Here is a 230,686-nt window from a genome sequence, read left to right on the forward strand (position 1 = left end):
AGCGCGATTCATTCAGGCAAACTATTTCCATCTCGCCGGTGATAGCCAGTGAAGATAACAAACTTTCAGTCGATTGATGGGCTAGGAGTAAGCGCGGTCTGGCGTCCTCGCACATTTTGGCGAGCCGCTCCATCGGGTAATCCAGATCAAGCGGCATGTAAGCTGCTCCACTGGCCAGAGTCCCCAAGATGGCGACCAGCGAATCCACAGTTCGCGGAATACCAATCGCGACCACATCATCAGCCTGAATTCCTCTGGCGATCAATGCTCGCCCTAGTTGGGCCACACGGTCAGAAAGCTGGCGATAAGTCAGACTTTGCTTGCCACAGCTCACCGCAATAGCATCCGGTTGCGCACTCACTTGCTGCTGGAAAATATCCAACACCGACACCACTCCGGCTGGCAGACTTAATTGCGGGCCTTTGGCCCAACTATCAATGCGTTGCAGCTCCTGCTGTGGCGTCAATATGAGGTCGCCTACCGTGATTTCGGCTTGGGTCGCCAATTGCTGCAACAAGAATTGTATCCGCTCACCATGCTGATGTAAGCAGGCGAGGTCATAGCGCTGCGCATTTGCCAGCATTTCCAAGGTCAACTGGCCGTTATCAAGGTAGAGATCAAACTCGACATCATCGACCGGGCCGGAGGCCAAGGTGTGGGTAACGCCGGTTATTTCCCCCAAATTCAGGGCGAAATCGAACATTTTAAAATTCAGTACCGGGCCATATAGCGCCCGCTGGGAGCCGACCATCCCCAAATCACGCCGTAATTGTTCCGCTTCATAGCGCTGATGTTGACGCACCGTTTTCAGCTCGCACGCCACTGCGCGCGCCACATCAACAATCTGCATTTCGCGCCGTAACGTTATCTGCAATGGCAACACATTCACCACTGGCCCGGTGGCGGTCAAGGCGGCTGATCCCATGCGGCGCATAAACGGGCACCCTACCGACAAGCGCATTTCGCCGCTTATACGGGCGAAATAAATCAGCAACAGCGCCATTGCCATATCGGCAGCGCTCAGGCGCTGTGCTGCGCCCCCTGCCAGTAAACGGCCAAACGAGTCAGAGTCGATATTAATCCGCTGACGCAATACGCGATTATCCGTTTGCTCTGCCCGGGCGGGCGAGTTCAGGGGGGAGAGTGTGTGTGCGGCGGGTAAATCCGCAGTATGTTGTTGCCAAAATTGCTTATCGCGCAGCTCGGTTTCTGACCCCGCATACGCCAAATATTCACTGACCACATCGCTAAACGGGGTAAAAGGGGATTCCCCAATAGATTTCCCTTGCAATAATGCAGTGTAAATATCGGCAATACGGCGGGTAATTGCGGTGAAACTGAAGCCATCAAGCAACAAATGATGATAACGCTGATACCAAAGCCATAGCGGCTTGCCATTTTCATCAGGAACACGAATAACCCAGTGTCGATACAGTGGCTCCTCGCCATCTAACTGTATCGGAGCCTCAGTATCCTCCCACATCAATGTCAGTGCGGCCTGTCGCCCATCGGCGCGAGCACTGAAATCCAACCACTCCAGCTTAGGCATGTCAGCCGCCTGGCGCTGTATGGGAATGCGCTGCATCGGGCCATCGTCGCCATCAACAAAACGCGCATGAAGCGTATCGGCCTCCGCCAACCCTTGGCTAACGGCACGGCTAAAGAGTTCCCTCTCCAGCGGCCCCGCCAGTTCAATATAATGGGCCACGGTAAACATGTTCTTTTGCTGACTTAACTGATCAGCAAACCAGATTCCGGGCAGGGCCGCCACCAAGGGCAGCTCGACAGCAGCAACAAGGGAGATTGAATCCTCTGACACGATGGGTATTCCTTTTTTTGGCAACACAGGATTTATTGCAGCAGGTGGAGCCGCGATAATCCGATAATTCCTTTAGCCCACGGCCCGCGTTATTGCAGGCCAGCCTCTGCACGAATCAAACTGGCCGGGCGCATGTCGGCCCAATTAACCTCAAGATATTTCACACAATCTGCCCGGCTTTGCGGCCCATGAACAATTTCCCATCCTGCCGGAATCGCCGTAATTTGGGGCCACAAGCTGTATTGCTGCTGCTCATTTATCAGCACAAAAAAAGGCAGATCTTCGTTATCAAACGGGTTGGTGGGTGTTTCTGTTTCATTGTTCATGGCGTAAATGTTCATGGCGTAAATATCCTTATTTTGAATCTGAGGAACCTAATAAAAAGTGCAATCCATCAATCAAGCCGCCACGCCAGCACAAGGAATCGTGGCCCCCTGAATAAACTCGGTAATGCAGCCGATGCCCAGCCTGCCGCAGTGCTTCACTCATGGCCTCATTAACTTGATAAATCACATCTTCGCGACGGCCCGCTTCCATAAAAATATCCAATGGATGGTCAGCGCCCACACCTTGATAAACCTGCTCTGTCAGCCAGCCCTGCCGCTCGGCAGTTCCGGCGGTTAGTGCTTTGAAATTGTCGACATCTGGCCACCAAAAGGAACCTGACTGACTCAGCACACAACCAAAACGCTGCGGCCAATGTAACCCGGCATACAGCGAAGCTAGCCCGCCAAAACTCTGTCCGGCGACTAGAGTGCGAGAGGCTTTGTCAGTGAAAGGTTGCAACAAGGCCACTTGTGGCAGTAACTCCGTTTGCAGCGCTTGCCAGAAATCCTGATTGCAGGGCAATTCCACTGCGCGATGAGGTTGGTCGATAATGTCGATCAAGATATACACACTGGCAGGTAGGCGTCCGGCTTCAGTTTCTCTGTCCAGCACACCAAAAATCGATTGCCCATGCGCCCAATATTGACCATCGAGTAAAATAGCCAGCGGCCGCTCAGCTTTATCTTCGGCACCGAGTGTGTGGTAAATCCACACATTACGGCTATTACCGAGCAACTTGCTATTCCAGCTAATCAGTTGCAGCCGTTTTGGGTCTGTTGGGAGTTTTTGGCCCGCATCAATGGGCTGCCAGGCCGTCTGGGGCAAAGCATCGGCTAAATGCACCGCCGAAAGTGGTTTCCCGCGATAGCTGTAATGGGGAGCGGTAGGGTTAAACGGATCGTTTTCAGCGAGATCCATCAATGAGAGCCACCAATTGCGCTGCGCTTGACGGCGCTCTTGTGGTGTCCCCTCCGGTAAATTCAAACAGTGTTCTTCAACAACAGGAATAAAGCTGTAGCTGCCCCGGAAGTCAGATTCCACTTCAGCCTGCCAATACCAAACATTGCTCTGGCCCAGGCGCTGTAGCGTTTCAGGATTGGGACTGTGGTGATCAGTCACGCCGTTAACATCAATATAGACACGGCTATAAACAGCGCTCCCCGCCTTGGCGGGCGGCTCCCGCCAGAGGAATGTCAATTTCACCTTGCCAGCAGTAACCGGCTCCACCAGCGGTGTTCCCCGCAGTGCAATCTGCTGCCACCATGACTCACTGCCAGCCAGAGGGTCTGCTAACAAACTCTGGCTATCAATCTGTTCATTTGTCGTGCTCACACCCAATCCTTTTGATTTCATTGCCCAAGTTTCTATTCACTACACATCAAGACACCACACATCAAGCCAATGTATGTCCACAAGCAACCAAATTAAATATATTTGTGTTTATTGTGTTAATACAAATAATATTGAGAACCATTAGTATTTGCAATACCATATGCATGTTCATTCTTGAGTGCCCCTTTATTCCCGCAATATGAGTAAGGGCGTTCTGCGGTGCCGAGAAGGAATTGAATGGGCAGAAAGTTTTCTTATCGCCATACCGGTTAATAAATAAACCCAATAGATTTCAAGATGTAGGAAGGCGGTAAAGGAGATAATCCCAATGAGCTTACACAAGTAAGTGATTCGGGTTATTGAGTGCAACCAACACCTGCAGTTTGCAAGATGAAAGGTATAAGGCCGGATGGGCTCCAGCACGTTTTATTATTGTGTTTCTAGGTAGGGATAAATCATGTTTGATATTTCAGGCAAGAAGATGCCAGGGAAATTGCTATTCCGGGCAAGCTACGCATCAAAAACCTTATTAACCTCTGCACTTATATTAATACCGGCTCTACAGGCTTTCGCGGCAACCACCGCGAAAGAAGCAACGGCGACAAAAGAAGATAAATTAGTGGTGGTTGCCAAAGCAGGTAGCGGGCAACAAGATGATGGTTTCGTTGCTAAAAATAGTTCAACCGGCACTAAAACCGATACCCCGCTTATCCGTACTCCACAATCCATTTCCGTGATTACCAGCCAGCAAATGCAGGAGCAAGGTGCAACTTCCGTGGCACAAGCATTGCGTTATACCGCCGGTGTCGTACCGGAATATCGCGGTGGTTCCAATATGAATGATGAAGTTATCATTCGTGGCTTCGGCTACGCACCGCGTTTTCTGGATGGATTAAGCTACAACTCTCTGGGTGGCGCACGGCGCGGCGGCCAGATTGACCCATGGTTATTGGAGCGAGTTGAAGTGGTTCGTGGCCCGGCCTCAGTGCTGTATGGCCAAGTCAACCCAGGCGGCCTGATCAATATGGTCAGCAAACGCCCGACAGCCGAAAGTATTCATAAAGTGCAGGTCGGGGCTGGTAATAATAGCCGGGCAGAAGCCGCCTTTGATTTTGGCGGTGTGTTAGATGATGAGGGTAAAGTTCTCTATCGCCTTAATGGGATTGGCAGGACACAGGATGATGCAGTTAATACCTATAAGCAGGAGCGTTTTGCTATCGCCCCAGCAATAACTTTCATCCCGAACGAAGACACCACTTTTACCTTGCTGACCAGCTATCAGAAAGAACCTAAGGCCGGCTCGCGTAACTTCTTACCGGCAATTGGCACGGTGTTTGGTACCCCCTACGGCAAAATACCTTACGATTTTAACGTCAGTGACCCGTCATTTGATCAATCTGAACGCGAGCAAACTTCCGTCGGATATGCCCTTGAACATTACATCAATGACACCTTTAAATTCCGCCAAAATCTGCGTTACAGCTACAACAAGCAAGATTACAAATATCTGGTCTTTATGGATTTACTGGCTGATAAGCGCACCATGACCCGCCGTCCGCAAATCGAACGGCAGAACACCGGTGAGTTTTCGGTCGACAACCAGTTACAAGCCGATTTCTGGACGGGACAGTTAAATCACACGGTGCTGACGGGGTTAGATTATAAACGCACCCGTATTGATAGCCGGTTCTATATGGGTAAAGTGCTGCCAGCATACAATTTGGATTGGGTATCACCAGCTTATGGCCTGAATATTAAGGACAGTGACCTGTCGCTCAATAGCAGTGATTTAACCAAACTTGATCAGGTCGGGATCTATTTACAAGACCAAATTGAGTTAGATAAGTGGAATTTCCTGCTGTCGGGGCGCTATGACTGGTCACAGTTAAAAACCATGAACCGTAAAAGCGTCACGCAAGATCAACAAGACGATAAAGCATTTACTGGCCGTGGCGGTGTGTTGTATGCCTTTGATTCGGGTATCTCGCCCTATATCAGCTACAGCACCTCATTTGAACCTAGCACTGCCAAAGGCGCTCCTGGTACGGGTGCACTAGACCCCGTAACAGCACGTCAGGTCGAGTTAGGCATTAAATACCAGCCTCCGGGCAGTAGTACCCTACTGACCACCGCACTGTATGATTTACGTCAGAAAAATATCAGCCAATACGACTCAGTGCTGGCCTACAGTGTTCCCATTGGTGAAGTTCAGTCTCAGGGGATAGAAACACAATTAAACAGTGAAATTAACGACAATATCAACCTGATCGCCGCTTATACCTACACGAAAGGCAAAGTGCGTGAAACCAAAAATGCCGCTGAACTAGGCAAAATGCCATCACGAACACCTAATCATTCGGCCTCATTATGGGGAATGTATAGCTTTGATAAAGGTGTGGTGGACGGCTTGTCTACTGGCGTCGGTGTGCGGTATATCGGCACCAGTTGGGGCGATGGAAAAAACAGCTTTAAAGTCCCGGCGGTAACACTATATGACTGGATGATGCGCTATGAACTGGGGCAAGCAATGCCCGCGATGAAAGGCACCAGTTTGCAGGTTAACGTCAACAACATATTCAACAAAGAATATGTGGCCAGTTGCGCACAAATGGCGGCCTGTTTCTATGGCAGTGGTCGTGTCGCTACCGCAACCGTCAGTTATTCTTGGTAAGTTTTTATTTTCAACCGCGCCGGTGGCCCATACTGGCGCGTTTTTTTATCCTAATGCGGTTTTTTTATCCTAATGGGATAAGAATTGCTTAAAGAAAAGTAAATTTTCGCCCTCTTCCTGCTGTAATTTTAACAATAAATTGAACAAATTCAGCCGAATAACATTTCAGAAACTTTTTATTTTATTCCGTGTAACCGGCCAAAACCATTCTAAAAACAGTGAGATAATCCTATACTTGCGAGCAAGCATCACCCCATCACACCACTGACTCAAGGTAAAAATGCCAGCATTTAAGGGAATATCACAGCTTATGCACCGAACGCGCGCCTGTAAAAAGCGCCTGTGCGGTATGCTGCTGGTAACCTGCTGGTTTTTCCTGAATACCCAACTGGCAATCGCGGGCCATCAGTGTGATATCGCCCCTGCCGACTCTCCGGTTTTTAGTCAGCATCAAGGGCATTTGCAATCAGACCCGATGCAACAAATGTTGTCGGCGATGGAAATGTCCCATGGTCCGGCGCAAAATTCCCTGTGTGAAAAACACTGTCTCCCCGATTCAGTTCAGTCTGACAGCGGGATGCTGGTGTTGGCAGCATTGCCAACTCACACTGAGTTAGTGCTGGCGGATATCCAACAAGCCCCCGGTGTGCGTCGCCTCGACTGGCATATGCCACCCATTGTCGGGCCACCCACCGAAATTGTTTTCTGCCGATTTAGAGAATAGACCCAGACAGAGTTAACCACATCTTTCAGGCCGCTTTCCCGCGGTGTGTTGTGCTAATTCTATTTTGGAGTTATTCCATGAGTTCCTTATTCAACGCTGTATCTGCCACTATTAGTGCATTATTTTTTGCTGTTACTCTATTCTCTGCGCCCCTGTTTGCCGCCACTCCGTCGATGGCCGACAACATGCCGATGTCCCATAATCATGGGGCCATGATGGCTGAAAACACCGCCACAGACACCAATAGCTACCACTCTAGCGGGCAAATAAAAACCTGGAATGCCAATAGTGTTTCCATCGCCCACAGTGCCATTCCGGCCCTAAACTGGCCGCCGATGACCATGACATTCGATCTGCCGAATAACTTGGTTGCCGCCCCGCTCCCGGTCGGCACGCAAGTCGCATTCAGCTTCCACCAGACTGAACAGGGCTATCAGCTCACCGCCATTTCAGCGCAACAACCGTAAGGCGGGAGCCATCATGAATCACTCTAATCACCCTCGACAGGGGCGGCCCACCGCTGCCTTGCGGATAGGATTGACCCGCTTGTTGCTCGCCGCCGCATTCGGTTTACCTGCCATGGGCTATGCGGCAGACATCACTCTGGAACAAGCGCTGGTTTCTGCTGAGCACTACTCAGCCGAGCTATCGGCCAATCAACATCAGGTTAATGCACTAGAAAACATGGCCAGTTCCGCCACCCAACTGCCTGATCCCAAATTGAAATTCGGCATTGAAAACCTGCCGGTGGGGGGCAACAATGGCCGCCGCTTTACCCGCGAGGGCATGACCATGCAGCGGATTGGTATCATGCAGGATTATGTCAGCAGCGATAAACGACAAAGAAAGGCCGATACTCTCAGCGCCGAAGCCCGTAAAACCGCGGCGGGCAGCGAAACCATTCTCACTCGGTTACAAAGGGAAACCGCACAAGCCTGGCTGGATTTGGCACTCACTGAGCAAGCGGTGACGGATGCCAGGATTTTAGTGCAGGAGAGTGAAAAACAGATAGCGCTGCAACGGGCGGGAGTCGCCAGTGGTGGCGCGTTACCCAGCAGTGTGTTGGATGCGCGCCTAACCCTATCCGCCATGCAAGACAGATTAACCACCGCACAGCGCGATGTGGCTTTGGCGCAAACCCAGCTCACCCAATTGACCGGTATTGAGGTTCAGCACGTCAGTGGCACATTGCCCAAATTCTCCCGCCTGCCAGCGGATATCACCGTATTGCGCGATGCTATCCAGCAGCATCCAGAAATATTGCTCGCCAGCCGCGAAGCGGAAGTCGCCAAAGCGCGTTCAGCACAATCCGCCATTGCGGCCACTCCCGATGTCGGTATTGAAGTTTATTACGCCAAACGCGCCGAAGAATATGAGGATATGGCGGGTGTCATGGTCACTGTCGATTTGCCGCTGTTCCGCTCACAACGTCAGGATAAAGACTATGCCGCCGACGTCTCGCGATCCATGGAAGCTAACGACCAACTCACATTGTTGACCCGTGACCATCGGGCGCAACTCGACACTTTATTAGCGCAATATCGAGCTACCCAAGAGTTATGGCAGCGGCAAACTGACGAGGTTTTACCGCTGCAAAAACAGCGAGTTAACTTGATAATGGCGCAGTATCAGGCCAATAAAAGCGATTTAAGCAGCGTGTTGGAGGCCCGCCGCGCCTTACTCGACAGCCAGCTCAATGCCAGCAATGCCGCCAGAGAATTAGCCCGCACCTGGGCCGCCATCCGTTATCTGACCCCGCAGGAGAGCGCACGATGAAAAAGCTATTTAGCCTGACTTTAGTGGCCGTCGCCGTCATCAGCGGCCTCGGCGGTTATCTGCTCGGAAAACCGGCATCAGATTCTACGCCAACCGCCGCCGCACACTCTGACGTCACTGCCGAAAGCAGCCGCAAAGTGCTTTATTGGTATGACCCAATGTCCCCCGGACAACGCTTCGACAAACCGGGAAAATCACCCTTTATGGATATGGAACTGGTGCCGCGCTATGCCGGTGAAACCGTAGAAGATGGCGGCGTGACAATCAGCGCCCGCCAACAGCAAAATCTGGGGGTGCGCACCGCGGCGGCAGAAATGCGCGCACTCAACCATCGCCTTACTGGCTACGGCACCGTGGCGACAGACGAACGCAGTGTGCAAGTCATTGCGGCGCGGGCCAATGGCATCATCGAGCAATTATATGTGCGCGCCAATCAGCAGCCGGTCACGAAAAATCAACCATTGGCACAGTTATGGATCCCCGATTGGAGTGCCGCCCAGCAAGAGTATCTGGCTATTCGCCAATTGGGTGACAGCGCATTGACCGCCGCCGCCCGTCAGCGGTTACAACTGCAATTCATGCCAGAAGAGGTCATTCGCAGTGTAGAAAAAAGTGGCCAGCCACAAACCCGGGTGACGCTGCGATCCCCGGCCAATGGCTATGTTAATAAACTGGATATCCGCGCCGGTTCGCAAGTGGCGGCGACCCAATCACTGTTCGAATTAGCCAGCCTCGATCAGGTGTGGATCCTGGTGGATTACCCGCAATCACAAGCCAGTTTAGTCACGATCGGTAGTGAAATTGCCGCTACCACTGCCAGTTGGCCGGGTGAAACCTTCCACGGCAAAGTCAGCGAGTTATTGCCCAATATGGATCTCGCGACCCGCACCTTAAAAGCACGCATCACCGTGGAAAACCCGCAACAAAAGCTCAAACCGGGGATGTATCTGAATGTGCAATCGGCACAAACCGCCGCGCTTGAGCCGGTGCTGGCTATTCCACAAGAAGCTTTACTGATGACGGGCAACCGCAACACCGTGTTGCTGGCGCAAGGAAATGGCCACTTTAAACCGGTTGAAGTCAGTGCCGGGCACACTCAGGACGGTTGGGTAGAAATCAAATCCGGGCTGAGCAATGGCCAGCAAGTCGTGACGTCGGGCCAATTCCTAATTGATTCAGAAGCCAGCTTGCAAAGTGCCCTGCCGCAGATGGCTGATATCCCAGAAACGCAAGCGCCCGCGGTGGAAAACACCGCGCAAGCGCCAGCCGATATCTACTCAGTTCGGGGGGAAGTTAACGCCATTAATGGCGCAACAATCACCTTATCTCACGGCCCGATAGCCGCCTTGAAATGGGGCGCGATGACCATGGATTTCCTGCTGCCACCGGGCAAGTTATCACCGGATATCCGCGTCGGCAGTGAAGTCAATTTCACCTTTACGCTGAATGAACAAGGCGCGCAGATCCGCCAGATCCAGCCGGCAAAGGCTAATAATTCCAATAAAAACATGGATATCCATGGGAGCCACTTATGATTGCCGCCATTATCCGTTGGTCGTTGCGTAATCGGCTGTTGGTGCTGCTAGGCGCGGTGATGATGGCGGCCTGGGGAGTTTGGTCACTGCAACAAACCCCGCTGGACGCACTACCGGATCTGTCGGACACGCAAGTGATCATTCGTGTCAGTTACCCCGGCAAAGCCCCGCAAGTGGTGGAGGATCAAGTCACTTACCCGCTCACCACCACCATGCTGTCGGTGCCCGGCGCTAAAACTGTGCGCGGCTTTTCTATGTTTGGCGATGCTTACGTTTATGTATTGTTTGATGACGGCACCGATCCTTACTGGGCGCGCTCAAGGGTGCTGGAGTACCTCAGCCAGGTGCAATCCACCCTACCAGCCGAGGCCAAAGCGGCACTGGGGCCGGATGCCACCGGCGTCGGCTGGATTTATGAATATGCATTAATTGATAGAACCGGCAAACACAGTCTGGCCGATTTGCGTGCTTTACAGGATTGGACACTGAAGTTTGAACTGAAAACCGTGCCCAATGTTTCGGAAGTCGCCAGTGTCGGCGGTATGGTGCGCCAATATCAAGTGGTTCTTGACCCGGAAAAAATGCGGGCGCTGAATCTCTCTCATCAACAAATTGCCAGCGCCATTGCCGACAGTAATCAGGAGGGCGGCGGTTCCGTGCTGGAAATGGGGGCCGCGGAATATATGGTGCGCGCCAGCGGTTACCTGAAAACGCTGGATGATTTCAGGAATATCGTGATAACCGTCCGTGAGGGTATTCCGATTTTACTGTCCGATGTTGCCACCGTGCGCATTGGGCCAGAAATGCGGCGCGGTGTAGCTGAACTGAACGGCGAAGGCGAAGTCGCTGGCGGCATCATCGTGATGCGCTACGGCAAAAATGCGCTGGAAACCATCAATGGCGTGAAAGAGAAGCTCCAACAGATTCAGCGCAGTTTGCCCGCTGGAGTAGAAATTGTGCCGGTTTATGACCGCTCGCACCTGATTACTCAGGCCATCGACAGCTTGTCATTTAAGTTGCTGGAAGAGTTTCTAGTGGTCGCGGTTATCTGCTCGCTGTTTCTATTCCACTTCCGCTCGGCACTGGTGGCTATTATCACCCTGCCGCTGGGGATCCTCGGTGCATTTATTGTTATGCACTATCAAGGGGTTAATGCCAATATCATGTCATTGGGCGGCATCGCCATCGCCATTGGTGCCATGGTGGATGCGGCGATCGTCATGATCGAAAATATGCACAAAGTATTGGAACAATGGCGGCGGGATCACCCCGGCCAAACGCCGGTTAGTCAGGATTACTGGCGTATTTCAGAACAAGCGGCCATTGAAGTCGGCCCAGCGCTATTTTGCAGCTTATTAATTATCACTTTGTCATTTATTCCAGTATTTACCTTACAGGCGCAAGAGGGCCGGATGTTTTCCCCTCTGGCCTTTACCAAAACCTATGCCATGGCGGTTTCTGCTGGCTTAGCCATCACTTTAGTGCCGGTATTAATGGGCTATTTTATTCGCGGAAAAATTCCTGACGAAAATGCCAACCCCATTAACCGCTGGCTAATAGCCCTTTATCATCCAGTATTAACCGCCGTCCTGGCGCGGCCAAAAACCACATTGGCCATTGCGGGCATGCTCTTGCTGGCAACGCTATATCCACTCAGCCGCTTAGGCAGCGAGTTTATGCCCGCGTTGGATGAGGGCGATTTACTGTATATGCCTTCGACCCTGCCGGGGATTTCGGTGCGCGAAGCCAGCCATTTACTGCAACAAACGGATCGCCTGATCAAAACGGTGCCAGAAGTGGATACCGTCTTTGGTAAAGCTGGGCGGGCAGAAACAGCCACCGATCCCGCGCCGCTCACCATGATCGAAACCACCATTCGCTTTAAACCCAAAGAAGAATGGCGGCCCGGCATGACCATGGACAAATTAATCGAGGAGCTGGACGCCACTGTTAACGTCCCCGGCATTGCTAATCTGTGGGTGCCGCCGATCCGCAATCGGCTGGACATGCTGTCTACCGGGATCAAAAGCCCGGTGGGGATCAAAGTAAACGGTAAGAATGTGCAACAAATTGAGCAAGTTGCACAGCAAATTGAGCAGGTAGTGCGCAAAGTGCCGGGCGTAACCTCGGCGTTGTCCGAACGGCTGGCCGGTGGCCGCTATGTGGATATCGATATCGACCGCAAGCGGGCAGCCCGCTATGGTGTTTCAGTCAAAGAACTGCAATCGCTGGTAGAAACCGTGATCGGCGGGCAAAACATTGGCGAAACTATTGAAGGCCGTGAACGCTATCCAATCAATCTGCGTTATCCACGGGAAATCCGCGATTCGCTGCAAAAATTGCGTGATTTACCGGTCGTCACTGCCAGCGGTGGGCAAGTGGCATTATCCGAACTGGCGGATATCAAAGTGACAGAAGGCCCGCCGATGCTGAAAAGTGAAAATGCGCGCTTATCCGACTGGGTTTATGTCGATTTACGTGGGCGAGATTTGAAATCAGCGGTCACGGATATGCAACAGGCCGTCGCTGAGCAAGTCAAACTGCCGGAGGGGGTCTCTCTCAGTTGGTCGGGGCAATTTGAATATCTGGAGCGGGCAACCGCGAAACTGAAAATTGTTCTGCCAGTCACTCTCATGATCATTTTCGTGCTGCTGTATGTCACTTTCAGCAGTGTCAGGGATGCCGCCTTAATTATGGCAACGCTGCCTTTCGCACTGATTGGCGGGGTCTGGTTGCTCTATGGGCTGGGCTATAACTTTTCCGTTGCCGCCGCCGTCGGCTTTATCGCGCTGGCGGGCGTTGCTGCCGAGTTCGGCGTGATCATGGTTTTGTATCTGAATCAGGCGGTGAAAAAACATCAACGACCCGGTATTGCCATGACGGTCAGTGAGATGAGTGCGGCCATTCACGAAGGTGCAGTATTGCGAGTACGGCCAAAGGCGATGACGGTTGCGACCATTATGGCCGGTTTGCTGCCCATTATGTGGGGAGGTGGCACCGGTTCGGAAGTTATGCAGCGAATTGCCGCCCCGATGATCGGTGGGATGGTGAGTGCGCCATTACTTTCGATGCTAGTTATTCCGGCGGTGTATATGCTGCTACATAAAAAAGAGAGCAAACAGCAGTAAACCTTAACAAGTATCATCATCGCCCTCAGTTCTGTCTTGCGGGACTGAGGGTTTTCTTATTGATACCTCATAACTTCTCAGAGCGCCCAGTACACCGGAAGGTCAAATTAATCCGATATGCCCCTACACTGGGAGAAAACCCAGCTTTAACTGGCAATACACCGTGATAATTCAAACGAGATGGCCCGCCCCACACCACCACATCACCTTCGCTCAATAAGACTTTCTGGCATTTAGCTTCACGGGATGCTCCACCAAATAGGAATATGGCGGGCAACCCCAGTGATACTGAAACAATCGGCTGGCGTAAATCCAACTCATCTTTATCTTGATGCAAAGATAATTTGGCTCCCACATCATAGCGGTTTATCAAGCAAGCATTTGGTTGAAAATGCAGAAAACCGGCTTGCCGTGCAGCAGCAACCGCCAGCGCCATAAAACTTTCGGGCATCGCGGGCCAGCGTATTTCTGTTAGCGGGTCAACTGGGCTGTAGCGATAACCTCGAGTATCACTGACCCACCCCACTGAACCGCAATTACTCATAGCCACTGACATCCGGTAACCGCCTGGGGTAATCAAATGCCGCAAGGGAGCAACAGTGGTAATGGCGGCAACTTCTGCTAATAATGACGGGGCCTGTTCTGATACAAAATGATGCAGAACCAACGCGCCAGGGGCTAATTCTTCAACCCAAGGCTCATTGGGTAATTGAGAAAATAGATCCATAGTCATAAGAGCCTCACTTTACCTCAGCCGATGACATAACTAAGAGCAATACAGTTTACTCCAACTCCAGCTCAATTTATCACTGTTTCAGTTTTATCGACATCCTCTCCCTATATGACGGGAAAATATTATATTTAATATATTAAAATTAAAAAACATGAAAATAATCAAAAAACAGAAGAATAGTATAAGTTCATAACAAAGATAAAATAATAAACGAATAAGAAATGATGATAAGTAATAATAGCAAATGACATACTCAGGCTAAATACCTGCTTGTTAAGCTCAATTGCATCGTGCAAGAATACGCCGCGTAGTTATTTAAAGAAGTTTGAGGATTAAAATAAGCACAGGAAAACAGCGGATTTATAACTCTGACAATCGCTATTACATGCGTAACTACACTTTCAATGCATACAACATCAAAGAGAAATACTCACTTAGCGTAAGTCTGAGTTACCCAAGACCTTAAAATACTCAAAAAATAAATATACATCTTACACAGGATAGGTAGCCGCCAATATGGAGACAAATGAGATTGTGTTTAAATTAGAAGGAACAGTGCTATTTTCTCCCGCACAACGCTGTTTAAATGGCCCTGGTGGTTCAGTGGTAATGCTAACTGAAAATAATTTAAGATTTTTGCATCTGTTACTTAACGGAGTCACTGAAAAAGAACAGATTATCAACCAAGTATGGAAAGAACAGCGCGGGGCTGTCAGTGAAAGCAGTTATTACGGACAACTCTATATGCTGCGTAAGGCATTTCTTCAGGTAGGGCTGAAAGAATCTCTTATTCATACTATTCCCCGAAAAGGCGTCCGTTATACTGGCTCAGTAAGCCAAGTGACAGTTGGCAAATATTCTGACGAACAGCAACATAATGACGATCTTCAGCAGATAACAGCACCCCCTGATACTTCCCTGGTAGCCGCTATCTCTTTACCGGCAGAGAGTATCGCACCACAGATTCCTCTAGCACAGGGCAAACAAAGTTTTTTGCAAAGCAATGGCTGGAAAAAATTGATATCTTTACTCGCTTTTTTCTCTTTCTGCTGGCTTTCATTTCTCTCAGTCTTAATCCTTATTATCTTATTCAGTGGGGATAAGCCAAATCCTTAATTATCATACTAAAATGAATATAATTTAAAGAGACAAAATAAGGCTAAAAAAAGGATTCCTCCTCCAGAAAGGCATTTAATAGCAACCACTACGAACGAGGCGAAAATAACAATATCGATTCGGGTAGTAGCGAGATACCTACTCTGTACTTAATTGAAATATCGGGAAGAATCCCAATATATTTAACAAGGAAACTAGATTATGATGAACTTAATCACTAAAGGTTATGTAACAACACAGATTAATGCCCAGCAGTTTATGAAGGACAATCGCGGCTCTATTATTGAATACGTTATGATCATTGCATTGGCTGGTATCCTTATTACCGCAGCTAAAGGCCCATTAACTGTTCTGGTTACTGATTTGGTGGCATCAGCCAAAGCTACTGTGACTGCAGCAGCACCCAAAGGCTAAGTGATTTAGACTCTATTAACATTAAGATGGAAACTTTAAGTTGCCATCTTAATGACATTATCCTCAAAGGAGGATTGGATATATTACAAATACCATTAGTCACATTGTTAGCATTACAATTATTGCTAATCTGCTATAGCGATATTCGTCATCGCACGATTAGCAACAAGCTTGTAATTACTGTGGCAATTAACTCACTGGCTTTGAGTTATATCTCATACAATAGGGTAGATTTTATCATACCTTTATTAACATTATTTATAGGCTATATAATTTTTCATTTTAAACTTATCGGTGGCGGCGATGTAAAATTAATAACTGTATTACTGTTTTCGCTGAATACAGAACAATCTATCAATTTCATTCTCTACACTGCGATTATGGGCGGAGTCGTCATGATAATAGGTATGTTAGTCAATCGTACTGATATTCAACAGAGAGGTGTACCTTACGCTGTTGCAATTTCTAGTGGCTTCTTATTATCTTTTCTATCCTGAATAGTGAACTAGTCATTTATATAATAATATAGGATTATTATGAACCGTAAGTTTCTTTTGTTAATTTCTATTCTTATTATTGCTATAGGTATTACTGGCTTATTTATAAGCTCTGAGAATGATGAAAAAATAACGAGTAGCCTACTCACGCCAAAAAATGAAAAGGAAGTCACTATTATATTGGCACAAGCCACTAGTGATTTGCCATCAGGAACTCTATTGACTCACAGCGAGTACGCCATAAAAAAAATAGCCGTCCCCGAGTCAAGTGAATTAATAAAAAATGACATCTCTGAAACCCCTAACATTAACAGCTATTTATTAAAAACGAACACTCTCAATGGTTCCTACATTACTAAAGACATGTTAGTCACACCCAATAGTGATGAGTTTAACCATCTAAGCTTACAGAAAGGCTACATTGTCTATAAATTCACAACTAAAAAACAAGATGATTACTTACTGAATACATTGAGTGTAGGTGATGAGATATCTTACCAATTGAGAGTTCTTGAGACAGACAATAAGAAAGGGATGGAACATGGCACTATTATTAATACAAAAAATATGAGTGATAGGAAAAAACAGAGCTACTCCCTCAATAAAATCATCCCTAACATGAAAGTAGTAAGAATAAAAAAGTACTCCGCTGACGAATTATCAGAAAAAAACAGCAAGAATCAAAAGACTGAAGATATGTTAACAGGTTATATTGCCGTCACAATAAAAATAGAAGAGCTTGATCTGATACATATAGTGGAAAAAACAGGTGATACTTTTCTAACTCCTAACTATAAAAATGATGATAGCAAGAGAATATCAACAAATTTATATGACATTATTCCCAAACTGCGCACAGCAAGAGAGTTAAGAGGATGAGAATACTTCGGAGAAGCTACGTCATTAGGAATATATTACTTTTCTTATTTGTCATTACGGCTATCCAAACTGCAGTCAATAGAGCAAATGCTAAATCAGTTTATTTATCTACTGGTGAGTCATATATTATTAATACGCAAGATGAGATAGACACTGTTTTTGTTTCTGCAGCAGCCATAGCTGACTATGAGATAGTGGGTAAAAAAAGCGTTATTGTCTATACAAAAAAAGAAGGAATGGCGGAGTTTATATTATTCAATAGTAGCAACAAGCCTATGATAAAATCTGTCGTTTTTGTCAACAATGTCATTGCTGCTGCATATAAAAGAATACAGCTTGAGTATCCAGAAAGTCATGTGGAAATTAACAAAATAGGTGATGGTTATATCCTGACAGGAACCGCAGGATCAGAGGAAGCCAAAGACACTATCGGTACAATTATAGGTGAGGCTGTTGGTAGTAAAAGAATAATAAATAGCAACTCTCTTATTAATACTACTGATTATTTAGGTATTATCAACAAAATAAAATTACCACAATCTAATCAGGTGAATGTCAAACTCACCATTGCCGAAGTTACAAAAGATTTCACTGAAAATGTTGGAATTAATTGGAGTACCATCGGCGATTCTGTGGGTTCTTTCCAATTTTTTAGATTTAATGCCAAAGGGATAAGTACATTAGTTCATGCTATTAACGATGATACCATTGCTCGAGTTTTAGCCGAACCCAATCTCTCCGTACTATCAGGTGAAAGTGCATCTTTTCTGGTTGGTGGCGAAATACCAATAGTAAGTACGACACAAAATAGTAGAGAAATAACTTATAAAGAATTTGGTATTAAATTAAACATTGGTGCAAAAGTTAATGATAAAAAACGTATTCGCATTACTTTAAATGAAGAAGTTAGCAGTATAGGTAAAACATTTAATATGAGGGGTGGAGATTCCTACCCTACATTAAGAACACGTAGGGCAGCAACAACATTAGAACTGGGAGATGGAGAGAGTTTCATTTTAGGGGGATTAATCAGTAACACGGAGAGAGAATCATTAAGTAAAATTCCACTAATTGGTGATATCCCTCTATTAGGAGCATTTTTCCGTAATGCACAGACAGAACAGAGCCAAACTGAATTAGTGGTGATCGCAACCGTAAACTTGGTGAATCCAGTCTCCGAAAAAGAAGTGGAGTTGCCTGATTTTATGCATACTTCAACGCTCGAACGATTTTTTAACTTTAGTTCCATTATGGAAACAAAAAGAGAAAAGATGGCCAGAGAATTTCTGCGTAAAGGAGGATTTATTAAATGAGATTACTCATAATAGGTACCATTATATTATTTACCAAAGTGGGCTATGCAGAGCTGACGATTAAACCTATTGATAGTGACCGATCATTTTGTCTTATGAGAGATAATCAATCCAAAATAAATATCATTATCACATCTAAAAATGACAGCGTTAACATTAAAAATAGAGCCTGTAACTATAGTATTAATGATTATCGTCGTGTTAAAAATCATGAAGTTGGATGCGCAGTTAATATTAACAGGAAAAAATCCAGTATTAGTGGTGACATATGCAATTAATCCTAAACAAGGATTTAATCAATAAAAAAACCAGCAAAGTAAAAGATACTATTGCAATTATTTCCACAAGAAAGTGGCTAATAGAGAAAATATCTGAAAAAATACGACTGGCCGATATTAACAACATTAAAGGAATAGAGGACAATATTTTCACTGCATCATTAGTTAATTTACCAGACCAAACTATTGGTATAATTATTGATATTGGTAATGATCAAGAAATAGAGAAAATATTAGATTTAATAAAAAATCATACACCGCGTGATTGCTGGTGTGTGCTCGTCGGAGATATTGATTCAATCAGTATTGCACAGCAGTTTACTGACAGGGGAATTTTATATTTAAATATACAGTCACAATCTGCTGAACTGACACAGTTATTGCTTAAAGGTATTCAGATAGAATCCGAAAGAAAGGCTTTTTTTATCAGTGTACTGGGTTGTAAAGGTGGAATAGGGACGACTCTACTCAGTTACCATTTAGCATATGAAATTACTCAAATAAAGAAATCCCCAACATTATTATTACAGGGTAATCAAGGATCGCAAGATCTTGACCTCGTAACAGAGAAAAAAATTAATACCGCTATCACTGAATATCATAAACACTTAGATCTTATGCTATGTAACGAAAAAAAATTAAGTGAGGTAGATAATCAAACAAATAAAAAACATAATTTTATTATTTTCGACCAACCTATTCATAATTCATCAAAGGAAAGAATAACAGACTATATTGAGCAATCTAATTGCATCATTATATTGTTAGATAATAGTATGATGTCAGTTAGAATCGCCAAAGAATTTATTAGCCTATATGAGCGTTTTAAAAGAGATAATAGAAAAGCAACCAGACTAATACTCTGCTTAAACGAAAGCAGGCCTGTAACCAAAGATATGTTAGATACTGCCGACATACAATCATTATTGAATCGAACTATTGACATACATATACCTTATATAAAAAACACAAAGTCTTCATTAAATGATCCTACTTATTTTGGTAGAAAAAAAATAAAAATAAACACATTAGCTAAAAACACATTAGGTATAAAGATAGACTCATCAAGCGATATGAATACATTGACAAAAAAAATAATAGCAACACTAAAAAATATAAGGTAAACAATGAAAGTATCATTAACTATACAAGAATTAATTCGCGAAAAAATGCTGGCTAATATTGATATAGATAAAGTTGAAAATCTTGTTGATGATTACAGTAAACTCAGTGGATTATTATCTCAAACATTTCATGATTTATATAATGATAATGAATATAAATTAACAACTCAGGATCAGAAAAAAATAATTTCAATGATTGCTGATGAAATCACTGGTTTTGGGCCATTAAGAGAGCTGATGGAGGATGACTCAATTAGTGACATTATGGTTAATGGACCTAATAAGATATTTGTTGAACGCTATGGCCTGATCACTTTAACTGATCTGCGATTTATTAATAATAATCAACTGACAGATATTACCAAACGTTTAATGCAAAGGGTAAATCGTCGTATTGATGAAGGCCGCCCCTTAGCAGATGCACGTTTAATTGACGGCAGCCGTATCAATGTAGCAATGAGCCCCATAGCCCTAGATGGCACTGTACTTTCTATCCGAAAGTTTAGTAATAACAACCGAAAACTAGAAGACTTAGTTGATATGGGTGCGATGAGTAGCAATATGGCTAACTTTCTGATTATTGCGGCCAGTTGTAGGGTCAATATCGTTGTCTCTGGTGGTACTGGTTCGGGAAAAACAACGCTACTTAATGCTTTATCGAAGTATATTTCTAAGAGTGAGAGAGTTATTACTTTAGAAGATGCAGCAGAGTTGAATCTTGAGCAACCTCATGTTGTGAGAATGGAAACCCGGTTAGCGGGTCTGGAGAATACAGGACAAATCACTATGCGAGACTTAGTAATTAACTCGCTACGAATGCGCCCCGATAGAATAATTATCGGCGAATGTCGAGGCGAGGAAACCTTTGAGATGCTTCAAGCAATGAATACAGGCCACAATGGTTCGATGTCAACATTGCACGCTAACTCACCCCGTGATGCTATTGCCCGTCTGGAAAGTATGATAATGATGGGCCCGGTTAATATGCCTCTCTTTACTATCCGACGGAATATAGCATCTGCAATCAATATTATTGTACAAGTTTCTCGAATGAGTGATGGTACAAGAAAAGTACGTTATATTAGCGAAATTATGGGAATGGAAGGTGATAATGTCATACTACAGAATATATTTTCATTTGAACCAGAAAAATTACGGGATGAACAAGGTAAGATTCAAGGAGAATTTATCAATCATGGATTATTTAGCCGTTCCTCTGTTAGAATAAATGCCGACATATATAACTTATCTGATGAATTAAATAGTATTTTTTCTATGGTGGAAAAGTGATTTACTACATAATACTGTCGTCCGGTATATTATTGCTATTATTGAGCAATTTTAAATGGATGAAAATCAAAAAATCAATCGTCAATGATAATAGAAAGAAATCTGTAAGTGATAATTTATTTATTTTATTTTATAAAAAAATAATTTCAGAATGGTTACAGTATTTGCATGGAATTATTAATGATAAAAACAAATTGCATATTGCGATGCCAATAATTTATTCAATATGTGTTTTTTTCATTAATACTTTATGGTTTCATTTTAATATAGTTCTCATTTTAATTTTTATGTTTATAAGTATTGTGTTTTTTCAAGTAAAATTATCCCGAAAAATACATCATTCTTTTTTTAAACAAAACTTTCCAGAAGTTCTCTTGATGATAAACATGGCGGTGAGCAGTGGAGCCAGTATTAATCAAGTACTAGAACGCTGTGGGAAAGAAATAAATGGGCCACTAGGACATGAAATGAGCCTTATTTGTCGTCGACTAAATCTGGGAGAATCACCTGAAATTGTTTTTTATGATGCCTATAAAAGATTCCATTACCCTGAATTCTATTTTCTAATTACAATAATTTTGCTTAATCTTCAACAAGGGGGGCAATTAAAAGAATTGACTAGCCGGCTATCACAGGTGATAACAAAAAATAAAAATTCTGAGCAGAAGAAAGCCGTAATGACTGCTCAGACACGAATGTCTGTCAATATTATTTGTTTTATGCCGATCGCCTTTTCTCTTTTACTTTATTTTATTGATTCTACCAGCATAGAATCAATATGGAATCATCCTGTAGGGGAAATTATATTTTATTATATTATAACCAGTGAAATCATTGGGATTTACTTAATAAGAAAAATGCTCAGGAAGGCCTTATGAATATATTTTTAATTTTATTGTTATCATTAGGGTTAATCCTTCTGTTAAAAACAAAATCAAGAGTAAAAAGAGTTTATATATATAATAAAATAAATGAAAATGATAAACACCAAGATAAAAAAGAAGTCAACAATCAGGATAAAACCCTGTCTAACTACATCTCTATTCCTTTTCTTCTGGAAGAGGTCATTTATTTCAAAATTATTATTATCGTTGCACTCTTGACGGTAATATTCATATTATTGTCAATTGATATAATAACAATTAGCTTTAGAAGTTCACTGATTATTGGATTAACAATTCTGATAACCACTCTATACCTCCCTAAAATAGTTATAAAAAACGTTATTACCAGAAGAACTGATTCTGTGCTTAAATCACTACCCTTCTTTATTGATATCACCGCCGCGTGTGTTCAATCCGGCATGACAATAGATAACTCTCTCAGTTACACGGCAAAAAAATTTACATTAATAAACTCAGATTTAAGCCGAATGATCCTTAAAATAACCAAACATGCAGAGATAAATGGATTAGAATCAGCTATTAAAGAGTTTCATCAGTGCTCTTCTGCCACAGAAATAAGAATGTTTTGCAGTGCGCTTCAATACAGTATTAGTTTTGGTTCAAGTGTATATGAACAACTGATTAAATTGTCTCAAGATATAAGAGAGATGCAATTATTAGTAACAGAGGAAAAAATAAGTAAATTATCAGCAAAATTAACATTCCCGCTATTTCTCTTTATTCTTATTCCATTTATCGTATTAGTTATATCACCCAGCATATTGGAGATACTTACCTATGTATAAAAAACCTAGAAAAATCATTATGTTTTCAATTCTTGCTTTTATGATCAATGGTTGTTCCTGGAATAATGGCATGAGTAAAAAAGAATTTTCTTATCGAGAAAGTATTTTAACCAAAGCAAAAAACTATAATGGACTAATTACTCTATACCGTAATGAATTAAAAACAAAAGAAGATGATGATATTAGATTAAAATTAGCCAATACATATTACCTTGCTGGTGATACTAAATCATCATTATACTACTTGAGCCCAATAGCACATAAACCCAATGAGTCTATTTATTTATTACAGGCCAAAAACCTTATTAACAATAATGATGATACGGCAGCCAAGGTTGTTATTGATAAATTATTGGTTATTTCGCCAAAAAATGCAGAAGCGCACAATATAAAAGGTATTATTTTTGCCAATAATGGCGAAATAAATAACGCTAAAAACGCTATTGAACAATCCAGAAATTTGTTTATTTCTGATGAAACAGCAATGAATAACCTCGCAGTGATCGCCATACTTGATGAGCGTTATTCTGATGCAGTCAGAATATTACTTCCTGACTATCTGGCAGGAAAAAAAGATAGTTTAATATTACATAATTTGGTTTTCTCATTAGTTAAGCTCAATGATCATCAATATGCAAAAAAGATAATTTCAGCTGAAAAAATGGCTAAAAATCCTGATGAATTAATATTAGCCCTCAGTCAAGTGAGTAATCCATATCAAGATAAATTTTCTGGCAAGGTTGACTAATGAGAAAAATGAACTTTACTTTTTTGTACGAAAACAAAGGTTCTATCACTATCGAGTTTTCAATCGTCTTTATTTTATTTTTACTCATGCTCCTGTTTAGTGCTGAGATTGCTCGTTTACTTTATATTTCAGCCAATTTAGATTTGGCAGTTTCCGAAGCAGCGAAGTCAGCCAAGAATAAAGAACGGCATGACGATATTAGCTATACCTCAATGCTACGGCAGAAATTAGTTTCACATCAAGGAGTTTTAGGTTCATTTATCACTGAGGACAATGCGTTAAACGCAAATGTTATTTTTAGTGAAAACATTTCGGATATGATTAACCATAACACATCAGATAATAATAAACTTCCGCTAGCTAAATATAGTGTCAGTTATTTATATCGCCCAGTTTTTTTTCCTATTTTATCTTCTTGGCCTACTATTTTACTCTCACGAGAGGTTATTCTTGTACAAGAAAAATAATCAAATAAACATAATTAAAAATACACATGGCGCAATCATTGTTGAGTTTGTTTTTGTTATTTTCATCATGACTATTTTTATAAAAACATTAATATCAGTCTCGAATTATTACTCAAACGTTGGAAAGTTAGATCGCATTTCATATTCATTAGCTGGAATAGTGCGCGAAAGAACAAGGCTATACAACAATGATAGAATATTAACACAAGAACAGGTTAATCAAATAAAACAGTTAGCGGACAATATGTTGTTAAATTCAGGCAATCCTGTTCATAACCTTGCAATAAATATAGAAACACTGCATTTCAATCAAACCGAGTCATCCGCAGTCACAAGTAAGAGTATTGATAATACGAAAAGTTTGTCTTTCAATGTTGGGACTTGTGAGCCGAACAGACCACTCAATGAGTTAGCTCAGTTATCAACATTCAGTAATGCCGGGAGATGGATACCTCTTTATCAAGTGACATTATGTTTATCGTCAGCTCCTGGGTCTGGAACCCTATTTGCACCAATAAAATCATCCTCTATTACGATCGAACGTTAATATCTAAATATATGAATACAACACTCATACAGTAAAGGTTATTTATGTTGGAAAAAAACATTACTTTTATAAATATACAGAGGCTTATAAAGAATGAAAGCGGTGCAATATTATTGCCATTTATTATTTTATTGCCTTTTTTTATTGGGCTGATTTTTGTGTCTTTTGAAATCTCTCTTTTTATACAAAAAAAAGCCAAACTCTCTGATGCTATAGAGCAAGCTGCATTAGCATTAACAGTTGAAAATAATGACAATCCTGATGCTATCCAAGAACAAAAGAATAATGCCCTTGTCTCTTCTTATGCCAGGGCATACTTACCATTAGAAGAGTTTTCAACACCAAGAATAGTGATAGATAAGAGCACAAATCATCTCCAATATAATGTAGCTATTACTATGAATTACCCTGCATTATTTTTAAATAAAACAGCTCTTACTAGCACGAATAGTAATATAAATATTACTGATAGTGGTGCGGCTAAAAAATATATCTCCAATCACTCTGAACCCACAGACGTTGTCTTTGTTGCTGACTATTCTGGTTCAATGAATGAGTCGTTTGAACATTCTGAGAAAACTGAAAGTAAAATAGAGTCATTAAGAAAAATATTAAAAAAGCTGAATGATAAAATAGACAATAATGATGTCATTAATGTTATTGGATTTGCGCCATTTTCATGGGGAAGTAAAAAGATTATAAAAAATGAAATGTTTTGTCACTACCCATTTGTACCTAAAAAATACAGGTCAAAAGGCAATTATCTGAGTCGTTACACTGCGTCTGGATTAAAAAAATTTAACGGATTAGAACAATTGGGCGATATTTTAAACACTGAGTATGGGAAGTTAAATCAAGACACAGACAAGGTTACATTCGTTAAAGATAAAATTGAAAGAATCATGATTGATGACAAAAACAAGTCAAAAGCTGTTTCTTTTTTTAGATATGCTACTTTTATTGATTATGCAGTAATTATATGGACAATTATTGCAGACAACATTGACTACGAACAGACAATTGACTCAATTTCTCATAAAACCGAAGAGAGAAATATTAACATACCTATATCTGATGTTCTTAATAATGAGTTTTGCTTAAAAAATCTAGACACTCATATTATTGAAAAAAGTAATATGACTGATTCAGTATTATCTAATGTTGTAAATTTTGATGTGGGTGGTGCAACGTTAATAAGCTCAGGAATTCTAGTTGGAAATAATATTTTTAAAGAAACAAATAATAATCACAAAAAACTAATGATTATTCTTTCTGACGGTGATGATAGTAATCATATTAACGCTAACCTTCCTGAAGATTATAAAGATAAAAACTACTTTAATATTACTAAAACACTTATTGAGAAAGGGATGTGTGAAAAAATAAAAAAAAATAACATTAGAATGGTATTTATTGGTATTGGATATGTTCCAAGAGAGGATATTGACTGGAAAAAGTGTGTTGGGGAGAATAATTTCTATCTGGCTCAGAATGCTCATGAATTGGAGCAAGACCTGGAGCAAGCACTCTTAGCAAATGATGAAGTTGGCCGTAATATACCTAAAAACTGAGATCAGGCGCGGTAATATCACCGCGCCTGTTATTGACTATTTTGCGCCACCCGCTTCCATGCCGACTAACCCCACCTTGAGATAACCCGATTTACGCAATGCATCCATCACGCTCATCAGCGTTTCATAATCCACCACTTTATCCGCCTGGAAGAAAATGGTGGTTTCTTTGTTAGATTGGGTCACTTTATCCAGCGCCGCCGCCAGTGTATCGCGGTCGACCTGCTGATCGCCGACATACAGCTGATTATCAGCTTTCACTGTCAAAAAAACCGGCTTCTCTGGGCGCGGCTGTGGCACCGCTGAAGATGCCGGTAAGTCCACTTTGATATCAACCGTTGCCAATGGTGCTGCCACCATAAAGATAATCAGCAATACCAGCATGACATCGATGAAAGGTGTCACGTTAATTTCGTGCAGTTCACCACTTTCATCGAGGTTATCGTTCATCCGCATGGCCATAAATCACCCCGCACGCAATTGGTGAGGCTGCTTAGGTGACTTTGCTTCAGCGCTGCTGCTCAAATCAAGATCACGGCTCAGCAATAATAATACCTGTGCAGCAACATCCCCTACCTGAGCGCGGTAAGAACCAATCAGGCGAGCGAAAATGTTATAGATAACCACCGCAGGAATTGCGGCAACCAAGCCAAGTGCTGTTGCCAGCAAAGCTTCGGCAATACCCGGAGCAACAACAGCCAGATTAGTCGTCTGTGAGTGGGCAATACCGATAAAGCTGTTCATGATGCCCCAAACAGTACCAAACAAACCGACAAACGGAGAAATGGCACCGATTGTCGCCAGGAAGCCATTACCTTTGCCCATTTGGCGGCTAATGGCAGCAACACGGCGCTCCAGACGAAAAGCAGTACGTTCTTTAATGCCGTTGTTATCGTTTGATTCTGCCGATAATAGGCGCTCGTTTTGCGCTTCACGCAGTAATAGACCGCTGATGCTCTCTGGAGAGAAAACCTCTGCTCGCTCAGACGCGGTATCAAGATCAGTAACCGCGCCGATAGCCTCGTGTTCTTGCCGTAAACGGCGGCGTGCTCGGAATAATTCAGTCCCTTTGGAAAACAGAATGGTCCAGGTCACGATTGATGCCAATACCAAGCCAATCATTACGCCTTTCACCACCACATCAGCATGTTGATACATGCCCCAAACGGAGAGATCCATCGCCAAGCCTTGTGGGGCAGGAGCCGTTAATGGCTGAACTGACGGTACCGATATTGTGGGTACTACAGCTTCTGCATTAGCAGGGGCTGCTACAGATGTAATTTCCGGTGCAGGTAACGGCGTTGATGTTGCTGTCGTCGTTGGTGTCGTAACTGATGCAGCGACTGCGCTACTGTTGCCCGGTGCGGCGAATGCATGACCGGTTAAACCTGCCACCAGCAATAATGCCATCGCGCCTTTCATCATTCGGCCTTGCACGAATGATTTGTCTTTAATCTTTTTGTCAGCTGTTTTCACGCTGCGCCTCCACCCAATATGCATATCAATTTAAGGACGAAATCAGCTGCCGATCATATCAAACAAACCGGGGATTGATAGTAATTATCATTAGTATTTACGCCTATTTTTTGAGAAAAAATAAGAATCCCCCTGATATCAGGGACTACGCGGCAGGATCAACGGATAAACATTCTGAGCTGTACAGATTGAGTGACACTTTATGTAAAAATAAAAAAGGATTTATTGCAGAGAGCGCTTTTGCATGAATTAAGCCCTCTCCTAACGGCCTCCCCTTAATAAATTTCCTATTTCGTCACTTACACAGCATTTTTCCATTACAAATCTGCGGAAAACAGCGAGTCACCCTCTTTAGTTTTTTTCATGGTGAAAGCTACCCTCTCATTACAATCATCATGCTAACGTAAGGAATAAATACATCCCAATAATGAATGCTGACCATGGAATAATGGGCATGCTGATGAGAAGGTGGCAAAGCGATTATGTCTGCAAATAAACCCACGATAGAAAAATTGGAAACAATCTTAGTTAGCGCTGGCAGAAGTCAGAAATTCACCCAAGGCTCGGTCAATACCGTCATTCAGCGCGCATCTTCTTTGGTTTTTGAGTCAGTAAAAGCCAAAAAGCACGCCACAATTAATCGCGGAAATGGGGCGCTATTTTATGGCCGCAGAGGCACGCTAACCCATTTTTCTTTGCAAGAAGCGATGACAGAACTGGAAGGCGGCGCGGGTTGTGTGCTTTATCCTTGCGGTGCCGCCGCGATTAGTAATGCCATTTTGTCATTTGTTTCCACCGGCGATCATGTGTTGATGACTGGCTCGGCTTATGAACCGGCACAAAGTTTTTGCGATAAAATCTTATCGCGTATGAATATCATCACCACTTATTTTGATCCCATGATAGGGGCCGAAATAGCCTCGTTGATCACACCGCAAACTAAAGTGGTTTTTCTTGAGTCGCCCGGTTCCATCACGATGGAAGTACAAGATATTCCCGCGATAGTCAAAGCTATTCGCGCGGTTTCTCCAGAGATGATTATCATCATGGACAATACGTGGGCGGCCGGCGTGCTGTTTAAAGCCTTGGATTTTGATATTGATATCTCCATCCAATCAGGAACTAAATATATTATTGGTCATTCCGATGCCATGCTGGGGATTGCGGTCGCCAACACCCGTTGTTGGGAGCAACTACGCGAAGATTCTTATCTAATGGGGCAAATGGTGGATGCTGATACCGCCTATCTTGCCAGCCGGGGCTTACGCACGCTGAGTGTGCGTTTAAAGCAGCATGAAAAAAACAGTATCGAAATCGCAAACTGGCTGGTTCAGCGCCCGGAAGTTGCGGCGGTCTATCACCCTGCCCTGCCCGGCTGCAAAGGTCATGAATTCTACAAACGAGATTTCACCGGCTGCAATGGTTTGTTTTCTTTTGAGTTAAAAGAAGAGTTAACCCAGCAGCAGTTAGAGGCTTATCTCGACCACTTTACCCATTTCAGTATGGCTTTCTCGTGGGGCGGGTTTGAGTCTTTGATTCTGGGGTATCAACCCAAGGATATCCGGGCAATCCGCAAATATGAGGGTGAGGAAATCAAAGGCACATTGTTCCGTTTGCACATTGGGCTGGAAAATGTACAAGATTTGCAGGACGATTTAACCGCTGGGTTTGAGCGCATCAAAGCTTCGCAGTAACATTTATGAGCGCTATGGTTTGTGAATGTGCGGTCAAAGTCTCCGCACATTCATCCTCTCTTACACAAATAGTGTCAACGGCACGTATATATGCCCTTAAAAATTCGGTTATTGAGGATAAGATCAATGTGGATTAGCGCCATTACCGATACACTAGATAAAACCTTATAACAATATTCTCACACGATAGGCAAACAGGAACAGAAATGGATGTATTACGCGAAATCCTTCATGCCTTATGGCAGCAGGATTTTAGTAAACTTGCCGACCCGAATGTGATTTGGGTTATTTACGGTATACTTTTTACCACCCTTTTTTTAGAAAATGGTTTGCTGCCAGCCTCTTTCCTCCCCGGTGATAGCTTGTTGCTATTGGCGGGTGCACTGATTGCCAAAGGTGTCATGGCATTCTGGCCCACCATGATAATTTTGACCGCTGCGGCCAGCTTGGGTTGTTGGCTGAGTTACCTGCAAGGGTTATGGTTGGGAGATACCAAAGTGGTAAAAAGGTGGCTGTTGCAGTTGCCTACTCATTATCGACAACGCGCCCATAACCTGTTTGTTCGCCACGGTCTGGCAGCCCTGATTATTGGCCGTTTTCTGGCTTTTGTCCGGACTTTATTACCCACTTTAGCCGGTATTTCAGGTCTAAATAGCACGCGTTTTCAGTTCTTTAACTGGCTCAGTGGGCTGCTATGGGTTGGTAGTGTCGTGGGGCTGGGCTTTGCACTTAGCCATATTCCCCTGGTTAAGCATTATGAAAATCAAGTCATGACCGCGCTGATGATTTTGCCGATTGTTTTGTTATTGGTCGGGTTGGTTGGCACACTGGTCTTGGTCTGGTGTAAACGCAAAAGTGTGACCGAGTAAGCTTCTCCGCTCGAACAACTAAACGGCGCTTAGTGCGCCGTTTTGTATCGATATCACCTCAGTTAGTGCGTAACTTGGCGACTTCTTCACTCGGTGTAACGCCGAAATAGCGTTTAAACTCGCGGCTAAATTGTGAAGCACTCTCATACCCTACCTTATTCGCTGCGGTACTGGCCTTTAGCCCATCGTGTAGCATCATCATTCGCGCACGATGTAGCCGGTAAGATTTCAAATATTGTAGTGGCGAAGTGTTAGTCACCGCTTTGAAATTATGATGAAACGCGGAGACGCTCATGTTTACATCCGCGGCTAATTGTTCAACATTCAGGTTATCTGCAAACTGATTTTCAATACGCCGCAATGTCTTGGTAATTTGATTGAAGTGCCCATGGCGATTAACCAAAGCCTGTAATGCCCCACCGCACTGTCCACATAACACGTAGTAGATGATTTCTCTCACAATTTGTGGGCCAAGCACTCTGGCATCACGAGGATTAGCCATCACATCCAGCAACCGCTCGGTGGCGCATAGCATCTCTTCAGTCAATACAGATGAATTGACACCAGAGGTATTACCGAAAGGTTTATCGAGTTCGTCATCACCAATATCTATAATTAGATCCTGTAGCATCTGGCTGTCTATATGAATCGAAATCCCGGCCAGCGGCACTTCCGAGCTGGCAAAAGTTTCACATTCAAACGGTAATGGCACTGTCAGAATCAGGTAGTTTTTCGGATCATACTGAAATACTTTGCTACCCAGATAACCCACTTTATGCCCCTGAAATATAATAACTACACTCGGGGTATACATGACGGGTGTACGCGGTTGGTGTACGGTGGAATAGAGAATTTTCACCTTTGGTACAGCGCTAGGGGTTAAGCCATTGCCTTGAGCCAGACGAGCAATCATCCCAGCCATCTGTACCTGAATATCCGTAACCTCAACCATTGCGCCCTCACCTGCTTCTGTTATCTGGAACGATCCGACATAAATTGTGCAGTATTTTGCGAGTTTTCTACAGTGATTTAGAGAAATAGGCAAGAGCAAGGCAGAAATGTGCATTGAGGTATAACGCCAGGTTACCGACAATGGCTACCACTGATATGGCGGCAAACAATTATTTATCCGCAAGCTATTGCGCCACAAACTAATCTCTTAATTCTTATTGTTCCTTACCCTAAGCTGGAAGACAAATCATGCAAAATTTTACCCTTCATACCCCGACTAAAGTGCTGTTCGGTACTGGTCAAATAGCGCAACTGAATAAAGAAATTCCTGCTGATGCACGTATTTTAATTACCTATGGTGGCGGCAGCATCAAACAAAATGGTGTACTCGACCAAGTTCACCAAGCACTGCAAGGCTTTGATTACCTAGAGTTTGGTGGCATTGAGCCAAACCCTACTTATGAAACCTTAATGAAAGCCGTTGAGGTTTGCCGAGCAGAAAAAATCACTTTCCTGCTAGCCGTGGGTGGCGGTTCAGTATTGGATGGCACTAAATTCATCGCGGCGGCCGTCAATTATCCACAAGACCCATGGCATATTCTGGAAACCACCGGCAGCGATATCAAAGAAGCACTGCCTATGGGTTCAGTGCTGACCTTACCTGCTACTGGCTCTGAAGCTAACAGTGGCGCAGTTATCAGCCGCCGCAGCACCGGTGATAAGCAACATTTCTTCTCGCCGTATGTGCAGCCGCTCTTTGCTGTGCTGGATCCAGTGGTGACTTATACCTTACCACCGCGCCAGGTGGCTAACGGTGTAGTTGATGCTTTTGTACATACCATTGAGCAATACCTGACTTATCCGGTGGACGCCAAAGTTCAAGATCGTTTTGCTGAAGGTTTGTTATTAACTCTGATTGAAGAAGGCCCGAAAGCCTTAACTGATCCTGAGAATTACAATGTACGCGCCAACATTATGTGGAGCGCCACCATGGCATTAAATGGCCTGATTGGTGCCGGTGTCCCGCAAGACTGGGCGACTCATATGCTGGGCCACGAACTGACAGCGCGTCACGGGCTGGATCATGCACAAACATTGGCGGTGATATTGCCCGCTCTGTTAGTGGCGAAGAAACAGCAAAAACGCGCGAAATTATTGCAATATGCGGAACGTGTCTGGGATCTCCGTGAAGGCACTGAAGACCAACGCATTGATGCGGCTATTGAAGCGACCCGTCAATTCTTTGAAGACATGGGTGTCGCGACTCGCTTATCTGATTACAAACTGGATGGCAGCACCATTCCTGATTTAATCAAAAAATTAGAAGAGCACGGTATGACCGCACTTGGCGAGCACAGTGATATCACTTTGGCAGATAGCAAACGTATCTACGAAGCTGCGGTCTAATAATATAGTTTAGCGAAATACAATGTGATTTTAGCTGAGGAGATCAATATGGTGACGCAACCCATTATCAAATTGCACGATGGAAATCTGATGCCACAACTCGGTCTTGGCGTTTGGCAAGCAAGCATTGAAGAAACACAGCTTGCTGTCACCAAAGCACTGGAGATCGGCTATCGTTCAATCGATACAGCGGCTATTTATAAAAATGAAGAGGGTGTTGGTCAGGCGCTGCAAACGGCCAATGTCGCCCGTGATGAGCTATTTATTACCACTAAGCTGTGGAATAGTAACCAAAATAATCCTCAGCAAGCACTGGAAGAGAGTCTGAAAAAACTTCAGCTCGATTATGTGGATCTCTATCTAATTCACTGGCCTGACCCAGCACAAGACCGCTATGTCGGTGCCTGGCGTGAATTGATCGCCTTGAAAGAGCAAGGTTTGATTCGCAGTATCGGCGTTTGTAACTTCCATATCCCTCACTTACAGCGGTTGATTGATGAAACCGGCGTTGCCCCGACTGTCAATCAGATTGAGCTTCACCCGCTGCTCCAGCAGCGGCAGCTCCATGCATGGAATGCCACACATCATATTGCGACAGAATCCTGGAGCCCGCTGGCTCAAGGCGGCGATGGCGTTTTCGATCAAGCCATCATTCGTGAATTGGCGCAAAAATATGGTAAGACTCCAGCACAGATAGTCATCCGTTGGCATCTGGATAGCGGGCTGATTGTTATTCCTAAATCAGTGACACCGGCGCGCATCAGGGAAAACTTTGAAGTATTTGATTTTAAACTACACAAAGATGAACTGACGGCAATTTCGAAGTTAGATAGCGGTAAACGACTGGGGCCAGACCCAGATGCTCCCAGGGCCTGACCGCTGATTTATCAGCTTATTAATGATGCTTAGCTTTCCCTCTGGCGACACCAGCGGGTTTATTCACCGGCGCTCTGTTTGCGCCGGTTTTGCTACCTGCGGTCTTGGGCGAGGAATTGCCCGTAGTGGCCTGCACGGTTTTACCCAAAGGGGCTTTACCTGTTGAGGCTGCATTCGTGCGGTTACCCGGTTGACGCTGACGAGTGATAGCAGTGTGCTTGGTCAGCGCCGGTGTATGATGACGAAACGCCCGGCGTGCTTCACGTTGTTCTTCCAGAGTCGGTGCCGGAACCAAACATTCACGGCGGCTACCGATCAAGTTTTGCAGCCCCATTTCCTCTAATGCCGTGCGAATCATCGGCCAGTTAGCGGGATCATGATAACGCAACAATGCTTTATGCAACCGCCGCTGACGATCTCCTTTCGGAACAACAACATCCTCACTCTTGTAATCCACTTTGCTCAGCGGGTTCTTGCCGGTGTAATACATGGTGGTGGAGTTAGCCAGCGGTGATGGATAGAAGTTTTGCACCTGATCCAAACGGAAACGGTTTTTCTTCAGCCAAAGAGCCAAATTCACCATATCTTTATCTTCTGTCCCCGGATGGGCGGAGATAAAATACGGAATCAAATATTGCTCTTTACCGGCCTGCTTGGAATAGGTATCAAACAGCTCTTTAAAGCGCTGATAGCTGCCCATTCCCGGTTTCATCATTTTTGAAAGTGGCCCTTCTTCAGTATGTTCCGGGGCTATTTTCAAGTAGCCGCCCACATGATGGCTGGCTAATTCTTTGATATAACGTGGATCTTCTACTGCCAGATCATAACGAACACCAGACGCAATCAGGATCTTTTTAATCCCTTTCAAATCACGCGCTCGCCGATAGAGCGAAATGGTCGGCTCATGGTTAGTGTCCATGTGCTGGCAGATTTCAGGGTAAACGCAGGATGCACGGCGGCAAGTTTGCTCGGCTCGTGGCGACTGGCAGCGCAGCATGTACATGTTTGCCGTTGGGCCACCCAGATCAGAGATGATGCCGGTAAAACCAGGAACTTTATCGCGAATTTCTTCTATCTCACGAATGATAGAATCTTCAGAGCGGCTCTGAATAATGCGCCCTTCATGCTCGGTAATCGAACAGAACGAACAGCCACCATAGCAACCGCGCATGATATTGATCGAGAAACGAATCATATCGTAAGCTGGAATAGGTGATTTCCCATAAGACGGGTGCGGCACACGCTGATAAGGCAGGGCAAAAACGCTGTCCATTTCTTCCGTACTGAGCGGGATAGCCGGTGGATTAATCCAAATATAGCGGTCGCCGTGTTTTTGCATCAAAGCCCGTGCACAACCGGGGTTGGTTTCATGATGTAAAATCCGCGAAGTGTGGGCATACAATACTTTGTCTGCTTTCACTTTGTCATAGGATGGCAGCAAGACATAGGTCTTCTCCCATGGTTTGGGTTTGGCGGCCCGTACGGTTATAGGTTTGGCTTCCGGCTCGGGAACACTGTCTGTCGCGCACGGCAAATCTTCACCATAAGGATTCGGAATAGCTTCAATACGGCCCGGTTTATCCAACCGAGTAGAATCCACGCCACTCCAACCCGGTAATGGGGTTTTGCGCATCACAACGGTGTTACGCACATCCTGAATATCAGCAATTTTCTCACCCGCAGCCAGACGGTGTGCCACTTCAACCAGTGGCCGCTCGCCATTGCCGTACACCAGCATATCGGCTTTGGCATCGACAATGACTGAGCGGCGCACAGTATCAGACCAATAATCATAATGGGCAATACGGCGTAAGCTGGCTTCAATTCCGCCAAGCAATACCGGCACATGGCTATATGCCTCTTTGCAGCGCTGGCTATACACCAAAGTGGCGCGGTCTGGCCGCTTACCGCTTTGATTATCCGGCGTATAAGCATCGTCATGGCGCAATTTGCGATCAGCGGTATAGCGGTTAATCATCGAGTCCATATTGCCCGCGGTGACGCCGAAGAACAGGTTCGGCTCACCCAAGCGCATAAAATCATTTTTATTTGTCCAATCTGGCTGAGCAATGATCCCCACACGGAAGCCCTGAGCCTCCAGCATGCGGCCAATGATAGCCATGCCAAAACTGGGGTGGTCAACATACGCATCACCGGTGATGACAATAATATCGCAGCTATCCCAGCCCAATATGTCCATTTCTTCGCGAGACATCGGTAAAAATGGCGCAGTGCCATAGCATTCAGCCCAATAAGGCTGATAAGAAAACAGGTCACGCTCTGGCTGAATCAGGCTGGCACTCATGGCAATACTCTTTGAATTGGGGGAAATTGGGGTGGTTCGGGTTAAGAAATCATCACCGGGCGGCGATTATACGCATTTATCCATGGAAAGAGGAGGGATAAATCTGTTGATAACATGATTCGCGCCATCAATTAGAACAGGATCACTGGACGATTATTCATCGAGACAATTATTCGTCGAAGCAATAATCTATCGAAACAATAATCTATCGAAACAATGACCCCATTAATCTTAACCGAGTGTCGGCGCGGCCTGTGTTACCAATTGTCCTGCTGACCCACGATCCGCCATCTCAAGGCTCTGGCTGTAGAACAAGAACGGGAAATGCTCGGAAGATACTTGATTGAAATACACCAGTAACTCTACATCGCCATCAACCCAAACTGTATCCTTCCAACCCCTATCTTCGGCCATCGCTGGCGCACCATTTACACTTTTCACCAGGAACGAAACACCCTGAATATGGAATGCTTGCGGCATGTCCGCATGAATTGTCCAACGTTCCCAAGTACCTTGCTGTGCCTGAGCATCAGCCCGATTCATATCCCAGATAACGCCATTGATTCCCGGCAAATCATCTCCCAAACGGAAGTCGCGAGAACGCACCGCATTGCCATCCAAAATCTGATCAGAGAGCAAACGTATTGGCAGATTATCAGTGACTAATGGCAACAAACCGGTCGGTTTTAATGTCAGCACCAAGCTGGAAATCAGAATACTTGATGGTTCAAATAGCCCGCGCAACCTGTCCATAATCCCGGCAGACTCACCCGCCGTAATCGACACTTCGCTCCCCTGCGACATATCGATAACCACCTCACGTCGTTCACCCGGCGCTAACGAGAGTTGCTGTACCATCACCGGCGCAGGCAGGAACCCCTGGTCACTGGCAACCACATGCAATGGGCGGCCGTCACTCAGTTGCAATATATAGCGGCGGGCATTGGACGCATTCAATAAACGTAAACGCACCCAACCACGAGAAACTTCAACAAATGGGCTTTGTGCGCCGTTAACCAACAACGTATCCCCCATAAAGCCCCCATTTGCTGGCGGGTCATATTGCGGAACGCCAAAGTTATCCAGCCGTTTATCCTGAATAATAATCGGGAAATCATCAACACCATAATGGCTTGGTAGTGGCATCGCTTTGCTGACTTCATCTTCCACCAGCCACATACCGGCTAACCCATTGTAAACATGGGGAGCCATGCGGTTGGGCGTATTGGCGTGATACCAGCAAGTTGCCGCAGGTTGCCGTACAGGCAATACCGGTGACCAATCAACACCGGGGGTAATCATACGTGCAGCGCCGCCCATCAATGTGCCCGGAACTTGCAACCCACTGATAGTCATAGACACCGGCTCAGCCAAACGGTTGCTGTAAATGAGCTTAACATCATCACCGCTGTAAACCCGAACAGTCGGCCCTAGATACATACCGTTGATACCCCACACAGCGGCTTTCTGCTTGCCACTGAATGCCCAATGCGCCCGCTGTAAAGTCAAAAACAGCGGTTGCCCACGGCGAGATTCAAGTAAAGGTGGGACAGGCAACGAGGGTTGCTGGGTACTATTAGCCTGTGCCCTCAATGGCAACGAACCCGCGCCTAGCGCTAAGCCCGTAGCCTGAATGAACTGGCGACGACTGAGTGACATATCTTCTCCGGGAAAACCACCATCAAACCTACTGCAAAATTTTGCCTGACTGCGAATAACGCTGAAGGACGGCAAAACGCTCACGACCAGAGTCGTTTAAATAAAACCCGTCATACTTCAAGCTGCACGTGCGTTAGCTGCACTCAATCACCCGAATCACTTACTTATGTAAGCTCATCGGGATTCATTTGTTTGCCGCCTTCCTGCAACTCGAATTATTTAGGGTATTCTTTATATAGATTATTTTTCAGTTGCTGCCTGCTGGGCAATTTCTGCATCAAGCTGCTCAATTTTAGCCAACATCAGATTGCGACAATGCTCCGCTAACTCACGAACGCGATCTTTACCGTAACCGGTGGTATCAACTGGCGGCATAATTTCTACAATAACTTTGCCATTTGACCAACGGTTTAACTTGATATTGTTAGTGCTGGACACACAAATTGGCACGATTGGCACACCCGCGGCAATAGCCGCATGGAAGGCACCTGTCTTGAACGGCAGTAAACCACGCCCACGGCTACGAGTTCCTTCTGGGAACATCCAGATGGAAACATTCTTTTGTTTAACTTGTTCAACTACTTGGGCGATAGTGCCATGCGCTTTGGCGCGGTTATCACGATCAATAAGCAGATTACCTGTTAACCAATATAATGGGCCAAATAAAGGAACCCACAACAAGCTCTTTTTGCCCACAGTGACGGTGCCGGATTGAACGACATTCGACATCGTGACCATATCGTAATTATTTTGATGGTTAGCGATATAAATACAGGTACCGTAGTTAGCCGCTTCCTTAGGAATACGCTGCTCAACCGTAATCCCAAATAATACTGACATCCGGCCAAAAAGATGAGCAAACGTCGCGAGATTACGTGGATTTCGGGGGCGAAATAGGCAATAAATCGAACCAAACACACACACTAGAAAACAATATAAAACTGCCAATACCGTGCGCAAAATTAATAGCATAACAACCTCTTAAATACTTATTTTTATTAAACACTTACTTCTATTAAACACACACTCTTAAATTCGCAATCGGCGCTAGTATAGCGGTTTCCAGACAAAACACCGCGCTGATTCCTTACCCTAATTATGTTACGCGACAGCGCGCGCAAATTGCGCGCGCTCCCTGTTACATTTACTGGTTACTACTCTTCATTATCTGCTGGTATTACACGCTCTGGCGCATCAACATCAACGCGATCAATACGTTGTAGCCCACGAGGCAGTGGTGAACCTTTCCGACCACGTTCGGCTCGGAATTTCTGTAAATCTTCTGGCCGTAAGGTTAACTTACGTTTGCCAAAGTGCAGGGTAATTGATGTTTGAGGAGGTAAGACAAACAACCATACCAGGCGATCTTTACCTGCTGCCGCATCCGCCGCTGGGATAGAGACTATTTTATTGCCCTTACCTTTTGATAATTCAGGTAAATCTGCCACTGGGAACATCAACATGCGGCCAGCGGCAGTAATGGATAACAGCATGTCATCCGGCCCATAGATTTCCAATGGCGGCAGTGCTTTGGCATTTTCCGGCAGAGTAATCATGGTCTTGCCAGCGCGATTTTTGGCGACCAAATCATTGAAAGTACAGACAAAACCATAGCCCGCATCTGATGCCATTAACAATTTCTGGTCATCCGGTGCCATCAATACCTGTTCAATAGTTGCTCCCGGTGGCGGAGTCAGCTTACCGGTCAGCGGTTCCCCTTGCCCACGCGCAGAGGGCAATGTCAGCGGATCTAACGCGTAGCTACGGCCGGTTGAGTCAATAAACACCACGGGTTGGTTGCTCTTGCCACGTGCCGCAGCACGGAAGCTATCACCTGCTTTATAACTTAGCCCGCTCGGGTCAATATCGTGGCCTTTAGCACTGCGCACCCATCCCATCTCAGACAACACGATAGTCACCGGCTCAGAAGGCACAATATCATGCTCACTCATGGCTTTGGCTTCGCCACGTTCAGTCAGCGGCGAACGGCGATCATCGCCATAAGCGGCTGCATCGGCCTGAATTTCTTTTTTAATCAGGGTATTAAGCTTACGTTCTGATGCGAGTAATGCCTGTAATTGATCGCGTTCTTTAGCCAACTCATCCTGCTCACCACGGATCTTCACTTCTTCAAGTTTGGCTAAATGACGGAGCTTCAGCTCAAGGATAGCTTCAGCCTGAGTCTCAGAGATCGCGAAATGCTGCATCAACAGCGGTTTGGGTTCATCTTCAGTGCGGATGATATGAATAACTTCATCGATATTCAGGAAGGCAATCAATAAACCTTCTAAAATATGCAGCCGCTTCAATACCTTTTCCAGACGATAATTCAGCCGGTTACGCACGGTTTGGCGGCGGAATACCAACCACTCGGTCAGGATCTCCACCAGCCCTTTCACTGTTGGGCGATGATCCAAACCGATCATATTCATGTTGATGCGATAACTTCTTTCCAGATCCGTAGTAGCGAACAGATGGTTCATCACTTGGTCCAGATCAACACGGTTGGTACGCGGAACAATAACCAGCCGAGTAGGATTTTCATGGTCAGATTCATCGCGCAAATCTTCAACCATCGGCAGTTTCTTAGCACGCATCTGGCTGGCAATCTGTTCCAGCACTTTGGCACCCGAAACCTGATGCGGTAGGGCGGTAATCACCGCGCTGCCATCTTCTTTCTTCCATAAGGCCCGCATCCGTACCGAACCACGGCCATTCTGGTAAATTTTACGAATTTCATCACGCGGAGTGATGATTTCTGCTTCCGTCGGGAAATCAGGCCCTTGCACAAACTCCAGCAACTCTTCCAGCGAAGACGTTGGCTTATCAATCAGTGCCAGCACCGCCTGCGCAATTTCGCGCACATTATGGGGGGGAATATCTGTTGCCATGCCCACCGCAATGCCGGTGGTACCATTGAGTAAAATGTTCGGCAGGCGCGCAGGTAGCATTTTCGGCTCCTGCATGGTGCCGTCAAAATTCGGCACCCAATCAACGGTTCCCTGCCCCAATTCACCCAGCAACACTTCCGCATATTTGGATAAGCGAGATTCAGTGTAACGCATTGCTGCAAAGGATTTAGGGTCGTCCGGCGCACCCCAGTTCCCTTGCCCATCAACCAATGGATAGCGGTAAGAAAATGGCTGTGCCATCAACACCATAGCTTCATAACACGCGCTGTCGCCATGCGGGTGATATTTACCCAGCACGTCACCCACGGTACGAGCAGATTTTTTGAATTTTGCGCTATTGTTCAGCCCCAGTTCGGACATTGCATAGACAATGCGCCGCTGTACCGGCTTCAAACCATCGCCGATAAACGGCAACGCCCGATCCATGATGACGTACATGGAATAGTTCAGATAGGCGTTTTCAGTAAAGGTGTGCAGCGGTAAGCGTTCTGCACCGTCATGAGTCAAATCACTCATTACTCAATTATCCTCAGACTCTGGAGGCGATCACTGTCAGTCAGCAGATCGGCACCGCAAGTTCATTGTCAATTTCTGCCCGCGATAGTACCTCATCTGCGGGGTGACTGTCACAACCCACAGATAATCTCAATCTTTCAGTCCTGCAACATTGGCCGTACCTACTATCAAGCGGCGGGTTCACGGCCAGCTCGATGTGTGTTGGCAGCAGTAGCGGAGCCAATCACGAGGTTTTGTTGCTTCTTAAGCAATAGTGTTATGCATCATTGTGTATTTCTCTCTGGTAGCAAAACCATTAGCATACTCAGTATTCTGGGCTGGGCAGTATCTGGCCCACCGCTTTAATAGGATTATGCTAATGAGTAACATACTAATTATTAACGCAATGAAAGAATTTGCGCACTCCAAAGGGGCGCTCAATCTGACTCTCACTAATGTAGCTGCCGATTTTCTACCAGAAAATGGCCATCAGGTTAAAATCACCACTGTTGACCAAGGCTATGATATTGAAAGTGAAATTGAAAATTATCTCTGGGCTGACACCGTCATTTATCAAATGCCAGGTTGGTGGATGGGCGAACCCTGGATTTTGAAAAAATACATTGATGAAGTCTTTACCTATGGCCATGGCCGCCTGTACCAAAGTGATGGTCGCACGCGCTCCGATGCCACTAAGGGCTATGGTTCTGGTGGTTTGATTCAGGGTAAAACCTATATGCTTTCAGTGACCTGGAACGCACCACTTGAAGCCTTTACCGATCCAAATCAGTTCTTTGAAGGGGTCGGAGTTGATGGCGTTTACCTGCATTTCCATAAAGCAAACCAGTTCCTTGGCATGAAGCCATTGCCGACATTTATATGTAACGATGTGATTAAACAACCCGATATTGAAGGTGACATTAGCCGTTACCGTCAGCATTTGGCCGAAAACTTTAAGCATCAAGCCGTTTGATATCACATATAAATTGGGGTTGCTATGATTACTGTTTTTGCAGAAATAAAGGTTAAACCGGGGCGTCGCCAAGCAGTGCTGGGCGCAATCGAGCAGCTAATACCGGCGGTGCTGGCAGAAGAAGGTTGTGGTGGCTATGTGCCAATGATTGACGTGCCGACTCAGCTTGATTGGCAAAAGAACTCGCCAGACTCTATTTTCATGCTGGAAAAATGGCAAAGTGTTCATCATCTGGAGTTACATTTGCAGATGGAACATATGCATCAGCATCGTGAAGTGATTAAAGATGATGTACTGGATGTCAGCATCCACATTTTGGATAACGCTTAATCAACTTATCCCCAAAGTAATTGAAGTTGCAGGTAGGCGGCAAGCAAACGCATCCCGATGAGCTTACTCAAGTAAGTGATTCGGGTAAGTGAGAGTGGCCAACACCCCTGCGGCTTTAAGAACGAAGGGGATCTTTTAGCCAATGGCTGCCCTGCAACTGAATCTGCTCACTGACATAATCCAGAAAACAGGTAATGCGCGCGGCAAGCTGAGTATTACGATAATAAACCGCGTTAATCGGCTGCCAGGTTTCCAGAGTTTGCTCAGCCATCACTTCAACTAAGCGCCCCGCCAATTGATCCTCTCGAGTCATAAAATCAGAGAGTTCGACGATCCCTTCGCCCTGTAAAGCCAATAAACGCAGTGTTTCACCACTGGATGCAACCAGATTAGGAATGATCGACGCCCGCCCGCCCGGCAAATGAGGCAGCGACCACTGATTAAGAAACTCTGGCTGAGTAAAACCAAGCAAACTGTGATTTGCCAAGTCGTCAATCGTATGGGGAGTGCCGTGGCGTTGCAGATAATCTGGGCTAGCGAGGATGCGCACTCGGCTGGCACCCAACAGGCGCGCATGGATAGTTGAGTCGCGCAGCGCGCCAATGCGGATCGCGATATCAGTGCGTTGTTGCAGCAAATCGATATTCAGGTCGTCAGTATTCAGCTCAAGAATGATTTGCGGATATAGCGCTCGAAAACCGGTGATCATCGGCACAATCACATGCTGCATAAAAGGCGCTGCCGCATTCACCCGCAGTCGCCCAGCCGGTTTCAGTCGCCGTAAAGCAATTTGCTCTTCAGCATCATCGACCGCACCGAGGATCTGCCGCGCATGATTGAGGAACAATTCGCCCTCTTCCGTCAGCTCCAACCGCCGAGTGGTACGGCGCAGTAAAGTGGTCGCCAGTTTCTGTTCCAGCCGGCTCAATGCCCGACTGATACCGGATGTGGTCTGGCTGCGTTGCTCCGCAGCCGCCGTGATTGAGCCGCAGTCGACGACTGAGATAAACGCCTGCAACTCTTCTAACGTCACTTTCATCGATCAAATCCCGTCATCGATCAGACCTCGATCTCGGCGGTATCCCCTTTCTCTTGTAGCCAATTGCGGCGATCTTCAGAGCGTTTCTTCGCCAGCAACATATCCATCATGGCCATTGTTTTATCAATATCGTCGTCACCGATAGTCAATTGCACTAAACGACGAGTATTAGGATCGAGGGTCGTTTCACGTAACTGTAACGGGTTCATTTCACCCAGCCCTTTAAAGCGCTGCACATTCGGCTTTCCGCGTTTACGTTTCAGTTGCTCCAGGACACCGGCTTTTTCTTCTTCGTCCAGTGCATAAAACACTTCTTTACCTAAATCAATGCGATACAAAGGTGGCATCGCCACATACACGTGGCCATTGCGAACCAGTGCGCGGAAGTGGCGAACAAACAGCGCACACAGCAAGGTAGCAATATGCAAACCATCGGAGTCCGCATCCGCAAGGATACAAACTTTACCGTAGCGCAATTGGCTTAGGTCTTCGCTGTCTGGATCAATACCAATCGCAACTGAGATATCATGGACTTCCTGCGAAGCAAGAACCTCATCGGAAGAGACTTCCCAAGTGTTCAAGATCTTGCCTTTCAGCGGCATGATCGCCTGATATTCGCGGTCACGCGCTTGCTTGGCAGAACCGCCCGCAGAATCCCCTTCTACCAGAAACAGTTCAGTCATGCTCAAATCTTGCGAAGTACAATCGGCCAGTTTGCCGGGCAATGCTGGGCCGCTGGTCAGTTTTTTGCGCACCACTTTCTTCGCCGCGCGCATACGGCGCTGGGCGCTGGAAATAGCTAACTCAGCCAACTGTTCAGCCGCTTGTACGTTCTGATTCAGCCATAGGCTAAAAGCATCTTTTACTACGCCGGAGACAAAGGCCGCGCACTGACGTGAGGAAAGTCGCTCTTTCGTCTGGCCGGCAAATTGTGGGTCCTGCATTTTGACTGACAGCACGTAAGCACAGCGCTCCCAGATATCATCCGCCGAGAGTTTGATGCCCCGTGGCAGAATATTGCGATACTCACAAAATTCGCGCATTGCATCCAGTAAACCCTGACGTAAGCCGTTGACGTGAGTGCCGCCCTGCATGGTCGGAATCAGGTTGACGTAGCTTTCAGTCAGCAGCTCGCCACCTTCTGGTAACCATAACAGCGCCCAGTCAATAGCTTCAGTATCACCGGAAAAAGAGCCGACAAACGGCACTTCTGGCAAGGTAATCAAGCCGTTAACTGCTTCCATCAGGTAGTCAGTCAGACCATCGGCATAACACCAGCGCTGCTCAGTATTATTGACCTGATCTTTAAAGACGATTTCAACACCTGGGCACAGTACTGCTTTCGCTTTCAGCAAATGTGACAAGCGGGACACAGAGAAACGTGGGCTGTCGAAGAAAGAAACATCCGGCCAGAAATGTACGCTAGTCCCAGTATTGCGCTTACCGCACGTGCCGATAACCTGTAAATCCTGCACTTTATCGCCATTTTCGAAGGCGATGCTGTAGATTTGGCTATCACGGCGCACCGTCACTTCTACCCGCTTGGATAAGGCGTTAACAACCGAAATACCCACACCGTGCAAACCACCAGAAAACTGATAGTTTTTATTAGAGAATTTGCCGCCTGCATGTAAACGACACATAATCAGTTCAACCGCAGGAACACCCTCTTCTGGATGGATATCAACCGGCATCCCACGGCCATCATCAATAACTTCCAGTGATTGATCGGCGTGCAGGATGACGTCAATGCGGCGGGCATGGCCTGCCAGTGCTTCATCGACGCTATTATCAATCACCTCTTGACCAAGGTGGTTTGGCCGCGTGGTGTCCGTGTACATTCCCGGACGACGACGCACTGGTTCTAAACCGCTGAGTACTTCAATGGCATCAGCGTTATAGCTGGATTCAGTCATGGTTTGATTAATATTCGGCTAATGGTTGGAAGGCTAGCGGTGACATGCCCGGCAGGCCATCACGACCTGCGGTTCAATACCCACTGCAGTAATAAAACCTACGGTATCGGGTGATGCTTAAACCGCCATATTAAGCGGTCGCTAGCCCTAAAAAAGTTACAATCGGGGAGAAATAATGATCAAAGCCGACAAAGGCATGATTCCCACCTGATTCTACTGTTTGCCGACAAGGGGTGTAATAAGCAACCGCTTGACGGTAATCGAGGATTTCATCCCCGGTTTGTTGCAATAACCAGAGTAAATCCGGTGATCCCAACTTTTCAATCTGCATGGCTTTCAGATCATAAATATGTCGAGACTCTAACACATATTGTTGCCCAGTGTAGGGGTTCTCATTTTCCCCCAGATAATCGCTGAGCAGCTCAAATGGCCGCACTGCTGGGTTAACCACCACGGCGGGAATACTGAAACGCTGGGAAAGCCAGGTAGCAAAATAACCGCCGAGGGAAGAACCTACAATGCCGATGGATTGCCCGGCTTTATCCATTACGATGCTTTCCAGCATTTCTGCGGCCTCCGCCGGATAAGGCGGTAATTGCGGTATCAGCATCTCAATATGAGGATGGTGTTGCTGCAACCAACTTTTGAATGTGGTTGCTTTGGCTGAGCTGGGTGAGCTATTAAAGCCGTGAATATATAGAAGCGTACTCATTCAATAACCATCCGAGTCCATGTCCGGGCAGAACTCATCACTGGCTAACCGACGAACCTCAGTTTCAAGTTTTCCATCAGGCAGCAAGTCGAGGTAGCGCCATCCCGGTGCCACAGTATCCAGTGTAAAATTAGTACAGTGCGGTTTGAACTGCACACAGGTAGAAGGGCTGGCCAGCAGGCGCTTACCATACCAATCGAGATCCAGATCCTGATGAATATGGCCGCACAACAAGGTGGTCACACGCGGATAGCGAGTCAGCACAGCCGCCAGCATATGCGCGTTGCGTAGGCTATGTTGATCAAGCCAAGTGCAACCCGAGGGTATCGGGTGATGGTGCAATAATATCAATGTGTAGCGTTCTGGATACGCGATCAGACAGCGTTCCATCCACTCCAATTGATAGTCACTTAGTTCACCGTAAGGGACACCAAAAACTTGGCTGTCTAATAACAGTATTTGCCAATTATCACCGACCAGAACCTGCTTTGACGGTGCGATATCGGCATTCGCTAGAGCATCCACCATCGCGGGCTGGAAATCATGATTGCCGGGCAGCCAGACACAAGGTGCTGGCAAACGGGAGATACCCTCAGCAAAATTCTGATATGCAGCAACGGAATGATCCTGAGCCAAATCACCGGTCGCAACAATAAGATCAAAGGGGTGTTGCTCAGCAATAATCGCATCTAACACAGCGCGATAACTGCGAGAAGTATTTACACCCAGCAAGGTCTCATGTTCCCCCGCAAAGAGGTGGGTATCTGTTATTTGTAAAATTCTAACCCTGGCCCCACTCGCCATAGGCAGTTTAAACAGGCTTTCCAAATGGTGTCCTTGTTTTTGCACCTTTCCCAACCAGATTCATCACGTCTCTGTATCTCAGTTGGTCAGGCTATAAGTCTGTCTAACAAACTGGAACTGCCACCGCTCCATGCGCCAAACAATAGCGCAACCAGTCAGCAAGAAACTGGTTAATTTGATGCTTTTCGTCCCGCTGATGCAACTTTTTATTCGGATAATCATAACTTGCTTTGAAGCGGGAGATCTGCTGACTGGCACACACTTCCGCGACCTGCGCATCATGATAAAGCCGTACGACCATAGATGGCAGGCTCCAATGACTGCTAGCTGGCTCAGTTTGCACAATCTCGACAACAGAAGTGTAGCGGGTTGATTCAATAATTGTCAGTTGATAACTGGCGCTATTGACCTGATAAGCCACGCTTTCACCCACTTCATCGACACGCGGTATCAAACGACGCAATTGCGCGAAGTTAGTTTCGCATATCCGCATCATTTCAGGAAAATCAGGTGTGTAGCGCTTACCCATTATTTTCTCTCTTTCTTATGACTGCCACTCTGCTCTTAGCGATTGATGGTGCAACGCCAACCATTGTAGTGCAATGACTGAGGCTGCATTATCAATAACACCCTCTTCAACCCAACGATAAGCTTGTTCACGGCTGACAACATGCACCCGGATATCTTCATTTTCATCGGCCAGCCCATGAACCCCACTCGCGGTCGTCGCATCGACTTCCCCAACCATGATAGATAAGCGCTCACTGGTACCTCCGGGACTGGCTAAATAACTGAGCACCGGTTTGCAGCGGCCAACATGAATTCCCGCTTCTTCTTCAGCTTCGCGACGTACCACTTCCTCGACGGTTTCGCCCTCTTCAATCATCCCTGCCACCATTTCTAATAACCAAGGCGACCGGCTGCTGTCAATGGCGGCAATCCGTATTTGTTCAACCAGCACCACTTCATCGCGCACGGGGTCGTAAGGTAATAGCACGGCAGCATGGCCGCGCTCAAAAATTTCGCGTTTAACTTCTCCACTCATTTCGCCATTAAACAAACGATGACGAAACCGGTACACATCCAGTAAAAAAAAACCCCTGTACCGTGTTTCACGTGCAATAATTTCCACATCCTTCGTGCCGAAGGTCACCGGTGAGGGTTGTTTTGATGTCATAGCTTATTTCCTTACTTGAGTATCTAGCCTGAATAGTGACTTTTAATGACAGCATGAATGAATGCCAGTCAGGCTAATAGAGGTTGGCAATTTTATAAAGACGGTTTTATAAAGATTATTTGACAAAAATAGTGTGATACAAGTTAGTTGTCTGAATAGTCATTTAGCTTTGTGATAGATTTAAGTAAATTTAGGCGAGATGGCACAATCAGCCACCTTATCCCATTGGCAGACTCTGATAGAATCGGCAACAATTCGTCTATCGACAACTACCATAGTAATATTGCCGCACAACTGCTGCACAACAAGGACTGCAAATGAAGAAACTGCTCCCCCTTCTTATCGGGCTGAGTCTGGCTGGTTTCAGTAGCATGAGCCAGGCAGAGAACTTGCTGCAAGTTTATAAGCAAGCCAGGGATAGTAACCCGGATTTACGCAAATCTGCGGCTGACCGCGATGCTGCATACGAAAAAATTAATGAAGCTCGCAGCCCGCTGTTACCACAGCTTGGTTTAGGTGCCGGTTACACCCATACTAATGGTTTCCGCGATGCCTCTGACAGCCCGGATAGCAATGCAACATCAGGCTCTCTACAACTGACTCAGACCATTTTCGACATGTCTAAATGGCGCGCTCTGACTTTACAAGAGAAAGCCGCCGGTATTCAGGACGTGACGTTCCAGACCAATGAACAAGCTTTGATCTTGAACACGGCAACTGCCTATTTTAATGTTCTCAGAGCCATTGATAGCCTGTCTTATACTGAAGCGCAGAAACAATCTGTGTATCGCCAGTTAGACCAAACGACTCAGCGTTTTAATGTCGGTTTAGTGGCTATTACTGATGTGCAAAACGCCCGTGCTAGCTACGATACCGTGTTAGCAGCGGAAGTGACGGCTCGTAATAACCTGGATAACGCGCTGGAAAATCTGCGTCAAATTACCGGTGTTTATTACCCTGAACTGGCGTCGCTGAATGTATCTCGCTTGAAGACAGAACGCCCACAAGCGGTAAATAATCTGTTGAAAGAAGCTGAAAAACGTAACCTTTCTTTGCTTTCTGCTCGTTTGAGCCAAGATTTGGCTCGTGAGCAGATTAAGTCGGCAGAAACAGGCTACATGCCAACTATCGATTTAACGGCATCAACTTCAGTCACCAATACTCGCTACAGCGGCGGCACTCCAAGCACCCAGCAAGCAAACATGGATGCTGGTCAGAACAAAATTGGCGTGCAACTGAGCTTACCGCTGTACAGCGGTGGGGCGACTAATTCCTCAGTGAAACAGGCGCAATACAATTTCGTCGGGGCGAGTGAGCAGTTGGAAAGCGCACACCGTAGTGTGGTGCAAACTGTACGCTCCTCATTTAATAATATTTCAGCCTCCATCAGCAGCATTAAGGCTTATGAGCAAGTGGTTATTTCTAACCAAAGCTCATTAGATGCAATGGAAGCAGGTTATCAAGTAGGAACGCGTACCATTCTGGATGTGTTGACTGCGACGACTAACTTGTATCAATCCAAACAGCAATTGGCCGACGCGCGTTATAACTACCTGATAAACCAATTAAATATCCAGTCAGCACTGGGTACATTGAACATGAACGATCTGATGGCCCTGAATGGTGTACTGGATAAACCCGTCCCAACATCAGCCACCAGCTTGGCACCGGATGATGCTAACCAGAATGCTTATGCCGATGGCACCAGCACTCGAGCTACACCGCGTGCGACAACTGTTAGCCAGCCGGCCAGCGCCGCTGCTGGTAACAGCAACCCATTCCGTAACTGATTTTTACGAATGTGAACTCACCGGGTACGGCATCAAGCTGTGCCCGGTTTTTTATTTCCCTCCTTGACTCCCCAGCATCTTTCGTCAATGAAAAAAGCGAAGCGACTCGCAGCATTTCGTATAGCTTTGTAAAGTCTGCACCTCATCGTCCCTCAAGCTTTAATTTCATACACATTTCCCCTATTCTTAGGACACTTACTGGGAAAGGGCATTGAACGCCCGGAAATGAGACAAATAATGATGAAACGGACTCAAAACATCAATCAAGAGACTTTCCGTAAATCCTGGCGCAGCTACCGCCTCGCGCCAGTAGCTTTAGCTGTCAGTGCTGTATTTATGCTGGCTGGCTGCGAAAAAACCGATGAAACCGTCTCTTTGTATCAAAATGCTGATGATTGCTCTGCAGCAAATCCGTCCAAGAGCGCGGAATGTACCACGGCTTACAACACTGCGTTGCAGGAAGCGGCTAAAACTGCACCGAAATACTCAACCCGTGAAGATTGCGTGGCTGAATTTGGTGAATCACAGTGTACCCAAGCACCAGCACAAGCCGGTATGGTACCAACGTCTTCATCATCTACTGAAACAACAGCAGCAGCGCCGCAGCAAAGCGGCAGCATGTGGATGCCACTGATGGCCGGTTATATGATGGGCCGCATGATGGGCGGTGGTGCAAGTCAGCCATTGTTTACCTCTAAAGCACCAAATAGCCCGGCGAGTGGCAAGTTTGTTGACGCAACGGGTAAAAACTTTGGTTCAGCCACCACGGGCCGCACCATGACAGTGCCAAGAACTGCAATGGCACCGAAACCTGCGGTGACCAATACCATCACTCGTGGCGGTTTTGGTGAGTCAGTAGCTAAACAATCTTCTATGCAACGTAGTGCCGCGACATCATCCAAAACCAGCACGCGCAGCATGGGTGGCTAAGGTCTGATTAATGAAACGTTTAGCGATTAGCGAACGCCCGGACTGGCGCGAAAAAGCCACCGAATTTGGTTTCCGTTTCCACACCATGTATGGCGAGCCGTACTGGTGTGAAGATGCTTATTACGAATTCACACTGGCACAAATTGAAGAGTTGGAAGACACCACCGCAGAGTTGCATCAGATGTGTCTGCAAGTGGTTGAAAAAGTAGTCAATAGCGATCAAATGATGGCAAAATTCCGCATTCCGAAACATTGCTGGGATTTTGTTCGTAGCTCTTGGAAGTCTAATCAACCTTCTCTCTATTCGCGTCTTGATCTGGCCTATGACGGTGTAAATCCGGCTAAGCTGCTGGAAAATAACGCAGATACACCAACCTCACTATATGAAGCCGCTTTTTTCCAATGGCTATGGTTGGAAGACCAGATCAATGCAGGCAATTTGAGTCAGGATTCTGACCAGTTCAACAGCATGCAAGAGAAGCTGATTGAGCGTTTTGTTGATTTGCGCGACAACCATGGTTTTAGTTTGCTGCATCTGGCTTGCTGCCAAGACAGTGAAGAAGATCGTGGTACTGTGCAATATCTGCAAGATTGCGCACTGGAAGCTGGCCTGCCAACTGAATTCATGTTTATGGAAGAAATTGGCTTAGGCGAAAAAGGGCAATTTACCGACTTGGATAATCAAGTTATCAGTAATTTGTTCAAGCTCTATCCGTGGGAATTTATGTTCCGCGAAATGTTCTCCACTAAATTGGAAGATGCTGGCGTACGCTGGCTGGAACCGGCCTGGAAGAGCATTATTTCCAATAAAGCCCTGCTGCCGTTACTGTGGGAAATGTTCCCAAATCACCCTAATCTGTTGCCTGCTTACTTTGCTGAAGATGATCATCCAGTTATGGATCATTATGTCACCAAGCCGCTATTCTCGCGGGAAGGTGCCAATATTCAGATAGTGGAAAACGGTAAAGAAGTGGCGCGAGTTGATGGGCCATATGGTGAAGAGGGTATGATTGTTCAGCAATTCCACCCATTACCTAAGTTCGGTGACAGCTATACCCTAATTGGTAGTTGGCTGGTGAATGATCAGCCTTGTGGTATTGGTTTGCGCGAAGATCGTGAATTGATCACCCAAGATCTGTCACGTTTTTACCCGCACATCATTTTGGGCTAAGACTACACAACATACCGTGAGCCAAGGGTTTACCGCACCTATGGGCGCTCCGACGGCTCACGCACTGGTATTTGAAACTAAAAGTGGCCCCAACGGCACGTTCCCCCTGGTTCAATTTTATCAGTAAATACCCAAAGTCATTGGCGTTACAGCCAGGCAGCAAGTGAATGACAACTTGGTTGTAAACCATGTTGAACAGCGCTTGCGCTGGCCCATAGGGTGAGCTTCATAGAGGCTCATAATCCCGATGAGCTGACTCAGGTCAGTGATTCGGGTGAAAGAACGCAGCTAACAACGCTGTAGCCGTCAAGGGCGAAGGGTATTAGCCTAGCTTAACCGACAGCATACTCAGCGACCCCATCTCAATCCCATCGGTTGGAATCGAAATCGGCTCTTTACCATCCCAACCCCCCAATACATACAGTAATGGCAGATAATGCTCGGGCGACGGGTTGGACAATTCAGCCCCTTCATGCTGCATAAAATTGATCAATGGGTGATTATCACCTTGATAATTCAGGTTATCCCTCACAAATTGGTTGAAAGACTCCGCCCATGGGTAAGGGTTGCTTTCGCCCTGCCATCTCACCATACGCAAGTTATGCACCACATTACCACTGGCGACAATCATGACCCTCTGCTCACGCAGCACCGCCAACTTACGCCCTAATTCATAGTGATACGCCGCCGGTTGGGTGCCATCAATACTCAATTGCACCACAGGAATATCCGCGTCAGGGTACATTTTGATCAACACCCCCCAACTGCCGTGGTCTAGCCCCCATTCACTGGTATCCGCTCGCACGGCGATAGGCGCCAACAATTGCTGAATCTGGGCTGCCAGCTCTGGAGAGCCTGGGGCCGGATATTCAGTATCAAACAACGCCTGCGGGAAGCCACCAAAATCATGGATAGTCCGAGGTTTTTCCATAGCGGTTACCGCTGTACCACGGGTATACCAGTGAGCAGAAATGGCCAAAATCGCCTTAGGGCGAGGTAACGTCTCACCCAACGCACGCCATGCCTGAGTGTGGCTGTTTTCTTCCAACACGTTCATCGGGCTACCGTGGCCGAGAAACAGTGCAGGCATACGAGAGGTGTTCATAGATAATCCTTACTGTTAAGAAAAAGTGTGGCGCTTAAATCATAAGAAGTACATTACGCGCTTTTTTTTCATTACACAGCCGGATAACGATGATGAAGATATTCAATAAATTTGAAGAGGAAAGTAGCGAGAAAATACCAAAGATCGGGGGGGTGAAAGTCAAAAATAACCGGGCGGCGATCTATTCGATAGAATGATAGCAACCCGGTGGGTAAACCAAATTATCCAGAGACAATATCAGCAGATATTGCCATCAGAAATCAGCTGGCTTTTTTTTCTTGAGACTGGAGGTACTCAGCCAAATCATCAATAGTCACGACTGGCATATCATGTAATTTAGCGAACTCAATCACTTCTGGTGCATGTGCCATGCTACCGTCGTCATTGGTCAGTTCACACAATACGCCCGCAGGTTTGTAGCCTGCCAGTGTCGCCAGATCGATAGAAGCTTCAGTATGACCACGGCGGGATAATACGCCGCCTGGCTGTCCGCGCAGCGGGAATACATGACCAGGGCGATTAAGGTCAGCAGGTTTCGCGTTATCAGCAATTGCCGCGCGGATAGTGGTCAGACGGTCAGCAGCAGAAACGCCAGTCGTCACGCCTTTAGCCGCTTCAATGGTCACGGTAAATGCCGTTTGGAACTGGCTGGAGTTGTTGCTCACCATCATCGGTAAATCAAGCTGTTGACGCCGTTCGTCAGTGATACACAGGCACACAATGCCACTGCCGTGGCGGATAGTCAGTGCCATTTGCTCAACAGTCATTGTTTCAGCAGCAAAAACCATATCGCCTTCGTTTTCACGACTTTCGTCATCCAACACCATAACACCACGGCCATTACGCAGCGCATCAATAGCACGTTCCACACGCTCAACAGCCGTGCCAAAATCTGATAGAAGGGTCTGATTCATGGTAAAAAACCTCATTAAAATTATGGATTACCAGAATCAGGGCGGTCTTGAGGAGTAAAGGGCCATTCTTCATCTAACAATAGAAATAGCCGAAATAACGCAAGCGGGCTATAAGCCCGGCAGATACCGTTACTCTCTCCCATCCGGACTATAACCGTCGGCCCCGGAATTACACCGGGTCTGCTGACCTCTACCCTGCTCTCTTTGATAAGAGAAACAACGTGAGCGCTCGCGGGCTTTTGCACCACGACACGAAATGCCGCAACACAATTTACCGCCGGTGGGGACTTGCACCCCGCCCTGAGAATAAGCCCTGTGACTATAACGCTATTGATTCGTCGGAGCAATTACCAAAATGGTGATGTGCGGAGGTTTATACATTCGGCAGCAAGTATTACACTAGTAAGAGTAACTTCACATCTAATTAGGGAAATACCATGATTGACCCGAAAAAAATTGAACAAATCGCCCGCCAGGTGCATGAGTCTATGCCAAAAGGTATTCGCGAATTCGGGGACGACGTCGAAAAAAAAATTCGGCTAGTGCTGCAATCGCAGTTAACCCGCCTGGATTTGGTTAATCGTGAAGAGTTCGACGTCCAAACTCAAGTATTGCTACGCACCAGAGAAAAACTGGCGTTGTTGGAACAACGCATGGGCGAACTGGAAGCCAAATTCAACAGTGCTCCGGCCGCCGTTGATACAACAGCCGCGATTGATGATAAGACGGGCGAGTAAGGTATAAATTAGTCGCCAGTTATCATTAGGGCGCCGTATGGCGCCCTTTTTATAGCGGTATGACTGACTCTCGCCGTCTGGACATCAGCATCCACAACAGTGCAAACATCAGTAAGGCGTATAAGCTTTTCCAACCAATCATCACCAGCAATACACAACACAGAATACTGCCAATCACCGACATCACCCGCGAGCGCCCACTTAATAAGCGAATACCCGCCAGCATGCACAATAAATAAATCAGCACAAAAATGCCGTTGGCGTAAACAATCAGTAAATCCAATGGCAGAGACAGCCAGTAAGTCAGCAGAGTAAAGAGCAGGCAACTGCCGACCACCGCAGTCAGTGCATTGACCGGTGTTTGCCCAGCAGACAGCTGCGCCAGCTTACTTTGTGGGCGCACCTGCGCTTGTGACCACACCATGCGGGCAAAACTTTGAGTATAGATATTCACACTGGCAAAACAGGCCAAATAACCAATAATGCAGGCAATCCACAGCGCATGTTCACCAAACAATTGCACCACAATTCCCGGCAATGAAGCCGCGGCCGCTTGCTGCTCACCATAAGCATGGAAATGCAGTACCACCACAGTGCATCCCCAGTAGACCGCCCCGGCGACCAACAATCCGACCATCAGCGCGCGCGGAAAATCACGTTTTGGATGACGGAATTCTGTCGCCAGGTGCGCGAAAGCTTCCAGCCCGACAAAGCACCAGAACATCACGGCCAGCGCGCTAAACATATTTGAGGGGGAAATATCTTGCGGTGCGGGCCAAGGTATCTGTGATAGCTGAATATCGCCCTGCCACCAAATAGCCACCACTAGCGCGATAACCAGCAAGGCAATCAATGTCTGCACATTAGCACTAGAACCCGCGCTGCGAGTCCCCAGCAGCCAAATAACCAGTAAGGTCGCCAATTGCACCATCAATAACCCGGTATCACTCCAGCCAAAAGTGGCTTGCCAGAAACCTGCAGCTATTTGTAACGCAGCAGGTAAACCGACTGGAATGACGGACAAAAAGAGCCAACCGGTGACTTTCCCGAGCTTCGGCCCGAATGCCATGGTAACGAAATGGGCTGCGCCACCAGCACTGGGAAAATGACGGCCTAAAGCAGCAAAGGCGATAGCAATCGGGAAAACCAGCACTATCAATAGCGGCCAGGCCCATAAACTATCCGCCCCCGCCAGCATTGCCGCCAGTGCTGGCACGGCAAAGACACCGGTTCCCAGCAATGAGGTGGACAACAACCCGACTCCCTGTGCCAGACTCAACTCCTGTTTTAGTCCACTCACACGCTTCGCCTTTTCTATATTTATAACTGACCCATATCCAAATTAATTTGGGCATAACACGACTAAACTAGAGCAGACTCAACCTCGGCCATTCTTGATGGACTGAATAATATTAGTGGTCGAAACACCATCTTCAAAATTCAGCACTTTCACTTCCCCACCAGCGGCCCACACTTCTGCGCTACCGGCAATTTCATCCGGTTTATAATCGCCACCTTTCACCAGTAAATCCGGCAAAATATCAGCAACTAAGCGCTGCGGGGTATCTTCTTCAAATGGCACCACCCAATCCACGGCTTCCAGTGCGCCCAAGACAATCATGCGCTGATCCAATGGATTTACGGGGCGTTTTTCACCTTTCAATCGTTTGGTGGAAGCATCGCTGTTCACCGCCACAATCAGGCGGTCACCCAGCTTGCGAGCATTGGCTAAGTAAGAAACATGACCGGCATGGAGAATGTCAAAGATGCCGTTGGTCATCACGACTTTTTCGCCGCGCTGGCGGGCTTGCGCCACCGCTTTTTTCAGTTGTTGCTCATCCATCACGCCGAAACCTGTTTCAGCACGGCCACGGATAGCATTTTCCAGCTCAATTGGAGAAACTGTCGACGTCCCCAATTTACCGACCACCACGCCAGCAGCGGCATTCGCCAGGAAGCAAGATTCTTCAAGTGTATTTCCCGCCGCCAATGCAGCAGCCAACACCCCAATAACCGTGTCACCGGCACCGGTCACATCAAATACTTCTTGTGCTTGAGTCGGTAAATGTAATGGCGGTTTGCCCGGCTGTAGCAAGGTCATCCCTTGCTCTGAGCGGGTGACCAGCAAAGCTGAAAGCTCAAAATCGGCTACCAGCTTCATACCACGGCTCACCAATTCTTCTTCATTTTTGCAATGACCGACCACCGCTTCAAACTCGGACAAATTAGGTGTCAGCAGGGTTGCGCCGCGATAACGTTCAAAATCGCTGCCTTTAGGATCGATAAGCACCGGAACTTTGGCTTTTCGCGCCAGTTGGATCATCGCCTGCACACTGTTCAGTGCGCCTTTGGCATAGTCGGACAGCACCAGAGCACCAATCTGTGGTAGCGCTTGTTGAATGCGCTCAAAGATAGGTTGAGGGTCAACACCATCAAAACCTTCTTCGAAATCCAGGCGAATGAGCTGCTGATTACGGGAAAGTACCCGTAGCTTGGTGATAGTCGGGTGAGTGGGCACCGAAACAAAATCACAACGCACCTGCACTTCATTGAGCTTGCTGGTCAGTGCGCGCGCGGCATCATCAATCCCAGTCAATCCCACTAATCGGGAGATAGCGCCAAGGGAAGCGATGTTCATTGCGACGTTCGCGGCACCACCAGGGCGTTCTTCGATGGTATCAACTTTGACCACCGGCACCGGTGCTTCGGGTGAAATCCGGCTGGTTGGGCCATACCAATAACGGTCTAACATGACATCACCAACGACTAAAACACCGGCGCGGCGAAAATCAGGCAGCGTGACTTTCATACGTTAGCCCCCCAAAGTGAGCTGTTATTAACCCCGAAAACACACATCTCTTCGCTCCCATTTTGTGTTTGTTATACTCTAAATAATTCGAGTTGCAGGAAGGCGGCAAGCGAGTAAATCCCGATGAGTCGACGCTAGTCAATGACTCGGGTGATTGAGCGCGGCCAACACACATGCAGCTTGAAGTATGACGAATATATATGGTGCCGGATAATATCACAGACACCTTGCATACTATTAATAACTGGAATCTACGCTAATAACTGGAATCTATGCGCCGGTCGGCGCTGCAACCAACCATTTATGCCAACTGGCGGCTACCTGTGCTCTTTCTGCGGCAAAACAATCAGCAGAGACCTTGCTAGATTGCTCCTGCAAGGCCAGATGATGAATCTCATCACGCATGGTGACATAAGCGCGAGTCAATGCCGCCGCTTCTGCCTCCGGCATAATGTCGTAATTGGCCATTAACTCGAAAATTCGCACATTATCAGACCAGCGGGTCAAACGCGGCTCACTGGCGGCATAGCGCAACACTAAATATTGCGCGATAAACTCAATATCAGTGATCCCGCCCTCATCGGCTTTGATATCAAAGATATCGCGCTGTTTACTGCCCAAATGATTGCGCATCTTCTCGCGCATTTCGCGGACCTCTTGCTGTAATTGCGGGTCTTCGCGATGACGGCAAAGGATATGTTGGCGAATGGCATCAAACTCTTGATGCAACTCAGGGTCACCATAGACAATGCGGGCGCGCACCAGCGCTTGATGCTCCCACGTCCAAGCTTCATTTTGTTGGTAATCAGCAAAAGCCTCGACGGTGCTCACCAACATACCCGCTTCCCCGGATGGCCTTAGCCGCGCATCAACTTCATACAGAATCCCTGACGAGGTGCGAGTGCTGAACAAATGCATTACGCGCTGGGCTAAACGCAAATAGAATTGGCGGCCATCAATGCTCCGCTCGCCGTCTGTCATCACATCCAGCGGGCAATCGAGCAGGAATACCAGATCCAAATCTGAGCTGTAACCCAACTCCCAGCCCCCCAATTTGCCATAACCAATCACCGCGAAACCACGGCCCTCGCGCTGCTGCAAATGGCTGGGCTGACCATAACGCGCCACCATCTGCCCCCAGGCTTGCTGGATAACCGCATCAATAATGGCCTCCGCCAGGTAGGTTAAGTGATCGCTCACTTTCATTACCGGCAGCGCCTCGGTGATATCTCCGGCGGCAATACGCAATTGTTGAGCCTGTTTAAACTGGCGCAATGCTTCCAGTTGTTGCTCTTCATCATCGGGTGGCACCCGCAACAAATATTGACGTAATTCATCACGATAAGCGCTGGGTTCCAACGGCTGATAGAGAGATTGAGGATCGAGCAGTTCATCCAATAACAGGGGGTAGCGGGCTAACTGGCTGGCGACCATCGGAGAGGCAGAACATAAGCGAATAACATGTTTTAGTGCCGCGTGGTATTCGACCAGCAATTCCAGATAGGTGGTGCGGGTCACGATACTCAGCAGCAATTGAATCAGGCGGCTGAGGGCAACATTAGCATCGGGCCGTGGGCAAACCTCAGCAAACAGACGCGGCATCAGTTGGTCCAGTACCTCACGACCACGCGGGCCAATAGTGCGTTTATCAACATCATGGCGAAAATGATGAATAGTGGTCAACAACTGGCGGCGCGCTGCTTCGTCTAAATGCGGAGTCAGAGGGGCTAAATCACTCTCTTCCAATGCATCCTGCCACAAGCTTTTATACAAACCATGGCAAGGATCTTCGCCAATATCGGGGGTATCGTCGCCAATTAGGTCATCAAAGACTAAGCGCACAGCTTGCATATTATGCTCTAACGCGGCACTCAGAGCAGCCCAATCTGCATAGCCCATACCGCAAGCTAATCGGGCCTGATTTAGCGCGTCACTGGGTAATGTTTGTGTTTGCTCATCGCCAATAGCTTGCAACAGATTCTCTAAACGGCGCAAAAACAGATAGCTACCACTGAGCGCGGCCACCTGTTGTTCCGGCAATAATCCTAGCTCTGCCACAGCCTGTAAGGTCGGCAGCAAAGCGCGCTGTTGCAGACGCGGTTCGCGGCCCCCTCGAATCAACTGAAATACCTGGGTGATAAACTCGATTTCACGAATTCCACCCGCCCCCAGTTTGATATTGTCTTTCAGACCGCGCCGGCGCACTTCACGGGCAATCATCCCTTTCATGTTACGCAATGACTGAATCACACTGAAATCAATATAACGGCGGAAAACAAAGGGCCGTAGGGTTTGGCGCAGTTCCTTGCTGTAATGGTCTTCCGCACCGCCCATCAGGCGAGCTTTCACCATAGCGTAGCGCTCCCAATCGCGCCCTTGTTCTTGGTAATAATCTTCCAGTGCGGCAAAACTCAGCACCAGTGGGCCGCTATCGCCAAATGGGCGCAAACGCATGTCCACACGATAGACAAAACCGTCGATAGTTTGCTGGTCTAACGCCTTAATCAGCCGTTGGCCCAAGCGGGTAAAAAACTGAGCATTATCCAACTGACGCCGCCCGCCCTGAGTCTGACCATTTTCCGGGTAAGCAAAAATCAAGTCGATATCCGACGAGAAATTCAGTTCACCGCCGCCTAATTTCCCCATGCCCAAAATCAGCAAGGGCTGCGGCACATTATCCGCATTACAGGGCGTGCCAAACTCACGACAACAAGCCTGATATAGCCAATCGCGCGCAGCAACAATCATGCTTTCAGCCAACCAACTGAGCTGTTGCAAAGTCTCTGTCGTGGTGCTGGTCTCTCGCGCCTGAGACCAGGCAATGCGCACCATAATCCGACGACGAAATAGCCGCAGCGCCGCTAATAGCGCGGCTTCGTCTTGCACCTCGGCCAGTGCTTGACTAAGCCATTGTGGATAAAATTGCCACTCCTGCGGTTGTGGCGGCTGCTGATGCAGCTCATCCAGCCAATCAGGATGAATCAGTAACATGTCACTGACAAAATCACTCAACGCCAATACTGCAATATCTTCTTCACGCAAGCTCGGCGGAGCCGGTAACTCATTAAAGCGCTGCTGTATATTCTGCGCCTGAATCTGTAATTCCGAAGGGAGTGGCAACATAAAGCATTCCTCAAGCGGCTATCTATTAACTAGCTGCACCATTCAGCCAAAACGCTGGCTGAGCTAAAGCTTCCTTACGAGCGGTATCACGCCAGTGGCCCTGCCGTTCCATAATCGCCAGTTGTAGACCAAACCAGCCATCAATGTATGGATGCCATTCATTTTGTGGATAGAAACCAGAGAGTAATTGGAACGCCATAATCTGCCGGTTTAAACGCGGGAGTTGTGCCAAATAGCCATCATCATCCAGATGATGACCAAAGGCCTCTTTCAGATCAGCGGCACTGCGGCTGAGCATGATGTCGCAGAAGCGTTTAAATGAGCCATTAAATTTAGCCAGCGCTTTGTCATCCATAAATGGCCGCCAGCCAGCAGTCACCAGCCACGATGTGAGCGCTAACTTACATTTCAGATAATCGGCGCTATAGCAGATGACCTCGGCATTGGCATTTTTCGGCTCTAACTGGGGTTCTAGCGCTAACAATAAAGCGCGTAATTCGGTGCTGGCTTTACGTGGCACCAATCCGCCGAAAATAGCCAAGGTTTGGCGAACCATACCTAAAGCTTCAATAATCATAGCCTTAGCTGCTGGTTCACCGCGCAACCATAGCTCTTCGTGGTATTGCCAGTGATCCAACGCCATTTCTAGCCCCGCAATCATTCCCTGTTCGACGGTAGATTTCGGCGCGGGCTGCAAGACCAACAATGGGCGCAATTCACGCGGGGGATTACCTTGTGCCAAATGATAACCGCGAGCCGCTTTACTCAAATTCCCCTGACGCAAACCGCCGATTTGTGCCAGCTCAGCCGCCAGTGCCAGTAAATCTGCCTGATTACCTTTTTTAAGCTCCAACTCAATCTCGCTCAGTGGCTCTGACAGCTCATTGCTGCCATCCGCAGCTTTAGATGAGATTGTACCTTGGTCAAGGGCAAGCTCTATCTCGCTCTCACCGTAAGTGATTACCCACTTCTCACGAGTAAAATCGGTACGGAATAACGGCTGCAATTCGTCTTGTAGCGCATCAACCACCCAACCTTCCGGCCAAATATCGGCAGGGAAACGCGCTAAATCTAACTTCTCGCTATCAAGATCAACGTTATATTCAGGCCGTTGATGTAAACCGCCGACGACTTTACCGCCAGTTTTAACCGTCATTTCATAGCGGCCGTCATAACCACGAATTCGTAAACCAATATCATGTTGGCGTAGACGGTTATCCGCCGTTTCAAAATAGATATTCGTCAGAGTTTGCGGCGCAAAATGCTGGCTTTGCCAAGAGGTGATTCGCTCCGGTAAAGCGGCAATGGCCGCAGGAGTAGCAATAAATTTTAATTCTATTTCAACGGTCATAATTTCATTCACACCGGTATGTTGCGAGATTACGGGCATTATGCCTCTTTCGCCGTGATTTGCCTGTTTTACACTAATTTCTCTGCTTTAAAACAAAAAACACGCACGCGGCAGCCCTGAGTCAAACTCTATTTTAACCTGTTTTCACAAGTCTATCCTAAGGCTTCATAAGACAAATTTTCAGTGCGGTTAAAAATAAACAAAAAAATGGCCCAAGCCGCACTGCCTATGAGAGTAAGATAGTTCTCATTCCGGTTTATGCGTTGCGTCGGCAAACTGAACACACTACTATCGTCCCATAAATTCACTCATAAATGACTCTCTAATGCAGAAATTACGCCTAATTTGCCTCGCAGTGCTCAGTCTCAGTATTTCCCTGGGCGCTTACGCTGAAGAAAAACGCTACATCTCTGATGAGCTGGATACCTACGTTCATAGCGGCCCCGGTAACCAATACCGTATTGTTGGCACGCTAAAAGGTGGGGATGAAGTTACCTTGATAAGCGTTAATGACAGCACAAATTACGGCCAAATCCGCGACAGCAAAGGTAAAACCACCTGGATCCCACTGGATCAATTGAGCGAAACCCCCAGCTTGCGCGTCCGGGTTCCTGACCTTGAACAACAGGTCAAAACACTGACAGATAAACTGGCTAATATTGATAATAGCTGGAATCAGCGCACCGCAGAAATGCAACAAAAAGTGGCTGCCAGCGACAGTGTGATTTCCGAATTACAAAAAGAAAATGAGTCACTGAAAAACCAGTTAATCGTTGCTCAGAAGAAAGTCAGCGCCGTGAATCTGCAATTGGATGACAAGCAGCGCACTATTATTCTGCAATGGTTTATGTACGGTGGCGGTGTAGCCGGTATCGGCCTGCTGATTGGTTTAGTGCTGCCACATCTGATACCCAGCCGTAAAAAGAATAATCGCTGGATGAACTGATAGCGCTTACCGGCGTCCAGAATGAACAATTAGGCTATCTGCCAGGGTAGCCTGTTTAATTAGTTTCCATCTCCCAACTATACTGAACTGACGACTGGTCATTTTAGCGACCAGATATAAAATCGTCTTTTACACCTGCGCTACAACGTCAAGAACAAAGGGTAACCCACAGTCATTGGCATTGTAGCTAGGCGGCAAACGAATGAATCCCGATGAGCTTACACAAGTAAGTAATTCGGGTGAAAGAGAGCGGCCAACAACGCTACAACGTCAAGAACAAAGGGTTAATATGAAGATTTATCTGGTCGGCGGTGCCGTACGCGACAGCCTATTAAATCTACCGGTCACCGAGCAGGATTGGGTGGTGGTGGGCGCTACGCCAGAACAGCTGCTGGCGCGGGGCTACCAGCAGGTGGGTAAAGATTTCCCGGTATTTCTTCACCCCGACAGCCATGAAGAATATGCATTGGCCCGCACCGAACGTAAATCAGGTCAGGGCTATACCGGCTTCACTTGCTACGCCGCCCCCGATGTCACACTGGAAGAAGATTTACTGCGCCGCGATTTGACCATCAACGCCATTGCCCGCAGCCATGAGGGGGAGCTATTTGATCCCTACAATGGCCGGCAAGACTTAGAGAACCGCGTGTTACGCCATGTCTCTGATGCATTTGGTGAAGATCCGCTGCGTGTTTTGCGTGTTGCCCGTTTCGCCGCCCGTTTTGCTCACTTGGGCTTTACGGTAGCCCCAGAGACTCAATCATTGATGGCCTCAATGGCCAAAAGTGGCGAACTTTCGGCTCTAACACCCGAACGAGTGTGGAAAGAGACTGAAAAAGCACTGAAAACCCAAAGCCCGCAGATCTATTTTCAGGTATTACGCGATTGCGGTGCACTGGCTGTACTGTTCCCCGAAATTGAGCGCCTATTTGGCGTGCCTGCACCAGAAAAATGGCATCCGGAAATTGATACCGGCATCCACACTCTGATGACGCTAGCTATTGCCGCTCAGCTCAGCCCTGAAGTTGACGTGCGCTTTGCTGCGCTTTGTCATGATTTAGGTAAAGGGCTGACACCGAAAGAATTTTGGCCCCATCATCATGGACATGGCCCTGCAGGAGTCAAATTAGTCGAGCAGCTATGCCAGCGTTTACGGGTGCCGAATCCAGTGCGTGATTTAGCCAAACTAGTGGCGGAATACCACGATCTTATTCATACGGCGAATAAGCTCCGCCCTGAAACTCTGCTTAAACTGTTTGATGCTATTGATGTTTGGCGCAAACCAGAGCGCCTTGAGCAGATGATAATGACCAGCGAGGCAGATGCCCGGGGTCGCACCGGATTTGAAGAAAACCCTTATCCACAGGGCGATTACTTACGCGCGGCATACCATATTGCTAATGGAGTGTCGGTGCAGGAAATAGTCGCCAGTGGGCTACAAGGTTTGGCTATTCGAGATGAACTGAAACGCCGCCGTCAACAAGCCTTAGCCCAATGGAAACAAACTCAAGAAGTGATTTCACCCTAAATCATTACCTAGATATAAATAAAAAAGCCCTGAAAATTCAGGGCGTTTTTATATTCCGTGACCACAATGCCGTTACATAAAGACCCAGTACACCGCTCCCGCGACAATAAAGCGATAAATCGCAAAAGGCACGAAAGAGATACGCTTAATCAGTGACAGGAAGGTTTTGATAGCAATCAGTGCGACGATAAATGCAGTAATAAACCCGACAGCAAACATCGGTAAATCGCCCCAGCTCAGGAAATGTAGACTTTTATACAAATCTAAAGCGCTGGCCCCGAGCATCATTGGGACGGCCAAAATAAAGGAAAATTCAGAGGCCGCATAGCGGTTCACACCGACCAACATCCCGCCTGAAATGGTTGCACCGGATCGCGAGAAACCTGGCCATAATGCCAAACACTGGAAGCAACCAATAGCAAAGGCTTGGCGATAGGTAATATCATCCAGCCCAATGGCCTTCGGATTTTTAGGTTTAAACCACTCTGCCGCCAGTAAGAGCAAACCACCAGCAACCAAGGCGTACATGACACTTTGCGGATTAAATAACGATTTAATGACGTCGTGGAAAGCCAACCCCAAACCGACCGCAGGGATCATCGCCAGTAAAATATGGCCCAAGGTCAGGTGCCCGCTGGTTTTACCCTCATGAGGCACTTTGCCAAAATGGATACCAATAAGCCCGAATAAGCGCCGCCAGAACACCACCACCACAGCCAGAATCGACCCTAACTGAATAATGACTTCAAAGGTTTTTGCTTTGTCGCCGGTAAAGCCCAATAGCTCGCCGACAATAATCATATGCCCAGTAGATGAAACCGGCAGGAACTCAGTCAGTCCTTCAACCACGCCCAAAACAAAAGCTACAAACAGCGAATATATATCCGTCATCTATGATACCCAATGCCCTGTAATAGAAATCCACAAAAAAACGGCAATGTGAAAAATTATATTGGCCGTTAACAAAATCATGCCGTTCAATTTCAGCATGTAAAAAATATCACGTTAATCAATAATTCAGGCCACATTATCTATACAGCGTTGCATTTTTATGTCGTGGTGTAATAAAAATCAGTGAGACCGCTGACCGCGCTCAATCACTACACCGACATTGCGCGCCTGAGCGACCGCCCCCGGTTTACTCACCTTAACCCGCACCCAAGGTGACTTAAACTGCTGTAACAATAACTCGGCAATCTCTTCAGCGACCCGCTCGACCAGCGCAAAACGCTGAGATTCTACGTGTTTGATAACGGCGTCACTAATATCTGCGTAGCTCAGACAATCATTTACATCATCGCTAGCAGCGGCTTTACGATTATCCCAGCCCATTTCGATATCGAACACCAGCTTCTGCTGAATGGTCTGCTCCCAGTCATAAACACCGATGGTGGTTATGACACTGAGTTCCTCAATAAATACGATGTCCATCACGTCATTCTCTGTTTTTGTGCCTGCCGGATACCACTTCCAGCCGAATATGCGTATTATCCACTGATGTTGCGATTAAAACGACCATTATTCAACAGGGCGGTGTTATGAGTGCTATCGCGCTTGGCATGATTATCTTCGCGTATTTGTGTGGCTCTATTTCCAGCGCTGTTCTGGTGTGCCGGGTTGCCAAATTACCCGATCCGCGTAAGCATGGCTCCGGCAATCCCGGTGCCACTAACGTGCTGCGCATTGGTGGCCGCACTGCCGCCGCCACAGTATTGATTTTCGATGTGCTGAAAGGCATGTTGCCAGTTTGGATAGCTTATCTACTGCACGTTTCGCCACTGTATTTGGGTCTTACCGCTATTGCAGCCTGTCTTGGCCACATTTATCCGGTATTTTTCCATTTTAAAGGTGGCAAAGGCGTCGCCACTGCATTTGGCGCTATCGCCCCCATTGGCTGGGATCTGACTGGCTTGATGACCGGCACTTGGCTGCTGACGGTTTTACTGAGCGGCTATTCATCTTTAGGTGCGATTATCAGCGCCCTGATTGCTCCTTTTTACGTCTGGTGGTTCAAGCCGCAATTCACCTTTCCGGTCGCCATGCTTTCTTGCCTGATTCTGATGCGCCACCACGATAATATTCAGCGTTTATGGCGCGGCAAAGAAAGTAAAATCTGGGATAAGCTCAGAAAGAAAAAGCAAAAAACGCCCGCCGAAGAAGCCGCAGAATTAGAAGAGAAAGAAGATTAGTTTTCCTCAAAATCGAGAATGGCTGCGGCAACACTCAGCCGTTCGACACCCCTATCAGAATGACTGAGCATGAGCGAGGTAAGGCGCAAAGGAATGAAAAAATGCAATGGACTCTTGTCCATGAGTATTTTGAATGACTGCGGCAACGCAGCCGCAGCCCCGCTCAGACTTTCTGATCAGACTTTCGGCAACTCAGCCAACGGCCAGCGCGGTCTGACCGACACACTCAACTCACTATTCACACCACTTTTCAGCCTGATCAACCCAGCATAGGCGATCATCGCGCCATTATCGGTGCAAAACTCTGGCCGGGCGTAAAACACTTCACCGCCACGCTTTTGCATCATTTCGGCCAATTTAGTGCGCAAAGTACGGTTAGCACTCACTCCGCCGGCAATCACTAAGCGTTTAAAACCAGTTTGATCCAGAGCGCGTTTTGATTTGATAGCCAGAGTGTCAACCACTGCATCTTCAAAAGCACGCGCAATATCGGCACGAGTCTGATCATCATCACCATTGGAACGAATGGTGTTCGCAGCAAAAGTTTTTAAGCCGGAAAAACTAAAATCCAGCCCAGGGCGGTCAGTCATTGGCCGCGGGAAAGTAAAGCGCCCCGCCGTGCCAAGCTGTGCCATACGCGACAACATTGGCCCACCGGGATAATCCAGACCTAGTAATTTAGCTGTTTTATCAAATGCTTCACCTGCTGCATCATCAACAGATTCGCCCAATAACAGATATTCACCAATGCCGGTCACACTGATTAATTGCGTGTGACCGCCGGAGACGAGTAACGCGACAAACGGAAATTCCGGTGCATTATCTTCAAGCATCGGTGCCAATAAATGGCCTTCCATATGATGAACAGGCACAGCGGGAACACCCCAGGCAAAAGCTAATGCCCGGCCGATAGTCGCGCCGACCAACAATGCACCGACCAACCCTGGGCCTGCGGTATACGCCACGCCATCAATGTCTTTGGCGCTCAAATTGGCTTCTTTCAATGCAGCCTGAATCAATGGCACTGTTTTGCGCACATGATCACGGGAAGCCAGCTCAGGAACGACGCCGCCATAATCAGCATGCAATTTAACCTGACTGTACAATTGGTTAGCTAACAGACCGGTTTCTTCGTCATACACTGCAATTCCGGTTTCATCGCAGGATGTTTCTATACCCAAAACTCGCATTACATTTCCCATCATTCACGTGCGGCCGATAGTTTAGCATAACCCTGTCGCCCGTCATGATTTCTGATCCTAAATTGAACGGAAAAACGGCATTTTGGCGCATTGATATCCTGAATGTTGTTGATAGTTGTCACATTTGAAAATAATGTTGATAAATTCGATAAATTGCCCTGTTTAGTATATAATCAGCGGCCGTCGCACCCTTGGCACCAACTTTCTTGTAAAGAACGGGGGCGACATCACAGGGGCGTGCCTGTTTCAATTTGCTGTGGTGCTTTACAAAGCAGCATCCATTGAAGTAAAATTCCGCACCATTTTGAGAAGGCTGGCGATTGGCCAGCAGCAAACCGATTTCTATTGAGGTGAGAGGCACATGCCGGTAATTAAAGTACGTGAAAACGAGCCATTCGACGTAGCTCTTCGTCGTTTCAAACGCTCTTGTGAAAAAGCAGGTGTTTTAGCTGAAGTTCGTCGTCGTGAATTCTATGAAAAACCGACTACCGAACGTAAACGCGCTAAAGCTTCTGCTGTAAAACGTCACGCGAAGAAATTGGCTCGCGAAAACGCACGCCGCACTCGTCTGTATTAATTCTTCGGGGGTAACCCCATCGCGTAGTTTTTTATGTTCTAAGAACGCGCAGATCGAGTAGTTGCATACGAAGGCCGTGCCTTCCGAAAGGAATGCGCGGCTTGTTCTCGTTTATGGACTGACCGAATAGGGGCTTATGGCCGGACGAATTCCACGTGTATTTATCAATGACTTGCTGGCTCGCACCGACATCGTCGATCTTATCGATGCTCGGGTAAAGCTGAAGAAGCAAGGCAAAAATTATCATGCGTGCTGTCCGTTCCATCATGAGAAAACACCCTCATTCACCGTTAACGGCGAAAAGCAGTTTTATCACTGTTTCGGCTGTGGTGCGCATGGTAATGCTGTTGATTTCTTGATGAATTACGACAGACTGGAGTTTGTCGAAAGTATCGAAGAATTAGCCACTATGCATGGGCTGGAAGTGCCTTACGAGGCAGGAACCGGCACCACCCAAATTGAACGTCATCAACGACAAAGTCTTTATCAATTGATGGAAAGCCTAAACGCCTTCTATCAGCAGTCACTCAAGGGCCAGACCGCCAATCAGGCACGCGAATACCTTAAACGTCGCGGTTTGAGTGAAGAAATTATCCAACATTTCGCTATCGGTTTTGCTCCCCCGGGTTGGGACAATGCTTTAAAACGCTTTGGACGCGATGGTGAAAGCCGTACCGCGCTGAACGATGCCGGAATGCTGGTGACTAATGATACAGGGCGGACTTACGATCGTTTTCGTGAGCGCGTCATGTTCCCTATTCGCGATAAACGCGGGCGGGTAATCGCCTTTGGTGGGCGAGTTCTGGGTGATGGAGTGCCGAAATACCTCAACTCCCCGGAAACAGAAATTTTTCATAAGGGCCGCCAGTTATACGGCTTGTATGAAGCGCAGGTGAACCATCCTAACCCAACACGGTTGCTCGTGGTTGAGGGTTATATGGATGTGGTAGCTCTGGCGCAATTTGGTATTGATTATGCCGTTGCCTCACTGGGCACAGCGACTACCGCGGAGCATATTCAATTATTATTCCGCGCTACAGATAACGTAATTTGCTGTTATGACGGCGATCGTGCGGGTAGAGATGCGGCCTGGCGTGCATTAGAAACGGCGCTGCCCTATCTAAATGATGGGCGTCAGCTACGCTTTATGTTTTTGCCTGATGGTGAGGACCCAGATACTTTGGTGCGAAAAGAAGGAAAAGATGCATTCGAACAACGGATGGAGGAGGCCCAGCCACTCTCAACTTTCTTGTTCGAAACATTGATGCCACAAGTGGATTTGAGCAGCCCAGACGGGCGAGCCAAATTAAGCACTCTGGCGCTTCCTTTAATCAGCCAGGTACCCGGTGAAACCTTACGACTTTACCTCCGCCAGCAACTCGGCAATAAGCTGGGCCTGCTTGATGACAGCCAATTAGACAAGCTGATGCCGAAACTGGCTGAAAATATAAATAGCTATCAGCCGCCCCAGCTAAAACGCACAACCATGCGTATACTTATAGGGCTACTGGTTCAAAATCCGCAACTCGCAACACTCATCCCGTCATTACAGGGCGTAGAGCAAGCTAAGTTAGCGGGTTTGCCGTTATTTATAGAATTGGTTGAAACCTGTTTGGCTCAACCAGGGCTGACAACCGGGCAGTTATTAGAACTGTATCGTGATAATAAATTCAGCCAACAGCTTGAAACTCTCGCAACATGGAACCACATGATTGTTGAGGATATGGTTGAACAGACTTTTGTCGACACGCTAACCAGCCTGTATGACTCCATATTGGAGCAACGTCAGGAAACACTCATAGCGCGTGATCGTACACATGGATTAAACGCCGAAGAACGTAAAGAACTTTGGTCTTTGAATCTGGCGTTAGCCAGAAAAAAATGAATCACCTAACGGCTTAATTGCCGATAAATGTGGGGGAAAATCCCCACAATATGCCGTCATAGCGGGCCACGGCGACAAAAAAAAGCCCCAAATGCTATTGTTGGCGGTTTCGCCGACCGACACCAACCCAAATACTCTGAAGTGTGGATACCGTCTTATGGAGCAAAACCCGCAGTCACAGCTGAAGCTACTTGTCACCCGTGGTAAGGAGCAAGGCTATCTGACCTATGCTGAGGTCAATGACCATCTGCCGGAAGATATCGTCGATTCCGATCAGATCGAAGACATCATCCAGATGATTAATGACATGGGCATACAGGTGCTGGAAGAAGCCCCTGATGCCGATGATTTAATGCTGGCCGAGAACACCACTGATACCGACGATGACGCGGCTGAAGCTGCTGCACAGGTGTTGTCCAGTGTTGAATCCGAAATCGGGCGTACTACTGACCCGGTGCGTATGTACATGCGCGAAATGGGTACCGTTGAACTATTGACGCGTGAAGGCGAGATTGATATCGCCAAACGTATCGAAGACGGTATCAATCAGGTTCAGTGCTCGGTTGCTGAATACCCTGAAGCTATTACTTACCTGTTGGAACAATATGATCGTGTTGAAGCGGGCGAAGCCCGTCTATCTGACCTGATCACCGGCTTTGTTGATCCAAACGCCGAAGAAGATATTGCGCCTACGGCAACTCACGTTGGTTCTGAATTATCCACCGAAGAGATGGATGACGACGACGACGAAGATGAAGACGAAGACGAAGAAGAAGACGACAACAGCATCGACCCAGAGCTGGCGCGCCAGAAATTCAGCGATTTGCGTGAGCAGTATGAAAACGCACGCATGGAGATCAAGAAAAATGGTCGTAGCCACGCCAAGGCTGCTGCTGAAATTCTGAAGCTTTCTGAAGTGTTCAAACAGTTCCGCCTGGTGCCGAAGCAATTTGACTATCTGGTCAATAACATGCGTGCCATGATGGACCGCGTTCGTACTCAAGAACGTATCATCATGAAGCTGTGTGTTGAACAGTGCAAAATGCCGAAGAAAAACTTCGTTACCCTGTTTGCCAGCAATGAAACCAGCGATACTTGGTTTGCGGCAGCAGTGGCTATGGGCAAACCATGGTCTGAAAAACTGAAAGATGTTTCGGACGATGTGCAACGTAGCTTGCAGAAACTACGTCAGATCGAAGAAGAAACCGGCCTGACTATTGAGCAAGTGAAAGACATCAACCGCCGTATGTCTATCGGTGAAGCGAAAGCACGTCGCGCCAAGAAAGAAATGGTCGAGGCTAACCTGCGTCTGGTTATCTCTATTGCGAAAAAATACACCAACCGTGGATTACAATTCCTTGATTTAATTCAGGAAGGTAATATCGGCTTGATGAAAGCAGTAGATAAATTCGAATACCGTCGGGGTTATAAATTCTCAACCTATGCAACTTGGTGGATTCGTCAGGCGATCACCCGCTCTATCGCGGACCAGGCTCGTACCATCCGTATTCCGGTGCATATGATTGAGACCATTAACAAACTCAACCGTATTTCGCGCCAGATGCTGCAAGAGATGGGCCGTGAGCCAACACCGGAAGAGCTGGCTGAACGCATGCTAATGCCGGAAGACAAGATCCGTAAAGTGTTGAAGATTGCGAAAGAGCCAATCTCAATGGAAACCCCAATCGGTGATGATGAAGATTCACATCTGGGCGATTTCATTGAAGATACCACTCTGGAGCTGCCGCTGGACTCTGCAACCTCTGAGAGCCTGCGCTCTGCCACTCACGACGTGTTAGCGGGCCTGACCGCGCGTGAAGCGAAAGTTCTGCGTATGCGTTTCGGTATCGATATGAACACTGACCACACTCTGGAAGAAGTGGGCAAACAGTTCGACGTCACCCGTGAACGTATCCGTCAGATCGAAGCTAAGGCGCTGCGTAAACTGCGTCACCCAAGCCGCTCTGAAGTGCTGCGCAGCTTCCTGGACGATTAATCGTCAGTTGCAGTGACAAGCACACAAAAACCCCGGCATGCCGGGGTTTTTCTTTTTGGCTTAAACTCTGATTCCGATACTAATATTGGCTTACTATTTTCCACTATATGCTTAAAAACGCTTAAAATTGCGCAGAAAATACCCATCTGATTTATCAGCTCTAGACCGCAGGATAAAAACTACCGTATAATCAGCGTCCAAGTTTGGCCCCTTAGCTCAGTTGGTTAGAGCACGCGACTCATAATCGCTTGGTCACTGGTTCAAGTCCAGTAGGGGCCACCAAACAAAACAAGGAGTTACGTTAATAGCGTAACTCCTTTGTTATTTCTGGGATACTTATGGGATACCTCAGAGCGGTAACATCTGATATCAAAAATTTTTAAACTGGGTTCGAAAAGCGAGATATCTTGTTCATATTTCCTAAAGTTTAAAAACCACCGTGACGCTCAGAATAATTAACGAAGTCTTTGATGTGGGCTTCTAGTTTTTTGACATACACCTCATCATTCCAATTGTTTTCGGTGTAATGAAATCCATCAGTGGACTCATAGCTTCCACCTTTATCACCAGTAAAATACTTTAGAAAACAGAACGTCCCATCGAAATTCTTACCTTCTCCAAAGAAAAGGTCATCGTATCCACCATTTCCATACTTGAGCTTAAAGGTAATGTATCTGTCCGAAGACTCAACTTTTACATTTATATTTCTTTCAACCAGTTCTTTTTCATGCTCTTTGACTATTGGAATAAGTCGAAGAATTATTTCTTTCAGGTATTCCCTTCTCTGGGCAACTAGTTCTTTTCGAGACTCTTCGGCTGAATTTGATTTAAAGATACTTTGATCTATTTTGTTGTAAAAATCGTCACTACTCATGTCAATCCCCTTGAACATTAAGGCAAACTATCGCTGCTTATACAATATACCCATTTCACTATTACAACGATAGCTCACTAATAGTTGATACCTCCTTACATCTGATCTTCGGCATGAATACCCGCGGATATTAGTGCTCCACCTATTCGGCGCTTGCCATATCCAAGAGGTACCGGATTACCTTGAGCGATTGAGTTGACCGGGCCGCCGAATGCATAAGATGGTTTATTTTCCGGCGATTCTCGCATTGCTAGCCCACCTTGCTGGGGCGAGAGCATTTGAACTACACCACCCAGCGCCATAGAAGCGCCGGCCATCATCATGCCATTGGCAACACCCGCCGACATTAAAGCCGCTGTTGGGTTCCACAATGTTGCTGCAATAAGAATCGCTCCCAAGATAGTTTGAAACAGTCCGGCCTTTTTACTACCAATAATGATCGGAGCAATTCTTATTTCTTCATTGCCAATATTAAATTCAAGCTCATCTTGAGAAATATTACGTTTGCCTTTAAAAACAGCGAACGTAAGCCCTTTATCTTTTGCTTCATTAAGAAAACGCTCAAAGCCCGGCAATAATACACAACAGGCTTTAATAGCTTCTTGCGTCGTACTTGCCGCAAAACGGAAAACACCGTCTTTATTTTCGGTGAATTGTTTCAGTGGGCCATAAAGCCGGATTGTTTTTACCTGTTCGTTATTTAATGAGTTCATACTGTTTTCTCCTGTTAAATTCCGTCAAAGGCTTTAAGCCGCTGTTGCTGTTCTTCGCTCAAGGTGTACGCAAAGTCTTCATGTTCAATCTGGTAAGTGCCAAAGCTCATCAGGAAGGCGATCGCCGGGTCTATCTTATTGGCGGCCTTCTTCTTGTTCGGCTTGATATTGGCGTTGGCGTCGGTTTCCATCACAACGTTGCTCATCGCCCAAGCCAAGACCGGATCGCCGTTGTGCTGAATTACCTTGCGATTAACGAACACCTCGGCAGACTTGGCTACCGGGCTAAATTTCATGTAGGTTTGCGGGAACGGCTCGACATCCAGACCGGCACCTTGTAGCTGTGTTCTAAGATGGGTGGCGTTCCACGTATCGAATCCCACCAGCTTGATACCGAATCGCTGACTGTCTGCCAGTACATCATCACGGATGCGGTCATAATCGATACAGTCGCCCGGTGTGGTGCGTATCCAGCCACTTTTAACCCATTGCCTATATATGGCCCGGTTCTTATTGGCGGCATTATTCAACTGGGCTTCGGGGATATAGTGGCGGGTAAGCAGCAATACACGGTTCTCAACCGGGAACGAGTAGCACACACTGGTAATATCACTGGTTGATGACAGGTCTAACCCGGCGTAACACTCCAGACCGGCTAAATCATCCTCACTATAATCGGCTTTACAGGCATCCCATGCTCCGGCTCCCATCCACGGTGTTTCACCCTGACACCAGATATTAAAGCGCTTAGTCAGCATCTCGACCCATTGAGAGGGAATGCCCCGCGCCTTATTGATGGTGTCAGTCAGTGCCGTAACATCAACAGAAACACCCAGATTAGGGTTAGCCTTAATCCATTGTTCGGGCTGCTCAACTTCGCTCTCGTCGTCCAGTTCGTAGATTAGGGCAAATAAAGATTCATTTTGTTCTTCACCGGCCAATATCTGGCAGCAATAGTCATAATGTTGCTTACAGGCTGAAACCACGTTGCTACCCGCAGTGGTGATAGCAAAGAGTATCCCCTCTGGCCGGGCACCCATTCCCAACTCAAGCGCCGAATAAACGGCGTTATCCGGGTGAAGATGGTACTCATCCACCACCGCCAGACTGGGGTTAGTCCCTTCAATGGTCGAGGCTTTGGAGGCCAGTGGCTTTAATAGGCTGTTGGTTTTGGCATAAATCAGTTTGTGCTGTTGAATAGTGAGGCGCTTTCTCAAGGGCTTTGAGATAAGGCTCATCTGACGGGCATCATCAAACACGATACGCGCCTGATCACGACTCACGGCGGCGGTATAGATATCTTGCTGGCCCGGTTCCATCACCAGAAACCAGTTAGCCAGAATAGCGGCCACGGTTGATTTGGCATTCTTACGGGGTACCTGAATGTAAGCACTACGGTACTTCCTGCGGCCTGTAGCTGCCACCTTGAACCCCAACAAACAGGCAAAGGCAAATTGTTGCCAAGGCTCCAGCACGATAGGCTGACCCCGTAGCGGGCCTTTTACGTGGGGGCAGAGGTGAGAGAAGGCAATAAAGCGCTCTACGGTGGCACCATCGAACGTATAAAGCAGGTTATTCAAGTCATTAAAGTACCGCTCAACGGCCTGTTTTAGCCGCGCACAGGCTGGTATCTTGCCGTTTTTAACGTCTAGTGCGTACTGATTATAGGCTGTCAAGGGCGTCTGCCTCCTCAACTTCCACCGGATTACGGCGGCGAGATACCGGATCAAAGCCCAGCAACGACGACATTTTTATCATCACTTTTTCGGCGTCAGACTTGGCGCTAAGTGAAGGGTTGCGGCTTTCGCTACCCTGACTATTCACAATGCTGAACCCGCGCTTTGCCAGATCTGCCACGGCTTTGCGGTACATCGAATAATTGACACAGTACAATTCTAGGTTGCGCCAATCGGCATCGATCAGATCGCCACGTTCCATTAATTGTTTTGCTCTCGCCTTCCATTCCCCGGTAGCTATTTCATCGAGGTAGGCCAGTGGTTTAGGTGCTCTTGCCATAACTGCTTATTTCCCATGAGTTTTATTTTCAAAAAAAATACCGCACGTAAAAATTTGAGGGGGCGGGTGGTTCCAGCGGAGAGGGGTTTTGTCCTCAAACCTCCCCCACCCCTTGCCCTGCGCCTCGTCACCGGTTTCGAAATGAATCCATGATGTCCCGGTCACGCTGTGATGTGCGCCGCGTCATGGCTTGCTCTGGCGTTTTATTATGTGTCCGCTTGAACCTTTCACGGCTATTAATCAGTGACTTAACCAATTGATTTTGCTCTTGCTCCGTCATGATTTGTTACTCCTTACCCGCCTCGTATATCCAGTCCCAACGGTGGGAGGCTTCTTCCTCTTGGGGCTTGAACTTACCGGCTTTACGCTGCTGTTTGGTTAGCGGGTCTTGGGTGGTGGTCTTACGGCTATGGCAGCTGGCGCACAACCCCTGATGATTGCTGGCGGGCCAGAACAACACATCACTCTCGCCATCAATCGGGATGATGTGATCAACTATCTTGGCCGGGATATAGAGGCCTTTCTTCTCACAATCAACGCATAAGGGATTGGCTTTCAGGTACATCAGACGGTATTTACCCCAACGGTTGGAATAGCCGCGTGAGGTGCGGGTTCCCCGGTTGGCTGTGACCTGTGCACTGGCTTCACGTTTATGCTCGGCACAGCGGCCAGCCTTCACACGTGCGCGGCATCCGGGATAACTACAACGTTTCAATGGATGGACTGGCATTAGTAAATCCCCGGTTCGCGATATACCGTCCACAAGTGAGATATGGTCAATGGGACTTCTTTAATCGTAAGGTCAGCAACCATTGATCTACCTTCATAAAGTTGTGTCACATACATCAAACAACCAACTTTCATTGCTGACGTAAATTCCAATCCATCATCAAAACGTTTACCAATGTGACGCTGGCAAACCTCCAGCGCAGCATCGATATAAATTTGGATCAGACTGTCTTCCTCAGTGAATTCAGGTTCAATCCGACACTGAAGTTTCACATCTTCCAACGTAATTAATGAATTACTCATATAACTTCCTTATCGTCAGCTGCTTTCACCTGTACAGTCTGTTTCCATGCCTGACTGAATTCCTCACCACCGGCATACGCTGGCATCCCCTCACGTTCACGCGCTTCATTCGGAGACATCACACCGGATTTAATGGCGGTTTCGTAACTGCGAAAACGTTCTTGAGGATTGGCCCGTAGCAAGTCGGCAGTGTCAAACTCCACCTGATAGCGAACCTGAACCGGGTGACTGGCCACCAGAAGAGAAGCTTTAACCTGTTGCTCAAAATTAGTTAGCCAGGGGCGTAAGGTTTGAGACAGAAAAGCACGGCTGGCCTCGCTGAAATTGCTGTAGGTGCTGTTGGAATACTCTTGCAGGAATATTGGGCTGATATTGAATATCCGGGCGATGTCTTCAATGGTGAAGCGGCGAGAAGCCAACCACTCAGCATCCTGATTGCTCATGCCTAACTGCTCATACTTCATGCCACCTTCGATAATCGGCGTTTTACCGGCATTGCGTGCGCCTTTGTAGCGCTCCAGTGCTTCCAGTGCCTTAGCGCCTTTTGGCCCGTCCAACCAGTCACCGGTTGTCAACACGCCGGAAGCCATCAGGCCGTTATTCATCACCGACGAGCCATGACGTTGTTGAGCAAGTCCCAGCCCAACCGTTTCACGACAGACAGTGATCGGAGAACGCCCAAGGAAACCATCTTCAGTAGCATGTCGCAGATGCAAGATTTCTTCCTGAAGGTACGTTTTTACCGTGCCGTCCGGGTGCGTAATGGTGTAGGCGAATCGGTGATTGCTCAGACGCTTGGGTACCACGGCGCGAGGTGGGTAAGAATGCAGTGATTGCGGCTTGCCATCCTTGCCCCATTCGATAACGGCATAAGCGTTACCATTGAGCAGACAATGACGCATCATCGTGCGTTTGAATTGGTAAGGGGTCTGGCAGTCATTCGGGTATTCATTCAGCAGGTAATCAACTGGATGCTCCGATAACCATTCTCTTTTCTCATTCTGAACCCGGTACAGGTAACACGGCATCGAGGCCACGGCTTCACTGATAACGGTCACAGCATTCATAACAGCCGGCAGAGATTCGGCAGTAGCAGCAGACACATGTTCACCAGCCCCCGTATTGGGAATACCAGCCAGTGCCATAAACTCATCAATGGTCATTGAGCGGTTTTCGGTCTTGCGTTTGAACGGCCACATATCACAACCCCGCCAGATAAGCCCAATGGGAACGCAGAGACAGATCCACCAGCTCCGGGTGTTGGGCTAACAGTGAACGCTTGGCTATCTGAACATCCGTTTCACGGTAGGCCGGTAAGCTGGTCACGGTAATTTCCCGTAGTTCAGCCGCCAACACCGTACGGACATAAGGCTGTTTGGTACTGTCCCACTGGTCTTTTAATGCACGGAAACCAAAGCTCATGCCTGATATATCGCCACGCTCAACCATGGTCAGCACATCACGGCCTAACTGGGTATCGGGTGGGGTCAATTCAAAACGCAGACCGGTAGCATCCTCACTCAATACGAGGGTGTTTGACTGGGTGCGACCTAACAGCGCGGTATAGTCATGCTCAAACAAAGCGCGAACATCGGTACCAGCTGCAAGGCTGGCTTTAAAGGCATTTGGGGCAAACTGCTCGACAAACTCATCCCACAGCACCTCTGAGCGGCTATTCCATTTCACGGCATAACCCACTAACTTTTTATCGCTGGTGGATAAGCTGGCGGTGCGGATCTCAAAATCGGTATCTTTCATTGGTAAACTCCCTGATAAGAAAGGGGCCGTAGCCCCTGTTGCTTACTCTGCGATTTCGAGAACTTTGATCGCGTTGGAGTCCACCAGCCCACCACCCAGATACTTATCAGTGTGAACCTTGTAGAAGCCCGGTTCGGTGATATTGTCAGGACGGGTGCGGGTGCCTGTTTCATGATCGACGATGAAATAGCCGCGCTTGAAGTCACCTATAGCAATTACTGGTTTACCCGGTTCAGCATCGGGCATGTTTTCCAGATAGCGCACTGGATGGCCCAGCAACATATCCGGATCGCCAGCTTGCAGACGGTCACGCCAGATATAATCACCATTACCGTTTTTAATCTTTTGCAGCATGGCAGCACTATTGGAGTTCATCACCCAAACAGCATTTTTGCGGTAGCGGCGGCGGAGTTTAAAGACCAGATCAATCAATTCGTCAGCGGTAGGGTCATTACCGGCAGTAACCATTTTTTCCAGCGTTCCGAATGGGCGAGTACGGTCACCGGTTGCAGCACGAGGGTAAGACAGGAAGCCTTTAGCCTTTTTGGTACCATCACCGTTAACTAAGTCGGTTTCTTCGGTCTCAATAAAGGTGTCGCTGATTTCTTCGGTCAACCAGCCCATGATATCCACATCACTAAAATCAAGGATTTCCTGCGTGGTTTTCGGGTAAGCATAGATTGGGTTCAGCTTGATACTGACCTCTTCCAGCTTAGGTGTCGCGGTTTCGGTACGGGCTTCACCTTCTACGCCTCGACCTACCGCCGCGCCACCCACGGACACAAGTTTTTTATACTCGTTGGATTTGGTGGTTTTGACGGTGCAAATTTGGCGCATTTCTGACTCATCAGCCAACATGCGCATAATTTCACTGTCCAGCTCAGGGATAACCGAATAGCCGCCGCTCTCATTCACGGTAGTGGATAACATGCGGGTTTCGCCGGTCATGATGTAATGGCGTAACTCGTCATTGGTCACTTTTTTACCATCGTCTACAGGCTTGGCTTTACCGGCCTGTGTGCGCTCTTCATCAGCAAGGGATTCATAACGGGTGATTTCTGTAAATAGGGCTTCTGCCTGAGCACGGATTTCATCAAACTGAGTGGCTTCTTCGGGGGTAAGGCTGCGTTTTTCATCTTCGGTCTTGGTCAGCAGTGAGCGCATTTGTGTGGCTAACTCGGCTTTCTTCTGGCGTAACTCTAACAATTTTTTCATAGTGGCTTCCGTAAGTGTGAATACAGACGGGAAACCAACTTAAAAGGTAAAGCCGTTTAACAGAATTCCAGTGCGGAAAGGTGGGCGCTAAACGGCTAAAGTGACGGCTCCCGTCGGAGTGTCACCCTTCAAGATATACATGAAAATAATAAAGAAAACCCCTCAACTATCGAGGGGTAAGCATAGGTAAGCATGAGGACAAAACATTTACAATTCTATTCTTACCTTACGAATATCAAGGTATTATGAGACTGTTTCAGTTGAGGCTCATGAGAGGAAATATGACAGTATTTATCACAGTATTTTCTGGTGTTTTGGTATACGTGATTGGACAAATTATTATGAAGTTAATAATAGATCCGATTAACGACTTAAAAAAAGCCATATCGAAAATAGTTTATGATTTGGTTTTTTATGCCAATGTTTTGGGAAACCCAAAAGGGCCAGACAACGAGAACATGGTCTCTACATGTAAAATAATGAGACAGCATTCATCTATATTGCATGCCGCAACTCACTTAGTACCAGCTTATAAATATATATACAAACCTTTCGGAATTCCCAGTCCAGAAGAAATAAAAAAAGCGACTAACAAATTGATATATCTTTCAAATGGGTATGATGGCCCATTAACCAATCAAGGAATACTAAACATATATACAATGCAAGAGGTGCAGTTGTGTTTGGGTGTACCCATTCCAGAGGGAGAGCGATTAAATCCTGACGATAAGATAATGTTCATTAGGGGGAAAAACCAATAAAGATTACTGCCCTGTTAAGGCATACAGGGCTTATTAATATTTTTATTGTTCGCTCATCCACTCAGGTGGTTTTGGCATCCGATCCCGATATTCCTGCAAATGCTCGATAAGTGCGTCCAACTGCTCACGATTCGTCGCTAGTATTTCCTCTGAAAACGTACTACGAACAAAATCATGAGAGTCAATCCATAAAAATGCACCATCTTTCAACAATTGCCGATAATCAGTAGTATGCGTCGTACATATATCAGCGATGCCATAATAATCATGATGTTCTTTGATGTCTTGTAAAGTCACAGGCATATAGCCTCCTTAAAAAATAAATTATGCTTTTAAGTCTCCACCTCTCCACCCAAGACAATTTCACTATATAAATCATAACATTAATAGGTGGTGACTACTGTTTTAGGTCTCCGTAAGTCACCACTCTAAACCTCCACTTTTTTAGATATGGGTGGAGAGGTGGAGACTAGGTGGAGACTCTATTTAAAGGTCTCCACCCATTAACTCTATGTTTTATAATATCTATTTCACTGAGTGGAGACGGGTGGAGACTTATTCAATAACTTTTACTCTGTACCTCCTGTTGCAGCCGGTAGCCACTCATCGGCATCATCAGCCAGCCGGATGTTAGAGCGCATATTTCCTTTGGTGCTTTTCTTCCTGATGTACTCTTTTCCATACTCAGCCATTGAACCCGGCATATCAGTAGCGAACCGGTTAAGTGAGATCGGCTTACTCAACCCATTACTCTGCATATAAGCAAGATAGGCGTGGTACAGGTACTTCCGTGGGCTGAACGGTATAATGCTAGCATTGCCGATAAACAAGCCGTCACACTGCACCGATGCCATTAGGTAGCCGCAGAAGTCCACCAGCGAGTCACCTTCACGCTTAATAGCCAACGCCTCTTCTGATTTCTGCTGTTCGAACAAAAGCCGTTTAGCTTCTCCCTGATCTGCAAAGCGTGTCAGTAAGTGGCGAATGATAACCGGCAGCTCTGCCTCTATCTTTTCTGACAACATCGGATCACGCTCATTCTCTGGCACAACCTGCGAGAAGTTGAAAATAACCCGACGCCGGGATATACCTCCGCTTCGGTCGCTAAATGACATGGCGTTATTGTTCACGGCCAAAATAACAGCCGGGATCCGTGTCGAGTAAGGCGCTTTGTGTTTCGGGTCTATCGCGACCTTATCCCCACCGGTGATAGCTTTAATCCCTGCCCCGTCACCGGCATAGCGCGACATATCAGGCATGATGATCAGAGAATACCCCACTATCAGCGCCCTTTCCCTTGGCTCTTCGAGTGCCTTCATACTGGCTGATACGGTGTTGGCTTTCCCTGCCAGCATGGTGCAGATCTCCGCCAGTACACTTTTACCACTACCACCCGCGCCGGTTATCTCAAGAAATAGCTGCCAGTCATACCGGTTCGCCATCACCATATACAACGCAGCCAGCACTCGATCGGCTTTCCGGGCATTACCGGCCGTTGACCAGTTAAGCCACTTCCAGAACGCGGGAGAGTGGGTGGCCAGTGATTCCCCTTCCTCTGCCTGGATAAACTCCACATCACTGGCGATCAATAACCAGTCCTCTTGCCGGTGTTCTCTGAATACCCCCTCTCGGGTATCAAATACACCATTGCTAAAGCCAATCAGATTACGTGCAGTGGTACCCATTATTGGCAGGCTCAATTTCATGGTATCAACGGCGTTCTTCATAGCCGGCATGGAGTAAGGAACCCTTGATTCCATAAAGATAGCCGCCATTTCCCGCGACAGCGCCTTATCTGAAACAGGTTGCCAGATTATGCCGTTGTAATGATGTACAGCATCCGAATCACCATGTACGGCTAAATCACCGTCATAACGGGCCAAAAGTACCTCACCGCGCTGGCTTGGCCCCATTTGGTTAAGTGCCGGGATTACAGCCGGTTCATCAGCGGGAACAACATTAAACAGGGAGTTAATGCGGTCGGCATTGGCTAATACAGCCACCAGATCAGGACGGCTGATAAACTCAAGTACCACCGCTTCTCGTTTCTCCCGTGCGTATTCCGGTGATTTGGCTGAATGGAAGCCATTGTCAGCTAACCACTCCGGCGTAACTGTCCCAATAGCGAAAGAACCCAGTCTTATCGCCAGACAATTGAGAGGCGTCCCCGTTGTGGTTTGCAATATGGCTTTTGCTATCACAGCTTTCTCAATCGGGCGACCATTAACCCAACGATAGACGCAGGAAAACAGTTCATTGGGCCATTGGTTAACACTAACCTTCTGTGGCTTACTCATAGCTGTGGCCTCGCTGACATGGTGAATTTGCCGATCAGCGGGTGATACCAGTATTTGCTACCGTATTTACGCTTAGCCCCCTTGATAACGATCAGCGCCGCTTCACGGAATTTAGCCTCATGCACTGCGTGACCATTGCCATGACGAACTATCATCACACCACAATTTCTCGCCAGTTCTTCCGCTTTACAGGTGGATAGCCCCATTTCAGCCGCCAGAGTGGTAAGGGGTGCCATACCTTCCGGTACTGAGCCTTTGCGTTGCATGGCAGCTAAAGCCAGCTCAAGGGCTGCAACACGCTTTTCCAGCTCGTTAAATTTCAATGTGCTAATCATTTTTTGGCCCCCTTGCGCTTCTCTTGCTCGAACGCAATAGAACTACCATTTTGCTCCAGTGCTTGGGCCATACGGGGAAGGTGTCTGAGTGCCGAACCTATTAAATGCAGGTCGCGGATAGCTTCTTCCCCTGAATATCCTTCGCTTTCTGAAACTTCCAGCAGCAGATTGCCGATAACCTGTATCGCAGAATTAATAGCCATGCTGGCACCACAGTAGATATTATTGTGCTCATCTAACTTCTCGTCAGATACCTTGCTAAAATCATGATTTACCAGAACATGATAAATATCATTCATGGTCAGCCCCTCCAATCTTGTACTTTTTCGCAGCTACAAGGCGGCGCTGACGCTCATGATCGATGTATTCGCAACCCACTGATTCCGCTTCACGTCCAACATTCTCAATGGTTTCCTGCGCCCTGTAGGAGATGAGATTTAGCGCGTCGGCCATCATATGCATGCGTTGATAACATTTTGGGGATTCCATCCAGTGCAGCAACAGATCAGTAATGGCTACGATTTCCGACAATGCTTGCTGTGACAGGCAATCCATATCTTTGATAGCACCGCTCAGTCTGTTTATCTGCTCATTGGGCTTTAGTTCATGCATGGCTGATCTCCTCGCCTGAAAGGTTGATCAGGTACTCGGTCACTGAGTCGGCATACTCCGAAGACATTTCAAGCAGTAATTCAACTTCATGGCCCGGAAGCCCTACCCAAGAATGACGAAGTGCACGAATGACCGCGCTTGCTCTTTGTGCCTGCTGGAGGGTTACCATAGCCACCGCCATTTCTGATTTACGCATGGCTTACCTCACTAACTGGCAGGCGAGCAGCAAGGGAAAGGATGAAGTGAGCAGACAAAACCTGACGGGCTTCTTTCTCAGTAAAAGCCTCGACCGATAAGCGACAGGGTACAGCACTGCGATCTGAACGATGCAGAGCCAGAAAACGATACTGATATTTAGGGCGAGTTTGGGTATGATTTAACATAGCTACCTCGATACTTATTCTATCGTTGGTGGTAAGAGGCCCGGTTAGTGCTCCAACACTTCTGGGCCTCGTCATTTCAAGGTGTATTTCACCTATGTTTTTAACGCTACACATAAGTGAAATACACTTCAAGCCTTTTTTTATTATTATTTCTGCGTATACTGACATACACCTAATATACGGAGATCCAGTAATGGCAACAGGTGCAAAGAACGCAAAATCACAAATGACAACTGTTCGAATTCCACATGATGTAATGGAAGATATCGAGCAGCTAAAGGTCGAAGGAGAAAGCACTGCTGGGTTTCTCGTGACTGCCGCCAAAGGCGAGATCAAACGCCGCCAGCGTAAAAAGGCCAAAGAAGCACCAGAGGGTTGAGCTATAACCCTATGATTTTGTTTCAAGGGTGGAATTTCCCCCTCGGCTAAGCTGGATTTCCTGCTTAGGGTGTCAGCCATTGGCGTAGACTTCCTGCATTGCAGTATTTCGCATAAATCAATAGGTTGGGGTATATCCAGATCTGGACATACCCACCAGGTAGCGAATGATTTTGATTGTGAGAAAGCCAATGAAATCAGTGGGCGCAATATTGCGCTGGGTATTACTAGAACGGTGTGAGCAGATATGCGCGCATCTCTGATTAACTGCGCCAATGGCGCGGTTAACTTATGACCGATGCACTTTTTGTCGCATCGCTTCGCTTGCCCTTTCTGCATGGTAATACCGAGTTGCATATTAGCAACTCGCCCAAGGTTATTGACCTGATCGATCAGTGTGGTAATCTGGCTTGGCTTATTTTTTCTGTAGTTACATTGGCGGCCTTGCAGTGCCGCTTTTGTTTTATATGACATATCCCGCCTCACACAGTTTGAGTCTGACGAACTGATGCAAGATAGGCGTCAAGGTCTGACTTATGATAAATGACCTTCTTTTTTCCTACCTTGTAGAACGGGATCGATACGCAGCCGGTACTAGCCCAGTTAGCTAAAGTTTGGGGGCTAACACCAAGCTCTGCAGCAGCTTCTTTGCGAGTAAGTTTTTTGTCTATTGTTTGAATTAATTGCATAAGTATCACCGTGTAATGTTAGTTAGTTTCGGTGATAATATTATTTATTGCGGGATTATTAGGTAAGTCAGCGCAACTGGTTAAGTGGGGCTTTAACGAGTTTTATATTTAATTGACGAGTCAATCGAGTATGAAGCGCGTTCGCTGGTATGCTAACGCGTCTCTGGACATCTTACTCTTTGATAACTAACTTAAACTTTCTATTTTTCGGCGTAATATTTGGATTCAACCCGGATTCAGAAAGCCAGCTTTTTATTGCACCAGAAGCGGGATTATCGTTCCGTTTCTCTCGAAAATAATGGAAAAGTTCATCAGCCATCCCCCCTTGACTAGCGTTTGGATATTTATCCCAAGTATCTTTTGCTATTTTTATCGCTGTATTTTTGTGAGGGCTTATGTTTCCCTTTCCTGCCTTTCTTCTATCTTCACTGATTATTTCTTTCTTTTTTATAGCATTTATTGGATTTGTTAAAAGTAAATTAATTGTCATTTTATCAATAATTACATTTAATTCAGATGAGATATAGTCACAACCTGCTGACTCAAGAATTAACTTGGCCTTCATTATTGCGTTTAATTCTTCATTTAATAGAGCACTAATATATTGATTGGCTAATTTCTTCTTGTTCATACTTTCGTCTAATGCTCGTAATTCAGAAATTGAATTAACTTGATTAATACTCTTTCCCTTTGAGAACTCACTGTTTTCTTTTATTTTTTTCGCTGCATCAGAAAGAGAATTCATCAATAAAGGTATAATAACCTCTTCTTTCCCTCCAAATAAATTATCTACTGCTTCGTTCGAAATAATATTTGAAATTGGAATAACATAGACATAACCATATTTTTTTATGGTCGAGTTAATCCCATTAACATCCTGAACATCCATATAATCCATAAATTTATTAGCATCTTCCTCATTCATTTGAGAAAGCAAATCATCAATATTCTCATGTAATTCTGGTTTTTGATTGTTCATGATAGATTCCTTTTTTCTTTTACCAATGAGAAAAGTAATTTACGTTTTTCGTCATCGCTCATATTGGAAAGAACTGCTAGTAAATTAGCATTAATGCCATCAGATTTTTCTACCAGCCCTGCATGCTCCAATATCGCTCGCTCAACTTTTCTGGCTGGCTCCTGCAATTCATCAGCCCCAAAATGTAAGTAGCCTTGGGTTACATCAGCGCTTCGTAATGTGCGATGGTTCATCAACCGCTTAAGAATATATGACCCAACACCCACCAGCTCCGCTACAGTGCCAAACGTACGCCGCGCATCATGCCACTTGAAAGGTATTGGCAATAATCCGTCAGGATTAGGAGAAGGGATTGTAGCTTCCGTTATTCTGGCTATTATCCGGCGTGGTTCAGTGATAATTCCTTTCTGGCCGGGAAATACATAATGTTGTTCGCCTAATTTGAGCTTGAGCCGCCTACGGAAAAGGTTTAGCAACGTGTCAGTAATTGGTAGCTCAAGCGGATCGCCATTTTTGGTAGTATCTATCCAGAAGAAGCGCCCACCAACATTTACCCGATCCCATGTCAGATTAAATACTTCTGATTTTCTTAGGCCCGTAAAAAGCGCCATTTCAATAGCATCGCAGACCGACAAAGCCACATCATCCCTCTCGTCTGCTGATATATTTCTTACTTGGTCAACAGCACTCAGCCAACGGCCAAGATCATAAGTTCTGATTCGCTCTGTTTTTCTTACTGTTCCATGCCACTGGCGTTTAGTGCTGAGAACCATCGTCGGCGGGTCTGGTAAGAGGGTTTTACCTTCCTTATCACGATAGTGGTCATGGGAGAAGCGATAAACAGCCCTTAGCGCCCTAGCCCATAGATCCGCTTGTGCCCGACTCCCTGACCCCACACCGGCTCGGAGAAGCGACTTATCTTTACCGAACCAAACGGAACCTTGAGTAACTGCTTTATGCCTAGCCTCAACTCGCTCACGGCTAATATTAGCCATGGGCTGCTTCATCCAATCACCAGAGAAGTTGCCAAGAATAGAACGGTATTGTTTTGCCGTGACAGGTTTCAGGCGGTGGCCGCGATTATCGATGTAGGTTTGTATAGCATCTTCCAGTGTGACCTTGCTCATTGCATGAACACGACGGACATCATTGGGATTTTTGCCATTGGTGGCCACTTCACCAAGCAGCTCTAGGGCCTTAGCTCTGGCGTTCTCGATACTGAGATCAGGAAAACGGCCAAGAGTTGCCCGGATAAACTTTCCATTCCGTTTACGGGAGATGCAGAAACTCTTCACGCCAGAAGCGCCAACGCGCAGGATAAGACCATTAACGGCGGTATCCCTGTACTCCAGTCTTCCACCAGCAGGATCTGGAGGCAGGGCCGCTATGCTGGCTTTGGTAAACTTAAAATGATTCACAATACGGTATCCCCAAATAATCGCTTGGTCGCTCTGGGATACTTATGGGATACCTCAGAGCGGTATTAACCAGTATTTATGGGTATTTATACAGTGTCAAGGATGTTGTTAAACAATTGAAATATAACGAAAGGTAATTATCGGTAACTCATTAATTTGACACTCATAATCGCTTGGTCACTGGTTCAAGTCCAGTAGGGGCCACCAAATAAAACAAGGAGTTAGATGAGAAATCGTCTGACTCCTTTTTATTTGGTTTGAATGAGCGATTACACTACCCAAGATAATAGCCACAAAAAAGAGGCGCAGCTTTCACTGGCACCTCAAACGTCAAAGAAGAATAATATTATTTAAGGATAGATTTTATATTTCTCGCGTAACTTCAGATAATTATCTAGATCGGGCTGCCAGTTAGATTCCAGATAATTCACGGTCTCATCGACAGTCAATTTCTTCTCACCAGCTTCTTCCATTAACTTAACCAGATGACGTGTGCCCGTTAATTTTGCTAGCCAAAGAGGGCGGATTAAAAAATAATCATTCTGATAATCCAGATAATTGGCCTCCATCTGTGGAGAAATAACCATCGAATAACCGGCCTCTTTAAATTTGAACCACCATTCAACAAAGTAACGTATTGTCGGCTTAAAGTCGGCTATATTGGCAACAGCAAATTGTTCGCCACACACTTCCTTACCCGCTTGCGGCCACCCTGTTTTCTGCTGGTTGATGTCGACGTGATAACAGGTGTTAATATAAAATCGCTTGGATGGGAAACCTAATTGTTCAAAGGGGTGGTCGGAACCTCGCCCCATATTGACACTGGTTGCTTCAAATAATCCCAAAGAAGGATAAAGCTGAATAGCCAGATCGCTGCGTAAATTGGGTGAGGGCCTTACTGGTAATGAATATGGTGAATTATGCGTATAATTTCCCATAGTGATGACAGTCAAATCCTCAGGTGGAAACTGATAAGCTTTGATACCGAATGCCTGCCAACTAGAATCCTTGAAATTCGTTAGCCAGCCCTCATTGATTATCATACTGGCAAACTCCCCAGACGTCAGTCCGTGCACCATAGGGATAGGATGCATACCAATACCAGAAATATTCTCTTCTTCGAGAATAGGTCCATAGACATAATTTCCGAGCGGGTTAGGCCGGTCAAATACCATAAATTGTTTATGATACTTTTGCAGACTTTCCAACATATGATGCATAGAAATGGTATAGGTAAAATAACGAACACCTACATCCTGTAAATCATAAATAACAATATCAACATCAGATAACTGCGCTTCAGTGGGATGTGCCCGCACACGCCCGTCTTTATCCCTCCCATATAGAGAAATAATGGGAAGACCGCTCTGTTTATCAATGTGATTATCATCCCCTAACCCGGCATCTGCATTCCCACGAATACCGTGTTCAACGGAGAATAGCTTTTTTACGGTAAAATGGAATTTATCTTGCTCAGATAACAATTTGTCGATGGTATGACGCCCTTCCTTGTTAATCGAGCTTTGGTTGACCATTAAACCCACTCGCTTATTTTTTAGCAGTGGCCCATAAACATTTTCCTGATCAACGCCTAAAATAATTTCTTGGGTAGCGCTGGCATAACCAGCGCTGATAATAAGCAATGAACATAGACATAGTAATACCTGCAGGAAATACCTCATCCTTTGTCTCTCACAATGAGTAAATTGATGTTCTGATATATCTTATCAATTATCAGAAATTATGTCTTAGCTCCACGGCCCAAAACCAAAAGTTGTTACTGGTTTTGTTGCTATTCATCCAGGTTTGCTCTGGGCGATAATAGGTATCGGCAAATATGGATGTTTGCTTTGTCACTGGATAAAGCACCTGTAAACCATAGCGGCTACGATTCTTTTCTTTATACATAGTTTCATGATTATTCGAATCACGGAAACTCTGTGTACCTTTAACCAGAGCCAGACGCGTATAAGGCATAAACAGAAGACCATTATCAAACTTATGACGATAAATGCCCCATAAGAAATGCTCTTTGTTATAAAGCGTATTGACCAATTGCTCATCAATATACAAATAGTTTAACCAAAGTGAGTTATTCTGATTAAAGGTGATATTTGTGCCAACAAAATGCTCATTTATTTGGCTCCAATCTCGTTTGTATACCCCATAATTCCCTTTAGCACGAGCATAGTCCAATTTACGGTCAATCAGGCGGAATGAGAAACTAGCATTAAAACTTAGATTCTCAGAATATTTATAATAAGCCTGTGGACGGATCCAAATTTCATGCCGCTCTTCGCCTTTACGGACATCCCCTTTATATTCAAGATCAGCTAATGCCGGATTATTTATTGAAGGATAATGCCAATTGTCATTACGATAACCTAATCGCAATTTTGTATTACCGCTCTTACCATCATAGATGAAAGGAAAAGTTCTGGTTACGCCTGCCTGCCAACGTGTACGATCATACTCAGGATTATTATCTAGATATGTTTTCAAAAACTGCACATCATATAGCCACAATGAGTCATTTTGATAAATATAGGCTCCAATATAAGGTGAGGTTGCCATACTACCTTTAATAAATTTCCAACTTTCATCACTGTCTATTTCTTGCTCTGCGCCTATATAAGTTTCGAAGTTCCAGGCTTTTTGTTTTAACTTATCCTGCGCCTCTTTTTTTTCCAGCTCTATTTGTTGGATTCGTTTATTTAATTTATGAATCTCTTGGTCATAGTCAGTTTCAAATTCATCGGCCAATACAGGTATACACAGTGTTAGGGCGCTGAAAACCACAAATCCTTTTAAGATATTCATTTTTACCTTCCGCTATTTTTATAACGTGGTTAGTCCATAACCACGTGGATAGAGTATCTGGCTATTATCAGGTGTTTTGATATCCACTGGTAATTTTCCATGTGGTTCGGCCAACACATCTAATTTCCCTTTTGGTCCCTGAAACAATGTTCTTAGTCCACTGCGAATATTAGTTTCCAAACTGTTTCGTACATTATTGGTAACATCGAATCCAGTGATACCATAAATAGAAATATTGGCCTTCACTCCGGACAAATAGGAAATATCGTAAGGATTACGGCTGGATATCACGACCAACGGAATATTAGCTTTACTTGCTTCATCTATAATCCGCTGAGCATTAATAGGATTAAGCTTAAGATTGTAAGTCGCAAGAATAATAAAGTTTTGATCTTTAATTTTCTTTGCTATTGCTTCAACAGCTACATCGTTTTTATCTAACTTAATGACTTCATTGTTAACGGAAAATTCAACCTGAAATTCCTTAGCAATATCATCAAGATGCTTAGTAATGAGTTCATTGCGTGGTTTCTCATCAGAGAATACCATTATCTTATTTTGTGGCTTAATCTGATAAGGCAGAACATTATCATTCTTAATCAGTGTAATGGCCTGCTCAGAAATAAAATTCTCAATGTCCTTATGAGTTTTGGATGCGACGACCTTTTCTGCTATAGCAACATCATGAGGTTCCGAAGAAATATGCTTACTCAATTTGGTGTAAATTACCCGCTGTGCTGCATTCTCAATACGTTGTTTAAGCTCAGGATCTTTTTCAGCCTCGGTTTTTAAATAATCATAAAGTGCATTGAGTTTTTCAATACTGGCGCTGCTCTTAATTTCCATTGGCATTAAGATAATATCATTGCCAGCCATAATGGCCTGCTTGATAGACCAATGACTGTCAAAGTTACTGGTAATCGCGCCCATATCCATAGCATCTGTTAGGATCAAGCCATCAAACTTGAGCTGATTGCGTAATATATCAGTTAGAATTGGCTTTGATAATGTCGCTGGAGTGCCTACTTTTTCCCCCTTGATATTCGTCAGCATTGAATTATCCAGGGCTGGAACGACGACATGGGCAGTCATAATTGCATCAGTAACTGGCATGACGTCAACAAAGGGTTTCAGCTCGACTTGCTGCCATGCAGCTTTATCAATATTGACAGTCGGCAAGGAAAAATGCGTATCCGAAGTGACATTGCCATGGCCAGGGAAATGTTTTAGTGAGGTGAGTACATTGTATTTGTGGATGCCACTGATATAACTACGAGCTAATTCCCCCACCAGCACCGGATCATCTGAATAAGAACGTACGCCGATAACAGGGTTATTTTGGTTATTATTGACATCAACTACTGGACCAAAATTAAAGTTAAAACCCAAGCTGGACAATTCATAACCATGGATACTTCCAGCCTGCTGAGCAAACTTAGATGATCCCGTCGCGCCTAATGCCATATTACCCGGCATTTCAGTACCAACTCGTAGACGGGTGACATAACCCCCTTCTTGGTCGGTGCTAATAAACAGAGGGAGATTACTGCGTGCTTTCTGAAGATTATTAATTAATTTGACGGTTTGTGGCGTATCAATCAGATTCTCACGAAAAAGAATAATAGAACCTAAATGATAATCGTGAATCATCTTACTGACAGTGTCATTAATTTCAATAAATGCCGTTTTATTACTGTTATCAGTATGACTCCATGAGCGAATATCAACCATCAATATTTGCCCCAGTTTTTCTTCAAAACTCATTTTAGACGTCATTTTCTCAGCAGAGATTTTTGGCGACAACCACATTTCTTTAAGTTGCGCGTCTGGAATAACATCTGCATAAGTACAGGTGCTAAATAAGAGAATCGCGGATATTATTTTTTTCATTAACTCCTCCATTAGTTATGTTTGCCGGGCGATTTTACTTTTTAGCACACATAATAAAGTGACAATTATCACAGTTGATTGATTCGCCTTTCTTGCCTTAAAAGGAATAATAGCATTTCTTTTCCTGCAGTTCATTTCAGAAATGCCGCTATATAAGGCGATAAAGTCAGGAATAATTTTCCACCATCAGGAATATTTATTCTAAAATCATTTAATCGTCATTGAGATATGCAGGTAATTTCTGACGAGATGGAGACAACAAATCTAATACCGGCAATGAGATAATTAATTCATATCATCTTCATTGCCTTAATTTTTATAAAGCGACAAATCAAAGCATCAGTCATCCAGATTATTTATTGTCATGCTCGCATTCAGAATCAAGGGTTTTGCCATTTCTTTTCGTTCCTGCATCAACGCCAGGAATATCAGATCGGTTAAGGTATTTTGGGCCGTTCTGGAAGAAATTGAAGAGCTACGCCACTCATTTTCATCCGAAATACTTTCAAGGACATAATCTGCAATTTTAGCCAATGGAGAAACTTTACTGCCAGTAATTGCAATGACAGTTGCCCCTTGTGCTTTGGCGACTGTTGCTGCGATTTTCATGTCTTTTCTTCTGCCAGTAAAAGAAAGAACAATCTGCACATCTTTAGGTGTGAGAGTGAGTGCCGCAGCAATCTGTACATGGAGGTCGGCTTCAACCAGGGTCATTATGCCTATTTTCTGTAATTTATAGCTCAGATCTTTTGCTGTAAGCCCTGAGCCCCAAATACCTACTATCTGTACTCGCTGAGCTGCATTAATGAGCGAGACCACTTGCTGAAAAACGGAGAAATTAATTTTCCGTGTTGTCTCCATAATCGCTGCCGTCTTCTCGTGCGCCAGCTTTTGTGCCATCACCATCAGTGAGTCTTCTGAAGAAATAGAGTTGTGCAGCGCTTTATGTGGGTAGGATTTAAATAAATTATTCTTGCTTAATTCTTCACTGATGGCGATTTTTAGTGCTGGAAAGCCTTTCATGCCAATCTTCTGGCTAAATTTCACAATGGCTGATTGGCTGACTCCTGCATTTTCTGCGAACTGGGAGGAGGATATACTCAGTATGGATTCTGGATTATGAAGAATATATTTCGCTATTTTTTGCTGATTTTCAGCCAATTCAGGTAGTAGCCAAGTTATTTCATTCAAAATAGACATCAAAGGTTCCCGTTAAAGACAATAGATTATTCCAGCGCAAGCACCTTTTATGACTCAGGTGTAACTGCATAAAAGTAATGAAGATAATTTATTTATTTGTTCTACTTTATCTGTACTTATTCCTCATAGCCCCAGTAATTAGAATAGATTTTACCGTGATAATCATCACATTTAATAAATAAATAATTCCTTAACATCGCTGATAATTTAAATAAAAGGAAGTCCCCATGAAGATTAATCTAAGCTCAATGGTTACGGAAAGCCGAAACCCCGCCAGTTCTCAAATTGATACGCTATCAACACTGGAGATACTCAAGGTTATCAATCATGAGGATAAAAAAGTGCCCTTCGCCGTGGAGGAAAAACTGCCCGAAATCGCCCAAGCTGTCTCTCTTATCGCAGAGGCTTTCGTGCATGGCGGCAGATTAATTTATTGTGGGGCGGGGACCTCAGGACGATTGGGAATTTTGGATGCTAGTGAGTGCCCACCAACTTACGGGACACCGCGAGAAATGGTCGTTGGCCTGATTGCTGGCGGAAACACTGCCATTCTCCAAGCGGTTGAAAATGCAGAAGATAGCCGTGAAATGGGTGAGCAAGACCTGCGTAATCTCAATTTTAATGCCCGCGATGTATTAGTGGGAATTGCAGCCAGTGGCCGCACACCTTATGTTCTGGGGGCCATGGCCTATGCACGGCGTGTTGGGGCTAGCGTGGTGGCTATTTCCTGCAATCAGAATAGTGAAATGGGGAACGCGGCAGATATCGCCATTGAGCCTTTGGTCGGCCCGGAAGTTGTCACCGGATCATCACGGATGAAAGCTGGAACTGCACAAAAGTTAATTCTGAATATGCTGACCACTGGCGCGATGATCCGTAGCGGAAAAGTTTATAGCAATCTGATGGTGGATGTTGAAGCGACAAATGCCAAACTGGTGCAGCGCCAAGTCGATATTGTTGTTCAAGCAACAGAATGTTCCCCCGAAGATGCGCAACAGGCGCTCAATGAATGTAACCGCCATTGTAAAACAGCCATTATGATGATTCTGAGTGGTATGTCTGCGGAGGAAGCAGCCGATATCCTCAACAAAAATAAGGGATTTATTCGCAAAGCGCTACAGGAGATTAAAGCATAACCATGGCGAAAATAACGGGCACCACGATAGATCAAATTTTACTCTTCATTGGTGGGCGTCAAAATATCATCGTCTGCGGAAACTGCATGACGAGGCTCCGTCTCACTTTAAAAGACCGTCAACTGATTCAACATGAAAGCTTAAAAAAAATCCCCGGCGTCATGGGAGTGGTGAATGGCGATGACCAATTACAGATCATTCTTGGGCCGGGCAAAGCTCAAACAGCCAGCGAAATGATGAACAAGATACTGAGTTCTGAATCGCATCAACCAGTTGAAAATAGTAATAATATTGATTTACAGGTGCTAGCTGGCCAGACAAAGCAGCAAATGAAAGCGAAACAACAAAGCGCGGTTCATAATTTTCTGACCAAATTCGCCACCATCTTTACCCCGCTCATTCCTGGGTTTATTGCTGCGGGATTATTGCTGGGGATAGCGACCTTGCTCCAGCAAACACTGGCATTGGATGGCGTCATTCAATCTCCGTGGTTGGCAGCACTGATTGCCTACATGAAAGTATTCAGCATCGGTTTATTTACCTTCCTGAGCATTCTGATTGGCTTTAATACGCAAAAAGCCTTTGGCGGGACGGGGGTCAACGGCGCAATTATTGCTTCACTCTTTATTTTACGTTATGTGCCAGAGGGTACTGTCGGCTACTACGGCGGCATGGACAACTTCTTTGGCCTGGCGATTGATCCACGCGGCAACATCATCGGTGTCCTGCTGGCCTGTATGTTGGGTGCATGGATTGAGCGGCAAGTGCGCCGTTTCATCCCTGATAATCTGGATATGATACTGACATCATCAATAACCTTGCTGATTACCGGTGCCATTACTTTTGTTGTCATTATGCCGCTGGGTGGCGAGCTGTTTAAGGGCATGTCCTGGCTGTTTATGCATTTGAATGGTAACCCGTTCGGCACCGCGATTCTGGCGGGGTTATTCCTGATTGCAGTCGTGTTTGGTATTCACCAAGGGTTTGTTCCAGTTTATTTCGCCTTAATGGATGCGCAAGGATTCAACTCATTATTCCCGATTTTGGCCATGGCCGGTGCGGGCCAGGTGGGCGCGGCGCTGGCACTTTATGCCCGATCGCCAAAAGGTTCGGTGCTGCGTACACAAATTAAAGGGGCCATTTTCCCGGGGCTATTGGGAATTGGAGAACCTCTTATTTATGGCGTGACATTACCGCGCCTGAAGCCCTTTATTACTGCTTGTGTAGGCGGCGCGGTCGGCGGTTTCTTTATTGGTTTGGTTGCCTGGTTGGGGTTGCCAGTTGGTTTGAATACTGTATTTGGCCCATCGGGATTAGTGTCTATTCCGCTGATGACTTCAGCTCAAGGGATTTTCGCCGGGATGCTGGTTTATGTGGCCGGTCTACTGATCTCATATACTGCTGGCTTTATTCTGACGTGGTTTTTCGGGCATAAAGATATTGATTTAAGCTAATTGCGATGATTGACTTGGCCCTGCACACCGCAGGGCCTCTATCCGTTACAAAAGTGGGCCGTTACAAAAGCGGGCCTTTATATAAGTTATATCCCAACTGCTGAGCCACTGACGCCACCATTTTTTGGCCGCGTACGCTATTACCTACGGGGTCAAGGGGCGGCGAAAATGCAGCAATCCCCATGACGCCCGGCACGACCGCCAAAATTCCGCCGCCGACACCACTTTTACCCGGTAACCCCACGGTATAAGCCCAATCACCGGAGCTACCATACATCCCTTCCATGGTCATTTCAGCCAAAATATATGGCATATTTGAGGCCGTCAGCACCTGTTTTTGAGTCACAGGATTTCTGCCGCCTGCCGCGAAAGTGGCCCCCATGGTTGCCAGTTCAATGGTACTGAACAATGTTGAACACTGGCGGGTATAGACGTCACAGGCTTCCATCGGGTCGCAATACATGGCCTGGGCCGAATAAAGTAGCCAGGCAATGGCCCGATTGTGAAAATTGGTGGTTTGTTCTGAATGGTTAACTTCATCCGAAAGTGCAATCGGCGCACCCGCCAGTTGCTGCTGAATATCCAAAATACGCGCCCAGCGCTCTTCCCGACTGCTGGCCTTAATTGCACTCACTGTGGACATCGCCCCCGCATTTACCAGCGGTGACAATGGTTTGCCATTATGCAGTTCCAACGCAATCACCGAGTTAAAAGGCAAACCGGTAGGATCTGCGCCTATCTTGTCCTGCACTGCTTGTGGGCCAATATCTTCTAATGCCAAAGCAAGAGAACACACTTTCGAAATCGACTCTAAAGCAAAACGAAAATCAGCATCGCCTTGTGAAATAATATCGCCACCAACAGTGACAATAGCTAGCCCGGCCAGCTGACTGGGAACACTGGCCAGATAGGGAATATAGCTGGCATTCTCCCCACCAGCGAGCATGGAATATTGCGAATGGACATCGTTAATAACTTGATTCAGGCGAGCTAGGTTAATAGTCATAACACTGACTCCAACACTTTATATTATTGAGCAGGGGGCCACTGCCCCCTGCATACAGAGAGGAAGAACATTAACTTCTCGGCGTGTCCGCCACTGGAGTTTTAATTGCCGCTGCCGTGACATCATTAGTATGTATCGCCGAAGCACTCGGGATCCCCGGGTGACCATTTTCTGCTTGCCAGGTAAATGGCGCAAAATCACTATTTGCATCACGCCAATGAGGCTTGCGGACGATATAAATCAAGAATGGCAAGGCGACAAAGAACAGTGTAGAGGCAATCAGGATGCCAACATATTCTGTTGGGCTGCCCACGGAGATTTGGCTAGGAGGAATAAAGCTGAATATGAAAGCGAGAATTGAGCCTATAAGCCCCGCACCGCCAATAATCCACATACCAATCCCCCCACCGGGAATATGATATGGTCGAGGACGATTCGGCTGACTGTAGCGCAGATAAATAGCCGAACTGAACATCAGCATATACATGATAAGATACAAGATAACCGTCATCTGGCTCATTATCTGGTATGCCGCCTGCACCGAAGGTAATACCACAAACAGTATCGCCAACAAGGAAACAAGCAGCGCTTGTAGCAGTAGAATATGGGTCGCCATGCCATTCTTATTGGTATGTTGCCACCAGCGCGGCAGATAACCGGCTTTCGCCACCACCAGCAAACCCGAGGACGGGCCGGCAACCCAGGTCACAACCCCCGCCAAGACCCCAATGGCCAACGCAAAAGCCACCACTGGCCCCAGCCATTCCAGATGCGCCCACTTGAACATATCGTCGTAGGCCACCAACAAACTTTGCGTCAGACTAATTTCAGATTGTGGAATAATAAAGGCGATTGCCAGAGTCCCTAACACGAAAATAAGCACCGTGCCCACGGCTGATAACATAATGGCTATAGGGTAATTTCTATTAGGATTATCAACATCTTTAACATGAATGGCATTCATCTCCATACCGGCGTAGAACAAGAAAATACTGGCTGCCAGCACCACGTTATCAAAGTTGGAAAAGTCAGGAACCACTTTATCCCAAGCTAAATCTATTTGTGGAGCTCCGCCGCCAATTAAGTAAGAGAAACCCAACACAATCAAAATAATCGCAGGAATAATAGTCCCAATAATACCGCCCCATTTCGCAACTTTCGTGAATGTATCTACGCCTTTAAAAGCAATAAAGGTCGCGAGCCAATAAATAAATAGCACTATTCCTAAGACAAAGAATTTATTGGCAGATAGGGCCTCGTCCCAGCGTTGTTCGGGGCCGATAAAGGCCAGTGAGACTGCGGCAAAGGTCAGTGCAGTGGGGAACCAAACTGTCACCTCAATCCACAACATAAACATGGCGAGAAAGGCTAACCGGGGGCCAAATGCTTCGCCAACCCAGCGAAATACCCCCCCTTTCTCCGGCCAACCTGTGGCTAATTCCGCCGCTACCAGTGATACAGGGATTAAGAAAAATACTGCGGCAAAGAGATAATAGAAAATTGAACTCAGGCCATATTCGGCTTCAGCGGGCAATCCTCTGAGGCTGACGACGGCGACAATATTCATAATTGCCAGTGTGGCAATACTCAGCTTTTTGACTGGAACAGGGGATTTACCTGTACCGGAAGTATTATTCGACATAATTTATCCACCTTATTCACCGGCATGACGCCGCCTTGACCTAAAGGTTAAAAATCAGAATAAAACCGCCATCCGGTTTATGTATGATTAAAACTATTCTGACTTGCCAGGCCCCCAAGGGATGGATGTTCACTTAGGTATTTCAGTGAAGATTTAAAATCGTCTAATAACAGCCCGGCGAAATCCATTTCGAATCCGCGGCGGCACATAATACGCATGACCACAACATCAGACATCTTTCCACTCAAGGTAAATGCCGGAACTTGCCAACCACGTAGCCTCAAACGCTCGGAAAGGTCATATAAGGTATATCCCGTTTTTGCCCCCTCTTTAATACGGAAACAGATGGCGGGAATACCCTCATCCGGGCCACCACTGCAATAGAACTCATAAGGCCCAAGTGGTGCAATTTCTTTAGCTAGGAATTCTGCCACCTGATAACAGGCACTTTGTACCTTGGTATAACCTTCACGCCCTAAGCGTATGAATTCATAATATTGGGAAATAACTTGCCCTGCGGGGCGCGAGAAATTGATAGCAAAAGTGCCGACCTGACCGCCAAGATAATCGACATTAAATATAAGCTCTTCAGGTAAGGCTGCCGCATCACGCCAAATAACCCAACCACATCCCAAAGGTGCCAATCCGAATTTATGCCCGGAAGTGCTGATTGATTTCACCCGTGGCAAACGGAAATCCCACTCAATATCCGGCGCAACAAAGGGCGCTAAAAAGCCACCACTCGCCGCATCGATATGCATATCAATATCAAGGCCAGTATCTTTTTGTAGCTTATCCAGCGCATCATGCAAGGGTTTAGGAAACTCATAGTTACCTGTGTAAGTCACACCGAAAGTCGGCACTACGCCAATAGTATTTTCGTCGCATGCCTCTATCATCCGCTGTGGGTCCATAAATAATTGCCCTGGAACCATAGGAATTTCACGTATTTCGACATCCCAATAACGAGCAAATTTATGCCAACAAACTTGTACCGGCCCACAGACAAAATTAGGCTTATTCGTGGGTTTACCTGCCGCTTCTCTTTTTTTGCGCCAGCGCCACTTCATCGCCATGCCACCCAGCATGCAAGCTTCTGAAGAACCAATGGTATTCGTCCCCACCCCTTGCTCACCTTTTGGCGTAGGTGCATTCCACAAATCGGCCATCATGTTTACACAACGCATATCTATTGCCGCCGATTGCGGATATTCCTCTTTATCAATCCAGTTTTTATTTATCGAAAGGTCCATTAACTTGTGGACATTATCGTCGTCCCACGTTTGGCAAAATGTCGCGAGATTCTGTCGCGCATTACCATCAAGAAATAGCTCGTCACTTATGATTTGAAAAGCAATATCCTCGCGCATCTCCTCTTTAGGAAAATTTTTATTTTCTGAAATATGACGAATGGCTTGAGAGCCAAAGCGGGAATCTAATAACGTAGAGCGATAATCATCCAGAGATTTTTTAGTCATTTCCTACCTCTATCCTAATTGAGACAAAAGAACAATTAAAAATCAGTAAAATCAAACAACTATGGAAAACCAGGTTATTATTGATGTTTATTTAATGGCAAAAAATACATCGTCCGAGCATTATTATGATTTAACATACTAATAAAACGTTAGCACTGGAAAAAAAATGCGCCACTATAAATTTGAATATGTTTTTTAGGGAAAGAATAATTACATTATTATTTGTTTCATATTTATTTCCTATTTGTTAGGAAAATTATGAGCTATGTCCTACTCCTCAGACTCTATTAGAGGGTAATTCCATCATCCTTATTTTAGTGCTTAATCACTTTTTCTCGATGACAATCATTGGCATCCAAGATCCCCTAAGATCTCAAGTGGTTTCAATTGGAAACCAGATAAACCATCAGTCAGCTTTATGTCCACCGTAAAAGAAGCAGAAAAAAGCAGAATCCGCCCCTTACCAATAACCGCGTTTACACCGCGCCTCACCTCAATCATGGTGCTGCTCTTTGCTATGGCATTGATTTTAGTTAGCCTTGCCCCCACTTTTTTACTGTTATTGGTGGCAATACTGTTTTTACATCTGACGTACAAGAAATATTCCACAGTATAATCAATTAAATATCATAAATTTTATTTATGAATCTTTTGTTCGACCTATACTCATGATAGTTATCGATAAATGAGTTCAGACCTTACAGGAGTTATTGTTATGCTGAATATAGATCGGAAATACCTTATAAGTGTTGATGAAAAAACGTTAAAAAAACAGCAGCTTATTATGCGAATTATTGCTGTGTTACTGCTGCTCGGCGGGATTTTTTGCCTAATTAATCCGTTAGCTTCCGGGACCGTTCTGAGCACTATCATCGGTATTCTACTGCTGCTTAGCGGGATTGCGATGATCGTCGGGATGATAGCCAACCGCACTCATAACCTTTGGCCGATGGTCACCGGTATATTGCTGGGTGTGGCATACATTGTGATGGGTTATGTATTCATTACCAATCCTACAGTGGGAATGATAAGTCTGGCGATAGTATTAGCGGTGCTGTTTGCTTTTGGTGGCGTCATGCGGCTGATAACCGGCTATAGAACATGGGGGCTACCGGGCGCATGGCTGCAAATTTTACTGGGTGTATTGGATCTAATTATTACCTATCTGCTGGTCAGTGCTGGGCCGTTGATGTCGATAACTATGGTCACCGCTTTGGTCGGGATTGAGATGTTATTCAGCTCACTTGGCTGCTTTATGATCGCGAGTTTATATAAACGCTAATATTAATATTTATCCCTAAGCGGTATTGCGGATGGCGATACCGCTGACCCGAGAATATTTTCATATTCTCGCCCCCTTATTGATACTCACCGTGGTAACCGCCATAGTGAGTATCAATATACCCAAATTAGCTATGCCACCACGCTGTTTTCTATTTTATTTCAGGTTTACCCAAATACGTTATTTGCCTATTGGATCTGGAATTCATTACTCACCAAATATCCCGTTTCAATGGTCGCGCCGTTATCCTTATTAGGGCCAATTTGCGATATGTTAGGTTCAGTAATGATTCTCAATGAAAGTATTCCTTCCGGGAAAGTTATCGCGATGGTATTTATTATTAGTGGGCTGATTATCGGCTTATACGGCAACCAGTTGATTGAACTACTAAAAAGGAAATCTTCCGTGGCCGTCTAGTTTCGCTGTCATTGAATAAAAAAGGTCATATTCATGACGGCTATCACAATCAGCACATTGTGATTTCCCAAGCTGCACTGCACCGTCTAAATTTGAATAAAAAATCTCATCCGACCACTTACTAAACTCAATTGTGGCGGAGAGAAATAACAATAATGGAGACTGCAATGTTAGCTTACCCTCACCTGCTCGCGCCCCTAAATCTTGGTTTTACCACCTTGAAAAATCGCGTATTAATGGGGTCGATGCATACCGGGCTGGAAGAGTTGCCCGATGGCCCACAGCGCCTGGCCGCGTTCTATGCGGAACGAGCGGCAGGAGGCGTCGGCTTGATTGTCACTGGCGGCATTGCGCCCAATAAAAAGGGCGTGGTGTATCAAGGTGCATCGGTGCTAAATGACGCCACACAAGTGCCGCACCACCAAATCGTGACGGATGCGGTGCATCTTGCTGGCGGTAAAATCGCGCTACAAATTCTACATGCTGGCCGTTATAGCTATCAAAAACAGCCGGTTGCCCCTTCAGCATTACAAGCTCCAATTAATCCTTTTGCACCGCAAGCATTAAGTCATGACGAAGTGCTGCAAACCATTACTGACTTCGCCAACTGCGCGCGATTAGCCAAACAGGCGGGTTATGACGGTGTCGAGGTCATGGGTTCTGAGGGGTATTTGATTAATCAATTTCTTACCGCCAGAACCAATCATCGCAATGATGAATGGGGCGGTGACTTTACGCGTCGAATGCGTTTTGCCATTGAGATCGTGCGGGCAGTTCGAGAGGCGACCGGCCCTGATTTTATCTTGATTTACCGCCTTTCGATGCTGGATTTAGTCGAGGACGGCTCCAATTGGGATGAAATTGAACAGTTAGCGCTGGCGGTCGAACAAGCTGGTGCCACCCTGATTAACACCGGCATTGGCTGGCATGAGGCCAGAATCCCCACTATCGCCACCATGGTGCCGCGCGCCGGATTCAGTTGGGTGACTCGTAAGTTGATGGGGAAAGTTAACATTCCGCTGATCACCACCAACCGGATTAATGACCCCGCAGTGGCGGAGCAAGTGCTGACTGACGGCTGTGCAGATATGGTGTCAATGGCCCGCCCCTTCCTCGCCGATGCCGCTTTTGTGCAAAAAGCGGCTCAGGATCGGGCGGATGAAATTAACACCTGCATCGGCTGCAATCAGGCCTGTCTGGATCAAATTTTCGACGGCAAATTGACTTCGTGTCTGGTGAATCCTCGCGCCTGCCGTGAAACTGAAATGCCCATATTACCGACAGCAGCGCCGAAGCGGCTCGCGGTGGTCGGCTCCGGCCCTGCTGGGTTAGCTTTTGCTGTCACCGCGGCCAGCCGCGGTCATCAGGTCACACTCTTTGATGCGGCGACTGATATTGGCGGGCAGTTCAATATTGCCAAGCAAATCCCCGGTAAAGAGGAGTTCTACGAAACACTGCGTTATTTCCGCCGCCAATTAGTGCTCCATGGTGTTATTCAGCAATTAAATACCCCGGTACAGGCCGGGCAACTGGCTGATTTTGATGAAATCATTCTTGCCTGTGGCATTCAGCCGCGCTTGCCCGCCATCAAAGGTATTGAACACCCCAAAGTGCTGACCTATTTGGATGTCTTGCGTGATAAAAAACCGGTCGGTGAGCGGGTGGCCATTATTGGCGCGGGCGGAATTGGCTTTGATACTGCTGAATATCTCAGCCAATCCGGCGATTCCAGCAGTTTAGATAGCCACGCATTCAGCCACGAATGGGGCATTGATCAAGATTTAACGCATCGCGGCGGGTTATCTCCGGAGGGAGGCAAAGTCCATCCATCACCGCGAGAAATTTTTCTATTGCAGCGAAAAACCAGCAAAGTCGGTGAGGGGTTGGGGAAAACGACCGGTTGGATTCACCGCACCAGTTTGGCGATGCGTGGCGTGAAGATGCTCAACAGTGTTAGCTACGAAAGTATTGATGATGAGGGCTTACATATCATTCGAGCAGAACAAGCCAGTTGTCTCCCCGTCGATACCATTATTATTTGTGCGGGCCAGGAGCCACGTCGAGAATTGCATCAGCCCTTGCTGGATATGGGCAAAATCGTGCATTTGATTGGCGGTGCTGACGTCGCCGCAGAGCTAGATGCCCGCAGAGCCATTGATCAAGGAACACGGCTGGCGCTGGCGATATAAGCATGAGTAAAAAGCGGGAAGTGGTAAATACCACGCCCCGCAGCGTCCAGGACAATCGCCTCGGGGTTAATTTTAGCAAAGGATTATCCAAAGTCATTGGCGTCACCGGTAGGCAGCAAGCAAACAAATCCCGATGAGCTGACTCAAGTCAGTGATTCGGGTGAGTGCGTGCCGCTAACACCCCGGTGGCTTTAAGGACAAAGGATAATTAGAAATCGCTGTACGACATATCCAGACTACCACTGCCACCGCCCTCAGAGCGGGATGAAGCCGTTTTTACCGCTTTAAGCACCATAAACTTCTGGTTGGAATCCAGTGTCTCGCAGTTACCAAACAAACGTTTCAATTTGTGGAAATAATCCAAATGGCGGTTCCCGACAATCATCAGCTCGCCGCCCACTTTCAGACAACGTTTGGCATCACAGAACATTTGCCAGGCCACGTGGTCACTGACTGCGTGTTGTTGATGGAATGGCGGGTTACAGAGTACCAGCTGTAAACTCTCGCGCTCTACACCGGCTAAACCATGGCTCACCATAAATTCACAGCGCGACAAGTCTTGCGGGCGGTTATAGGTGATATTCAGCTCGCTGGACGCCACCGCCATGTAGGATTCATCGACGAATAACATTTCTGCCAGTGGGTTTTGCTCTAGCGCGATTAAGCCAACCACCCCATTACCGCAGCCCAGATCGGCTATTTTACCTTCTACATCATAAGGTAAGATTTCCATGAAGAAGCGCGCACCGATATCCAAATTATTGCGCGAAAAAACGTTCGCATGGTTATGGATAACATATTCAGTGTTTGCCAATGGCCAATCCGTGGTTTCCGGCGCTTCTGACTGTGGAATATCGGCCACTTCACAGTGAATCAGCCGGGCTTTTTTCCATGCCAGAGTCGTTTTGGTCGGCCCCAGAATTTTTTCAAACAATTGCAGGGTAGAATTATGCACATCGCGGGATTTCGCCCCAGCAATAATCACCGTGTCCGGCTCAATGACGCGGCGTAAAGCGTGCAATTGATGCTCCAGCAACGCTAATGCTTTAGGAATCTTAATCACCACCAGCTTAGGGGCCTCAGGCAAGTCATCCATACTGCTCAGCAAAGTGGCAGCATCTTCATCCAGACGATTTAAACGCAAATTGTGCGCCGTCGCCAGTTGGCTCATATAAGAGTCACTGACACTAAATGGACGATGGGCATGTAAAGCACAGGCCAGCGTACCAAACTGGTCGTTAAACACCAGCACCGGACGGCCATCAATTTGGCTTAAGTCAATGTTTTGTAGCAGATATTCATCTGCCGCTTCCCACGCCTGTAAGGTGTTGGAATTTTCTTGTGGGGGAAAACGTTCAAGCTCAAGGCTTTCTGTCCCCAGTAAGAGTTGGCTCATCACCGCTCCTGGCTACTATTATAAATAATAAATTTGGGCTGTTTATCCCCTAAAACGGGCGCTCAGTAAAATGTTTTTTTGCTTAAATGCCGTTTTATCGAAACCAAGACCGACAAAAAGGGAGAAATTCCAGGGTCTGGCCGGGAAAGCAGGCTAACAAACGCCTCAAAAGCGCTTAATGAAAAGTGTATTTTACCCCAATGCCAATCATTACAAAATCTTAGTTTTATGCCAATTCATTAGCAATTAGCTCCATTTGGTTAGGTTCAACATAAAATACCCCATCAAAATATGGTGTTCTGTGTAAGCCAAAATATGGTGTTCTGTGTAAGCATGTATTCATAGAATAAATAAAATAAGAATATTTTCTTATTTTATTTTTATTAATATTATTTAAAATGGCTAAAATCACAAAATACCTAATTTTATATCTGGCCTGAATATACGGTCAGAAATTATATCTCTGCAATTCATAAATCTTGAATATTAATTACCAGGAAGGTAAGTAGACAATGTATATATCAAATGTTATTCAGCCAAATGACCGTACCCAGAATATATCTTCAAATGATGCCAGATACAGTTTGTCTCCATGTGCTAAAGCTATCAGTGCCCTATTGTTGGTATTCAGTAGCACAGTGGCATGGGCGAATGATAAAGCCCCTATTTTAGATACACCCATGACTGTTACACCACCGCCCCCTTTAATTCCTGGCCAGTATATTCCTCAGCAACGAGAAATATCTAATGTATTCAATAATGAATATGGGGGGGGTAATGAGCTAATCCACCCTGATAGCCACAATCCCCGCACAAATTCTATATTTATTAGTTCTATAAGTCATATGTTAGAAGCGGGTGCCACCCTACCAGAATTTATTAGTGAACTTAACCTTCACAAGAAAGAAATCGCTGCCCATCAAGAAGAACTAGCAAGGGCAACAGTGGAGAGTGAAAAATATTCTATCACACGCTTACCTTCAATATTAATTGCATCAGCAACTCAACACTCAAAAATTACCTCATTACTTTCAAACTCGATAGGCAACGAACTAAGACTGATAGGATTCGTTAAACTGGAACCACTAAACCAACCAAAGCTTTCGGAACTTGCAACGCTGTTACAAGAATTACAGCAGGCACGCGCATCAGGCGATAGATCACAGATAAAAACAACACAGAAAAAGATAACCAAACTGAAAAATAGAAAAGAATGGGAACAACTGGAAACAGGCAAAACCCCACTATCTTGGGACCAAGAAGTAAAACAGGCGTATGGAGAGATAAGAAACATACCGGTGCAGCAGAACAAAGAAATAGGACAGAACGCACAAAAAGAAAGAATAAATATTCAAATGCTAGATAAATTCTATGACGAAGAGATAGAAAAGGAAAAAACACTAGTACGGAAAATAACTAAACCGCTAAATAATATATTGGCCACTACTGTGGTGAACGACGTCTATCAGGAAATAGAATCCGTATTTGATGACGCAACAATCAAGGCAGCGGCAGAAAAGGCAGCGGCAGAAAAAGCAGCGGCAGAAAAAGCAGCGGCAGAAAAAGCAGCGGCAGAAAAAGCAGCGGCAGCAAAAGCAGCGGCAGCAAAAGCAAAAGCAAAAGCAAAAGCAAAAGCAAAAGCAAAAGCAAAAGCAAAAGCAAAAGCAAAAGCAAAAGCAGCGGCAGTGAAACCAGTTGTCCACAAGCCCGCGCCCATCATTGGTCACAATCCGCAAGTTGGTAGCTATATTGCTAACCAGATAGCGGCTCAACAGATGTTTATAACCGATGACTTACAATATCGTCAGGGAGAAACTCGATACATTGACCCAGTAACAGGCGAGGAAAAAGTCAGTAGCCTGTGGATCAACACTTCAGGGGCCAAAAACCGCTTTAACTCTGGCAATGACCAATTACGGACGAAAAGTAACCGCTACGCTATCCAACTCGGTGGAACCCTAAACAAATGGAGCAGCGGTGGAGATGACCAAGGGATTTTAGGGATAACCGCAGGTTTTGGTAAATCAACCAATCACAGCCATTCTACATCCTCTCACCATCAGGCTCAGGGTTCTGTTGATGGTTATAACCTCGGTTTATACAGTATCTGGTACGCTGATAACCAGACTCGGCTTGGGCCTTACATTGATCTCTTGGCGCAATACGGCTGGTTTAATAATCAAATTAAAGCGCCAAATGTCACAACTGCTGCGAATTACAAATCTTACCTATTTACTAGTGCACTGGAAACCGGCTACAAAATTCAACTGTTCGAAACAGCCGATACCAAGCTTTCGCTACAACCTAGAGCAAAAGTAATGTGGCAACGTACTAGCGGGTTACTGCATAAAGAGCCAAATGCAATACTCATTAATATTGAAGAAGACAATGCGGTGACCACTAAATTAGGGATGCGCACTGTACTTGAGTTAGATATTGATACCTTATCATCGGCCAAAAACCTGCAAATTAGCCCTTCTTTTGAAGCTAATTGGATCCATAGCCGTGTCAATCAAGGAGTTCAATTATCGCGAGCCTACACCACCCCGCAGCGAGTACAGGACAAGATAGAGTTAGTGAGTGTCAATGTTTCGCCGCAAGGAAATAGTAATATTGCTGACCTTAAGCTGGGTATTGAAGCTAACATTGATAGTAATCTACGGTTGTGGACTTATTTAGGCCATCAATTCGGTGGGCACAACTATAGCGATACTCAAGCCACTATAGGGATGAATTATCGTTTCTAAGCTGGCAATATTTAATTCGTTTTCCCTATTAAATTGAAAATATCCATATCGGCAAAATGTAGTCACAGTGATGCCGATATGGGTAACTTTCAGTTTAAACTGCGGGATTTTATATGAGCCGCCAATTTCTATTTAAGCTAATTATTTTTGTTCAAATAATCGCCTTTTGTCTAACCCTCTGAAAAACGCTATTATCGGCGTCAATATACACAGAGCCATTGGCAACCAGAGCAAATACATATGCAGGAACTCACCTATCTGCACGGTTATCCCGAACACTTACAGTCTCAGGTACAGCAACTCATTACTGAACAGCGATTGGGCAATGTATTGCGCCAGCGTTACCCTCAACCACATGATTACAATACAGACAAAATGCTGTATCAATATACGGTTGATTTAAAAAACCAATATCTACGCAATGCTCAGCCGTTAAGTAAAGTGGCTTATGACAGTAAAATTCAAGTCATGAAACATGCACTAGGCCTGCACACCGCTATCTCCAGAGTGCAAGGCGGCAAATTAAAGGCCAAAGCGGAAATCAGAGTCGCGACAGTGTTTAAAAATGCCCCTGAAGCCTTTCTGAAAATGATTGTGGTTCATGAATTAGCACATTTGAAAGAGAAAGATCACAACAAAGCGTTCTACAGTTTATGCTGCCATATGGAGCCGCAATATCATCAGTTAGAGTTTGATACACGCCTCTATCTGACACATTTGGATCTATTTGGCGCGATTTACTAGACTTTGATTTACCTATTTCGCTATAAAAACCAATCCGTTAATGGCGGGGTGGTTCAATGTGTTTTTCTTCTGTAGGAATGGAGTTCACTATGATTCGTTTCGCTGTTATTGGCACCAATTGGATCACCGCGCGTTTTGTTGATGCCGCACACGAAAGTGGCAAAATGAAACTGGTCGCCGTTTACTCCCGTAAATTGGAGCAAGCCAAAAAGTTTGGCGCTGATTATAACGCTACTGAATGCTTTGATGATCTTGAAGCAATGGCAGCCAGTGATCAGATTGATGCTGTGTATATCGCCAGCCCAAATTCTTTGCATTACCCTCAAGCTAAATTGTTCCTCAGTCATAAAAAGCACGTCATTTGTGAAAAATCATTGGCGTCTAATTTTGCAGAAGTTGAAGCTTTAGTTGCCTGTGCCCGCGAACATGAAGTCGTGCTATTCGAGGCCTTTAAAACGGCCTACCTACCTAATTTTGCTCAATTAAAACAATCTCTACCGCGGGTGGGGAAGTTGCGTAAAGCCTTTATCAATTACTGCCAATATTCATCACGTTATCAGCGTTATCTGAATGGTGAAAACCCGAATACCTTTAATCCTGCATTTTCGAATGGCTCGATTATGGATATCGGTTACTACTGCCTGGCAAGTGCTTTGGCTTTATGGGGAGCGCCTAAATCCGTGCTCGCAAGCGCAAGCTTATTACCGAGTGGCGTTGATGCCCACGGCACTGTTTGCCTAAATTATGGTGATTTTGATGTGGTTATTATTCACTCAAAAGTGAGCCAATCGGATATTCCTAGTGAAATTCAGGGCGAAGATGGCTCATTAGTTATCGAAAGCATTTCTGAATGCCAGTCCGTAGCCTTTACTCCTCGAGGTAGTCACTCACAAGACCTGACGCAGCCTCAGCATATTAATACTATGCTGTATGAAGCCGAGGTTTTTGCCAATCTGATTGAAGCTCATCAGGTAGAACACGATGGCTTACAGTTGTCATTGCTGACGTCACGAATCCAAACGGAGATCCGCCGCCAAACCGGCGTTATCTTCCCAGCGGATTCCCAACCACCCGCAGTAAGTTAATATTTTGTTTCAATGATTGACCTGCGGGCTATTTTGAATTATTTTTGCGCGGCAAAGGGGAGTAACTTCATTGCCGGTTTGCCGTCATTACGGTGCGAAAGCACCCGGTTACCGGGCACCTCATTAATGTTCGGGCATCTGTTTAGATGCTTCCATACCCAAAATAATTCGAGTTGATGGATGATGGGTATACATTAATAGAGTTGTAAGTGAGACCTTGCCGGAAGGCGAGGTTTGCTTGCAGCTCAGACATAGCGGCTGGCGTCTTCCGACGTTGGCCGTTTTTGTTTTACGAGGTTTATAAATGATGAATACCGTGGGTACTCCCTTACTGTGGGGTTGTTTTGCCGTTGTTGTGACAATTATGCTCGCCATCGACTTATTGTTGCAGGGGCGGCGTGGCTCACAAACCATGACTCTACGCCAGGCCGCCTGTTGGTCGCTGGTGTGGGTGAGTTTGTCTTTGCTGTTTAATGCCGGTTTCTGGTGGTATCTGACTGAGACCATGGGGCGCGAAATCGCCGACAAGCAAGCGCTGGCTTTCCTGACCGGCTATCTGATTGAAAAAGCACTCGCCGTCGATAACGTCTTCGTCTGGCTGATGCTATTTAGCTATTTTGCTGTTCCTGCTAATTTGCAGCGCCGCGTGCTGATTTACGGTGTATTAGGTGCGATCGTGCTGCGTACTATCATGATCTTCGCCGGAAGTTGGTTGGTGTCGCAATTCAGTTGGATTTTGTACCTGTTTGGTGCTTTCCTCCTGTTTACCGGCATCAAAATGGCATTGGCGAAAGAAGACAATACGCCGATCGGCGAAAAGCCACTGGTGCGGTGGATTCGTAATCATCTGCGCATGACTGACGAGCTACATGGCGACCGCTTTACTGTGCGCAAAAACGGTCTTCTCTATGCTACGCCGTTAGTATTAGTATTGATTCTGGTTGAACTGAGCGATGTCATTTTTGCCGTTGATAGCATCCCGGCTATTTTCGCCGTCACCACGGATCCCTTTATTGTTTTGACCTCTAACTTGTTTGCGATTCTAGGCCTACGCGCCATGTATTTCTTATTAGCAAACGTGGCTGAGCGCTTCTCCATGTTGAAGTATGGCTTATCGGTAATTTTGGTCTTTATCGGCGTCAAAATGATGATTATCGATCTGTTCCATATCCCTATTGGCATTTCATTAGGTGTGGTAGCAGGCATTCTGGCCCTAACATTGTTAATTAATGCTTGGGCAAATCATCGTGCAGATAAGCGTTTAGCAGCAGATAAAACTACTCATAAATAGTTAGCATTGCGACACAATATATTATGCGGGGCAGTTATAGCCCCGCATTTATCTCGCTTATTTCGCCAACCACCAAATGTTATTGCCATCACACAAATGTAAACAAAATGTTATGCAAATTTGATCCGCATTGGATTTTGCTGATTGTTTCTTTCCTGCCCAATAGATTCCCTTATACTGTCAAAGCAAACACACCCAGTTACAAATAATACTAAGTTACAGGTGTGGAAACTATGCCCCAAATAATTCGAGTTGTAGGACGGCGGCAATTGAGTGACAAATTGGTTGTAAACCATTTTGAACAGCGCTTGCGCTGGCACGTAGGGTGAGCTTCTGATGAGGCTCATAATCCCGATGAGCTTACTCAGGTAAGTAATTCGGGTAAGCGAGAGCAGCCAACACATACAACTTGAAGTATGACGGGTATAAGCGCGTGGCCCCGTTCCGGCTTATGCGCTAATTAACTAAAAATAATATTGGGAAGAGGTATCACTGGAAACTATGGAAAATACACAGTCTGGCTTTATCGGATTTATCATCCGCGGTAGTTTGGTTAAACAGATTTTGGTCGGCTTGATTGCCGGGATTATTTTAGCGCTAGTCTCCACTCAAGCCGCACTGGCTGTGGGTTTGCTGGGGACTTTGTTTGTGGGTGCATTAAAAGCGGTCGCCCCAGTTCTGGTTTTGATGCTGGTCATGGCCTCAATTGCTAATCATAAGCAAGGCCAAAAAACCAGTATCCGCCCTATTCTGTTTTTGTATCTATTGGGTACATTCTCTGCCGCACTGATTGCCGTGGTGGTGAGTTTTATTTTCCCCTCAACCCTGATCCTGGCCACTCATACTGCGGATATCACCCCACCGAGTGGGATTACCGAAGTGTTGAAAGGCTTGTTGAGCAGCATCATTGCTAACCCAATCCATGCGCTGCTTAATGCCAATTATATCGGCATTCTGGCTTGGGCTGTGGGCTTAGGTATTGCTTTGCGTCATGCCGCTGATACCACCAAAGCATTGATTAATGATATGTCTGACGCGGTAACCAAAGTGGTACGGGTGGTTATTCGCTTTGCACCGCTGGGTATCTTTGGTCTGGTTTCCTCCACCATGGCAGAAACCGGCTTTGGCGTGTTACTGGGCTACGCACAACTGTTGGTGGTGTTGATTGGCTGTATGTTACTGGTCGCATTGGTGGTCAACCCACTGATTGTTTACTGGAAAATCCGCCGCAATCCTTATCCATTGGTGTTTGCCTGCTTGCGCGAAAGTGGCGTTACCGCTTTCTTTACCCGCAGTTCAGCCGCGAACATTCCCGTGAATATGGAAATGTGCAAAAAGATGAATTTGAATGAAGATACCTATTCGGTATCCATTCCATTGGGCGCTACCATCAATATGGCAGGTGCGGCGATCACCATCACTGTGCTGACATTGGCGGCAGTTCATACCTTAGGCATTACCGTTGATTTACCCACCGCTCTGCTATTGAGTGTGGTTGCTGCGGTCTGCGCCTGTGGCGCATCGGGTGTGGCTGGCGGCTCGCTGCTGTTGATCCCGCTGGCATGCGGCATGTTTGGCATTCCAAATGAAATCGCCATGCAAGTGGTCGCGGTTGGTTTCATCATTGGCGTATTGCAGGATTCAGCTGAAACCGCGCTGAACTCCTCAACCGACGTCCTGTTTACCGCCGCAGCTTGTCAGGCCGACGATGCCAGACTGGCGGATCCTGATCCGCTGGCTAACCGTAAAAGCGTCTGAATTTCAACCTAAAGGGGATGGGGGCAATTTAGCCCCCGTTTCTTATTGAATCACATCTTCTTTTTCCGCTTTCTTCTCTACCAGAAAAGGGTCTATCCCTTGCTGTTGCAGACGATAGAAACGAATAATATTAAAGCCGTTAAGCAGCAAGAAACTGCCTTCAATCAATGAACCGCCAATAGATCCCAACCAAACATTGTGGATAACCCAGCACACGGTGGAGACCCACATCACGCAGCGAGTTGTCAGGCCAGTGGTGCGAAATATCGCCCAAGTGCTGATAACGGTGCCGAAAATCGGCAATATCTCGACCGCGTGCTGCATACGCCATATACCAAAAGCTAATGTCAGACTGATAAACACCAACATGGCAATATTACTGCGGGTTTTAGCCGCGACCAGATTTCGCAGCGCATTGAGCATGGCGCTACTGCCAGCCGCACTGGCTCCCATCAGGAAGAAGTGGCAGCCAATAATGGCACTGTAGGCGGAAAGTTGAAGTCTAAAACGCCGTTCATCACGATTGAAGAACATGGTGATACCGACAAAAAATGCCAGCACGCCAACGGCTTGAGCAAACCAATAGAAAGTCATGGGGGGATAATCCTGGTGTACGGTGACCGTACTAATTAATAAGCAAACGGCATTTTATTAAAAATAATAAAACACCGTTTCATATTAATCAAAAGACACAATATTTACAAGGTGACGCCACTTTTAAAGATGGCCAGTTCGCGGAAATCATTGACTTCATTGCGTGCTGGTTGACCATTGGCAATGGCGACTATCAAATCAATAAACTCTGTCAATAATGTATCCATTGGCGTGCCGTGAATCAGTTTACCGGCATCGAAATCAATCCAATGGGGCTTTTTGGCAGCCAGTTCACTGTTAGTTGCCAGTTTAACTGTCGGCACAAAACCGCCGTAAGGTGTGCCACGGCCGGTACTGAATAACACCATATGGCAACCTGCACCCGCTAATGCACTGGTGGCGACAGCATCATTACCCGGGGCGCTGAGTAAATTCAGCCCAGGGCGCTGTAGGCGCTCACCATATTTCAGCACATCGACCACTTTGCTCTGGCCCGCTTTTTGGGTGCAACCCAGTGATTTCTCTTCCAATGTGGTGATACCGCCCGCTTTATTGCCCGGAGATGGGTTTTCATAAATCGGCTGGTTATGCGCGATAAAGTACTGTTTGAAATCATTGACCATACTAACGGTCTTTTCAAACGTTGCTTCATCACGGCACCGGCTCATCAAAATCCGCTCTGCCCCAAACATTTCCGGCACTTCTGTCAGGACGGATGTCCCGCCATTGGCAATCACATAGTCAGAAAAACGGCCCAGTAATGGGTTAGCGGTAATTCCTGATAAACCATCAGAACCGCCACATTCCAGACCAAATTTCAGCTCACTCAACTTACCCGGCACCCGTTGGTCATGGCGCATCACCTGATACAAAGCATGCAAATGCTCCAGACCGGCTTCGACTTCATCATCCTGCTGCTGACAAACCATAAAGCGCACGCGATCTTCATCAACCGGCCCCAGCGTGGTCTGGAAAACATCTACCTGATTGTTTTCACAGCCCAAACCAATCACCAGCACTGCGCCAGCATTGGGATGGCGCACCATATTTTGCAGCATGGTTCGGGTGTTTTCGTGGTCCTGACCCAGCTGTGAACAGCCAAACGGGTGGCTGAACAGATAGACGCCATCAATACCTTCCGCGTCTTGTGTTTCTTTCAAGAAGCGTTGCTGGATCTGGCGGGCGATCCCATTCACGCAACCCACAGTTGGGATGATCCACAGTTCGTTACGCACGCCCACATCGCCATTATCCCGGCGATAGATCTGTACTTCGCGATCCGCCATTTGTGGTGGTAACTCACTGAATTCTGGCTGATATTGATACTCATCCAGATCACTGAGGTTTGTTTTGGCATTTTGCGAATGAATATGTTCGCCCGGCTGAATCAGTATTAATGCATGGCCGATCGGCAAACCATACTTAACGATCATTTGTCCCGGCTCAATGGCTGTCAGGGCAAATTTATGCCCACGAGCGACTGGCTGAGCCAACTTAACACTGAATTCTCCGATTTCGAGAATCTCATCAGCGGCTAAATCTTGCAGTGCGACGGCGACATTATCTAGCGGGTGAATTTTTATAATACTTTGCATAATTAGACTCTTAGATGTAAGCCGCGACTGCAACTCTCATACCACTGTCAATAATGGTTTGCAGTTGTTCTGTCACCTGATTTGCCAGTTGCGGGACGGCCGTCAGATCCTGACCCCAGTGGGTAGCATCAGACAATACGCCGTTAACTAACTCTGCCAGCGCGATATCGCCGTTTTTTACCCCATTCCACAAGGTTGAATAACGTTCCAGCCAGTGAGCATCATCCTGTAGCGGATAAGTTTGACCATCACGTTCACCACGATAAAAGGCGATCAAAGCAGCCAGGGCAAAGGTCAGGCGCGGTGGCAATTTGCCTTGCTGTTGTTGATAAGTCAGCAATTGAGGCAAAATTCGGGTGCGGAATTTTGTCATGCCATTCAAAGCAATAGACAATAATTGATGCTGAATGAATGGGTTGCGGAAGCGGCTCAGTACCGCCTGAGAAAATGACAGCAACTCATCTTTCGGTAAATCCAGTACTGGAACAATCTCTTCAGTAATAGTTTTTTCGACAAAACGGCTGATTTGCGCGTCATCCATGGTTTGGCCGACAGTATCCAACCCAGACAGATAAGCCACTGGCACCAGTGCAGTGTGCGCGCCGTTCAGAATCGCAACTTTGCGCTCTTTATAGGGCTTGATGTCATCAACGATAAGAACATTCAGATCTAATTTATCAAGGCGAAGTTCCTGCGCCAGTTCTTTTGGCCCTTGGATAACAAACAGATAGAAGTATTCAGCCGTGTCCAGGAAGCTGTCCTGATAGCCCAATTCTGCTTGCAGTGCAGCCACTTCATCACGCGGATAACCGGTCACAATGCGGTCAACCAATGTTGAGCAGAAAGTGTTATTTTCCGTCAACCACTGAGTAAACGCTGCTGGCAATTGCCAATGGCTGGCATAGCGCAGCACCAACTCACGCAGAGCTTCACCATTATAATCAATCAGTTCACAAGGCAGTAGCACCCAGCCTTTATCCGCTGCACCAGCAAAATGCTCAAAACGTTCGAATAACAAACGCGTCAATTTTGCTGGGAAAGAGCTTGGCGGCGCATCGCTGAATTGATCCGCTTCGTTCCAGGCAATGCCAGCTTCAGTGGTGTTCGAAAACATAAAGCGGATATTAGGATCACGGGCCAGCGCCAGATATTCATCAAACTGACGATAAATATTGATTTCGCGGTTAACCGAGCGGATCAGACGGGATTCACGCACCGTTTCGCCTTGCTCGTTCAGACCGCGGATCACCGCAGTATACAAGCCATCCTGGGTACTGAGTGAAGGAGGGAAATCGCTATCGATCGGGCGGATCACCACGATCCCGGCATTCAGATCGGTATGTTCATTCAGTAAATCAATCTGCCAGTCAACAAAGGCTCGCAGGAAATTACCTTCACCGAATTGAATGATTTTGTCCGGGTGGCTACGGCCAGGAAAGTCACGACGGTTCAGAGCTTGCATCAGGGTTCACCTCATAACGCATACTGCCGGGCGTTAAATAAACAACGAGTTAATGTTATATGGGGCTGACATTCAGCCCCGTGATTGTTATCGGATATTCATCACTAAAACAGTTCGGTGATTACAGCTCGATAGCGAAATATTGTTTGGCGTTATCAAAGCAGATGTTTTTCACCATAGAACCCAGCAGCTCAATATCTGCCGGAGCTTCACCATCTTCGACCCAGCGCCCAATCATCTGGCACAGAATGCGACGGAAGTATTCATGGCGGGTATAAGACAGGAAGCTGCGGCTATCAGTTAGCATCCCAACAAAGCGGCTCAACAAACCGAGCTGGGCCAATTGGGTCATTTGGCGTTGCATGCCATCTTTTTGGTCATTGAACCACCAGCCAGAACCAAACTGCATTTTCCCGGCAGGACCTTCGCCCTGGAAGTTGCCTACCATGGTGCCGATCACTTCGTTATCCCGTGGATTCAAGCAGTAAAGGATGGTTTTTGGCAGCGAATTGCGCAGGCCCTGTGCATCCAATAAGCGAGATAAAGGCTGCGCTAAGGGTTGGTCATTAATGGAGTCAAAGCCGATATCCGGCCCGACCAGATTGAACATGCGGCTGTTGTTATTACGCAATGCGCCGATGTGATACTGCTGCACCCATTCACGGCGGTGATACTCGCCAGACAGGAATAATAAGACAGCGGTTTTAAACTGAGCGATTTCTTCGGTACTTGGCTGATTACCGGCCAAACGACGGGCGAGAATGCCGTCTAAAGTCGCTTCATCAGCTTCACCGTAAACCACCACATCCAGCGCGTGGTCAGAAACTTTACAACCATGGGCGGCAAAGTGATCCATACGTTTGTTCAGCGCGGAACACAAATCAGCAAAGCGGCTAATAGAAGTGTCAGCGGCAGCTTCCAGGCGTTGCATATAATCGTTGAAACCTGCGGCTTCAATATTGAAAGCTTTGTCTGGACGCCAGCTTGGTAACACTTTGATATTGAAGCTGCCGTCAGCCGCAATAGCTTTATGGTGGCGCAAGTCATCAATCGGGTCATCAGTAGTACCGACCATTTTGACATTCATCTGCTGCATGATACCGCGCGCAGAGAAGCTGTCCTGAGCCAGCAACTCGTTACCGCGCTGCCAGATTTCTTCTGATGTGGCGGGGGACAATAACTTACCTGTAATACCAAATGGACGGCGTAATTCAAGATGCGTCCAGTGATACAAAGGGTTACCAATAGTATGAGGAACCGTTGCAGCCCAAGCATCAAACTTCTCACGGTCGCTGGCATCACCGGTACAGAAACGCTCCGCGACACCATTAGTGCGCATAGCTCGCCATTTGTAATGGTCACCTTTCAACCAGATGTCATACATATTCTTAAAGCGGGTATTTTCTGCGATCTGTTCAGGGGGTAAATGACAGTGATAATCATATATTGGCTGATCTTTCGCGTAGTCATGATACAGACGGCGGGCAAATTCAGTGTCGAGCAAAAAGTCTTCGGTCAAAAACTGCGACATATTAGGTTCCTCACTTGAAACATCTTAGAGTTCTGCTTTCTGTTATCGCGAAGTTATCACACCAATTTCATCTATCGTCCAGCATTTTTTTATAGATAAAGATCGCAAAAACCTAACAAAAAGAACAAATACTCAACATTTATAGTCTATTTAGTCCCTTTAGGCACTAAGTCTGCTGGGTTCTATTATTCCCTAATTGAAAAGTGGTTTTTGTGATATCACTCAACTTTTAAATCTGTATGACAAGTTATTGTTGCGTCGCCATCAGTCATCTCATTAGCCATGTTCAAATAAAGGCATTGATTTGACCCAAATAGGTATAAAAAATGAGCGCCGTACCAGCACTGCGGTCTCGGATAGGAAGGGAAACCTAAAATAGTTGAAGCGACCGCCAGCACGCCAGCCTCAACTCATGAATAAGAAAGGCCAGGCACCACCGCATGCACAGCAATGTCGGATTGGGCCACATTGCGCCATGAAACATCACGACAGGCGGTGTTTCATGGCAGTAATCTAATACTGGGAGAAAGTTAAAAATGATGCGTAAAATTAAAGGCTTACGCTGGTACATGATCGCTTTGGTTACCGTGGGCACTATATTAGGTTACCTGACGCGTAACGCTATTGCCGTTGCCGCACCAACGTTGCAAGAGCAGTTACATATCACGACACAGCAATATTCTTATATTATCGCCGCTTATTCAGCCGCTTACACTCTGATGCAGCCGGTAGCTGGCTATATTCTGGATGTGGTGGGGACGAAAGTCGGTTATGCCATGTTTGCCGTCATGTGGGCCATATTCTGTATGAGTACCGCATTAGCCAGCAGTTGGGGCGGTTTAGCGATTGCTCGTGGTGCTGTGGGTGCAGCAGAAGCCGCCATGATCCCTGCGGGTCTGAAAGCGACCAGTGAGTGGTTCCCAGCAAAAGAACGCTCCATTGCCGTGGGTTACTTCAACGTAGGTTCTTCTATCGGCGGCATGATTGCACCACCATTAGTGGTGTGGGCTATCGTGATGCACAGCTGGCAGATGGCATTTATCATTACCGGTGTGCTTAGCCTGATTTGGGCCATTGCTTGGTTAATCCTGTACAAACACCCGAAAGATCAGAAAAAACTGTCTGATGAAGAGCGTGAGTACATCCTGAGTGGCCAAGAAGCGCAGCACTCTACTGCTAACGCCAAAAAGATGTCTGCAATGCAGATTATCCGTAACCGCCAGTTCTGGGGTATTGCAATACCACGTTTCTTGGCAGAACCCGCTTGGGGCACATTCAACGCGTGGATCCCACTGTTCATGTTTAAAGCTTATGGCTTTAACTTGAAAGAAATCGCCATGTTTGCCTGGATGCCAATGCTGTTTGCCGACCTGGGCTGCATTCTGGGTGGCTATCTGCCACCATTGTTCCAGAAATATCTCAAAGTTAACCTGATTGTTTCCCGTAAGTTAGTGGTCACTATGGGCGGCTTGTTGATGATTGGGCCGGGGATGATTGGCCTGTTCACCAGCCCTTACGCGGCTATCGCCCTGCTGTGTGTCGGTGGATTTGCTCACCAATCACTGTCTGGTGCGCTGATTACCTTATCGTCTGACGTCTTTGGCCGTAACGAAGTGGCCACCGCCAACGGCTTGACGGGAATGGCGGCTTGGACGGCCAGTACTATGTTCGCCCTGGTAGTGGGTGCTTTGGCAGATACCATGGGCTTCAGCCCACTGTTTGCCGCACTCGCCGTATTTGACGTGTTAGCCGTCGTGGTTATCTGGACGGTACTGCAAAACCGCTCGGCAGCCGAACCCGCTATCGATCCGGTACAACAAACGCCAGCCGGACAGAATTAATCCAAGACTTTACGCGAGAGACACCATCAGCCCGGTGATATTTGCCGGGCTTTTTATCCCCGAGCCGCCCTCCTTTACTGCACATTTTCCATCATAACTGTGATAGCAATAACTAGAACCCAATAGGGATAAGTGGTATAACAAGTCCAATTGTATCTCCTACGGGATATCATGCCTTCCAGACAAAATGAGCCGCAAAATTTGCTGCCTCAATTGATCCTTGATCCCAAGAGCCTTAATCATGGAATTCACAGAAACCAGACGGTTGTACCAGCAGTTAGCCGCAGAGTTAAAGCAGCGCATCGAAGCCGGTGTTTATCAGGTGGGCGATAAATTGCCCGCAGAACGCTACATTTCCGAAGAAATGAATGTCAGCCGAACTGTGGTCCGTGAAGCGATTATCATGTTGGAAGTGGAGGGCTATGTAGAAGTGCGCAAAGGCTCCGGCATCCATGTGATGTCGAATCAGCAAAAACACTTGGTCATGCCGAACCAGGGTATTGAATTCGCCACCGCAGGCCCTTTTGAGCTGTTACAGGCGCGTCAATTGATCGAAAGTAACATTGCTGAATTTGCAGCCACACAAGTCACCCGTCAGGATATCGTGCAATTAATCGAGATCCAAAAACATGCGCGGCAAGAAGATCGTTTTCGTGACTCGCAATGGGATTTGAAATTCCATGTGCAAGTGGCGCTGGCGACGCAAAACACCGCGATGGCAACGATTGTCGAAAAAATGTGGAGCCAGCGGGTACATAACCCTTACTGGATCAAACTGCACGAGCATATTGATGATAAGTCGATCGAGAGTTGGTGCGAAGATCACGATCGGATCCTTGAGGCTCTGATGCGTAAAGATCCATACGCCAGTAAGCTCGCCATGTGGCAACATCTGGAAAATACCAAACAAATGCTGTTCCGGGCCACGACTGATGATTTCGAGTTTAATGTAGACCGCTACTTATTCACCGAAAACCCGGTAGTTCATCTCGATATCCCCAAAGAGCTTGGTTTGAGTGTTACAGATAAGCCGCAAGCAAGCGAATCATTGAAATAAGTCATTAGAGACAAATTCGCCAAAAGTCGATGTGACCAGGGCTTATGGCAGCAATGCCCAAGGATGGGCCAGCTAACCGATATCGGTGATTTCCAGCACGAAGAGGCACTCTTCATGCGATGTTGTAGTCAGTAAATGTCGAGTTCTGTCAGCAAATGTCAGTGTTAGGCCTGTTTTTTAACTATTGCTTAAAAAACACTCAATTAGCATCTATATTTCCCTGTTTCATATCCCGCTATTTTGCTAAAGTGGCAGCACTTTTTTATTCGGATGCTTTGGGAGCGAAACGCAAATATATGCGCTGGTTGTTTGCTCTGTTTATTGCAGTAGCTGGCTGGGTCGGTTCGGCTTCCGGCAGCTTGCTATCGTCCACGCATCCCTCATCAGGTATAGTGTTACCTGCGCTTGACCGTCCCTGCGTCAGCGGCACCTCCTCATCCGTCAATGTCTTTTCGTCATATCTGCACCTGCAAAAGAAAGCCCTTTATTCACAATGGCGTCTGATGGGCATTCCTGCCAAAAAAACCGCCATAAAAAACCGGTTGGGTGCAACTAAACTTACCGGCTCAGTTAATCTTTCATTCGCCAATAACACTTGGCATAGCGCACATCTGGCTATGTCCCGCAGCAGCCGAGCGGATGAAATCTATAAACAGCCACGGCAATCACTGCCCCTGTTGAACTATTCCAATTGGATATTCTATGCTTCGACACAGCAAAATCGTGTGGGTGGCTGGAAAGAGAGTAATACTCAATATAGCGGGATGCTTACCTACCATATTATGGCGTGATGCTTTCTCGGTTGTCGTAATACGTGAGCATCGCAACAAGAAGTCAATTTACCTTTAGATATCAGCGAATTGGTTTGCTTTGGTTCCTTTATCAAAACCATCGCTAAAACACGAAAAACCATCAGATATTTTTTGATCGTGTTTATATCCATAACGATGCATACAACAAACAATGACGTTTTAGGAATACCCGATGGATATCATTAAAGAACTCTTACATGCTTTATGGGCGCAAGACTACGAGACACTGGCGAATCCATCTTTAGTCTGGGCCATTTACATCTTGTTATTTGTGATACTTTTTCTGGAAAATGGCCTACTTCCGGCGGCCTTTTTACCGGGCGATAGTCTGCTGATTCTGGTTGGCGTCTTGATTGCAAAAGGGGCCATGAGCTTCCCGGTGACCATTGTGGTATTAACCACCGCAGCCAGCTTGGGTTGCTGGGTCAGCTATATTCAGGGGCGATGGCTGGGGAATACCAAAGTGGTGCAAGGGTGGCTATCCCATCTACCTGCCCATTATCACCAGCGCGCACATAACCTGTTCCACCGCCATGGGTTATCCGCCCTATTGGTCGGCCGTTTCCTGGCATTCGTGCGCACCTTATTGCCAACAATTGCGGGCCTTTCCGGCCTGAGCAATACCCGCTTTCAATTCTTTAACTGGATGAGTGGGTTGCTGTGGGTTTTGATCTTAACCACTATGGGCTTTGCCTTTGGCAAAACACCGGTATTCCTGAAATACGAAGATGAAGTGATGTTTTTCCTGATGTTGCTGCCTCTGGCACTCTTAGTGATTGGCTTATTTGGTTCTTTATATGTGCTTTGGCGCAAAAAAAGTGCCCCTCCGGCTAATAACAGCAATGATAAAGGTAAGCCAGAGTGATTACCCTCAGGGGCCGTTTTAGCCGCCCAGTTTGGCTCTATCTTATCCTGCCGGTGACCGCCTTATTGCTAGCAGCACTGTTGTTTACGCCAATGATTCTGCGCACAGAAAGTGCGTTAAAAATTCGGCCTAATCAGCAGGGTCTGTCGTTACCCGATGGATTTTATCTGTATCAACACCTCGATCAGCGGGGGATTCGCATCAAAAGCATCACTCCGGAGAATGACAGCCTGGTGGTGAGCCTTGAGTCTCCGGAACAGCAAAAAGAAGCGATCGAAGCTTTGCAGGATATCCTACCAAGCGGTTATGTCATTGTGACGAGTGAATCAAAGAAACGTCAGCGTTTATTACCCGCCTTCAGAAATAACCTACAAAATGTAGGGTAATCTACATGACGGGGAGCATCTCCCCGTCATCAGCTCTCCGTTATTCCCTATTTATTCTGCTGATACATGATTAATCTATAAAAATTCAGTAGTAAACTTGGGTATCACATAATTCAGAGCTATGCTTAGTCATTCATGGCAACCTATTTTATCACCGATTCTTGCTGTAAAAGGAAGCAATACCATGTTGTTACATACTGTGCTGTTACGTCCCGTTTTTTCACTACGGGCCTTTCTCCTGTTGGTCTTACCGATGGTTGCATTTTACAGTGTCGCCCAAACGAATGAATGCGACACCAAAGCTAAGGAGATCCAACAGCAGATTGATTATGCCAAACAGCATGGCAATACTCGCCGCGCCGCCAGTCTGGAAACGGCGCTGAAAGAAGTTAAAAATAATTGTACTGTTGAGAGCCTGAAAGCTGAGCGGCAGAAAAAAATCAAAGAAAAGCAACACAAAGTCGCAGAACGCAAGCAAGAACTCAAAGAAGCTCAGCAAAAGGGTGATGCTGGAAAAATCGCCAATAAACAGAAGAAGTTAACGGAGGCGCAAGCTGAGTTAAAGCAAGCTCAGGCACAGAAATAGCGACTCCGGGTTTAAATACAAACACAGTGAACTATTAGGATTATTAACCTATCAACTTTCCGATAAATTCACTAAATTAGATATTCACCTCAGTTATGTTAAGGAGCTATTACATGCCACAAGATAAAACCTCTGAACATTTGCGCGCTGAACTTAAGTCACTTGCGGATACTTTGGAAGAAGTGCTGCAATCTTCGACCGATAAGCCGAAAGCTGAGTTAGATAAGCTGCGGGCCAAAGCGGAGAACGCGTTGAAGGATACACGTGAACGTCTGAGTGAAACTGGCGATAAAATTGCTGCCCAAACCAAAGAGATTGCTGATAAAGCTGATAACTATGTCCATGACAACCCTTGGGCTGGTGTGGGTATCGGTGCTGCTGTCGGCGTGGTGTTAGGCGTGTTGTTGTCTCGCCGCTGATTATGGCTGAACTTCCTCAAACTCAGGGCCCCGGTAAAGGGGTCCTCGATACTGTCCACCGTATCGCCACCATTGTGGTGGGTATGGTTGAAACCCGTGTCCGGCTGGCGGCCATTGAGCTGGAAGAAGAAAAGGCAACACTGATTCAGTTGCTGATAATGGCGGGGATTACCCTGCTGTTGACTGCTTTCGGTTTGATGAGCTTGCTTGTGTTAGTCATATGGGCGATTGATCCTGCCTATCGTTTAGTCGCACTGGGGTCGACAACCGCCGTGCTATTAGCGTTGGCAATCATCGGAGTTATCTGGACACTCACCAAAGCGCGTCACTCCACGCTGCTGGGTTCAACCCGCAAGCAACTGGAAACAGACCGCGAATTATTGGAGAAAGAGCGTTGAGCCGCCGTCAATTGGCACAGGAAAAGGCCGCATTGTTACGGGAGATCCAGCAGCAACGTCTGGATCTCGCTAACAGCGCAGCGCATTGGATTGAAGTCACAGCACCTTATGACCGAGGCTGGGTAAAAATCGTCAGTATGCGAAAATATCTGATGGTGGGTTCAAGCCTGGTCGCACTCTACGGTATCCGCCACCCCAGCAAATTAATCCGCTGGTCGCGTAGAGCTGTCAGTGCATGGGGTACTATCCAACTGTTTCGCAATACTTTTTTATTACGTTAACCCCCAATTTCACTGCACTGCCACGTCACAATTATCTTATGTTTGATCAACTCAGAATATAAAAGCCCACCTTCCCATAGGCGGGCTTTTATATTCTGTCACTTCAGTTTTTTTGATGAAAAACGACAGTTTTACTTGCTAACAACTTATCAACTTCTCGATTAACATTCTCTCATCAAGTCAGGGCGTTTGCAGAAACATATTGGCAAACAATCACATATAAACTTTTTGATGAAAAATTAACGCCAGCAAATGTCAGGCATTAATACAAAACACTTTTTGGAGAAGTCGTTGATGAACAAATTACAAGATACTGGCCTGTTGGTAGCACGCATTCTAATGCCAATTCTGTTTATTGTTGCCGGTTACGGCAAAATGGGTGATGCCTATGCCGGTACTCAGCAATATATGCAAGCAATGGGCGTCCCTGGATTCTTCCTGCCACTGACTATTTTGTTGGAATTTGGCGGCGGCCTGGCCATTCTGTTTGGTTTCCTGACCCGTACCACTGCGCTGTTCACCGCCGGTTTCACTATTTTGACTGCATTAATCTTCCACACTAACTTTGCGGAAGGCGTTAACCAACTGATGTTTATGAAAAACCTGACCATCGCTGGCGGTTACATTGTCTTAGCCGTTGCTGGCCCTGGTGGTTTCAGTATTGACCGCCTGCTGGGTAAGAAGTGGTAAGCACAGTAGCCAAAATGAATATGCTATTTTAATTAACGACGCCCTATCATTTGATAGGGCGCGTTTTTATGGAGAAGTATAAAGATGGGGCAACTTGTTGACGGTGTATGGCAAGACGTTTGGTATGACACCAAACCTAGCGGGGGCCATTTCAAACGCAGTAACTCGCAATTCCGCAATTGGGTGACGACTGATGGTCAAGCTGGGCCACAAGGTAAGGCGGGCTTTAAAGCCGAAGCACATCGTTACCATTTGTATGTTTCTCTGGCCTGTCCATGGGCGCACCGCACCTTACTAATGCGCAGCTTGAAAGGTTTGGAATCGCTAATTTCAGTTTCTGTGGTACATCCGCTGATGCTGGAGAATGGCTGGACATTCGGTCATGACTTCCCCGCCACCACCGGTGATGGGCTTTACCATCTCGATTATCTTTATCAACTCTATCTCCGTGCCGACCCCCATTATAGCGGGCGCGTGACCGTCCCGGTGTTATGGGATAAGCAGCAACAAACTGTTGTTAGCAATGAGTCAGCCGATATCATTCGTATGTTCAATAATGCTTTTGATGGGGTTGGTGCTAAAGCTGGCGATTATTACCCTCCCGTATTACGCGGCAAGATTGACGATATCAATGAGTGGATTTACGATCAGGTCAATAATGGCGTGTATAAAGCGGGCTTTGCCACCACCCAAGAAGCCTATGACGAAGCCGTCAGCACCTTGTTTGATGCATTGGATAAGCTGGAACACATTCTGGGGAAACACCGCTATTTGACCGGTGATCAACTGACCGAAGCGGATTTACGCTTATGGACCACATTGGTACGTTTTGACCCGGTGTATGTCACACATTTCAAGTGCGATAAGCGCCGTATTAGCGATTATCTCAACTTATACGGCTTTTTACGCGATATTTATCAGATGCCGGGTATTGCCGAGACGGTAGATTTTGACCATATCCGCCATCACTATTACCGCAGCCACGGCACCATTAATCCTTACGGAATTATCTCCATCGGCCCACAGCAAAACCTGCTGGAGCCACATGGACGAGATACCCGTTTCGCTTAGTTAACAGATAGCCACTCACCTCCCAATCGAGGCGACACGCAGTAGCCGTTTATTTATTAGCAAACAGCCTAGGGATCTCACGCAGACACCACGACTTGGCCTCGCCCATACTGTCGCGACGCCATGCCATAATGATATCCGCCTCACGGCTGTATTCCGGCCCGACAACCCTGAGGCGGCCTGCTTCGATATCTTTTTCCACCATGTCGTAAGGCATGGTCGCTACACCTAAACCAGCGAGTAATGCCCGCCGTTTATCTTCAATGGTGCTGACCGTCAGCCGTTGCTGTTTATCCAACAACTGTACAGTGATAACCGGCCGCTCGCGGGCGGTATCTGCCACGGCAACGGCTCGATATTTCACCCGGGTTAGCTCAGAGAGCGGCTCTGGCTCCAAGTGAATAGGATGATCCGGGCTGGCCACATAAACGCTGGTCACTTTGTACAGTTTGCGGCTGTTAATCTCCGAAGATGCGCGAAAATGCATATCTGGCGCGATAACAATATCAGCCCGCCCCTGCTCCAGTCGCTCCCATGCTCCGGCTAATACCTCGGTAAAAATAGAAACCTGAGTGTTGGCTTTGAGTGCCAGTTTGTCGATAAGCGGGAACAGTTTCCACGCCGGAGACAAGGCCTCGCTGACGATGGTGATATGGGTTTCCCAGCCGCGTGCCAATGCCTCAGCGTCAGTAGTCAGCTTATCTGCCGCTTCCAGCAATACTCGCCCGCGATCCAGCAGCATGCGCCCGACATTGGTAAACTTGGTGCGATGCCCTGAACGGTCGAACAGCACCACATCAAGCTCTTCTTCAAGCTTCTGCATGGTGTAGCTCAGCGCAGAGGGTACTCGCCCCAATTCATCGGCTGCCGCCGCAAAACTACCACGGCGATCAATGGCATCCATCACTCTTAATGCTTCTAACGTTAGCGCCCGATCTTTGGCCATCATTTTCTCAATCAGGAAATTTGAATATAGTGACCAGATTAACTGGCTAACAATCTGCCGTCCAGACGCTTACCATTTGTTTATCGATTAATGTCTACAAACTATGCCAAAGTCATTGGTGTTTGAGAGCAGCCAACACACCTGCAATTTGAAAGATGGCGATAGGTATATGCCCTATAGATTTCAAGGTGCAGGAAGGCGGCAAACGAAAGTATCCCGATGAACTTACACAGGTAAGTGATTCGGGTAATTGAGCGCAGCCAACACACCTGCAATTTGAAAGATGACGGGCACAGGAGCAATCATGATCACATGCAGAACAGCAAAACAGTGCGGGCAAGCTGACTTTGGTTGGCTTCAAGCCCGCTATACTTTTTCATTCGGCCACTATTTTGACCCGAAATTACTCGGCTATGCCTCACTGCGGGTGTTGAATCAGGAAGTGTTAGCACCGGGGGCATCATTCCAGCCGCGAACCTATCCGCGGGTTGACATTCTCAACCTGATTTTACAAGGCGAAGCCGAATATCGCGATAGTCTGGGCAACCATGTGCGCGGCAAAACCGGCGATGTCTTGCTATTTTCTACCCAACCGGGTGTTAGTTACAGCGAGCATAACTTGAGTGCAGACAAGCCGTTAACCCGCATTCAGTTATGGCTAAATGCTTGTCCAGAACAAGACAGTCATCTCGCGCAGCGCATGTCTTTATGCTCTCAGCCATTGCGATTATTGGCCTCTCCTGATGGGGAGCAAGGTAGCCTGAAGCTGCGCCAGCAAGTGTGGATTCATCATTTAGATTTAGCCGCCGGTGAGCAATATACAATTGATTTGCACGGCCCGAGGGCATATCTGCAATCTATTCACGGGACAGTCGAAGTGAAAGGCCCGCAAGTGAGCGAAGCTCAGCGCTTGACCTGCGGTGACGGGGCTTTTGTACAAGAAGAACAGCATTTAGTGATTACAGCAGAGACTCCCCTGCGGGCATTGCTGATTGATTTACCTGAATGACCGGGTATTCGCCCAGTCGGGGCTGTCCTGAAAATTGTGTCAATGCCACATTGATTGTGGCATTGGTGCGCTATCTATATAGCATATGAATTTCTTATGGCTTCAATGACGCCATATCAATCACAAAGCGGTATTTCACATCACTTTTCAGCATACGTTCGTAAGCGTGGTTAATATTTTGAATATTAATCATTTCTATATCTGAAGCAATGCCGTGTTTAGCACAAAAATCCAACATTTCCTGTGTTTCCGCAATACCGCCAATGCAGGAACCCGCCACCGAGCGCCGCCCCAAAATCATCGGTAAGGTACTCACCATCGGGCTGATATCCCCGAGGAAACCGACAAACACTAACGTGCCGTCCACATTCAACGTCGGCATGTATGCATTGATATCATGCACATAAGGCACAGTATCAATTATCAAATCAAATTGCCCTTTGGCCGCGGCCATTTGTGCATCATCGGTAGATAAAACAATGTGATGCGCACCTAAGCGGCGGGCATCCGCCTCTTTATTAGGAGAGCGGGTAAAGAGTGTTACTTCAGCGCCGAGCGCATTAGCCAATTTTAGTGCCATATGGCCCAATCCACCCAGCCCCACGACAGCGACTTTGCTACCCTTTCCGACTTTCCAATGGCGCAGTGGTGACCAAGTAGTGATACCTGCACACAATAGGGGGGCGGCAGCTTTCAAATCCAGACCAGCAGGCATTTTCAATACAAAATCTTGCGATGCGACAATAGCTTGCGAGTAACCGCCGTAGGTTGGCTGATGGTCATGGCGGTCAATACCATTGTAGGTTTGCACATTTCCTTCTTCGCAATATTGTTCTAATCCTTGCTGACACGGGTTGCAGTGGCGACAGGAATCGACCATACAACCAATACCGGCGAAATCACCCACTTTAAACTTCGTGACATCCTTGCCCACCGCCGTAACGCGCCCCACCACTTCATGACCGGGCACAATAGGATAGGTGCTGAATCCCCAGTCATTACGCGCCTGATGTAGGTCAGAATGACAAACACCACAATAGAGCACCTCCATCACCACATCATCTGGGCGAGGAGCGCGACGGGTAAACTCAAAGGGAGCCAGCGGAACTTTTGCTGATGTAGCAGCATAACCGAGTACTTTCATTGTCATGGTGTATCTCCGGGATGATGAGCGTTGAAAAGAGATGCGAAGTATTTATCAAAGTTCTTGTTTCGTCGGACGGAATAACACTTCGTTAATATCCACATCCTCCGGCTGGCCGATAGCAAAGGCCACAATACTGGCGAATGCATCAGCGGAAATAGCAACTTCGTCATAAAATTGCTTAATACCTGCCGCGACATCAGCTTCAGTGATGCTGTCCACCAACTCGCTACTCACTGCGCCAGGAGAAATAATGGTCGTCCGAATATTGTACGGTTTCACTTCCTGACGTAGCCCTTCAGAAATCACACGAACAGCGGTTTTGGTCGCCGCATACACAGCACTGCCCGGCCTCACTTTATGGCCCGCAACTGAGGAGGTATTGATGATATGCCCACTTTTCTGCTCTTTCATATAAGGAAGTGCTGCCGCAATGCCGTAAAGAACCCCTTTCAGATTCACATCAATCATTGCATTCCAATCATCAATCTTACGCCGCTCCAACAGTGAATGCGGCATTAGCCCGGCATTATTCACCATCACATCTATGCGACCATAAAGCCTGACCGCCGTGTCCACCAGCGCCTGAACCTGATCCGGATGCGTCACATCCGTTTTGACCACGGCACCTTTATTCAATGATAGCTCGTCGGCCAATTTTTCCAGCCGGTCAATGCGGCGCGCACCCAGCACCACTTTTGCGCCATCTTTTGTCAGGCGACGAGCCAACGCCTCGCCCAGGCCACTGCTGGCCCCAGCGATAACCACAACTTTATTTTCAATACCTTGAGTCATATTTCCTCCGAGGTTATTTCTGATATTGCTCGTTGCTGACTTTTTCCATCCACTCAACGGGGCTACCATTAAGGGATTCAGCAATAGCCATGTGAGTCATCGCGGTATCTGGCGTTGCTCCATGCCAATGTTTCACTCCTTCAGGTATCCAAACAATATCGCCCTGATTCATCTCGTTAATCTCACTGCCCCACTCCTGAATCCAGCCACGGCCTTGAGTGATAATCAACGTTTGGCCCAGTGGATGAGTGTGCCAGGCAGTACGCGCGCCCGGCTCGAATGTGACCAAAGCGCCGCCCACACGGGCAGGTAGAGTCGCCTGAAAAGGCGCATCAATACGCACCTGGCCGGTGAAATAATTGGCAGAACCGGATTGGGATACTTGAGAACCGCTTGGTGTAATTTTCACTTTTCCCTCCACGCCAGCAAAAGCTGTCGGACTTAACATGGACTACATAACTGTAGACGCTGCGAGCAATTTCACCGTTATTCCTGATAATGTTCAGGTGACAGATCAAAGTCCGGTGAGTTTTTCCAGCGCCTCAGGATAGCGCTCGCCGACTAATGTGACTTTCGCAGCTGCGCTGTCAATTTGCTGAAGATCCGCGGCAGTCAACTCCAGGTTCGCCGCGCCAATATTCTCCTCCAGCCGATTTAACTTACGTGTCCCAGGGATCGGCACAATCCACGGTTTTTTCGCCAATAACCAAGCCAACGCGATTTGTGCCGGTGTCGCGCCTTTTTGCTGTGCCACATCCTGAATCAACGTAATCAACACCTGATTGGCCTTTAATGCCTCTGGAGTGAAACGCGGCAAAGTGCGACGAAAATCATCACTGGCAAACTCGGTTGATTCCGTCATTTTCCCCGTCAGATAACCTTTACCCAGCGGACTATAAGGCACCAAACCAATCCCCAACTCCTCTAGTGTAGGGATAATTTCCTGCTCCGGTTTCCGCCACCACAAAGAATATTCACTCTGTAGCGCGGTGACCGGCTGAACTGCATGGGCACGACGAATGGTTGCCACCCCCGCCTCAGACAAACCAAAGTGCTTAACTTTCCCTTCTTTAATTAAATCTTGTACTGCGCCAGCCACATCTTCAATGGGTACATTGGGATCGACACGATGTTGATAAAACAGATCGATAACATCTGTTTTTAAGCGCTTGAGAGAGGCCTCCGCAACCTTCTTGATATGTTGAGGTCGGCTGTTTAAACCCACCCATTTTGGCCCACCATTCGGATCGGCCTGAAAACCAAATTTGGTGGCAATCACCACTTTATCGCGCAAAGGGGCCAGCGCCTCACCCAACAACTCTTCATTGGTATATGGCCCATAGACTTCTGCGGTATCAAAGAATGTCACGCCAAGATCCACGGCTTTGCGCAGTAATGAAATCATTTCCTGTTTATCGGTTGCCGGGCCATAACCGAAGCTCATTCCCATGCAGCCTAAACCCATTGCTGACACTTCAAGATTACTGCGGCCGAGTGTGCGCTTTTGCATTGTCTTTACCCCTGTTTGTTATTGCTTACCACCACAAGATACTCACCAAATGAATGCCTGTTGCAGGAAAGGTAGCAAATGCTTATACGGAGTATTAGAGGGGGAAATGTGCATGAGTATATGAATTAAATTCATAAATTGAGCTAAACTTGAAAACTTGAGTGCTAACCAGCGGGAAGCAAGATGTTAAAAGAGAATTTTAACGATTTAATTTCATTTCTAATGGTTGCCAGAGAACGTAGCTTTACCAAAGCCGCAGCAAAACTGGGCATTTCCCAATCAGCCTTAAGCCACTCAATTCGAGGGCTGGAGGAGCGACTGGAGCTTCGCTTACTGACCCGCACCACTCGCAGTGTGGCGCCGACTGAAGCCGGTGAAAGGCTGGCAAATAGCCTTGGGCCACGTTTTGCAGAAATTGAGAGCGAACTGGATGCGCTGAGTGAAATGCGAGCGCGCCCGGCGGGAAATATTCGAGTCACCGCTGGCGAACATGCTGTCGATTCTGTGCTCTGGCCGGTGCTGAAAACCTTTCTCACAGAATACGCTGACATCAAGGTAGAAATTACAGTCGACAATAGCTTAACTGACATTGTGACAGGCCGCTTTGATGCAGGTATCCGCCTGGGAGAGCAGGTTGCCAAGGACATGGTTGCGGTGCGGATTGGGCCTGATATGAGTATGGCTGTAGTTGGTTCGCCCCCATATCTGGCTAAATATGGCGTTCCTACCACACCAGCCGACCTGCAAAATCATCGCTGTATCAATATGCGCCTGCCAACAATGGGCGGCCTGTATGCTTGGGAGTTTGAAAAAGAAGGGCGCGAGTTAAAAGTGCGGGTTGAGGGACAGTTAACTTTCAATAGCTTACGACAGCGGATTGATGCAGCAATGATTGGTTTTGGTCTGACAATGGTGCCAGAAGATGCAGTAAGGGCAGAGATTGCCAGCGGTAATTTAGTTAGAGTTCTGCAAGAGTGGTGTGAGCCATTTCCCGGCTACTATCTTTACTACCCCAGCCGCAGGCAGCACACCACCGCGTTTTCACTGTTTGTTGATGCGCTGCGCTATCAGCGTTAACAGGGCAAAAGATAACTTAAAAATGTAAATATCGCCCCCAGTGGAGCGCTTTTTGCTTATTGTAATTTTCATTTGCATCGCTATAATTTAGCCGGCTAAATAAATTAAAAGTGATCTATATGGAATATAAAGCAAGGGCGTTGCCCACCCGCGAGACGCTGGCTCGGGTGCAGAATCAAGAAAATCTCGACACCGATGTTTCCGGGGTGGATTTAGTCTTAAACCTGATCACCACCGCTGATTTAATTCGTTCAAGCATATACGCACAACTTTCTGATAAATATGGAATTTCAGAAGGTAAATTCATTCTCTTAATGTCACTTTATGGCGAAGGCGAAACCGCTGCCAGCGAGCTGGCATTACGCATTGGTGTCGCGCCTGCGACTGTCTCCGTCATGGTCAAACGTATGCTTTCCGTCCCCGAACCCTTGATTACCATGAGCCGAACCCATGCCGATGGACGCTCTCGCTTAATTGCATTAAGCCCTGCGGGACACCGCGTTATTAAAGAGGCGCTGCCGGGGCACATCAACGCCATTCGCTCTTTTGCCGAAGTGCTCAATGATCAAGAACGCGAATCCCTGATTTCAATGCTGCGAAAACTGCTGCGAAAAAACAGCTAAAAGTAGTTAAAAATAACCAAAACATGGGGTTTATCACGTTAACCCTTTTCCAACCACATACTTAGCCGGCTAAATAAATTGAATCAAGAACAAAAAAACACCTTAAAACCAATAAAGAAAATAGCAGTAACTTTCTTGGTGCTGCTGTTGGTTGGATCGAGCCTCATCTATTTTGGATCAAGAAATGACGCGGTATCCGTGGCCCAAAGTCTGAAGTCTGGCGTACTGACCGCCGATAAGATCAATATTGCGTTTGAAAATGTGGGCGGCAAACTTGTCACGCGCCAGGTGCAAGAGTCTCAGATGGTTCAAAAGGGTGACACCTTGATGATGCTGGATGAGGTGGATACCAACATTTCTATAGAGCGCCTCAAGGCGGTTATCCGTGCTCAGGAGGCGTCGATTCGTCTGGAAGAGTCCGCGACGCGGATCGCGAGTGATGAAACCAAATTAACGGAAGTCTCTTCCTGGCGTAAAATTGAGGAAATTCAAGCCACACTGAGTGCCGCGCGTGCCAGTGAGGAACTGGCCCGTACTGACTTTAACCGTATGGCCAAGTTGAGTCACACCGGCAGTGTCTCGCAGTCCATGCTAGATAGTGCAAAAAGCATGTTAACGCAGACTCAGGCGGCTGTTGTGCAAGCTGAGCGCCAACTTGCTTCGGCCATGATTGGTACGACACCAGAACAGATAAAACGCCTCTCTGAGAAGGCGAGCGCTCAGGGCATGACACTTCAAGCCATTGCCAACTCGCGCGAGTCGATCAAAAACCGTGAAAATGTGCTGGATCAGCTCCGTGCTCAGTTAGCCCAGTCTCAAGCAGAACTGAGGCAACTGGAGGTCAATCACGGCCGCCTGACACTGACGGCTCCCGAAGCAGGTAAAGTCTTAAAAATCCTTTATGAGCCAGGTGAGATGATACCAACTGGCGCGCCAGCGGTTCTACTGGAGACTGACCGCAGATATGTTGATATTTACGTCAATGAAAATATGGTTAGCGCTTACCAACCTGGTACTGCAGTAACCGCGCAAGTGCCAGCGCTTGATACCCATGTGAAAGGGGTGGTACGTTTTGCAACGGCAGCCCCCTCTTTTTCTGATTTACGCATGACCCGAGAACGCGGGCAGGCCGATTTGACCTCCTACCAAGTCCGAATCTACACAGAAGAAAAACCGCAATTGCTCACCGGGATGACGCTAGAGGTGGATGATGCAGAACATCGTTAAGTCCATGACCGATGAGATTGGAGCCATGATGTCAGGGCATGTCATGCCCTATCACAAGGTCGCCATTGTGGTTGCAGCCGTCATAGCACTCCTGTTTTCGCTGGTTTTTTCACATTCGACCGTCTTTGAGGGCAAGATTGCAGTGATTGATCTTGATGCCTCTCATTATTCGACCGAGTTAATCCAGAAGATAAATACATCGCCCTATATTGAAGTCACTCAGGTTTTACACTCCCCCATAAATCCTGAAATATTGACCTCGCACGACCGTAATATTGGTGTGCTTTATATCCCGAAAGGGCTTGAGAAAAGTTTAAAAACAGGCGATAGCGCGGTGCGTCTTGGTTACTTTGCGGACTACAGCAACTCAGCACAAAATGCCGAAGTGCTGCAAAACCTACATGAATATATCCCCGAACTAGGAGCTGAAATTGGTGCCGCCCGTATCTCCGCACTAGGGCTTGGCGACACCCAACTAGAAGCGGCGTTGAGTCCGATGCTGCTGAAAAGTCGCAATCTGTTTAACCCGACCAGTACCGCAACCAACTCGACCAGCATTGCTTTTGTCTACTTTTTCTCCTCACTCTTTTATGGCCTGGCCACACTGATGGTCATCGGCAGGTTGAAAGTCACGGGTGCCTGGAGCAATGCTGTCTTCAACCGAGGCCCACTGGCACTGATGTGCCGCATGGTTCCCTATGCCTTCTTTTACACCACCGGCATTACCATTGTGAGCGCCTTGTTGGTTATTTTTGGCCAACTGCGATTTGAGGGCAACTATTTTGCCTATCTGCCCACCATATTCATGACTGGATTGGCTTTTGGTTGGTTAGCTTTGATTCTGTCCTGGAAGACTCAAAATCCGGGAGAAGGTGCCAGTCTCATGACTTTCCTGGTGCCACCTGGATTTATTATGGGTGGGGCAACCATGGCGGTGGGGTTCATGCCTCTTTGGGCCTATTACCTGAGCTACGCCTTCCCGTTAGTTTGGCAATATCGGTTTTATCGCGATTTTGCTATGCGTGGGCAGACGATGGCCGAGATGCTTCCGACCTATGGGGCCTATTTGATCTTTTTGACGATAATCGCTTTTGTAGTGGTGCTACTCTACTACCGTACTCAAAAACAGATTGAAGCCGTTAACTGACAGTGCTCAGATTGAGCAAATACACAGGTATTTTAATGATGTCATCGCTCTATCGCAGTACAAAGTTTAATACCAATCAATTTACTGGGAGCACTGTAGAAAACAGCCAGTTTTTTGAATGCGATTTTTCTGGTAACGATTTAACCGATACACAGTTTATCAACTGCCAATTTTACGATCGAGAATATCAGGTGGGATGTGACTTTAATCGTGCAACCTTAAAAGACGCCAGTTTTAAAAACTGCGATTTAACTATGAATAACTTCATGAACATTAATGCGTTAGGAATAGAAATAAGAGGCTGCCTGGCTCAAGGCGCTGATTTTCGCGGTGCCAGTTTTATGAATATGATTACCGCCCGGAGTTGGTTTTGTAGTGCATATATCACTAAAAACAATTTAAGTTACGCGAACTTTTCGAAAGTTGTCCTAGAGAAATGTGAGTTATGGGAAAACCGTTGGATGGGTACGAATATTTTAGGGGCAAATTTTAGCGGATCTGATTTGTCTGGTGGTGAATTCTCATCTTTTGACTGGAGTTCAGCAAATTTCACCCATTGTGACCTGACCAATTCTGCCATCGGTGAGCTAGACATTCGTAGAAATGATTTGGAGGGTGTCAAATTGGATAGTGATCAGGTATCACAGTTAATGGGCCGTCTCGGAATCATCGTTATAGAGTGACTCGCGTCGTGGACAGTCATTCCTCTCCTGCATATATCACAGAAACAAAAACCCCGCCGAAGCGCTGAGGGATCCCCACTAATTCAGCGCTAATAAACCAACACCATACTTCGGTAGGTTTTGGCGAGGTGATTAAGAACTGCATCCAGTGCTGTTCGCGTTAAAATTAGCGGAGAGTGTCGCAAGATATTCTCCGCTAATGTCAGATAAGATATAACCCGTCGTGACTTAAGGCTGTTAGCCTGATACCTCAGATGTAACCCTTTATTTTCAGCATGATAGCCAAGTAACCATAATACTGCCGTGCTTAACGTTGCCAGAAGACTTAACACCAGTATACGCCCCGCTGTGCGGCTGTGACTGGCGCGAAGCCCAAAGCCAAAACGTTCACTTTTCTCATCGCGAAAATTCTGCTCTATCTGCATCCTGCGACTGTATAACTTCATGACTTCACGTGGTTTAAACTCCTCTGTACTGCTAAAAATAAGCCACGGTTCTTTTGCTGCGGCGCGTCCGTCCCGCTCCTGCGAATAGCGAGATATCCGGCAACGGGCACGTTTATTCTGCCGCCCTTTGGGTTCCTTTTTATGCAGGTAAAAGTGACCATCACAGCGGGCATATTCTGCACGTGCGAGTGTCCCCGGCCCCAGATATTCAGGTTGGCCACTGGCCGATAATTCCTGCCGCCTGAACCAGTGCTCACCTTTTTTATCCAGCCGGAGCTGGATATTGCCTCTGACTCGCCCGATAAAATCCCAACCCAATGATTTAATATGGTGAAACCAGGCATTTTGAAAACCGGCGTCAGTGACGATGAGTACCTTTTTATCAGGCGCAATAGCGGTGGCGATAGAATTCAGGAACTCTTTTTGTATCAATGCATTCTGTTGGTTATGCGAGGGAACAATTTGGCTCATTAACGGGATGGAACGACCATCACAAATCAGGCTGGCGCGTAAGACGTGGAATGCCTGTGAGGGATAACCACTCCAGTCAACAGCAATAACACACCAGGGAAGTCGGCGCGTAAGTAACGAAGTAATATTACGAAATATCAGAGGGATGTCATGGTGAAGAGCCGTATTACCTAACAGCCGGTCAACCCGTTTTATCTTGTGTTTTACCTGAGCGGTTCCCGGCAGATGGCGTCCGATACTGGTCAGGGTCAGAGAAGCGCCACGCGTCAATGCAACGGTTGCATCAATCAGGGCATTTTGACGATATTGATGAAACGGGGCTAAAGCGCCCCGGAAAAAGTTCTGGCATACTTTACGGGCAGGCATAGAGTTGATCTCGCTGAATTGGTTGCACAATCAGTAGATCATATTTTCTCTATGCCTGTCCTTTTTTCTGGGGATTCACCAGCGCCGAAGCGGGGTTTTATGGAATGAGTGGAGTTGACCGGTAAGCCGGGTTCTGTCGTGGACAGTCATTCCTCTAGGCCAGCAATCACTCACTGGCTCAAGCAGCCTACCCGGGTTCAGTACGGGCCGTACCATGTGAACCCCTATTTGGCCTTGCTCCGGGTGGAGTTTACCTTGCCACGAACTGTTGCCAGCCGCGCGGTGCGCTCTTACCGCACCCTTTCACCCTTACCTGATCCCACTTGCGCGGGCCATCGGCGGTTTGCTCTCTGTTGCACTTGTCGTAGGCTTGCGCCTCCCAGGCGTTACCTGGCACCCTGCCCTATGGAGCCCGGACTTTCCTCCCCTTCACCTGTCTCCCCCGAAAGGGACGGCAGCGAAGCGGCGACTGTCTAGTCAACTCCGCGGCGGATTATAGTCACATTACTGTTGAATGTCATCTTCCGCTTGCATTTGGCTGTCATCTTGCTGTTCAAGTGCATACTTATAAAGCGCATTCTTTTTCACGCCGTGGATTTCTGCGGCTAAAGCGGCAGCTTTTTTCAGCGGTAACTCTTTTTGCAACAACGCCAGAGTACGCAAGGCGGCGGCAGGCAGAGCATCATCCGCCTGTACTTTATGGCCTTCGACAATCAAGACCATTTCGCCACGGCGTCGGGTTTCTTCTTCCTGAACCCACGCCAGTAACTCGCCAACAGGCGCGCCGTGGATAGACTCCCAAGTTTTGGTGAGTTCTCTAGCCAGTACCACATAGCGTTGTGGGCCAAGTACAGTTACCATGTCCTGTAAACTTTCTAACAAGCGATGGGTTGATTCGTAGAAGATTAGGGTTCGAGGTTCCTCAATCAGCGCTTGCAGAGTATCCTTACGTCCTTTGGTTTTCGCAGGCAAGAAGCCTTCGTAGCAAAAACGGTCTGAGGCAATACCGGCGGCGGAGAGGGCTGTAATCGCCGCACATGCGCCCGGTAATGGCACAACTCTGATGCCAGCTTCACGGCAACGGCGCACTAAATGGTAGCCCGGATCGTTAATCAGTGGCGTGCCTGCATCTGAAACCAGTGCAATACTCTGGCCGGCTTGCAGTTTCGCCAGTAAATGATCGGCTTTTTGTTGTTCGTTATGGTCATGAAGTGCAAATAGGCGGGCGTTGATCGCGAAATGTTGTAACAGCAACCCTGTATGACGTGTATCTTCTGCCGCAATCAAATCAACGCCTTTCAGTACCTCTAACGCCCGATGGGTTATATCCCCTAAATTACCGATTGGGGTAGGTACCACATAAAGCGTAGATGCAGAAATCACTGCTCGATCGTGTTGATTCATTGTTTCATCCGAATTACCGATTTAATATTGAGCATCTTGAAAAAAACATCACTGGATACAGTATGCTTTCCTCAACATTCGTTCGTTCCAAAGCAGGGCTAGTCCCTGTTGTGTTGGCTGCTTTGATACTGGCAGCTTGTTCAGGCAGAGCACCACAGACGCCGCCCGCCAATATACAGGACGAAGCAAGCGCTAACTCTGACTATTATCTGCAACAGTTGCAACAGAGCAGTGATGATAACAAGGCTGACTGGCAATTACTTGCCATTCGTGCCCAGTTACGCGAAGGGAAAGTCCCTCAAGCAGCAGAACTGCTTGGAACTTTGCCCGCTGACCTGAATGACACACAGCGCCAGGAACAGCAATTACTGACCGCAGAACTGCTGGTTGCACAGAAAAACAATCCTGCTGCTGCGGATGTTTTGGCCAAATTGGATGCAGGGAAGTTCTCAGCCAACCAACAAGTGCGCTTCTATCAAGCACTGATTGCCGCCAATCAGGGTAAAGCAACCTTGCCGCTGGTGCGCGCATTCATTGCTCAAGAACCCCTGCTCAGTGATAAAGCCCATCAAGATAATATTGATGGCACCTGGCAAGCGCTGGCCCAGCTCACCCCACAAGAGTTGAATAACATTGTGATTAACGCGGACGAAAACGTCCTGCAAGGTTGGCTGGATTTACTGCATGTCTATCAGGATAACAAGCAAGACCCTGACATGCTGAAAGCCGGTATTAAAGATTGGCAAAATCGTTATCCGCAAAATCCGGCAGCGAAAAACCTGCCAACGGCATTAACGCAAATCAGCAACTTCAGCCAGGCGTCTACGGCGAAAATTGCCTTATTGCTGCCATTAAGTGGCCCGGCACAAGTCTTTGCCGATGCTATCCAGCAAGGTTTTACTGCCGCACAGAATGGCTTGCCAGTTAACGCTCCTACACCGGTAGAGCCAGATGCAACCGCAAGTACGCCAACGGATGCCGCGGCGACGCCGGTTACAGATGTGGCTGCGCCTATACCAGCGCCGGTACCTGTCGCCACCAGCAATGCACAAGTCAAAATCTACGATACCACCACTCAGCCGATTGCAGCTTTACTCGCGCAAGCCCAGCAAGATGGCGCGACATTGGTGGTTGGCCCACTGCTGAAGCCCGAAGTTGAACAACTGAGTGCAACCCCCAGCACACTAAATATTCTGGCGCTGAACCAGCCGGAAGTCAGCACCAATAGCCCGAATATCTGTTATTTCGCCCTTTCTCCTGAAGATGAAGCCCGCGATGCCGCGCATCATTTATGGAGCCAGGAAAAAAGAATGCCGCTGTTGCTAACCCCGCGTGGTGCCTTGGGTGACCGCATCGCCAAAGCCTTTGCTGAAGAGTGGCAGAAGCAAGGTGGTCAGACGGTATTACAACAAAACTTCGGCTCTACTGCGGAGTTAAAACAAGCTATCAACAGTGGCGCGGGCATCCGCCTGACCGGTCAACCGATTAGCGTTTCAAGCGCACCGGCGGCTGCACCAGCATCAGTCACTATTGCTGGCCTGACCATCCCTGCACCGCCCGTCGATGCACCGGTAGTTTCAACCGCCGTTGGTGGTAACATTGATGCGGTGTATATCATCGCGACACCGGCCGAGCTGACACTGATTAAGCCAATGATTGATATGGCGACCAGCACCCGCAGCAAACCTGCACTGTTCGCCAGCTCACGCAGCTATCAAGCAGGTGCAGGCCCAGACTACCGGCTGGAAATGGAAGGCATTCAGTTTAGTGATATTCCACTGATGGCCGGGTCGAATCCAGCTTTGATGCAACAAGCGGCAGCCAAATATGCTAACGACTATTCGCTGGTACGTTTGTACGCCATGGGCATTGATGCGTGGACATTATCGAATCATTTTGCTGAAATGCGCCAAATTCCTGGTTTCCAGGTCAGCGGCACCACCGGTGATTTAACGGCATCAGCCGATTGTGTTATCACCCGTAAATTACCTTGGCTGCAATACCGCCAGGGCATGGTAGTACCGGCGGCGTAAGTGATTCGGGTGAATGAACGCAGCTAACAACCCTGCAATTTCAAGGACGAAAAGTATTCCCAAAGTCATTGGAGTTTGCAGGTAGGCAGCAAGTGAGTGAACCCCGATGAGCTTACTCAAGTAAGTGATTCGGGTAAATGAATGCAGCTAACAACCCTGCAATTTCAAGGACGAAAAGTATTCCCAAAGTCATTGGAGTTTGCAGGTAGGCAGCAAGTGAGTGAACCCCGATGAGCTTACTCAAGTAAGTGATTCGGGTAAATGAATGCAGCTAACAACCCTGCAATTTCAAGGACGAAAAGTATTCCCAAAGTCATTGGAGTTTGCAGGTAGGCAGCAAGTGAGTGAACCCCGATGAGCTTACTCAAGTAAGTGATTCGGGTAAATGAATGCAGCTAACAACCCTGCAATTTCAAGGACGAAAAGTATTCCCAAAGTCATTGGAGTTTGCAGGTAGGCAGCAAGTGAGTGAACCCCGATGAGCTTACTCAAGTAAGTGATTCGGGTAAATGAATGCAGCTAACAACCCTGCAATTTCAAGGACGAAAAGTATTCCCAAAGTCATTGGAGTTTGCAGGTAGGCAGCAAGTGAGTGAACCCCGATGAGCTTACTCAAGTAAGTGATTCGGGTAAATGAATGCAGCTAACAACCCTGCAATTTCAAGGACGAAAAGTATTCCCAAAGTCATTGGAGTTTGCAGGTAGGCAGCAAGTGAGTGAACCCCGATGAGCTTACTCAAGTAAGTGATTCGGGTAAATGAATGCAGCTAACAACCCTGCAATTTCAAGGACGAAAAGTATTCCCAAAGTCATTGGAGTTTGCAGGTAGGCAGCAAGTGAGTGAACCCCGATGAGCTTACTCAAGTAAGTGATTCGGGTAAATGAATGCAGCTAACAACCCTGCAATTTCAAGGACGAAAAGTATTCCCAAAGTCATTGGAGTTTGCAGGTAGGCAGCAAGTGAGTGAACCCCGATGAGCTTACTCAAGTAAGTGATTCGGGTAAATGAATGCAGCTAACAACCCTGCAATTTCAAGGACGAAAAGTATTCCCAAAGTCATTGGAGTTTGCAGGTAGGCAGCAAGTGAGTGAACCCCGATGAGCTTACTCAAGTAAGTGATTCGGGTAAATGAATGCAGCTAACAACCCTGCAATTTCAAGGACGAAAAGTATTCCCAAAGTCATTGGAGTTTGCAGGTAGGCAGCAAGTGAGTGAACCCCGATGAGCTTACTCAAGTAAGTGATTCGGGTAAATGAATGCAGCTAACAACCCTGCAATTTCAAGGACGAAAAGTATTCCCAAAGTCATTGGAGTTTGCAGGTAGGCAGCAAGTGAGTGAACCCCGATGAGCTTACTCAAGTAAGTGATTCGGGTAAATGAATGCAGCTAACAACCCTGCAATTTCAAGGACGAAAAGTATTCCCAAAGTCATTGGAGTTTGCAGGTAGGCAGCAAGTGAGTGAACCCCGATGAGCTTACTCAAGTAAGTGATTCGGGTAAATGAATGCAGCTAACAACCCTGCAATTTCAAGGACGAAAAGTATTCCCAAAGTCATTGGAGTTTGCAGGTAGGCAGCAAGTGAGTGAACCCCGATGAGCTTACTCAAGTAAGTGATTCGGGTAAATGAATGCAGCTAACAACCCTGCAATTTCAAGGACGAAAAGTATTCCCAAAGTCATTGGAGTTTGCAGGTAGGCAGCAAGTGAGTGAACCCCGATGAGCTTACTCAAGTAAGTGATTCGGGTAAATGAATGCAGCTAACAACCCTGCAATTTCAAGGACGAAAAGTATTCCCAAAGTCATTGGAGTTTGCAGGTAGGCAGCAAGTGAGTGAACCCCGATGAGCTTACTCAAGTAAGTGATTCGGGTAAATGAATGCAGCTAACAACCCTGCAATTTCAAGGACGAAAAGTATTCCCAAAGTCATTGGAGTTTGCAGGTAGGCAGCAAGTGAGTGAACCCCGATGAGCTTACTCAAGTAAGTGATTCGGGTAAATGAATGCAGCTAACAACCCTGCAATTTCAAGGACGAAGGGAATTATGAGCCAAAGGAAAACTGGCACACACTACGAAAACCAAGCCCGCCACCATCTTGAGCGGGCGGGTTTAGTGTTTGAGGCGGCCAATGTCACCTATCAAAGTGGTGAGATTGACCTTATCATGCGCGACGGAGCCACTTGGGTGTTTGTTGAAGTACGCTTTCGCCGCAATACCCTATTCGGTGGCGCTGCCGCCAGTGTCACTTACCGCAAGCAACAGCGGCTACTCCGGGCTGCGGCCCTTTGGTTGGCACAACGAAACGCATGTTTTGCCACAACATTATGCCGTTTTGATGTTTTTGCCATCACGGGTAGTCAGTTAGAATGGCTGCCAAACGCCTTCAATGCGGATTGATGATTTTTCTCCGGTTTATGCCGGCTCTGCCCAAAGAAGTTGGAGTTGCAAGTAGGCGGCAAGAGAACGAATCCCGATGAGCTGACTCAGGTAAGTGATTCGAGTGAATGAACGTAGCCAACACCCTTGCAGCTTCAAATACGAAGGGCATATTAATTTTATTAAGTGGGTCAAATCAACGTGCTGGATAGAATCAAAGGTTGTTTTACAGAAAGTATTCAAACCCAGATTGCCGCGGCTGAGGCTCTGCCTGATGCCATATCCCGTGCAGCAATGACGTTGGTTCAGTCACTGCTCAACGGCAATAAAATTCTCTGCTGCGGTAATGGGACTTCTGCGGCTAACGCACAACACTTTGCGGCTAGTATGATAAACCGTTTTGAAACAGAACGGCCCAGCCTGCCAGCTATTGCTTTAAATGCTGATAATGTGGTGCTGACAGCAATCGCCAATGACCGCCTGCATGATGAAGTCTATGCCAAACAGGTTCGTGCGCTGGGTCATGCTGGTGATGTTTTGCTCGCTATTTCCACTCGTGGCAATAGCCGTGATATTGTGAAAGCGGTCGAAGCCGCAGTTACCCGTGATATGACCATCGTCGCACTGACCGGTTATGATGGTGGTGAGCTGGCGGGCTTGTTAGGTCAGCAGGATGTTGAAATCCGCATACCTTCGCACCGTAGCGCTCGGGTTCAAGAATTACACATGCTGACAGTGAATTGCTTGTGTGACTTAATTGATAACACTCTATTTCCTCATCAGGACGATTAAAGGAGCACGAATGAAGGTTGGTTATATTTTTGCCATGCTATTCAGCGCCCTGTTATTACAAGGTTGTATCGGTGCTGTGGTGGTTGGCAGTGCAGCCGTTGCAACTAAATCTGCCACAGACCCGCGCTCTGTCGGCACCCAGGTCGACGATGGCACACTTGAGGCCAGAGTTGTCAATGCACTGAGCAAAGATCAGCAGATAAAGAGCCAAACACGTTTTGTCGTGACCGCTTATCAAGGGAAGGTTTTGCTGACAGGGCAATCGCCAACAGCTGAACTGTCTAGCCGTGCCAAGCAAATTGCAGCCGGTGTTGATGGTGCCACAGAAGTGTATAACGAAATGCGCTTGGGTAAGCCGGTCGATCTGTCCACCGCATCCATGGATACTTGGATCACCACCAAAGTTCGCTCACAATTACTGACCGCCGACTCGGTTAAATCCTCCAACGTGAAAGTCACCACGGAGAATGGCGAAGTGTTCCTTTTGGGTCTGGTGACTCAGCAGGAAGGGCAATCAGCTGCTCAGATAGCCAGTCAGGTGAGTGGCGTTAAGCATGTGACTACCGCGTTTACTATTGTGAAATAACTCAGTTTATTGACATAGAATCAAACTGATACGGGCTTAGCGCAATCTAAGCCCGTTTTCTTAATCTAACTGATTTTCCTGCAAAAACGCCTTGCCACCCAACTGCCGCATCTGGCGCAAAATCCACTGTTGGCGGGAAACAACATAACCTGATGGCGCATTCACTTTAAAACGTAGTGGATTGGGCAGAACTGCGGCTAACAGGGCGGCTTCTGACGCACTCAATTTACTGGCCGGTTTATTAAAGAAATGGCGCGCAGCCGCTTCCACACCAAAAATACCCTCGCCAAATTCCGCGATATTCAGATAAACCGTCAGAATACGCCGCTTGGTCCACACCAACTCAATACCGGCGGTCAGGCCCACCTCCAACCCTTTACGCACCCAGCTGCGTCCATCCCATAGGAACAGATTTTTGGCGGTTTGTTGCGATAAGGTGGATGCACCACGGATACGATTTTGATTGCGCTGATTGTGGGCTAATGCCGACTCAATGGCACCGACATCAAACCCCCAATGCTCAGGGAATTTTTGATCTTCCGCGGCCATCACCGCCAGCGCCATATAAGGCGAGATTTCATCCATCGGCACCCAATCAGAATGAGCAACATATGAAAAATCGCCTGTCAGCCAGGCCCCGAGCTGCCTTTCAATCATGACCATGGAAAACGGAACCGGCAGGAAAGCAAAAATCAAAATACCGGCCAACCACAGAGCAACAATGCCAATGATGCCCCGCTTGCCCCAATACCAAAGCCAATTTAATCCACGGCGAACTGAAATCATTCGGTTAAATCCAGCACCTTCGCCACCAGCTTATCAATTCCTTTTGCTGCTTCGGAAATTGATGCCGCCAACATGTAGGCCGGTGTTGTGACCACTTTATTCTCTGCATCGACCACTACATCATCAGCAGGGCAAATAACATGTTGCCCTCCCATAGCTTCAATTGCATCAATAGTATCGGGATCGTTACCAATCGTCAGGCGAACAGGTTTCCCCAGCAGCTTTGGCAACATCACCGGTGAAATACACATAAATCCAATTGGTTTACCGGCCTTATGCATTGATTGAGTAAGCTTAACTAAATCTGGATCTATAGAACATTCAGAACCTTTAATGGCGAAATCACTGAGGTTCTTTGCGGCACCAAAACCACCAGGAACAATAAGGGCATCCAAGTCCTCTGAATTGGCGACAGAAAGCGGCTTTATCAGGCTCCGAGCAATGCGCGCAGACTCCACTAAAACATTCCGCTGCTCAGTAGATTCTTCACCAGTAAGATGATTAATAACATGGAGTTGCGGCTTATCTGGTGCGAAGAATAAAACACGAGCTCCAGCACGATCCAATGCTAATATAGTTAAGACAGACTCATGTATCTCTGTGCCATCTAAAACACCACATCCACTCAGCACTACACCGACTGTTTTCATCACACCTCTCCTTTTCTCACGCTGTCAATTGCTTAACTCGTTCTAGTAACAAAGACCAATCTCTATCACATATTTTAATGAATCTTGTAACAAGAGCGCTTACATTTGCTATGTTATTGCTTGTATGATGTATGGACGAATCCTTACAACCTGCGAATCCATTAGAAATCGAAATTATTAGGCAGGTTGACGATTTCCCTGGTGTTGGCGCAGTATTCGCGCACCCCGGCCTCGGTCGGGGTTATTTTTTTTCAGCGGTCGCTGCCCACTCACGTAACACTTGAACATCATTGCGCCATTCTGATTTTAATTCATCGACCCAATCTTGCACGTTATCCCACCATGCTGGCAGTGTCGGTGTCTGAATTTGCTGTGCAAGCTGCTGGATATGGCGTAACCCCACGGAGCCAGCCGCCCCTTTAATTTTATGCGCCTCTTCTGTAATACCCTGCTGATCCCGCGCGGTCATGTTTGAATCCAATACCGCCAAATAGCCCGGCATCACTTGTTCAAACATTTCAAGGCTTTGATGGATTAGTTGTGGGCCAACCAAATCGATATATTGTTCCAGCATGGCAGTATCAAGTAACGATTCATGGGTTTGCATCACTTTAAGTTCCTGTTTTTTAGCGGCAGAAGAAGGCTTATGATCCCAGAACTGCTTAATCATGGCCGTGAGCGCGGGCACTGATAACGGCTTACTCAGCACATCATCCATCCCGGCATCTAAATATTCTTTTTTGTCTTTCAGCACGTTAGCGGTCAAGGCCACCAATGGCGGCAAGGATTGCTGCCCATAATCAGCCCGAATTTGACGGGCGATATCCAACCCACTCATATCTGGTAATTGAATATCCAACAGCACTAAATCAAAATTATCCGGTTTGAACATCGCCAGCGCATCGTGGCCATTCATCGCCACCTCGACACTGTTGCCCAGTTTCTCCAACACCGAACGCGCGACGATAACATTCAGCTCGATATCCTCCACCAGCAAGATGTGGAGAGCCGGCAACGGGAGATCCTCACCTGATGGCGTGCTGGACGTGGCCTGCACGGCTGGCGCTTTAATCGTCAGGGTAAAGCATGAACCTGCCCCTTGGGCACTTTTCACCGTGATATCACCGCCCATGCTCTGTGCCAGACGTTTAGACACCGCCAACCCGATGCCCGTTCCGGTCGCCGGGCGGCCGCCATTGCTATCTTTCACCTGATAATACATGGCGAAAATCTTATCTTGTTCATCCTCAGGAATGCCCATCCCTGAATCTTCTACTTCAAAAATCAAGCGGTCAGTGCCTTCCCGCCGCACCCGTACCACAATTTCGCCTTGCTGGGTAAACTTCACCGCGTTGCCAATCAAATTCCACAGAATTTGGCGCAAGCGGGTGCCATCGGTAATGATTTTCTCCGGCAATGGTAACTGCGGTTCCATAATGAACTTCAGCCCTTTTGGCTGCACCAACAGGCCAGAAAGGTTTTCTAAATCCGCCATAAACCCAGTAAAATCAATCGGTTGATTATCAAGCTGAACTTTACGGCGCTCCAACTTATCCATCTCAATGATATCGTTGAAGATATTCCCGAGGGTAATAGCACTGACGTGAATGGTTTTCAGGTACTTTAATTGCTCGCTATCTAATTCGGTATCTAACAAGATGCGGCTCAGGCCCACGATGCCATTAAGCGGCGTACGCAGCTCGTGGCTGATAGTTGAGATGAAAGTCGTCTTATCCCTACTGGCGTTCTCCAGCGCGTCCTGATAGCGCTTACGCTCAGTTATATCGCGCCCAAAGCCCATTAACCCGTGCCGCTTACCGACGCGGTCGTAAAACGGCACTTTACGCAATTCAAAGCAGGCTTTGCGGCCATCGGGGTACACCAACCACTGCTCATAGGTTAGCGAAACGTTGTGGCGGAAAACTTTCTCATCGGTTTCCATGACTTTCTCAGCAATATCCGGCGCATAAACCTCTTTAGGGGTCAGCCCGACCAATTGCTTCTCACTTTTACCGGTCAGCAATTCCATTGCCCGGTTGCAGCCGGAGAACTCATTATCTTCGTTACGGTAATAAACCAAATCCGGTGAAGCATCCAAAAAAGAGCGCAATAAGGCCGACTGCTGACCTAACTCAATCTGCGCCTGTTCACGGTGGCCCATCTCTTCTTTCAGTTTGTCGACCACTTGCAGATGCGCTTTCTCTGCTTTCTCACGCTCGACGATTTCCTGATTAAGTTGAGCAATATTCTCCGTCAGTTGTTTATTTAGCTCTAAATCGCGATAACGCATCACTTCAAGCTTATCCACCAACCGCGATAAACGCTGGCGCGACTCTTCCAGTTGTTCAACCACCACCGACAGGAAATACACTGCCCATGGGGTTATCAGCAAACCAAAGAAAATGGAACGCACCAGATCGAGGGTTTCCACCGAGCCACTCAATACAAAGGTCACCGCCATCTGAACCACCATGGCCAGCAACACCAGCACAGATGCCAGTAGCAGTGAGAAGCGAACCAGCCCTAACTTAACCATTAAATCAACGTAGTACTGGGCTAATACCCTGATTTGCTTCATAGCAACCCCTGTCTGTGTTTATCTGATAAATCATACCGCAAAACTGGGCTGAGATAAGATGGCTTCCTCAGAAGTGTGGAAAAGATTGCAAATCACAATGAGGTATTGTGTGAGAAACAAGGTGGGCGGTAAAAAATTACGGCGTAGCGAGCTAAGTCAGACTGAGTGCGTACAGCGCGGAAAAACCGGAGCGTACACGTAGTACGTGAGGATTTTATTCGCTACGCTCCCCTGCGGGCCGCCCTAAAGGGCGTTCAAAATGCATGCATTTTGTGAGCACTGCACAATCCCAGTATGACGATGCGCAGTAGCCGATCACCGCGCAGAGGCTTGCCCGCCATGGGCCAGCATATAATTATTCAACTCATTCATACCCGTCCAGCGGTTCGCGCACCACAATGGCGCAAGCAGGGTTGGCCTGCGGGCACTGGCAGAAATCCGGTGGTAGACAATTTCGGCGGGGGTATGGCGGATCATTTCACCGGCGGTAAGCACATAATCTTCCAGTGCCAGTTCGGGCAAACGCCCCGCCCGCCAAGCTTTGGCCATGATACTGCCCTCCACGATATGCAGCGGGTGCAGTTTTATCCCATCGACACCGGTTGCCACCACTTTCTCCAGCGTTTCCATGCACTGCGCCTGATTCTCACCGGGCAAGCCAACAATTAAATGGCAGCACACTTTCAGCCCTCGAGCACGAGCACGGCGGGCAGTTTGCTGGTAACAAGCAAAATCATGGCCACGATTAATACGTTTGAGGGTTTTATCATTCGCGGTTTGTAGCCCCAACTCCAACCAAACCTCATAACCTTGCTGATGATAACCACTCAATAAATCCAACACCGCGTCCGGCACACAATCGGGCCGAGTGCCGACACACAAACCGACAATGTCAGCTTCAGCCAAAGCTTGCTCATACATCGCCGCCAGCGCATTGACCTCTGCATAAGTACTGGTATAGGCCTGGAAGTAGGCCAGGTAGCGTTTTGCCCGATTGGCTTTTTTGGCCTGTTCCGCTAATTGCTGTGCAATGCCCTGCTGCTGCATTTGTTCGTCAGCAAATGAGGCCACATTGCAAAAAGTGCAGCCGCCGCGCCCCAGAGTTCCATCACGATTAGGGCAGCTAAACCCGCCGTGTAGCGTGAGTTTATGAATTTTTTCACCATAGCGGCGCTGTAAATCCGCACCAAACATATTGACTAATCGCTGCAACTGCATAATCTTGGCACTGCCTGTCAAAAAAGAGCTTTAGGCTACCCGCTAGCGATATCATTCGCGATGACAGAGATCAACTCCCAAGCCCTTGGGTGCAGCTTCGCATAACCATTCACTATAAATGCAAATAAAATCACTTGACCGATGATTAAATTTTCTTATTTCCACCAAGCCCTTAGCGCTTCTGTTACAATTCAATGAAAAATAGTTTTAAACACCAGAAAATATATTAAATCCAGTTTATCATTCCGCAATCCCCACCAGCACTAGCATGGTGCAGCGATTTGTCGATTGCACTATAGTGAGACAGCTCACACTTTAGTATCTACCTCATGGTGCATTGAGCAGGGAAAAAACACCAATAAATTTATATTTATCATTACGATAAACCCTATTATTACATTAACGATATATCTTAAGCCTATATTTGACCTGAGTATTCTTTCTCGCTAAGTTGGAAGTCCGCTGGAAGCTTTCTGGACGGGCAAACGTCTAGTCATAATTATGCAGTAATTTAAGACTCCCTCTTAAAACAAGTCTTATACCACTTGTGAGAACCGTCACAAGAGGCCATTGCCGGAGGGCGGAAAAGCAGATTTGTCGCGAAATATGCGGCTGTCAGCCCACCCCGCCTGATGCCAATATGTCCTTCTGGAGTCGGTTTGTGAGAGTCTCGCAGAGCCTGGGGAGGTTCACTGATATGTTGTACGATAAATCCCTTGAGAGGGACAACTGTGGTTTCGGCCTAATCGCCCACATAGAAGGCGAACCTAGCCATAAGGTGGTGCGTACCGCGATACACGCACTGGCCCGAATGCAACACCGTGGCGCGATCCTTGCTGATGGCAAGACCGGCGACGGTTGTGGTCTGCTATTACAAAAACCGGATCGTTTTTTCCGGATGGTCGCTGAAGAACGCGGATGGCGTTTGGCCAAAAACTATGCCGTCGGCATGATGTTTCTCAGTCAGGACGAAGAACTCGCCAAGGCAAGCCGCCGCATTGTAGAAGAAGAATTGCAAAATGAAACGCTGTCGATTATCGGCTGGCGTGAAGTGCCGACCAACCCGGATGTTCTTGGTGAAATCGCTCTCTCCTCCCTGCCTCGGATTGAACAAATTTTTGTGAACGCCCCTGCTGGCTGGCGTCCACGTGATATGGAACGCCGCCTGTTTGTAGCGCGTCGCCGTATTGAGAAGCGCATTACCAACGACAAAGACTTCTACGTTTGTAGTTTCTCTAACTTGGTCACGATCTATAAAGGCTTATGTATGCCTACGGATCTGCCGCGCTTTTATCTGGATTTGGCTGACCTGCGCATGGAATCGGCTATTTGCCTGTTCCACCAGCGCTTCTCGACTAACACCGTGCCGCGCTGGCCACTGGCTCAGCCGTTCCGCTATCTGGCGCACAACGGCGAAATCAACACCATCGCCGGTAACCGCCAATGGGCCAAAGCACGTGCCTACAAATTTAAAACGCCATTAATTCCGGACTTGCAGGATGCGGCCCCTTTCGTCAATGAGACCGGCTCGGACTCCAGTTCACTGGATAACATGCTGGAACTGTTCCTCAGCGGCGGGATGGATTTGATCCGTGCTATGCGTCTGTTAGTGCCGCCGGCCTGGCAGAATAACCCGGATATGGATACCGACCTGCGCGCTTTCTTTGACTTCAACTCCATGCATATGGAGCCATGGGATGGCCCTGCCGGGATTGTAATGTCAGATGGCCGCTACGCCGCCTGTAACCTCGACCGTAATGGCCTACGCCCTGCGCGCTATGTCATCACCAAAGATAAACTCATCACCTGCGCCTCTGAAGTCGGTATCTGGGATTACCAGCCCGATGAAGTGATCGAAAAAGGCCGTGTCGGCCCCGGTGAACTGATGGTGATTGACACCCGCAGCGGTAAAATTCTGCATTCCGCCGAAACTGATAACGACCTGAAAAGCCGCCACCCCTATAAAGAGTGGATGGAAAAGAACGTTAAGCGCTTGGTGCCGTTTGAAGATCTGCCGGAAGATCAGGTGGGTAGCCGCCAGTTAGATGATTCGACACTGGAAACCTATCAAAAGCAGTTTGGTTACAGTAGCGAAGAGCTGGATCAAGTCATCCGCGTATTGGGTGAAATTGGTCAGGAAGCCACTGGTTCAATGGGTGATGACACCCCGTTTGCCGTGCTTTCCAGCGGCCCGCGTATTATTTACGATTACTTCCGCCAGCAGTTTGCGCAGGTCACCAACCCGCCAATCGATCCGCTGCGTGAAGCGCATGTTATGTCACTGGCGACCAGTATTGGTCGTGAAATGAACGTATTTTGCGAAGCCGAAGGTCAGGCGCACCGTCTGAGCTTTAAATCGCCTATTTTGCTGTTCTCCGATTTCCAACAATTAACCACCTTGGAAGGGGAACATTACCGCGCTGATCGGCTGGATCTGACCTTTAACCCGGCGGAGACAGATTTGGAACAAGCGGTGCTGGCCTTGTGCGAAGAGGCTGAGCGCAAAGTGCGTGATGGTGCCGTGATGTTGGTGCTGTCAGACCGTGCTATCGCCCCTGACCGCCTGCCGGTACCGGCCCCGATGGCTGTCGGCGCGATCCAAACTCGCTTAGTCGAAAAAAATCTGCGCTGCGACGCCAACATTATTGTTGAAACCGCCAGCGCCCGTGACCCGCACCACTTTGCAGTGTTGCTCGGTTTTGGTGCGACCGCGATTTACCCTTATTTAGCTTATGAATCATTGGCTAAATTAGTTGATAGCCAGGCGATTGATAAAAAGTATCGCGATGTGATGCTCAACTATCGCAACGGCATCAATAAAGGGCTGTACAAAATCATGTCCAAAATGGGCATTTCAACCGTCGCCTCCTACCGCTGCGCCAAACTGTTTGAAGCTGTTGGCTTGCACCGCGACCTGTCCGACCTATGCTTCCAAGGTGTGGTTAGCCGTATTGGCGGGGCCAGTTTCAGTGATTTCCAACAGGATTTACAGAATCTGTCCAAACGCGCCTGGCTGAAACGCAAGCCGCTGGATCAGGGCGGATTACTGAAATTTGTCCACAACGGCGAATACCATGCGTATAACCCGGATGTGGTCAGCACCTTACAAACCGCGGTTCACAGCGGCGAATACAGTGATTATCAGGTTTATGCCAAGCTGGTGAATGAGCGCCCGGTTGCCACATTGCGCGATCTGCTGGCCATCAAACCGCAAGGCACCCCGATCCCAGTCGATCAAGTTGAACCGGCTGAATCTCTGTTCCAGCGCTTTGATACTGCCGCCATGTCCATCGGCGCACTCAGCCCGGAAGCCCATGAATCACTCGCCATCGCCATGAACAGCCTCGGCGGGTTCTCTAACTCCGGTGAAGGCGGTGAAGACCCTGCGCGTTACGGCACCAATAAAGTGTCCCGTATCAAGCAGGTGGCTTCTGGCCGTTTCGGTGTGACACCGGCGTATCTGGTGAATGCTGATGTTATCCAGATCAAAGTGGCGCAAGGAGCAAAACCGGGCGAAGGTGGCCAATTACCGGGTGATAAAGTCACGCCGTATATCGCCAAACTGCGCTACTCGGTGCCGGGTGTAACCTTAATTTCCCCACCGCCGCACCATGATATTTACTCAATCGAAGACTTAGCACAGCTGATTTTCGATTTGAAACAGGTCAATCCGAAAGCCCTGATTTCAGTGAAACTGGTTTCTGAGCCGGGCGTCGGCACCATTGCCACCGGTGTGGCGAAAGCTTATGCCGATTTGATCACCATCGCCGGTTACGACGGCGGTACTGGCGCAAGCCCACTTTCTTCGGTGAAATATGCCGGTTGCCCGTGGGAACTGGGGCTGGTGGAAACTCAGCAAGCACTGGTTGCTAATGGCCTGCGCCATAAAATCCGTCTGCAAGTGGATGGCGGCCTGAAAACCGGCGTCGACATTGTTAAAGCGGCAATTTTGGGTGCGGAAAGCTTCGGCTTCGGTACTGGCCCTATGGTAGCACTGGGTTGTAAATACTTACGCATTTGCCACCTGAATAACTGCGCCACTGGTGTAGCCACCCAAGATGAGAAATTGCGTCGTGACCATTATCACGGCCTACCTGAACGTGTAGTGAACTACTTCCAGTTTATCGCCCGTGAAACCCGTGAAATCATGGCGGAGCTGGGTGTTAGCCAACTGGTTGATTTGATTGGCCGTACTGACATGCTGCTGGAACTTGATGGCATCTCCGCCAAACAGAACAAGTTGGATTTGTCGCCAATGCTGAAAACAGCTACGCCACATCCGGGTAAAGCACTGTATTGCACTGAAAGTAACCCTCCGTTTGATAAAGGCTTATTGAACAAAGAGTTGCTGGCACAAGCTGAACCGCACATTGAAGCGAAACACAGCAAGACGTTTTACTTTGATATTCGCAACACCGACCGCTCAGTGGGCGCGGCGTTGTCCGGCGCGATTGCCACTAAACATGGCGACCAAGGCCTGGCAACTGACCCTATCAAAGCTTACTTCTCCGGCACTGCCGGTCAGAGCTTCGGGGTGTGGAATGCGGGCGGCGTCGAGCTAACCCTGACGGGCGATGCCAACGATTATGTCGGTAAAGGCATGGCCGGTGGCCGCATCGCAGTGCGCCCGCCTGTGGGTTCCAACTTCCGCAGTCATGAAGCCAGCATTGTCGGCAATACCTGTCTGTATGGCGCCACTGGCGGCAAATTGTTCGCCGCGGGTCGAGCCGGTGAGCGTTTTGCCGTGCGTAACTCCGGTGCGATTACTGTCGTTGAAGGTATCGGTGATAATGGTTGTGAATATATGACAGGCGGGATTGTCTGCGTACTGGGCCGTACCGGGATTAACTTCGGGGCCGGGATGACGGGTGGTTTCGCTTATGTCCTTGATGAAGATGGTGAATTCCGTAAACGCGTTAACCCTGAGCTGGTCGAAGTGCTCGACGTCGACCAACTGGCAATCCATGAAGAGCATCTGCGCGGCCTGATCACTGAACATGTTCAGTTGACGGGTTCTAGCCGTGGTGAAGAAATTCTGGCTAACTGGCCGGAATGGGTGACCAAGTTTGCTTTGGTTAAACCGAAATCCAGCGATGTGAAAGCACTGTTGGGTCACCGTAGCCGTTCCGCAGCTGAGCTGCGGGTTCAAGCGCAGTAAGAGGTTGAAATGAGTCAGAATGTTTATCAGTTTATCGACCTACAGCGCGTAGATCCGCCGAAAAAGCCGCTGAAGATCCGCAAAATTGAATTTGTTGAGATTTACGAGCCATTCTCGGAAACACAGGCGAAAGCACAGGCAGACCGCTGTTTGTCGTGTGGCAATCCCTACTGTGAATGGAAATGCCCGGTTCATAACTACATCCCTAACTGGCTGAAACTGGCCAACGAAGGGCGAATTATGGAAGCGGCAGACTTAGCTCACCAGACCAACAGCTTGCCGGAAGTCTGTGGCCGTGTGTGCCCGCAAGACCGCTTGTGTGAAGGGTCTTGTACCCTGAATGACGAGTTTGGCGCGGTCACTATCGGCAACATCGAGCGCTATATCAGTGATAAAGCCATTGAAATGGGCTGGAAGCCGGATATGTCCCATGTTCACCCCACCGGTAAACGTGTGGCGGTGATTGGCGCTGGCCCTGCCGGGCTAGCCTGTGCTGATGTGCTCGCGCGTAATGGCGTACAAGCAGTGGTATTTGACCGCCACCCAGAGATTGGCGGCTTGCTCACCTTTGGTATTCCGGCTTTTAAGCTGGAAAAAGAAGTGATGATAAAGCGCCGCAAAATTTTCTCCGAGATGGGCATTGAATTCCAACTGAATACTGAAGTTGGCAAAGACATCACCATGGATGCGCTGCTGCAAGAATATGACGCGGTGTTCCTCGGTGTGGGCACTTACCAATCCATGCGCGGTGGCTTGGAAAACGAAGATGCATCCGGTGTGTATGATGCGCTGCCATTCCTGATCGCCAATACAAAACAGTTAATGGGCTATGAGGCTGCACCTCACGAACCCTATATCAACATGCAAGGTAAACGCGTGGTGGTGCTGGGTGGCGGTGATACCGCGATGGACTGCGTGCGCTCCTCCATTCGCCAAGGGGCTACCGACGTGGTTTGCGCCTATCGCCGTGATGAAGCCAACATGCCGGGTTCCAAGCGGGAAGTGAAAAATGCCCGCGAGGAAGGGGTCGAATTTAAATTCAACCTGCAACCTTTGAGCATCGAAGTGAACAGTAACGGCAAAGTTTGTGGTGTGAAAATGGTTCGCACTCAACTGGGCGCTCCAGATGCACAAGGCCGTAGTGTGGCTGAGCAGATCCCAGGTTCAGAACATATTCTGCCCGCAGATGCCGTGGTGATGGCGTTTGGCTTCCGTCCACACAGCATGGAATGGTTGGCGGCTCACGACGTGGCATTGGATAAACAAGGCCGTGTGGTAGCACCAGAGCGCACGGATAACGCCTTCCAGACCAGTAACCCAAAAATCTTTGCCGGTGGCGATATTGTCCGTGGCTCTGATTTGGTGGTAACTGCCATTGCTGAAGGCCGCAAAGCGGCTGAAGGTATTATGAATTATCTGGAAGTTTGATCCCAATATAGACTCAAAGAAATCAGGGGCTGGTTATCCAGCCCCTTTTTATTGCTATTTTCTACTGCATATCCCCACTTACTCAAGATTTTGTAACAATCTCAGCAACCTTATTTTCAACATTTTATACCTAAAGCGCTATAGTAAAGGCCGAGTTCATATTGATTAATACTTTATGAGCCAATTTCACTGGTCTGCATATTATGTTGTTACGCCTTGTTTTAAAGAAAGGATCATCTGTTATGAAATCTCACTTACTTTTCATTGCTGGCGGCTTGCTGGCTATTAGCAGCAGCGCATTAGCGATGTCACTTAATTATCAAGAAGTTGGCTACAATATTGAGGCGCGAGGTGCTCGTGCAGTGGTGGCTGAATTAGCAAAAGCGGGGCAATTACCTGCTGTAGAGAATAATATCAAGCTGGGTGATGATAACTGGATTGCCATGGCTCCTAAATTAGCAGATGCCGGCAACGCGAGTTTCACTGCGGGGGTGAAATCTGCCCTATCCTCCGCGCTAATTTATAACCCAGCCGCGGTACTCAAAGCAGTAAGCAACAGTAAGACTCTCACTTTGTCAGAGATTTGTACTGCGCCAGCCGAGGTTAAAGATAGCGCGGCGAAAGCCAATTTCCAGCAACGCGCTACTCACACCCTGTCAACCATCAGAAATAGTGACATGATGAGCCAACGTGATAGCTGCCTGGCCGAGCTGAAAAAGTTATCTTAATTTTGGCTATGACCAATATAATTGGCAGAAATAATCAGGGCGGCCAAAGCCGCCCTGATTATACATTTGCTCGAGAAATAAAAAAGACTACTTAACAACCCGCAATGCTGGGCGGCCACCACTGCGTGGCGGTTGCGGCGGCTCATCATCCGGTGAGTTATCCTCGCCGTGAGGCACTTGAGTCTCATCCGTTACCAACATCAAGTTTTCCGTCGGCGCAGCCTCGTTATCTTCTTCCATGCCGACAAAATTGCCATCAGCATCAGAATCGTAAGCTTCTTCAGGTTCAAACATAGTGCCGGAACCATTTTCACGCGCATAGATTGCCATCACCGCCCCCATAGGGACAGTCACTTCGCGGGGAATACCACCAAAACGGGCATTGAAACTCACTTCCTCATTGCCCAATTCCAGATTCCCTACTGCACGCGGTGCCACATTCAATACAATTTGCCCATCACGGGCAAACTCCATTGGCACCGAAACACCCGGCCGGGTAACATCCACAACCAGATGTGGAGTCAGTTGATTATCAATCAACCACTCATAGAATGCGCGCAACAAGTAAGGACGGCGCGGAGTCATACCAGACGTCGCCATAAAATTAACCCCGGGTTTGCAGGCGCATTTCACGTTCAGCTTCAGTCAAAGAAGCCAGGAATGCATCACGCTCAAACACACGTGTCATATAGCCTTTCAGCTCTTTAGAACCTGCGCCAGTGAATTCAATACCTAATTCTGGTAAACGCCACAGCAGAGGAGCCAGATAACAATCGACCAGACTGAACTCTTCACTCATAAAGAAAGGCATTTCATTAAACACTGGTGCAATAGTCAGCAGTTCTTCACGTAATTGTTTACGAGCAGCATCCGCTTCTTGCGCATTGCCTTTCTGAATTTTCGCCAGTAGTGAATACCAATCCTGCTCAATGCGGTTCATCATCAAACGGCTGCTACCGCGTGCTACAGGGTAGACCGGCATCAATGGCGGGTGAGGAAAACGCTCATCCAGATACTCCATGATGATGCGGGATTCATACAGCGTCAGCTCGCGATCAACCAAAGTAGGGACGGTCTGGTAGGGATTGAGGTCAATCAGATCCTGCGGCAGATTATCAGCTTCAACCTGCTCAATCTCAACACTGACACCTTTCTCCGCCAGTACGATGCGTACTTGATGGCTAAAAATGTCGGTCGGGCCGGAAAACAGCGTCATTACCGAACGTTTGTTGGCAGCGACAGCCATGAAAACCTCCAAGATTATCTAGAAAAAACAATGCGAATAGCCCACGGTGACGTTGCTATCCTGAGTCGTTTTACAGCCGGTTCGCAATCATGGTCGTTGCTGCCGTAAATAAGCCTTGGTCGAGAAAATAATTCAGCCAGGGAGATACACGGACGCCAACAGTTCGCCGAACAGGCACAAAAGTGAGTGATAGTTTACCAGATTTTGCATGTTTTGTGGGGATGGTGCTGCGATTTCATGAACAATTGTCTATCTGACAACGGGTTAGCGGCAAAAATATAATGAATAAAATAGCGGAAGGGTACTTTTAGCGATTGATCTGGCTTAAAACAAATAAAAAAACCCGGTGAGACACCGGGTTTTTACCATTAATCTGATGCCGTAAAGGCAAAAAATTAACGTTTGGAGAACTGTGGACGACGACGTGCTTTACGCAGACCCACTTTCTTACGCTCAACTTCACGCGCATCACGCGTTACGAAGCCAGCTTTACGCAGTTCACCACGCAGAGATTCGTCATATTCCATCAGTGCACGGGTGATACCGTGACGGATAGCGCCAGCCTGACCTGAAATACCACCACCTTTAACAGTGATGTACATGTCAAACTTGGTAACCATGTCTACCAGTTCCAACGGTTGATTCACTACCATACGGGCAGTTTCACGACCGAAGTAAACTTCAAGGCTACGTTGGTTAATAACGATTTTACCGCTACCCGGCTTAAGAAAAACGCGTGCAGCAGAACTTTTGCGGCGACCAGTGCCGTAGTATTGATTTTCAGCCATTGCCATAATCCCGATTAAATGTCCAGAACTTGCGGTTGCTGTGCCGCATGATTGTGCTCAGTACCTGCATAAACTTTAAGTTTACGATACATTGCACGGCCCAGCGGACCCTTCGGCAGCATGCCTTTAACCGCGATTTCAATCACACGCTCAGGACTGCGGGCAATCATCTCTTCAAAGGTCGCTTGTTTGATACCACCGATGTGACCGGTGTGACGGTAATAAATCTTGTCTGTACGCTTGTTACCGGTTACGGCAACTTTTTCTGCGTTCAGAACGATGATGTAATCACCAGTATCAACGTGCGGGGTGTATTCCGCTTTATGCTTGCCGCGTAAGCGACTAGCCAGTTCAGTAGCGAGGCGACCCAAGGTCTTACCATTCGCGTCAACAACATACCAGTCGCGTTTTACAGTTTCTGGTTTAGCTGTGAAAGTTTTCATTATAAAAGCTTACCCAATTAATAAGTTACACGTTGGTGAACACCCAAACGTTCAAAAACAGTTGAGGCTCACACGACCATCAGTCCAGCAAACCTACCCCTTCGAATAGCCAATGCTGGCACTATACAAAGTTCTGGGAAAAAAACTTTGTTGTAACGTGGGGTCGCAAGATTATAGAGAAGTCGACGTCAAAGATCGAACTGTTTTTGGCGAGAAAGGTATAAATTAAACATGTTAAGTTAGGGCGAAGAATAATCGCCCACCACAGAATAGCATTTTAATGCCTATAAAGTGAATAACTGAGACGCAGATAGCTTTTACCACAAATGCGCTTACGGCAGGTGCGGTAAAGAGAGATACTCTTCACTTTGCATCTCTTGTAATCGTGATAAACAGCGCTGATATTCAAATTTAAGCCTTTCACCACAATAGATTTCGAACATTGAAGCCTCTGCTGCAATGATCAATTTCACCCGCCGCTCATAAAACTCATCAACTAATGCCAGAAAACGCCGGGCGGTGTTTTCATCCCGCGTCGCCATCTTATGGACATTATGCAGTAATACGGTGTGATAGAGTTTAGAGAGCGCGATGTAATCCAGTTGGCTGCGTGCTTCTTCACACAGTGTATGAAAATCAACTGCCAGAACGCCTTGCGCCGAGCAAATCGCCGGTAAAGGCCGGTGATTAACTTCCAGTATCGGGGATTTTTCGCCCTCTTTCCCCGCAAGTTTGACGAAAATATCCTCCATCGCCTGTTCAGTCTGCGGGTTAAGCGGTGTCAGGTAGAGATTAGCCTGAGTTAATGTGCGCAGGCGGTAATCAATACCAGCATCGACATTCATTACATCGCAATATTGCTTAATAAGCTCAATCGCCGGCAAGAAGCGAGCGCGCTGCAAACCGTTACGATACAAATCGTCCGGTGGAATATTGGACGTCGCAACCAGTGTGATCCCACGGGCAAACAATGCTTCCAGCAATGTCGCCAGCAGCATGGCATCAGTAATATCCGAAACAAAAAATTCATCAAAACACAGCACATCAGTTTGAGCCTTGAAACCATCAGCAATAATTTCTAATGGATTTTCATGACCTTGCAATGTTGTTAGCTCTTGATGCACCCGCAACATAAAACGGTGGAAATGCAGGCGGAGCTTACGTTCACCCGGCAAGCTGTGGAAAAACATATCCATCAGCCAAGTTTTACCCCGCCCGACACCGCCCCACATATATAAGCCCTGAGCTGGGCGTATTGGCGTTTTTGACGCGCCCCGGCCCAGTAAGCGGCTCAAACGCCCTCGGATACCTACATTGACCGCAGGCGTGCTTTGGCGTTGATTCAATTCCTGATAAAGAGTGTCCAGCCGTGCGACAGTACGCCGCTGGACGTCATCAGATTGATAGTCGCCAGCATCAATTGCTTGCTGGTAAAGTGCTATAGGTGAACTCGGTTGCATGTTTATCAATAATCCCTGATAAAAATAATCTCTGATAAAATAGTTATCTACTTTTCGCGGTACTTTCTTGCTGATTTATCGGGTAATCGCAGCATTTACCGACTCTGCTACTGCGGAAAAAGCCTGATAACCATAGGCAATGTTGCATCAGGATTCCACTCAGACAAGGTTAACGGTTATAGTGGGTATTATTAAGTGAAAAAGCCCTGCTGAACAATGAAGTCAAAAAAGGAGTCATTATGACCTGGGAGTATGCGCTTATTGGGTTGGTTGTTGGTATTGTGATTGGCGCGGTGGCTATGCGCTTTGGCAATCGTAAATTGCGTCAGCAGCAAGTGCTGCAAAATGAGCTGGAGAAAAGTAAATCAGATCTGGAAGAATATCGTCAGGAACTGGTTGGGCATTTTGCCCGCAGTGCCGAGTTGCTCGATAACATGGCTCGCGACTATCGCCAGCTTTATCAGCATATGGCGAAAAGCTCCAATAACTTGTTGCCAGACTTGCCAATGCAAGATAATCCGTTCCGCTACCGTCTGACAGAATCTGAAGCAGATAATGATCAGGCACCGGTCAAAATGCCACCTCGTGACTACTCCGAAGGGGCATCCGGTTTACTGCGTCCGGAACATCAGACCCGGGACTAAGCTAAACTTCTATCTATGCCCTAAATAATTCGAGTTGCAGGAAGGCGGCAAGCGAGATACAAATCGGTCGGGAAGCGATTTGAACAGCATTTATGCTGCCCGCTGGGTGAGTCTCAGGGATGAGGCTCATTAACTCCGATAAGCTTACTGTCGTAAGTGATTCGGGTTATTGAGTTTAACCAACGCACATGCAGCTTGAAGTATGACGGGCATATCAAGCTGACTGCGGCGCACATCGCCGCGGTCAGCACATTTACACTTCTATACCTACCTCTCCTTGAATTGCTTTACGCTAACCCCTATATCAAGTGACATCTTAGGGTGCTTATTTTTAGAACAGCAATAGCCTTTTGAAATAAGTGAATTTTTTAGCTCATTCAGAGTCTGAATTTACACCGGGCCTGTAGTAGCCATCTACCCTATTCATTCACCGTTAGGTATTGAGAGAGTTTAAATCAATGAAGAAAAAGTCATTATTTCTTAGTGCGCTGGCAATGAGTGTCGGCTTAGGTCTCGCATCTGTTCCTATGGTAAACGCAGCAGCTCTTCCGGCGGCCGTTGCCGGGCAATCAGTCCCAAGTTTGGCACCTATGCTGGAGAAAGTGTTGCCCGCGGTCGTCAGCGTCCATGTCTCTGGCACACAGGTACAGCAGCAACGTTTGCCGGAAGAATTCAAATTCTTCTTTGGCCCAAATGCGCCAACCGGCAAAGAGAGTAACCGCCCATTTGAAGGGCTGGGATCTGGCGTCATCATTAACGCGGAAAAAGGTTATGTGCTGACCAATAACCACGTAATCAATAACGCGGATAAAATTCGTGTTCAGCTCAATGATGGCCGTGAATATGATGCCAAATTGCTGGGCCGTGATGAACAAACTGATATCGCTTTATTGCAGATAACTGACGCCAAAAATCTGACGGCGATTAAAATTGCAGATTCCGATAACCTGCGAGTCGGTGATTTTGCCGTCGCTGTGGGCAACCCATTTGGCCTCGGCCAGACCGCGACCTCCGGTATCATTTCCGCACTTGGCCGCAGTGGTTTGAATCTGGAAGGGTTAGAAAACTTTATCCAGACCGACGCCTCTATCAACCGAGGCAACTCGGGTGGTGCGCTGGTCAACCTGAATGGCGAATTGATTGGGATTAACACCGCAATTCTGGCACCGGGGGGCGGTAACATCGGTATCGGCTTTGCCATTCCAAGTAATATGGCGCAAAACCTCAGCCAACAGTTAATTGAATTTGGCGAAGTGAAACGCGGCCTGTTGGGTATTCGTGGCAGCGAAATGACCGCTGATATGGCGAAAGCCTTTAATATTGATGCGCAGCGCGGTGCTTTTGTCAGTGAAGTGCTGCCAAAATCAGCGGCCTCTAAAGCCGGTATCAAAGCAGGCGACGTGTTAGTTTCCGTGGATGGCAAACCCATTAGCAGCTTTGCTGAGTTACGCGCCAAAGTAGGCACCACCGGGCCGGGCAAAACCGTTAAAGTCGGTTTATTGCGTGATGGCAAACCGCTTGAAGTGGCTGTAACGTTGGAGAACAGCAGCCCAACATCGACCAGTGCAGATACCTTATCACCTTCATTGCAAGGCGCATCACTGAGCAATGGCGAAATCAAAGGTGGCAGCAAGGGTGTCAAAGTTGAGAACGTAACCAAAGGCTCACCGGCAGCGCAATCGGGCTTGCAGAAAGACGATGTGATTATTGCCGTAAACCGTGTGCGAGTGAAAGATATCGCCGAGTTACGCAAAGCTATTGAAGCGAAACCTGCTGTAATTGCACTGAATATCGTTCGCGGTGAAGAGAATATTTATCTGTTAATCCGCTAATTTGCTGAAAAATCGGACACAGCACAATGCTGTGTCCGCCAAACTCATGCTATTCTCCCGTTACCTATTCATTCATGCCTTAAACTTCATGTTTCTTAAGCTATTGCGTTCTATTATTTTGGGGCTAATTGTTGCCGGTATCTTGCTGGTCGCAATACCTATGCTCCGCAGCCCCGGCCACTTTTTTTCGGGCAATGGTGATAGCGTAGATGAAGAGGCCCCGGTCAGTTATAACCAAGCTGTGCGCAGGGCTGCCCCTGCCGTTGTTAATGTTTATAACCGTAGCCTAAGCCCTAATCAGGAAGGATTAGCCATTCGAACCTTAGGTTCTGGCGTGATCATGAATGATAAGGGTTATATCCTGACGAATAAACACGTCATCAATAATGCAGAACAAATCATTGTTGCATTACAAAATGGCCGTATCTCAGAAGCCTTGTTGGTCGGTTCAGATAATCTGACTGATTTAGCCGTGTTGAAAATTGATGCCGTCAACCTACAGGTTATTCCGATTAATATTAACCGGACACCACATATTGGTGATGTCGTGCTGGCTATTGGCAATCCCTATAATCTTGGTCAAACCGTCACTCAGGGGATTATCAGTGCCACCGGGCGTATAGGTTTGAGTTCTTCTGGCCGACAGAATTTCCTCCAAACAGATGCCTCCATTAATCAGGGTAATTCCGGGGGAGCGCTGGTCAATACGCTTGGCGAGTTGGTGGGGATCAACACACTTTCATTTGATAAAAGTAGCAATGGGGAAACCCCGGAAGGCATCGGTTTTGCTATTCCAACCGCACTTGCCACCAAAGTGATGGAAAAATTGATTCGCGATGGGCGGGTGATCCGTGGCTATATTGGCATTACCGGCGAGGAGTATCCGCCATTCAATGCTAGCGGTAATAATGGCGACCGAATACATGGCATTAAGGTGAATAAGATATCGCCAAATGGCCCGGCGGCGAATGCTAACTTGCAAGTGGGTGATATTATTCTAAGCGTTAATAATAAGCCTGCGACGTCCGTGATAGAAACCATGGATCAGGTGGCAGAAATTCGTCCTGGAACCACAATTCCGGTCTTATTATTACGCAATGGTCAGCAAATCACGGCACAAATTACTATTACCGAATTGGATCAAAATGAGCTGCTTGAACAGCAGCCAGCGCCGTTGTCATAGGGGCTGTATATCCTAATCGGATGTATTAATTGCAAAAAAAATCGCAAAAAAATGCCAGCCTGATGTCACTCACCGGCTGGCATTTTTTATAGGGCGGTTAGAAAAAGCGTTTTTTTGAAAAAGTCTATTCGCCTTTTATACGCTCAATATTGGCACCTAACGCACGTAATTTATCTTCGATACCTTCGTAACCACGATCGATATGATAAATACGGTCAACAATGGTCACCCCATCAGCGACACAGCCCGCTAATACCAAGCTAGCAGAAGCACGCAAATCGGTTGCCATGACCTGAGCACCAGACAACTGCTCAACACCATAGCAAATCACAGTATTGCTCTCGATTTCTGCATGTGCGCCCATACGGATAAGCTCTGGCACATGCATAAAACGATTTTCAAAAATTGTTTCGGTGATAACACCGGTTCCTTCTGCAACCAAGTTCAATAAACTGAACTGAGCCTGCATATCTGTTGGGAAACCAGGGTGTGGCGCAGTCCGCAAGGTAATGGCTTTAGGCCGTTTGCCATGCATATCCAGGCTTATCCAGTCCTCGCCGATTTCAATATCAGCACCCGCTTCACGCAGCTTAGCCAATACTGCATCCAGTGTATCTGGACGAGTCTGACGACAAACCACTTTACCGCCAGAGATAGCCGCTGCAACCAGGAAAGTCCCGGTTTCAATACGGTCAGGCAGCACTCGGTAAACACCGCCACCCAAGCGAGCTACACCCTCAATGGTTATGCGGTCAGTACCTGCGCCAGTGATTTTAGCGCCCAGCGTATTCAGGAAATTCGCTGTATCGACAATTTCTGGTTCGCGAGCGGCGTTTTCAATGACTGTAGTCCCCTCAGCCAAGGTTGCTGCACTCATAATGGTCACTGTTGCGCCAACGCTGACTTTATCCATCACGATATGCGCGCCTTTCAGGCGGCCATTGACGGAAGCTTTAACGTAACCTTCTTCCAGCTTGATTTCAGCACCCAACTGTTCCAAACCGGTGATATGCAAATCGACCGGACGCGCACCGATAGCACAACCGCCCGGTAAAGAAACCTGCCCTTTACCAAAGCGAGCAACCAGTGGCCCCAAAGCCCAGATCGAGGCGCGCATGGTTTTAACCAAATCATAAGGTGCACAAAACTCATCCACACCACTGGCATCAACAAAAACGGAGCCGGAAGCATCACGTTCGATTTTGGTGCCTAATTGGCTCAACAATTTAATAGTGGTATCAATGTCTTTTAGCTTTGGGACATTTTGCAACTCGACCGGGTCTTCTGCCAATAACGCCGCGAACATTATCGGCAATGCTGCGTTTTTCGCTCCGGAAATGGTGACTTCACCGCTTAGGCGAGTCCGCCCCTGCACACGAAACTTATCCATTGTGACCACTCTTTGTTGTCAAAATACTGGTTGTCAAAATACTGATCGTTGTCAAAATACTGATCGGCAAATTCGAATTCACTGCCCGCTTAAGAAACTGCCTGACAAACCTGTAGGCAATTCAGAAGCCAACAGCATCAAAAACCGTTTAGTTTGCGATCCCGCTGCCACTCTTGCGGCGTATAGGCCTTAATGGATAAGGCATGAATGCGGTTATCAGCAATATATTCCATCAGCGGCGCATACACTGCCTGCTGCTTTTTCACTCGACTCATATCGGCAAATAACTCACCCACAGCAATCACCTGAAAGTGGCTACCATCACCGGTAACATGCGCTTCTTGTAATGCCAATGCTTGCATCAGCACGTCTTTAATTTCGTTAGTATCCATAAGATTCATTCTATTTTAAGAGGATCGTAATCAGTTGAACATATTAGTGGAATACGGCTTTCTCTGAAACTAAAGAAAAGCCCCTGTTTCGTTATTACGCTCAGGGGCTTAAAAACTTTAGCTTTTTGCTTTAGCAATAGGCGACACAAAAGGCCACTAACATAATTCTAATCGCTAGATACTGGCCGTTTTTACCGAGATAACTGTTTCTACCGGGATGACTTCCCGCAAATTATACAGTTCAATCAAGGTAGACAAGCGATCGCTGACACCGGTAATCGCTAATGAGACACCCTGCTTGCCGCGCAGTTCACGAAAGTGAACCAACAGCGCCAGACCGGAGGAATCAACACGCTGTAATTGGCTGACATCAATGCGCGTCTTATCGGCCAACAATGCTTCTCGCTGTTGCCATAGGGGTAACAGCGTTGCGCGATCCAATTCACCTTGCAGTATCAGTGTTCCCTGTTGTGACTGCCATTTCAGTTCATCCGCCATAATCACTACTTATCTAAGGTTATTGGCTGTTTCGCTGCAATGAGCAACTGTTGGGTCAGGCCATCAACACCTTTTTGACGCAAAATAGAGGCCCACTCATTTTGCTTGGTGCTGATCATGCTAACCCCTTCGGCTATCATGTCATACGCCTGCCAATTGCCGGTTTGGCTGTTTTTCCGCCACTGGAAATCTAAACGTACCGGTGGGCGGCCATTAGGGTCAAGGATGGTCACGCGAATGGCGACGATATTGGCATCACCCAATGGCTGATCTGGTGCGACATCGTAAGTTTGGCCGTGATATAGCGCCAATGCTTGGCCATATGCCTGTTCCAGATATTGACTGAATGCATTGAAGTAAGCTTCACGCTGTGCCGGAGTGGCGGCTTTGTAATAGCTGCCCAGCACCAATGCACCTGCATATTTAATCTGAACAAATGGCAATAATTCTTCGCGGACAATAGTGCGTAAATATTCGGGATTTTGCTTAATGTTAGCTTGTTCATTTTTCAGGCGCGTAAAGGTTCTTTGCGCAGCTTCATCCATCAGACGGTATGGGTTAGTTTGATCGACGGCATTAGCCAATGGGGCTACCACCAACAACGCGACCATAAGTAAACGTTTAAACATTCGATACCCTCTTAAGGATGTTGAGTTGCTGGCAAGCTGCCATTTGCTGCCGCAGGTGCCGCAGCCGGTTCACTGGCTGGTGCATCAGAATTACCATCACCGCCACTTTTGTACAAGAACTGACCGATAAGGTCTTCCAGAACCAAAGCAGATTTAGTGTCTTGGATGACGCCGCCATCTTTCAAAATACTGGTGCCCATATCCGGGTCTTCAAAACCGACGTTAAGCGCCAGGAACTGTTCGCCCAATAAACCGGAAGTGCGCACCGCCAGGGAACTGGTGTCCGGGATATGGTTATAGCGCTGCTGGATATCTATCGCCACAAGGGGGCTGTAATTTTTGGTGTCCAGCGTAATATCAGCCACTCGGCCAACCACAACCCCACCAATTTTGACTGGCGAATTGTTTTTCAGGCCACCAATATTGTCAAAATTAGCATAAATCCGATATGTCGGCTGATTACCCACTGATTTGATATCTGCCACTTTCAAGCAGAGGAATACGACCGCCAGAATAGCAATCAGTATAAACGCCCCTACCCAGATTTCACTTTTCTTCGTTTGCATCGACTCAGTTCCCAAACATCAGTGCTGTCAGCACAAAATCTAATCCCAATACCGCCAGTGATGAATGCACCACAGTACGGGTCGTTGCCCGGCTAATCCCCTCAGATGTTGGGATCGCATCATACCCATTGAACAGCGCAATCCAAGTCACGGTAATGGCAAATACCAGGCTCTTAATCAGGCAATTCAGTAAATCTGTGCGCCATTCGACGGCACTTTGCATTGCAGACCAGAAGAAACCGCTATCAATCCCCTTCCAGTCAACACCAACCACGGAGCCACCCCAGATGCCCACCGCGACAAAAATAGCCGTCAATAATGGCATACTGATAAGCCCAGCCCAGAACCGAGGAGCAACCACTCGTCTTAGAGGGTCAATCGCCATCATTTCCAAACTAGAAATCTGTTCAGTCGCTTTCATTAGGCCAATCTCTGCCGTCAGGGCAGAACCGGCACGGCCAGCAAACAGCAGCGCCGTCACTACAGGCCCCAATTCTCGCAGTAATGATAAAGAAACCATCATCCCGAGGCTGGCTTCTGCGCTGTATGTGGTGAGGATTAAAAAGCCCTGCAAGCCCAAAACCATACCGATAAATAGGCCGGAAACCACGATAATCAGTAAGGATTGCACCCCAACGCTATACAGTTGCTTGACCAATAATGGCCACTGTTTTCGCGGTTCAGGCCGCCCAACCAGCGCATTAAACAGCATTAAACCCGCGCGACCAAAGGATGCGCAGACATTAATGCCCCGGCGGCCTAAAGACGCCAATGCCTGTACTAACATGAATACTCCATCCATTAACCTAACAGCTCAGTTTTATAATCGCCCGCCGGGAAACGGAAAGGCACCGGCCCGTCGGCAATACCATCGAGGAACTGACGCACCCGCTTATCGTCATTGGCTTGTAGTTGCTCAGGTGTTCCTTCAGCAATCACATGCTGATCGGCAACAATATAAGCATAATCAGCAATACTCAGCACTTCCGGTACATCGTGGGAAACCACCACGCAGGTGACCCCCAGTGCATGATTCAGCTCATCAATCAGTTTTACCAGTACGCCCATGGTGATAGGGTCCTGACCAACAAAAGGCTCATCGAACATAATCAATTCGGGATCAAGGGCGATTGCCCGCGCCAGTGCCGCGCGGCGCGCCATACCGCCAGAAAGCTCAGCGGGCATTAAGTTAGCTGCACCACGCAACCCTACGGCCTCTAACTTCATCATCACCGTGCTATGCAGCAGTTCTTCAGGTAAACGGCTATGTTCACGTAATGGGAAAGCCACATTCTCAAATACTGTTAAATCGGTGAATAACGCACCCGATTGAAACAACATACTCATTTTCTTGCGCGCATCATACAAACGCTGACGAGAAAGAGCCGGAATATTATCACCATCAAACCAGATTTCACCGGTATCGGGTGCCAGTTGCCCGCCAATCAAGCGCAACAGAGTGGTTTTACCAATCCCCGAAGGCCCCATAATCGCCGTAACCTTGCCGCGCGGGACTGTCATGTTGATATCGGCGAATATCGGGCGCTCACCACGGGTAAAACTCATCCCACGGATCTCTATCAAATTCGACGCCAATTGGTTCATTATCATTCGTCCCTTAGGCCTTTTATGACTCATTTATACTCTAAATAATTCGAGTTGCAGGAAGGCGGCAACCTGAGTAAATCCCCAGGAGCTTACACAAGTAAGTGACTGGGGTGAACGAAAGCAGCCAACGCACACGCAGCTTGAAGTCTGACGAGTATACCGCCAATGTTACAGCAAATGGCGCTAGCGAGCGCAATTGAGAAGTATTCTGGCAACTTATTGACGTTTTTTCGTAGCCAAAGTTGCCATACGTTTTACTTTTCTGGCACTCACAGTCAAAATTAGGGGGTAAGTAAAAAAAACATAAAAAATGTATTTTTAGTCATTGTTGCCTATCGACTCACATTTACCGACAGCCAACTTCTGCCAATGGTTCAGGATTATATCGAAAAAAGGACTCTGCATGTTTCTTGCGATAACACTATTAATCATTGGCTTGGTTTTATTGGTGTACGGTGCCGATAGATTAGTTTATGGCGCTGCCGTGTTATCCCGCTCTTTCGGTATCCCGCCACTCATTATTGGGATGACCATTGTCGGCATTGGCACTTCGCTGCCGGAACTGATTGTATCAGTAACCGCAGCTCTAAATAACCAAACAGATATGGCCGTCGGGAACGTGTTGGGCTCCAATATTACCAATTTATTGCTGATAGTGGGCGGTGCCGCCCTAATACGCCCGCTGACCGTGCGCTCAGAGATTGTACGCCGCGAATTGCCCTTGATGTTAGTCGTAACGATATTATGTGGTTTCCTGCTGGCTGATAATCATCTTAGCCGGGGAGATGGTGTTATTTTGCTATTGGCAGCCGTGGCTTTTATTATTCTGATACTAAAAATCGCACGCCTGGCCCATTCGCAAGGAAATGATATTCTCACCCGCGAGCAATTGGCTGAGCTACCACAAGACAGCAGTAATACTGTCGCATTATTATGGCTGGTGCTGGCATTCATTATTTTGCCACTGTCAGCCAAAATGATTATCGACAATGCCACGGTCATCGCCAGAGTCGCCGGTGTTAGTGAGTTAGTTATCGGGCTAACCGTCATTGCCATTGGCACCAGCTTACCTGAACTGGCCACCTTTATCGCCGGCGCGTTAAAAGGTGAAAATGATATGGCGGTTGGCAATATCATCGGTTCAAATATCTTTAATATTGTCATTGTGTTAGGCGTTCCCGCATTGCTGTCTCCGGGTGATATCAACCCCGAGGCTTTTCAGCGAGATTATTGGGTCATGCTCGCTGTTAGTGTGATATTTACTGTGCTTTGTCTGGGGCGTACACATCGAATCGGCCATATGGCGGGCGCTCTGTTATTATGCGGGTTTATCGCGTATCTGGCGGTGCTATTTTGGCTGCCCTTGGCTGCGGCCTAACCCATATTGCCTACCAACATTGAGCGGGAACCAAGAATGTCTTTTTCTGATTTGCAGCCAAAAGTTGATTTTCAACAGGCGGGTAAACAAGTATTACAGATTGAGCGCGAAGGATTGGCGCAACTCGATCAATACATTAATGACGATTTTTCCCGAGCTTGCGAGGCTATATTTAACTGCCACGGTAAAGTGGTCGTTATGGGGATGGGTAAATCTGGCCATATTGGGTGCAAAATTGCTGCGACTTTCGCCAGCACCGGCACCCCATCATTTTTTGTCCATCCCGGCGAGGCCAGTCATGGCGATTTGGGGATGATCACGCCGCAAGATATCGTGCTCGCCATCTCCAACTCAGGGGAGTCCAACGAAATTCTGGCGTTGATCCCCGTCCTCAAACGCCAGAAAATCCAGCTTATTTGCATGAGCAGCAACCCAGAAAGCACCATGGGCAAAGCGGCTGACATTCACTTGTGTATCAAGGTGCCGCAAGAAGCTTGCCCACTGGGGCTGGCCCCGACCACCAGCACCACCGCCACATTAGTGATGGGTGATGCCCTCGCGGTGGCTTTGCTGCAGGCGCGGGGCTTCACTCAGGAAGATTTTGCTCTCTCCCATCCGGGCGGCGCACTAGGGCGCAAATTATTATTGCGGATCAGCGATATTATGCACACCGGTGCGGAGATTCCTCACGTCAGCCCTGATGCTTCATTACGCGATGCATTACTGGAGATTACTCGGAAAAATCTGGGTTTAACCGTAATCTGTGACGATTTGATGATGATTAAAGGTATCTTTACCGATGGGGATTTGCGCCGGGTATTCGATATGGGCATTGACTTAAATAACGCGAAAATCGCGGATGTGATGACCAAAGGCGGTATTCGGGTGCGTCCAAACCTGTTGGCAGTAGATGTGCTCAACCTGATGGAATCACGTCATATTACTGCGGTATTAGTGGCCGATGGTGACCAATTACTGGGTGTGGTGCATATGCATGACATGCTGAGAGCCGGTGTTGTTTAATAAAAGGTAAATTATGGATAGCACAGTATATCTGGACACATGCTATGGCCCAGTCGCTAGCAACGTTATGGAACGTGCAGCCAACATTCGCTTATTGATCTGTGATGTTGATGGTGTCATGTCCGATGGCCTGATTTACATGGGTAATCAGGGAGAAGAGCTGAAAGCTTTCAATGTGCGGGATGGCTATGGTATCCGCTGCCTGATAACCTCGGGTATTGAGGTGGCAATTATCACTGGCCGCAATGCTAAATTACTGGAAGACCGTGCCAACACCTTAGGCATTACCCACCTTTATCAAGGGCAATCTGATAAGCTGGTTGCCTATAATGAGTTATTGGCCGCATTAAAATGTCTGCCTGAGCACGTTGCTTATATTGGTGATGATTTGATTGATTGGCCCGTAATGGCGCAAGTGGGCTTATCTGTCGCCGTGGCGGATGCCCATCCATTACTCATTCCCAAAGCGGATTATGTCACGCAAATCAAGGGCGGGCGCGGTGCAGTACGCGAGTTATGTGATTTGATATTATTAGCCCAAGGTAAACTCGAAGGTGCTAAAGGATTGTCGATATGAGTAAAACAAGACTATGGATAACAATATCCTTAGCACTGATTGCCTTAGCTTTGATTGGCTGGAATTTTTCCGGTTTTAATCAACAAGGTAGACAAAATGTGGCGAATGATCAGGAACCCTCATCGCAAAGCCAACATACTGTTACCGTGGTTTTTAATCCAGTTGGGCAGTTGAGTTATAAACTGGTGGCGGAAGAAGTCCAGAATTTCAGCGAACAAGAGCTCACCTGGTTTACCCGGCCAGTGATGACAATGTTTGATGAGAATGCCGTCGCCACGTGGTCAGTACGTGCGGACCGTGCCAAGCTGACCAATGATAAGATGCTTTATTTGTATGGTCATGTTGAGGTTGATAGCCTAACCCCAGACGCACAGTTACAAAAAATTAAAACTGATAACGCCCAAGTTAATTTGATCACTCAGGATGTCTCCTCTGATGATGAAGTGACCCTCTTTGGTGTTGGATTTACCTCTAACGGCATGAAAATGCGTGGCAACTTGCGGGATAAAACCGCCGAGCTGATTGAAAAGGTTAAAACCTCTTATGAAATCCAAAAATAAAATTCGTCATTTTTTGCTTGCCAGCTCACTTTTGGCCGCCAGTCTGCCAGCATTGGCTTTAACGGGTGATACTGAGCAGCCCGTCAAGGTTGACTCAGCCAAACAAGCGCTAGATATGGCAGCGAATACCATCACATTTACTGATAATGTGATTATCAAGCAAGGCACCATTGAGATTAAAGCTGATAAAGTGGTGGTTACCCGCCCGGGTGGTGATCAGAGCAAAATGGTCATTGAAGGTTTTGGTAATCCGGTCACTTTCTATCAGATGCAAGACAGTGGTAAGCCCGTGAAAGGCCATGGACAGAAACTGCGTTACGAAGTCGCTAACGATTTTGTCGTGTTGACCGGTGATGCCTATCTGGAGCAGCTTGATAGCAATATCAAAGGTGATCGCATCACTTATTTGGTGAAAAAACAGCAGATGGAAGCCTTCAGTGATAAAGGCAAGCGCGTCACCACCGTGCTATTACCGTCCCAATTACAAGATAAAGGGCCAGCAGCTTCAGGCCAAAAGAAGAGTAACTAATCATTTATGGCAACATTAATCGCAGAAAAACTGGCTAAGGCATACAAAGGCCGTAAAGTGGTCGAAGACGTCAGCTTGAAAGTAAAGTCCGGTGAGATTGTCGGTTTACTTGGGCCGAACGGTGCCGGTAAGACCACCACTTTTTATATGGTCGTCGGCATTGTTCAGCGTGACGCCGGGCGTATTGTGATTGATGACGAAGATATCAGCCTCTTGCCTCTGCATGAACGCGCCCTGCGCGGAATTGGCTACTTACCGCAAGAAGCTTCAATCTTCCGCCGCCTGAGTGTCTTTAATAATCTAATGGCGGTGCTGGAAATCCGTAAAGACCTCTCATCTGAGCAACGCCAGGAGCGGGCTGATGAGTTAATGGAAGAGTTCCATATTACTCATTTACGTGACAGTCTGGGCCAATCACTTTCTGGCGGTGAACGTCGCCGGGTTGAAATCGCCCGTGCGCTGGCAGCTAATCCTAAATTTATTCTGCTGGATGAGCCGTTTGCTGGGGTTGACCCGATTTCTGTTATTGATATCAAAAAAATAATTGAGCACCTGCGCGACAGTGGCCTCGGTGTCCTGATTACCGACCATAACGTGCGCGAGACACTCGACGTTTGTGAGCGGGCTTATATTGTAAGCCAAGGGCGTTTAATCGCTCACGGAACACCACAGGAAATTTTGGCTGACGAACAAGTGAAACGTGTTTATTTGGGTGAAGAGTTCCGTCTTTAATTTTCTCATTCTGAAACGCTGTTGATGATTTTGTTAGCCACCAGGAAAATTGATACTGCATTATGAAGCAAGGTTTGCAACTCAAGTTCAGCCAACAACTGGCAATGACTCCGCAGCTACAGCAGGCTATTCGCCTGTTGCAGCTTTCTACGCTAGAGCTCCAGCAGGAGATTCAGTTAGCGCTGGAGAGTAACCCCCTGCTTGAGCAAACCGATCTTCACGAAGAGATAGATGCAAAAGAAACGGTAGACAGTGAAGCGCTTGATACCCGCGAAGCGCTGGAACAAAAAGATATGCCGGAAGAGTTACCACTGGATGCGACCTGGGATGAAATTTACACCGCAGGCACACCATCCGGTATGGGTAATGATTACAGTGACGACGAGCTACCGGTCTATCAAGGGGAAACCACCCAAACGCTACAAGACTATTTAATGTGGCAAGTGGACTTGACCCCCTTTTCTGAAACTGATGCTGCGATTGCGACTTCTATCGTCGATGCGGTTGATGAAACCGGTTATCTTACTGTGCCACTGGAAGACATTCTGGAAAGTATGGGAGATGAAAACGTCGGGTTGGATGAAGTTGAGGCGGTGCTTAAGCGGATACAACACTTTGATCCCATTGGTGTCGCGGCGCGAAACTTGCGGGAATGCCTATTGGTGCAGTTGTCGCAATATGCTAAAGACACGCCTTATCTGGCCGAAGCGCGCTTGGTTATTAGTGATTATCTGGATTTGCTAGGCAACCATGATTTCCGCACGATGATCCGTTTAAGTCGGCTAAAAGAAGATACACTGAAAGAAGCCATTGCTCTGATTCAATCACTGGACCCGCGCCCTGGCCAGTCCATCAATACCGGGGAATCTGAGTATGTCATACCGGACGTTCTGGTGCGTAAAGACAAAGGACACTGGACGGTAGAGCTGAATGCCGATAGCATTCCACGCCTGAAAATCAACCAACAGTACGCGGCAATGGGCAACAGCACCCGTAATGACAGTGATGGGCAGTTTATCCGTAGCAATCTGCAAGAAGCAAAATGGTTGATAAAAAGCCTTGAAAGCCGCAATGAGACGCTGTTAAAAGTGGCGCGCTGCATCGTAGAGCAGCAAGTGGCCTTTTTTGAGAATGGGCCTGAATTTATGAAACCCATGGTACTGGCAGACATAGCCCAAGCCGTGGATATGCATGAGTCGACAATTTCCCGTGTGACCACGCAGAAATTCCTGCACAGTCCTCGGGGTATTTTCGAGCTGAAGTATTTCTTCTCCAGTCACGTCAATACCGAAAGCGGGGGGGAAGCTTCTTCCACTGCAATCCGTGCACTGGTGAAAAAATTGGTTGCGGCAGAAAATCCTGCCAAACCACTGAGTGACAGTAAGCTGACCACGCTATTATGCGAACAAGGCATTATGGTGGCGCGGCGTACTGTCGCGAAGTACCGAGAGTCGTTATCCATCCCGCCGTCAAACCAGCGGAAACAGTTGGTTTGACCTGAACTGAGAAGGAAGACACTATGCAACTCAATATTACCGGACATCATGTCGAAATAACCGAAGCATTACGCGAGTTTGTTACCACTAAATTTGCCAAACTAGAGCAATATTTTGATCGCATTAACCAAGTGTATGTGGTTTTAAGTGTCGAAAAAGTAAAACAAATTGCAGAAGCAACGGTGCATGTGAATGGGGGTGAGTTGCACGCAAGCTCAGAGCAGGAGGATATGTACGCCGCAATTGATATTTTGGTTGATAAACTGGCTCGCCAGTTGAACAAACATAAAGATAAGCTAAAACAACATTAGGGGCCCTTGTTGCTGTTATCTACCTTAAATAATTCGAATTGCAGGAAAGCACATGCAGCTTGAAGTATGACGGTACACAGCAAAGGTTCTACACTCGCTACACAACCTGATGCCAGCAGAGAAGAATATTCCGCTGGCATCAGGCGTAAAACAGCGCTTAAGTGAAAGATGAGATGATCAACGATCCAGCATTGCAATTAAGCTCGGTATTAAATATCGAGTGCACCAAAAGCTCCGTACATTGCTCAAGTAAAAAACGGGCTTTGGAAATTATCAGCGAGTTAGCTGCCAAACAGCTGAACCTGCCGTCACAGATCGTTTTCGATGCTGTGTTAACCCGCGAACGCATGGGCAGTACAGGTATTGGTAGTGGTATCGCGATCCCTCATGGCAAGCTGGAGGAAGATACACTGCGCGCTGTAGGTGTATTTATCCGCTTGGACCAACCTATTGCTTTCGATGCTATTGATAATCAACCGGTTGATCTATTATTTGCCTTGTTGGTTCCAGCAGATCAATGTAAAACTCACTTACACACTTTGTCTTTAGTAGCCAAACGATTAGCTGATAAAACAGTGTGTCGTCGTTTACGGGCGGCGCAAAGTGATGATGAGCTTTATCAAATCATGACTGAATTACCGCCAGAAACAGCGTAATTCACTGGGAAACATCCGTTTTATTCGCTATGCCCGGCTTGCGTGGCCGGGAATATAGGGTTCTATAGAGGGAGTCACTCACATGGTGCTGATGATTGTCAGCGGCCGTTCCGGTTCAGGGAAGTCTGTTGCTTTGCGCGCATTGGAAGATATGGGTTTCTACTGCGTCGATAACTTGCCTGTGGTTCTGCTGCCGCAATTGGCGAGTACACTCGCCGATAGGAACATCTCTGCCGCAGTGAGCATAGACGTGCGCAATATGCCTGAATCTCCTGAGGTATTTGAACATGCCATGACCCAACTGCCGGACAGCTTTTCACCGCAGTTGCTGTTTTTGGATGCTGATCGCAATACCTTGATTCGTCGCTATAGTGACACCCGTCGGTTACATCCGCTGTCGACCAAAAATCTGTCATTAGAAAGTGCTATTGATGAAGAAAGCGACCTGTTAGAGCCTTTGCGCTCACGGGCCGACTTGATTATTGATACTTCTGAAATGTCAGTGCATGAGTTGGCTGAGATGCTGCGCACCCGTCTACTGGGTAAACGTGAGCGTGAGCTGACCATGGTGTTTGAGTCTTTCGGCTTTAAACACGGCCTTCCCATTGATGCAGATTATGTCTTCGACGTACGCTTCCTGCCAAACCCGCACTGGGACCCGAAATTACGCCCCATGACAGGTTTGGATAAGCCGGTAGCTTCTTTCCTCGATCGCCATACAGAAGTGCACAACTTTATTTATCAGACCCGCAGCTATCTGGAACTGTGGTTGCCGATGCTGGAAACCAATAACCGCAGTTATCTGACGGTTGCCATTGGGTGTACTGGCGGTAAGCACCGTTCAGTCTACGTTGCGGAACAACTGGCCGATTACTTCCGCGCTCGCGGGAAGAATGTCCAATCACGTCATCGTACTCTGGAAAAGCGTAAATAATGACCGTCAAACAGACAGTTGAGATCAAAAACAAGTTGGGGATGCATGCCAGACCCGCAATGAAATTGTTCGAACTGGTCCAAAGTTTTGATGCAGAAGTGATGTTACGCAATGACAGTGGGACCGAAGCCGAAGCCAGCAGTGTTATTGCACTGCTGATGCTCGATTCCGCCAAAGGCCGCCAAATTGAGGTTGAGGCGACCGGGCCTGATGAGATACAGGCTTTGGCGGCAGTGATTGAGTTATTTAATTCTGGATTTGATGAAGATTAAGTTTTTATTTTGCGGTTCAGTTGATATTCGATTTGTGATCCGGTTCGGTTGTTAGAACTTCATTGCCTACTTAATCTCCGATGAACCAACCGCCAAAGGGGGCAGCGGCCCCCTTGTGGAATCCCGCGCTTTTGCACGTATCGCCTGCCCACTGCGTGGGTTCCCTCACTCATCGTTTCGGCTGACGGACCGCCGTGATTCGCCTCCTGCTCAAGCACGGCTCGCGCTGGCTCGATAAGGCCAGCGGCTGCCGGAGGAGACTGCGAAAGCAGTAATATTTCGCGCAAGCCGCAGGTGCAGGAGGGCCGGCCTGCCCTCCTGCTCGGTTGAGGCCGCTGAGGTAAGGTAATAACTGAACGACTATCAACCGAAAGATGATCCGCAGCGTCAACAACCAAACCAGTCACTGAACAAATCACATCTAAACAAACATTACCCAACTTAAGATATTTGAATATCAAAATGTACTGGGTAATCGTTTGCTAATCATAAAAAATGCGGCTTTTCCCCCTTGCAGAGAAATCCCACGCGAGTATAATTCGCCACAATTTGCCGGGAGATATGATGAAAAGCTGCTTGGATTTTGCTAAACATCGTCGTTTTGTTGAAAATGGCCCTATTGATGGCCGACAAAATAGACTGCCAGCAGGCAGCCAACTGCCGTTCTTTCTCCCGTTGCTAAACCGATCCTGAAAGGCCCCTCATTGAGGGGCTTTTTTTTGTCTGCCGATCGGCACCAAATTAAGCATTATCACCAATTAAAATATATACCCTAAATAATTCGAGTTGCAGGAAGGCGGCAACTGAGCAAATCCCCAAGAGTCTACTGATTTTAAGGTCAACGACCAGTAAGTAACTGGGATGAGCGAAAGCAGCCAACGCACATGCAGCTTGAAGCATGACGGGTCACAGAGGAGAGCGAAATGGTCAACCCATTGTATCACAAGCATATAATCTCAATTAACGACTTATGTCGCGAGGAGCTGGAACTGGTATTACGCACTGCCGCCAGTCTAAAAAGCCATCCGCAACCTGAGTTGTTAAAACACAAAGTGATCGCCAGTTGCTTTTTCGAAGCCTCAACCCGCACCCGTTTGTCATTTGAAACCTCTATTCACCGCCTTGGCGCATCCGTTGTCGGTTTTTCGGATAGCAGCAACACTTCGCTGGGTAAGAAAGGCGAGACGCTGGCTGACACCATGTCAGTCATCAGCACCTATGTCGATGCCATTGTCATGCGCCATCCGCAAGAAGGGGCTGCGCGCCTTGCCGCCCAATTCTCTGGCCATGTGCCGGTGGTCAATGCCGGTGACGGAGCCAACCAGCACCCAACCCAAACACTGCTCGATTTATTCACAATTCAGGAAACCCAAGGTCGGCTGGATAACATCAATATTGCCATGGTCGGCGACCTAAAATATGGCCGTACCGTGCACTCGCTGACGCAAGCGCTGGCTAAATTCGATGGCAATCGCTTCTTCTTTATCGCCCCGGATGCACTGGCAATGCCAGCTTATCTTCTTGAAATGTTGGAAGAAAAAGGTATTGAATATAGCTTGCACGAAAGCATTGAAGAAGTGGTGCCAGAGCTGGATATTCTCTATATGACCCGCGTACAAAAAGAGCGCCTTGACCCGTCAGAATACGCCAACGTCAAAGCACAGTTTGTCCTACGTGCGGCTGATTTGAATGGTGCGCGAGATAATCTCAAAGTGCTACACCCGCTGCCACGTATTGATGAAATTACCACCGATGTTGATAAAACCCCTTACGCCTACTATTTCCAACAAGCAGGTAACGGGATTTTTGCACGTCAGGCGCTGTTGGCGCTGGTACTCAACGCAGATTTGGCTCTTTAAGGGGGATTGAACATGACTCAGGATTACAAACTACAGGTTGAGGCAATTAAATGCGGCACCGTGATTGACCATATTCCGGCGCAAATCGGGTTTAAATTGCTGTCGCTGTTCAAACTGACTGCGACTGACCAGCGCATTACCATCGGGTTGAACTTACCTTCTAAGCGTTCAGGTCGTAAGGATTTGATTAAAATAGAAAATACCTTCCTGACAGAGCAACAAGCCAACCAATTAGCGATGTATGCGCCGGATGCTACCGTCAACCGCATTGATAATTATGAAGTGGTCAAAAAGCTGACGCTTAGTCTACCGGAGCATATCGACGGTGTACTCACCTGCCCTAATAGCAACTGTATCAGCCACAATGAGCCAGTCGACTCCAGCTTTAAAGTGAAAGCCAAGCAGGGTGAAATTCACCTTAAATGCAAATATTGCGAGAAAGAGTTTGATCACCAAGTGGTATTACAAGCAGATTAGCCGCAAGCGGGTTGCTGTAATTCGCCCCATCTTTATAATGATGGGGATAATTAATTATGATATTTGATAACCAGGAGTCACCATGTCACGCATTATCAGCACTGAACTCGCCCCTGCCGCCATTGGCCCTTATGTTCAAGGTGTCGATCTGGGCAGCATGATCATCACTTCCGGCCAGATCCCAGTTGATCCGAAAACCGGTCTGGTAGCCGATGACGTTTCAGCTCAAGCGCGTCAATCACTGGAAAATGTGAAAGCCATTGTTGAAGCTGCTGGCCTAAAAGTCGCCGATATCGTGAAAACCACGGTATTCGTTAAAGATTTGAATGATTTCAGCACAGTTAACGCCACTTACGAAGCTTTCTTCGCCGAGCACAATGCGCCATTCCCTGCGCGCTCATGTGTCGAAGTGGCCCGTCTGCCGAAAGATGTGAAAATCGAAATCGAAGCTATCGCGGTACGTCGTTAATTCTGATGTCATTGCGTCACAGCGGGTGAATACCCGCCGTTTGCATGGGTATATACCTACCATTTACATGGGTATATACCCTAAATAATTTGAGTTTCCGCCAATCAATGACCCGGGGGAGCGAAGGCAGCCAACACATATGCAGCTTGAAGTATGACGGGTATCAATCTTCTCTAACCCAATAAATCCCTTCATAGGCCCGCAATTCCATCTCCTGCGGCTGAAAAGCGCTTTCGCCATAGCTGCTCATCAACAATTGCCAGTTACCATCCAGCTCGATGCCCTCCGGCTGCCATTGCCGTGATTCACTACTCAGATTCGCGACCACCAGCAATTTCTTACCTCGCCAATTCCGTAAATAACACCATAAATCAGGGTGTTGTGGGGAAAGATCCTGATAATCACCAAAAGTGAACACATCGTGCTGCTTGCGCAGAGCTATTAGATATTGATAGGCATAAAATACCGAATCGGCATCTGCCAACGCAGTTTCGACGTTAATATTGGTGTAATTACTGCAAGGCTCGATCCACGGCGTCCCTTGGCTGAATCCGGCATTAGGGCGACTATCCCATTGCATGGGAGTGCGGCCATTATCGCGGGATTTGGTCGCCAAGATTGCCAATAATTCGTCAGGCTCACGGCCTTTGGCACTTAATTCAGCAAACATATTCAGGCTTTCAACATCACGATATTGATCAATCGAGCTGAAGTTTGGATTGGTCATCCCAATCTCTTCGCCTTGATAAATATAGGGCGTGCCCTGCATACCGTGCAGCACCATCGCCAGCATCTTGGCGGCAGGCAAACGCAGCGCACCCTCATCACCAAAACGCGACACAATGCGCGGTTGGTCGTGATTACACCAGAACAGCGCATTCCACGCGCGGTTATGCATCCCTTGCTGCCACTGGTTAAAAATCTGTTTAAGTTCGACACGATCCGGCGACATCAGCGACCATTTCTCACCCTTGAGATAATCCACTTTCAAATGATGGAAATTAAAGGTCATCGACAATTCGTCACCGCCCAATGCGGCATAGCGCTGGCAATGCTCAAGGCGGGTGGAAGACATCTCCCCTACTGTCATCAGGTCACGTGGCTGAAACACATCGCGGCTCATTTCTTGTAAAAATTCGTGGATACGCGGGCCATCAGTATAGAAACGGCGGCCATCGCCTTCAAAGTCATCGGGGAAGTCTTGCTGTTTGGATACCAAATTAATCACATCCAGACGCAAACCATCTACGCCAATATCAGCCCAAAACTCACACACTTTTTTCAGTTCGTCGCGGACTGGTTGGTGTTCCCAGTTGAGATCAGCCTGTTCGGTGGCAAATAAATGCAGATAATACTGACCACTGGCCGCGTGCCATTGCCAGGCATTACCGCCAAATTTAGAGCGCCAGTTATTGGGCAAATTGTCGCCCTCTCCATCGCGCCAAATATAAAACTGGCGGTAAGGGCTGTTGCGGTCTTGCGATGCTTTAAACCAAGCATGTTCAGTGGACGTATGGTTGAATACCATGTCCATCACGATACGAATGCCCCGTTGATGGGCTTGTTCCACCAGCGTTTTGAAGTCATCCAAGGTGCCGTAAGCCGGATCAATGGCGCAATAATCCGCAACGTCATAGCCATTATCCACTTGTGGCGAGACATAAACTGGCGTCAGCCAGATGGCATCAATCCCCAGCTTTTGCAGATAATCCAGCCGTTGCGTCACCCCTGCCAAGTCGCCGTAGCCATTACCGGTACTGTCCTGAAAACTCTTCGGGTAAATCTGATAAATGACGCCGTTTTGCCACCAAGGGATAGGATTATTCATAACAGACTCTTATTTGTAGAAAAAACCGAAAAAATTGAGAAATTAAGTTCACTAGGAAATAGCTTCACCTGAATATAATTCCGCCAGAGAATAATCCCTGGCGGAGGTTCAGGATTCAGACCGGCAATTCGCCGCGACTGTCTTTGCGTTTATAAACCAAAATGGTCAGAATCAACGGCACCACAACCGCCACTAACATTGCCAAACTATAAATCGCCCAGAACTGTGGTTTGATGGACAAAATACCCGGCAACCCACCGACGCCAATACCATTGGCCGTCACCCCGGTTAGCCCACAAATCAGGCCCGCCAGTCCAGAACCAATCATGGCGCACAGCATCGGGAAACGGTATTTCAAATTAATACCGTACATGGCGGGTTCAGTCACACCGAGATAGGCGGAAATCGCCGCTGGGACAGAAATTTCGCGCTCATTGATCTTACGACTGATGATGATAATGCCCAATACCGCAGAAGCCTGCGCAATATTAGACAAGGCAATCAATGGCCAAACGGGTGTGCCACCCATACTCTGAATCATCTGCATATCAATGGCTAACGTGGTCTGATGTATACCGGTAATCACCAGTGGCGCATACAGGAAACCAAACAGTGCGGCACCAATAGGAGCAAAACTGCCGGTCATCACCATTTTCACAATCCATGCCACACCATCACCAATCATGCGGCCAAATGGCCCAATCAAAGTATGAGCAAGGAACACGGCCAGCAACAAGGACACTACCGGCACGATAACTAAGTAGAGATAAGCGGGAATAATTTTTTTCAGATTGGTTTCAATCCAGCCCAGAGCTAAACCAGCCAGAATAGAGGGGATAACCTGCGCTTGATAGCCCACTTTTTGGATGGTGAACCAGCCGAAGTCCCAAACTTCAGGAATTTGTTGCCCTAGTTGATAGGAATTCATTAACTGCGGAGAAACCAACGTAATCCCCAGTACAATCCCCAAGACTGGTGTACCGCCCATTTTCTTCACAGTTGACCAACAGATAGCCACTGGCAGGTAGAAGAAGATGGCTTCGCCCAGCAACCAAAGGAAGTCGTAAATGGTTTGCCACGCTGGGTACATCTGCGCCAGCGTTTTGCCCTCGGACATCGGGATGTCGCCGATCACATTACGGAAACCGAGGATCAAGCCGCCGCTGATCAATGCAGGTAACAGGGGGAAGAAAATCTCGGCAAAGTGAGAAATACCGCGCTCAAACCAGGTCATATTCTGCCGCGCAGCCAGCTTGGTTTGTTCTTTATCTACTTCATTCTGGCCAATTTTAGCAATCAGCGCTTGGTAGTAATCATCGACTTCCGGCCCGATAACCACTTGAAATTGCCCGGCATTGGTAAAGCAGCCTTTGACCATAGACAGTTTTTCTATTTCTTTCGGAAAGGCTTTCGCAGGATCATTTAGCACAAAACGTAACCGGGTAATGCAATGGCTGACGGTGGCAATATTTTCTCTGCCTCCCACCAGTACGATCAATTGATCGATGTCTTGTTGTTTTACTTTGCTCATTTCAACATACCTTTCGTAAAGGTGAGATAGCGTATTGAATTGTAAGTTTTTTTTAAAAAAATCTGTCCATTCTGTCTTGAACAAAAAAACAAATTAAAAATAAACGTCGGTCACAAAAATAATAGGCTGATTATATATTCAGCTAATTAAAGATTAGCTAGGTATTTATTTTTATGAAATGGGAACGTTCCCAACTTGGGTTCAAGATCACAATTTGATAATTTTTTGTGTGATTTTTCGTCAAGAATCTACCCGCGCCAGAAATGCCCCTCAAGATTAAATGGCAGAGAGCATCACGATGGGAAAAGAAGTATCAAGCTAATTGACCGGGAATGATAATTTGTTGAATGGGTTGATTATTATTAAGTTGATCAAGCAGTTGCGATGCCGCTTTCACACCGGCGCTACCGTAACCCAGCTCAACTGACAGGCTATTAGGAAACAAAAAGCTCAACAGCGGGGTATTCCCGATGCCACAAACCTGGATATTTTGCTGCCCTTGCTGCTGCAAATACTTACTAACCCCCATGGCTATGGTATCAGAGGCACAAACTAGCGCGGAGGTATCCGGTTTTATGACTTGAGGCGCGAGCAGAAAGCCACTCTGATAGCTCAATTCACCCAACGCGACAATCGGGGTCAGGCCATATTGCTGGCAGTAATCGAGATAGGATTGGTGACGGCGCATACCGGTAGTGGCATCCGAGGGCTGCACCCCGATATAACTGATATGGCGATGTCCGGCCTGACGTAGTTTATCCATCAAGAGACGCACCGCACCTTCGTCGTCATAACAAACCGAAGAAAAACCGGCATATTCTCGCGCCAATACCACCATTTTTTCCTGCCATGGCGCGAGCATTTCTGCGGTTAAGCCGGTGAAACCAAAAAGAATGACACCATCGACATAGCGCTGTTGTAAAACATGCAAATGCTCGCTGACCAAATTGGGGTCAAACTGGCTTTCCATCAAGATAGGGTCGTAACCTTGCTGGTAGAACAGCGGCAGCATGGTGCGCACCGCCTGATTCTCAGACGGGGAATCCAGACGCGAGACAATAATCCCCACCACTTTATCACTCTGACCCCGCATCGCGCGGGCCGATTTCGATGGGGTAAATCCCTGCTGACGAATAACCGCCTCGACCCGCTCGCGAGTCTGTGGGCTGACACTGCTTTCATTATTCAAGACCCGCGAAACCGTGGATTTTCCAACTCCACTCATGCGGGCAATGTCCTTAATGGTCAAACGGTTTTGCATGGTTTACCTAATGTTTAGGTTTGAATACATATAATAAACTTATTACTGATAGCTGCCGTATTATTTATATTTAGCAGAACAGTGGGAAGCATACCATGCACAGAATCAGACTCAGCGCATGATATCTCCATGACTGGCAACATATTATTACCTTAACGGATGAAATTTCCGTCAGGGTAATTTTTGTCGTGGCAACATTTTGCCATACCAACATTTTTCCATACCAACAAGAGTCATTCTGTTTACTGCTTGTATAGCTGTTTGAGTGCTAAAACTTAAGCAAAACGATTCTTCACTCGCCGGAGGTTAATTACCCAGTGGACCCTGCTCCCTCGATCTGCACCCTTTGGGTGTACCGATAAGGTCATCCTCCGTCTGACGTGGTTGCCTTATTGGATAATAACAATCCGATAGGCAGTCACTGCGCATCTCCCCCCTGCGTTGGTTTCTGCTGATGATATTTTGCCCTTTCTACGGCAGATTTGCCGTGGGTACAGCCTGAAGTTCATTCAATAAAAACTTCAGGGCGTGACAGTAAGGTTTGAACCATGCAAGTTAAAAATTTCACTCGGCAATTGCTCAATATATTGAGCCGTAACCTGCCCCGCCGCCTGATCCGCCGGGAAACCATGCTAGACGGGCTTTCTGCGGGAAGTGCGGCCCATATTCCGGCAGACCTGACTCTACAGCGTTTGCAGTGTGCCAATGAAACGCCCCAGCAACTTTATCAACGTTTTCAGAGTCACCCCGAGGGGTTGACTGAGCAGGAAGCCGAGGCCATTCGCCTAAACAGTGGCAGTAATCTGATTGAAAATCAGCAAGCTACCCCTTGGTGGGTTCATCTATGGCACTGTTATCGCAATCCTTTTAACTTACTATTGACCATTCTGGCTCTGATTTCTTACGCCACGGAAGATCTCACCGCCGCACTGGTGATTGGTGCCATGGTATTGATTTCTACCCTGATGCATTTTATTCAGGAAGCCCGCTCTAACCGCGCAGCAGATACCCTGAAAGCCATGGTCAGCAATACCGCCACGGTGCTGCGCAGTGATGCTCATACTGGAAAAAGTGAACATCGCGAGCTACCTATTTCCCAGTTAGTGCCGGGCGATATTATCAAACTGTCTGCCGGCGACATGATCCCGGCGGATCTCCGTATTCTGGTGGCAAAAGACCTGTTTATCAGCCAGGCCGCCCTGACGGGAGAATCCCTGCCGGTTGAGAAAGTCGCGCAATGCCGTGAATGTGATGAGCAGAACCCATTGGAGCGGGATACCCTGTGCTTTATGGGCACCAATGTGGTGAGTGGCTCTGCGCTCGCCATCGTCATCGGCACCGGTAACCAAACTTATTTTGGCTTACTGGCTGAGCGCGTAACTCATCAGGATGAGCAACCCAATGCTTTCCAAAGCGGCATCAGTAAAGTCAGTTGGTTGTTGATCCGCTTTATGTTGGTTATGACGCCAATTGTGTTGCTGATCAATGGGTTTACTAAAGGTGACTGGTGGGAGGCCGCGCTGTTTGCCCTCTCGGTCGCCGTGGGTTTGACCCCAGAAATGCTGCCAATGATCGTCACATCGACATTGGCAAAAGGGGCGGTGAAGCTGTCAAAACAGAAAGTTATCGTCAAACGGCTGGATGCTATCCAAAACTTTGGTGCAATGGATGTTTTGTGCACTGATAAGACCGGTACTTTGACCCAAGATAAGATTGTGCTGGAGAGCCACACCGACGTGTTTGGCGCCAATTGTGAGCGGGTACTGCGCTATGTCTGGCTCAATAGTTACTATCAAACCGGGCTAAAAAACCTACTGGATGTAGCGGTACTTTCATCCATGAGGGATTCCGCCACCGCAGAATCTCAATCTGCCGACACACTGGCGGGTTACCGCAAAATCGATGAAATTCCATTTGATTTTGAGCGCCGCCGCATGTCCGTGGTGGTCAAGGACAAATCGGATTATCACGAGCTAATCTGCAAAGGCGCATTGGAAGAAATGCTGTCTATTTGCCGCCATGTCCGCCAAGGGGATGACGTTATCCCATTGACTGACGCACTGCTGGCGCGCATTCGCCGCATCACTGATGAACAGAACCAGCAAGGGCTGCGAGTGGTGGCCGTCGCGACACGGATTTTGCCAGCATATCAACGAGATTATGCAGTTATCGACGAGTATGACCTGATTCTTGAAGGATATATCGCCTTCCTCGATCCGCCAAAAGAAAGCACTGCGCCCGCTTTACTGGCGTTGAAAAACAGCGGCGTCAACGTCAAAATTCTGACTGGCGACAACGAGTTAGTGGCGCGTAAAGTGTGTAAAGACGTCGGGCTGTCTGTCGATCAAGTCTTGCGCGGCAGTGATATCGAGCAGATGAGCGAAGCAGAACTGGCCGAAGCGACCCGCACCACCACCCTGTTCGCCAAACTGACACCAATGCATAAAGAGCGCATCGTGCAAAACCTACGAAATGCGGGCCATGTGGTGGGATTTATGGGGGATGGAATCAATGATGCCCCGGCACTGCGGGCAGCAGATATCGGGATTTCAGTAGATTCTGCGGTGGATATTGCCAAAGAAGCGGCTGATATTATTTTGCTGGAAAAGAGCTTGATGGTGCTGGAACAGGGGGTGATCGAGGGCCGCCGTACTTTTGCCAACATGCTGAAATACATCAAAATGACGGCCAGCTCCAACTTCGGTAATGTTTTCAGCGTACTGATTGCCAGTGCATTCTTACCTTTCTTGCCGATGTTGCCGCTGCATTTGCTGATCCAAAACCTGATGTATGATATTTCCCAGATTGCCATTCCATTCGATAATGTCGACGAAGAGCAACTGACCAAACCGCAGCGCTGGAACGCCGGCGATTTAGGGCGATTTATGGTGTTCTTTGGGCCGATAAGTTCAATCTTTGACGTTTTGACCTTCAGCCTGATGTGGTGGGTATTTAAAGCAAACACCCCTGAAATGCAGACATTGTTCCAGTCCGGCTGGTTCGTCGAGGGGCTGCTGTCCCAGACCTTAATTGTGCATATGATTCGCACCCGTAAAATCCCGTTTATTCAGAGCCGCGCCTCATGGCCACTGTGTTTGATGACATTGGCAGTGGTGGTGGTCGGTATCGGACTGACTTTCTCACCACTGGCCGGATTCCTGCAATTACAGGCGCTGCCACTGTCATACTTCCCATGGCTAATTTTGATTTTGACCGGTTATATGGTGACGACACAGCTAGTGAAAGGCTGGTTTGTGCGGAGATATGGCTGGCAGTGATTTGATTTTTATTTCAAATTTGGAGGAAGATCCGATTCGGCTGTTAGGTATCGGAGCATTGTTTCGGTTGATAATGGTTTAGTGATCTACTTATCTTCGCCGCCTCAACCGAGAAGGAGGGCAGGCCGCCCCTCCTTCACCTGCGGCTTGCGCGAAATATTGCCCTGCGGGTAAACCTCCAGCGTCTTCCGGGCTAACGAGCCAGCGCGATTCGCATCCATGCTCAAGCGCGCTTTTCGCGGGCATCCATGCCCGCTCACTCTACCCTCCATCCTTGTCGGCAATATCTCTGATTGCGCTTAACATCAAAAACCAATTCAAAACCCTGTTTTTAGGTTTTGATGTTAAAAGCACATTTGAGCAGCCGAGTGAAAAGTGGAGGTAGGACGCGAGGCATGGACGCCGAGCGAGGGCCGCTTGAACAGGAGTGAATCGGCCCGGTCCGTCAGCGAAACGATGAGTCGAGGGCCACCCACAAAGTGGGCTAGCGATACGTGCGCAAGCGCGGGGATTCCATAAGGGGTCACGCGCTTGTGACCCCTTTGGCGGTTGAGGTAGCTGAGGTGAAGCCGCCGCCAATCTTATGTCAACCGAATCAGATCACTGAACAATTATCAACCTAAATTCGACTCAAACAATCAATCGCGATGGCCTTAAAACTATCAAAATGCTGGCTACTCAATAAACGGCTCATGGAGCGCTCGCGCACAAAAGTGACAAACAGGTCATAAATGGCCATCGCTTCTTCATAATCAGTTTTACTGATAGCCAGCAAGAAAATCACATGAGCAACTTCGCCATCCCCCCAAGAAATCCCCTCAGGAGCCAACAAAGTGACCACCACGGTTTTCTTGGCTAATAAGCCCAGTGAATGTGGCAGTGCAATCCCCTCACCCAGCATAGTGGAGACTATCGCCTCCCGCTCGACTACTGAGGGGTAAAAATCCGCATCAACAAATCCTTCTTCTTCCAACTGACCACAGACTTTTTTGAACAACTGCTCCTGGGTCATCGGTTGGTCAATAATCATAAAGTGATTGTTATCAAAGAATTTTTCCAGCATATAAGGTCGGGTGCGGTCGACTAAGACCAGTTTACCGAGTTGCTCTAATTGATATTCTGTTGGGAACGGCGACATCACCACCACCGGCTTGTTTTTCTCTGCTAATCGCGAATTGGAAATAATAAAATCTTCGTCGATATGGTCGAGATTGTCGTAATCACGCAGGGAAATAGTCTGAGTCATCACAATCTGCGGGTACTTACGGGAAATTTGCGCCTGAATCATCCGAGTGGTGGAATTCCCAGTGTCACACACCAACATGACCTGCGGATGGCGCTGATAACCAATGTTGTAATGGCGCTCCAGCCCCACCCCGATGTGCAAGACCAAATAGCCGATTTCATTCTCACTTAAGCTGTAAGGCGTATATTTCCCCCAACTGGAAACTGCCGCCAGAGTGACATCATAGGCCATGGGATAATGCTGTTTAATATTGGATAACAGTGGGTTAGGAATAGTAATCTGATATTTCACCCGCGTAATCATAGTTTTGATATGGGTAAGCAGGTCACTGCGCAGCTGCTTATCGCCCTGCAAATTGTAGTTATAGTGAGCATTGATATACGAGAGGATATAATCCACCAGCGTTTCTTCGTCATCGGCATTGATTTCACTGGGGCGGCTAGTGCTGGGCTGGCTGGTCTGTACCCGGCGGGCGGCAATGTTCACCCGCAAATAAGCTTCTTCCGCCGCTGAAATATCTTTACCGGATAAGAGCTTGAGCTGATTTGCCAAACGGCCAGAAGCCAATTTGACCGCCTCATCAACATCTTCAGCATCAAAATCAGATAATGGGTAGCCGTCGGTGATGCGTTTTATCGCCACCGCACAGTAGAAAATCAGGTATTGCTCGCCCTCATCCGTTAACCGCACCGCGTATTGTGCCAGTAACTCATGCAGCAACCCCGTCAGCTCAGGCAGCGTTTGGATACTGAGATAATCAGTATTTAATAATGGGTTATCAGCATCTTGCAGTTGTAACTGAAACAATAAATCTGTCAAACAGGTGCGAATAGCCAGCTCCGTTCCGAACAGTTTCATGCCATAGCGAGGTTTAGTTTCAATCGTCAGGTGGTAGCGGTTTAGCCTTTCTCTCACCTCAGCCATATCATTTTGCAAGGTGCCACGGCTGACAAACCATTCATCGGCTAAATCCTCTAGCTTCAATGAAAAAGCAGAGGTCAAAAAACGGATTAACAGATAATGCACTCGCTCACTGGCAGTGCGCGGCGTCAAATGCATCTTACGATTTTGCTGCTGTAAAGCACGGAAGCGCTCAGCATCATCAATCATCAGCCGATAACCAAAGCCACGGTTATGAATAAAGTGCGCACCATAATGCTCAAGAACCTCATTCAACGCCGTAATATCCGCCCGCACAGTGCGTGTCGAGACCGCAAAGCGTTTCGCCAACTCCTCTTGAGGCAGCGTTTCCGATTGCAATGCATCGAACATATAGGCCAGACGTTGATAGGGAAATCTCACTGCTCCACTCCGTTATTCAGAATATTAGCTGTCCCCCTGACAGCATGGCCGCAGGGGGCGCATACCTCACATTATTTTTTCTCTGCTGGCGGCACAAACACCATTTGTGATGGACTGCCGACGGCGGTATAGCCGGGTACAAAGGTCAATTTGCCACTTTGTGGGTCAACTTTAAAGCGGGTTATGTTATCGCTGCGTTGATTCATGGCGTATAGGTAGTGGCCAGCAGAGTCGAGCACCAGCGTGCGCGGATAATCACCTCGCGTCCAAACCTCTTCCACCGGCTTAAATTCACCGTCCGCCGTCACAGCAAACTGGCCGATACTGTTATGCAGCCGGTTGGCAACATACAGGAATTTACCGTCTTTCGAGAGCGTCAGACCGGCCGCAAAACTGGTGCCACGGTAATCCGGCGGTAACGATGAATGCGTATGTAACTGTTTCAAAGTGCCTTTTTCTGTATCCAACTGATAACTGGTCAGCGTCGAGGCTTCTTCATTAATTAAGAATAGCGTCTTACCGTTAGGATGGAACACAAAATGACGTGGGCCGGCACCGGTGGATGAGGCGCTGATAAAAGGCGGAGAGTTCGGCATCAACTTGCCATTATCCGCATCAAATTGGTATTGATAAATCCTGTCCAATCCCAGATCAGTCGAGAACACAAATTTGCCACTCGGCGAGCTGGCAATCATATGCGCATGTGGGCCATTGTGGTCACTGATGGCGAAGCTGCCTTCTACCGCCGCTGCCGGTTTCGCCGCGCCTGCCGGGCCTTCATCTTGCTCTACTGAGCTGGCCTCTGCGAGTTTACCGCCATTTTGCACCGGGAACACCGCCACCGAGCCGCTAATATAATTGGCAACCAATAAATGGCTGCCCGATGGTGTTAATGAGAGATACACCGGCCCCGCGCCCTGGGAATCAACCTGATTAATCAATGTCAAACTGCCATCAACCGGGTTGATACTGTATGCTGCAATCGCGCCGTGTTTACCGCCATTGTAATCCGCCACTTCACTGGCAACATATAAGGTTTTGCCCTGTGCATCCACCACCAGTTGCGCCGGATTGGCCAGAGAGCTAACCAAGGTTTTCTCACTTAATTCACCGGTTTTAGAATCAACCTGTAGCCGGTAAACTCCTTCCCCATTCGGGTGATAGGTTCCGACGTAAGCGAATGATTTATTGGCATTCTGTTCGGCATGGGCCAGAGGATTAAACAGCGCGACCGTCGCCAAAGCAATGCCCGCCGACAGGCTTTTTAATCCGGTCAGGCCAGTTAAACCAGAATCTGTTGAGCTGTTATGCATATGGATCCTTACTCATAGGGAATGGCTATCGAATGGTATGGAGCTATTCAACTTCACAGTCAGGGCACCCGGCTGGCTACCCCGTAGATACTGATGTTCTATCAAACTTGATGCCAATAAATCAGAAGGTTACTGCACGATTTTTTTGACGATATTCAATAAGGTTTTCACATCGTTCGGGCGGGTATTGCCGGTTTTGCTGTCGATAATCGAGCTATAGATATGCGGAATGACTTTTGTCACGCCAGCATCCAGTGCGATTTGCAGAATTTGTTCGAAATTCTCCAGGTCAATACCACCGGTTGGCTCCAGCCAGAATCCCGTTGCCGCACAAGCCTCGGCAACAAAACGGTATTCTTCGATGGAATCCAGCCCATTCATCGGGAAGAATTTTACCGAGCTGCCGCCCATATCTTTCAGCATGGCAATAGCGGTGGTGACCGGAACAATCGCGTCCTTTTGCTGAGAACTCAGCGGGCCGGTGGAAATCTTCACATAGCCTACTTTGCCGGTCGGGGAAATCAGGCCGTTAACTACAGTATCCTGCTGGCCCAGTAAAGCGCGGCTTGGGCCGACACCAGTAAAGACTTGATTCACATGCTGCGGCTGCACTTGGTGTGAAATCTGGCTGACCATCGCCGACTGTTTGGGGTCACCCGCACCCAACCCAACCGACAACGCATTGTCGATAAGTGCCGCGTACTCGCGCATATCTTTGACGGCGCTGTCGACATCCGGATAATTCTTCGATAACACGCCCACCAGCACATGGCCTTCAGCGGCCTGATAAATATCGCGCGCATTGTCTTTAGAACCGGCCAGCACATTCAAACACACGCGGTCACGGTAATAGTTTGGGGTCAGTTTCATCAGTTAGGCTCCCTTAACCAAGCGGTTAATGCAGGTGTAAATCGTCTCGAGCTGCGATGGCGTCACACTGCGCACATCCACCTCAATCTTGCCTTCGTTGGCTTTGTAAGCGCGGAAGTAAATGGCAATATCGCCATTTTTGAGTGCCTCGACCAAATCTGGTGTTGAACGGCCAATTTTGGCTTCATCAAAGCTAATTTCAGTGCGGGCAATATCACGCCCCGCGGCATCCCAAACCACTTTGGCTGAGACACCATCAATAGTATTTAACTGGCTGATAAATGGCGTCATTTTGTCAATCATCTGCTGGCCAGTTTCTTTCTCCAGCGTCATGTAGCTTTCAATCGCGCGGGTCAAGCCAAGGATGCCCTCTTTACCCACTTTCATCGCCCGGCCAATGCCGTTTGATTGCAATTTCACCCAATCTACATAGGTTTTTTTGCCCAACACTAAGCCGCTGGTCGGCCCTTCAATGGCTTTAGCACCGCTATAAATCACCAAATCAGCGCCCATTTGGTAGTAACACTGCAAATCTTCTTCTGCGGCGGCATCAACAATTAATGGCAATTGATGCTTGCGCGCGATCACCACCGCCTGCTCAACTGACAAAATGCTTTTTTGCACACAATGATGGGATTTTATATACAAGATCGCCGCCGTATTCGGCGTGATCGCCGCTTCCAGTTGTTCTGGCAAGCACTCATTGGCATAACCCGCTTCCACCACTTTGCCGCCGCCCAATGTCACCATGGTATCAACCGGCGCGCCAAAATTAACATTGTGGCCCTTGGGCAAAACAATCTCATGGGGCACAGTGCGCGGTGCGGCGTGTAAGTTAACCAGTAAATTGGCATTGTCTTTGACAATCACGGCGGCGACCGACTGGGCTATCCCGGCAGAAGCGCAAGACACCACCACCGCACTTTCTACATTCAGTAAGCTCGCAATATAAGCGCCCGTCTGATTCACCAAATCTTTCATGACAAAGTAATGATTCAGACCCAGCTCCACGGCCTCAACCACATCCTGCCGTGGCGTTGAGACACCCAGCATCGTCATGCGGCCAGAAGCATTAATCACATGCTTTAACTGGTATTTTTCATAGACTGAAGACATCTTTTAACTTCCCTTCATCAGTTAATACTAAGTCACCGGCGACGACCGCAGCCAGTGGCACCAGATACTTCTCACCGGTTACCGATTTACCCTCTGAATCACTGAACACCTGAGGCTGTTGTTTCAGCTCAAAAATAGTGAAATCAGCGTCATAGCCAGTATCCAGCACCCCTTTATGGGTTAGGCGCAGGGCCTGTGCGGCATTTTCTGTCACACAGCGAATCACTTGCTCAAGGCTCAAGCCGATAGTGAAAAATTTGGACATCACGGTCGCCAGACTATGGACTGGCCCGCTCAGGCGGTTGCGGCAATAAATGTCGGAACTGATGGTGTGCGGGTAAATTCCTTGCTTGATGGCAAGCTCGGCCACATCAAAACTGAAACTGGCGCTACCGTGGCCCACATCTAATAATACGCCGCGCTTCAGCGCCCGCTGGATGGATTCACGTAAGGCACCGGCAGGGGTCAAAATTCGGTTCGGTTTGCCATTGTAGCAATGGGTAATAATGTCGCCCTGAGTCAGTAAATCGGCAATTTCATCCAGATCCGGCGGGTTATTGCCAATATGCACCATCAGCGGCAACTGGTTGTTTTCTTGCTGAATTTCTTTAGCGCGCACCAAGGGTTTGATGCCATTTTTACCGACTACGCTGCTACTCATGCGCGCTTTGATGCCAATAATAAAGCCGGGATTGCGGGCAATTGCCTGGCTGACACTTTGCTTATCAATCTGCGCCATATCGGCTAATTCGTTTTGCGTGACAATGCCGGTTTTCGCAATATTCAGAAAAGCATAAACATGGGTTTTGGCCGCGCGGGTTAAGCGGTAAAAATCATCTACATTATTGGCGCCGGTGCTGCCTGCATCCACCACCGTGGTGACGCCACTGGCAACGCCGACTAAATCGGCTTCATCATGATAAATAGGTGACGCGGGGTAACAGTGGACATGGGAATCAATCCAGCCAGCACTGAGGTAATATTTCCCGGCCAAATCCAATACTTTTTTAGCCGGTTTAGCTAAAAGCCCCGTTTGATTATTTGGCACTGCAGAAATAGCCGTATCCACGGCCATTATTTTGCCGTTATTAATCGCGATATCAACCTGACGGCCATCAACTAATACTGCTCCAGTGATAATAAAGTCATACATTATCTTTATTCTCCATTATAGCCTTCTTAACTTGATGTCGCGGCGGGGTAAATATCCCGTTATTGGAATATTTACCCTGTGGATTAAGAGATTGCGACTGGGAAAATAGACCCTAAAATCATGGCACCCAAAATTGCGCCACCGGTAATAGGTTTGTTCCACAGATAAAATAGTAATGCGCCGCCTAAAGAACCGATACCAATTGGAATTGAGGCGGTAATGGCGGATAAAATAATCAATGGCCCTAAGAAACGGCCAGATGAATTACCTGCGCCCATCATGACATCAGCACCGTAAGTCGAATTACTTTGGTTAATGGTAAATTTACGTGCCAAAATAATCAGATAGCCGATAGCTAAACCAATAAGCAAACCCGTCACTAAAGAAGCAGCGAAATTAGCGACTGGGAAGACAAATCCAGCGCCCAGTAATAATGCTGGCACGCCCAGACCAACGCCCGTTTGAATGGCTCCACCGATATCCAAAATACCGACCAGCGAACCTTCAATAATTCGGGCGAATAAGAAGCTGGCACCAAATGCAGCAACCGCACCATAAACACCAGTGTCCATGCCCGCACGTAGCATTGAAACAAAGGCCACTTCGTTAAATGCGCCGATCCCATATAAATAATACATATGGGTACCCGCGAATACACCGGAGGATAATAATCCTACAAAGATCGGAAATGACCAGTCGGCATACCAGAAATTATTCTTGGTTTGTTCATCCATCATCAAGCTCCTCTCGCTGTGTTATTTTCCGCTTAATGCGTTATGAATAGTGTCGAGCCATACTGGAGCACTCAGACTGAATGATTCCAGGAATTTCAGATCGAATCCGCGGAAGAAACCACTGAGCACGAATAACAGCACAATAACTGTCATCATGATTTTGGTAACTTTATTCCAGCCGCTTTCCTCAACACCTTTACCAATTAAAATACCCAGAACCAGGCCCGGTACTGCGTTGCCCATAATTAACTGCGCCAAACCGCCGAAAATAGTGGCCCAGAAACCAGAGCGACGCCCAGCATCAATTGCCGCTAACCAGAAAATAACTGGCATCACGGTGTTAACCAGAATATTTGCCGCAGGTACCAGCACTTTAATTGCCGTGACCTGTAATGCCGCAGGAACTGCCGATGCCGTGGTATTTAAAAAGCTGACCACAATAACCCCGATAATCCCGCAGGCAATCGCCATTTTTTTCGGGTTATGCATGGTTTCCGCCACATTGCGATTTTTAATCATCAATGCTGCGGCACCCCAGTTAGGAATAATGCGGTGGTCGACGTCTTGAGTAAAAGCCCCTGCTGCCACTGAAGAAGCCCAGGCGTTGAAGAAGAACCCTAACCCAAAGGAGAAATGCGAAGCCGGATCACCCTCACACGAGTTCAACTCGCCCAAGGTACGAAACGCCCCCATTCCCTGTATGGTCGGTGCATGGAACATGCGGGCGGCCCCCACACCAACCCCCACACCGACCAATCCGCCGATAATAATCGACTTAAAAAGAATGATTAGAAACATCAGTTTATCCTTTTCATCTTATTTAGAAACGAAGATAACCTTATCTGTATTAATGATTGTCACACTCACGGTAATATCTAATTCGACACTGTAGGTTTTTCTTTCCCGCGACAGGAAAAAGAATAAAAACTTTTCATTTTTTACTGATAATTCTGCTTTTAATACTTTTACGTCTTGTGGCTCAATTCGCAGCAAAATATTTTGTGTCGACTTCAATACCGTATTCTGGACATTACCGAGTGCATTAGCGAAAGCTTTACCTTTAGTATCGCCTTTACCTTTGACTTGCACCTGAGTGGTATATTGCTCTTTCATTACGGCTGACCATATTTCTTGATATAGGCTTCCACCAGCTTTTGCCCTAATTCTTCTTTATCCATAAATCCGAAGCCTAAAACCTTGCAGCCTTCGTTTATTGCCGTCACGCCTTCTTCCACTGAACGCATGCCGTATTTAGCTTTGTAGCCATATTTATTTTGTGCAGTAATAGCGCCTGCACCGCCACTACCACAGAATGAAATACCGAAATCTGCTTGTTCGCTATTCATCACATCGCCCAATTTCATATCTGCGGCCACTCCGGGAATAACCACCACGCGGCCACCGGCTAACTCAACACCTTGCCCAACTTTCTGGCCTTTTCCTAAACGGTCGCCAATCACAACAGTAATTTGACTCATAGTATTTTCTCCAGAACAGGTTTTTATGGGTTATTATCTTTCGCTACTTCAAAATGCACCGACAACAAATAAGCTTCTTCAATGGGTAAATTAGGAAATTTATCGACCACCTGCTGAGCCATTTGCATCGAATGTGCTGAAATCTCATCAAATAATGATTTATCTACTTCAGGTAGTGGCTCGCCCGTTATTGAGCGCAAGACCATAGCCCGAATATGTGATGTCAACATTTGCTGCTGAACAGCATTGGTAAAAATATTTTCGGCATTTAACATCGCGGTAATTTCACCTAATACCCGCTCAGTGATGGTAATGGCCTCTTTCATTCCAGGGTCTTCGGCTGCATTCAATGCGGCTACATCATTCACGCTGGCAATCCTCTATTCCTTACGGCTACAACTTTCTGACTGCAAAGATAAGTTCAGTTATTTATTCGTCATCCCTTGCCTCTGCGCTATAACATCACCCTACCTGCAAGCGGAATGGGTGTGTAGCGGCATTTTTTCCAGTTCAAAGTGGAAATGTAATGGACTGAAGGGATCACTTTCGCAAAATACGCCGTCACATCCCTAACTTAATCATTAACAACAAAATAACTTGCTATATAAATAGAGGGTGGAAGCAGATACTGGAAAAAAGTTCGTGATCCGGATCTCTTTCTTTTCTCGCCGGAAGCGCCTAATATCAGAGTAATATTAAGCTATTTTCGAACACCCCCTCTCCTATGGCGTGGGGGTGTTGTTTTTATGTTTTGTTGAAATTGAATTGGAGAGTGGTATGACCAAGCCAACCATCACGATTAACGAGCTGGATGCTGAACGTTTGGATGCGTTACTGGCGCAACCGGCCTTTGCCGGTTCAGTGGTCGCAACAGCGCTCAATGAAGAACTGGATCGGGCAGAAATCCTGCCCCCGAATGCTATCCCGGCAGATGTCGTGACCATGAACAGTCGCGTGCGTTTTCGCGATCTGAACAGCCAGGAAGAACATATCCGCACATTGGTTTATCCGGCGTCGCTGAAAGACAGCAACGAGCAGCTCTCTGTCATGGCACCATTAGGTGCGGCATTGCTGGGGTTGCATGTGAATGACGAAATTAGTTGGAAATTGCCGGGTGGGGATGAAGCCCGCATTATCGTGCTGGAATTACTTTATCAGCCGGAAGCTGCCGGTGAATATCACCGCTAATTTATGTAATGGGGTAACGACCTAAGGCCATTACCCTCTTTCCCTGATCAGCGATACTTTTTGTGGTAAGTATCGCGCGTCGGTTTAAAGTCTTGTGCCGCTTTTTTAGCTTCATCTAACTTGCCTTGACCAGCTAATGCCAGCGCGCCATCAATCTGCCCGATCAATAAGTCTAAACCGTGGCGGAAATCTTTCACTTCAGGACTATCTTCAGCTTTGTCTTTTAACTTAGTCGGAATCCCTTTCTGTGCATCAAGTGCTGCGACCCGCATTGCCTGTAAACCTTGATTAATCGCATCGGTAGAGTCGGCTTTCAGCACTTTGCCGTAATTCTCGGCAATCGTATCCATGTTATCTGCCACACTGGCAGCCATCGCCAAGCTGCTGGCACACAGCAATGCCGCGGCCATCAAGGCCATTATTTTCTTGCTCATGCTCACATTCCTTATAATTATTGTTAAATCACGACACATCATTATTACATTGCTCATACATAACATAGGCAATGCAGGGACAATCTGACAATGACTTTTTGTAATCAAATAAGGAAAGCTCGAAAAAGAGCAAAAAAAAACTGGCAACAGATGCCAGCTTTAGATTCACAGCAACAATATATTATTCGCCCGCAATCTTCATCGCAGGTAATAAAATAGAGCCGCACTGAATGTTACTGCGGGTTTCGATGTCGCTGCCCACACTCACGATATTACGCAACATATCTTTCAGATTACCGGCGATGGTTATCTCGCTGACCGGATACTGAATCTCACCGTTTTCAACCCAAAAACCGGCCGCGCCACGGGAATAATCACCGGTCACGGTGCTAACCCCCTGCCCCATTAACTCAGTCACCACCAACCCTTTGTCCAGTTGTTTGAGCATCCCGGCGAAGTCCTGCCCCTGGCCGGCAATGCGCCAGTTATGGATACCACCCGCATGGCCGGTACTTTGCAGCCCCAACTTACGGGCCGAATAGCTGGTCAACAGATAGGTTTGCAGCACCCCGTCCTTGACGATCTCGCGTTGCAGCGTGCGCACGCCCTCACTGTCAAAGGGGGTCGAAGCCAAGCCACGCAGTAAATGTGGATGTTCTTCAATAGTTAGCCACTCCGGCAAAATCTGCTTGCCAAGGTGGTCGAGTAAGAAAGTGGATTTACGATAAATATTGCCGCCGCTAATAGCCGAAACCAAGTGACCAAACAGGCCGGTAGCGACTTCTGCGGCAAACAACACCGGCGACTGCATAGTCGGCAGTTTGCGGGGTGATAAGCGGGATAAAGTACGGCGGGCGCACTCTTCACCGACCCATTCCGGGTTGGCTAAATCTTCCATTCGACGGCCAATGGTATAGGCGTAATCCCGCTCCATATCACCATTGTGCTCTGCAATCACACTGCTGGAGAGTGAATGGCGGCTTGAGCAGTAACTCTGCAACATCCCGTGGCTATTACCGAACACCCTGATGCCATAATGGCTATTAAAACTACCACCTTCGGTATTGGTAATCCGCTTGTCAGCCTGCAATGCCGCTTGTTCTGCGCGGGCGGCCAGCAAGATACCTTGCTCAGCATCTAAATCGCTCGGATGGAACAAATCCAGATCTGGCGCTTCAAAGGCCAGCAGCGATTTTTCCGCCGGGCCAGCATAAGGATCCGGTGAGGTATAGCGGGCGATATCCAGTGCAGCCTGCACCGTACGGGCGACCGCATCCGGATTTAAGTCAGTGGTGGAGGCGCTACCCTTACGCTGTTGATGATAAACAGTGATTCCCAGCGCACCATCGCTGTTGAATTCCACGTTTTCCACTTCACCAAAGCGGGTGCTGACACTGATTCCGGTGGTTTTGCTTACGGCAACTTCGGCCGCATCAGAACCCGCACGGGCTAACTCTAAAGCCTGTGCAACTGCTTGTTCCAGCGTTTTACGCTGTTCTGCAACTTGAGTGACTACTTTCATCAGTCTGCCATAATTAATGAGATAATCGTTCAGGAAAGTGTCGTAATACGACGACTTACACGGATAAAATAGAGAATGTCCTGATTCTGAGTTTATCAGAGATCTTCGTACAATTTCGCAGAAAGCCAACAGCCTGCTACAATTAGCCTCTTTTTAAGGAATTTGACCATGAACAAGCAGCCCGAAGACTGGCTAGATGAAGTCCCAGAAGATAAAAATGACGATGATGAAGAAATTATCTGGGTCAGTAAAAGTGAAATTAAACGTGATGCTGAAGCGCTGAAAGACCTCGGTACTGAACTGGTTGAGCTGGGTAAAAATGCGCTAGAGAAGATCCCATTGGATGAAGATCTGCTGGCAGCCGTTGAATTAGCACAGAAAATCAAGAAAGAAGGCCGCCGCCGCCAGATCCAGTTAATTGGTAAAATGCTGCGCGCCCGTGATGTAGAGCCGATTCAAACTGCATTGGATAAACTGAAAAACCGCCATAATCAGCAAGTCTCGCTGTTCCACAAACTGGAATTACTGCGCGACCGTTTGGTTGAAGAAGGCGATGATGCTATCCCGACCGTGTTGGAATTGTATCCAGAGGCTGACCGCCAACAGCTGCGTAGCTTGGTGCGTAATGCCCAGAAAGAGAAAGCTGCCAATAAACCGCCGAAATCATTCCGCCAGATTTTCCAGTATCTGCGTGAATTGGCTGAGAAAAAGTAATCATCGGGCGGGGCCGGGTCAAAGGGGCCAGTTCAAGTTATATTGAAACGCAGGCTCCCGGCCAGCTCCTCTTCCGCCTCTTCGAACAATAAAACTATTGCCCCAAAACGGCGTTTCCGGCGGTGATTGAAATGAATAAATTCAATCTCTACCGGTAAAGCTATCTCGCCCGTTACCACATCCCACAGCGCATCCAGATTGGCACCAAAACCTTCGCCCAGCGCAAACTTTTGGGAGAATGCGTCGTAAAAAGCGGGAAGATCCGGTATATGGTCAAAATCGAATACCACTTTTACCATCTTTTTACTCCATCCGAATGAAATGCTTGTAGTGATCCTGAGTCAGATAAATCAGGCCGTCATTGGAGTAAAGCAACCGATCAGTACCACGATGCCCGCAACGATAATTCACATCGGCCTCACGCCAGTTGCGGCCTTTGGCATCGGGCAGTTGGCGTTCACGGTTAGAAAAACGATCGCCACCAATGGCCTTACCCGGCAATACCTTACACAAATTGCCGTCTTTTGGATTCCAGCCCTTTTCGCGCGCCTGTTGCTTAGTAATATAAAAATCCGGCAGGCGGTGATGGGCTTGCAAGTATTTGGCCACCTGCTGGTGCTGAGTTAATTGCTCGATAGGTGCTGGGGCCGATAACTGTGGCCGCTCTAAGTCCGGCGCTTGGCCGATAGCGCGCACAGTGACACCGTCGATACTCTGCCATGCTGCCACGGCCAACACCAATAACGCCGCCAGAATAGCTATAAGTCGTTTATTCATGGTTCTCCTTAACCTTTTGTGTTCCTCTCATTGTGCTGCTCATGGTGATTGCCCATGCCCCACTCTATTAATCAAAATACGATATGAATCTGCATCATAGATTGCCCAGATGAAGGGTTTTGACTTCCATAAACTCATCCAGCCCCAGCACCGAACCTTCACGACCCAGACCAGACTCTTTAACGCCACCGAAAGGCGCTAACTCGGTTGAAACCGAGCTTTCGTTCACACCAATCATACCGCTTTCCAGCGCATCTGAAACCCGGAATACTCGCTGTAAGTTCTGAGTATAAAAATAAGCCGCTAACCCGAATGGCGTGTTATTCGCCCGCTGAATGACTTCCTCTTCCGTTTTAAAACGGAAACACGCCGCCAGTGGGCCAAAGGTCTCTTCAGAGGCCACTTTCATCTGCTCTGTAGCATCTGCAATCACCGTCGGCTGGAAGAAATTACCGCCCAGTTTATGGCGGCTACCACCGGCCAATAATCGCCCGCCTTTCTCTAGCGCATCTTTGACGTGATCTTCCATTTTTTCCAACCCTGCGAGGTTAATCAGCGGCCCCATATTGACGTCTTTATCCATGCCGTTGCCCACTTTCAGTTTCTTGACTTCAGCGGCCAGCCGATTAACAAACTCGTCATAGACGCCATCCTGAATATAGAAGCGGTTGACACAAACACAGACTTGCCCGGCATTGCGGAATTTACAGGCCATAGCGCCCGCGATGGCAGCATCCAAATCGGCATCATCAAACACGATATACGGCGCATTCCCCCCCAGTTCCATGGAGATTTTCTTCATGGTGGCGGCGGCATTGCGCATCAAGGTTTTGCCGACTTCAGTCGAGCCGGTAAAGGAGATTTTGCGCACTTCAGGGCTGGCCATGATGGCATCACTGATAGCATGGGTATCACCGGCAACACCATTAAGCACCCCGGCGGGCACCCCCGCCTGCTCGGCCAATGCCAGCAAAGCAAAGGCGGAAAGCGGCGTATTGTTAGCCGGTTTAATCAGCCCGGTACAACCGGCTGCCAGTGCAGGCCCCAGTTTGCGGGTGAGCATCGCCAATGGGAAATTCCACGGCGTGATAGCCGCCACCACACCGACCGGTTCGCGGGTCGCCAGTATGCGGGCACCTTCTTTAGCGGGCGGGATGATTTCGCCATTGGCACGTTTAGCCTGCTCACTAAACCATTGAATAAAGCTGGCGGCATAAGCAACCTCGCCCAGTGCTTCTTTCAATGGTTTACCTTGCTCAGAAACCATTATTTCAGCCAATGATTGCTGGTGTTCCATAATCAGAAGATACCAACGCTGTAAAATTTCTGCGCGCTGTTTTGCGGGAGTTTTGCGCCAGGCAGGGAAAGCTTCGCTAGCGGCTTTAATGGCAGCTTCCGTTTCCTGTTTACCGGATTTAGCGACTTTTGCGACCAGCTCGCCGGTCGCAGGATTATGAACCGCAAAAGTATCCTGCGCCTGATGCCAAGAACCGCCGACAAAATAGCCAATATGATAAACACCGTCGCTATGTCGTTGCGCTTGTAAGGGATTGCTTAATGAGTTGCTCGATGGATTTTGTGCTGACATCTTGTCGACCTCCTGAGGGAAATAATGCCCTCCATCAGTGGAGGGCGAGGAAGGATGGTTCCATTAAGTATATACCCAAAGTCATTGGAATTACCGGTAGGCAGCCAGCGAGCGCACCCCGATGAGCTGACCCATGTCAGTGATTCGGGTAAGTGAACGCCGCTAACAACCCGGTGGTTTCAAGGACGAAGGGTATGGTTAGATAAGTGCACTCTGATACTTGTGCAGCATATCAGCCAGCCGTTTTACTGGGCGGGTAACAGAATCAGGCGATTGATAATCCACTAATTTCTGCTGATATTGGTCTAATTCTTGTAATAACCGAGCAAAATAATAGCGCCGTTTTTGCGAATTTTTGGCATTAATAACGCGATCCGCGGTATAGCGGATTTGCTTATGAAAAGCACTCAATTCGGCATTAACCGGGACTTCCGTTTTATTGAGCCGCTGATGAGCAATTATCAGAGTCAAAGCCAGCCGATATTTGTCGAGATCACCGGGGAACATCATCAAAAGCTGATTCAATTGCTGATATAGCGCCGGTAAATGGTTTTCATTGCGGCGCGCTTTATTGGTGGTCAGGGCAGATACTGCGCTGTAAACAAAGCGGTTTAATAAGGTTCTGCCGGTTCTGTCCTTGGCATTATCGCGGATCAGCAACAACACAATCAGGGAAACGAAACAGCCGACAATTTGGCCTAATGCGCTGTCGAGAAACAAACTGACATTAAATTGCATCGGATTACTCAGCACGATAATGTTGATGGTGCTGGCTAGCGTCCCCAATGAACCCAAGCGCCGCTTTTGCACTTCGATCCCAATAATAAATGCCAGCAGCCCTAGGCTGATGCATAACAGCAACATACTTTGCTGAGTCGCGGGAATGATAAACATAAAGTAAAGCGCCCCGATGGGCAGCGCCATAATCACCCCCAGCAGAAAATCGAGCGCCACCATGCGCGGATTAGGAGTTCGCATCGCCAGCGAAGTGACCACTGCAATCATCACCATACAGCCCGCCCCCGATGTCCAGCCCGTCCATAGCCAGAATAACCCACCAATCGCCGTCGCGACACCGGTACGCAAACCGTTAATCATTGCATGGTGCCCCTCGGCGGAGACATGTTTCACCGGCACAACACCGGCCAAAATCTCCTCCTCTACCCGGCTAATGCTGCTGTTGGTATGAATCCCTTTTGACAATAATAAATAGCGGGTTGCCGCACCGACCCAACTGCTAATGGTATGTGGGATTGCGTCACTGTGGCTGGCACCCATAAATTGGCGCAGTTTTTTCATTTTTTGATGAATTTCAGCCGACGTTTGCGCCGGTTCGCTTAACATAGTTTTCAGTTCAGCGGTCAAGATATCGGGGTGATTGGCGAGCACTAGATAGGTTTCACACGCCTGAGTGATTAACGTTAATGATTCAGTATGCAATACCTGTAAACGGCAATCACAGCGCTGCCAACGGGAAGATTCCATCATCAGATAGCTGCGCATCCCATTGAGTGCCGTAGTATTTTTGACTAAATCACTCCAGGCGCGGTCGATATCCGTTTTTTCTGCCGGGCGAATACACAGTTGCAACAGCCGATATTGATCGACTAAAACTTTATCGACCAGCCGATCAATATCTTGCTTAATTGATCGCGGGGAAAACAGTAGATCCGCCATCACGGCGCAGACGATCCCCAACACAATCTCGCTACAGCGTTCAACCGCAAATTGCGGTGTTAATAAAGGACTCTCGCCGGTCGTCACAATGATGATAAGCGCGGTATAACCTGCTAAACCAAAGGCATAGGAGTTTTCAACGCGAACCAATGATGAAATCCAGGTGCATACCCCAGCCCACAGACAGCAAAGCATTAAAGTCAATACTGGCGCTCTGATGGTCAGAACAATAATAATCAAGCCACCAATACAGCCAATGAATGTCCCGATAATACGCAGCCAGCCACGATGGCGAATTGCACCGGAAAAAGGTTCGCCACCGGCCGCAAAAGCTGGGCCAGCGGCGACAATCGCCGCAGTCAATACTGACCAGCGCGGTGTTTCCAATTGCAGATGAAAACCGAGGAACAGCGCCGCCAAAATGGCAAAACTGAGCTTGAAAGCAAAGCGTAGGCGGATAAAAGCCGGGCTGCTCATCTTAGCCAAACTCGCGCAGGCGATGCATCAATTTCACTATCGGCGATGATTGATTAGGGTCGCGATCATTCGTTCCCGTGATGACCACAGTCGCAGTGGTCCCCGCCGGGTAAGGATGCTGCTGAACGTCACTATCCAGGCGGATCTTCACTGGCACGCGCTGCGCCAGCCGTACCCATTCGAGATTATTATCAATGGTCGCCAGCCCTTTGCTATCCGCACTGCTGCTACTGTTGGTCACCCCCGCAGAGATACTGTCGACGGTGCCGTGCAGAATGCGGTTGCTGCCGAGCGGCGTGATTTCTGCCCGATACCCCGGTTTAACCCCTTCCAATTTGGTCTCTTCCAAATAAGCCAAGATATAGAAAGTGTCTTTCTTCACTAATGCAACGGCGGTGGCTCCGCGATTAATAAATTCTCCGGCATGGACATTCAGGTTGGTTACCCAGCCTTCAGCGGGCGGGCGCACTGTAGTTCGCTCCAGATCAAGCTGCGCTAAATCACGCACCGCAATAGCTTTCGCCAATTGATGACGGACGGTTTGTAGCACATTGCTGGATTGATCAATTTCTTCTTGTGACAGCGCCTGAACCCCTAAACGTTGGCGTCTGCCGGATTCCCGTTGTTTCTCAGCAGCCAGTGTTTGGTAATAAGCAACATCGGCCTCGGCTTCAGCCAGCGCTTGCTGATAGCGCGGCTGATCAATGACAAACAGGATTTGGCCTTTCTGCACCAATTGGTTGTCTTTTACCGGCACATCAGTAATTAAGCCACTGACATCTGGCGCAATCGCGACCACATCTGCGGTAAATTTTGCATCACGAGTCCACGGCGATTCGGTATAAAAAGCCCATACCTTAAAAACAGCGATAACAGCCAGTAAAACCACCAATAAGGTGATGCCGATGCGGATTATTTTTAATGCAAAAGTACTCACGGCGACCTCAGGAAGAAAGATGAGAAATTAAGTAAAAAAGGCAGCAATACAACGCGGTATTAAACAGTGCCGGATGCCAGACAAACTCATAAATACCAGTGGGTTGTAGTAATCTGCGCACCACAAAAAAAAGTGCCAGGGAAAGAAGCAGTTCAAGAAATATCGGCGGGAAAGACAGACCGAAAATCACCATCACCGGAAGCAAACTCATTCTTTAAATCCTTTTTGTTATTGGGTACCGGTGCCTCCACCTGAGTGAATAATCAGGCCGGTAACGAAACTCATCCAATCATTACAACCACAGCTAAAAGCAAGAACCATAAACCCATTCTATGAATTAAACTTAAATAACGAGTATAACTGTTGTTTGAATAAGACTCGGGCTACGTGGTTTTCAACCTTGAGGCGGTTCTCCCGACAGCAGTATATTAGCCTGCTTATTATCAGCTTATCTACAATGTGTGATCTAAATCACTTTTAAGCCAGAGTTAACAATCACTGTGAAAAAATCTATCTGGAGGGACTATGGAAAGATTAAAACGGATGTCAGTATTTGCCAAAGTGGTTGAGTGCGGATCTTTTACCGGTGCTGCACGGCAGTTGGAAATGAGTGTTTCTTCAATCAGCCAGACCGTATCAAAACTGGAAACAGAGCTAAATGTTAAGCTGCTTAACCGCAGCACCCGTCGTATTGGCCTGACAGAAGCAGGGCGGATTTATTATCAGGGCTGCCGACGCATGTTGCAGGAAGTACAAGAAGTTCATGAGCAACTGTATGCTTTTAACAACACGCCGACCGGCACACTGCGCATCGGTTGTTCATCAACAATGGCACAAAATGTGCTGGCAACCATGACAGCTGAGATGCTGAAAGAGTACCCCGGCCTGTCAGTTAATCTGGTCACCGGTATTCCGGCTCCGGACTTGATTGCCGATGGTTTGGATGTAGTGATCCGCGTGGGTGCCTTACAGGATTCTGGGCTATTTTCCCGCCGCCTCGGTTCGATGCCGATGGTCGTATGTGCCGCCAAAAGCTATTTGTTGCAGCATGGCACCCCTGAAAAACCCAGTGACATGACCAACTTCTCTTGGCTGGAATACAGTGTGCGGCCAGACAGTAATTTTGAATTGATTGCACCAGAAGGTATTACCACGCAAATATCGCCACAGGGGCGCTTTGTCACCAATGACTCACAGACCATGATTCGCTGGTTAAAGGCGGGTGCCGGAATCGCCTATGCACCCCTCATGTGGGTAATAGAAGAAATCAAGCGTGGTGAAGTTGAAGTTCTGTTTAAAAAATACCATTCAGATCCCCGGCCGGTATATGCGTTATATACCGAGAAAGATAAAATGCCCCTCAAAGTTCAAGTCTGCATTGATTATTTAACCGAGTATTTTAAGCGTGTCGCTGAGATATATCACAGTTATCGCTAGATAATTAGCTGGTATATATCTATAAATAACGCGATTTAGCGAGGAAACTCTCAATTTAATTGAGAATAATCCGATCTACTCAAGTTGACTGAGTTCGCCCAAGCGCTTCCAATATCTGAATATAGACTAAAAACTCTATATAGCGTTGTATACATAGCACATTTAAAACTATTTACCCGAGTGACTGGGGAATAAAATCAATGGATAAAAGAAGTTTAAATCAATAAATGTCTATTTTACATACGACATCACGAGCACTATATTAAAACGATCGCTCCGGCGGTCATAATATGTCAGCCACTAATACTTTCCCCAACAATATGGGAAAGTATTAGTGATAAATAAAAACTCTACGCCGTGCCACCCACGGTTAAATTATCCAGTTTCAGAGTCGGTTGACCGACCCCCACTGGTAGGCTTTGCCCCTCTTTGCCACACACTCCGACGCCTTTATCCAGCGCCAGATCGTTACCGACCATGGAAATCTGCTGCATAGCTTCAATGCCGGAGCCAATCAAGGTTGCACCTTTCACCGCGTGGGTGATTTTGCCTTTCTCAATTAAGTAAGCTTCGGAAGTTGAGAACACAAATTTGCCGGAGGTGATATCCACCTGACCACCACCAAAGTTAGGTGCATACAGGCCATATTCCACACTGGAGATGATCTCTTCCGGTGTCGATTTGCCCGCCAGCATATAAGTATTGGTCATGCGCGGCATCGGCAAATGGGCATAGGATTCACGGCGGCCATTACCGGTCGGCGCAACGCCCATCAGACGGGCATTCAGTTTATCCTGCATGTAACCTTTCAGAATACCGTTTTCAATCAGTACGTTGTACTGGCCCGGCACCCCTTCATCGTCGATGGCCAGTGAGCCACGGCGACCTTGCATCGTGCCATCGTCCACCACGGTACAGAGTTCTGAAGCCACCAATTTACCCATTTGGCCGCTGAATACGGAGCTGCCACGGCGGTTAAAATCGCCTTCCAACCCGTGACCAACCGCCTCATGCAGCAGCACGCCCGGCCAGCCTGCGCCTAATACTACCGGCATAGCACCGGCCGGAGCGGCAACGGCGGACAAATTAACCAATGCCATTCTGACCGCTTCATTAGCAAAATTATCAGCCCGCACTTCGCCATCGACGGTTTCCAGGAAGTAGTCATAGCCGAAACGGCCACCGCCACCGCTGGCACCGCGTTCGCGTTTGCCATTATCTTCCACCAATACACTGACCGACAGCCGCACCAGTGGGCGCACATCCGCCGCTAATGTGCCGTCGGTGGCAGCCACCAGAATTTGTTCATACACACCGGTCAGACTGGCGCTCACTTCTTGCACGCGTTTATCTGCAGCACGCGCCACTTTATCGACGCGATGTAGCAAGGCGATTTTGTCTTCCCGTGACAAGCTTTGTAGCGGGTCGAGCAGCGGATAAAGTGCTTGATGGCGAATCTCGCCTAAGGTATGCACTTTGCCGTTGCCGGTATCGCGCACGATACTGCGCGCCGCATGGGCACTTTGCTGTAAAGCATTCAGGGTGATTTGATCGGCATAGGCAAAACCGGTTTTTTCACCGCTGACCGCTCGCACGCCGACACCCTGATCAATATTGTAAGAGCCATCTTTGATGATGCTGTCTTCCAACACCCAGGCCTCGTGGTAGCTGGACTGGAAATACAGGTCAGCATAATCGAGGCGGCGTTCAGCCAACTGCCCCAATACTGAGAACAAGTCCTGATGGTTCAGCTTGTTAGCAGCGAGTAACTGCTCACTGACAAACGAGAGGCTCATAGTTTTCACTCTTTATTTAGATGATTATCATGAATTAGATGATAGTTTATGCGACTGCGGCACCAGCGGCGGTAGGAAGCGATTATGCTGCAATACCGGCATCTGATTACGAATAGTTTCTAAGCCCTTAGTGTCAATTTTGACTTTTAAGGCAGCCACCGCATCTGGGTTTTGGGCTAATATTTTCCCCCAAGCATCGACTGCCATGGTGTGGCCCCAAGTACGGCGGGTCGCGCCATGACGCCCGACCTGTGCAGCGGCCAGTATCACACACTGGTTTTCAATCGCCCGTGCGCGCAATAAAATTTCCCAGTGGGCCTCACCGGTCATTTTGGTAAAGGCCGATGGGACTGAAATAATCTCAGCCCCCTGCGCCCGTAGAGCTTGGAACAAGCCGGGGAAGCGCAAATCATAGCAAACCGTCATACCCAAGCGGCCTACCGGCGTATCCACCACGGTCAGTTGTTGCCCCGGCTGATAGGTATCCGATTCACGATAGCGGCCATGGGCGTCGTTTATATCCACATCAAACATATGGATTTTGTCATAGCGGGCTTTCAGCTCGCCCTGATTATCAAACAGTAAGCTACTGGTGGTAATAAGCTCCGGTGACTCCCGGCTTATCATTGGCATTGAACCCACTTGAATCCAGACATTATATTTGCGCGCCATCTCACGGACTTCTTGCTGCAATGGCCCGTCATTATGCTGTTCAGCATGGTGTCGGTATGAGGCGGCATTGGCAAATAGCAATGCATTCTCCGGCGTCATAACCAGTTGAATACCTGAGTTTAACTGTTTGATCTGCTGCTCAATTTGAGCCAGATTGTCACGGGTATTTTCACCGCTGCATAACTGTAATAATGCAACATTGGCATTTTTCATGGCGCCTTACTCTCCTTTAGTTGGCGTAATACTTCATGGATGGTTGGTTGATCCAAACTACCGGTAATCTGGTAGCGAATCAGCGAAACCTTGCTCCATAACGGCCCTAAAATCTTCGAGGCCGCAAATACTGCTGCCCCGACCACCGGATTAATTGCAAAAGCAGTTGCAACACCGACAGTGGCGGAAATCTCTGGTGTAATAACGGCTTCCATGGCTATCTGGCGTTTTGCCAAATCGACATTACCACTCATGGCAATATCAGCCGCTAGCCCATCAATGACTAAGTCATTGGTATGCATAACGCCATTTTTGATATTGGCGGTGCCGCGAATAGAATCAAACGCGAAGTCACGACTAAACGTATCACTAAAATCGAGCTGGAGCTTACGCAATAGTGCGTCAAAACTGACCAGCCGCAATAGTTGACCCGCACGCCCGCCACCAAGATCAGTCAGTAGCCCTCTACCCAATTTACCCTTTAATGTGCCATTGAGGGTATTTATCTGCGGTTGCCACGGAACCCCCTGCCAATTGACATCAGCATTGATATCAAACGAAGCATCTTTCATTGGCGTCATCAGGCCAAAGAACGAGATGGTTTCGTCGATTTTGGCCCCAGTCAGTGCCACATTGAGCTTGGTTTTATCACTGTCACCCTCTTGTTGCCATTGCCCGGTAACTTTAGCCCGCCCATTGCCCGCCTCAATAAGGCCATTGGTCAGCGCCAGAATATTGCCTTTGGGGGTCAAATCCGCATTAACCCGCCCAACATTCTGCCCCAAAATCCAACAAGATTTACAACGTAACTGTAGGGCTGGCCAGTCATGGAACGAAATTTTACTGGGGCTTTGTGGCTCCTGCAATGCCGCTTGTGCCAGTGGGGTTTTCTCTGCACCTGCCGCCCATTGTGGGTTGTAATAAAGATAATCGAAGTTAGCATGCCATGGCCCAAATTCAGCCATGAGCAAACTTCCGTCCACTTCCTGACCTTTCGCCGTGACTTTGGTCCCGGCGGGCAACGGCTCTACCATTAAAGCCAGCTCGTGCCAGGTTTGCCCACCGATCAATAGCTGCGGGGTCTGCAATATCAGTCGCTTAGGGAGAATGATATTGGATTCGCCGCCTTTTAGGGTCGGTCGAGCGGATGAGGCAAGAGGCGCACTGACTGCCGCAAATTCAGACCCGAGCAAGGCCAGCCAGCCCTCACCATCAAGGCCAGGTAACTTGAGCACTAAACCTTTATCCTCCGGCAATGGCGGTATTTTTTTGCTATCTGTTTTCAAAATAGCGGCGGTCTGCCAGATTGCGCGAGCTAGCTCTACCTGCTGCTTTTCTATCAGCCATTGGCTATTAAAAACATTATTACCGCCCGCACTGCCAGACAAGGTAAAACTCTCCAGCCCACCAACCGCCTGTATTTGTAGTGGCAAAGATTGACCACTTGATTTATCTAGCGGTGACGGTAAGTGACTGCTCACTTTCTTGAGGTCAGCGGTGACATCAATCTTATAATCTGGTTTACCCTGTTTGGGTAATTGCACCGCAACTTTACCTTGCCAGTTGACGCTGCCACTCAGCAATTTCGCTACATCGGCGGGTATACCTGGTAATTTAGCCGGTAACCAATCGCCGTGTAGCCCAACATTGACCAAAAAGTTTTTAGGCTGCTCTTTGGTAGTAAAATCAACAGTTAGTGGTTGCCCAAACCAGTTGGCTGATAAAATATCACTCTCAAGATTGCCATCATTGAAGCGGAATTTACCGCTGATATTCTCCAATTGGCTTTGCAGCGGCTTCACCAACAGGCTGTTATTTTTCAGTGTCACTTCACCGCTAGCATGTGTAATTCGGTTTTCTTCCAAGGGGATATCGAGATGTAAGCGCCCACTTACATTGCCCCCCACCTGCAATTCTTGCAGTGTTTCCGCCACTGAATCCTTCAAGGGCGTATCAATAAAGTAGTCATGGACGGCGTGCCCAGCACCTGCAACTTCAGCATCGACATACAGTTTTTCTTTCAGATAATCTGGAATTATTGCGCTGATATTACTGCCGGTAACCTTGCCCAGCATGGCGTGAGGCGCGTTCATCCACAGACCTTCATTGAGGAAATTGAGGTCAATAGCCAAATTGTCTAACGCCGGCCAATCGGGTTGGAACTGGAAAGTGGCGTTACGCAGCGGGACATAAACCTGGAACTGGCCTTCTTTATGTTTATAAGGGAAATCATGAGGATTACCGTTATAAATCAGTGTGGCATTATCCACTTGCCCACCCTGTAACGCCTCAGTCAGATAATCGGCCAGTTTCTCGCCCATTAACGTCACCGGGAAGTAGCGCCAAGCATCAGTAGCATCATACAGGCGGATACCACTCAGAATCTTGAGCCACGGCTGGCCAGTATTTGGCTGCATATAGTGGAAACTGCCATTGCCCCACAGTGATTTAGCCCGGACATCCAGCTTATCACTCCACAATTCCCAGCCTTTATCATCAACTTGCCAGTTCACTGCACCGCTAGCTTGACTCACCTCCAGTGGGGCGCGGAACATATTACCATAAGGTAATAGGCTGTTTTTTAAGTTGATATCCAGCCGCCCTTGCTCGGCAGAGCCACTGAGCGCACCGGCAAAATTATTCACCCCCGGCAACAGATCCCAATGCTGCCAACTGATATCGTGCCACTTGGCCTGAAAACGGGTCTTTGGCAGTTGGTTGATGGGAATATCCAATGCCAGCACATCGACGATCCCTTGGGGCTGTAAATCTGCTAAATGATTCATTAACTCAGGAGTAAAAAGTGACAAAGTGGGCAATATCGGCCCCACTCGCTCTAGCTGAATATTAGTGGCACGAATTCGTAACTCTTGAGATTGGTCTGGCCCAATAAACTGAGTATTTTCCGGCAACCACAGCGCAGATAGGTGCCCTTTTGGCCAAGGTTGGCCGTCAGTTTTGAGGCTCAATTCCGGCGCATCAATTTGCCAGCCATTACCATGGCGGCGGCCTTCCAGCACAAAATTATCCACCGCGAGTTGATGGGATTCGCCCCCCACTGTCCAATTGGCCTGCCCCTGATTGAGCAGCACATTGCCACTGTAGATTTCGCCACTTTTGATACTCAACCAGGCCGCCAGACTGAACTCGGCACTGTCTAACCCCGTATTATTATGCAGCCAACGGCTAATCCAAGGTTTCAAATCAATATTATCGGCCTGCATATAAACAGTGCCGTTGCTCAAAATCCCCTGATTATCATGCAGATCCATCCGCACCATCAGCACACCGTGCTGACCATTGATAGTCGACAGACTAATTTGCCCCTCAGCGCGATGCCGGCTTGGAGAGTTAAGCCAAGTCAGTTGTGGGATTTCTAATTCGGCGCGGGGGCCTGATGGGGTTAGGAATGAAATACGGCTGTTGCGCAGATCAAAATGATCTAGCTGGCGTAAGAAGATATCAGTGAGGGTGCTGGCTTCAAAGCTGCTGCCATTGTTTTGTTGCCGATCCAACGTGGTGTTGAGATCCAACTGCAACTGATAGAAAGTCATATCGCGGAATTGCCAGCGCCAATGCAGCAATGACTGCCATATATCAAGCGCCAGGGTCACCCGCTGCACCTGCCAATTGGCTTGCGGTAATTGAGCGCGAATATCACGCAATTCCAATGTCGGGCCAAAAGTTTCCCACGTCCCTTGCATGAACCCCACCTCCAGTGGAATTCCGCTAATAGACTGAACCTTGGTCACGATTTGCGCGCGATAGTCGTTGATAAGAGGCAGCATCATGCGTAGCCCACTGACCAACAGCGCCACCACCACAATTATTGTGGCGCCTGTCACAAACATTATCCGGGGCAGTCGCCTCACACTTCTCTCCTTGCCATCCGCTGCATGTGTGCAGCGGCTCCCGATAGAACCTATATATACAAAGGCCGGGAGGTGCTTACATCATCACCACATCAAATTGTTCTTGATTATACAGTGGCTCAATCTGGACTTTCACTTGCTTACCGACGAAGATTTCCACTTCAGCCAGCGCATGAGACTCTTCGCCTTTCAGCGCTTCGCCCACTGCCGGAGAAGCATAAACCAGGAAGCGGTCAGAATCATAAGCATGGTGAACACGGACAATCTCGCGCAAGATTTCATAGCACACGGTTTCCACTGATTTGACCGTGCCACGGCCACGGCAGGTCGGGCACTCATTGCACAGCACATGCTCGATGCTCTCCCGCGTGCGCTTGCGGGTCATTTCTACTAAGCCTAGCTGAGAGAAACCGTTAATACTGGTTTTTACCCGATCTTTACTCAGCGCTTGTTCCAGTGAATGCAAAACGCGCCGACGGTGTTCTTCATTACTCATGTCAATGAAATCAATAATGATAATCCCGCCCAGATTTCGCATCCGCAACTGGCGGGCGATAGCTTGAGTGGCCTCAATATTGGTATTGAAGATAGTTTCGTCAAGATTACGATGGCCGACAAATGCACCGGTGTTGATATCCACGGTGGTCATGGCTTCTGTCTGGTCAATAATCAGGTAACCGCCTGATTTTAATTCAACTTTGCGTTCTAAAGAGCGCTGTATTTCATTTTCGACATCAAAGAGATCAAAAATGGGTTGTTTACCCGCATACAGCTCCAGTTTCTCAGTCATTTCTGGAATATATTCACTGGTAAACTCCACCAGCAAATCATAAGTTAATTTGGAGTCGACACGGATTTTATCCAACGCAGCCCCGGCAAAGTCACGGAGCACCCGCTGCGCCAGTGCCATTTCACCATATAGCTTATATTTGGTGATATTGCGTTTTTTACGTTCCTGAACTTTCGTCCATAAGCGCTTAAGGAAGGCGGCATCAGCGGCCAGCTCTTCTTCACCAATCCCCTCCGCGGCGGTACGGATAATAAAACCGCCTTGCTCATCACAATACTCTGCCACGGTTTTTTTCAGGCGTTCGCGTTCAGCTTCACTTTCAATACGCTGGGAAACACCGACATGAGCAGCCCCTGGCATTAAGACCAGATAGCGGGAAGGTAGAGTGATATCGGTGGTCAAACGTGCGCCTTTGGTGCCCAGCGGGTCTTTCACCACCTGCACCATTAAATCCTGCCCCTGACGAACCAGTTCAGCGATATCGCGCACATTGAAATTTTTCTGCTCATCCCCAGCCACGCATTCGGTGTGGGGCATGATATCGGAAGCATGAAGAAAAGCGGCTTTATCCAGCCCGATATCGACAAAAGCCGCCTGCATGCCCGGTAACACCCGGCTAACACGGCCTTTGTAGATATTGCCGACGATGCCTCTTTTCGCTTCGCGCTCAATGTGAATTTCTTGCAGGATGCCACCATCAATGTAGGCAACCCGCGTTTCAGACGGTGTGATATTGACCAGTAATTCAGCTGTCATGACTTCCTCTCACATTACGCAGCGCAATGAAATGACTTAGTAATTCATGGGTTTCAACTAACGGCAGACCCACCACAGCATGGTAACTGCCGCTAATGGTTCTGACGAAACAACCACCTTTCCCCTGAATACCGTAAGCGCCCGCTTTGTCCATGGGTTCACCGGTAGCAATATAGTCACTGATTTCCAACTGAGATAACACGCGGAATGTCACATCTGTCACCACCATGGTAGATAACACCTCTTGTTTATCCGCCAGTGACACCGCTGTGATCACTTGATGTTGCTGCCCGGACAGCGCACTGAGTATTTCCTGCGCATGGGCTTTATCCCGTGGTTTTTCTAATACTTGCCCATTTAACACCACAATGGTATCGGCTCCAAGTACTGGCAGATCCTGTGGAGCGACCATCACCCCTGCTCGTGCTTTGTCCTGTGCCAAACGCTGGACATATTCTTGCGCACTTTCCTCTGGTCTCCGCAGCTCTTCAACTTCTGTTTTCAGCACCTCAAAAGGGACATCAAGCAGGGTTAATAATTCACGGCGGCGTGGAGAACCAGAAGCGAGATACAGGGCGGTCATGAGTCTTAAATCCTTATTGCACCGTAAATCGACGGCGAATTTTACGCATTAACAAAAATAGCCACGGCCATAGAATACCGTTGACCACACTACTCCAGAAGACTTCGGGGCGGAATGAGACATTACTGACTAAAAACTCAGACCAAAACACCACGACATCCATTGTCAGTGACAGCAACATCACAATGAGCGCCTGTTGCCACAGCGCCATATTGCGAAATAGCTGAAACTTAAACGCGACCAAATAAGCAATAATACTGAGCGCCAGCGCCCGCACCCCGAGAGTGGACCCCATAATAAGGTCCATAATCAGCCCGAGAATGAAACCCGTTCCCACATTCACCCGGTGCGGTAAGGCCATCACCCAATAAATTAAGACTAATGCTAGCCACGAAGGCCGGAACATATAAATTTGTTCAGGCCACGGCATAATTTGCAACACCATGGCAATCAGGAAAGATAACCAGATAACCCAACGGCCATTGCTGCTGTAGCGGTTCATGGTGATACTCCCGGAGCAGTCACTGCTGTTGGTGCCGTGTTTGCGGATGGTGCCGGAGGGCCCATCTCATCAGCAGCAGGTAATACTTGCGACATCATGGGAGCCAAACGTTCATTTGCGACCCGGCGAACTTCAGCGGGGGGGAGTGGAATATCGCCATTGCGATCGGCGCCCCACAATAACAGCAGATAACGTAAACGTTGCAAATCGGCGGTCGGACGCGCCTGAATCACTGTATAAGCGCGTTGGTTATCCACTTTGACCGAAGAAACCACGGCGACCGGATAACCCTCGGGGAAGCGCCCGCCCAAACCGGAGGTCACTAATACATCACCAACACGAATATCTGTATTGCTAGGTAAGTGCTCTAATAATAAGTCATCGGTGCAACCGCTACCGGCGGCAATCACCCGAATATCATTTCGCAAGACCTGGATAGGAAGCGCGTGGGAGGTATCACAAATCAATAAGACGCGGCTGGTTAATTTACTGACCGCAACAACCTGGCCCACGACACCCCGGTCACTGATAACTGGCTGGCCTTCATACACGCCATTGTTAGAGCCTTTATCGATAACTACTTGGTCACTATAAGGGTCTGTCCCGCTGGACATCACCTGAGTCACCATTTTTTGTTCATCCTGACGCAGCGGAGAACCGAGTAATTCACGTAACCGGTTGTTTTCCTGCTTAAACTGTCCAAGCAACTGTAGGTCAGTATTTTTCAGCAATAGCTCTTGGCGTAACGCACGGTTTTCCAGCTCTAACTGCTTATGGGTAGCCAGAGTTTCAGAAACGTTGTCGAGAACTTTACGTGGCCCATTGGCCAGAAAATAGAAAGGGCTAACGGCGGTGTCCATGTAGGTACGGATTTTAACAAATGTACCCAATCGGCTATCCGCAATAACCAAAACAATGGCTGCAAGAACGGCAAAAAACAACCGCAGTTGCAGGGATGGACCCCGGCTAAAAATCGGCTTCATAAATTATGCGTATTCCTTGGCGGCATGAAAGAAGAAGCGCCAAATCTGAATCATCCCTTCTCGTACTTGACGTTACAGCACTCTGCACGGCTTTCACTCACACGAATAACTGACCTGTGTCAGCGCATCCGAATTCGTTCCTTTGCCTGGCTGCAACGCCAATGACTTTACCTTGGGTATAGATTTATCCGACCGGCCCTTCTCCCTTTGGCTAACTATTCTTCGCTGAACAAATCGCCGCCATGCATGTCGATCATTTCCAACGCTTTACCACCACCTCGAGCGACGCAGGTCAATGGATCTTCTGCCACCACCACTGGGATGCCGGTCTCTTCCATCAGTAGGCGATCCAGGTTACGCAGCAATGCGCCACCACCGGTCAACACCATACCGCGCTCAGAGATATCAGATGCCAATTCTGGTGGACACTGTTCCAGCGCCACCATAACTGCACTAACAATACCGGTCAGCGGCTCTTGCAGCGCTTCAAGGATCTCATTGGAATTTAGCGTAAAGCCACGTGGTACACCTTCTGCAAGGTTACGGCCACGGACTTCAATTTCCAGAACTTCATCACCCGGATAAGCAGAACCGATGCTGTGCTTGATACGTTCAGCTGTCGCTTCACCAATCAGTGAACCGTAGTTACGGCGCACATAATTAATGATGGCTTCATCAAAGCGGTCACCACCGATACGCACGGAAGAAGAGTAAACCACACCGTTCAGAGAGATAACGGCCACTTCTGTGGTACCGCCACCAATATCCACAACCATTGAACCGGTCGCTTCAGAAACCGGTAAACCTGCGCCAATTGCCGCAGCCATAGGCTCTTCAATCAGAAACACTTCTCGGGCGCCTGCGCCCTGAGCTGATTCACGGATCGCACGGCGCTCAACCTGAGTTGCCCCGACCGGTACGCACACCAATACACGCGGACTCGGGCGCATAAAGCTGTTGCTGTGAACTTGCTTAATAAAGTGTTGCAGCATTTTTTCAGTGACAAAGAAATCGGCAATAACGCCGTCTTTCATCGGGCGAATAGCTGCGATATTGCCGGGGGTACGCCCAAGCATCTGTTTGGCATCATGGCCTACAGCCGCAACGCTCTTCGGTGAACCGGCACGATCCTGACGAATAGCAACCACTGAAGGTTCATTCAGTACAATGCCTTGTCCTTTTACATATATAAGGGTATTGGCGGTACCCAAGTCGATGGACAAGTCGTTGGAAAACATGCCACGAAATTTCTTAAACATAACGAAAGGATAATCCTGCAAGCTGGGGGCGGAAAATAAAATCCGCCTACTTTACCAACCACACGAAGCAGCGACAAGGCGCAAAAACGTCCTGATTCGGTGAAAAAGTAGCTGCGTTATTGACATCTCGTTTCATTCAGCCCCCATGTTGCTTGAAAAGGTTGAATAAACCCTCGACACAACACAGATTCTGCGCAACGACCGGCGTAACACAGCACATAAAATCTAACATTTAACCTGATTCTCGTCGGAAGTAAGTGCCCACCAACGATTTACGGAAATGACTGACACATTCTACGTTAATTTTTGCTCAACGATCAGGCTAAACATGTCCCTAATACGAATATTTTTTCTTTCCGGGGTTTAAAAGCGTTGGCGGAGCAAAAAAATTGCCCTGTCCACCATAAACACCCTTTTCTTTCAGCGTTTGCCATTCTTCACGGGTAAGAACTTCTGCTGCAAAAACTTTTACATGTGTTCCCGCACAGGCACCGGTCAGGCTTTCGACAAACAACTGATTTTCATAACGCAAATTAATGCTTCTGACTAATCCTGGATGAAGTTTAATCATTTCAACCCGGAGAGACTTAATGTATGACGTACTGACAACTGTCAATCCGGCTTGTGACACCATAACCTTGCAGCCTACACCGAGTAACAAACGCATCATCGGACGGATTTGGCTGATATATTGACACACATCTGCCTCTGCAAGTTCAAAGATAATTCGCTCTCGATCAGATTTTCTGCATTGCAACAGCGTATCCCGCAGCCAGCGCTGGAAAGGACGCTGCAATAATGAATCAACGCTGATAGAAAATGCCAGAGTTTCGTCCGGCCATAAAGCTAATAAAGGAATTATCCGATCAATTTTTTGACGGTCATATCGCTCACCCAGACCGAATAATTGTACCAGTGGTGTAAATTCAGCAGCCCGTAATTCTTGTTCACCATCATATATGCGGCTCATTATTTCACGATGGTGAATTTTACCATCAACGGTAACCGCCGGTTTCTGATAAAGCCGTGGGCCACCATTAGCCAGTGTTTGTTCTAACAAAGTGCGCCATTTGACACTGCCACGCCCTTTTTCTGCTACTTTGGTATCGTACACATACCAGCCATTCCCCCCATACATCGCCGCATTTTTGGTCGCTTGTCCAGCATTATCCATTACTTGTTCGGCTGAATCGCCATTGCGATACGCCACAATACCAATATGCAGCAATGACTCACGGTCAATAACATGTGGCTCGGGTAACGACCCGACTGCATGGACTAATTGTGCGGCCATAACAGCGGCATCTTTTAGTGTTTTATGGGGCAGTAAAATCGCAATGTCACTCTGATGGTAACGCGCAAATAACGCAGAGGGATGGCGAGTAACAAAGGTAGAAAGCAGGTTAATCAGCGAATGCATCAGTTCTTGAACCTGCTGGTGATCGCCTGTTTCAATTAGGCTATCAAAGTCCGGCAACTGCACCATCATAACCACCCCATGAGCGCCGGATTCCTCCATTTGAGTCGTCAACTGATTATCAAAAAATTGGCGATTACTGAAGCCGGTTTCGGCATCCTGCGCGGCAAAAGTACGAATCAAAGTATCAACGCGATTACGCTCTTCCCGAACTTCTATCAACTCAGCCAATAGATGATCAATAGCGCGGCTGGCGCAAAGTGGCCATTCATGACCTTCGCTATGAATAGCGTGTTCACGTTCGCCATTCAGAATACGTTTGGCTCGCCACTCAAGTTTTTCCTGACCTGCGGTCTGCTCACGCAGCCAACGGAAGCTTAGCAGGAGTGTCATCGCGACAATCACGGCCACCAATGACAAAATCGCGACAGCATAAAGTGAGCGAGCATAGCTACTCAAGGGGTCAATATAGCTGAAATGCATTGAAGTCCCTGGTTGATGCAGCATCGGTACCACCAGGCTACGATAGCGGCTTTGACTGTTCCAGGGAGCATAAATGGCGGGGAGTTTTAGTTGGTATAACGTGCTGTTTTCATTCTGGACGCTAACTTCCAACACGCCCAGGGTTCGCATCATTATAGGCAGCCATTCACGTTCTTTATCAGCAGGTTGTAGCAACAATGACTGATCATAAGCTGTTACGATGCTCTGGAGGCGATGCTCCATTTTTTTCTGACACAAATAAAAAAAACTGGCCGTGCTACCCAGTAACACTAAACACATAGCCAATACGACCAGCAAGGTCATAAACACAGAAAGTTTGGTTGTAAATCGCATCCTTTAACCTTGCGAAGCGCAATTCAGTGAAAAAAATGCCTCTGTTCCTTTGAGGAAGACACTATATGACAAATTGCCACCATAATACTGATTTTTTACCTCATAATACGACCATAACTCCATAACTCAGCCTTTTTCACAGAACTTCTGGTGAATCCTCTTTCAAGGATAGTCACGGACGAAATCATCGGCCTCATTTTTGTTCTTGATCAGGCTATAAGGTTGATGTTGTCGCTATATTGACTCACTCTTAATCTATACCTTTCTGCATTCATACTATCTATAGGTGTTATATGCGAGCGCTTGTACTTGAGCAAACTGAAGGCCGGACTACCGCAGAAGTGCGCGAAATATCCCCGTCACAATTGCCAGCCGGTAATGTCACCGTTGATGTTAATTGGTCCAGCTTGAATTATAAGGATGCACTGGCTATCACGGGCAAAGGGAAGATTATCCGTGAATTTCCCATGGTGCCGGGTATCGATTTTGCCGGCACCGTCCACAGCAGTGAAGATCCGCGTTTTCATGTCGGCCAGTCAGTTTTACTGACGGGATGGGGCGTGGGGGAAAATCATTGGGGTGGGTTGGCAGAGCAAGCTCGTGTCAACGGCGACTGGCTAGTACCGATGCCTGAAGGGTTAGAGCCGCGTAAGGCCATGATTATCGGTACGGCTGGTTTTACCGCGATGCTGTGTGTCATGGCGTTGGAGGAAGGTGGCGTGACACCAGAAAGTGGCGAAGTGGTGGTCACCGGGGCCAGTGGTGGCGTCGGTAGCACAGCAATCGCCCTACTTGCAGCACTGGGTTATAAAATCGCCGCCATTTCTGGCCGTGACAGTAACAGTGACTATCTAAAAGGCCTCGGTGCTCATCGGGTATTGTCACGTAACGATTATCTTGATGCTTCCCGCCCATTGGAAAAACAGTTATGGGCGGGTGCCATTGATACTGTTGGCGACAAATTACTGGCTAAAGTGTTGGCTCAGATGAATTACAACGGCACCGTGGCCGCTTGTGGTTTAGCTGGCGGCTATTCGCTCCCGACGACCGTGATGCCCTTTATTCTGCGCAATGTGCGGTTGCAAGGGATAGATTCAGTGATGACACCGCAACAGCGCCGTCTACAAGCTTGGCAACGCTTACAGGAAATTTTGCCTGAAAGCTTCTATCAACAAGCTTCGCAAGCTATCACACTCGCCGATGCCCCGACCATCGCCGCTCGCCTATTGGCGAACGAAATTACCGGTAGAACCTTGGTAAAAGTTCGCTAATTCACAGCCACTGGGGAGAGTGTCATGCTCCCCAGTTTATTATCCGTATTGTAATGATTTTCAAATTTCTCTCCGCCCCCCTAGCACTTGTCCCTATAAGCCGCCATGATTAATATCAATAAGGCCGATATGCTTCCCCCTGTTTGATGGAGTCATTTTATGCGCAACTTTTTATCCCATTCCCTGCGTAATGCTGCCACGCCACGCAAGCTAACCGAAGCAGATGTCACCCCAGAAAGTATTTTTTATCAGCGCCGTAAGGTGTTGCAAGCATTGGGGATTACTGCTGCTACACTGGCATTGCCCACATCTGCGCAAGCTGATTTGCTGGCATGGTTTAAAGGGAATAATCGCCCCAAAGCCCCGTCTGGCAAGCCGCTGGATTTCACTCAATCAACGGTTTACCACCCAGATTTGGCGCTAACCCCGGAAGATAAAGTCACCGGCTATAATAATTTCTATGAATTCGGCTTGGATAAGGCCGATCCTGCCGCCAATGCTGGCACACTGAAAACCGAAGACTGGCAGATAAAGATCGACGGTGACGTCGCCAAGCCCATGACACTCGATATTGATGACCTGATAAAACGCTTCCCATTAGAAGAGCGCATTTATCGGATGCGCTGCGTAGAAGCCTGGTCGATGGTAGTGCCGTGGATTGGGTTTGAATTGGGCAAATTGCTTAAGCTGGTTGAACCCACCAGCAATGCTCGCTATGTCGCATTCCAGACACTTTATGCACCGGATCAAATGCCGGGGCAGGAAGATCGTTTTATTGGCGGCGGCCTGAAATACCCTTATGTCGAAGGATTGCGACTGGATGAGGCAATGCACCCATTGGCCTTTATGACACTGGGCGTGTATGGCAAGGCCCTACCGCCACAAAATGGCGCGCCGCTGCGGCTCATCACCCCATGGAAATACGGTTTTAAAGGCATAAAATCCATTGTTCATATTCGCCTGACTCATGATCAGCCACCGACTACCTGGAACCTGAGTGCGCCCAACGAATATGGTTTTTATGCCAATGTGAACCCTCATGTGAACCATCCGCGCTGGTCGCAAGCAACTGAGCGCTTTATCGGCTCAGGCGGTATCCTAGATGTTCAGCGCCAGCCAACACTGTTATTTAACGGTTATGCCGATCAAGTCGCATCACTCTACCGTGGTTTGGATCTGCGGGAGAATTTCTGATGCGGCTCAGTTTACGGCAAATTAAGTGGCTAAAAGTGGCTATCTGGTTGGCGACCGCACTCCCCTTTTTGTGGCTAATTTTATCTGTAGATCAAGGTTGGTTCAGTGCCGACCCGGCTAAAGATATTCAGCATTTCACCGGGCTAATGACCCTAAAATTATTATTGGCGACACTGCTGGTCACGCCACTGGCGCGCTATGGCAAACAGCCGTTGTTAATCCGCTGCCGCCGGTTGTTGGGTTTATGGTGTTTTGCCTGGGGAACACTACATTTGGTCAGCTACTCGGTACTGGAACTTGGGCTGAGTAATATTGATTTACTGGGGCGTGAGCTGGTCACCCGCCCTTACCTGACATTGGGCATAATAAGTTGGCTATTGTTACTGTCACTGGCGGTGACATCCACCTTGTGGGCGCAACGAAAAATGGGAGCCAACTGGCAAAAATTGCATAATTTGGTGTATGTTGTCGCCATTCTTGCACCAATTCATTATCTTTGGTCGGTCAAAACGCTATCGCCATTCCCCATTATTTACGCGGTGATAGCAGCAATATTATTGGCGCTACGCTATAAAAAATTTCGCCAATGGTGCCGCTAAAAACCTGAGCTTTTCATCGGTCATTATCTTTTTCTATTGAATATCTTCGCTGATAAGACCAGTATTTAGCTGCTAATTGCTACGATATCATTATAATGCCCGACCTTAATGCCGATCGCAGTGTCAAATTCGTCGTAAAAAGGTGACAAATCGGTGACATCAGGTTATTTTTTACGATGATGGACTAATTGCCGGAGATACCAGCACAATGTCGGATAAGTTTCACATTTTGCTTCTGAATGGCCCTAACTTGAATCTGCTTGGAACACGTGAACCGGAAAAGTACGGTCACACTACATTGGCTGATATTGTCAGCCAATTAGAGACTCAAGCTCAGGGAATGGATGTGGTGCTATCCCATTTGCAGTCAAATGCAGAACATGTGCTGATTGATAGAATTCACCAAGCACGGGGTAATACCGATTTTATCCTGATCAACCCGGCAGCGTTTACACATACCAGTGTTGCACTGCGCGATGCATTGTTAGGTGTGCAGATCCCGTTTATCGAGGTCCACTTATCTAATGTGCATGCCCGGGAGCCTTTCCGTCATCATTCATATCTCTCTGATATCGCGGTTGGCGTAATCTGTGGACTTGGCGCAGATGGCTATAACTTTGCTTTACAGGCAGCGGTAAATCGCTTGTCAAAATCCAACTAATGCAACACAAAAAGAGTACGGAATCACACTCATGGATATTCGTAAGATTAAGAAACTGATCGAACTGGTTGAAGAATCCGGCATTTCAGAGCTGGAAATCTCAGAAGGCGAAGAGTCAGTACGCATCAGTCGTGCTCCTGCCGCACCAAACTACCCAATGATGCAACAGCCGTATGCTTTTGCTGCGCCGCAGCAACAACCTGCTCTGGCCGCTGCTGTCGCTCCAGCACCTGCTGAAGCCGCTGCCCCTGCTGCTATCAGTGGCCATATCGTGCGCTCCCCAATGGTCGGTACTTTCTACCGCACCCCGAGCCCGGATGCTAAACCCTTCATTGAAGTAGGTCAGAAAGTTTCTGTTGGTGACACTCTTTGCATCGTTGAAGCGATGAAAATGATGAACCAAATCGAAGCAGATAAATCCGGTACTGTAAAAGCCATTCTGGTTGAAGACGGTCAACCGGTTGAATTCGACGAGCCTCTTGTCGTCATCGAATAACGAGGCGTTCCATGCTTGATAAAATCGTAATCGCTAACCGCGGTGAGATTGCGCTACGCATCCTGCGAGCTTGTAAAGAGCTGGGGATCAAAACTGTGGCAGTTCACTCTGTTGCAGACCGTGATCTTAAACACGTGTTATTGGCTGACGAGACTGTCTGTATCGGTCCCGCACCTTCTGTTAAAAGCTATCTGAACATTCCGGCAATCATTTCTGCTGCGGAGATCACCGGCGCGGTGGCTATTCACCCCGGCTATGGTTTCCTGTCTGAAAATGCTGATTTTGCCGAACAGGTAGAACGTTCAGGTTTCATCTTCATCGGCCCGCGTGCCGAAACCATTCGCCTGATGGGTGACAAGGTTTCGGCAATAAATGCCATGAAGAAAGCTGGTGTACCTTGTGTACCTGGCTCTGACGGCCCACTGGATGACGACACAACCAAGAATAAAGCCTTTGCCAAACGAATCGGTTATCCGGTCATTATCAAGGCATCAGGTGGTGGTGGTGGTCGTGGTATGCGTGTGGTTCGTCACGACAAAGATCTGGAGCAATCCATTAACATGACCCGTGCGGAAGCCAAAGCGGCTTTCAATAACGACATGGTTTATATGGAGAAATACCTGGAAAACCCACGCCATATCGAAATTCAGATTTTGGCTGACGGTCAGGGTAATGCTATCTATCTGGCTGAGCGCGACTGTTCTATGCAGCGCCGCCACCAGAAAGTGGTTGAAGAGGCACCAGCGCCAGGTATCACCAGCGAAATGCGCCGTTATATCGGTGAACGCTGCGCGAAAGCCTGTGTGGAAATCGGCTATCGTGGTGCGGGGACTTTCGAGTTCCTGTATGAAAACGGCGAGTTCTATTTCATCGAAATGAACACCCGTATTCAGGTTGAACACCCGGTTACCGAAATGATCACCGGTGTTGATTTGATCAAAGAACAGCTGCGGATCGCTGCGGGCCAACCTCTCTCCATCAAACAAGATGAAGTGAAAGTCCACGGCCACGCAGTAGAGTGCCGTATCAACGCCGAAGACCCGAATACCTTCCTGCCGAGTCCGGGTAAAATTACCCGTTTCCATGCGCCGGGCGGTTTTGGAGTGCGTTGGGAGTCTCATATTTACGCCGGCTATACCGTGCCGCCATATTATGACTCCATGATCGGCAAACTTATCACTTACGGTGAAAACCGTGATGTTGCGATTGCCCGCATGAAAAACGCGCTGGCAGAACTCATTATCGATGGCATCAAGACCAACGTTGAGTTACAGCAACGCATCATGAACGACGAAAACTTCCAGCATGGTGGCACCAATATCCACTATCTGGAGAAAAAACTCGGGTTGCAAGAAACCTGATTTTTTCGCCTTTCATGAGCTTTACCTTTTATATCAGGGCCGGTAAATTACCGGCCTTTTTCTTTTCATTTGATTAATTTTCTTTTGATTAATAGGGTCGGCATTTCGCATAGTGGTAGCTAATCACACTGCAAGGCTAAGATAAGAATGGGATTTCCCAAATTAGTTGGCCTCGCAGCTAGGCAGCAAACAAATGAATCCCGATGAGCTGACTCAGGTCAGTGATTCGGGTGAATGAGTGCAGCTAACAACGCTGTTGTGCCAAGTACGAAGGGTATTGGAGAGAATATGGACACAAGGTTCCTACAAGCCAATAAAGAAGCGCGCTGGGCCTTTGGCTTAACGCTGGCTTATCTGGCTGGGTGGATAATAACGGCTTATTTACCAGGCAATATTCCCGGTATAAGCGGCCTGCCCGCTTGGTTTGAAGCGGCCTGTATTGCGCTGCCACTGCTATTTATTGTGCTGTGCTGGTTAATGGTGCGTGTGATATTTCGCGATATTCCACTGGAGGATGACAATGCAAACTGATGTCATTCTGCCATTAGTGGGCTATCTGGCCATGGTATTTGGCTTATCCGTCTATGCTTATACCCGCCGTAAAACCGGGAATTTTCTTAACGAATACTTCATCGGCAACCGTTCGATGGGCGGATTTGTCCTGGCAATGACCTTGACCGCCACTTATATCAGTGCCAGTTCATTTATTGGCGGGCCGGGTGCTGCTTATAAATACGGCCTGGGCTGGGTGTTATTGGCAATGATTCAATTGCCAGCGGTGTGGCTGTCTCTGGGAGTATTGGGTAAGAAATTTGCCATTCTGGCGCGACGTTATAATGCCGTGACCCTCAACGACATGCTGTATGCCCGCTATCAAAGCCGCCTATTGGTGTGGTTGGCCAGCATCAGCTTGTTGGTGGCGTTTGTCGGGGCCATGACAGTGCAGTTTATCGGTGGCGCGCGCTTGCTGGAAACCGCAGCGGGCATCCCTTATGACACTGGCTTGTTGATTTTCGGTATCAGTATCGCGCTGTATACCTCTTTTGGTGGTTTCCGTGCCAGCGTGCTAAATGATGCTTTACAAGGCATGGTGATGTTGGTCGGCACTATTTTACTGTTGGTGGCGGTTATCCATGCCGCAGGTGGGCTGCACAAAGCCGTCGAGACTCTACAGCATATAGATCCGGCGCTGGTCTCCCCTCAAGGGGGCGATCAAATCCTCGACTTGCCGTTTATGGCATCATTCTGGATCTTGGTGTGCTTTGGAGTTATTGGCCTACCGCATACCGCAGTGCGTTGCATTTCGTATCGTGATAGTAAAGCCGTGCATCGCGGCATCATCCTCGGCACCATTGTGGTGGCAATCTTGATGTTCGGTATGCATCTGGCTGGCGCATTAGGCCGGGCGATCCTGCCGGACCTGAAGATCCCGGATCAAGTGATCCCCACACTGATGATCACCGTGCTGCCGCCCTTTGCTGCTGGGATCTTTCTGGCCGCGCCGATGGCGGCGATTATGTCGACCATCAATGCCCAGTTACTGCAATCCTCCGCAACTATTGTGAAAGATTTATACCTCAATTTATGGCCAGAAGAGCTGAAAAATGAGCGTAAGTTAGCGCGTATTTCCAGCATGTCGACACTGATCCTCGGGCTATTATTGCTACTTGCCGCCTGGCGACCACCCGAAATGATTATCTGGTTGAATCTGTTGGCCTTTGGTGGTCTGGAGGCGGTATTCCTCTGGCCATTGGTGCTAGGATTATACTGGGAGCGCGCCAATGCCCATGGTGCCCTTAGCGCAATGATTGTCGGCGCGGTATGCTATACCGTACTGGCCAGTTTCGATATTAAGATAGCCGGCCTGCACCCAATAGTGCCCTCGCTGGTGCTTAATCTGCTGGCGTTCTATATCGGGAATCAGTTTGGCGACAGGGCGCGAACACGCCGGCCCGTGGTTGTCAGCACTGAATAAATGACTATTTGCAGGTATTATTTACCGAAACCCTATTGATAAAAAC

The 230,686-nt window shown here is 47.5% G+C and carries 211 protein-coding genes, 1 tRNA gene, 1 other RNA gene, 1 pseudogene and 1 riboswitch (1 of these 215 only partly in view); of the genes and pseudogenes, 101 read left to right on the forward strand and 113 right to left on the reverse strand.

Translation table 11 applies throughout. From position 1 onward, the window contains the following. The 3 genes from DXZ79_RS17110 to fes form a co-directional block, all read right to left on the reverse strand. A protein-coding gene (locus DXZ79_RS17110; protein WP_120011484.1) for a non-ribosomal peptide synthetase crosses the window boundary here: on the reverse strand, positions 1-1,819 show its 5' portion. Its footprint begins 5,372 nt before the window's first position; the window shows 1,819 of its 7,191 coding nt (coding positions 1-1,819); its start codon is at positions 1,817-1,819; its stop codon lies beyond the left edge, outside the window. An 89-nt stretch (positions 1,820-1,908) separates the two neighbouring features. Then, positions 1,909-2,160, reverse strand: coding sequence for an MbtH family protein (locus DXZ79_RS17115; RefSeq protein WP_042562481.1), 252 nt, complete (start codon positions 2,158-2,160; stop codon positions 1,909-1,911). A 13-nt stretch (positions 2,161-2,173) separates the two neighbouring features. Next, a complete protein-coding gene (gene fes / locus DXZ79_RS17120; RefSeq protein WP_038640048.1) occupies positions 2,174-3,478 on the reverse strand; it encodes an enterochelin esterase in 1,305 nt (434 codons plus the stop codon). 457 nt (positions 3,479-3,935) lie between these two features. Between fes and DXZ79_RS17125 the strand changes: the two genes are divergently transcribed. The 6 genes from DXZ79_RS17125 (at position 3,936) to DXZ79_RS17150 (ending at position 13,312) form a co-directional block, all read left to right on the forward strand. Beyond that, positions 3,936-6,149 carry a TonB-dependent siderophore receptor gene (locus DXZ79_RS17125; RefSeq protein WP_038639063.1) on the forward strand — a complete coding sequence of 738 codons (2,214 nt, stop codon included), beginning with the start codon at positions 3,936-3,938 and terminating at the stop codon, positions 6,147-6,149. A 310-nt stretch (positions 6,150-6,459) separates the two neighbouring features. Then, positions 6,460-6,873 carry a hypothetical protein gene (locus tag DXZ79_RS17130; protein ID WP_038639060.1) on the forward strand — a complete coding sequence of 138 codons (414 nt, stop codon included), beginning with the start codon at positions 6,460-6,462 and terminating at the stop codon, positions 6,871-6,873. A 77-nt stretch (positions 6,874-6,950) separates the two neighbouring features. Then, positions 6,951-7,340 (forward strand): copper-binding protein, encoded by a 390-nt coding sequence (locus tag DXZ79_RS17135; RefSeq protein WP_120011485.1) that lies wholly within the window; start codon positions 6,951-6,953, stop codon positions 7,338-7,340. A 13-nt stretch (positions 7,341-7,353) separates the two neighbouring features. Next, on the forward strand, positions 7,354-8,649 hold the full coding sequence (locus DXZ79_RS17140) for a TolC family protein (protein ID WP_038639055.1): 1,296 nt from the start codon (positions 7,354-7,356) through the stop codon (positions 8,647-8,649). After that, positions 8,646-10,184 (forward strand): efflux RND transporter periplasmic adaptor subunit, encoded by a 1,539-nt coding sequence (locus tag DXZ79_RS17145; RefSeq protein WP_050291957.1) that lies wholly within the window; start codon positions 8,646-8,648, stop codon positions 10,182-10,184. The genes DXZ79_RS17140 and DXZ79_RS17145 overlap by 4 nt, the downstream gene beginning before the upstream one ends. After that, positions 10,181-13,312 carry an efflux RND transporter permease subunit gene (locus DXZ79_RS17150; RefSeq protein ID WP_050291959.1) on the forward strand — a complete coding sequence of 1,044 codons (3,132 nt, stop codon included), beginning with the start codon at positions 10,181-10,183 and terminating at the stop codon, positions 13,310-13,312. The genes DXZ79_RS17145 and DXZ79_RS17150 overlap by 4 nt, the downstream gene beginning before the upstream one ends. Before the next feature lie 67 nt (positions 13,313-13,379). Here the strand turns inward: DXZ79_RS17150 and alkB are convergent, their stop codons facing one another. After that, a complete protein-coding gene (gene alkB, locus DXZ79_RS17155; protein ID WP_120011486.1) occupies positions 13,380-14,045 on the reverse strand; it encodes a DNA oxidative demethylase AlkB in 666 nt (221 codons plus the stop codon). Positions 14,046-14,561: 516 nt separating this feature from the next. Between alkB and DXZ79_RS17160 the strand changes: the two genes are divergently transcribed. From DXZ79_RS17160 to DXZ79_RS17225, 13 genes are all read left to right on the forward strand, one after another. Continuing rightward, a complete protein-coding gene (locus DXZ79_RS17160; RefSeq protein ID WP_038639044.1) occupies positions 14,562-15,161 on the forward strand; it encodes a winged helix-turn-helix domain-containing protein in 600 nt (199 codons plus the stop codon). 201 nt (positions 15,162-15,362) lie between these two features. Beyond that, on the forward strand, positions 15,363-15,575 hold the full coding sequence (locus DXZ79_RS17165) for a hypothetical protein (protein ID WP_038639042.1): 213 nt from the start codon (positions 15,363-15,365) through the stop codon (positions 15,573-15,575). Between the two features lie 74 nt (positions 15,576-15,649). Further along, positions 15,650-16,072, forward strand: coding sequence for an A24 family peptidase (locus tag DXZ79_RS17170; RefSeq protein ID WP_038640045.1), 423 nt, complete (start codon positions 15,650-15,652; stop codon positions 16,070-16,072). 39 nt (positions 16,073-16,111) lie between these two features. Further along, complete coding sequence (locus DXZ79_RS17175) at positions 16,112-16,951, forward strand: tight adherance operon protein (RefSeq protein WP_120011487.1); 840 nt, start codon at positions 16,112-16,114, stop codon at positions 16,949-16,951. After that, a complete protein-coding gene (locus tag DXZ79_RS17180; protein ID WP_038639035.1) occupies positions 16,948-18,264 on the forward strand; it encodes a type II and III secretion system protein family protein in 1,317 nt (438 codons plus the stop codon). The genes DXZ79_RS17175 and DXZ79_RS17180 overlap by 4 nt, the downstream gene beginning before the upstream one ends. Positions 18,265-18,532: 268 nt before the next feature. Next, the gene (locus tag DXZ79_RS17190) at positions 18,533-19,666 is read left to right on the forward strand and encodes a CpaE/TadZ family protein (protein ID WP_038639030.1); all 1,134 of its coding nucleotides are present in this window, start codon (positions 18,533-18,535) and stop codon (positions 19,664-19,666) included. Positions 19,667-19,669: 3 nt separating this feature from the next. Beyond that, a complete protein-coding gene (locus DXZ79_RS17195) occupies positions 19,670-20,956 on the forward strand; it encodes a TadA family conjugal transfer-associated ATPase (protein ID WP_038639027.1) in 1,287 nt (428 codons plus the stop codon). Then, a complete protein-coding gene (locus DXZ79_RS17200) occupies positions 20,953-21,834 on the forward strand; it encodes a type II secretion system F family protein (RefSeq protein ID WP_038639025.1) in 882 nt (293 codons plus the stop codon). Before DXZ79_RS17195 ends, DXZ79_RS17200 begins: the two co-directional genes overlap by 4 nt. Then, a complete protein-coding gene (locus DXZ79_RS17205) occupies positions 21,831-22,646 on the forward strand; it encodes a type II secretion system F family protein (RefSeq protein WP_038639021.1) in 816 nt (271 codons plus the stop codon). Before DXZ79_RS17200 ends, DXZ79_RS17205 begins: the two co-directional genes overlap by 4 nt. Then, positions 22,639-23,394, forward strand: a complete 756-nt coding sequence (locus tag DXZ79_RS17210; protein WP_050291966.1) for a tetratricopeptide repeat protein — start codon at positions 22,639-22,641, stop codon at positions 23,392-23,394. The genes DXZ79_RS17205 and DXZ79_RS17210 overlap by 8 nt, the downstream gene beginning before the upstream one ends. After that, the gene (locus tag DXZ79_RS17215; protein ID WP_038639016.1) at positions 23,394-23,861 is read left to right on the forward strand and encodes a TadE/TadG family type IV pilus assembly protein; all 468 of its coding nucleotides are present in this window, start codon (positions 23,394-23,396) and stop codon (positions 23,859-23,861) included. Before DXZ79_RS17210 ends, DXZ79_RS17215 begins: the two co-directional genes overlap by 1 nt. Then, positions 23,845-24,408, forward strand: coding sequence for a tight adherence pilus pseudopilin TadF (gene tadF / locus DXZ79_RS17220; protein WP_120011489.1), 564 nt, complete (start codon positions 23,845-23,847; stop codon positions 24,406-24,408). Before DXZ79_RS17215 ends, tadF begins: the two co-directional genes overlap by 17 nt. Positions 24,409-24,452: 44 nt before the next feature. Continuing rightward, the gene (locus DXZ79_RS17225; protein ID WP_038639010.1) at positions 24,453-25,979 is read left to right on the forward strand and encodes a TadE/TadG family type IV pilus assembly protein; all 1,527 of its coding nucleotides are present in this window, start codon (positions 24,453-24,455) and stop codon (positions 25,977-25,979) included. A 36-nt stretch (positions 25,980-26,015) separates the two neighbouring features. Here the strand turns inward: DXZ79_RS17225 and exbD are convergent, their stop codons facing one another. Continuing rightward, positions 26,016-26,441: a TonB system transport protein ExbD gene (gene exbD, locus DXZ79_RS17230; protein WP_004390102.1), complete on the reverse strand. Its 426-nt coding sequence runs from the start codon at positions 26,439-26,441 to the stop codon at positions 26,016-26,018. A gap of 3 nt (positions 26,442-26,444) precedes the next feature. After that, positions 26,445-27,455 carry a tol-pal system-associated acyl-CoA thioesterase gene (gene exbB, locus DXZ79_RS17235; protein ID WP_072103617.1) on the reverse strand — a complete coding sequence of 337 codons (1,011 nt, stop codon included), beginning with the start codon at positions 27,453-27,455 and terminating at the stop codon, positions 26,445-26,447. A 482-nt stretch (positions 27,456-27,937) separates the two neighbouring features. Here exbB and metC point away from each other — a divergent pair, with 482 nt between their 5' ends. Then, positions 27,938-29,149, forward strand: a complete 1,212-nt coding sequence (metC, locus tag DXZ79_RS17240) for a cystathionine beta-lyase (RefSeq protein ID WP_038639007.1) — start codon at positions 27,938-27,940, stop codon at positions 29,147-29,149. Between the two features lie 206 nt (positions 29,150-29,355). Next, complete coding sequence (locus DXZ79_RS17245; protein WP_038639004.1) at positions 29,356-30,018, forward strand: DedA family protein; 663 nt, start codon at positions 29,356-29,358, stop codon at positions 30,016-30,018. 58 nt (positions 30,019-30,076) lie between these two features. Here the strand turns inward: DXZ79_RS17245 and DXZ79_RS17250 are convergent, their stop codons facing one another. Then, the gene (locus DXZ79_RS17250; protein WP_038639002.1) at positions 30,077-30,970 is read right to left on the reverse strand and encodes an AraC family transcriptional regulator; all 894 of its coding nucleotides are present in this window, start codon (positions 30,968-30,970) and stop codon (positions 30,077-30,079) included. Positions 30,971-31,218: 248 nt separating this feature from the next. Here DXZ79_RS17250 and yqhD point away from each other — a divergent pair, with 248 nt between their 5' ends. Then, entirely contained in the window at positions 31,219-32,376 is a 1,158-nt protein-coding gene (gene yqhD / locus DXZ79_RS17255) for an alcohol dehydrogenase (protein ID WP_120011491.1), read from the forward strand. Positions 32,377-32,424: 48 nt separating this feature from the next. Beyond that, positions 32,425-33,252, forward strand: coding sequence for a 2,5-didehydrogluconate reductase DkgA (gene dkgA / locus DXZ79_RS17260; protein ID WP_038638997.1), 828 nt, complete (start codon positions 32,425-32,427; stop codon positions 33,250-33,252). A 19-nt stretch (positions 33,253-33,271) separates the two neighbouring features. Here dkgA and DXZ79_RS17265 read toward each other — a convergent pair whose 3' ends face one another. The 4 genes from DXZ79_RS17265 to parC all read right to left on the reverse strand — a co-directional run bounded on the left by DXZ79_RS17265 (position 33,272) and on the right by parC (position 40,644). Then, positions 33,272-35,557 (reverse strand): YgiQ family radical SAM protein, encoded by a 2,286-nt coding sequence (locus DXZ79_RS17265; protein WP_038638994.1) that lies wholly within the window; start codon positions 35,555-35,557, stop codon positions 33,272-33,274. A 231-nt stretch (positions 35,558-35,788) separates the two neighbouring features. Next, on the reverse strand, positions 35,789-37,216 hold the full coding sequence (gene ftsP / locus DXZ79_RS17270) for a cell division protein FtsP (protein ID WP_038638990.1): 1,428 nt from the start codon (positions 37,214-37,216) through the stop codon (positions 35,789-35,791). A gap of 240 nt (positions 37,217-37,456) precedes the next feature. Continuing rightward, a complete protein-coding gene (locus tag DXZ79_RS17275; protein ID WP_038638988.1) occupies positions 37,457-38,188 on the reverse strand; it encodes a 1-acylglycerol-3-phosphate O-acyltransferase in 732 nt (243 codons plus the stop codon). A gap of 182 nt (positions 38,189-38,370) precedes the next feature. Continuing rightward, a complete protein-coding gene (parC, locus tag DXZ79_RS17280; RefSeq protein ID WP_038638985.1) occupies positions 38,371-40,644 on the reverse strand; it encodes a DNA topoisomerase IV subunit A in 2,274 nt (757 codons plus the stop codon). 358 nt (positions 40,645-41,002) lie between these two features. On the opposite strand from parC, the gene DXZ79_RS17285 reads away from it, so the two are divergent. After that, complete coding sequence (locus tag DXZ79_RS17285) at positions 41,003-41,596, forward strand: NAD(P)H-dependent oxidoreductase (protein ID WP_038638982.1); 594 nt, start codon at positions 41,003-41,005, stop codon at positions 41,594-41,596. A gap of 24 nt (positions 41,597-41,620) precedes the next feature. Beyond that, positions 41,621-41,926, forward strand: coding sequence for a putative quinol monooxygenase (locus DXZ79_RS17290; protein ID WP_038638978.1), 306 nt, complete (start codon positions 41,621-41,623; stop codon positions 41,924-41,926). A gap of 115 nt (positions 41,927-42,041) precedes the next feature. Here the strand turns inward: DXZ79_RS17290 and DXZ79_RS17295 are convergent, their stop codons facing one another. From DXZ79_RS17295 to nudF, 6 genes are all read right to left on the reverse strand, one after another. Continuing rightward, a complete protein-coding gene (locus DXZ79_RS17295; RefSeq protein ID WP_120011492.1) occupies positions 42,042-42,965 on the reverse strand; it encodes a LysR family transcriptional regulator in 924 nt (307 codons plus the stop codon). Between the two features lie 20 nt (positions 42,966-42,985). Next, on the reverse strand, positions 42,986-44,881 hold the full coding sequence (gene parE / locus DXZ79_RS17300) for a DNA topoisomerase IV subunit B (protein WP_042562482.1): 1,896 nt from the start codon (positions 44,879-44,881) through the stop codon (positions 42,986-42,988). 130 nt (positions 44,882-45,011) lie between these two features. Continuing rightward, positions 45,012-45,593 (reverse strand): esterase YqiA, encoded by a 582-nt coding sequence (gene yqiA, locus DXZ79_RS17305; RefSeq protein WP_038638972.1) that lies wholly within the window; start codon positions 45,591-45,593, stop codon positions 45,012-45,014. Then, entirely contained in the window at positions 45,594-46,421 is an 828-nt protein-coding gene (gene cpdA, locus DXZ79_RS17310) for a 3',5'-cyclic-AMP phosphodiesterase (protein ID WP_038638969.1), read from the reverse strand. Positions 46,422-46,500: 79 nt separating this feature from the next. After that, on the reverse strand, positions 46,501-46,926 hold the full coding sequence (locus DXZ79_RS17315; RefSeq protein WP_038638966.1) for a DUF1249 family protein: 426 nt from the start codon (positions 46,924-46,926) through the stop codon (positions 46,501-46,503). A 15-nt stretch (positions 46,927-46,941) separates the two neighbouring features. Then, complete coding sequence (nudF, locus tag DXZ79_RS17320; protein WP_038638963.1) at positions 46,942-47,574, reverse strand: ADP-ribose diphosphatase; 633 nt, start codon at positions 47,572-47,574, stop codon at positions 46,942-46,944. Between the two features lie 317 nt (positions 47,575-47,891). Between nudF and tolC the strand changes: the two genes are divergently transcribed. The 3 genes from tolC (at position 47,892) to DXZ79_RS17335 (ending at position 51,465) form a co-directional block, all read left to right on the forward strand. Beyond that, entirely contained in the window at positions 47,892-49,364 is a 1,473-nt protein-coding gene (gene tolC / locus DXZ79_RS17325; RefSeq protein ID WP_038638960.1) for an outer membrane channel protein TolC, read from the forward strand. A gap of 240 nt (positions 49,365-49,604) precedes the next feature. Then, the gene (locus tag DXZ79_RS17330; RefSeq protein WP_038640039.1) at positions 49,605-50,294 is read left to right on the forward strand and encodes a DUF1190 family protein; all 690 of its coding nucleotides are present in this window, start codon (positions 49,605-49,607) and stop codon (positions 50,292-50,294) included. A 10-nt stretch (positions 50,295-50,304) separates the two neighbouring features. After that, entirely contained in the window at positions 50,305-51,465 is a 1,161-nt protein-coding gene (locus DXZ79_RS17335; RefSeq protein ID WP_038638957.1) for a glutathionylspermidine synthase family protein, read from the forward strand. 322 nt (positions 51,466-51,787) lie between these two features. Here the strand turns inward: DXZ79_RS17335 and ygiD are convergent, their stop codons facing one another. Next, the gene (gene ygiD, locus DXZ79_RS17340) at positions 51,788-52,570 is read right to left on the reverse strand and encodes a 4,5-DOPA-extradiol-dioxygenase (RefSeq protein ID WP_038638954.1); all 783 of its coding nucleotides are present in this window, start codon (positions 52,568-52,570) and stop codon (positions 51,788-51,790) included. A 260-nt stretch (positions 52,571-52,830) separates the two neighbouring features. Continuing rightward, positions 52,831-53,484, reverse strand: a complete 654-nt coding sequence (ribB, locus tag DXZ79_RS17345; RefSeq protein WP_038638951.1) for a 3,4-dihydroxy-2-butanone-4-phosphate synthase — start codon at positions 53,482-53,484, stop codon at positions 52,831-52,833. Positions 53,485-53,611: 127 nt separating this feature from the next. After that, positions 53,612-53,796, reverse strand: a riboswitch (FMN riboswitch). A gap of 125 nt (positions 53,797-53,921) precedes the next feature. Between ribB and ubiK the strand changes: the two genes are divergently transcribed. Further along, complete coding sequence (ubiK, locus tag DXZ79_RS17350) at positions 53,922-54,221, forward strand: ubiquinone biosynthesis accessory factor UbiK (RefSeq protein WP_038638948.1); 300 nt, start codon at positions 53,922-53,924, stop codon at positions 54,219-54,221. Between the two features lie 49 nt (positions 54,222-54,270). On the opposite strand, the gene yjeH is transcribed toward ubiK, so the two are convergent. The 4 genes from yjeH to DXZ79_RS17375 all read right to left on the reverse strand — a co-directional run bounded on the left by yjeH (position 54,271) and on the right by DXZ79_RS17375 (position 61,504). Continuing rightward, positions 54,271-55,521, reverse strand: coding sequence for an L-methionine/branched-chain amino acid transporter (gene yjeH / locus DXZ79_RS17355; protein WP_038638945.1), 1,251 nt, complete (start codon positions 55,519-55,521; stop codon positions 54,271-54,273). Between the two features lie 78 nt (positions 55,522-55,599). Next, a complete protein-coding gene (hldE, locus tag DXZ79_RS17360) occupies positions 55,600-57,030 on the reverse strand; it encodes a bifunctional D-glycero-beta-D-manno-heptose-7-phosphate kinase/D-glycero-beta-D-manno-heptose 1-phosphate adenylyltransferase HldE (protein ID WP_038638943.1) in 1,431 nt (476 codons plus the stop codon). A gap of 270 nt (positions 57,031-57,300) precedes the next feature. Then, positions 57,301-60,153, reverse strand: coding sequence for a bifunctional [glutamate--ammonia ligase]-adenylyl-L-tyrosine phosphorylase/[glutamate--ammonia-ligase] adenylyltransferase (gene glnE, locus DXZ79_RS17370; protein WP_120011493.1), 2,853 nt, complete (start codon positions 60,151-60,153; stop codon positions 57,301-57,303). Positions 60,154-60,178: 25 nt separating this feature from the next. Then, positions 60,179-61,504 (reverse strand): CYTH domain-containing protein, encoded by a 1,326-nt coding sequence (locus tag DXZ79_RS17375; protein WP_050292048.1) that lies wholly within the window; start codon positions 61,502-61,504, stop codon positions 60,179-60,181. 325 nt (positions 61,505-61,829) lie between these two features. Here DXZ79_RS17375 and DXZ79_RS17380 point away from each other — a divergent pair, with 325 nt between their 5' ends. Both DXZ79_RS17380 and DXZ79_RS17385 read left to right on the forward strand, forming a co-directional pair. Next, positions 61,830-62,450: a TIGR04211 family SH3 domain-containing protein gene (locus tag DXZ79_RS17380; protein WP_004390145.1), complete on the forward strand. Its 621-nt coding sequence runs from the start codon at positions 61,830-61,832 to the stop codon at positions 62,448-62,450. A 289-nt stretch (positions 62,451-62,739) separates the two neighbouring features. Further along, entirely contained in the window at positions 62,740-63,978 is a 1,239-nt protein-coding gene (locus DXZ79_RS17385) for a multifunctional CCA addition/repair protein (protein ID WP_038638937.1), read from the forward strand. A 72-nt stretch (positions 63,979-64,050) separates the two neighbouring features. Here DXZ79_RS17385 and bacA read toward each other — a convergent pair whose 3' ends face one another. Together bacA and folB are read right to left on the reverse strand one after the other, a co-directional pair. Further along, positions 64,051-64,869 carry an undecaprenyl-diphosphate phosphatase gene (gene bacA / locus DXZ79_RS17390; protein ID WP_038638935.1) on the reverse strand — a complete coding sequence of 273 codons (819 nt, stop codon included), beginning with the start codon at positions 64,867-64,869 and terminating at the stop codon, positions 64,051-64,053. Positions 64,870-65,049: 180 nt separating this feature from the next. Next, the gene (folB, locus tag DXZ79_RS17395; RefSeq protein WP_038638932.1) at positions 65,050-65,409 is read right to left on the reverse strand and encodes a bifunctional dihydroneopterin aldolase/7,8-dihydroneopterin epimerase; all 360 of its coding nucleotides are present in this window, start codon (positions 65,407-65,409) and stop codon (positions 65,050-65,052) included. Positions 65,410-65,516: 107 nt separating this feature from the next. On the opposite strand from folB, the gene plsY reads away from it, so the two are divergent. Next, a complete protein-coding gene (plsY, locus tag DXZ79_RS17400) occupies positions 65,517-66,167 on the forward strand; it encodes a glycerol-3-phosphate 1-O-acyltransferase PlsY (RefSeq protein ID WP_038638929.1) in 651 nt (216 codons plus the stop codon). 176 nt (positions 66,168-66,343) lie between these two features. Here plsY and tsaD read toward each other — a convergent pair whose 3' ends face one another. Continuing rightward, positions 66,344-67,357 (reverse strand): tRNA (adenosine(37)-N6)-threonylcarbamoyltransferase complex transferase subunit TsaD, encoded by a 1,014-nt coding sequence (tsaD, locus tag DXZ79_RS17405; protein WP_038638926.1) that lies wholly within the window; start codon positions 67,355-67,357, stop codon positions 66,344-66,346. Positions 67,358-67,730: 373 nt separating this feature from the next. Between tsaD and rpsU the strand changes: the two genes are divergently transcribed. From rpsU to DXZ79_RS17425, 4 genes are all read left to right on the forward strand, one after another. Further along, positions 67,731-67,946: a 30S ribosomal protein S21 gene (gene rpsU / locus DXZ79_RS17410; RefSeq protein WP_001144069.1), complete on the forward strand. Its 216-nt coding sequence runs from the start codon at positions 67,731-67,733 to the stop codon at positions 67,944-67,946. A gap of 136 nt (positions 67,947-68,082) precedes the next feature. Further along, positions 68,083-69,831, forward strand: a complete 1,749-nt coding sequence (dnaG, locus tag DXZ79_RS17415; protein WP_050291979.1) for a DNA primase — start codon at positions 68,083-68,085, stop codon at positions 69,829-69,831. Between the two features lie 157 nt (positions 69,832-69,988). Continuing rightward, on the forward strand, positions 69,989-71,827 hold the full coding sequence (gene rpoD, locus DXZ79_RS17420; RefSeq protein WP_038638917.1) for an RNA polymerase sigma factor RpoD: 1,839 nt from the start codon (positions 69,989-69,991) through the stop codon (positions 71,825-71,827). Positions 71,828-72,032: 205 nt separating this feature from the next. Further along, positions 72,033-72,109: transfer RNA gene (locus tag DXZ79_RS17425), tRNA-Ile, on the forward strand. A 145-nt stretch (positions 72,110-72,254) separates the two neighbouring features. On the opposite strand, the gene DXZ79_RS17430 is transcribed toward DXZ79_RS17425, so the two are convergent. From DXZ79_RS17430 to DXZ79_RS17475, 10 genes are all read right to left on the reverse strand, one after another. Continuing rightward, a complete protein-coding gene (locus tag DXZ79_RS17430; protein ID WP_120011494.1) occupies positions 72,255-72,701 on the reverse strand; it encodes a hypothetical protein in 447 nt (148 codons plus the stop codon). Positions 72,702-72,796: 95 nt separating this feature from the next. Continuing rightward, complete coding sequence (locus DXZ79_RS17435; RefSeq protein ID WP_120011495.1) at positions 72,797-73,414, reverse strand: tail assembly protein; 618 nt, start codon at positions 73,412-73,414, stop codon at positions 72,797-72,799. Between the two features lie 14 nt (positions 73,415-73,428). Beyond that, positions 73,429-75,090, reverse strand: a complete 1,662-nt coding sequence (locus tag DXZ79_RS17440) for a terminase large subunit (RefSeq protein ID WP_120011496.1) — start codon at positions 75,088-75,090, stop codon at positions 73,429-73,431. Then, positions 75,077-75,430, reverse strand: coding sequence for a phage terminase small subunit P27 family (locus DXZ79_RS17445; RefSeq protein WP_120011497.1), 354 nt, complete (start codon positions 75,428-75,430; stop codon positions 75,077-75,079). The genes DXZ79_RS17440 and DXZ79_RS17445 overlap by 14 nt, the downstream gene beginning before the upstream one ends. Before the next feature lie 127 nt (positions 75,431-75,557). Continuing rightward, positions 75,558-75,710 (reverse strand): hypothetical protein, encoded by a 153-nt coding sequence (locus DXZ79_RS20725; RefSeq protein WP_162928757.1) that lies wholly within the window; start codon positions 75,708-75,710, stop codon positions 75,558-75,560. Between the two features lie 6 nt (positions 75,711-75,716). Continuing rightward, positions 75,717-76,160, reverse strand: a complete 444-nt coding sequence (locus DXZ79_RS17455; protein ID WP_120011499.1) for an HNH endonuclease signature motif containing protein — start codon at positions 76,158-76,160, stop codon at positions 75,717-75,719. Beyond that, positions 76,160-76,462: a head-tail connector protein gene (locus DXZ79_RS17460; protein ID WP_120011500.1), complete on the reverse strand. Its 303-nt coding sequence runs from the start codon at positions 76,460-76,462 to the stop codon at positions 76,160-76,162. Before DXZ79_RS17460 ends, DXZ79_RS17455 begins: the two co-directional genes overlap by 1 nt. Continuing rightward, the gene (locus tag DXZ79_RS17465; RefSeq protein WP_120011501.1) at positions 76,459-77,661 is read right to left on the reverse strand and encodes a phage portal protein; all 1,203 of its coding nucleotides are present in this window, start codon (positions 77,659-77,661) and stop codon (positions 76,459-76,461) included. The genes DXZ79_RS17460 and DXZ79_RS17465 overlap by 4 nt, the downstream gene beginning before the upstream one ends. Before the next feature lies 1 nt (position 77,662). Beyond that, positions 77,663-78,220, reverse strand: a complete 558-nt coding sequence (locus tag DXZ79_RS17470; RefSeq protein WP_048618033.1) for an HK97 family phage prohead protease — start codon at positions 78,218-78,220, stop codon at positions 77,663-77,665. 42 nt (positions 78,221-78,262) lie between these two features. Next, positions 78,263-79,435: a phage major capsid protein gene (locus tag DXZ79_RS17475; RefSeq protein WP_120011502.1), complete on the reverse strand. Its 1,173-nt coding sequence runs from the start codon at positions 79,433-79,435 to the stop codon at positions 78,263-78,265. Between the two features lie 281 nt (positions 79,436-79,716). Between DXZ79_RS17475 and DXZ79_RS17480 the strand changes: the two genes are divergently transcribed. Beyond that, positions 79,717-80,196, forward strand: a complete 480-nt coding sequence (locus DXZ79_RS17480; RefSeq protein ID WP_120011503.1) for a hypothetical protein — start codon at positions 79,717-79,719, stop codon at positions 80,194-80,196. Between the two features lie 42 nt (positions 80,197-80,238). Here the strand turns inward: DXZ79_RS17480 and DXZ79_RS17485 are convergent, their stop codons facing one another. The 7 genes from DXZ79_RS17485 to DXZ79_RS21035 all read right to left on the reverse strand — a co-directional run bounded on the left by DXZ79_RS17485 (position 80,239) and on the right by DXZ79_RS21035 (position 83,823). Next, entirely contained in the window at positions 80,239-80,499 is a 261-nt protein-coding gene (locus DXZ79_RS17485) for a hypothetical protein (protein WP_120011504.1), read from the reverse strand. Positions 80,500-80,765: 266 nt separating this feature from the next. After that, on the reverse strand, positions 80,766-82,493 hold the full coding sequence (locus DXZ79_RS17490; RefSeq protein WP_120011505.1) for a DNA primase family protein: 1,728 nt from the start codon (positions 82,491-82,493) through the stop codon (positions 80,766-80,768). Continuing rightward, entirely contained in the window at positions 82,490-82,828 is a 339-nt protein-coding gene (locus tag DXZ79_RS17495) for a hypothetical protein (RefSeq protein ID WP_120011506.1), read from the reverse strand. The genes DXZ79_RS17490 and DXZ79_RS17495 overlap by 4 nt, the downstream gene beginning before the upstream one ends. Continuing rightward, positions 82,825-83,127 (reverse strand): hypothetical protein, encoded by a 303-nt coding sequence (locus DXZ79_RS17500; RefSeq protein ID WP_120011507.1) that lies wholly within the window; start codon positions 83,125-83,127, stop codon positions 82,825-82,827. The genes DXZ79_RS17495 and DXZ79_RS17500 overlap by 4 nt, the downstream gene beginning before the upstream one ends. After that, positions 83,120-83,440, reverse strand: coding sequence for a hypothetical protein (locus DXZ79_RS17505; protein ID WP_120011508.1), 321 nt, complete (start codon positions 83,438-83,440; stop codon positions 83,120-83,122). Before DXZ79_RS17505 ends, DXZ79_RS17500 begins: the two co-directional genes overlap by 8 nt. After that, positions 83,433-83,636 (reverse strand): hypothetical protein, encoded by a 204-nt coding sequence (locus DXZ79_RS17510; protein WP_120011509.1) that lies wholly within the window; start codon positions 83,634-83,636, stop codon positions 83,433-83,435. Before DXZ79_RS17510 ends, DXZ79_RS17505 begins: the two co-directional genes overlap by 8 nt. Next, a complete protein-coding gene (locus tag DXZ79_RS21035; RefSeq protein ID WP_244942295.1) occupies positions 83,629-83,823 on the reverse strand; it encodes a host cell division inhibitor Icd-like protein in 195 nt (64 codons plus the stop codon). The genes DXZ79_RS17510 and DXZ79_RS21035 overlap by 8 nt, the downstream gene beginning before the upstream one ends. A 193-nt stretch (positions 83,824-84,016) precedes the next feature. Between DXZ79_RS21035 and DXZ79_RS21040 the strand changes: the two genes are divergently transcribed. After that, on the forward strand, positions 84,017-84,202 hold the full coding sequence (locus tag DXZ79_RS21040) for a YlcI/YnfO family protein (RefSeq protein ID WP_244942296.1): 186 nt from the start codon (positions 84,017-84,019) through the stop codon (positions 84,200-84,202). Between the two features lie 481 nt (positions 84,203-84,683). On the opposite strand, the gene DXZ79_RS17520 is transcribed toward DXZ79_RS21040, so the two are convergent. From DXZ79_RS17520 to DXZ79_RS17550, 7 genes are all read right to left on the reverse strand, one after another. Further along, a complete protein-coding gene (locus DXZ79_RS17520) occupies positions 84,684-84,890 on the reverse strand; it encodes a helix-turn-helix domain-containing protein (RefSeq protein WP_120011510.1) in 207 nt (68 codons plus the stop codon). A gap of 172 nt (positions 84,891-85,062) precedes the next feature. Continuing rightward, positions 85,063-85,869, reverse strand: a complete 807-nt coding sequence (locus tag DXZ79_RS17525; RefSeq protein WP_120011511.1) for a hypothetical protein — start codon at positions 85,867-85,869, stop codon at positions 85,063-85,065. Continuing rightward, positions 85,866-87,287 carry an integrase family protein gene (locus DXZ79_RS17530; RefSeq protein ID WP_120011512.1) on the reverse strand — a complete coding sequence of 474 codons (1,422 nt, stop codon included), beginning with the start codon at positions 87,285-87,287 and terminating at the stop codon, positions 85,866-85,868. The genes DXZ79_RS17525 and DXZ79_RS17530 overlap by 4 nt, the downstream gene beginning before the upstream one ends. A gap of 350 nt (positions 87,288-87,637) precedes the next feature. Next, complete coding sequence (locus DXZ79_RS17535) at positions 87,638-88,969, reverse strand: exo-beta-N-acetylmuramidase NamZ family protein (RefSeq protein ID WP_038638915.1); 1,332 nt, start codon at positions 88,967-88,969, stop codon at positions 87,638-87,640. A gap of 52 nt (positions 88,970-89,021) precedes the next feature. Beyond that, positions 89,022-90,107, reverse strand: coding sequence for a hypothetical protein (locus tag DXZ79_RS17540; RefSeq protein WP_038638911.1), 1,086 nt, complete (start codon positions 90,105-90,107; stop codon positions 89,022-89,024). Between the two features lie 18 nt (positions 90,108-90,125). Then, the gene (locus tag DXZ79_RS17545) at positions 90,126-91,997 is read right to left on the reverse strand and encodes a glycoside hydrolase family 3 protein (protein ID WP_038638908.1); all 1,872 of its coding nucleotides are present in this window, start codon (positions 91,995-91,997) and stop codon (positions 90,126-90,128) included. Between the two features lie 339 nt (positions 91,998-92,336). Further along, positions 92,337-93,197: an SIS domain-containing protein gene (locus tag DXZ79_RS17550; protein WP_038638905.1), complete on the reverse strand. Its 861-nt coding sequence runs from the start codon at positions 93,195-93,197 to the stop codon at positions 92,337-92,339. 227 nt (positions 93,198-93,424) lie between these two features. Between DXZ79_RS17550 and murQ the strand changes: the two genes are divergently transcribed. Together murQ and murP are read left to right on the forward strand one after the other, a co-directional pair. Beyond that, entirely contained in the window at positions 93,425-94,333 is a 909-nt protein-coding gene (murQ, locus tag DXZ79_RS17555) for an N-acetylmuramic acid 6-phosphate etherase (protein ID WP_038638902.1), read from the forward strand. Between the two features lie 2 nt (positions 94,334-94,335). Next, positions 94,336-95,787 carry a PTS N-acetylmuramic acid transporter subunit IIBC gene (gene murP, locus DXZ79_RS17560; protein WP_038638899.1) on the forward strand — a complete coding sequence of 484 codons (1,452 nt, stop codon included), beginning with the start codon at positions 94,336-94,338 and terminating at the stop codon, positions 95,785-95,787. A gap of 61 nt (positions 95,788-95,848) precedes the next feature. Here murP and glsA read toward each other — a convergent pair whose 3' ends face one another. From glsA to DXZ79_RS20730, 4 genes are all read right to left on the reverse strand, one after another. Further along, entirely contained in the window at positions 95,849-96,793 is a 945-nt protein-coding gene (glsA, locus tag DXZ79_RS17565) for a glutaminase A (RefSeq protein ID WP_038638896.1), read from the reverse strand. A gap of 70 nt (positions 96,794-96,863) precedes the next feature. Then, positions 96,864-98,435, reverse strand: coding sequence for a glutamine/gamma-aminobutyrate antiporter GadC (gene gadC, locus DXZ79_RS17570; protein ID WP_038638893.1), 1,572 nt, complete (start codon positions 98,433-98,435; stop codon positions 96,864-96,866). 77 nt (positions 98,436-98,512) lie between these two features. Then, entirely contained in the window at positions 98,513-99,913 is a 1,401-nt protein-coding gene (gene gad, locus DXZ79_RS17575; protein ID WP_038638890.1) for a glutamate decarboxylase, read from the reverse strand. A 345-nt stretch (positions 99,914-100,258) separates the two neighbouring features. Then, the gene (locus DXZ79_RS20730) at positions 100,259-100,510 is read right to left on the reverse strand and encodes a hypothetical protein (RefSeq protein WP_042562483.1); all 252 of its coding nucleotides are present in this window, start codon (positions 100,508-100,510) and stop codon (positions 100,259-100,261) included. A gap of 118 nt (positions 100,511-100,628) precedes the next feature. Here DXZ79_RS20730 and DXZ79_RS17585 point away from each other — a divergent pair, with 118 nt between their 5' ends. From DXZ79_RS17585 to DXZ79_RS17595, 3 genes and pseudogenes are all read left to right on the forward strand, one after another. Beyond that, entirely contained in the window at positions 100,629-101,195 is a 567-nt protein-coding gene (locus DXZ79_RS17585; protein WP_038638887.1) for an HdeD family acid-resistance protein, read from the forward strand. A gap of 138 nt (positions 101,196-101,333) precedes the next feature. Then, a pseudogene (locus DXZ79_RS17590) lies at positions 101,334-101,612 on the forward strand (EamA family transporter); the annotation flags it as partial. A gap of 167 nt (positions 101,613-101,779) precedes the next feature. Further along, on the forward strand, positions 101,780-103,801 hold the full coding sequence (locus tag DXZ79_RS17595; RefSeq protein ID WP_038638881.1) for an oxidoreductase: 2,022 nt from the start codon (positions 101,780-101,782) through the stop codon (positions 103,799-103,801). Between the two features lie 208 nt (positions 103,802-104,009). Here DXZ79_RS17595 and rlmG read toward each other — a convergent pair whose 3' ends face one another. Continuing rightward, positions 104,010-105,197 carry a 23S rRNA (guanine(1835)-N(2))-methyltransferase RlmG gene (gene rlmG, locus DXZ79_RS17600; RefSeq protein ID WP_038638877.1) on the reverse strand — a complete coding sequence of 396 codons (1,188 nt, stop codon included), beginning with the start codon at positions 105,195-105,197 and terminating at the stop codon, positions 104,010-104,012. A gap of 512 nt (positions 105,198-105,709) precedes the next feature. On the opposite strand from rlmG, the gene DXZ79_RS21045 reads away from it, so the two are divergent. The 5 genes from DXZ79_RS21045 (at position 105,710) to sstT (ending at position 112,822) form a co-directional block, all read left to right on the forward strand. Beyond that, the gene (locus DXZ79_RS21045) at positions 105,710-107,944 is read left to right on the forward strand and encodes an autotransporter outer membrane beta-barrel domain-containing protein (RefSeq protein WP_244942297.1); all 2,235 of its coding nucleotides are present in this window, start codon (positions 105,710-105,712) and stop codon (positions 107,942-107,944) included. Between the two features lie 240 nt (positions 107,945-108,184). Next, the gene (locus DXZ79_RS17615) at positions 108,185-108,688 is read left to right on the forward strand and encodes a M48 metallopeptidase family protein (RefSeq protein ID WP_038638874.1); all 504 of its coding nucleotides are present in this window, start codon (positions 108,185-108,187) and stop codon (positions 108,686-108,688) included. Between the two features lie 89 nt (positions 108,689-108,777). Then, the gene (locus DXZ79_RS17620; RefSeq protein ID WP_038638871.1) at positions 108,778-109,773 is read left to right on the forward strand and encodes a Gfo/Idh/MocA family protein; all 996 of its coding nucleotides are present in this window, start codon (positions 108,778-108,780) and stop codon (positions 109,771-109,773) included. Positions 109,774-110,077: 304 nt separating this feature from the next. Further along, positions 110,078-111,064, forward strand: coding sequence for a TerC family protein (locus DXZ79_RS17625; protein ID WP_120011514.1), 987 nt, complete (start codon positions 110,078-110,080; stop codon positions 111,062-111,064). 501 nt (positions 111,065-111,565) lie between these two features. Further along, on the forward strand, positions 111,566-112,822 hold the full coding sequence (gene sstT, locus DXZ79_RS17630; RefSeq protein WP_038638866.1) for a serine/threonine transporter SstT: 1,257 nt from the start codon (positions 111,566-111,568) through the stop codon (positions 112,820-112,822). A 42-nt stretch (positions 112,823-112,864) separates the two neighbouring features. Here the strand turns inward: sstT and DXZ79_RS17635 are convergent, their stop codons facing one another. The 4 genes from DXZ79_RS17635 to uxaC all read right to left on the reverse strand — a co-directional run bounded on the left by DXZ79_RS17635 (position 112,865) and on the right by uxaC (position 118,004). Next, positions 112,865-113,416, reverse strand: coding sequence for a YgjV family protein (locus DXZ79_RS17635; RefSeq protein ID WP_038638863.1), 552 nt, complete (start codon positions 113,414-113,416; stop codon positions 112,865-112,867). Between the two features lie 104 nt (positions 113,417-113,520). Continuing rightward, positions 113,521-115,011 carry a UxaA family hydrolase gene (locus DXZ79_RS17640; RefSeq protein ID WP_038638860.1) on the reverse strand — a complete coding sequence of 497 codons (1,491 nt, stop codon included), beginning with the start codon at positions 115,009-115,011 and terminating at the stop codon, positions 113,521-113,523. A gap of 10 nt (positions 115,012-115,021) precedes the next feature. Beyond that, positions 115,022-116,473, reverse strand: coding sequence for a tagaturonate reductase (locus tag DXZ79_RS17645; protein WP_050292034.1), 1,452 nt, complete (start codon positions 116,471-116,473; stop codon positions 115,022-115,024). Positions 116,474-116,594: 121 nt separating this feature from the next. After that, complete coding sequence (uxaC, locus tag DXZ79_RS17650; protein WP_038638855.1) at positions 116,595-118,004, reverse strand: glucuronate isomerase; 1,410 nt, start codon at positions 118,002-118,004, stop codon at positions 116,595-116,597. A 536-nt stretch (positions 118,005-118,540) separates the two neighbouring features. Between uxaC and DXZ79_RS17655 the strand changes: the two genes are divergently transcribed. The 11 genes from DXZ79_RS17655 (at position 118,541) to DXZ79_RS17705 (ending at position 126,410) form a co-directional block, all read left to right on the forward strand. Continuing rightward, a complete protein-coding gene (locus tag DXZ79_RS17655) occupies positions 118,541-119,845 on the forward strand; it encodes an MFS transporter (protein ID WP_072089180.1) in 1,305 nt (434 codons plus the stop codon). A gap of 241 nt (positions 119,846-120,086) precedes the next feature. Then, positions 120,087-120,902, forward strand: coding sequence for a transcriptional regulator ExuR (gene exuR, locus DXZ79_RS17660; RefSeq protein ID WP_038638851.1), 816 nt, complete (start codon positions 120,087-120,089; stop codon positions 120,900-120,902). Between the two features lie 296 nt (positions 120,903-121,198). Next, positions 121,199-121,693 (forward strand): hypothetical protein, encoded by a 495-nt coding sequence (locus DXZ79_RS17665; RefSeq protein WP_038640016.1) that lies wholly within the window; start codon positions 121,199-121,201, stop codon positions 121,691-121,693. A gap of 193 nt (positions 121,694-121,886) precedes the next feature. Next, a complete protein-coding gene (locus tag DXZ79_RS17670; RefSeq protein WP_004391980.1) occupies positions 121,887-122,579 on the forward strand; it encodes a DedA family protein in 693 nt (230 codons plus the stop codon). Then, complete coding sequence (mzrA, locus tag DXZ79_RS17675; RefSeq protein WP_032820578.1) at positions 122,576-122,965, forward strand: EnvZ/OmpR regulon moderator MzrA; 390 nt, start codon at positions 122,576-122,578, stop codon at positions 122,963-122,965. The genes DXZ79_RS17670 and mzrA overlap by 4 nt, the downstream gene beginning before the upstream one ends. A gap of 184 nt (positions 122,966-123,149) precedes the next feature. Beyond that, positions 123,150-123,551, forward strand: a complete 402-nt coding sequence (locus tag DXZ79_RS17680; protein ID WP_162928758.1) for a DUF1090 domain-containing protein — start codon at positions 123,150-123,152, stop codon at positions 123,549-123,551. Positions 123,552-123,664: 113 nt separating this feature from the next. Beyond that, positions 123,665-123,970 (forward strand): ElaB/YgaM/YqjD family protein, encoded by a 306-nt coding sequence (locus DXZ79_RS17685; protein WP_038638849.1) that lies wholly within the window; start codon positions 123,665-123,667, stop codon positions 123,968-123,970. Positions 123,971-123,972: 2 nt separating this feature from the next. Next, positions 123,973-124,368: a phage holin family protein gene (locus tag DXZ79_RS17690; RefSeq protein WP_004391985.1), complete on the forward strand. Its 396-nt coding sequence runs from the start codon at positions 123,973-123,975 to the stop codon at positions 124,366-124,368. Then, the gene (locus DXZ79_RS17695) at positions 124,365-124,649 is read left to right on the forward strand and encodes a YqjK-like family protein (protein WP_032820580.1); all 285 of its coding nucleotides are present in this window, start codon (positions 124,365-124,367) and stop codon (positions 124,647-124,649) included. The genes DXZ79_RS17690 and DXZ79_RS17695 overlap by 4 nt, the downstream gene beginning before the upstream one ends. A 294-nt stretch (positions 124,650-124,943) precedes the next feature. After that, the gene (locus DXZ79_RS17700; RefSeq protein ID WP_004391987.1) at positions 124,944-125,339 is read left to right on the forward strand and encodes a DoxX family protein; all 396 of its coding nucleotides are present in this window, start codon (positions 124,944-124,946) and stop codon (positions 125,337-125,339) included. Between the two features lie 84 nt (positions 125,340-125,423). Next, positions 125,424-126,410 (forward strand): glutathione S-transferase family protein, encoded by a 987-nt coding sequence (locus tag DXZ79_RS17705; protein WP_038638845.1) that lies wholly within the window; start codon positions 125,424-125,426, stop codon positions 126,408-126,410. Positions 126,411-126,459: 49 nt separating this feature from the next. On the opposite strand, the gene DXZ79_RS17710 is transcribed toward DXZ79_RS17705, so the two are convergent. Beyond that, a complete protein-coding gene (locus DXZ79_RS17710; protein WP_038638842.1) occupies positions 126,460-127,356 on the reverse strand; it encodes a LysR family transcriptional regulator in 897 nt (298 codons plus the stop codon). 304 nt (positions 127,357-127,660) lie between these two features. On the opposite strand from DXZ79_RS17710, the gene DXZ79_RS17715 reads away from it, so the two are divergent. Further along, positions 127,661-128,365 carry a pirin family protein gene (locus DXZ79_RS17715; RefSeq protein WP_038638840.1) on the forward strand — a complete coding sequence of 235 codons (705 nt, stop codon included), beginning with the start codon at positions 127,661-127,663 and terminating at the stop codon, positions 128,363-128,365. Between the two features lie 94 nt (positions 128,366-128,459). Here the strand turns inward: DXZ79_RS17715 and DXZ79_RS17720 are convergent, their stop codons facing one another. The 4 genes from DXZ79_RS17720 to DXZ79_RS17735 all read right to left on the reverse strand — a co-directional run bounded on the left by DXZ79_RS17720 (position 128,460) and on the right by DXZ79_RS17735 (position 131,814). Next, positions 128,460-129,515, reverse strand: coding sequence for an NAD(P)-dependent alcohol dehydrogenase (locus DXZ79_RS17720; RefSeq protein WP_120011515.1), 1,056 nt, complete (start codon positions 129,513-129,515; stop codon positions 128,460-128,462). Positions 129,516-129,563: 48 nt separating this feature from the next. Beyond that, positions 129,564-130,304, reverse strand: coding sequence for an SDR family oxidoreductase (locus DXZ79_RS17725; RefSeq protein WP_038638834.1), 741 nt, complete (start codon positions 130,302-130,304; stop codon positions 129,564-129,566). A 13-nt stretch (positions 130,305-130,317) separates the two neighbouring features. Further along, positions 130,318-130,752, reverse strand: coding sequence for a (R)-mandelonitrile lyase (locus DXZ79_RS17730; protein WP_038638832.1), 435 nt, complete (start codon positions 130,750-130,752; stop codon positions 130,318-130,320). A gap of 66 nt (positions 130,753-130,818) precedes the next feature. After that, positions 130,819-131,814, reverse strand: coding sequence for an aldo/keto reductase (locus tag DXZ79_RS17735; protein ID WP_038638829.1), 996 nt, complete (start codon positions 131,812-131,814; stop codon positions 130,819-130,821). 183 nt (positions 131,815-131,997) lie between these two features. On the opposite strand from DXZ79_RS17735, the gene DXZ79_RS17740 reads away from it, so the two are divergent. From DXZ79_RS17740 to DXZ79_RS17760, 5 genes are all read left to right on the forward strand, one after another. Continuing rightward, entirely contained in the window at positions 131,998-132,891 is an 894-nt protein-coding gene (locus DXZ79_RS17740) for a LysR family transcriptional regulator (protein WP_120011516.1), read from the forward strand. A gap of 119 nt (positions 132,892-133,010) precedes the next feature. Then, positions 133,011-133,514 carry a MarR family winged helix-turn-helix transcriptional regulator gene (locus DXZ79_RS17745; protein WP_038638824.1) on the forward strand — a complete coding sequence of 168 codons (504 nt, stop codon included), beginning with the start codon at positions 133,011-133,013 and terminating at the stop codon, positions 133,512-133,514. A gap of 198 nt (positions 133,515-133,712) precedes the next feature. Then, complete coding sequence (locus DXZ79_RS17750) at positions 133,713-134,741, forward strand: HlyD family secretion protein (protein ID WP_050292036.1); 1,029 nt, start codon at positions 133,713-133,715, stop codon at positions 134,739-134,741. Next, complete coding sequence (locus tag DXZ79_RS17755) at positions 134,725-135,888, forward strand: ABC transporter permease (protein WP_038638819.1); 1,164 nt, start codon at positions 134,725-134,727, stop codon at positions 135,886-135,888. The genes DXZ79_RS17750 and DXZ79_RS17755 overlap by 17 nt, the downstream gene beginning before the upstream one ends. 38 nt (positions 135,889-135,926) lie before the next feature. Further along, positions 135,927-136,571 (forward strand): Qnr family pentapeptide repeat protein, encoded by a 645-nt coding sequence (locus DXZ79_RS17760; protein WP_038640015.1) that lies wholly within the window; start codon positions 135,927-135,929, stop codon positions 136,569-136,571. 89 nt (positions 136,572-136,660) lie between these two features. On the opposite strand, the gene DXZ79_RS17765 is transcribed toward DXZ79_RS17760, so the two are convergent. From DXZ79_RS17765 to rsmI, 3 genes are all read right to left on the reverse strand, one after another. Further along, positions 136,661-137,854: an IS4 family transposase gene (locus tag DXZ79_RS17765; protein ID WP_120011132.1), complete on the reverse strand. Its 1,194-nt coding sequence runs from the start codon at positions 137,852-137,854 to the stop codon at positions 136,661-136,663. Positions 137,855-137,960: 106 nt separating this feature from the next. Then, an RNA gene (gene rnpB, locus DXZ79_RS17770) (RNase P RNA component class A) lies at positions 137,961-138,339 on the reverse strand. A 19-nt stretch (positions 138,340-138,358) separates the two neighbouring features. Then, positions 138,359-139,258 carry a 16S rRNA (cytidine(1402)-2'-O)-methyltransferase gene (gene rsmI / locus DXZ79_RS17775; RefSeq protein WP_038638792.1) on the reverse strand — a complete coding sequence of 300 codons (900 nt, stop codon included), beginning with the start codon at positions 139,256-139,258 and terminating at the stop codon, positions 138,359-138,361. Between the two features lie 62 nt (positions 139,259-139,320). On the opposite strand from rsmI, the gene DXZ79_RS17780 reads away from it, so the two are divergent. The 4 genes from DXZ79_RS17780 (at position 139,321) to dolP (ending at position 145,044) form a co-directional block, all read left to right on the forward strand. Beyond that, on the forward strand, positions 139,321-141,291 hold the full coding sequence (locus DXZ79_RS17780; protein ID WP_038638789.1) for a penicillin-binding protein activator: 1,971 nt from the start codon (positions 139,321-139,323) through the stop codon (positions 141,289-141,291). A 2,042-nt stretch (positions 141,292-143,333) separates the two neighbouring features. After that, positions 143,334-143,687, forward strand: a complete 354-nt coding sequence (locus tag DXZ79_RS17785) for a YraN family protein (RefSeq protein WP_038638788.1) — start codon at positions 143,334-143,336, stop codon at positions 143,685-143,687. A gap of 180 nt (positions 143,688-143,867) precedes the next feature. After that, positions 143,868-144,458 (forward strand): DnaA initiator-associating protein DiaA, encoded by a 591-nt coding sequence (gene diaA / locus DXZ79_RS17790; RefSeq protein WP_004710884.1) that lies wholly within the window; start codon positions 143,868-143,870, stop codon positions 144,456-144,458. 10 nt (positions 144,459-144,468) lie between these two features. After that, a complete protein-coding gene (gene dolP / locus DXZ79_RS17795; protein ID WP_038638786.1) occupies positions 144,469-145,044 on the forward strand; it encodes a division/outer membrane stress-associated lipid-binding lipoprotein in 576 nt (191 codons plus the stop codon). Between the two features lie 60 nt (positions 145,045-145,104). Here dolP and mtgA read toward each other — a convergent pair whose 3' ends face one another. The 4 genes from mtgA to mnmL form a co-directional block, all read right to left on the reverse strand. Then, positions 145,105-145,830 carry a monofunctional biosynthetic peptidoglycan transglycosylase gene (gene mtgA / locus DXZ79_RS17800; RefSeq protein ID WP_038638783.1) on the reverse strand — a complete coding sequence of 242 codons (726 nt, stop codon included), beginning with the start codon at positions 145,828-145,830 and terminating at the stop codon, positions 145,105-145,107. Continuing rightward, the gene (gene elbB / locus DXZ79_RS17805) at positions 145,827-146,480 is read right to left on the reverse strand and encodes an isoprenoid biosynthesis glyoxalase ElbB (RefSeq protein ID WP_038638781.1); all 654 of its coding nucleotides are present in this window, start codon (positions 146,478-146,480) and stop codon (positions 145,827-145,829) included. Before elbB ends, mtgA begins: the two co-directional genes overlap by 4 nt. A gap of 241 nt (positions 146,481-146,721) precedes the next feature. After that, the gene (gene arcB / locus DXZ79_RS17810; RefSeq protein ID WP_038638778.1) at positions 146,722-149,058 is read right to left on the reverse strand and encodes an aerobic respiration two-component sensor histidine kinase ArcB; all 2,337 of its coding nucleotides are present in this window, start codon (positions 149,056-149,058) and stop codon (positions 146,722-146,724) included. A gap of 315 nt (positions 149,059-149,373) precedes the next feature. Then, entirely contained in the window at positions 149,374-150,276 is a 903-nt protein-coding gene (mnmL, locus tag DXZ79_RS17815) for a tRNA modification radical SAM protein MnmL/YtqA (RefSeq protein WP_050292037.1), read from the reverse strand. A gap of 697 nt (positions 150,277-150,973) precedes the next feature. Between mnmL and gltB the strand changes: the two genes are divergently transcribed. The 3 genes from gltB (at position 150,974) to DXZ79_RS17830 (ending at position 157,590) form a co-directional block, all read left to right on the forward strand. Continuing rightward, positions 150,974-155,434 carry a glutamate synthase large subunit gene (gene gltB / locus DXZ79_RS17820; protein WP_038638771.1) on the forward strand — a complete coding sequence of 1,487 codons (4,461 nt, stop codon included), beginning with the start codon at positions 150,974-150,976 and terminating at the stop codon, positions 155,432-155,434. A gap of 9 nt (positions 155,435-155,443) precedes the next feature. Further along, entirely contained in the window at positions 155,444-156,862 is a 1,419-nt protein-coding gene (locus DXZ79_RS17825; RefSeq protein WP_004392007.1) for a glutamate synthase small subunit, read from the forward strand. A gap of 242 nt (positions 156,863-157,104) precedes the next feature. Continuing rightward, entirely contained in the window at positions 157,105-157,590 is a 486-nt protein-coding gene (locus DXZ79_RS17830; protein ID WP_038638769.1) for a hypothetical protein, read from the forward strand. Between the two features lie 87 nt (positions 157,591-157,677). Here the strand turns inward: DXZ79_RS17830 and sspB are convergent, their stop codons facing one another. The 5 genes from sspB to zapE form a co-directional block, all read right to left on the reverse strand. Continuing rightward, complete coding sequence (gene sspB / locus DXZ79_RS17835; RefSeq protein WP_038638766.1) at positions 157,678-158,190, reverse strand: ClpXP protease specificity-enhancing factor; 513 nt, start codon at positions 158,188-158,190, stop codon at positions 157,678-157,680. 4 nt (positions 158,191-158,194) lie between these two features. Next, positions 158,195-158,836 carry a stringent starvation protein SspA gene (sspA, locus tag DXZ79_RS17840; protein WP_004392010.1) on the reverse strand — a complete coding sequence of 214 codons (642 nt, stop codon included), beginning with the start codon at positions 158,834-158,836 and terminating at the stop codon, positions 158,195-158,197. Between the two features lie 395 nt (positions 158,837-159,231). After that, complete coding sequence (gene rpsI / locus DXZ79_RS17845; RefSeq protein WP_005162424.1) at positions 159,232-159,624, reverse strand: 30S ribosomal protein S9; 393 nt, start codon at positions 159,622-159,624, stop codon at positions 159,232-159,234. 14 nt (positions 159,625-159,638) lie between these two features. Next, complete coding sequence (gene rplM, locus DXZ79_RS17850) at positions 159,639-160,067, reverse strand: 50S ribosomal protein L13 (protein WP_004710905.1); 429 nt, start codon at positions 160,065-160,067, stop codon at positions 159,639-159,641. A gap of 332 nt (positions 160,068-160,399) precedes the next feature. Further along, the gene (zapE, locus tag DXZ79_RS17855; protein WP_120011517.1) at positions 160,400-161,527 is read right to left on the reverse strand and encodes a cell division protein ZapE; all 1,128 of its coding nucleotides are present in this window, start codon (positions 161,525-161,527) and stop codon (positions 160,400-160,402) included. A 239-nt stretch (positions 161,528-161,766) separates the two neighbouring features. Between zapE and zapG the strand changes: the two genes are divergently transcribed. From zapG to degS, 3 genes are all read left to right on the forward strand, one after another. After that, positions 161,767-162,171: a Z-ring associated protein ZapG gene (gene zapG / locus DXZ79_RS17860; RefSeq protein ID WP_004392014.1), complete on the forward strand. Its 405-nt coding sequence runs from the start codon at positions 161,767-161,769 to the stop codon at positions 162,169-162,171. Positions 162,172-162,629: 458 nt separating this feature from the next. Further along, positions 162,630-164,003 (forward strand): serine endoprotease DegQ, encoded by a 1,374-nt coding sequence (gene degQ / locus DXZ79_RS17865; RefSeq protein WP_038638759.1) that lies wholly within the window; start codon positions 162,630-162,632, stop codon positions 164,001-164,003. 88 nt (positions 164,004-164,091) lie between these two features. Further along, entirely contained in the window at positions 164,092-165,186 is a 1,095-nt protein-coding gene (gene degS, locus DXZ79_RS17870) for an outer membrane-stress sensor serine endopeptidase DegS (protein ID WP_038640010.1), read from the forward strand. A 124-nt stretch (positions 165,187-165,310) separates the two neighbouring features. Here degS and murA read toward each other — a convergent pair whose 3' ends face one another. The 7 genes from murA to mlaF all read right to left on the reverse strand — a co-directional run bounded on the left by murA (position 165,311) and on the right by mlaF (position 170,266). Further along, the gene (gene murA / locus DXZ79_RS17875; RefSeq protein ID WP_038638756.1) at positions 165,311-166,576 is read right to left on the reverse strand and encodes a UDP-N-acetylglucosamine 1-carboxyvinyltransferase; all 1,266 of its coding nucleotides are present in this window, start codon (positions 166,574-166,576) and stop codon (positions 165,311-165,313) included. A 137-nt stretch (positions 166,577-166,713) separates the two neighbouring features. Further along, complete coding sequence (gene ibaG, locus DXZ79_RS17880; protein WP_004710915.1) at positions 166,714-166,968, reverse strand: BolA family iron metabolism protein IbaG; 255 nt, start codon at positions 166,966-166,968, stop codon at positions 166,714-166,716. Between the two features lie 174 nt (positions 166,969-167,142). Next, complete coding sequence (mlaB, locus tag DXZ79_RS17885) at positions 167,143-167,466, reverse strand: lipid asymmetry maintenance protein MlaB (RefSeq protein WP_120011650.1); 324 nt, start codon at positions 167,464-167,466, stop codon at positions 167,143-167,145. A gap of 5 nt (positions 167,467-167,471) precedes the next feature. Further along, positions 167,472-168,095, reverse strand: a complete 624-nt coding sequence (gene mlaC / locus DXZ79_RS17890; RefSeq protein WP_038638750.1) for a phospholipid-binding protein MlaC — start codon at positions 168,093-168,095, stop codon at positions 167,472-167,474. 11 nt (positions 168,096-168,106) lie between these two features. After that, positions 168,107-168,661 (reverse strand): outer membrane lipid asymmetry maintenance protein MlaD, encoded by a 555-nt coding sequence (gene mlaD / locus DXZ79_RS17895; RefSeq protein WP_050292042.1) that lies wholly within the window; start codon positions 168,659-168,661, stop codon positions 168,107-168,109. Positions 168,662-168,665: 4 nt separating this feature from the next. After that, the gene (gene mlaE, locus DXZ79_RS17900; protein WP_038638744.1) at positions 168,666-169,448 is read right to left on the reverse strand and encodes a lipid asymmetry maintenance ABC transporter permease subunit MlaE; all 783 of its coding nucleotides are present in this window, start codon (positions 169,446-169,448) and stop codon (positions 168,666-168,668) included. Between the two features lie 14 nt (positions 169,449-169,462). Continuing rightward, positions 169,463-170,266, reverse strand: a complete 804-nt coding sequence (gene mlaF / locus DXZ79_RS17905; RefSeq protein WP_038638742.1) for a phospholipid ABC transporter ATP-binding protein MlaF — start codon at positions 170,264-170,266, stop codon at positions 169,463-169,465. Between the two features lie 406 nt (positions 170,267-170,672). Here mlaF and DXZ79_RS17910 point away from each other — a divergent pair, with 406 nt between their 5' ends. The 14 genes from DXZ79_RS17910 to ridA all read left to right on the forward strand — a co-directional run bounded on the left by DXZ79_RS17910 (position 170,673) and on the right by ridA (position 181,542). Beyond that, positions 170,673-171,647, forward strand: coding sequence for a calcium/sodium antiporter (locus DXZ79_RS17910; RefSeq protein ID WP_038638739.1), 975 nt, complete (start codon positions 170,673-170,675; stop codon positions 171,645-171,647). Between the two features lie 36 nt (positions 171,648-171,683). Next, the gene (kdsD, locus tag DXZ79_RS17915; protein WP_038638736.1) at positions 171,684-172,670 is read left to right on the forward strand and encodes an arabinose-5-phosphate isomerase KdsD; all 987 of its coding nucleotides are present in this window, start codon (positions 171,684-171,686) and stop codon (positions 172,668-172,670) included. A gap of 13 nt (positions 172,671-172,683) precedes the next feature. Then, positions 172,684-173,247: a 3-deoxy-manno-octulosonate-8-phosphatase KdsC gene (gene kdsC, locus DXZ79_RS17920; protein ID WP_038638733.1), complete on the forward strand. Its 564-nt coding sequence runs from the start codon at positions 172,684-172,686 to the stop codon at positions 173,245-173,247. After that, positions 173,244-173,807 (forward strand): LPS export ABC transporter periplasmic protein LptC, encoded by a 564-nt coding sequence (gene lptC, locus DXZ79_RS17925; protein WP_038638730.1) that lies wholly within the window; start codon positions 173,244-173,246, stop codon positions 173,805-173,807. Before kdsC ends, lptC begins: the two co-directional genes overlap by 4 nt. Further along, positions 173,791-174,336 carry a lipopolysaccharide ABC transporter substrate-binding protein LptA gene (gene lptA / locus DXZ79_RS17930; protein ID WP_038638727.1) on the forward strand — a complete coding sequence of 182 codons (546 nt, stop codon included), beginning with the start codon at positions 173,791-173,793 and terminating at the stop codon, positions 174,334-174,336. Before lptC ends, lptA begins: the two co-directional genes overlap by 17 nt. A 6-nt stretch (positions 174,337-174,342) precedes the next feature. Then, a complete protein-coding gene (lptB, locus tag DXZ79_RS17935; RefSeq protein WP_038638724.1) occupies positions 174,343-175,068 on the forward strand; it encodes an LPS export ABC transporter ATP-binding protein in 726 nt (241 codons plus the stop codon). A gap of 62 nt (positions 175,069-175,130) precedes the next feature. Further along, the gene (rpoN, locus tag DXZ79_RS17940; RefSeq protein ID WP_038638720.1) at positions 175,131-176,564 is read left to right on the forward strand and encodes an RNA polymerase factor sigma-54; all 1,434 of its coding nucleotides are present in this window, start codon (positions 175,131-175,133) and stop codon (positions 176,562-176,564) included. A gap of 23 nt (positions 176,565-176,587) precedes the next feature. Continuing rightward, positions 176,588-176,875, forward strand: a complete 288-nt coding sequence (hpf, locus tag DXZ79_RS17945; RefSeq protein WP_004392031.1) for a ribosome hibernation promoting factor — start codon at positions 176,588-176,590, stop codon at positions 176,873-176,875. A gap of 173 nt (positions 176,876-177,048) precedes the next feature. Further along, positions 177,049-177,531, forward strand: a complete 483-nt coding sequence (gene ptsN / locus DXZ79_RS17950; protein ID WP_032820610.1) for a PTS IIA-like nitrogen regulatory protein PtsN — start codon at positions 177,049-177,051, stop codon at positions 177,529-177,531. 82 nt (positions 177,532-177,613) lie between these two features. Next, the gene (gene rapZ, locus DXZ79_RS17955) at positions 177,614-178,465 is read left to right on the forward strand and encodes an RNase adapter RapZ (RefSeq protein WP_004392034.1); all 852 of its coding nucleotides are present in this window, start codon (positions 177,614-177,616) and stop codon (positions 178,463-178,465) included. Then, positions 178,465-178,737: a PTS phosphocarrier protein NPr gene (npr, locus tag DXZ79_RS17960; protein ID WP_005162489.1), complete on the forward strand. Its 273-nt coding sequence runs from the start codon at positions 178,465-178,467 to the stop codon at positions 178,735-178,737. Before rapZ ends, npr begins: the two co-directional genes overlap by 1 nt. Before the next feature lie 923 nt (positions 178,738-179,660). Beyond that, a complete protein-coding gene (gene pyrB / locus DXZ79_RS17970; protein ID WP_032820756.1) occupies positions 179,661-180,596 on the forward strand; it encodes an aspartate carbamoyltransferase in 936 nt (311 codons plus the stop codon). A gap of 12 nt (positions 180,597-180,608) precedes the next feature. After that, positions 180,609-181,073 carry an aspartate carbamoyltransferase regulatory subunit gene (gene pyrI, locus DXZ79_RS17975; protein ID WP_004392342.1) on the forward strand — a complete coding sequence of 155 codons (465 nt, stop codon included), beginning with the start codon at positions 180,609-180,611 and terminating at the stop codon, positions 181,071-181,073. Positions 181,074-181,155: 82 nt separating this feature from the next. Then, positions 181,156-181,542, forward strand: a complete 387-nt coding sequence (gene ridA / locus DXZ79_RS17980; RefSeq protein WP_004392344.1) for a 2-iminobutanoate/2-iminopropanoate deaminase — start codon at positions 181,156-181,158, stop codon at positions 181,540-181,542. 163 nt (positions 181,543-181,705) lie between these two features. Here the strand turns inward: ridA and treC are convergent, their stop codons facing one another. The 3 genes from treC to treR form a co-directional block, all read right to left on the reverse strand. Then, on the reverse strand, positions 181,706-183,370 hold the full coding sequence (gene treC, locus DXZ79_RS17985; RefSeq protein WP_038638714.1) for an alpha,alpha-phosphotrehalase: 1,665 nt from the start codon (positions 183,368-183,370) through the stop codon (positions 181,706-181,708). Positions 183,371-183,485: 115 nt separating this feature from the next. Next, positions 183,486-184,901, reverse strand: a complete 1,416-nt coding sequence (gene treB / locus DXZ79_RS17990; protein WP_038638711.1) for a PTS trehalose transporter subunit IIBC — start codon at positions 184,899-184,901, stop codon at positions 183,486-183,488. A gap of 313 nt (positions 184,902-185,214) precedes the next feature. Beyond that, positions 185,215-186,162 (reverse strand): trehalose operon repressor TreR, encoded by a 948-nt coding sequence (gene treR, locus DXZ79_RS17995; protein ID WP_038638708.1) that lies wholly within the window; start codon positions 186,160-186,162, stop codon positions 185,215-185,217. 548 nt (positions 186,163-186,710) lie between these two features. Here treR and mgtA point away from each other — a divergent pair. Continuing rightward, positions 186,711-189,440, forward strand: a complete 2,730-nt coding sequence (gene mgtA / locus DXZ79_RS18000; RefSeq protein WP_038638705.1) for a magnesium-translocating P-type ATPase — start codon at positions 186,711-186,713, stop codon at positions 189,438-189,440. A 619-nt stretch (positions 189,441-190,059) separates the two neighbouring features. On the opposite strand, the gene DXZ79_RS18010 is transcribed toward mgtA, so the two are convergent. From DXZ79_RS18010 to DXZ79_RS18055, 10 genes are all read right to left on the reverse strand, one after another. After that, a complete protein-coding gene (locus DXZ79_RS18010; protein ID WP_120011518.1) occupies positions 190,060-191,988 on the reverse strand; it encodes a BglG family transcription antiterminator in 1,929 nt (642 codons plus the stop codon). A gap of 71 nt (positions 191,989-192,059) precedes the next feature. Then, complete coding sequence (locus DXZ79_RS18015) at positions 192,060-193,301, reverse strand: lactonase family protein (RefSeq protein WP_120011519.1); 1,242 nt, start codon at positions 193,299-193,301, stop codon at positions 192,060-192,062. A 129-nt stretch (positions 193,302-193,430) separates the two neighbouring features. Next, on the reverse strand, positions 193,431-194,171 hold the full coding sequence (gene dagF, locus DXZ79_RS18020; RefSeq protein WP_120011520.1) for a 2-dehydro-3-deoxy-phosphogluconate aldolase: 741 nt from the start codon (positions 194,169-194,171) through the stop codon (positions 193,431-193,433). A gap of 3 nt (positions 194,172-194,174) precedes the next feature. After that, the gene (locus tag DXZ79_RS18025) at positions 194,175-195,287 is read right to left on the reverse strand and encodes a DgaE family pyridoxal phosphate-dependent ammonia lyase (RefSeq protein WP_038638696.1); all 1,113 of its coding nucleotides are present in this window, start codon (positions 195,285-195,287) and stop codon (positions 194,175-194,177) included. Further along, the gene (locus DXZ79_RS18030) at positions 195,271-196,440 is read right to left on the reverse strand and encodes an amidohydrolase/deacetylase family metallohydrolase (RefSeq protein ID WP_038638693.1); all 1,170 of its coding nucleotides are present in this window, start codon (positions 196,438-196,440) and stop codon (positions 195,271-195,273) included. Before DXZ79_RS18030 ends, DXZ79_RS18025 begins: the two co-directional genes overlap by 17 nt. Positions 196,441-196,523: 83 nt before the next feature. Next, positions 196,524-197,174 carry a DUF4310 family protein gene (locus tag DXZ79_RS18035; RefSeq protein WP_038638691.1) on the reverse strand — a complete coding sequence of 217 codons (651 nt, stop codon included), beginning with the start codon at positions 197,172-197,174 and terminating at the stop codon, positions 196,524-196,526. A 21-nt stretch (positions 197,175-197,195) separates the two neighbouring features. After that, positions 197,196-197,972, reverse strand: coding sequence for a DUF4311 domain-containing protein (locus DXZ79_RS18040; protein WP_004392358.1), 777 nt, complete (start codon positions 197,970-197,972; stop codon positions 197,196-197,198). Positions 197,973-197,990: 18 nt separating this feature from the next. Beyond that, positions 197,991-198,287, reverse strand: coding sequence for a DUF4312 family protein (locus tag DXZ79_RS18045; RefSeq protein WP_038638687.1), 297 nt, complete (start codon positions 198,285-198,287; stop codon positions 197,991-197,993). Then, on the reverse strand, positions 198,287-198,652 hold the full coding sequence (locus tag DXZ79_RS18050; RefSeq protein WP_005271418.1) for a glycine-rich SFCGS family protein: 366 nt from the start codon (positions 198,650-198,652) through the stop codon (positions 198,287-198,289). The genes DXZ79_RS18045 and DXZ79_RS18050 overlap by 1 nt, the downstream gene beginning before the upstream one ends. Before the next feature lie 23 nt (positions 198,653-198,675). Next, the gene (locus DXZ79_RS18055) at positions 198,676-199,020 is read right to left on the reverse strand and encodes a glycine dehydrogenase (RefSeq protein WP_038638682.1); all 345 of its coding nucleotides are present in this window, start codon (positions 199,018-199,020) and stop codon (positions 198,676-198,678) included. A gap of 409 nt (positions 199,021-199,429) precedes the next feature. Between DXZ79_RS18055 and rnk the strand changes: the two genes are divergently transcribed. Next, the gene (gene rnk, locus DXZ79_RS18060; RefSeq protein ID WP_005162545.1) at positions 199,430-199,840 is read left to right on the forward strand and encodes a nucleoside diphosphate kinase regulator; all 411 of its coding nucleotides are present in this window, start codon (positions 199,430-199,432) and stop codon (positions 199,838-199,840) included. Positions 199,841-199,887: 47 nt separating this feature from the next. On the opposite strand, the gene cybC is transcribed toward rnk, so the two are convergent. Both cybC and pmbA read right to left on the reverse strand, forming a co-directional pair. Then, on the reverse strand, positions 199,888-200,274 hold the full coding sequence (gene cybC / locus DXZ79_RS18065) for a cytochrome b562 (RefSeq protein ID WP_038638679.1): 387 nt from the start codon (positions 200,272-200,274) through the stop codon (positions 199,888-199,890). Between the two features lie 181 nt (positions 200,275-200,455). Beyond that, positions 200,456-201,796, reverse strand: a complete 1,341-nt coding sequence (pmbA, locus tag DXZ79_RS18070; protein ID WP_038638676.1) for a metalloprotease PmbA — start codon at positions 201,794-201,796, stop codon at positions 200,456-200,458. A gap of 168 nt (positions 201,797-201,964) precedes the next feature. Here pmbA and yjgA point away from each other — a divergent pair, with 168 nt between their 5' ends. Then, positions 201,965-202,510 carry a ribosome biogenesis factor YjgA gene (gene yjgA / locus DXZ79_RS18075; protein ID WP_050292186.1) on the forward strand — a complete coding sequence of 182 codons (546 nt, stop codon included), beginning with the start codon at positions 201,965-201,967 and terminating at the stop codon, positions 202,508-202,510. Positions 202,511-202,542: 32 nt separating this feature from the next. Here yjgA and DXZ79_RS18080 read toward each other — a convergent pair whose 3' ends face one another. From DXZ79_RS18080 to aaeX, 6 genes are all read right to left on the reverse strand, one after another. After that, positions 202,543-202,809, reverse strand: coding sequence for a barstar family protein (locus tag DXZ79_RS18080; RefSeq protein WP_038638670.1), 267 nt, complete (start codon positions 202,807-202,809; stop codon positions 202,543-202,545). A 4-nt stretch (positions 202,810-202,813) separates the two neighbouring features. After that, the gene (locus tag DXZ79_RS18085) at positions 202,814-203,287 is read right to left on the reverse strand and encodes a ribonuclease (protein WP_038638666.1); all 474 of its coding nucleotides are present in this window, start codon (positions 203,285-203,287) and stop codon (positions 202,814-202,816) included. 94 nt (positions 203,288-203,381) lie between these two features. Beyond that, positions 203,382-204,875, reverse strand: a complete 1,494-nt coding sequence (locus DXZ79_RS18090; protein WP_038638664.1) for an NAD-dependent succinate-semialdehyde dehydrogenase — start codon at positions 204,873-204,875, stop codon at positions 203,382-203,384. Positions 204,876-205,073: 198 nt separating this feature from the next. Further along, a complete protein-coding gene (aaeB, locus tag DXZ79_RS18095) occupies positions 205,074-207,029 on the reverse strand; it encodes a p-hydroxybenzoic acid efflux pump subunit AaeB (protein WP_050292187.1) in 1,956 nt (651 codons plus the stop codon). Position 207,030: 1 nt separating this feature from the next. Then, entirely contained in the window at positions 207,031-207,966 is a 936-nt protein-coding gene (aaeA, locus tag DXZ79_RS18100) for a p-hydroxybenzoic acid efflux pump subunit AaeA (RefSeq protein WP_120011521.1), read from the reverse strand. 7 nt (positions 207,967-207,973) lie between these two features. Beyond that, positions 207,974-208,177 (reverse strand): p-hydroxybenzoic acid efflux pump operon protein AaeX, encoded by a 204-nt coding sequence (aaeX, locus tag DXZ79_RS18105; RefSeq protein ID WP_038638656.1) that lies wholly within the window; start codon positions 208,175-208,177, stop codon positions 207,974-207,976. 314 nt (positions 208,178-208,491) lie between these two features. Here aaeX and aaeR point away from each other — a divergent pair, with 314 nt between their 5' ends. Then, positions 208,492-209,403 (forward strand): HTH-type transcriptional activator AaeR, encoded by a 912-nt coding sequence (aaeR, locus tag DXZ79_RS18110; RefSeq protein WP_038638653.1) that lies wholly within the window; start codon positions 208,492-208,494, stop codon positions 209,401-209,403. Positions 209,404-209,753: 350 nt separating this feature from the next. Here aaeR and tldD read toward each other — a convergent pair whose 3' ends face one another. The 9 genes from tldD to csrD all read right to left on the reverse strand — a co-directional run bounded on the left by tldD (position 209,754) and on the right by csrD (position 223,083). After that, a complete protein-coding gene (gene tldD, locus DXZ79_RS18115) occupies positions 209,754-211,199 on the reverse strand; it encodes a metalloprotease TldD (protein ID WP_038638650.1) in 1,446 nt (481 codons plus the stop codon). A gap of 27 nt (positions 211,200-211,226) precedes the next feature. Continuing rightward, entirely contained in the window at positions 211,227-212,084 is an 858-nt protein-coding gene (gene nit1 / locus DXZ79_RS18120; protein ID WP_038638648.1) for a deaminated glutathione amidase, read from the reverse strand. After that, on the reverse strand, positions 212,081-215,956 hold the full coding sequence (gene yhdP / locus DXZ79_RS18125) for an AsmA2 domain-containing protein YhdP (RefSeq protein ID WP_120011522.1): 3,876 nt from the start codon (positions 215,954-215,956) through the stop codon (positions 212,081-212,083). The genes nit1 and yhdP overlap by 4 nt, the downstream gene beginning before the upstream one ends. 76 nt (positions 215,957-216,032) lie before the next feature. After that, positions 216,033-217,502, reverse strand: a complete 1,470-nt coding sequence (gene rng, locus DXZ79_RS18130) for a ribonuclease G (RefSeq protein ID WP_038638642.1) — start codon at positions 217,500-217,502, stop codon at positions 216,033-216,035. Next, on the reverse strand, positions 217,492-218,085 hold the full coding sequence (locus tag DXZ79_RS18135) for a Maf family protein (RefSeq protein WP_038638639.1): 594 nt from the start codon (positions 218,083-218,085) through the stop codon (positions 217,492-217,494). Before DXZ79_RS18135 ends, rng begins: the two co-directional genes overlap by 11 nt. A 13-nt stretch (positions 218,086-218,098) precedes the next feature. Further along, entirely contained in the window at positions 218,099-218,587 is a 489-nt protein-coding gene (gene mreD / locus DXZ79_RS18140; RefSeq protein WP_038638637.1) for a rod shape-determining protein MreD, read from the reverse strand. After that, positions 218,584-219,570 carry a rod shape-determining protein MreC gene (gene mreC, locus DXZ79_RS18145; RefSeq protein ID WP_038638634.1) on the reverse strand — a complete coding sequence of 329 codons (987 nt, stop codon included), beginning with the start codon at positions 219,568-219,570 and terminating at the stop codon, positions 218,584-218,586. Before mreC ends, mreD begins: the two co-directional genes overlap by 4 nt. A 215-nt stretch (positions 219,571-219,785) precedes the next feature. Then, entirely contained in the window at positions 219,786-220,829 is a 1,044-nt protein-coding gene (gene mreB / locus DXZ79_RS18150; protein ID WP_002228205.1) for a rod shape-determining protein MreB, read from the reverse strand. Between the two features lie 334 nt (positions 220,830-221,163). Then, the gene (csrD, locus tag DXZ79_RS18155) at positions 221,164-223,083 is read right to left on the reverse strand and encodes an RNase E specificity factor CsrD (protein WP_038638629.1); all 1,920 of its coding nucleotides are present in this window, start codon (positions 223,081-223,083) and stop codon (positions 221,164-221,166) included. Positions 223,084-223,376: 293 nt separating this feature from the next. Between csrD and acuI the strand changes: the two genes are divergently transcribed. The 8 genes from acuI to panF all read left to right on the forward strand — a co-directional run bounded on the left by acuI (position 223,377) and on the right by panF (position 230,640). Continuing rightward, complete coding sequence (acuI, locus tag DXZ79_RS18160; RefSeq protein WP_038638625.1) at positions 223,377-224,354, forward strand: acrylyl-CoA reductase (NADPH); 978 nt, start codon at positions 223,377-223,379, stop codon at positions 224,352-224,354. A 159-nt stretch (positions 224,355-224,513) separates the two neighbouring features. After that, entirely contained in the window at positions 224,514-225,548 is a 1,035-nt protein-coding gene (gene msrP, locus DXZ79_RS18165) for a protein-methionine-sulfoxide reductase catalytic subunit MsrP (RefSeq protein WP_038638622.1), read from the forward strand. Beyond that, positions 225,548-226,147: a protein-methionine-sulfoxide reductase heme-binding subunit MsrQ gene (gene msrQ / locus DXZ79_RS18170; RefSeq protein ID WP_120011523.1), complete on the forward strand. Its 600-nt coding sequence runs from the start codon at positions 225,548-225,550 to the stop codon at positions 226,145-226,147. Before msrP ends, msrQ begins: the two co-directional genes overlap by 1 nt. 208 nt (positions 226,148-226,355) lie before the next feature. Continuing rightward, positions 226,356-226,808, forward strand: coding sequence for a type II 3-dehydroquinate dehydratase (gene aroQ, locus DXZ79_RS18175; RefSeq protein ID WP_038638616.1), 453 nt, complete (start codon positions 226,356-226,358; stop codon positions 226,806-226,808). 31 nt (positions 226,809-226,839) lie between these two features. After that, positions 226,840-227,304 carry an acetyl-CoA carboxylase biotin carboxyl carrier protein gene (accB, locus tag DXZ79_RS18180; protein WP_038638613.1) on the forward strand — a complete coding sequence of 155 codons (465 nt, stop codon included), beginning with the start codon at positions 226,840-226,842 and terminating at the stop codon, positions 227,302-227,304. A gap of 11 nt (positions 227,305-227,315) precedes the next feature. Continuing rightward, positions 227,316-228,665 (forward strand): acetyl-CoA carboxylase biotin carboxylase subunit, encoded by a 1,350-nt coding sequence (gene accC / locus DXZ79_RS18185; RefSeq protein ID WP_011817284.1) that lies wholly within the window; start codon positions 227,316-227,318, stop codon positions 228,663-228,665. Between the two features lie 288 nt (positions 228,666-228,953). Next, positions 228,954-229,196, forward strand: coding sequence for a YhdT family protein (locus DXZ79_RS18190; protein ID WP_038638609.1), 243 nt, complete (start codon positions 228,954-228,956; stop codon positions 229,194-229,196). Further along, positions 229,186-230,640 (forward strand): sodium/pantothenate symporter, encoded by a 1,455-nt coding sequence (gene panF / locus DXZ79_RS18195; RefSeq protein ID WP_038638606.1) that lies wholly within the window; start codon positions 229,186-229,188, stop codon positions 230,638-230,640. Before DXZ79_RS18190 ends, panF begins: the two co-directional genes overlap by 11 nt. The last annotated feature ends 46 nt before the right edge of the window (positions 230,641-230,686 follow it).

The organism is Yersinia rochesterensis (assembly GCF_003600645.1).
Classification (GTDB): Bacteria; Pseudomonadota; Gammaproteobacteria; order Enterobacterales; family Enterobacteriaceae; genus Yersinia; species Yersinia rochesterensis.

Bases quoted from the DNA above. Each gene is read 5' to 3' on its own strand.
- DXZ79_RS17245 (WP_038639004.1), top strand. From the start codon at position 29,356: ATGGATGTATTACGCGAAATCCTTCATGCCTTATGGCAGCAGGATTTT.
- parC (WP_038638985.1), bottom strand. From the start codon at position 40,644: ATGAGTGATTTGACTCATGACGGTGCAGAACGCTTACCGCTGCACACC.
- panF (WP_038638606.1), top strand. From the start codon at position 229,186: ATGCAAACTGATGTCATTCTGCCATTAGTGGGCTATCTGGCCATGGTA.
- DXZ79_RS17735 (WP_038638829.1), bottom strand. From the start codon at position 131,814: ATGCAAAAGCGCACACTCGGCCGCAGTAATCTTGAAGTGTCAGCAATG.
- folB (WP_038638932.1), bottom strand. From the start codon at position 65,409: ATGGACATCGTATTTATTGAGGAACTCAGTGTCATAACCACCATCGGT.
- DXZ79_RS17785 (WP_038638788.1), top strand. From the start codon at position 143,334: ATGAGCCAAAGGAAAACTGGCACACACTACGAAAACCAAGCCCGCCAC.
- DXZ79_RS18050 (WP_005271418.1), bottom strand. From the start codon at position 198,652: ATGAGTCAAATTACTGTTGTGATTGGCGACCGTTTAGGAAAAGGCCAG.
- DXZ79_RS17710 (WP_038638842.1), bottom strand. From the start codon at position 127,356: ATGGCCAAAGATCGGGCGCTAACGTTAGAAGCATTAAGAGTGATGGAT.
- DXZ79_RS18030 (WP_038638693.1), bottom strand. From the start codon at position 196,440: ATGTATGACTTTATTATCACTGGAGCAGTATTAGTTGATGGCCGTCAG.
- hldE (WP_038638943.1), bottom strand. From the start codon at position 57,030: ATGAAAGTCACGCTGCCTGATTTTCGCCGCGCCGGTGTTTTAGTCGTT.
- mlaD (WP_050292042.1), bottom strand. From the start codon at position 168,661: ATGCAAACGAAGAAAAGTGAAATCTGGGTAGGGGCGTTTATACTGATT.
- gad (WP_038638890.1), bottom strand. From the start codon at position 99,913: ATGACTAAAAAATCTCTGGATGATTATCGCTCTACGTTATTAGATTCC.
- kdsC (WP_038638733.1), top strand. From the start codon at position 172,684: ATGGATAGCACAGTATATCTGGACACATGCTATGGCCCAGTCGCTAGC.
- mreC (WP_038638634.1), bottom strand. From the start codon at position 219,570: ATGAAGCCGATTTTTAGCCGGGGTCCATCCCTGCAACTGCGGTTGTTT.
- csrD (WP_038638629.1), bottom strand. From the start codon at position 223,083: ATGCGATTTACAACCAAACTTTCTGTGTTTATGACCTTGCTGGTCGTA.
- DXZ79_RS17665 (WP_038640016.1), top strand. From the start codon at position 121,199: ATGCGCTGGTTGTTTGCTCTGTTTATTGCAGTAGCTGGCTGGGTCGGT.
- mlaC (WP_038638750.1), bottom strand. From the start codon at position 168,095: ATGTTTAAACGTTTACTTATGGTCGCGTTGTTGGTGGTAGCCCCATTG.
- DXZ79_RS17510 (WP_120011509.1), bottom strand. From the start codon at position 83,636: ATGCGTAAATCAGAAATGGCGGTGGCTATGGTAACCCTCCAGCAGGCA.
- ptsN (WP_032820610.1), top strand. From the start codon at position 177,049: ATGATCAACGATCCAGCATTGCAATTAAGCTCGGTATTAAATATCGAG.
- yqhD (WP_120011491.1), top strand. From the start codon at position 31,219: ATGCAAAATTTTACCCTTCATACCCCGACTAAAGTGCTGTTCGGTACT.
- msrP (WP_038638622.1), top strand. From the start codon at position 224,514: ATGCGCAACTTTTTATCCCATTCCCTGCGTAATGCTGCCACGCCACGC.
- DXZ79_RS17495 (WP_120011506.1), bottom strand. From the start codon at position 82,828: ATGATTAGCACATTGAAATTTAACGAGCTGGAAAAGCGTGTTGCAGCC.
- DXZ79_RS18080 (WP_038638670.1), bottom strand. From the start codon at position 202,809: ATGGTAAAAGTGGTATTCGATTTTGACCATATACCGGATCTTCCCGCT.
- mlaB (WP_120011650.1), bottom strand. From the start codon at position 167,466: ATGGCGGATGAACTGAAATGGCAGTCACAACAGGGAACACTGATACTG.
- DXZ79_RS18045 (WP_038638687.1), bottom strand. From the start codon at position 198,287: ATGAAAGAGCAATATACCACTCAGGTGCAAGTCAAAGGTAAAGGCGAT.
- ubiK (WP_038638948.1), top strand. From the start codon at position 53,922: ATGATTGACCCGAAAAAAATTGAACAAATCGCCCGCCAGGTGCATGAG.
- mtgA (WP_038638783.1), bottom strand. From the start codon at position 145,830: ATGATTTCAGTTCGCCGTGGATTAAATTGGCTTTGGTATTGGGGCAAG.
- degS (WP_038640010.1), top strand. From the start codon at position 164,092: ATGTTTCTTAAGCTATTGCGTTCTATTATTTTGGGGCTAATTGTTGCC.
- DXZ79_RS17730 (WP_038638832.1), bottom strand. From the start codon at position 130,752: ATGTTAAGTCCGACAGCTTTTGCTGGCGTGGAGGGAAAAGTGAAAATT.
- DXZ79_RS17175 (WP_120011487.1), top strand. From the start codon at position 16,112: ATGAACCGTAAGTTTCTTTTGTTAATTTCTATTCTTATTATTGCTATA.
- DXZ79_RS17125 (WP_038639063.1), top strand. From the start codon at position 3,936: ATGTTTGATATTTCAGGCAAGAAGATGCCAGGGAAATTGCTATTCCGG.
- DXZ79_RS17140 (WP_038639055.1), top strand. From the start codon at position 7,354: ATGAATCACTCTAATCACCCTCGACAGGGGCGGCCCACCGCTGCCTTG.
- DXZ79_RS17705 (WP_038638845.1), top strand. From the start codon at position 125,424: ATGGGGCAACTTGTTGACGGTGTATGGCAAGACGTTTGGTATGACACC.
- DXZ79_RS17740 (WP_120011516.1), top strand. From the start codon at position 131,998: ATGTTAAAAGAGAATTTTAACGATTTAATTTCATTTCTAATGGTTGCC.
- DXZ79_RS17680 (WP_162928758.1), top strand. From the start codon at position 123,150: ATGTTGTTACATACTGTGCTGTTACGTCCCGTTTTTTCACTACGGGCC.
- aaeB (WP_050292187.1), bottom strand. From the start codon at position 207,029: ATGAGCAGCCCGGCTTTTATCCGCCTACGCTTTGCTTTCAAGCTCAGT.
- lptA (WP_038638727.1), top strand. From the start codon at position 173,791: ATGAAATCCAAAAATAAAATTCGTCATTTTTTGCTTGCCAGCTCACTT.
- treR (WP_038638708.1), bottom strand. From the start codon at position 186,162: ATGCAAAACCGTTTGACCATTAAGGACATTGCCCGCATGAGTGGAGTT.
- DXZ79_RS17615 (WP_038638874.1), top strand. From the start codon at position 108,185: ATGCAGGAACTCACCTATCTGCACGGTTATCCCGAACACTTACAGTCT.
- DXZ79_RS21040 (WP_244942296.1), top strand. From the start codon at position 84,017: ATGGCAACAGGTGCAAAGAACGCAAAATCACAAATGACAACTGTTCGA.
- DXZ79_RS18025 (WP_038638696.1), bottom strand. From the start codon at position 195,287: ATGTCTTCAGTCTATGAAAAATACCAGTTAAAGCATGTGATTAATGCT.
- exbD (WP_004390102.1), bottom strand. From the start codon at position 26,441: ATGGCCATGCGGATGAACGATAACCTCGATGAAAGTGGTGAACTGCAC.
- mreD (WP_038638637.1), bottom strand. From the start codon at position 218,587: ATGAACCGCTACAGCAGCAATGGCCGTTGGGTTATCTGGTTATCTTTC.
- DXZ79_RS17745 (WP_038638824.1), top strand. From the start codon at position 133,011: ATGGAATATAAAGCAAGGGCGTTGCCCACCCGCGAGACGCTGGCTCGG.
- DXZ79_RS17275 (WP_038638988.1), bottom strand. From the start codon at position 38,188: ATGCTATTAATTTTGCGCACGGTATTGGCAGTTTTATATTGTTTTCTA.
- DXZ79_RS17210 (WP_050291966.1), top strand. From the start codon at position 22,639: ATGTATAAAAAACCTAGAAAAATCATTATGTTTTCAATTCTTGCTTTT.
- DXZ79_RS17525 (WP_120011511.1), bottom strand. From the start codon at position 85,869: ATGAACAATCAAAAACCAGAATTACATGAGAATATTGATGATTTGCTT.
- arcB (WP_038638778.1), bottom strand. From the start codon at position 149,058: ATGAAGCAAATCAGGGTATTAGCCCAGTACTACGTTGATTTAATGGTT.
- metC (WP_038639007.1), top strand. From the start codon at position 27,938: ATGTCTGCAAATAAACCCACGATAGAAAAATTGGAAACAATCTTAGTT.
- yqiA (WP_038638972.1), bottom strand. From the start codon at position 45,593: ATGAGTACGCTTCTATATATTCACGGCTTTAATAGCTCACCCAGCTCA.
- aaeX (WP_038638656.1), bottom strand. From the start codon at position 208,177: ATGAGTTTGCTTCCGGTGATGGTGATTTTCGGTCTGTCTTTCCCGCCG.
- tolC (WP_038638960.1), top strand. From the start codon at position 47,892: ATGAAGAAACTGCTCCCCCTTCTTATCGGGCTGAGTCTGGCTGGTTTC.
- rpsU (WP_001144069.1), top strand. From the start codon at position 67,731: ATGCCGGTAATTAAAGTACGTGAAAACGAGCCATTCGACGTAGCTCTT.
- DXZ79_RS17520 (WP_120011510.1), bottom strand. From the start codon at position 84,890: ATGCAATTAATTCAAACAATAGACAAAAAACTTACTCGCAAAGAAGCT.
- DXZ79_RS17475 (WP_120011502.1), bottom strand. From the start codon at position 79,435: ATGAAAAAATTGTTAGAGTTACGCCAGAAGAAAGCCGAGTTAGCCACA.
- DXZ79_RS17625 (WP_120011514.1), top strand. From the start codon at position 110,078: ATGATGAATACCGTGGGTACTCCCTTACTGTGGGGTTGTTTTGCCGTT.
- DXZ79_RS17910 (WP_038638739.1), top strand. From the start codon at position 170,673: ATGTTTCTTGCGATAACACTATTAATCATTGGCTTGGTTTTATTGGTG.
- DXZ79_RS21045 (WP_244942297.1), top strand. From the start codon at position 105,710: ATGTATATATCAAATGTTATTCAGCCAAATGACCGTACCCAGAATATA.
- DXZ79_RS17385 (WP_038638937.1), top strand. From the start codon at position 62,740: ATGAAGATTTATCTGGTCGGCGGTGCCGTACGCGACAGCCTATTAAAT.
- DXZ79_RS21035 (WP_244942295.1), bottom strand. From the start codon at position 83,823: ATGTTAAATCATACCCAAACTCGCCCTAAATATCAGTATCGTTTTCTG.
- DXZ79_RS17330 (WP_038640039.1), top strand. From the start codon at position 49,605: ATGAAACGGACTCAAAACATCAATCAAGAGACTTTCCGTAAATCCTGG.
- acuI (WP_038638625.1), top strand. From the start codon at position 223,377: ATGCGAGCGCTTGTACTTGAGCAAACTGAAGGCCGGACTACCGCAGAA.
- DXZ79_RS17685 (WP_038638849.1), top strand. From the start codon at position 123,665: ATGCCACAAGATAAAACCTCTGAACATTTGCGCGCTGAACTTAAGTCA.
- treC (WP_038638714.1), bottom strand. From the start codon at position 183,370: ATGAATAATCCTATCCCTTGGTGGCAAAACGGCGTCATTTATCAGATT.
- nudF (WP_038638963.1), bottom strand. From the start codon at position 47,574: ATGACATCAAAACAACCCTCACCGGTGACCTTCGGCACGAAGGATGTG.
- DXZ79_RS17490 (WP_120011505.1), bottom strand. From the start codon at position 82,493: ATGAGTAAGCCACAGAAGGTTAGTGTTAACCAATGGCCCAATGAACTG.
- DXZ79_RS17195 (WP_038639027.1), top strand. From the start codon at position 19,670: ATGAAAGTATCATTAACTATACAAGAATTAATTCGCGAAAAAATGCTG.
- sspA (WP_004392010.1), bottom strand. From the start codon at position 158,836: ATGGCTGTCGCTGCCAACAAACGTTCGGTAATGACGCTGTTTTCCGGC.
- rlmG (WP_038638877.1), bottom strand. From the start codon at position 105,197: ATGAGCCAACTCTTACTGGGGACAGAAAGCCTTGAGCTTGAACGTTTT.
- ibaG (WP_004710915.1), bottom strand. From the start codon at position 166,968: ATGGATACTAACGAAATTAAAGACGTGCTGATGCAAGCATTGGCATTA.
- plsY (WP_038638929.1), top strand. From the start codon at position 65,517: ATGAGTGCTATCGCGCTTGGCATGATTATCTTCGCGTATTTGTGTGGC.
- ftsP (WP_038638990.1), bottom strand. From the start codon at position 37,216: ATGTCACTCAGTCGTCGCCAGTTCATTCAGGCTACGGGCTTAGCGCTA.
- exuR (WP_038638851.1), top strand. From the start codon at position 120,087: ATGGAATTCACAGAAACCAGACGGTTGTACCAGCAGTTAGCCGCAGAG.
- DXZ79_RS17250 (WP_038639002.1), bottom strand. From the start codon at position 30,970: ATGGTTGAGGTTACGGATATTCAGGTACAGATGGCTGGGATGATTGCT.
- rsmI (WP_038638792.1), bottom strand. From the start codon at position 139,258: ATGAATCAACACGATCGAGCAGTGATTTCTGCATCTACGCTTTATGTG.
- DXZ79_RS18135 (WP_038638639.1), bottom strand. From the start codon at position 218,085: ATGACCGCCCTGTATCTCGCTTCTGGTTCTCCACGCCGCCGTGAATTA.
- npr (WP_005162489.1), top strand. From the start codon at position 178,465: ATGACCGTCAAACAGACAGTTGAGATCAAAAACAAGTTGGGGATGCAT.
- treB (WP_038638711.1), bottom strand. From the start codon at position 184,901: ATGAGCAAAGTAAAACAACAAGACATCGATCAATTGATCGTACTGGTG.
- DXZ79_RS17505 (WP_120011508.1), bottom strand. From the start codon at position 83,440: ATGCATGAACTAAAGCCCAATGAGCAGATAAACAGACTGAGCGGTGCT.
- DXZ79_RS17670 (WP_004391980.1), top strand. From the start codon at position 121,887: ATGGATATCATTAAAGAACTCTTACATGCTTTATGGGCGCAAGACTAC.
- glnE (WP_120011493.1), bottom strand. From the start codon at position 60,153: ATGTTGCCACTCCCTTCGGAATTACAGATTCAGGCGCAGAATATACAG.
- DXZ79_RS18085 (WP_038638666.1), bottom strand. From the start codon at position 203,287: ATGAATAAACGACTTATAGCTATTCTGGCGGCGTTATTGGTGTTGGCC.
- DXZ79_RS17760 (WP_038640015.1), top strand. From the start codon at position 135,927: ATGTCATCGCTCTATCGCAGTACAAAGTTTAATACCAATCAATTTACT.
- DXZ79_RS17645 (WP_050292034.1), bottom strand. From the start codon at position 116,473: ATGCAAGCTCTGAACCGTCGTGACTTTCCTGGCCGTAGCCACCCGGAC.
- DXZ79_RS17690 (WP_004391985.1), top strand. From the start codon at position 123,973: ATGGCTGAACTTCCTCAAACTCAGGGCCCCGGTAAAGGGGTCCTCGAT.
- DXZ79_RS17635 (WP_038638863.1), bottom strand. From the start codon at position 113,416: ATGACTTTCTATTGGTTTGCTCAAGCCGTTGGCGTGCTGGCATTTTTT.
- ridA (WP_004392344.1), top strand. From the start codon at position 181,156: ATGTCACGCATTATCAGCACTGAACTCGCCCCTGCCGCCATTGGCCCT.
- DXZ79_RS17115 (WP_042562481.1), bottom strand. From the start codon at position 2,160: ATGAACATTTACGCCATGAACAATGAAACAGAAACACCCACCAACCCG.
- uxaC (WP_038638855.1), bottom strand. From the start codon at position 118,004: ATGTCGCAGTTTTTGACCGAAGACTTTTTGCTCGACACTGAATTTGCC.
- sspB (WP_038638766.1), bottom strand. From the start codon at position 158,190: ATGGCGACGTCTGGTATGACTCCGCGCCGTCCTTACTTGTTGCGCGCA.
- cybC (WP_038638679.1), bottom strand. From the start codon at position 200,274: ATGAGCAAGAAAATAATGGCCTTGATGGCCGCGGCATTGCTGTGTGCC.
- DXZ79_RS17215 (WP_038639016.1), top strand. From the start codon at position 23,394: ATGAGAAAAATGAACTTTACTTTTTTGTACGAAAACAAAGGTTCTATC.
- rapZ (WP_004392034.1), top strand. From the start codon at position 177,614: ATGGTGCTGATGATTGTCAGCGGCCGTTCCGGTTCAGGGAAGTCTGTT.
- yjgA (WP_050292186.1), top strand. From the start codon at position 201,965: ATGAACAAGCAGCCCGAAGACTGGCTAGATGAAGTCCCAGAAGATAAA.
- aroQ (WP_038638616.1), top strand. From the start codon at position 226,356: ATGTCGGATAAGTTTCACATTTTGCTTCTGAATGGCCCTAACTTGAAT.
- pyrB (WP_032820756.1), top strand. From the start codon at position 179,661: ATGGTCAACCCATTGTATCACAAGCATATAATCTCAATTAACGACTTA.
- DXZ79_RS17640 (WP_038638860.1), bottom strand. From the start codon at position 115,011: ATGCAAAGTATTATAAAAATTCACCCGCTAGATAATGTCGCCGTCGCA.
- rplM (WP_004710905.1), bottom strand. From the start codon at position 160,067: ATGAAAACTTTCACAGCTAAACCAGAAACTGTAAAACGCGACTGGTAT.
- DXZ79_RS17655 (WP_072089180.1), top strand. From the start codon at position 118,541: ATGATGCGTAAAATTAAAGGCTTACGCTGGTACATGATCGCTTTGGTT.
- DXZ79_RS17720 (WP_120011515.1), bottom strand. From the start codon at position 129,515: ATGACAATGAAAGTACTCGGTTATGCTGCTACATCAGCAAAAGTTCCG.
- mreB (WP_002228205.1), bottom strand. From the start codon at position 220,829: ATGTTTAAGAAATTTCGTGGCATGTTTTCCAACGACTTGTCCATCGAC.
- DXZ79_RS17160 (WP_038639044.1), top strand. From the start codon at position 14,562: ATGGAGACAAATGAGATTGTGTTTAAATTAGAAGGAACAGTGCTATTT.
- mlaF (WP_038638742.1), bottom strand. From the start codon at position 170,266: ATGAACCAATTGGCGTCGAATTTGATAGAGATCCGTGGGATGAGTTTT.
- DXZ79_RS17380 (WP_004390145.1), top strand. From the start codon at position 61,830: ATGCAGAAATTACGCCTAATTTGCCTCGCAGTGCTCAGTCTCAGTATT.
- DXZ79_RS17290 (WP_038638978.1), top strand. From the start codon at position 41,621: ATGATTACTGTTTTTGCAGAAATAAAGGTTAAACCGGGGCGTCGCCAA.
- DXZ79_RS17595 (WP_038638881.1), top strand. From the start codon at position 101,780: ATGTTAGCTTACCCTCACCTGCTCGCGCCCCTAAATCTTGGTTTTACC.
- DXZ79_RS17460 (WP_120011500.1), bottom strand. From the start codon at position 76,462: ATGAGTAATTCATTAATTACGTTGGAAGATGTGAAACTTCAGTGTCGG.
- pyrI (WP_004392342.1), top strand. From the start codon at position 180,609: ATGACTCAGGATTACAAACTACAGGTTGAGGCAATTAAATGCGGCACC.
- DXZ79_RS17620 (WP_038638871.1), top strand. From the start codon at position 108,778: ATGATTCGTTTCGCTGTTATTGGCACCAATTGGATCACCGCGCGTTTT.
- DXZ79_RS20725 (WP_162928757.1), bottom strand. From the start codon at position 75,710: ATGACGGAGCAAGAGCAAAATCAATTGGTTAAGTCACTGATTAATAGC.
- DXZ79_RS17225 (WP_038639010.1), top strand. From the start codon at position 24,453: ATGTTGGAAAAAAACATTACTTTTATAAATATACAGAGGCTTATAAAG.
- mnmL (WP_050292037.1), bottom strand. From the start codon at position 150,276: ATGCAGTTGCAGCGATTAGTCAATATGTTTGGTGCGGATTTACAGCGC.
- DXZ79_RS17700 (WP_004391987.1), top strand. From the start codon at position 124,944: ATGAACAAATTACAAGATACTGGCCTGTTGGTAGCACGCATTCTAATG.
- DXZ79_RS17540 (WP_038638911.1), bottom strand. From the start codon at position 90,107: ATGAATATCTTAAAAGGATTTGTGGTTTTCAGCGCCCTAACACTGTGT.
- DXZ79_RS17375 (WP_050292048.1), bottom strand. From the start codon at position 61,504: ATGACCGTTGAAATAGAATTAAAATTTATTGCTACTCCTGCGGCCATT.
- DXZ79_RS17545 (WP_038638908.1), bottom strand. From the start codon at position 91,997: ATGAAAAAAATAATATCCGCGATTCTCTTATTTAGCACCTGTACTTAT.
- DXZ79_RS18015 (WP_120011519.1), bottom strand. From the start codon at position 193,301: ATGCATAACAGCTCAACAGATTCTGGTTTAACTGGCCTGACCGGATTA.
- ribB (WP_038638951.1), bottom strand. From the start codon at position 53,484: ATGAATCAGACCCTTCTATCAGATTTTGGCACGGCTGTTGAGCGTGTG.
- dkgA (WP_038638997.1), top strand. From the start codon at position 32,425: ATGGTGACGCAACCCATTATCAAATTGCACGATGGAAATCTGATGCCA.
- dagF (WP_120011520.1), bottom strand. From the start codon at position 194,171: ATGAAACTGACCCCAAACTATTACCGTGACCGCGTGTGTTTGAATGTG.
- DXZ79_RS17165 (WP_038639042.1), top strand. From the start codon at position 15,363: ATGATGAACTTAATCACTAAAGGTTATGTAACAACACAGATTAATGCC.
- DXZ79_RS17435 (WP_120011495.1), bottom strand. From the start codon at position 73,414: ATGAACTCATTAAATAACGAACAGGTAAAAACAATCCGGCTTTATGGC.
- DXZ79_RS18090 (WP_038638664.1), bottom strand. From the start codon at position 204,875: ATGTCAGCACAAAATCCATCGAGCAACTCATTAAGCAATCCCTTACAA.
- DXZ79_RS17135 (WP_120011485.1), top strand. From the start codon at position 6,951: ATGAGTTCCTTATTCAACGCTGTATCTGCCACTATTAGTGCATTATTT.
- DXZ79_RS17285 (WP_038638982.1), top strand. From the start codon at position 41,003: ATGAGTAACATACTAATTATTAACGCAATGAAAGAATTTGCGCACTCC.
- DXZ79_RS17765 (WP_120011132.1), bottom strand. From the start codon at position 137,854: ATGCCTGCCCGTAAAGTATGCCAGAACTTTTTCCGGGGCGCTTTAGCC.
- lptB (WP_038638724.1), top strand. From the start codon at position 174,343: ATGGCAACATTAATCGCAGAAAAACTGGCTAAGGCATACAAAGGCCGT.
- mlaE (WP_038638744.1), bottom strand. From the start codon at position 169,448: ATGTTAGTACAGGCATTGGCGTCTTTAGGCCGCCGGGGCATTAATGTC.
- DXZ79_RS17755 (WP_038638819.1), top strand. From the start codon at position 134,725: ATGCAGAACATCGTTAAGTCCATGACCGATGAGATTGGAGCCATGATG.
- murP (WP_038638899.1), top strand. From the start codon at position 94,336: ATGGCGAAAATAACGGGCACCACGATAGATCAAATTTTACTCTTCATT.
- murA (WP_038638756.1), bottom strand. From the start codon at position 166,576: ATGGATAAGTTTCGTGTGCAGGGGCGGACTCGCCTAAGCGGTGAAGTC.
- elbB (WP_038638781.1), bottom strand. From the start codon at position 146,480: ATGAAAACAGTCGGTGTAGTGCTGAGTGGATGTGGTGTTTTAGATGGC.
- DXZ79_RS17265 (WP_038638994.1), bottom strand. From the start codon at position 35,557: ATGAGTGCCAGCCTGATTCAGCCAGAGCGTGACCTGTTTTCTTATCAG.
- aaeR (WP_038638653.1), top strand. From the start codon at position 208,492: ATGGAAAGATTAAAACGGATGTCAGTATTTGCCAAAGTGGTTGAGTGC.
- DXZ79_RS18190 (WP_038638609.1), top strand. From the start codon at position 228,954: ATGGACACAAGGTTCCTACAAGCCAATAAAGAAGCGCGCTGGGCCTTT.
- bacA (WP_038638935.1), bottom strand. From the start codon at position 64,869: ATGACGGATATATATTCGCTGTTTGTAGCTTTTGTTTTGGGCGTGGTT.
- DXZ79_RS17480 (WP_120011503.1), top strand. From the start codon at position 79,717: ATGACAGTATTTATCACAGTATTTTCTGGTGTTTTGGTATACGTGATT.
- DXZ79_RS17715 (WP_038638840.1), top strand. From the start codon at position 127,661: ATGATCACATGCAGAACAGCAAAACAGTGCGGGCAAGCTGACTTTGGT.
- DXZ79_RS17180 (WP_038639035.1), top strand. From the start codon at position 16,948: ATGAGAATACTTCGGAGAAGCTACGTCATTAGGAATATATTACTTTTC.
- DXZ79_RS17550 (WP_038638905.1), bottom strand. From the start codon at position 93,197: ATGTCTATTTTGAATGAAATAACTTGGCTACTACCTGAATTGGCTGAA.
- murQ (WP_038638902.1), top strand. From the start codon at position 93,425: ATGAAGATTAATCTAAGCTCAATGGTTACGGAAAGCCGAAACCCCGCC.
- DXZ79_RS18035 (WP_038638691.1), bottom strand. From the start codon at position 197,174: ATGGATGAACAAACCAAGAATAATTTCTGGTATGCCGACTGGTCATTT.
- parE (WP_042562482.1), bottom strand. From the start codon at position 44,881: ATGACTGAATCCAGCTATAACGCTGATGCCATTGAAGTACTCAGCGGT.
- alkB (WP_120011486.1), bottom strand. From the start codon at position 14,045: ATGACTATGGATCTATTTTCTCAATTACCCAATGAGCCTTGGGTTGAA.
- rpsI (WP_005162424.1), bottom strand. From the start codon at position 159,624: ATGGCTGAAAATCAATACTACGGCACTGGTCGCCGCAAAAGTTCTGCT.
- DXZ79_RS17335 (WP_038638957.1), top strand. From the start codon at position 50,305: ATGAAACGTTTAGCGATTAGCGAACGCCCGGACTGGCGCGAAAAAGCC.
- DXZ79_RS17535 (WP_038638915.1), bottom strand. From the start codon at position 88,969: ATGAGGTATTTCCTGCAGGTATTACTATGTCTATGTTCATTGCTTATT.
- DXZ79_RS17830 (WP_038638769.1), top strand. From the start codon at position 157,105: ATGAAATCTCACTTACTTTTCATTGCTGGCGGCTTGCTGGCTATTAGC.
- hpf (WP_004392031.1), top strand. From the start codon at position 176,588: ATGCAACTCAATATTACCGGACATCATGTCGAAATAACCGAAGCATTA.
- DXZ79_RS17315 (WP_038638966.1), bottom strand. From the start codon at position 46,926: ATGGGTAAGCGCTACACACCTGATTTTCCTGAAATGATGCGGATATGC.
- gadC (WP_038638893.1), bottom strand. From the start codon at position 98,435: ATGTCGAATAATACTTCCGGTACAGGTAAATCCCCTGTTCCAGTCAAA.
- dnaG (WP_050291979.1), top strand. From the start codon at position 68,083: ATGGCCGGACGAATTCCACGTGTATTTATCAATGACTTGCTGGCTCGC.
- dolP (WP_038638786.1), top strand. From the start codon at position 144,469: ATGAAGGTTGGTTATATTTTTGCCATGCTATTCAGCGCCCTGTTATTA.
- pmbA (WP_038638676.1), bottom strand. From the start codon at position 201,796: ATGAAAGTAGTCACTCAAGTTGCAGAACAGCGTAAAACGCTGGAACAA.
- DXZ79_RS17825 (WP_004392007.1), top strand. From the start codon at position 155,444: ATGAGTCAGAATGTTTATCAGTTTATCGACCTACAGCGCGTAGATCCG.
- DXZ79_RS17145 (WP_050291957.1), top strand. From the start codon at position 8,646: ATGAAAAAGCTATTTAGCCTGACTTTAGTGGCCGTCGCCGTCATCAGC.
- sstT (WP_038638866.1), top strand. From the start codon at position 111,566: ATGGAAAATACACAGTCTGGCTTTATCGGATTTATCATCCGCGGTAGT.
- DXZ79_RS17205 (WP_038639021.1), top strand. From the start codon at position 21,831: ATGAATATATTTTTAATTTTATTGTTATCATTAGGGTTAATCCTTCTG.
- DXZ79_RS17455 (WP_120011499.1), bottom strand. From the start codon at position 76,160: ATGCCAGTCCATCCATTGAAACGTTGTAGTTATCCCGGATGCCGCGCA.
- accC (WP_011817284.1), top strand. From the start codon at position 227,316: ATGCTTGATAAAATCGTAATCGCTAACCGCGGTGAGATTGCGCTACGC.
- zapG (WP_004392014.1), top strand. From the start codon at position 161,767: ATGACCTGGGAGTATGCGCTTATTGGGTTGGTTGTTGGTATTGTGATT.
- tldD (WP_038638650.1), bottom strand. From the start codon at position 211,199: ATGAGCCTCTCGTTTGTCAGTGAGCAGTTACTCGCTGCTAACAAGCTG.
- DXZ79_RS17470 (WP_048618033.1), bottom strand. From the start codon at position 78,220: ATGAAAGATACCGATTTTGAGATCCGCACCGCCAGCTTATCCACCAGC.
- DXZ79_RS17130 (WP_038639060.1), top strand. From the start codon at position 6,460: ATGCACCGAACGCGCGCCTGTAAAAAGCGCCTGTGCGGTATGCTGCTG.
- kdsD (WP_038638736.1), top strand. From the start codon at position 171,684: ATGTCTTTTTCTGATTTGCAGCCAAAAGTTGATTTTCAACAGGCGGGT.
- DXZ79_RS18040 (WP_004392358.1), bottom strand. From the start codon at position 197,972: ATGTTTCTAATCATTCTTTTTAAGTCGATTATTATCGGCGGATTGGTC.
- DXZ79_RS17465 (WP_120011501.1), bottom strand. From the start codon at position 77,661: ATGTGGCCGTTCAAACGCAAGACCGAAAACCGCTCAATGACCATTGAT.
- nit1 (WP_038638648.1), bottom strand. From the start codon at position 212,084: ATGAAAAATGCCAATGTTGCATTATTACAGTTATGCAGCGGTGAAAAT.
- DXZ79_RS17190 (WP_038639030.1), top strand. From the start codon at position 18,533: ATGCAATTAATCCTAAACAAGGATTTAATCAATAAAAAAACCAGCAAA.
- lptC (WP_038638730.1), top strand. From the start codon at position 173,244: ATGAGTAAAACAAGACTATGGATAACAATATCCTTAGCACTGATTGCC.
- degQ (WP_038638759.1), top strand. From the start codon at position 162,630: ATGAAGAAAAAGTCATTATTTCTTAGTGCGCTGGCAATGAGTGTCGGC.
- DXZ79_RS17485 (WP_120011504.1), bottom strand. From the start codon at position 80,499: ATGCCTGTGACTTTACAAGACATCAAAGAACATCATGATTATTATGGC.
- DXZ79_RS17430 (WP_120011494.1), bottom strand. From the start codon at position 72,701: ATGAGTAGTGACGATTTTTACAACAAAATAGATCAAAGTATCTTTAAA.
- ygiD (WP_038638954.1), bottom strand. From the start codon at position 52,570: ATGAACACCTCTCGTATGCCTGCACTGTTTCTCGGCCACGGTAGCCCG.
- tsaD (WP_038638926.1), bottom strand. From the start codon at position 67,357: ATGCGAGTTTTGGGTATAGAAACATCCTGCGATGAAACCGGAATTGCA.
- DXZ79_RS17295 (WP_120011492.1), bottom strand. From the start codon at position 42,965: ATGAAAGTGACGTTAGAAGAGTTGCAGGCGTTTATCTCAGTCGTCGAC.
- DXZ79_RS17500 (WP_120011507.1), bottom strand. From the start codon at position 83,127: ATGAATGATATTTATCATGTTCTGGTAAATCATGATTTTAGCAAGGTA.
- glsA (WP_038638896.1), bottom strand. From the start codon at position 96,793: ATGACTATTAACCTAGCTCGCCTGAATCAAGTTATTAACGATGTCCAT.
- msrQ (WP_120011523.1), top strand. From the start codon at position 225,548: ATGCGGCTCAGTTTACGGCAAATTAAGTGGCTAAAAGTGGCTATCTGG.
- rnk (WP_005162545.1), top strand. From the start codon at position 199,430: ATGACCAAGCCAACCATCACGATTAACGAGCTGGATGCTGAACGTTTG.
- mgtA (WP_038638705.1), top strand. From the start codon at position 186,711: ATGCAAGTTAAAAATTTCACTCGGCAATTGCTCAATATATTGAGCCGT.
- gltB (WP_038638771.1), top strand. From the start codon at position 150,974: ATGTTGTACGATAAATCCCTTGAGAGGGACAACTGTGGTTTCGGCCTA.
- accB (WP_038638613.1), top strand. From the start codon at position 226,840: ATGGATATTCGTAAGATTAAGAAACTGATCGAACTGGTTGAAGAATCC.
- DXZ79_RS17445 (WP_120011497.1), bottom strand. From the start codon at position 75,430: ATGGCAAGAGCACCTAAACCACTGGCCTACCTCGATGAAATAGCTACC.
- DXZ79_RS17725 (WP_038638834.1), bottom strand. From the start codon at position 130,304: ATGACTCAAGGTATTGAAAATAAAGTTGTGGTTATCGCTGGGGCCAGC.
- zapE (WP_120011517.1), bottom strand. From the start codon at position 161,527: ATGCAACCGAGTTCACCTATAGCACTTTACCAGCAAGCAATTGATGCT.
- rpoN (WP_038638720.1), top strand. From the start codon at position 175,131: ATGAAGCAAGGTTTGCAACTCAAGTTCAGCCAACAACTGGCAATGACT.
- DXZ79_RS17780 (WP_038638789.1), top strand. From the start codon at position 139,321: ATGCTTTCCTCAACATTCGTTCGTTCCAAAGCAGGGCTAGTCCCTGTT.
- DXZ79_RS17150 (WP_050291959.1), top strand. From the start codon at position 10,181: ATGATTGCCGCCATTATCCGTTGGTCGTTGCGTAATCGGCTGTTGGTG.
- DXZ79_RS17585 (WP_038638887.1), top strand. From the start codon at position 100,629: ATGCTGAATATAGATCGGAAATACCTTATAAGTGTTGATGAAAAAACG.
- rng (WP_038638642.1), bottom strand. From the start codon at position 217,502: ATGACAGCTGAATTACTGGTCAATATCACACCGTCTGAAACGCGGGTT.
- rpoD (WP_038638917.1), top strand. From the start codon at position 69,989: ATGGAGCAAAACCCGCAGTCACAGCTGAAGCTACTTGTCACCCGTGGT.